Annotated in this window: 188 protein-coding genes, 6 tRNA genes and 3 pseudogenes; 157 read left to right on the top strand and 40 right to left on the bottom strand. The window is 38.4% G+C overall.

What is annotated here, in order from left to right:
* The 9 genes and pseudogenes from B9N65_RS05010 to aqpZ form a co-directional block, all read left to right on the top strand.
* Nucleotides 1-182, top strand: a pseudogene (locus B9N65_RS05010) (hypothetical protein); the annotation flags it as partial.
* Nucleotides 179-547, top strand: coding sequence for a hypothetical protein (locus B9N65_RS05005; RefSeq protein WP_087583047.1), 369 nt, complete (start codon nt 179-181; stop codon nt 545-547). The pseudogene B9N65_RS05010 and the gene B9N65_RS05005, both read left to right, overlap by 4 nt.
* 599 nt (nt 548-1,146) lie before the next feature.
* Nucleotides 1,147-4,356, top strand: a complete 3,210-nt coding sequence (locus B9N65_RS04995) for a type VI secretion system Vgr family protein (protein ID WP_180385128.1) — start codon at nt 1,147-1,149, stop codon at nt 4,354-4,356.
* A gap of 61 nt (nt 4,357-4,417) precedes the next feature.
* Nucleotides 4,418-5,077, top strand: coding sequence for a hypothetical protein (locus B9N65_RS04990; RefSeq protein ID WP_087583045.1), 660 nt, complete (start codon nt 4,418-4,420; stop codon nt 5,075-5,077).
* Nucleotides 5,046-5,234, top strand: coding sequence for a hypothetical protein (locus B9N65_RS04985; RefSeq protein WP_087583044.1), 189 nt, complete (start codon nt 5,046-5,048; stop codon nt 5,232-5,234). Before B9N65_RS04990 ends, B9N65_RS04985 begins: the two co-directional genes overlap by 32 nt.
* Nucleotides 5,235-5,284: 50 nt before the next feature.
* A complete protein-coding gene (locus B9N65_RS04980; protein ID WP_087583043.1) occupies nt 5,285-5,767 on the top strand; it encodes a hypothetical protein in 483 nt (160 codons plus the stop codon).
* Complete coding sequence (locus B9N65_RS04975; protein ID WP_087583042.1) at nt 5,757-8,414, top strand: DUF2778 domain-containing protein; 2,658 nt, start codon at nt 5,757-5,759, stop codon at nt 8,412-8,414. The genes B9N65_RS04980 and B9N65_RS04975 overlap by 11 nt, the downstream gene beginning before the upstream one ends.
* A 485-nt stretch (nt 8,415-8,899) precedes the next feature.
* Entirely contained in the window at nt 8,900-9,502 is a 603-nt protein-coding gene (locus B9N65_RS04965) for a hypothetical protein (RefSeq protein ID WP_087583040.1), read from the top strand.
* Nucleotides 9,503-9,664: 162 nt separating this feature from the next.
* The gene (aqpZ, locus tag B9N65_RS04960) at nt 9,665-10,372 is read left to right on the top strand and encodes an aquaporin Z (RefSeq protein ID WP_087583039.1); all 708 of its coding nucleotides are present in this window, start codon (nt 9,665-9,667) and stop codon (nt 10,370-10,372) included.
* Nucleotides 10,373-10,501: 129 nt separating this feature from the next.
* Here aqpZ and B9N65_RS04955 read toward each other — a convergent pair whose 3' ends face one another.
* The 6 genes from B9N65_RS04955 to ccoG all read right to left on the bottom strand — a co-directional run bounded on the left by B9N65_RS04955 (nt 10,502) and on the right by ccoG (nt 18,508).
* Nucleotides 10,502-10,729, bottom strand: a complete 228-nt coding sequence (locus B9N65_RS04955) for a hypothetical protein (protein WP_004318043.1) — start codon at nt 10,727-10,729, stop codon at nt 10,502-10,504.
* 21 nt (nt 10,730-10,750) lie between these two features.
* Nucleotides 10,751-12,133, bottom strand: a complete 1,383-nt coding sequence (locus B9N65_RS04950; protein ID WP_087583038.1) for an efflux transporter outer membrane subunit — start codon at nt 12,131-12,133, stop codon at nt 10,751-10,753.
* Nucleotides 12,123-15,248 (bottom strand): efflux RND transporter permease subunit, encoded by a 3,126-nt coding sequence (locus B9N65_RS04945; RefSeq protein ID WP_087583037.1) that lies wholly within the window; start codon nt 15,246-15,248, stop codon nt 12,123-12,125. Before B9N65_RS04945 ends, B9N65_RS04950 begins: the two co-directional genes overlap by 11 nt.
* Before the next feature lie 10 nt (nt 15,249-15,258).
* Nucleotides 15,259-16,419 (bottom strand): efflux RND transporter periplasmic adaptor subunit, encoded by a 1,161-nt coding sequence (locus tag B9N65_RS04940; protein ID WP_087583036.1) that lies wholly within the window; start codon nt 16,417-16,419, stop codon nt 15,259-15,261.
* Nucleotides 16,420-16,525: 106 nt separating this feature from the next.
* On the bottom strand, nt 16,526-17,152 hold the full coding sequence (locus B9N65_RS04935) for a TetR/AcrR family transcriptional regulator (RefSeq protein WP_087583035.1): 627 nt from the start codon (nt 17,150-17,152) through the stop codon (nt 16,526-16,528).
* Nucleotides 17,153-17,182: 30 nt separating this feature from the next.
* The gene (ccoG, locus tag B9N65_RS04930) at nt 17,183-18,508 is read right to left on the bottom strand and encodes a cytochrome c oxidase accessory protein CcoG (protein ID WP_087583034.1); all 1,326 of its coding nucleotides are present in this window, start codon (nt 18,506-18,508) and stop codon (nt 17,183-17,185) included.
* A 144-nt stretch (nt 18,509-18,652) separates the two neighbouring features.
* Between ccoG and rpsU the strand changes: the two genes are divergently transcribed.
* The 32 genes from rpsU (at nt 18,653) to B9N65_RS04770 (ending at nt 45,886) form a co-directional block, all read left to right on the top strand.
* Nucleotides 18,653-18,865 (top strand): 30S ribosomal protein S21, encoded by a 213-nt coding sequence (gene rpsU, locus B9N65_RS04925; protein WP_009294994.1) that lies wholly within the window; start codon nt 18,653-18,655, stop codon nt 18,863-18,865.
* 103 nt (nt 18,866-18,968) lie between these two features.
* On the top strand, nt 18,969-19,601 hold the full coding sequence (locus tag B9N65_RS04920) for a DNA-binding protein (RefSeq protein ID WP_087583033.1): 633 nt from the start codon (nt 18,969-18,971) through the stop codon (nt 19,599-19,601).
* Nucleotides 19,598-20,215: a UPF0323 family lipoprotein gene (locus B9N65_RS04915; RefSeq protein ID WP_087583032.1), complete on the top strand. Its 618-nt coding sequence runs from the start codon at nt 19,598-19,600 to the stop codon at nt 20,213-20,215. Before B9N65_RS04920 ends, B9N65_RS04915 begins: the two co-directional genes overlap by 4 nt.
* Before the next feature lie 2 nt (nt 20,216-20,217).
* The gene (locus B9N65_RS04910; protein WP_087583031.1) at nt 20,218-21,399 is read left to right on the top strand and encodes a glutathionylspermidine synthase family protein; all 1,182 of its coding nucleotides are present in this window, start codon (nt 20,218-20,220) and stop codon (nt 21,397-21,399) included.
* A gap of 2 nt (nt 21,400-21,401) precedes the next feature.
* Nucleotides 21,402-22,331, top strand: a complete 930-nt coding sequence (locus tag B9N65_RS04905) for a D-2-hydroxyacid dehydrogenase (protein ID WP_087583030.1) — start codon at nt 21,402-21,404, stop codon at nt 22,329-22,331.
* A 3-nt stretch (nt 22,332-22,334) separates the two neighbouring features.
* Nucleotides 22,335-22,832: a YajQ family cyclic di-GMP-binding protein gene (locus B9N65_RS04900; protein WP_087583029.1), complete on the top strand. Its 498-nt coding sequence runs from the start codon at nt 22,335-22,337 to the stop codon at nt 22,830-22,832.
* A 286-nt stretch (nt 22,833-23,118) separates the two neighbouring features.
* Nucleotides 23,119-23,910 carry a DUF2314 domain-containing protein gene (locus B9N65_RS04895; RefSeq protein ID WP_087583028.1) on the top strand — a complete coding sequence of 264 codons (792 nt, stop codon included), beginning with the start codon at nt 23,119-23,121 and terminating at the stop codon, nt 23,908-23,910.
* Nucleotides 23,911-23,939: 29 nt separating this feature from the next.
* Entirely contained in the window at nt 23,940-25,256 is a 1,317-nt protein-coding gene (locus B9N65_RS04890; protein ID WP_087583027.1) for a hypothetical protein, read from the top strand.
* Nucleotides 25,257-25,446: 190 nt separating this feature from the next.
* Complete coding sequence (locus B9N65_RS04885) at nt 25,447-26,811, top strand: coproporphyrinogen III oxidase family protein (protein ID WP_087583026.1); 1,365 nt, start codon at nt 25,447-25,449, stop codon at nt 26,809-26,811.
* Nucleotides 26,811-28,445 (top strand): multidrug ABC transporter permease/ATP-binding protein, encoded by a 1,635-nt coding sequence (locus B9N65_RS04880; protein WP_087583025.1) that lies wholly within the window; start codon nt 26,811-26,813, stop codon nt 28,443-28,445. Before B9N65_RS04885 ends, B9N65_RS04880 begins: the two co-directional genes overlap by 1 nt.
* A 106-nt stretch (nt 28,446-28,551) precedes the next feature.
* On the top strand, nt 28,552-28,941 hold the full coding sequence (locus tag B9N65_RS04875) for an NAD(P)H-quinone oxidoreductase subunit 3 (protein WP_087583024.1): 390 nt from the start codon (nt 28,552-28,554) through the stop codon (nt 28,939-28,941).
* On the top strand, nt 28,923-29,435 hold the full coding sequence (locus tag B9N65_RS04870) for a NuoB/complex I 20 kDa subunit family protein (RefSeq protein WP_021083979.1): 513 nt from the start codon (nt 28,923-28,925) through the stop codon (nt 29,433-29,435). The genes B9N65_RS04875 and B9N65_RS04870 overlap by 19 nt, the downstream gene beginning before the upstream one ends.
* The gene (locus B9N65_RS04865) at nt 29,432-30,196 is read left to right on the top strand and encodes an NADH-quinone oxidoreductase subunit C (protein WP_087583023.1); all 765 of its coding nucleotides are present in this window, start codon (nt 29,432-29,434) and stop codon (nt 30,194-30,196) included. Before B9N65_RS04870 ends, B9N65_RS04865 begins: the two co-directional genes overlap by 4 nt.
* Nucleotides 30,193-31,422, top strand: a complete 1,230-nt coding sequence (gene nuoD / locus B9N65_RS04860; protein WP_087583022.1) for an NADH dehydrogenase (quinone) subunit D — start codon at nt 30,193-30,195, stop codon at nt 31,420-31,422. Before B9N65_RS04865 ends, nuoD begins: the two co-directional genes overlap by 4 nt.
* Nucleotides 31,419-31,649, top strand: a complete 231-nt coding sequence (locus B9N65_RS04855) for an NADH-ubiquinone oxidoreductase subunit E family protein (RefSeq protein WP_004317978.1) — start codon at nt 31,419-31,421, stop codon at nt 31,647-31,649. Before nuoD ends, B9N65_RS04855 begins: the two co-directional genes overlap by 4 nt.
* Nucleotides 31,646-32,356, top strand: a complete 711-nt coding sequence (locus B9N65_RS04850) for a hypothetical protein (RefSeq protein WP_087583021.1) — start codon at nt 31,646-31,648, stop codon at nt 32,354-32,356. The genes B9N65_RS04855 and B9N65_RS04850 overlap by 4 nt, the downstream gene beginning before the upstream one ends.
* Nucleotides 32,353-34,653 carry an NADH-quinone oxidoreductase subunit G gene (locus tag B9N65_RS04845; RefSeq protein WP_087583020.1) on the top strand — a complete coding sequence of 767 codons (2,301 nt, stop codon included), beginning with the start codon at nt 32,353-32,355 and terminating at the stop codon, nt 34,651-34,653. The genes B9N65_RS04850 and B9N65_RS04845 overlap by 4 nt, the downstream gene beginning before the upstream one ends.
* The gene (gene nuoH / locus B9N65_RS04840) at nt 34,646-35,641 is read left to right on the top strand and encodes an NADH-quinone oxidoreductase subunit NuoH (protein ID WP_004318044.1); all 996 of its coding nucleotides are present in this window, start codon (nt 34,646-34,648) and stop codon (nt 35,639-35,641) included. The genes B9N65_RS04845 and nuoH overlap by 8 nt, the downstream gene beginning before the upstream one ends.
* Before the next feature lie 8 nt (nt 35,642-35,649).
* Nucleotides 35,650-36,288, top strand: a complete 639-nt coding sequence (gene nuoI, locus B9N65_RS04835) for an NADH-quinone oxidoreductase subunit NuoI (RefSeq protein WP_087583019.1) — start codon at nt 35,650-35,652, stop codon at nt 36,286-36,288.
* Nucleotides 36,281-36,817 (top strand): NADH-quinone oxidoreductase subunit J, encoded by a 537-nt coding sequence (locus B9N65_RS04830; protein WP_087583018.1) that lies wholly within the window; start codon nt 36,281-36,283, stop codon nt 36,815-36,817. The genes nuoI and B9N65_RS04830 overlap by 8 nt, the downstream gene beginning before the upstream one ends.
* Nucleotides 36,814-37,116 (top strand): NADH-quinone oxidoreductase subunit NuoK, encoded by a 303-nt coding sequence (gene nuoK / locus B9N65_RS04825; RefSeq protein WP_004317991.1) that lies wholly within the window; start codon nt 36,814-36,816, stop codon nt 37,114-37,116. Before B9N65_RS04830 ends, nuoK begins: the two co-directional genes overlap by 4 nt.
* 3 nt (nt 37,117-37,119) lie before the next feature.
* Complete coding sequence (gene nuoL / locus B9N65_RS04820; RefSeq protein WP_087583017.1) at nt 37,120-38,958, top strand: NADH-quinone oxidoreductase subunit L; 1,839 nt, start codon at nt 37,120-37,122, stop codon at nt 38,956-38,958.
* Entirely contained in the window at nt 38,958-40,469 is a 1,512-nt protein-coding gene (locus B9N65_RS04815; protein ID WP_087583016.1) for an NADH-quinone oxidoreductase subunit M, read from the top strand. The genes nuoL and B9N65_RS04815 overlap by 1 nt, the downstream gene beginning before the upstream one ends.
* A complete protein-coding gene (gene nuoN / locus B9N65_RS04810) occupies nt 40,466-41,956 on the top strand; it encodes an NADH-quinone oxidoreductase subunit NuoN (RefSeq protein WP_004317979.1) in 1,491 nt (496 codons plus the stop codon). The genes B9N65_RS04815 and nuoN overlap by 4 nt, the downstream gene beginning before the upstream one ends.
* Nucleotides 41,957-41,978: 22 nt before the next feature.
* Nucleotides 41,979-44,348 carry a tetratricopeptide repeat protein gene (locus B9N65_RS04805; protein WP_087583053.1) on the top strand — a complete coding sequence of 790 codons (2,370 nt, stop codon included), beginning with the start codon at nt 41,979-41,981 and terminating at the stop codon, nt 44,346-44,348.
* A gap of 6 nt (nt 44,349-44,354) precedes the next feature.
* Nucleotides 44,355-45,083, top strand: a complete 729-nt coding sequence (locus B9N65_RS04800; protein WP_087583015.1) for a HEAT repeat domain-containing protein — start codon at nt 44,355-44,357, stop codon at nt 45,081-45,083.
* 180 nt (nt 45,084-45,263) lie between these two features.
* Nucleotides 45,264-45,339, top strand: a tRNA-Lys gene (locus B9N65_RS04795).
* Nucleotides 45,340-45,354: 15 nt separating this feature from the next.
* A tRNA-Glu gene (locus B9N65_RS04790) sits at nt 45,355-45,430 on the top strand.
* Nucleotides 45,431-45,446: 16 nt separating this feature from the next.
* Nucleotides 45,447-45,522: transfer RNA gene (locus B9N65_RS04785), tRNA-Val, on the top strand.
* A gap of 12 nt (nt 45,523-45,534) precedes the next feature.
* Nucleotides 45,535-45,611, top strand: a tRNA-Asp gene (locus B9N65_RS04780).
* Nucleotides 45,612-45,728: 117 nt separating this feature from the next.
* Nucleotides 45,729-45,804, top strand: a tRNA-Lys gene (locus B9N65_RS04775).
* A gap of 7 nt (nt 45,805-45,811) precedes the next feature.
* Nucleotides 45,812-45,886: transfer RNA gene (locus B9N65_RS04770), tRNA-Glu, on the top strand.
* Between the two features lie 592 nt (nt 45,887-46,478).
* On the opposite strand, the gene B9N65_RS04765 is transcribed toward B9N65_RS04770, so the two are convergent.
* Nucleotides 46,479-47,231, bottom strand: a complete 753-nt coding sequence (locus tag B9N65_RS04765; RefSeq protein WP_087583014.1) for a DUF4198 domain-containing protein — start codon at nt 47,229-47,231, stop codon at nt 46,479-46,481.
* A gap of 444 nt (nt 47,232-47,675) precedes the next feature.
* Between B9N65_RS04765 and B9N65_RS04760 the strand changes: the two genes are divergently transcribed.
* From B9N65_RS04760 to B9N65_RS04605, 30 genes are all read left to right on the top strand, one after another.
* Nucleotides 47,676-49,448 carry a ShlB/FhaC/HecB family hemolysin secretion/activation protein gene (locus B9N65_RS04760; RefSeq protein WP_087583013.1) on the top strand — a complete coding sequence of 591 codons (1,773 nt, stop codon included), beginning with the start codon at nt 47,676-47,678 and terminating at the stop codon, nt 49,446-49,448.
* A 9-nt stretch (nt 49,449-49,457) separates the two neighbouring features.
* Nucleotides 49,458-55,928, top strand: coding sequence for a two-partner secretion domain-containing protein (locus B9N65_RS04755; RefSeq protein WP_087583012.1), 6,471 nt, complete (start codon nt 49,458-49,460; stop codon nt 55,926-55,928).
* A 1,160-nt stretch (nt 55,929-57,088) separates the two neighbouring features.
* Entirely contained in the window at nt 57,089-58,660 is a 1,572-nt protein-coding gene (locus tag B9N65_RS04740) for a hypothetical protein (protein WP_087583009.1), read from the top strand.
* Nucleotides 58,653-58,841, top strand: a complete 189-nt coding sequence (locus B9N65_RS04735; protein WP_087583008.1) for a hypothetical protein — start codon at nt 58,653-58,655, stop codon at nt 58,839-58,841. Before B9N65_RS04740 ends, B9N65_RS04735 begins: the two co-directional genes overlap by 8 nt.
* 109 nt (nt 58,842-58,950) lie before the next feature.
* Complete coding sequence (locus tag B9N65_RS04730; protein WP_087583007.1) at nt 58,951-59,175, top strand: hypothetical protein; 225 nt, start codon at nt 58,951-58,953, stop codon at nt 59,173-59,175.
* Nucleotides 59,176-59,582: 407 nt separating this feature from the next.
* Entirely contained in the window at nt 59,583-60,020 is a 438-nt protein-coding gene (locus tag B9N65_RS04725) for a hypothetical protein (RefSeq protein WP_087583006.1), read from the top strand.
* 128 nt (nt 60,021-60,148) lie between these two features.
* Entirely contained in the window at nt 60,149-60,472 is a 324-nt protein-coding gene (locus tag B9N65_RS04720) for a hypothetical protein (RefSeq protein ID WP_087583005.1), read from the top strand.
* Nucleotides 60,469-60,816, top strand: a complete 348-nt coding sequence (locus tag B9N65_RS04715; protein ID WP_087583004.1) for a hypothetical protein — start codon at nt 60,469-60,471, stop codon at nt 60,814-60,816. Before B9N65_RS04720 ends, B9N65_RS04715 begins: the two co-directional genes overlap by 4 nt.
* 341 nt (nt 60,817-61,157) lie before the next feature.
* Complete coding sequence (locus B9N65_RS04710; RefSeq protein ID WP_087583003.1) at nt 61,158-61,562, top strand: hypothetical protein; 405 nt, start codon at nt 61,158-61,160, stop codon at nt 61,560-61,562.
* Between the two features lie 80 nt (nt 61,563-61,642).
* On the top strand, nt 61,643-62,104 hold the full coding sequence (locus B9N65_RS04705) for a serine hydroxymethyltransferase (protein WP_087583002.1): 462 nt from the start codon (nt 61,643-61,645) through the stop codon (nt 62,102-62,104).
* Nucleotides 62,105-62,602: 498 nt separating this feature from the next.
* Nucleotides 62,603-63,490: a hypothetical protein gene (locus B9N65_RS04700; RefSeq protein ID WP_087583001.1), complete on the top strand. Its 888-nt coding sequence runs from the start codon at nt 62,603-62,605 to the stop codon at nt 63,488-63,490.
* Nucleotides 63,491-63,493: 3 nt separating this feature from the next.
* On the top strand, nt 63,494-63,733 hold the full coding sequence (locus B9N65_RS04695; protein ID WP_087583000.1) for a hypothetical protein: 240 nt from the start codon (nt 63,494-63,496) through the stop codon (nt 63,731-63,733).
* Complete coding sequence (locus B9N65_RS04690) at nt 63,709-64,584, top strand: hypothetical protein (RefSeq protein ID WP_141083837.1); 876 nt, start codon at nt 63,709-63,711, stop codon at nt 64,582-64,584. Before B9N65_RS04695 ends, B9N65_RS04690 begins: the two co-directional genes overlap by 25 nt.
* A gap of 1 nt (nt 64,585) precedes the next feature.
* On the top strand, nt 64,586-65,404 hold the full coding sequence (locus tag B9N65_RS04685) for a hypothetical protein (protein WP_087582998.1): 819 nt from the start codon (nt 64,586-64,588) through the stop codon (nt 65,402-65,404).
* 20 nt (nt 65,405-65,424) lie between these two features.
* Nucleotides 65,425-65,823 carry a hypothetical protein gene (locus tag B9N65_RS04680; protein ID WP_087582997.1) on the top strand — a complete coding sequence of 133 codons (399 nt, stop codon included), beginning with the start codon at nt 65,425-65,427 and terminating at the stop codon, nt 65,821-65,823.
* A 194-nt stretch (nt 65,824-66,017) separates the two neighbouring features.
* Nucleotides 66,018-66,323: a colicin E5-related ribonuclease gene (locus B9N65_RS04675; protein WP_087582996.1), complete on the top strand. Its 306-nt coding sequence runs from the start codon at nt 66,018-66,020 to the stop codon at nt 66,321-66,323.
* The gene (locus tag B9N65_RS04670) at nt 66,320-67,108 is read left to right on the top strand and encodes a hypothetical protein (RefSeq protein ID WP_087582995.1); all 789 of its coding nucleotides are present in this window, start codon (nt 66,320-66,322) and stop codon (nt 67,106-67,108) included. Before B9N65_RS04675 ends, B9N65_RS04670 begins: the two co-directional genes overlap by 4 nt.
* Nucleotides 67,109-67,131: 23 nt before the next feature.
* A complete protein-coding gene (locus B9N65_RS04665) occupies nt 67,132-67,383 on the top strand; it encodes a hypothetical protein (RefSeq protein WP_087582994.1) in 252 nt (83 codons plus the stop codon).
* A gap of 132 nt (nt 67,384-67,515) precedes the next feature.
* Nucleotides 67,516-68,148 carry a tetratricopeptide repeat protein gene (locus tag B9N65_RS04660; RefSeq protein ID WP_087582993.1) on the top strand — a complete coding sequence of 211 codons (633 nt, stop codon included), beginning with the start codon at nt 67,516-67,518 and terminating at the stop codon, nt 68,146-68,148.
* Nucleotides 68,149-68,517: 369 nt separating this feature from the next.
* Entirely contained in the window at nt 68,518-68,901 is a 384-nt protein-coding gene (locus tag B9N65_RS04655) for an Imm41 family immunity protein (protein ID WP_087582992.1), read from the top strand.
* Nucleotides 68,898-69,290, top strand: a complete 393-nt coding sequence (locus tag B9N65_RS04650; RefSeq protein WP_051267842.1) for an Imm41 family immunity protein — start codon at nt 68,898-68,900, stop codon at nt 69,288-69,290. The genes B9N65_RS04655 and B9N65_RS04650 overlap by 4 nt, the downstream gene beginning before the upstream one ends.
* 34 nt (nt 69,291-69,324) lie before the next feature.
* Entirely contained in the window at nt 69,325-69,510 is a 186-nt protein-coding gene (locus B9N65_RS04645) for a hypothetical protein (protein ID WP_087582991.1), read from the top strand.
* Between the two features lie 39 nt (nt 69,511-69,549).
* Nucleotides 69,550-69,888, top strand: coding sequence for a DUF2614 family zinc ribbon-containing protein (locus tag B9N65_RS04640; RefSeq protein WP_087582990.1), 339 nt, complete (start codon nt 69,550-69,552; stop codon nt 69,886-69,888).
* Nucleotides 69,889-70,467: 579 nt separating this feature from the next.
* Nucleotides 70,468-70,863: a hypothetical protein gene (locus B9N65_RS04630; RefSeq protein WP_141083835.1), complete on the top strand. Its 396-nt coding sequence runs from the start codon at nt 70,468-70,470 to the stop codon at nt 70,861-70,863.
* 49 nt (nt 70,864-70,912) lie between these two features.
* The gene (locus B9N65_RS04625) at nt 70,913-71,740 is read left to right on the top strand and encodes a hypothetical protein (protein WP_087582987.1); all 828 of its coding nucleotides are present in this window, start codon (nt 70,913-70,915) and stop codon (nt 71,738-71,740) included.
* Nucleotides 71,741-71,814: 74 nt separating this feature from the next.
* Nucleotides 71,815-72,573, top strand: coding sequence for a hypothetical protein (locus B9N65_RS04620; protein ID WP_087582986.1), 759 nt, complete (start codon nt 71,815-71,817; stop codon nt 72,571-72,573).
* Nucleotides 72,564-72,686 (top strand): hypothetical protein, encoded by a 123-nt coding sequence (locus tag B9N65_RS11245; RefSeq protein WP_257640029.1) that lies wholly within the window; start codon nt 72,564-72,566, stop codon nt 72,684-72,686. Before B9N65_RS04620 ends, B9N65_RS11245 begins: the two co-directional genes overlap by 10 nt.
* A 238-nt stretch (nt 72,687-72,924) precedes the next feature.
* On the top strand, nt 72,925-74,154 hold the full coding sequence (locus B9N65_RS04615; protein ID WP_087582985.1) for a lysozyme inhibitor LprI family protein: 1,230 nt from the start codon (nt 72,925-72,927) through the stop codon (nt 74,152-74,154).
* On the top strand, nt 74,154-75,347 hold the full coding sequence (locus tag B9N65_RS04610; RefSeq protein ID WP_087582984.1) for a lysozyme inhibitor LprI family protein: 1,194 nt from the start codon (nt 74,154-74,156) through the stop codon (nt 75,345-75,347). The genes B9N65_RS04615 and B9N65_RS04610 overlap by 1 nt, the downstream gene beginning before the upstream one ends.
* Nucleotides 75,347-78,127: a hypothetical protein gene (locus B9N65_RS04605; RefSeq protein WP_087582983.1), complete on the top strand. Its 2,781-nt coding sequence runs from the start codon at nt 75,347-75,349 to the stop codon at nt 78,125-78,127. Before B9N65_RS04610 ends, B9N65_RS04605 begins: the two co-directional genes overlap by 1 nt.
* A gap of 203 nt (nt 78,128-78,330) precedes the next feature.
* Here the strand turns inward: B9N65_RS04605 and B9N65_RS04600 are convergent, their stop codons facing one another.
* Nucleotides 78,331-78,837: a DNA-deoxyinosine glycosylase gene (locus tag B9N65_RS04600; protein WP_087582982.1), complete on the bottom strand. Its 507-nt coding sequence runs from the start codon at nt 78,835-78,837 to the stop codon at nt 78,331-78,333.
* A 65-nt stretch (nt 78,838-78,902) separates the two neighbouring features.
* Nucleotides 78,903-82,481, bottom strand: a complete 3,579-nt coding sequence (gene nifJ / locus B9N65_RS04595; RefSeq protein ID WP_087582981.1) for a pyruvate:ferredoxin (flavodoxin) oxidoreductase — start codon at nt 82,479-82,481, stop codon at nt 78,903-78,905.
* 156 nt (nt 82,482-82,637) lie between these two features.
* Here nifJ and B9N65_RS04590 point away from each other — a divergent pair, with 156 nt between their 5' ends.
* The 4 genes from B9N65_RS04590 (at nt 82,638) to fldA (ending at nt 85,472) form a co-directional block, all read left to right on the top strand.
* Nucleotides 82,638-83,804, top strand: coding sequence for a sugar transporter (locus tag B9N65_RS04590; RefSeq protein ID WP_087582980.1), 1,167 nt, complete (start codon nt 82,638-82,640; stop codon nt 83,802-83,804).
* Between the two features lie 136 nt (nt 83,805-83,940).
* Nucleotides 83,941-84,252 carry a DUF2325 domain-containing protein gene (locus B9N65_RS04585; RefSeq protein WP_002939277.1) on the top strand — a complete coding sequence of 104 codons (312 nt, stop codon included), beginning with the start codon at nt 83,941-83,943 and terminating at the stop codon, nt 84,250-84,252.
* Between the two features lie 3 nt (nt 84,253-84,255).
* Nucleotides 84,256-84,969, top strand: coding sequence for a UDP-N-acetylmuramate--alanine ligase (locus tag B9N65_RS04580; RefSeq protein ID WP_087582979.1), 714 nt, complete (start codon nt 84,256-84,258; stop codon nt 84,967-84,969).
* A gap of 11 nt (nt 84,970-84,980) precedes the next feature.
* Nucleotides 84,981-85,472: a flavodoxin FldA gene (gene fldA, locus B9N65_RS04575; protein WP_087582978.1), complete on the top strand. Its 492-nt coding sequence runs from the start codon at nt 84,981-84,983 to the stop codon at nt 85,470-85,472.
* 28 nt (nt 85,473-85,500) lie between these two features.
* Here fldA and B9N65_RS04570 read toward each other — a convergent pair whose 3' ends face one another.
* The 7 genes from B9N65_RS04570 to B9N65_RS04540 form a co-directional block, all read right to left on the bottom strand.
* Complete coding sequence (locus B9N65_RS04570; RefSeq protein ID WP_087582977.1) at nt 85,501-86,238, bottom strand: amino acid ABC transporter ATP-binding protein; 738 nt, start codon at nt 86,236-86,238, stop codon at nt 85,501-85,503.
* Nucleotides 86,238-86,906, bottom strand: coding sequence for an amino acid ABC transporter permease (locus tag B9N65_RS04565; RefSeq protein WP_021089366.1), 669 nt, complete (start codon nt 86,904-86,906; stop codon nt 86,238-86,240). The genes B9N65_RS04570 and B9N65_RS04565 overlap by 1 nt, the downstream gene beginning before the upstream one ends.
* An 11-nt stretch (nt 86,907-86,917) precedes the next feature.
* Nucleotides 86,918-88,285, bottom strand: a complete 1,368-nt coding sequence (locus tag B9N65_RS04560) for a hypothetical protein (protein WP_087582976.1) — start codon at nt 88,283-88,285, stop codon at nt 86,918-86,920.
* Nucleotides 88,282-88,746, bottom strand: coding sequence for an SET domain-containing protein-lysine N-methyltransferase (locus B9N65_RS04555; protein WP_180385127.1), 465 nt, complete (start codon nt 88,744-88,746; stop codon nt 88,282-88,284). Before B9N65_RS04555 ends, B9N65_RS04560 begins: the two co-directional genes overlap by 4 nt.
* A gap of 54 nt (nt 88,747-88,800) precedes the next feature.
* On the bottom strand, nt 88,801-89,553 hold the full coding sequence (locus B9N65_RS04550; RefSeq protein WP_087582974.1) for an amino acid ABC transporter substrate-binding protein: 753 nt from the start codon (nt 89,551-89,553) through the stop codon (nt 88,801-88,803).
* Nucleotides 89,554-89,562: 9 nt separating this feature from the next.
* Nucleotides 89,563-90,342, bottom strand: coding sequence for an amino acid ABC transporter substrate-binding protein (locus B9N65_RS04545; RefSeq protein WP_087582973.1), 780 nt, complete (start codon nt 90,340-90,342; stop codon nt 89,563-89,565).
* Between the two features lie 141 nt (nt 90,343-90,483).
* Nucleotides 90,484-93,936 (bottom strand): acyl-[ACP]--phospholipid O-acyltransferase, encoded by a 3,453-nt coding sequence (locus B9N65_RS04540; RefSeq protein WP_087582972.1) that lies wholly within the window; start codon nt 93,934-93,936, stop codon nt 90,484-90,486.
* Between the two features lie 171 nt (nt 93,937-94,107).
* On the opposite strand from B9N65_RS04540, the gene mnmG reads away from it, so the two are divergent.
* The 4 genes from mnmG (at nt 94,108) to B9N65_RS04520 (ending at nt 99,135) form a co-directional block, all read left to right on the top strand.
* Nucleotides 94,108-95,970, top strand: coding sequence for a tRNA uridine-5-carboxymethylaminomethyl(34) synthesis enzyme MnmG (mnmG, locus tag B9N65_RS04535; RefSeq protein WP_087582971.1), 1,863 nt, complete (start codon nt 94,108-94,110; stop codon nt 95,968-95,970).
* Nucleotides 95,971-96,333: 363 nt separating this feature from the next.
* The gene (gene petA / locus B9N65_RS04530; protein WP_087582970.1) at nt 96,334-96,837 is read left to right on the top strand and encodes a ubiquinol-cytochrome c reductase iron-sulfur subunit; all 504 of its coding nucleotides are present in this window, start codon (nt 96,334-96,336) and stop codon (nt 96,835-96,837) included.
* A 10-nt stretch (nt 96,838-96,847) separates the two neighbouring features.
* The gene (locus B9N65_RS04525; protein ID WP_087582969.1) at nt 96,848-98,092 is read left to right on the top strand and encodes a cytochrome b; all 1,245 of its coding nucleotides are present in this window, start codon (nt 96,848-96,850) and stop codon (nt 98,090-98,092) included.
* Between the two features lie 2 nt (nt 98,093-98,094).
* Nucleotides 98,095-99,135: a c-type cytochrome gene (locus B9N65_RS04520; protein WP_087582968.1), complete on the top strand. Its 1,041-nt coding sequence runs from the start codon at nt 98,095-98,097 to the stop codon at nt 99,133-99,135.
* Nucleotides 99,136-99,843: 708 nt separating this feature from the next.
* On the opposite strand, the gene B9N65_RS04515 is transcribed toward B9N65_RS04520, so the two are convergent.
* Both B9N65_RS04515 and B9N65_RS04510 read right to left on the bottom strand, forming a co-directional pair.
* On the bottom strand, nt 99,844-100,131 hold the full coding sequence (locus tag B9N65_RS04515; RefSeq protein WP_012001178.1) for a hypothetical protein: 288 nt from the start codon (nt 100,129-100,131) through the stop codon (nt 99,844-99,846).
* A gap of 44 nt (nt 100,132-100,175) precedes the next feature.
* The gene (locus B9N65_RS04510; RefSeq protein ID WP_087582967.1) at nt 100,176-101,261 is read right to left on the bottom strand and encodes an MBL fold metallo-hydrolase; all 1,086 of its coding nucleotides are present in this window, start codon (nt 101,259-101,261) and stop codon (nt 100,176-100,178) included.
* Nucleotides 101,262-101,677: 416 nt separating this feature from the next.
* Here B9N65_RS04510 and B9N65_RS04505 point away from each other — a divergent pair, with 416 nt between their 5' ends.
* The 24 genes from B9N65_RS04505 to B9N65_RS04390 all read left to right on the top strand — a co-directional run bounded on the left by B9N65_RS04505 (nt 101,678) and on the right by B9N65_RS04390 (nt 121,355).
* Entirely contained in the window at nt 101,678-102,247 is a 570-nt protein-coding gene (locus B9N65_RS04505; RefSeq protein WP_009294859.1) for a 4Fe-4S dicluster domain-containing protein, read from the top strand.
* Nucleotide 102,248: 1 nt separating this feature from the next.
* Nucleotides 102,249-104,216: a proton-conducting transporter transmembrane domain-containing protein gene (locus tag B9N65_RS04500; RefSeq protein ID WP_087582966.1), complete on the top strand. Its 1,968-nt coding sequence runs from the start codon at nt 102,249-102,251 to the stop codon at nt 104,214-104,216.
* Between the two features lie 9 nt (nt 104,217-104,225).
* Nucleotides 104,226-105,146 (top strand): respiratory chain complex I subunit 1 family protein, encoded by a 921-nt coding sequence (locus tag B9N65_RS04495; protein WP_002939300.1) that lies wholly within the window; start codon nt 104,226-104,228, stop codon nt 105,144-105,146.
* 1 nt (nt 105,147) lies between these two features.
* A complete protein-coding gene (gene hyfE / locus B9N65_RS04490; protein ID WP_012001181.1) occupies nt 105,148-105,792 on the top strand; it encodes a hydrogenase 4 membrane subunit in 645 nt (214 codons plus the stop codon).
* Between the two features lie 2 nt (nt 105,793-105,794).
* Nucleotides 105,795-107,276, top strand: a complete 1,482-nt coding sequence (locus B9N65_RS04485; protein ID WP_087582965.1) for a hydrogenase 4 subunit F — start codon at nt 105,795-105,797, stop codon at nt 107,274-107,276.
* The gene (locus tag B9N65_RS04480; protein WP_009294856.1) at nt 107,273-109,009 is read left to right on the top strand and encodes a hydrogenase large subunit; all 1,737 of its coding nucleotides are present in this window, start codon (nt 107,273-107,275) and stop codon (nt 109,007-109,009) included. Before B9N65_RS04485 ends, B9N65_RS04480 begins: the two co-directional genes overlap by 4 nt.
* Nucleotides 109,006-109,545 (top strand): formate hydrogenlyase complex iron-sulfur subunit, encoded by a 540-nt coding sequence (locus B9N65_RS04475; protein WP_002939210.1) that lies wholly within the window; start codon nt 109,006-109,008, stop codon nt 109,543-109,545. The genes B9N65_RS04480 and B9N65_RS04475 overlap by 4 nt, the downstream gene beginning before the upstream one ends.
* A complete protein-coding gene (locus B9N65_RS04470; RefSeq protein ID WP_087582964.1) occupies nt 109,542-110,366 on the top strand; it encodes an NADH-quinone oxidoreductase subunit B family protein in 825 nt (274 codons plus the stop codon). Before B9N65_RS04475 ends, B9N65_RS04470 begins: the two co-directional genes overlap by 4 nt.
* The gene (locus B9N65_RS04465; protein WP_002939326.1) at nt 110,363-110,707 is read left to right on the top strand and encodes a formate hydrogenlyase maturation HycH family protein; all 345 of its coding nucleotides are present in this window, start codon (nt 110,363-110,365) and stop codon (nt 110,705-110,707) included. Before B9N65_RS04470 ends, B9N65_RS04465 begins: the two co-directional genes overlap by 4 nt.
* Nucleotides 110,707-111,153 (top strand): hydrogenase 3 maturation endopeptidase HyCI, encoded by a 447-nt coding sequence (locus B9N65_RS04460; protein ID WP_021085388.1) that lies wholly within the window; start codon nt 110,707-110,709, stop codon nt 111,151-111,153. Before B9N65_RS04465 ends, B9N65_RS04460 begins: the two co-directional genes overlap by 1 nt.
* A gap of 183 nt (nt 111,154-111,336) precedes the next feature.
* Entirely contained in the window at nt 111,337-112,197 is an 861-nt protein-coding gene (locus B9N65_RS04455; protein ID WP_035142401.1) for a formate/nitrite transporter family protein, read from the top strand.
* A 250-nt stretch (nt 112,198-112,447) separates the two neighbouring features.
* Complete coding sequence (locus B9N65_RS04450; RefSeq protein ID WP_087582963.1) at nt 112,448-112,888, top strand: isoleucyl-tRNA synthetase; 441 nt, start codon at nt 112,448-112,450, stop codon at nt 112,886-112,888.
* Between the two features lie 49 nt (nt 112,889-112,937).
* Nucleotides 112,938-113,489: a DUF507 family protein gene (locus B9N65_RS04445; RefSeq protein WP_002939254.1), complete on the top strand. Its 552-nt coding sequence runs from the start codon at nt 112,938-112,940 to the stop codon at nt 113,487-113,489.
* A complete protein-coding gene (carA, locus tag B9N65_RS04440; protein WP_009294852.1) occupies nt 113,489-114,607 on the top strand; it encodes a glutamine-hydrolyzing carbamoyl-phosphate synthase small subunit in 1,119 nt (372 codons plus the stop codon). Before B9N65_RS04445 ends, carA begins: the two co-directional genes overlap by 1 nt.
* Nucleotides 114,608-114,629: 22 nt before the next feature.
* Nucleotides 114,630-115,274: a sulfite exporter TauE/SafE family protein gene (locus B9N65_RS04435; RefSeq protein ID WP_087583052.1), complete on the top strand. Its 645-nt coding sequence runs from the start codon at nt 114,630-114,632 to the stop codon at nt 115,272-115,274.
* Nucleotides 115,267-116,007 carry a sensor histidine kinase gene (locus B9N65_RS04430; protein WP_087582962.1) on the top strand — a complete coding sequence of 247 codons (741 nt, stop codon included), beginning with the start codon at nt 115,267-115,269 and terminating at the stop codon, nt 116,005-116,007. The genes B9N65_RS04435 and B9N65_RS04430 overlap by 8 nt, the downstream gene beginning before the upstream one ends.
* Nucleotides 116,000-116,683, top strand: a complete 684-nt coding sequence (locus B9N65_RS04425; RefSeq protein WP_012001191.1) for a response regulator transcription factor — start codon at nt 116,000-116,002, stop codon at nt 116,681-116,683. The genes B9N65_RS04430 and B9N65_RS04425 overlap by 8 nt, the downstream gene beginning before the upstream one ends.
* A gap of 92 nt (nt 116,684-116,775) precedes the next feature.
* A complete protein-coding gene (gene ccoN, locus B9N65_RS04420; protein ID WP_087582961.1) occupies nt 116,776-118,266 on the top strand; it encodes a cytochrome-c oxidase, cbb3-type subunit I in 1,491 nt (496 codons plus the stop codon).
* Nucleotides 118,266-118,931, top strand: a complete 666-nt coding sequence (gene ccoO, locus B9N65_RS04415; protein WP_021086480.1) for a cytochrome-c oxidase, cbb3-type subunit II — start codon at nt 118,266-118,268, stop codon at nt 118,929-118,931. The genes ccoN and ccoO overlap by 1 nt, the downstream gene beginning before the upstream one ends.
* A 9-nt stretch (nt 118,932-118,940) precedes the next feature.
* Nucleotides 118,941-119,153 (top strand): cytochrome c oxidase, cbb3-type, CcoQ subunit, encoded by a 213-nt coding sequence (locus tag B9N65_RS04410; protein WP_002939259.1) that lies wholly within the window; start codon nt 118,941-118,943, stop codon nt 119,151-119,153.
* Complete coding sequence (locus B9N65_RS04405) at nt 119,141-120,004, top strand: cbb3-type cytochrome c oxidase N-terminal domain-containing protein (RefSeq protein ID WP_087582960.1); 864 nt, start codon at nt 119,141-119,143, stop codon at nt 120,002-120,004. Before B9N65_RS04410 ends, B9N65_RS04405 begins: the two co-directional genes overlap by 13 nt.
* Nucleotides 120,004-120,216: a DUF4006 family protein gene (locus tag B9N65_RS04400; protein ID WP_021084770.1), complete on the top strand. Its 213-nt coding sequence runs from the start codon at nt 120,004-120,006 to the stop codon at nt 120,214-120,216. The genes B9N65_RS04405 and B9N65_RS04400 overlap by 1 nt, the downstream gene beginning before the upstream one ends.
* A 106-nt stretch (nt 120,217-120,322) precedes the next feature.
* On the top strand, nt 120,323-120,892 hold the full coding sequence (locus B9N65_RS04395; RefSeq protein ID WP_087582959.1) for a hypothetical protein: 570 nt from the start codon (nt 120,323-120,325) through the stop codon (nt 120,890-120,892).
* On the top strand, nt 120,885-121,355 hold the full coding sequence (locus B9N65_RS04390) for a FixH family protein (protein WP_087582958.1): 471 nt from the start codon (nt 120,885-120,887) through the stop codon (nt 121,353-121,355). The genes B9N65_RS04395 and B9N65_RS04390 overlap by 8 nt, the downstream gene beginning before the upstream one ends.
* 81 nt (nt 121,356-121,436) lie before the next feature.
* Here B9N65_RS04390 and B9N65_RS11235 read toward each other — a convergent pair whose 3' ends face one another.
* From B9N65_RS11235 to B9N65_RS04375, 3 genes are all read right to left on the bottom strand, one after another.
* On the bottom strand, nt 121,437-121,565 hold the full coding sequence (locus tag B9N65_RS11235; RefSeq protein WP_257640028.1) for a hypothetical protein: 129 nt from the start codon (nt 121,563-121,565) through the stop codon (nt 121,437-121,439).
* A 90-nt stretch (nt 121,566-121,655) separates the two neighbouring features.
* Nucleotides 121,656-122,756 carry a Na+/H+ antiporter NhaA gene (locus B9N65_RS04385; RefSeq protein ID WP_087582957.1) on the bottom strand — a complete coding sequence of 367 codons (1,101 nt, stop codon included), beginning with the start codon at nt 122,754-122,756 and terminating at the stop codon, nt 121,656-121,658.
* Nucleotides 122,757-123,096: 340 nt separating this feature from the next.
* A complete protein-coding gene (locus B9N65_RS04375) occupies nt 123,097-123,684 on the bottom strand; it encodes a flavin reductase (RefSeq protein ID WP_087582956.1) in 588 nt (195 codons plus the stop codon).
* Nucleotides 123,685-123,834: 150 nt separating this feature from the next.
* Here B9N65_RS04375 and B9N65_RS04370 point away from each other — a divergent pair, with 150 nt between their 5' ends.
* From B9N65_RS04370 to B9N65_RS04340, 7 genes and pseudogenes are all read left to right on the top strand, one after another.
* The gene (locus B9N65_RS04370) at nt 123,835-126,180 is read left to right on the top strand and encodes a PD-(D/E)XK nuclease family protein (RefSeq protein ID WP_087582955.1); all 2,346 of its coding nucleotides are present in this window, start codon (nt 123,835-123,837) and stop codon (nt 126,178-126,180) included.
* Nucleotides 126,177-128,996: a RecB-like helicase gene (locus tag B9N65_RS04365; RefSeq protein ID WP_087582954.1), complete on the top strand. Its 2,820-nt coding sequence runs from the start codon at nt 126,177-126,179 to the stop codon at nt 128,994-128,996. The genes B9N65_RS04370 and B9N65_RS04365 overlap by 4 nt, the downstream gene beginning before the upstream one ends.
* Nucleotides 128,997-129,076: 80 nt before the next feature.
* Complete coding sequence (gene rplM, locus B9N65_RS04360; protein ID WP_002939292.1) at nt 129,077-129,505, top strand: 50S ribosomal protein L13; 429 nt, start codon at nt 129,077-129,079, stop codon at nt 129,503-129,505.
* 2 nt (nt 129,506-129,507) lie between these two features.
* Nucleotides 129,508-129,897: a 30S ribosomal protein S9 gene (gene rpsI, locus B9N65_RS04355; RefSeq protein WP_002939337.1), complete on the top strand. Its 390-nt coding sequence runs from the start codon at nt 129,508-129,510 to the stop codon at nt 129,895-129,897.
* 155 nt (nt 129,898-130,052) lie between these two features.
* Entirely contained in the window at nt 130,053-131,069 is a 1,017-nt protein-coding gene (locus B9N65_RS04350) for an OmpA family protein (RefSeq protein WP_087582953.1), read from the top strand.
* A 72-nt stretch (nt 131,070-131,141) separates the two neighbouring features.
* Nucleotides 131,142-131,780: an HAD family hydrolase gene (locus tag B9N65_RS04345; RefSeq protein WP_087582952.1), complete on the top strand. Its 639-nt coding sequence runs from the start codon at nt 131,142-131,144 to the stop codon at nt 131,778-131,780.
* A 306-nt stretch (nt 131,781-132,086) separates the two neighbouring features.
* Nucleotides 132,087-132,365, top strand: a pseudogene (locus B9N65_RS04340) (hypothetical protein); the annotation flags it as partial.
* A gap of 50 nt (nt 132,366-132,415) precedes the next feature.
* Here the strand turns inward: B9N65_RS04340 and B9N65_RS04335 are convergent.
* From B9N65_RS04335 to B9N65_RS04290, 10 genes are all read right to left on the bottom strand, one after another.
* Nucleotides 132,416-133,027, bottom strand: a complete 612-nt coding sequence (locus B9N65_RS04335) for an NAD(P)/FAD-dependent oxidoreductase (RefSeq protein WP_087582951.1) — start codon at nt 133,025-133,027, stop codon at nt 132,416-132,418.
* Between the two features lie 58 nt (nt 133,028-133,085).
* Complete coding sequence (locus B9N65_RS04330) at nt 133,086-133,649, bottom strand: MotE family protein (protein ID WP_087582950.1); 564 nt, start codon at nt 133,647-133,649, stop codon at nt 133,086-133,088.
* Nucleotides 133,649-134,071, bottom strand: a complete 423-nt coding sequence (locus B9N65_RS04325; RefSeq protein ID WP_087582949.1) for a flagellar export protein FliJ — start codon at nt 134,069-134,071, stop codon at nt 133,649-133,651. Before B9N65_RS04325 ends, B9N65_RS04330 begins: the two co-directional genes overlap by 1 nt.
* Nucleotides 134,068-135,318, bottom strand: a complete 1,251-nt coding sequence (locus B9N65_RS04320) for an adenylosuccinate synthase (RefSeq protein ID WP_087582948.1) — start codon at nt 135,316-135,318, stop codon at nt 134,068-134,070. Before B9N65_RS04320 ends, B9N65_RS04325 begins: the two co-directional genes overlap by 4 nt.
* Before the next feature lie 2 nt (nt 135,319-135,320).
* Nucleotides 135,321-136,181: an ATP phosphoribosyltransferase regulatory subunit gene (locus tag B9N65_RS04315; RefSeq protein ID WP_087582947.1), complete on the bottom strand. Its 861-nt coding sequence runs from the start codon at nt 136,179-136,181 to the stop codon at nt 135,321-135,323.
* On the bottom strand, nt 136,174-140,226 hold the full coding sequence (locus B9N65_RS04310) for a diguanylate cyclase domain-containing protein (protein WP_257640027.1): 4,053 nt from the start codon (nt 140,224-140,226) through the stop codon (nt 136,174-136,176). Before B9N65_RS04310 ends, B9N65_RS04315 begins: the two co-directional genes overlap by 8 nt.
* 120 nt (nt 140,227-140,346) lie before the next feature.
* A complete protein-coding gene (locus tag B9N65_RS04305; protein ID WP_087582945.1) occupies nt 140,347-140,976 on the bottom strand; it encodes an NAD(P)H-dependent oxidoreductase in 630 nt (209 codons plus the stop codon).
* A gap of 111 nt (nt 140,977-141,087) precedes the next feature.
* Nucleotides 141,088-142,110: a selenide, water dikinase SelD gene (gene selD, locus B9N65_RS04300; protein WP_087582944.1), complete on the bottom strand. Its 1,023-nt coding sequence runs from the start codon at nt 142,108-142,110 to the stop codon at nt 141,088-141,090.
* Nucleotides 142,107-142,709 carry a sulfurtransferase-like selenium metabolism protein YedF gene (yedF, locus tag B9N65_RS04295; RefSeq protein ID WP_009295368.1) on the bottom strand — a complete coding sequence of 201 codons (603 nt, stop codon included), beginning with the start codon at nt 142,707-142,709 and terminating at the stop codon, nt 142,107-142,109. Before yedF ends, selD begins: the two co-directional genes overlap by 4 nt.
* 146 nt (nt 142,710-142,855) lie before the next feature.
* Nucleotides 142,856-143,803, bottom strand: coding sequence for a formate dehydrogenase subunit gamma (locus B9N65_RS04290; protein ID WP_087582943.1), 948 nt, complete (start codon nt 143,801-143,803; stop codon nt 142,856-142,858).
* Between the two features lie 234 nt (nt 143,804-144,037).
* Here B9N65_RS04290 and B9N65_RS04285 point away from each other — a divergent pair, with 234 nt between their 5' ends.
* Nucleotides 144,038-144,634 carry a DJ-1/PfpI family protein gene (locus B9N65_RS04285; RefSeq protein WP_087582942.1) on the top strand — a complete coding sequence of 199 codons (597 nt, stop codon included), beginning with the start codon at nt 144,038-144,040 and terminating at the stop codon, nt 144,632-144,634.
* 310 nt (nt 144,635-144,944) lie between these two features.
* On the opposite strand, the gene nspC is transcribed toward B9N65_RS04285, so the two are convergent.
* On the bottom strand, nt 144,945-146,084 hold the full coding sequence (gene nspC, locus B9N65_RS04280; RefSeq protein ID WP_087582941.1) for a carboxynorspermidine decarboxylase: 1,140 nt from the start codon (nt 146,082-146,084) through the stop codon (nt 144,945-144,947).
* Nucleotides 146,085-146,168: 84 nt separating this feature from the next.
* Here nspC and B9N65_RS04275 point away from each other — a divergent pair, with 84 nt between their 5' ends.
* From B9N65_RS04275 to B9N65_RS04265, 3 genes are read left to right on the top strand one after another with little or no spacing between them, the layout of a single operon-like run.
* Nucleotides 146,169-146,390, top strand: coding sequence for a MoaD/ThiS family protein (locus B9N65_RS04275; protein WP_002941462.1), 222 nt, complete (start codon nt 146,169-146,171; stop codon nt 146,388-146,390).
* A gap of 1 nt (nt 146,391) precedes the next feature.
* The gene (locus B9N65_RS04270; RefSeq protein WP_087582940.1) at nt 146,392-146,826 is read left to right on the top strand and encodes a molybdopterin synthase catalytic subunit; all 435 of its coding nucleotides are present in this window, start codon (nt 146,392-146,394) and stop codon (nt 146,824-146,826) included.
* An 11-nt stretch (nt 146,827-146,837) separates the two neighbouring features.
* The gene (locus B9N65_RS04265; protein WP_087582939.1) at nt 146,838-147,305 is read left to right on the top strand and encodes a molybdate transport repressor; all 468 of its coding nucleotides are present in this window, start codon (nt 146,838-146,840) and stop codon (nt 147,303-147,305) included.
* 7 nt (nt 147,306-147,312) lie between these two features.
* Here the strand turns inward: B9N65_RS04265 and B9N65_RS04260 are convergent, their stop codons facing one another.
* Nucleotides 147,313-147,951 carry a Crp/Fnr family transcriptional regulator gene (locus B9N65_RS04260; protein WP_087582938.1) on the bottom strand — a complete coding sequence of 213 codons (639 nt, stop codon included), beginning with the start codon at nt 147,949-147,951 and terminating at the stop codon, nt 147,313-147,315.
* Between the two features lie 150 nt (nt 147,952-148,101).
* Nucleotides 148,102-148,515: an acyl-CoA thioesterase gene (locus tag B9N65_RS04255; protein ID WP_087581367.1), complete on the bottom strand. Its 414-nt coding sequence runs from the start codon at nt 148,513-148,515 to the stop codon at nt 148,102-148,104.
* 90 nt (nt 148,516-148,605) lie between these two features.
* Between B9N65_RS04255 and ciaB the strand changes: the two genes are divergently transcribed.
* Both ciaB and B9N65_RS04245 read left to right on the top strand, forming a co-directional pair.
* Nucleotides 148,606-150,450 carry an invasion protein CiaB gene (ciaB, locus tag B9N65_RS04250; RefSeq protein WP_087582937.1) on the top strand — a complete coding sequence of 615 codons (1,845 nt, stop codon included), beginning with the start codon at nt 148,606-148,608 and terminating at the stop codon, nt 150,448-150,450.
* Nucleotides 150,443-152,803, top strand: coding sequence for a putative bifunctional diguanylate cyclase/phosphodiesterase (locus B9N65_RS04245; protein WP_087583051.1), 2,361 nt, complete (start codon nt 150,443-150,445; stop codon nt 152,801-152,803). Before ciaB ends, B9N65_RS04245 begins: the two co-directional genes overlap by 8 nt.
* Before the next feature lie 18 nt (nt 152,804-152,821).
* Here the strand turns inward: B9N65_RS04245 and B9N65_RS04240 are convergent, their stop codons facing one another.
* Nucleotides 152,822-153,361 (bottom strand): hypothetical protein, encoded by a 540-nt coding sequence (locus tag B9N65_RS04240; protein WP_087582936.1) that lies wholly within the window; start codon nt 153,359-153,361, stop codon nt 152,822-152,824.
* Between the two features lie 64 nt (nt 153,362-153,425).
* On the opposite strand from B9N65_RS04240, the gene B9N65_RS04235 reads away from it, so the two are divergent.
* Nucleotides 153,426-155,795 (top strand): EAL domain-containing protein, encoded by a 2,370-nt coding sequence (locus tag B9N65_RS04235; protein WP_087582935.1) that lies wholly within the window; start codon nt 153,426-153,428, stop codon nt 155,793-155,795.
* Here the strand turns inward: B9N65_RS04235 and B9N65_RS04230 are convergent.
* The gene (locus tag B9N65_RS04230; protein ID WP_002940779.1) at nt 155,792-155,980 is read right to left on the bottom strand and encodes a hypothetical protein; all 189 of its coding nucleotides are present in this window, start codon (nt 155,978-155,980) and stop codon (nt 155,792-155,794) included. The genes B9N65_RS04235 and B9N65_RS04230 overlap by 4 nt on opposite strands.
* Before the next feature lie 129 nt (nt 155,981-156,109).
* On the opposite strand from B9N65_RS04230, the gene dut reads away from it, so the two are divergent.
* Complete coding sequence (gene dut, locus B9N65_RS04225; RefSeq protein ID WP_087582934.1) at nt 156,110-156,805, top strand: dUTPase; 696 nt, start codon at nt 156,110-156,112, stop codon at nt 156,803-156,805.
* Nucleotides 156,802-157,542, top strand: a complete 741-nt coding sequence (locus tag B9N65_RS04220; protein ID WP_087582933.1) for an EI24 domain-containing protein — start codon at nt 156,802-156,804, stop codon at nt 157,540-157,542. The genes dut and B9N65_RS04220 overlap by 4 nt, the downstream gene beginning before the upstream one ends.
* Nucleotides 157,543-157,560: 18 nt before the next feature.
* Here the strand turns inward: B9N65_RS04220 and B9N65_RS04215 are convergent, their stop codons facing one another.
* On the bottom strand, nt 157,561-158,082 hold the full coding sequence (locus B9N65_RS04215) for an ATP/GTP-binding protein (RefSeq protein WP_087582932.1): 522 nt from the start codon (nt 158,080-158,082) through the stop codon (nt 157,561-157,563).
* An 84-nt stretch (nt 158,083-158,166) separates the two neighbouring features.
* Here B9N65_RS04215 and B9N65_RS04210 point away from each other — a divergent pair, with 84 nt between their 5' ends.
* The 23 genes from B9N65_RS04210 to B9N65_RS04100 all read left to right on the top strand — a co-directional run bounded on the left by B9N65_RS04210 (nt 158,167) and on the right by B9N65_RS04100 (nt 181,041).
* Nucleotides 158,167-158,535, top strand: a complete 369-nt coding sequence (locus B9N65_RS04210) for an L-arabinose ABC transporter (protein ID WP_257640026.1) — start codon at nt 158,167-158,169, stop codon at nt 158,533-158,535.
* Nucleotides 158,536-158,943 carry a pyridoxamine 5'-phosphate oxidase family protein gene (locus tag B9N65_RS04205; protein WP_087582931.1) on the top strand — a complete coding sequence of 136 codons (408 nt, stop codon included), beginning with the start codon at nt 158,536-158,538 and terminating at the stop codon, nt 158,941-158,943.
* Between the two features lie 292 nt (nt 158,944-159,235).
* A complete protein-coding gene (locus B9N65_RS04200) occupies nt 159,236-164,257 on the top strand; it encodes a retention module-containing protein (RefSeq protein ID WP_087582930.1) in 5,022 nt (1,673 codons plus the stop codon).
* A 110-nt stretch (nt 164,258-164,367) separates the two neighbouring features.
* Complete coding sequence (locus tag B9N65_RS04195) at nt 164,368-164,961, top strand: LemA family protein (RefSeq protein WP_087582929.1); 594 nt, start codon at nt 164,368-164,370, stop codon at nt 164,959-164,961.
* The gene (locus tag B9N65_RS04190) at nt 164,961-165,815 is read left to right on the top strand and encodes a TPM domain-containing protein (protein WP_087582928.1); all 855 of its coding nucleotides are present in this window, start codon (nt 164,961-164,963) and stop codon (nt 165,813-165,815) included. The genes B9N65_RS04195 and B9N65_RS04190 overlap by 1 nt, the downstream gene beginning before the upstream one ends.
* 904 nt (nt 165,816-166,719) lie before the next feature.
* Nucleotides 166,720-167,403, top strand: coding sequence for an ABC transporter substrate-binding protein (locus B9N65_RS04185; protein WP_087582927.1), 684 nt, complete (start codon nt 166,720-166,722; stop codon nt 167,401-167,403).
* Nucleotides 167,384-167,905 (top strand): 4'-phosphopantetheinyl transferase family protein, encoded by a 522-nt coding sequence (locus tag B9N65_RS04180; protein ID WP_087582926.1) that lies wholly within the window; start codon nt 167,384-167,386, stop codon nt 167,903-167,905. The genes B9N65_RS04185 and B9N65_RS04180 overlap by 20 nt, the downstream gene beginning before the upstream one ends.
* 25 nt (nt 167,906-167,930) lie before the next feature.
* Nucleotides 167,931-168,308, top strand: coding sequence for a hypothetical protein (locus B9N65_RS04175; RefSeq protein ID WP_257640025.1), 378 nt, complete (start codon nt 167,931-167,933; stop codon nt 168,306-168,308).
* On the top strand, nt 168,295-169,461 hold the full coding sequence (locus B9N65_RS04170; RefSeq protein WP_087582925.1) for a beta-ketoacyl synthase N-terminal-like domain-containing protein: 1,167 nt from the start codon (nt 168,295-168,297) through the stop codon (nt 169,459-169,461). The genes B9N65_RS04175 and B9N65_RS04170 overlap by 14 nt, the downstream gene beginning before the upstream one ends.
* Entirely contained in the window at nt 169,458-169,901 is a 444-nt protein-coding gene (locus B9N65_RS04165) for an ApeP family dehydratase (protein WP_087582924.1), read from the top strand. Before B9N65_RS04170 ends, B9N65_RS04165 begins: the two co-directional genes overlap by 4 nt.
* Complete coding sequence (gene fabG, locus B9N65_RS04160) at nt 169,894-170,613, top strand: 3-oxoacyl-ACP reductase FabG (protein ID WP_087582923.1); 720 nt, start codon at nt 169,894-169,896, stop codon at nt 170,611-170,613. The genes B9N65_RS04165 and fabG overlap by 8 nt, the downstream gene beginning before the upstream one ends.
* The gene (locus B9N65_RS04155; protein ID WP_087583048.1) at nt 170,613-171,866 is read left to right on the top strand and encodes a beta-ketoacyl-ACP synthase; all 1,254 of its coding nucleotides are present in this window, start codon (nt 170,613-170,615) and stop codon (nt 171,864-171,866) included. The genes fabG and B9N65_RS04155 overlap by 1 nt, the downstream gene beginning before the upstream one ends.
* 12 nt (nt 171,867-171,878) lie before the next feature.
* On the top strand, nt 171,879-172,295 hold the full coding sequence (locus tag B9N65_RS04150; RefSeq protein ID WP_087582922.1) for an excinuclease ABC subunit A: 417 nt from the start codon (nt 171,879-171,881) through the stop codon (nt 172,293-172,295).
* Nucleotides 172,295-172,963: a beta-ketoacyl synthase chain length factor gene (locus B9N65_RS04145; RefSeq protein WP_087582921.1), complete on the top strand. Its 669-nt coding sequence runs from the start codon at nt 172,295-172,297 to the stop codon at nt 172,961-172,963. Before B9N65_RS04150 ends, B9N65_RS04145 begins: the two co-directional genes overlap by 1 nt.
* Entirely contained in the window at nt 172,953-173,699 is a 747-nt protein-coding gene (locus tag B9N65_RS04140; protein ID WP_087582920.1) for a lysophospholipid acyltransferase family protein, read from the top strand. Before B9N65_RS04145 ends, B9N65_RS04140 begins: the two co-directional genes overlap by 11 nt.
* Nucleotides 173,683-173,940, top strand: coding sequence for a phosphopantetheine-binding protein (locus B9N65_RS04135; RefSeq protein WP_012140381.1), 258 nt, complete (start codon nt 173,683-173,685; stop codon nt 173,938-173,940). Before B9N65_RS04140 ends, B9N65_RS04135 begins: the two co-directional genes overlap by 17 nt.
* A gap of 2 nt (nt 173,941-173,942) precedes the next feature.
* The gene (locus B9N65_RS04130; RefSeq protein ID WP_087582919.1) at nt 173,943-174,188 is read left to right on the top strand and encodes an acyl carrier protein; all 246 of its coding nucleotides are present in this window, start codon (nt 173,943-173,945) and stop codon (nt 174,186-174,188) included.
* Complete coding sequence (locus B9N65_RS04125) at nt 174,178-174,723, top strand: hypothetical protein (protein ID WP_087582918.1); 546 nt, start codon at nt 174,178-174,180, stop codon at nt 174,721-174,723. Before B9N65_RS04130 ends, B9N65_RS04125 begins: the two co-directional genes overlap by 11 nt.
* A complete protein-coding gene (locus B9N65_RS04120; RefSeq protein ID WP_087582917.1) occupies nt 174,713-176,269 on the top strand; it encodes an AMP-binding protein in 1,557 nt (518 codons plus the stop codon). Before B9N65_RS04125 ends, B9N65_RS04120 begins: the two co-directional genes overlap by 11 nt.
* Nucleotides 176,266-177,876 carry a glycosyltransferase family 2 protein gene (locus B9N65_RS04115; protein ID WP_087582916.1) on the top strand — a complete coding sequence of 537 codons (1,611 nt, stop codon included), beginning with the start codon at nt 176,266-176,268 and terminating at the stop codon, nt 177,874-177,876. The genes B9N65_RS04120 and B9N65_RS04115 overlap by 4 nt, the downstream gene beginning before the upstream one ends.
* Nucleotides 177,873-178,301, top strand: coding sequence for an acyl-CoA thioesterase (locus B9N65_RS04110; RefSeq protein WP_141083834.1), 429 nt, complete (start codon nt 177,873-177,875; stop codon nt 178,299-178,301). Before B9N65_RS04115 ends, B9N65_RS04110 begins: the two co-directional genes overlap by 4 nt.
* A complete protein-coding gene (locus B9N65_RS04105; protein ID WP_087582915.1) occupies nt 178,298-178,816 on the top strand; it encodes a LolA family protein in 519 nt (172 codons plus the stop codon). Before B9N65_RS04110 ends, B9N65_RS04105 begins: the two co-directional genes overlap by 4 nt.
* Nucleotides 178,813-181,041 carry a hypothetical protein gene (locus B9N65_RS04100; protein ID WP_087582914.1) on the top strand — a complete coding sequence of 743 codons (2,229 nt, stop codon included), beginning with the start codon at nt 178,813-178,815 and terminating at the stop codon, nt 181,039-181,041. Before B9N65_RS04105 ends, B9N65_RS04100 begins: the two co-directional genes overlap by 4 nt.
* A gap of 50 nt (nt 181,042-181,091) precedes the next feature.
* Here B9N65_RS04100 and B9N65_RS04095 read toward each other — a convergent pair whose 3' ends face one another.
* Both B9N65_RS04095 and B9N65_RS04090 read right to left on the bottom strand, forming a co-directional pair.
* On the bottom strand, nt 181,092-182,342 hold the full coding sequence (locus B9N65_RS04095) for a pectate lyase family protein (RefSeq protein ID WP_087582913.1): 1,251 nt from the start codon (nt 182,340-182,342) through the stop codon (nt 181,092-181,094).
* 122 nt (nt 182,343-182,464) lie between these two features.
* Complete coding sequence (locus B9N65_RS04090) at nt 182,465-183,562, bottom strand: CinA family protein (RefSeq protein WP_087582912.1); 1,098 nt, start codon at nt 183,560-183,562, stop codon at nt 182,465-182,467.
* 95 nt (nt 183,563-183,657) lie between these two features.
* On the opposite strand from B9N65_RS04090, the gene ileS reads away from it, so the two are divergent.
* The 15 genes and pseudogenes from ileS to dapE all read left to right on the top strand — a co-directional run bounded on the left by ileS (nt 183,658) and on the right by dapE (nt 201,529).
* On the top strand, nt 183,658-186,414 hold the full coding sequence (gene ileS / locus B9N65_RS04085) for an isoleucine--tRNA ligase (RefSeq protein ID WP_087582911.1): 2,757 nt from the start codon (nt 183,658-183,660) through the stop codon (nt 186,412-186,414).
* A 99-nt stretch (nt 186,415-186,513) separates the two neighbouring features.
* Nucleotides 186,514-187,872 (top strand): Asp-tRNA(Asn)/Glu-tRNA(Gln) amidotransferase subunit GatA, encoded by a 1,359-nt coding sequence (gene gatA / locus B9N65_RS04080; RefSeq protein WP_087582910.1) that lies wholly within the window; start codon nt 186,514-186,516, stop codon nt 187,870-187,872.
* Between the two features lie 4 nt (nt 187,873-187,876).
* Complete coding sequence (gene guaB, locus B9N65_RS04075; protein WP_009294929.1) at nt 187,877-189,325, top strand: IMP dehydrogenase; 1,449 nt, start codon at nt 187,877-187,879, stop codon at nt 189,323-189,325.
* Entirely contained in the window at nt 189,325-190,431 is a 1,107-nt protein-coding gene (gene metX, locus B9N65_RS04070) for a homoserine O-acetyltransferase MetX (RefSeq protein WP_087582909.1), read from the top strand. The genes guaB and metX overlap by 1 nt, the downstream gene beginning before the upstream one ends.
* Nucleotides 190,432-190,434: 3 nt before the next feature.
* Nucleotides 190,435-190,626, top strand: coding sequence for an exodeoxyribonuclease VII small subunit (gene xseB / locus B9N65_RS04065; RefSeq protein WP_004317712.1), 192 nt, complete (start codon nt 190,435-190,437; stop codon nt 190,624-190,626).
* A complete protein-coding gene (locus tag B9N65_RS04060; protein ID WP_035143506.1) occupies nt 190,619-191,413 on the top strand; it encodes a carbon-nitrogen hydrolase family protein in 795 nt (264 codons plus the stop codon). The genes xseB and B9N65_RS04060 overlap by 8 nt, the downstream gene beginning before the upstream one ends.
* On the top strand, nt 191,410-191,967 hold the full coding sequence (locus B9N65_RS04055) for a DNA-3-methyladenine glycosylase I (protein ID WP_087582908.1): 558 nt from the start codon (nt 191,410-191,412) through the stop codon (nt 191,965-191,967). The genes B9N65_RS04060 and B9N65_RS04055 overlap by 4 nt, the downstream gene beginning before the upstream one ends.
* Before the next feature lie 152 nt (nt 191,968-192,119).
* Nucleotides 192,120-193,654 (top strand): annotated as a pseudogene (locus tag B9N65_RS04050) (flavocytochrome c).
* Between the two features lie 180 nt (nt 193,655-193,834).
* Entirely contained in the window at nt 193,835-194,188 is a 354-nt protein-coding gene (locus B9N65_RS04045; protein ID WP_087582907.1) for an MmcQ/YjbR family DNA-binding protein, read from the top strand.
* 85 nt (nt 194,189-194,273) lie between these two features.
* Nucleotides 194,274-195,581 (top strand): UDP-N-acetylmuramate--L-alanine ligase, encoded by a 1,308-nt coding sequence (gene murC / locus B9N65_RS04040; protein WP_034901633.1) that lies wholly within the window; start codon nt 194,274-194,276, stop codon nt 195,579-195,581.
* A complete protein-coding gene (locus tag B9N65_RS04035; protein WP_087582906.1) occupies nt 195,581-195,898 on the top strand; it encodes a hypothetical protein in 318 nt (105 codons plus the stop codon). The genes murC and B9N65_RS04035 overlap by 1 nt, the downstream gene beginning before the upstream one ends.
* Complete coding sequence (locus B9N65_RS04030) at nt 195,892-196,236, top strand: hypothetical protein (protein ID WP_087582905.1); 345 nt, start codon at nt 195,892-195,894, stop codon at nt 196,234-196,236. The genes B9N65_RS04035 and B9N65_RS04030 overlap by 7 nt, the downstream gene beginning before the upstream one ends.
* Nucleotides 196,233-198,437, top strand: a complete 2,205-nt coding sequence (locus B9N65_RS04025) for an endonuclease MutS2 (protein ID WP_087582904.1) — start codon at nt 196,233-196,235, stop codon at nt 198,435-198,437. The genes B9N65_RS04030 and B9N65_RS04025 overlap by 4 nt, the downstream gene beginning before the upstream one ends.
* Before the next feature lie 90 nt (nt 198,438-198,527).
* Nucleotides 198,528-200,438, top strand: coding sequence for an EAL domain-containing protein (locus B9N65_RS04020; RefSeq protein ID WP_087582903.1), 1,911 nt, complete (start codon nt 198,528-198,530; stop codon nt 200,436-200,438).
* Nucleotides 200,438-201,529, top strand: a complete 1,092-nt coding sequence (dapE, locus tag B9N65_RS04015) for a succinyl-diaminopimelate desuccinylase (RefSeq protein ID WP_087582902.1) — start codon at nt 200,438-200,440, stop codon at nt 201,527-201,529. Before B9N65_RS04020 ends, dapE begins: the two co-directional genes overlap by 1 nt.
* 84 nt (nt 201,530-201,613) lie before the next feature.
* Here the strand turns inward: dapE and B9N65_RS11230 are convergent, their stop codons facing one another.
* Entirely contained in the window at nt 201,614-201,826 is a 213-nt protein-coding gene (locus B9N65_RS11230) for a hypothetical protein (protein WP_257640024.1), read from the bottom strand.
* Between the last annotated feature and the right edge of the window lie 324 nt (nt 201,827-202,150).

Genomic DNA, 202,150 nt, shown 5'->3' with positions numbered 1-202,150 from the left:
AGCTACTAGAATTTATAAAAACTCAAAAATATAAAGAATTTAAAGAAGAAAAATTTAAATTAATCAAAAAACTATTAGAACATGGACAAGATCCTTATCATTATGGCTATTTAAGGGTTATACTAAAGATAGTAGGAGATGAAAAAGATTTAGATAAGCTTTTAGAAAGCGAGAAGAGATGATGCTAAATTTTGGCTATAGACTTTTATTTTTAGTACCACTCTCTTTCATTTTGGTTGGGTGCGAAGGAGTAGAGTGTTTAACTGATGAAAATCAATATGCTGAAAAAATGATATATCAAGGACTTAGTAAAGATGATGCAAATGGAACTTGGGCATGTTTTTTTAATCGTTACGATATAAATATATATAGCTCTGGCGATGAAGCTTTAAAAAAGATATTTGAAAATATAGAGATAGCAAAAATAAAAACGAAAGCAAATATAAAAGTAAATGTTTATAAAGAAACTTGGATACCTAGCAGTACACCACCTAGTAATAAAAACCTTTTAAAAACCATTGCGTTTAATAATAAGGAAAAACAATAATGTCAAAAGTTGCAATTTATTCAGTTGTGGGTGAAAAAGATTGGTTCTCATACTTTCGTAAAATTTATAATACAAAAGTATTAATATTAAATAAAAATTGGTTTATAAAATGAATATAATTTGGATTTTTGCATTTATTATAATTGTTATTGTCTTAATAGATTTACTAATGCACTTTTGTGGTCTTTACAGATATATAATTATTAAATATTTGTCCGTTGTTATTATGTGTTTTGGGCATCCCGTATATTTTTTTATTTCTTTTATTTTGGCTTTATACTTTAGATTTTTATTTGATGATGTAGGTAATATAAAATTTTATGGCATATTATTTATGGCTTTGTGCATGATTATTTTTGCTATTTTGAGATACATGGCTTTTAAGTATATGATTAATGATGCAAGCTTATATACTTATTCTAAATTTTATTTTTTTACATGTGTTTTTTTACCATTTTATGTAATTGGTTTTTATAATGAGATGGGATTAGCAATGGCTGTTCAACTAGTGCTACCAATTTTTATGGTTATAACTATAGTATATAGTATTATAAAAATTTTAGTTATTAAAAAGTACAAGATTGTAGGGAAATATTAATATGCCTGATATAAAAATAAGTAATCAGTATTTGCCCAAAGGTATATACTTTGAAAGAGTACCTGTTTTTGGTAATAATTGGCATACTAGCCTTGTAAAAAGAGATGGTTTTGGAGAAGCCAAGATAATTAGAGGTGGACCAAATACACAAGCTGCATCTTTTAACTTCATGGATTTAAAAATAGATATAGATAAAGATATAGATCAAACTCTTGATGCATATAATGGTAAAAAACCAAATGGGTGGCAATATATAAAATTAGACATAGATGACAGCGATATAGATGATTATTGGTCTAAGATGGTTAATGCTGCACAAAAAATAGACCCGGAAATAGATTATGAAATAGAGCTTGATAATACGACTATCGACTTTTCTACTTTGTCCGTACAAATAGGAGATAATTCTCAGGTATGTCATTCTGTGGTAGGTACTGTACTATCTGAGGTTGGCATATCAACAGAAAGTATTTTTGAAAAAGATCCAAGCATTAATATTAATGACTTTAAGGGAATAAAAATAAATTTATTAAATGATGCAAACCTGCAAAGAACTACTAGAATTTGGGATATAGCACAAGTATTATATGAGTCACCTAACAAATCAAGAGAAAACTTAGAGAAAAAAGCGAGACAATACAAATGTTTATTTAATAAACCAAATGAAACCAATAATAACTATGATAGTTTAGAAAAAAGATTGAAAGAGCAACAAATGGACAAAAACATAACATCACCAACATCATCACTAACTAGGCCAGTCATGCTAGCATCTGGCAACTCGGTGGCAACAGACGGCTTTGTAGATTATGGCGTATCTAACGATGCCTTCTCTACTCTTCAGATAGCAAACGATAAATTTATAGTCACAAGGGCTGATATAAATGAGAGTTTAGAGGATATATTTAGCATAGAGTGCTTTGCCTATATAAATTTAGTCAAAAACCCGCTTTACGAAAATTTAGAGAGCATATATAACGATAACGCTCAAACTGGCATATATAGATACCTTGATAAAGGCATGAAGCTAAGTATAAAAAGACCATCTTCTACGAACAAGAGTATCATCCCAGGCAATAATGGCAGTGACCATATCTACTTTAGCGGCATAGTAAGCGATGTCGAGTATCTAGGCGTTGATGACGATAGCAGTACAAATATAGACAAAAAATATTTCTTCAAATTTAAACTCACATCTTCGCTATATAGACTAAGTATAAATAGAGCAAATAGAATTTACACAGACCAAAGCGTGCTTGAAGTAGTAAAAGAAATTTTGTCTTTTAACAAGCAAAGGCTAACCAAAGAGCTAGACTTCTCAAACATCAAAAATAGCTACAATAAAAAAGAATTTATAGCGCAGTACAACGAAAGTGACCTAGCCTTTATAACAAGACTTTGCCATGATAGCGGTATATATTTTTACGAAGATAATGAGAAAATTTACTTTCACGATACCTTTATCCTAGCTTATAGTAACCAAGCTGAAGGCCTAGTACAGAGCGAACCGAGCAATGGCAAAGAGGCTAGAAAAGTAAGCTTTAATGTAAATTTAAATAACAATCTTGCAAGCGAACACATAAATAAAATCACAAAGAGCGAAACTCTAAAAGCAAATAGCTTCACCCACTCATTTCAAAACACAGCCTATCCAAACGTACTAGAGAGCAAAAATGAGAAGATATTTGACGAGCAGGTAAATATCTATGATAAGCATATAAATTTAGATGAGTATTCATTTAGTGATACGAGGTTGCTTGAGGTCAGCACCTATCTTAAAAAGCTAAGAAGCGATATGCTTTTAAAAGAATTTATCGCTAGCTCAAATGTCTTTGCTCTAAATTTAAACGACAATATCTCAGTCGCCATAGATCAAAGTAGTGGCGAATATGAGTTTAAAATAATAGCCATAAAACACACTTATATAGACGAAAGTGTCTTAGAAAATACTCTAAATTTAGGCGACAATGTCCCTTTAAAAGATAAGAAATTTATAAGCTCATATACAAATGAACTAAGCATCATCCCAAGCAGTGTGAAATTTGTGCCAAGCTACAAGCAAAAGCCAAAAGCGCCTGACATCACTCTAGGTCTTGTTGTAGGACAAGATGGGCTAAACAGCCAAATAAACACCATCCATACGGATAGCTACGGTAGGGTAAAGGTAAGACTAAATGCCTTTAGCACACAAGAGCAGATAGATAAAGATGATACCATAAACGCAAGCTATCATAAAAGTGCCTATCTAAGAGTGATCACGCCGATAGCTAGCAACAGCTCTGGCTTCTTTGCGATACCTAGGGTCGGCGATGAGGTGATCATCTCATTTTTGCAAAACGACATAGACAACCCAGTGGTAAGCGGCAGCCTATATAATGCCTCAAATATGCCACTAGTAAATGTAGATAACAACTACCACCAAACATCGCTTAGCTCAAAAACAATCGGTGCAAACGAGACCGGCATAAACGAGATCACTTTGTCAAACTTAAAAAATAAAGAGCAAATTTATGTAAAAGCGGAGAAAGACTACGACGAGCTAGTAAATAACGACTTTTCTCAAACGATCCTAAACGACAAAAGCTCTCAAGTGCATGGTAGCTACACCGAAAGGGTCAAAAAAGCACACATCCAAACGATAGATCTTGCTAAAAACGTAAATGTCGGTGGCGAATATCTAACGACGGTTGGACTTTCAAAAGATACGGTAGTAGGCGTCTCAAATACACTAAATGTAGCTGTTGATGATACAACTAGAGTTGGTCAAGATAGACATGAGTTTGTCGGCAATGATAAATTTGTCGAGATAAAATCAAATCTTAATACAACCATACACAACGACGAAACCAAAGAGATAAAAGGTACTAAAGAGCAAAACATAGATGGTAGCTACAAGCTAAATTCGCAAAAAGGCATAAATGAGTTTAGTAACGAGCACATCGTGCTTCAGGCAAACAACTATATCGATATAAACGCCAAGTCAAATCTCACGACAAAGACAGCCGCACAGCATACCGAGATGGCGGACTCAAAATATAGCGAGATCGAGACGACATACGAAGTCAATGCTAAAAATGAGATCATACACCAAGTAGAGAGCACAAAAGTAACGATAAATGGCGCAAGTGTTGTGATAGAGGTTGGCGGCATAAAAGCGATATTTGACAGCATGGGACTAAGAGTCATCGGCGGAGATATCAAGGCGTTGTAAAAATATAAAAAGCAAAGAGGTCTTAAAATAGTATAGAGTAGCTAGGCAAGCAAGGATAAAATTGAGAGATTATGATAAAAGACCGATAGTTATAAAAGACTACAATTCAATATTTATGTTTTTATTACATATCCCATTAGTAGCTATATTGTTAGCATTTGGGGTATTTAAAGGCGCAACGTTTTTGATATGCTTAATGATATCGCATATATTTTTTATTTACATTCGTCCATACCTTTTTTATGGACGTAAACGAATAGTAAAATTAACTAATGAAAAGATAGAATTTCTACAAGATGGTCATTTAATAGAGAGTATAAATTTATGTGAAAAATTTGAAATTTATAAGACTTATGACGACTATTATCATAAATCTCAAAAGTATAAAGGCATCCAAGAGAAACTAAGAAAGTGGCTTTTGCCTATTGCCTTAATATCAGTGCTTAAAATTTTTAAATTTGTAAAATGGCTATTTTATTTGGTAAAAACAAAGGGTTCTTACTATAAAAGCTATGATGCAGTAATTATATTTCAAGAGGATAAAGTGCTAAATATACTCGCTACTTCAAGATTTGAGAGAGCATTAATAAAAAAGTACTTTCTAAACAAGTTTAAAATAGATATAGATGAGTTAGAATTTTATAAAGAGTTAGGTCATAATTACGAGAGTATTAAAATAGGAGAACAATTTGGACAATCTAAATCAAGCAAAAAGAGATAAATTCTTAAATAATCTTGACGCAGCTAAAAATTTACTGACTGTGACCGGTGATATTGCAACATCGGTTTCTCCTTTGAAAAATATAAGTAGCGCTAAAGGTCTTATTTTGATGCAATTAATTACCAGAGAAATTATGGTTGATAATGACAAGAAATAAATTTATCTCATAATAACTAAAGTAAAATTTTCGAATAAGGAGTGAAACTCATGGATAGTAATCAAGAAAAACCCGTTTTAGTAATAAAGCGAACAAGAATATTTGGCTCAGTTTTTAACGCTTTTATTGGATTTTTAACCATTTTTATCTCTATATTTTTATTGCTATCAGGGGAAGTAAGGTTAGCTATATTTGGTGGAATACTATTGCTGCTAGCTTTTTTTGCGTATATATTACCTCTTATGCTCCAGAGTGTTATTTTTTATGATAATTTTTTTATTGCAAAATATAAATTTTGGTCGCAAACTATAAAATATACTGAAGTAAAGTATCTTTGGTATTATAAATATTTTACGAATAAATTCTTTTTCATAAGATTAAAATTTGGTGTTAAATTTTTAGAGTGTTTTGGTTCAATCATAGTAGATATATACTCTTTTGATAAATGTGATTTAAAAAAAGTAATAAATATTTTTCAAAATAAAAATTTATATAAAGAATTTTGGTATACAGGTAATTTAAATGAAATTTGATAATAACAATACTGCCGACTATACAATAACTGTAGTCAATTACGTTGATAAAAATGCTAGCAAAGAAAATTTTGAGAATAGTAGAACCTATGCATTAGCAACATTTAGTGGGTATTTAGCTTTTACAAGTGGCTTGCTTGACTATGGAATAAAAATAGCAAATAGTGCTGCCAGCACAACACCATACGGAAAGATATTTTCAGTAGTTGATGGTGTTATAAACGGAGTATTTGACAAAAACGGTAATCCTGATAAAAGCATGGAAGATGTTATTGGAACTGTTATTACATCATATTTAACCAGTGCAGCATTAGGTGCTACTACTGGTATCTTCTTGGGTCCTATCGGTTCTATAGTCGGTGCCACGGCGGGAGCAATTATCGGTGGTTTTTACGGCAGTGATGTATTTAAATTTTTTAAGCATAAATTCTTAACAATAATAGATATATCCAAGTCTATTGAAAAAGAAGGCGCTATAAATCCAAATGACTTATCGTTTGAAGCAGCACTTGATCTCTTTTCTATACTAAATTTGCCACACTCTTGGTCTAATAATGATAAATACAAAAGCTTATCAAACTATGAAGACAGCAAACAAACCTTGCTTGAATTTCAAAAATCATTAAATGATTTTGATATAGTGATTTTTGAACCATTTTGTAAAAAAATAAATTATATGCTATCTAAGAGTTTCTCCTTAAATAATATCTATGTAGTTAGCATAAGCTCTGATGGAACTAACAACATCTCAAAGATAAACAAAGCGTTAAAAAAGCGAGAAGAAAATTCTGAGTTTAAAGCGGGCAATAAAGAAGAAATTTTACTGATATGCCCCTATTATTCAGCGCAGATCATAGCGCCATATCAGCCTAAAAATACAAAACTTACCATCATCTTGGCAGATAAGACATACCTAGACTGTATAAATTTAAACCCACAAGGAAGTAAAGATGAAAGTAAGCTTATGCTAACTAACTATAAATTTAACCCATACGAAGCAAACAGCAAAGAAGAAGATATAAAATTTGTAGATTCAGCGACAAGCGGAGATGTCACGCTTTACAAAGATAGCAACAATAAATTTATATCACAAGATAAAAAATACTCTTATGATGGCTCCAAAGTAACTTTAAATTTCTTTAATAATCTAAACTTTAACCTGCTAAATTTTGCTAAAGAAAATGGCTTTAGCCTAAGAAGCGATAAATCCTCAGCCATGTTTGATGTAAGACTAAAACTAGCAGATAAAGAAGAGAGCAAACCAACTACAAATAATGGAAATTGTAATCTCATAGTAAAAAATCTAATAATCACTGATGAAAATTTAAATAGTAGCGATATCAAAGAAATTTATTTGCATAACTGCGAAGACAAAAGGGTATATCGCTCATGCTCACTTGAGAAAAATGATAATGAAGAAGCAGATAAAAACTCATACACGGCTAAATTTAATATAAATCTTATTCTAGACAAAGACCAAAGTGTCTTTAAAAGAACAACTAAATTTATATTAGCCTACCGTGATCTAAGTAAAGACTACTCAACTAGCGATATCCATAGCATGAGTGATAATAGCGTCATCTCTCTTGAAGCAAAGAAAAAAGCAGAAGGCAGTATCACATATGATCTAAAAACTTCACTTATTGAGGTGGCAAATAATATAACTGGCGTAGTTGTAGATGTACAAAACATAGATCAAACAACCATACAGGACACTATAAATTTAAAAGCTATCTATAAGCCAAATAAGGGTGATGATAACTATAAAGAGGTGAATTGGTCTTATAAAATTATCAAGCAAGGCGAGTATAACAAGGAAGTAAAGGCAAATTTTGTAGCAAATGATATAAAGCTGGAAGGAGAGAAATTTAAAGGAAAAGAGATAAGCTTCACTCCACAAACTGATATAAAAGATCAAAAGCTACTGGATAAGCTAAAAGAAGGTGATAGTACATTAGTGTTTTTTGCATATCTAAAAGCACCAAGATATACGACGAGATATGGTAAAACTCATGGAAGGGTTGATATAAAGTACGAGAAATCATTATTTTTAGAATTTGATGGAGAATTTTTATCAATACATATAACTTATAATGAATTAAAACAAGTTCATTCCTTTAAGGCGGTTTCAGGTGCGCCAATAAAAGGTGGTTCAAATTATTACTTTGACTACAGTAAAAAAAGACAACTTTTGGCAAACGAGGGGCCAGTTCCTGAAGGTACGTATTATATAACGCCTTTGTCTAGTAATAAAGATGATGCAATTCAATATTGGGAAAAGTTAGATAATGTTCAACACTTTAAAGCAAGTATTGCGATGGGTTCTTGGCCTGGCGGCAAGAAATCTTGGGGCAGTGTTAGAATCCCGATACTTCCTAAAAGTGTAACTTTGTTAGATGACAGCAAAGAAATAAAAAGAAATAATTTCTTTATACACGGTGGAGAAAAGGCAGGTAGCAGGGGCTGTATCGATTTATGTGAAAATGACATACGTTTTTTTGAAGTATTACTAAACTATATAGAACTTATAAAAAGTAAAGATAAAATTCCACTCATTATAAAATATAAGCAAAAAAATATAAAATGCGATAGTGATTTAAAGTTAAAATTTTGCACAGAAGAAACAGACTATGACCAAGATTTTTAAATACGTATTTTTGTTTTTATTTTTGCTTCTATCTTGCTCTATGGTATTTGCATCATCCTTGTCATTTTCTACTCTTTTGCAGCATGAAATCATAGGCAGATATTTTATTTTTGGGGTACTTGGTCTAGTTTTTATTTTCCTAGATAAATTTTATAATAATCTCTTTATCGGATATCTTGTCGTGTCCTACTTCCTTGATACCATAATATCTTGTATTTTGATATCGTTAGAGTTTTTTGGTTTAAAATTTCCTACAACTCTTAAGCAAGATTATGCTTTGCTTCCAATAGAAATATTTTTTATAGCTTTGTTCTTTATCACCATTGCAATAATTGGCATTTACTCATTTTTTAAAGGACGTGAAAGATCTTTTAAAATTTGCTTTGCAATATGCCTACTAGCGTATCTTTACCGCTTTATCTTGATGCAAATGGCTTTTTTATGATCTATAAAGTTAATTTGTAAAAATTATAGAAAGTGCTCAAATGAAAACATTTTATATAGTAGTTTTACTAAGCAGATTTTTATTTGCTTCTGAAATTTCAGAAGCTTTTGGGGACCTAGACGGTGATAATGTGGATGAAAGAGTAGTGGTTTGGCAAGATAGTGACTTACACAGATTTTTGCAAATTTTCAAAAGAGATAGTGAAAATAAATGGATCAAATGGCAAGAATTTAGTAATGTAATAATGAATTCTGATGATGGTGGTGCCATGGGAGATCCTTTTGAAGGTTTGGAGATAAAAAATAGAGTGATCACAATAAATCATAGTGGCGGTGGCGGTAGATTTGAGTGGAGCTGTGCCTATAAATACAGACTTGACTTAAAAGATAAAATTTGGAAATTAATAGGCGTTACCGTAGATATGCTAGATAAAAATGTAAGAGATCAAAACTTGGACTATAACCTTCTAACAAAGAAAGCCATATACAAGGTAGAGTGCTTAACAAAAGAGGCAAATAAATGCAAAAATATAAAAAATTTTATGTTTGATGCAAAAAACAATAACCAAATAGATATGAATAAAATAAAACTTGGGGAAAACCAACTTATCGTGCCAAAATATAATGAGAAAATATATTATTGACGTAATAGGGTATTAAATTTTAATATAAGTTACTATGTAAAACACTCTAAATTTAATCCAAATCCACAAGTAAATTTACATAAAACTTTATCTTTACAATATTTTGTAATGTCACACGTTTTTGCTAAAATCGCCCCTTTTAATTTACCTAAAAGGGAGAAAATGAAGAGATATTTAGCCGAGTTTTTTGGCACATTTTGGTTAGTTTTTGGAGGTTGCGGTAGTGCGATATTTGCAGCAGCTTTTCCAGAGCTTGGTATTGGTTTTGTGGGTGTTGCGTTTGCTTTTGGCCTTACAGTTCTTACGATGGCTTACGCAGTTGGTCACATCAGTGGCGGTCACTTCAACCCTGCTGTCTCAGTTGGCTTGCTAGTTGGCGGAAGATTTGACAAAAAAGACTTCGTGCCTTACGTCATCGCACAGGTTATCGGAGCGATCGCAGCTGCTGGCGTACTATATCTTATCGCTTCAGGCAAGGCTGGATTTGACGCTACTGCGAGCGGTTTTGCTAGCAACGGATACGGCGAGCACTCACCAAATGGCTACAGTCTAGTCTCAGCGCTAGTTGCAGAGGTCGTTCTAACTGCGTTTTTCCTTATCATCATCCTAGGTGCGACTGATGAACGTGCTCCAAAGGGCTTTGCACCGATCGCTATTGGCCTTGGCTTGACGCTTATCCACCTTATCTCGATACCTATTACAAACACATCGGTTAATCCGGCTCGCTCAACTGGCGTTGCGATATTCCAAGGTACTTGGGCGTTAGAGCAGCTTTGGCTTTTCTGGGTTGCACCTATCGTTGGAGCTATCATCGGAGCTATCATTTATAGGATCTTAGGCTGCACATGCGGCTGCAAAAGCGCAAAATAATCAAATTTTATACTTCAAGGGGCGATCTTCGCCCTTTCTACTTCTAAAAATTTAAAATAAGTAAAAAGAAATTTATAAGATGTTTTGAGGGTTCATCTAAGAAATTTAATTCTTAGATGAAAAGAGGATTTAGGCCTTTTTTGTCATCGCCCTAATAGGTATAACAAATATCGCTGCAATAAGGTAAAAAACGATACCAAATACAGCTGCCATCATAAATATCTCGCCGATATCATAAAAGCTTGACTCAAGCCTAATGGTATCCACGTAATTTATCGCAAACCATAATGCTACGCCAAGAGCAATAGCAAAAACAAAAAATCCCCAAGAAAATAAAAAATTTAAAATCTTAGTCATCAACTTTTCTCCTTTTTGAGTTTATTTATCTACCTTAAATCCGCCGCCAAGCGCTCTATAAACTTCAACCGCGCTATCTACCTCATCAAGTTTAGCTGAGATATCTTGAAGCTTTGCTTGAAGCAAATTCCTCTGTGCATCAAGAAGCTCTAGGTGTCCGATGTAGCCAGCGTCATACTGATCTTTGGCGAGCGAATAAATTTTTTGCTGCGATTGTAGCAAATTTTTTACCTGATCCAAAGAGAGCTTTGCGTTTTGCCTTGATATAAGAGCATCTCTAACCTCACCAAGGGCCGATCTAACGGTCGCTTCGTAAGTGACGGCCGCGATTTGCTCGTTTGTCTCAGCGACTCGGACATTGTTTTTTGTCCTGCCATAGTCAAATATTTTTTGCGCTAAAGAGCCACCTATGTTCCAAGTATTGGCATTTCCTACAAATATATTTTCAAAATCAATACTTGTAAAGCCTAAAAGTCCAGTAAGTGAGATCGTAGGAAAATAATCAGCTTTTGCCACGCCCACAAGAGCATTTGTAGCTTTTAGATCTGCTAGCGCCTTTGCCACGTCACTTCTTCTAAGCAAGACATCAGAGCTGATGCCAGCGTTTATCTCAGGCGAACTTGGTAAATTTTGCGCACTAGCAACGGCTCCTTTTAAAATTTCATCATTGCTCTTGCCAGTTAGGATAGCTAGCGAGGTTAGCGCTTGCGACTTTGAGTTTAGCACTGAAGTTAGGCTAGTCTTTGCCCTTTCTACTTCAGCTTTACTTTGCAGATAGGTCATCTCATTTATGCCACCAAGATCAAGCTGCGTCTTGCGAAGCGATAGCGTATCTTCGTAGGTTTTTAGTGTCTCTTTTAGCACCGCTTCTTGCATGTTTAGCGACACTAGAGCAAAGTAGCTTTTCGCCACACTTGAGCTAAGGCTTAGCCTTGCGCTATCGTAGTCAAATTTGCTAGCATTTAGGCTTTCATTAGCTGCAAGTACGCTATTTCGCACTCTACCCCAAAGATCTATCTCGTAGTTTAGCCCTAAATTTATGCTCGAGCTTCTATAGCGTGTTTGAGGCTGCCCAGTGTAAGTTTCACCACTGGTTTTTGCTTTGGTATAACTTACATTTAAATTTACCCCAGGGAGCAAGCTAGCCTCAGCAACACCAAGGCTTGCCTTTGCCTTCTCTAAATTTAAATATGCGATGCGTAAATTTGTATTTTTCTCAAGTGCACTTTCAACAAGAATATTTAAATTTTCATCTTTAAATTCCTTCCACCAAAGATCTCTTATATCGCTTGTTTCAAAACTATATGTTGAGGTGAAATTTGTATCCACATTTGGCATATCTGGGCGAAACGAGCAACCAGCCAAAAACGCCGCTGTTATAAGTATAAACGCCTTATTTCTCATCTTTTTTTGCTCCCTTTTTCCAGTATTTTTCATTTAAATTTTCAAGCAAATAGTAAAACATAGGCACGAAAAATATCGCTATTGTTGTTGATGCGATCATGCCGCCAACTACGCCAGTTCCTAGTGAGTGGCGAGATGCAGCGCCAGCACCCGTACTTATAACCATCGGGAAAACACCTAGAGTAAATGCGATCGAGGTCATTACGATAGGTCTAAAGCGAAGTTTGGCCGCATTTACAGCTGATTCAAATATGCTCTTTCCACTCTCGCGCTCTTGCATAGCAAATTCTACGATCAAAATGGCATTTTTGGCCGCTAGACCGATGAGTAGCAAGAGTCCGATCTCAAAGTAGATATCGTTTGTCAGCCCTCTTATCCAAACAGCTAGCAACGAGCCAAATACTGCAAACGGCACGGCAGTGATGACTGCAAGTGGGATGAGCCATCTTTCGTACTGAGCCGCAAGGATCAAAAAGACAAAGACCATACCAAAGATAAAAGCGACTGTGCCTGTTCCTTGAGAATTTACCTCTTGATACGCCGTTCCAGCCCAGCTTATAGCGTACTCATCACTACTTAGTGTGTCATTTACGACCTCTTGTATCGCTCTTATCGCATCGCCTGATGTGTAGCCAGGCTTTGGATCGCCCATGATCTTCGCCGCAGGGAAGAGGTTAAATCTATCAACGATATCAGGTCCGATCGATCTTGTGAGCGTCGCTACTGAATTTAATGGCACCATGCCGCCCTCGTATGAGCGGACGAAAATTTTTCTTAGATCCTCGGGGTTGTTTCTAAAGTTATCGCTTGCCCTTGCGTATACGCGGTATGATTTACCCGCAAGGTTAAAGTCATTTATGTAGTAAGAGCCAAAGCTGGCTGCTATCGTGCTAAAAATTTCGCTCTCGCTTACGCCAAATAGCCTTGCCTTTTCTTTATCAACTGTTATCTTAAACTGGCGGTAGTTTGTTTCAAGCGTCGTTCTTACGCCAGTTAGCTCAGGTCTTGCGTTTGCAGCTGCAGTTACCTTTCTAGCGTCCGCTTCTATCTCATTGTAGCTCTTACCGCTCTTATTTTGTAGATACATCTCAAAGCCGCCAGTCATTGATAGACCCATGATAGGTGGCACATTTACGACAAAGGTCATTGAGTTTTTTGAACCCCAAAGCATGCCGTTAAACTGACCTACTAAGGCATCTGCACCGTCCGTTGCGCCTTTTCTTTCGCTCCAGTCTTTTAGCTTGACAAAGCTGATAGCTGAGTTTTCTCTAAGCGAGCTAGCTAGCATATCATAGCCTGCAAATCCCATGGTAAATTCGACATTTGGGTTGCTCAAAATGGCGTTACTAATAGATTTTACCTCTTCTTTGGTCTTTAGCATATTTGTTGAAGGTGGAAGCGAGGTGATAACCAACAAAGCGCCCTTATCTTCTGAAGGCACAAGCCCTTTTGGCACCTTTTGAAAAAGGCCATACGTCGCAAATCCCATTATGCCAATGACTATAAAGCTAATGATGACGTGTTTTAAAATTTTTGCCACGCCTGCTGTAAAGAGTCTAGTGCTAAAGTCAAAAAAGTCGTTAAATTTCTGAACTATCCAAAATGGCTTGTTTTCTTGTTTTTTAAGCATAACCGCACAAAGTGCTGGCGTAAGAGTAAGAGCGACAAAGCCTGAGATACAAACAGCAACAACAAGCGTTAGCGCAAACTGCTTTTGTATAACGCCAACAAAGCCCTCCATAAATGAAACTGGCACGAAAACCGCGCAAAGCACGAGCACGATAGAGATGACTGGGGTTTGTACCTCCTCCATCGCCTTAAACGTGGCGTCTTTTACGCTTATTTCTTTATCTTCATGCAAAATTCTCTCGACGTTTTCTATAACGATGATCGCGTCATCTACGACGATACCGATGGCTAGGATCAGGGCAAAAAGTGTGATCAAATTTATACTAAAGCCCATAACATAAAGACCGCCAAATGTGCCTATGATAGAGACTGGTACGGCAAGCATTGGTATGATGGTAGCTCTAAAGCTCTTTAAGAAGAAGTACATTACGATAAGAACTAGCACCATCGCTTCTATGAAAGTTTTTATAACTTCGTCTATTGAGACGGTGATAAATTCAGTTGGGTTGTAGGCTATGGTGTGCTCTAGACCAACTGGATAGGTTTTCTTTAGCTCTTCAAGCTTTGCGGCGACTGCTTCTGCAGTTGCAAGTGCGTTTGCATCGTTTTGTAAAAATAGTAAAAGTGGCACTGCTGGCTTGCCATTTAGCATAGCTTCAGATGCGTAGCTAGCAGCTCCAAGCTCGACTGTGGCGACCTCTTTTAGCTTAACAACTGTGCCGTCTTCGCTTTTTATCAAAATTTCGCCAAACTGCTTTGGATCTTTAAAACGTCCTTCAGAAACGACAGAATAAACATAAGGGTTTTCACCCTTTGATGGCTGCTCGCCGATCTTGCCAGCGGCGTATTGTGAGTTTTGAATTCTTACTTGTGAGATGACATCGCTTGGAGTTAGTTTAAACTGAGCGAGTTTGTCTGGCTTTAGCCAAATTCTCATCGAATACTCTTTGTTGCCAATTAGAACTGTATCGCCGATGCCATTTACCCTTTTGATCGCGTCAGCGATGTTTAAATTTACATAGTTATATAACTCAACTTGGTTCATATTTGGATTTGTAAAGCCAACTACTTGAAGGATCGAACCACTTCTTTCACGCACCGTTACGCCCATATTTTGCACCTCTTGAGGCAATCTTGAAAGGGCAGCTTGCACGCGGTTATTTACATCGATCGTAGCTTGTTTTGCTGATGAGCCGATCTTGAAATAGACGCTTATATTCATAGTACCAGCTGAGCTTGAGGTGCTTTGCATATAAAGCATATTTTCAACGCCATTTATCTGATCTTCAATGGCACTAGCGACTGAGTCAGCGATAGTCTGCGCATCAGCACCGCTATATGTCGCAGTTACAGAGACAGTAGGCGGAGTAAGACTTGGATACTCCTCTATTGGAAGCCCCTTGATACCCATAAAACCTGCTATAACTATGATGATAGATATAACAGTTGCAAATATCGGGCGGTTTATGAAAAATCTTGAAAACATCTATCTGCCTTTACTTGCTACTTGTAGCGTTTGCATCTTTGCCGTTTATAAATTCTGCACTTAGGTCTTTGTCAGTTTCAACTGGTGCGCCAACTCCGATTTTAAGGAAGTTACTAACTATTATCTTATCGCCCTCTTCAAGACCATCAGTCACTACGACCATATCTTTTGTTTGATATCCTGTTTTTACATTTTTTTGGCCTACTTTGCCATCTTTTACGACCAAAACATAAGTGTTTGTAGCGCTTTGTTGAAGGGCAACTTGTGGGATGTTAAAGGCATTTTTTTGAACAAATCCACTCATCTTTATATGACCAAACGCACCTGGTAAAATTTTACCCTCACTGTTATCAAAGCTAGCCTTTGCCAAAACGCTGCCAGTTGCGGTATTTACGACGTTATCTATAAAAGTCACTTTGCCAGTGAAATCTTCATTGTTTAAATTTAAGACAGCCTCGCTATTTAGTTGCTGCCAAGCGCCACTATCTAAATTTGCTTTTCTACTTAGATTATCCACGTCTGCGATGTAAAAGTCAGCCTCGATCGGATTTATCTTAGTTAGTCTTACAAGCTGTGTTTGGCTTGCTACTACAAGTGAGCCAACATCGACTTTATTATCGCCCACTACACCGTCAAATGGAGCTACTATGCTTGTGTAGCCTAGATCTATTTTTGCACTTTTTAAATTTGCTTTTGCGCTTACTAAATTTGCATTTGCGATATCATAAGCTGCAACGGCTGCGTCGTAGTCTTTTTGAGAGACTGCATTTTTCTTATAAAGGGCAGAAATTCTTTTAAACTCAGTCTCGGCATTTTTTAAATTTGCATTTGCAACGCCAACAGCTGCGTCAAGTGAGTCGTAGCTGGCTTGATATTTCTCTGGATCTATGAGAAATAGCTTCTCTCCAGCCTTTACCTTATCGCCAGGCTTAAAAAACTGCTTTATGATCGTGCCGCCAACCTTTGGATAGATGATGACATCTTGGTTACTTGTAACTGTGGCCGTGTAGTCAAAGCTAATAGGCACATCTGCTTTTTGTGCAACAAATATATCAACATGAGATGTTGGCATCTGGCGGCCTGCAGCAGCCTTTTTGTCGCCACTTTCAAAGCAGCCAGAAAACAAAAAAACGGCAGCTGAAAGCACAAGAAAACTTTTAAATTTCAACATAAAAACCTCTCTTAATTTTAAATTTTAATCCCAAATTTAGTTTTGTAATTTTTATTACAAATTATAAAAGTCACTGACTATAACTAAATATAAATTAAAAGTCAATTCAACTTTTAACAATGCCATTTAAAAATAGCTCAACGCACAAAGCAACGTGCTCTTCACGCTCTTTTTTGCTTAGTTTTGGCTCTTCGTCTAATATGAGAGCGTTGTAGTAATGTGACCCCTTTACATTTTCTATAAAGCATTTTGCGGCAAATTTGGCTGGAAATTTTGGATTAAGCTGTGCTTTTATCTCATCTCTTTCAAAGAAATTTATAAGCACAAGGTCGATCCTATTTAAAATTTGATCTAAAAATACCCTGCCAAGTTTGCCACCATTTTTAGAGCTCTCGCTTATCATTATCCTGCCAAGTGAGATATTTTTCTTGGTGCAGATGATAGAAAAAATAATGGTTGCAAATTTGGTTAAAAACTCCTCCAAGCTGTGAGAAATTTTAAGATCTATCCTCTCATCGACCTCTTTTATAAGCGCATCTATCTCTTGCTCGATGATCGCTTGAAAAAGCCCCTCTTTGCTCTCAAAAAATGTGTAAATGCTAGCAAGCGAGCCGCCACTTATCGCCACGATATCGCTAAGGCTTGTCTTTTCGTAGCCATTTTTTAAAAATAGCTCAAGCGCTGTTTTTACGATGAGCTCGTATCGTTTCTTGCCTTTTTCTGAGATCGCCATTTCACTTCCCGCTAAATTTTCGCCATTTTATCATCTTTTAGGATAGATAAAGGTGCTAGCCCTTTGCACGCTGATAGTTGGCTCGTCAGTGGCGTAAGCTTTTATATTTATATGTTTTAAAAGATCTTTTTCGCTTGTGTTTTCATTTTTTGATTTTAGCGTGACGATGACCTTTTGTTTTGCGCCAGCTTTTAGCGTAAAGGGCCTATTTGGACGAGAAATTTCTATGCTTTTATCATCTATCTCAAAGTAAAATTTATGATCCTTGCTTTGGGTATTTTGCACCAAGAAAACGTAAGAATTTTCAACCTCACCTTGATCTAAAACCTTGTAAAGCTCGCTTGTTCTATTTATATTTAAAAGCATGCTCTCTTTTTTACCACTCATCAGCGCTGTAGCTACCAAAACTACGCACAAAATGACAAGATAAGCAACCGTTCTAAATCTAAAAATTTTCACCTTTTTATTTTCATTTTGAGAATTTATACTTCTCCACTCTATAAGCGAGCTTTCGTTAAAATGCCCCATCACTTTAGCGCACGCGTCGCTACACTCAAGGCAGTTTATACACTCAAGCTGCATGCCTTTTCTTATATCTATATGCGTTGGGCATATCCTCACGCAGGCCTCGCACCCAGTACAAAGCGCGCCTTCTTCTTTTGGCTTTTTAAATTTCTCCCGGCCTTCATATATGACGCCGCCTCGTTTTTGATTATAAATAACTTGGATCGTGTCACTATCAAACATAACTGACTGCACCCTCGCATACGGGCAGACATAAACGCAGAAATTCTCTTTTAAAATGACCACGTCATAGACTAGCCAAGTAGCGATGCTAAGCCAAAATGCAAGTAAAATTTTATGTTCGCTTGCGTCATTTAGATAAGCGAAAAAATCAAGTGGTGGCACAAAAAACCACATGAAATTTGCAGCTATGATAAGGGCTAAAACGCACCAAATTCCAACTGCTAATGCACGCTTAAAAATTTGACCTTGCGGCTCATTTTGTTTATTTTGGATATTTTTTCTGATCTTTAAAATTTTAGTCTGCAAAAAGTCACGAAAGAGCGTTCTAAAAATGGTCTGCGGACAGCTCCAGCCACACCAGATACGCCCTGCAAGCGTTGTTAGAAAAAATATAGTCAAAAACAAAGTGATAAACAAAAACGGCATCAAATATAGCTCTTGCATATCAAATTTTGTAAAAAATAGATCGACCCTGCTCTTATCAAAACTTAGCAAAAATAGCTGCGCGTCATTTATCCTGATAAATGGCAAAATAAAGACAAATAGCGTGATACAGGCGAAAAAAATGTAACGCCTCTTGGCGTAGCTAAGATGAACATCCTTTGACATGGTGAGCCTTTTTTTGAAATTTCAAGATTATAAATTTTGGGTTATTAAAAAAGTATTAAATATTTTAAATTTGCCTAAAAGCTTAAATTTATGAAAGTTAAACTATACTCACGGCTTATTTTAATCTGAAAGGTGGTGAGGACGTTGCCTGGTATTAAGGTACATCCTAACGAGTCATTTGACGAGGGTTACAGAAAGTTTAAAAAACAAACTGATCGTAACTTAGTCGTTACTGAAGCAAGAGCTAGACGCTTCTTTGAGCCTAAGACTGAGATCCGCAAGAAACAAAAAATTGCTGCTCGCAAGAAAATGCTTAAACGTCTTTATATGCTTAGACGCTACGAGTCAAGACTCTAAAACCAAGACAAAGGGAGCTTTGCTCTCTTTGTTTAACTCTTCTTTTAGCCTTATTTTTTTATAATCAAAGCAATTTTTTTATTTTATTTTAAACGGAAATCCGATGCAAAAGCTAGCTGTAAATGAAGCTGCAGAAATTTTAGGCATAACAAAAGAAGCAGTCTATAATAGAATCCGCCGAGGCTCGTTGAAAACAGTCATTGAAAATGGCACAAAATTTGTCATCCTTGACGAGGAGCCAAGCAGCGAAAAACCCGCAAAAACCGCTTCAAAAAGCACAAAAACTAAATCCCAAAACGACGAGTTTGTAAGTTATTTGCTAAATGAGCTAAATGAGCTTAAGAGCTTAAATTTAAATTTGCAAGCCGACAAAGATAGGCTTTTTAAAGAAAAAGAGCAGATGCTCATCGAGCGAAAAAATGAAATTTTGCAAATTTACAAGGATAGAGACGAGAAGCTCATGCAGTTTCTAAACGCCATGCAAAGGCCACTTTTAGCACCTAAAAATGAAAGTGCCACAAGCGAAGTGGCGATAGATGCGCAGATAGAGGACGAGTCAAAATGGATAAATTTAAGCGAATATCTAAAGGAGTTAAATTTAAAACCAAAAGCGACAAAAAAAATCAGTGAAAAGATAATAAAAGCGATACATCACTCCAAATTTATCAAATTTAAACGCGGCGTGATACTTGTTAGAAGACATAAAAATTTAAAAGAGTTGATAGGAGAGATATGAAACACATTAAAAAAATAGCTACTTATGCTGCGGTTGGGGGATTTGGTGCCATTATCATGGCTGGACTTGCAGGTTGTGGAAGCGACGATGGCGGCAATGGAAACGCACTAAACGAAGTTGCGCAAAAAAACGGCGCCTTTGTCATCATCGAAGAGAGCGCACCTGGCGTTTATAAAATTTTAGAAGAGTATCCAAGCACTGAAACGAGGGTTGTGTTAAAAGATATGAACGGCACTGAGCGCGTGCTAAGTAAAGATGAGATCGATAAACTTCTAGCTCAAGCAAACGCAAAGATCGACAATAACACTTCAAATTTGACAAGAACGAGCGACGCACAGCTAAGTAGCGGCGGGCTAAGCCTTGGCGAGACTATCCTTGCTTCAGCAGCTGGCGCGATACTTGGTAGCTGGATAGGCAGTAAGCTCTTTGGTAACCAAAATTTCCAAGCAAATCGCCAAAGCACATATAAAAATCCAAGTGCTTACACAAGAAGCGTCGATAGCTTTAACAAGCAAAAAGCGGCAAATTCTGCTGCAAGAAGCGGCGGCGGTAAGAGCGGATTTTTCGGTGGTGGTTCAAAGTCAGGCTCTAGTTCATCAAGCTTTGGAGGCTGAAAATGATAAATTTAAAAAAGATAGAACCGTTAAACAACGAATTTATGGAGAAAATCGGCTTTGCATGGCATACAGATAACGATAACAGCTCGTATATCGCAGATGAGATCGTGCAAGTAAGCGAAAAAGAGGCAAATGCCTACTACGAGGCGGCAAACGAGCTATATGATATGTACGTAAATGCCGCTCAGCACGTGATCGACAACAACCTTTTTCACGAAATAGGCATACCATTTAACCTTGTTGATATCATAAAAAATAGCTGGGAAAATGACGTTCACTGGCACCTTTACGGCAGGTTTGACCTAGCTGGCGGGCTTGATGGTAAGCCTATAAAGCTCATTGAGTTTAACGCCGACACGCCAACGGCAGTTTTTGAGACGGCGATCATCCAGTGGGCGATGCTAAAGCTAAATCACATGGATGAAGCGGCCCAGTTTAACGACCTTTACGAGTCGCTAAAGCAAAATTTCAAACGTCTCATCACGCTTGGCGACGAGGATGCGGACTTTGATGAGCTTTACGAGGGCTGGGGGATACTCTTTAGCAGCATCGCAGGCAGTATCGAGGACGAGCAGACCGTAAAACTACTGCAATACATCGCAAAAGAGGCTGGCTTTGAAACAGACTTTGCCTACGTTGATGAGGTCGTTTTTAACGATAATGAGGGCATTTTTAAAAATGATGAAAATTTCGAGTACTGGTTCAAGCTTGTCCCTTGGGAGAGCATAGCGATCGATGAGGGCGAGCTGGCTCTCATACTTTCAAACATTGTAAAAAATCAAAAAGCTATCATCATAAATCCAGCCTACACGCTACTTTTTCAAAGCAAAGGGATTTTAAAAATCCTTTGGGATCTATATCCTAATCACCCGCTCTTGCTTGAGACTTCAAATGAGCCACTAAAAGGCAAAAAATATGTGAAAAAACCGGTATTTGGCAGAGAAGGTGCAAACGTCTCTATATACGATGAAAACGGCGCACAAATAGCAAGCAGTGATGGCGAATACGACTCAAACAAAGCTATCTATCAAGAATTTTACGAGTTTAACCAAGATGATAGGGGCGAGAGCTACCAAGCAGGGGTATTTTACGCTTATGAGGCGTGCGCGCTTGGATATAGAAAGGGCGGCAAAATTTTAGATAACTACTCTAAATTTGTAGGACATTTCATTAAGGATTAAAGATGAAGATCGTTTGTTTAGACGCGGCAACGCTTGGAGAAAACGTTGATCTTAGTGTTTTTAAGAAATTTGGCGAGTTTATCAGCTACCAAAAGACTAAAAGCGATGAGGTCGTGCCACGTCTAAAGGGCGTTGATATCGTCATCACAAACAAGGTCATCATCGACAAAGCCGTAATGGACGCGCTAAATTTAAAGCTTATCTGCATAAGCGCAACTGGCATGAACAATGTCGATCTTGAGCATGCAAAAGCTAAAAATATAGCTGTTAAAAACGTCGCTGGCTACTCAACCGCAAGCGTCGTGCAGCACACGTTTGCCTTGCTTTTTGAGCTAACAAATCGCATCAAATTTTATGATCACTACGTAAAAAGTGGCGAGTGGGTGAAAAGCGAAATTTTCACCTATCTTGGCGCAGATATCAGCGAGATCGCTGGCAAAGAGTTTGGCATCATCGGACTTGGCGAGATAGGACGCGGCGTGGCAGCAGCAGCACGTGCATTTGGCGCAAACGTGAGCTACTACTCGACAAGCGGAGCAAATAAAAATAGCGAATTTGTGCAAAAAAGCTTAGATGAGCTACTAAGAAGCAGCGACATCATCAGCATCCACGCACCGCTAAATGAAAAGACTAGAAATTTGCTAGGCACAAACGAGATAAATTTGCTAAAAGATGAGGCGATAGTGCTAAATTTAGGACGTGGCGGCATAGTGGATGAAGCTGCGATGGCAAGGGCGATAGATGAGAGAAATTTACGCTTTGGCACCGACGTTTTAGAAAGCGAGCCAATGAGCAAAAATAGCCCATTTTTAAATGTAAAAAACAAAGAAAATCTACTCATCACCCCGCACGTAGCATGGGGTAGTTTGGAGGCTAGAAAACGGCTGATCTCACTCATAGTTAAAAATATAGATGAATTTATAAAAGGATAGAAAATGGCAACTGAACACAGCTTTGATATAAGCGCTGAAGTCGATATGATGGAGGTTAAAAACGCTCTTGAAACGGCTAAAAAAGAGATCGCAGCAAGGTATGATTTTAAGGGTCTTACGGCTGAGGTAGAGCTAAATGAAAAAGAAAAATTTATCACGCTTCTTAGCTCAAGCGATAACAAGATCGACGCGCTAAAAGATATCGTGATCTCAAAGCTAATCAAGCGCAACATCCCACCAGTGGCGATCACAGAGACAAAAAGAGAGCCAGCAAGCGGAGGGAATTTAAAAGCGATGCTAAAGCTAAACGACACGCTTGATGGCGAAAACTCAAAAAAGATCACCAAAGCGATCAAAGACTCAAAGATCAAGGTGAGCGCACAGATCAGGGGCGAAGAGATCAGAGTGACAAGCAAAAGTATAGACGATCTGCAGGAGTGTATAAAGCTGGTGAGGGGGCTAAACCTAGAGCTTCCGATAAGCTTTAAAAACCTAAAATAACGTATTTTTCGCTTTATTATGCGTCGTTGATTCAAATTTTTGCTCGGTCATTACCAGCTCGGTAACTCCCGTCACAAAAATTTAAATCGCCTCGCCTAATTTTGCGAAACTGCCGTATAGTTTTTGTATTGAAATTTTGCAGGTTGGCGTGAAACCATCGGACGGTTTTAGTATTAAAATTTAGTAGGTTGCTGGGCTAAATTTGTGAAATTTAGCTGGTTCGTGGGTGAATCGCCTTATCGTTTTATTTAAATTTGATATATCTAAATTCTAAAAAGGGGTAAAAATGGGCTTTTTTGAGAAAATTCTTGGTAAGCAAATAGACCTTGGCGAGCAGATGCCGATCTATTTTGTAAGTAGCGACGAAGACTACATGCAGCGCGCATTTGAGCAAGCTCGTGAGAGCTTTAGGTATTTTTGGCGTGAGCTTTACTGGGAGCGCCGAAGGATCGTGCCAGGACTTGACTATGCGATGGTAAAAATTTGCTTCTTAGACGTGGTAAACGGCGAAGAGGTGGGCGAGCACATGTGGATAAATGACGTTGAATTTGACGGCGAAACGATATATGGCACGCTCGTAAATGAGCCAGATAGCGTGCAAAACGTCAAAGTTGGCGATCAAATAAGCGCAAAATTTACCGATATGAGCGACTGGCTCTTTGCGATAGACGGACGTGCTTATGGTGGCTTTAGCGTGCAGGCGATGCGCTCACGCATGCAAAAAGATGAGCTAGCCGAGCATGATGCGGCTTGGGGGCTTGACTTTGGCGATTTTAAAGACATTTTGGTAGTTTTCGAACAAAAAGAGCATCCAGAAAATTTGATAGAGCATCCGATGAGCAAAAACATGCATGATCAGGTTGAAAAATATATAAAAGCACATCCAAGCATGGTCACAGACACCGACGAGCTTGGCTTTACGCAGCTTCACCACGAGGCACTTGCTGGGAATTTAACGATCGTAAATCTCTTGCTAGAAAACGGCGCTAGCAAAAACGCCCGCACAAAAAGTGGCAAAACCGCAGCTGAACTTGCTAAGCAAATAGGCTGGAGCGAAATCGCAAAGGTACTTAAATAGCATTTCGTGTAAATTTTTAGGATTTAAATTTGAGTTATCAAGACATTTTAGATGAAAAAGAAGAGAGTGTAAAAGAGGCTAGAAAATTTGTAAATTTCTTAAAGGCAAATTTTTCAAACTGTGAGATAAGAAGCAGCAAACAAGCGCGTTTGATTACTCTTTTAAACGAAGAAAACGACCTTTTTGATAGGCTAAATAGGACAAATTTTGCTGAAGTTTCAAAAAGGCTCGGCGAGATAAAAGAGCAGATCACTCTTGTCATTTTGGATATAAAAGATGAGATTATAAAGGATTTTGAAGACAAAAACTATGAAATTTATAAAGGCACAGCAAATAGTGACGAGGAGCGCCTTGAAAAGATAAAAAATGAGCTGCTTTTTAATTCGTATTTTGAGAGCCGTCTTGGTGAGCACTCGGCAAATTTAAAGGCAAATTTTATAAAAGAGTGCGCTACAAATTTCTTTAAGCACTCAAATTTCATCGTCCCAGTCGTCAGCATGCTTTGCTACTTTTTGTATTTTGGCTTTGAGACCCGATATTTTCCGAGTTTAGATAGCTCAGAGATGATATTTACAGGTATCTTGCTATTTTGCGCGACCGCGACCGTGACGGCTTTTGAGATCGCTATCTTGGTCTTTGTCTCCTACCTTTACCAAAATGACGATAAAAAACATAAATTTAAAAAGCCGAAATTTCTATTTTTTTATAGCTCAAATTTCATCTATTTTTTAACACTCATCTCATTTGCCATTTTAGCCTTTGCAGCCTTCAAGCTAAACTACGGCTGGGGCGCCATTTTATCGCTACTTTTGCTCTCTTATACTGGGGTAAATTTGGCAGTTTTCTTTAAAGATAGATCAAATTTCATCATCTATCTTTTATCGCTTATCATGCTTTTGCTCTTTATCATTTCGGTTGTCGTCTTAAAAGATGGCGGATTTTTGGCACTTTGGATACTCTTTTGCTCGTTTATGCTTTCTTTTGTGCTAGGCGTTGCGAGCATCAAAGAGACAAAGGATTTTTCATTTGTTTTTTACGCTGCTCTTTCACTTATGATCGTTTCAAACTCGCTTTTGTTTATCAAATACACAGCAAAAACCTTTAACATAGGCGATGTGGATTATAAATTTTTGCTTGTAGATAAAAGTGCGTTAAAAGCGCTACCTAGCTCACTTTGCGAGACAAAAGGCAAAGAGCAAACGCCTTGCGAGATAGATGAAAAGGCGGTTAAAATTTATGACGTGAAGTCACTTTGTAATATCGGTAAATTTTACTACTTGCAGACAAAAGACGGAGTGAAATTTGAGCTTGACTCGAGCAAGATCATCTCAAGAGTAAAAGAGTAAGTAGGCTAAGCTTAAATTTATAGAGCAAAAGCGAGCTAGATATGTAAAAATCGCAGGTTTGTAAAAATAGAAAATTTAAAAAATGATTGCATTTTTTACTCAAAATTTACGTTAATGCAAGGCTAAATTTATTAAAATTTGGCTATCCTAATGGACTAAATTAAAATTAACTTATTTAAGGCGATTAATTATGATTTTTAAAAATATTGTTGAGAGTTTTGCTGTAAATTACGCTCATAATTCTATACAAAAATCGCTATATAACGAATTTAACATAGACATTTTAAACACGACTTACACCAAAACTCCAAAAAAAGACAAAAAGTACATGCTCTACGCTCACGTGCCGTTTTGTCACACATTTTGCCCGTATTGCTCGTTTCACAAGTACCACTACGAGCAGGAGCTTGCGAAAATTTACTTTGAAAATTTACGCGAGGAGATGAGGCAGATAAAAGAGGCTGGCTTTGACTTTACATCGCTTTATGTGGGCGGTGGCACGACGCTTATAAACGAGCCAGAGCTTGAAAAAACGCTAAAACTCGCAAAAGATCTCTTTAGCATAGAGGACATCTCAGCAGAGAGCGACCCAAATCACATTTCGCCAGAGAGTCTAGGCCGTTTTGATGGGCTCATCAACCGCTTAAGCGTTGGCGTGCAAAGCTTTGATGATGAGACTTTAAAAAGAGTTGGCAGATACGAGAAATTTGGCTCGGCTGAGGAGACAAAAAGAAAGCTTGAGCAGGCTATCGGCAAGATACCAGTCATCAGCCTAGATCTCATCTTTAACCTGCCAAATCAAACAAAAGAGCAGCTAATAAACGACATAAATGTTGCAAAATCAATATCTCCGCAGCAAATCACCTTCTATCCGCTCATGAAATCAGAGCTAACAAGAGAGAACATCGCTCGCGCACTAGGCGTCTCAAACGTCGATAATGAGCGCGAATTTTACGAGATCATCGTGAGCGAATTTGCTAAAGGCGGCTACAGGCAAAGCAACGCCTGGGCATTTTCAAATGAAAAAAGCGCAGACCTTCGCGACGAATATGTAGGCTCAAATTTAGAGTACGTGGGCGTTGGTAGCGGAGCGTTTAGCTTCTTAAACGGCCAGCTTGTGATAAATGCCTTTAACCTACTTGACTACGGCAGAAAGGTCAAAGAAAGACAAAGCCCAGTCATCGCAAAATGCGCATTTAGCAAAAAAGAGAGACTAAAATATACATTTTTAACAAGGCTTTTTGACGGTGCCGTGGATATCAAAACCTACAACGAGCAAAACAACGCAAACATCAACAAAGACCTATTTGTCGAGCTTAGCTTGCTAAAACTTGTAAATGCGATCTACGAAGAAAATGGCGTTATCAAGCCAACATTTTTTGGCAAATACATCTGCGTCGTGCTTATGCGTGACTTCTATGCTGGCATGGATAAAGTGCGCGCGATATTTAAGGATGACGCGAAGATCAAACGCAGCAAGGTGCTTCGCATAATGAGTGAAAATACCGAGCAAAAATTTGATCAAAACATCATTCAGCCTCGTGCTGCGATGTAATGCTTGCAAATTTAATAAAAAGCAATCTTTTTTCAATAATCAAAATAGTGATCCTGACGCTCGCCTTTAGCGGGCTTGGCGTCTGGACGCTCTCTTTTATAAACAACGAACTTGTAAATATAAAAGAATTTGACGCCTTTGTAGCGGTTAAATTTATAGTTGTTTTGCTCCTCTTTTTTCTAAGCGCCATCGCTGCAAACATCTCACTTACAAATTTTGGACATAAATTTATCTACGAGCTTAGATATCAAAGCGTAAAGCAAATTTTAGACACGCCAAATAGCGTGATAAACGAGATCGGCAAGGCAAAGATCATAGCAAGTCTAAACAACGACATAAAAACGATCACATTTGCCTTTATGAGCGCTACTGGCTTCATACAAAGCCTAGTTTTCATCATCTGCGCTAGCATCTATCTTTGCGTGATCGCGCCAAAAGTTTTTATATTTCTAGCCGTTTGGATCGGTGTGACGCTTTTTATAAACACGCTTTTTATGAAGAAAATTCATCTTTATTTTAAAGACTCAAGAGTGCAAGATGACGCGCTGCAAAAGCACTACGACGACATCGTTGAGGGGCATAGAGAGCTTAGTCTAAACAGAGCAAGAGCTCAAATTTGCTTTGATGAGCTAAATTTGACAGGCGATAAGAAGCGCCAAAGCATGGTAAAAGCCGACGTATTTCACGCACTAAGTGATAATTTCACAAACGTGATGCTGCTTGGCTCGGTTGGGCTTTGCGTATTTTTGTGCGTGGCATTTGGCTGGGCGAGCCTGCAAACAGCACTAAGTATCAGCCTAACGATACTATTTTTAAGAGGTTCATTTATGAGTATGGTTGGCTCCATACCAGCCGCACTTAGCGCAAAGGTGAGTTTAGAGAAGATCATGAGTTTAAATTTAAATGAATTTAAAGAAGGCTTTAAATTTGACGATAGCTTAAGCGACGAGTGGCAAAGTATCAGGCTAAAGGATATAAATTTCAACTACTCTCACGGCAAATTTAGCCTAAATGATGTAAATTTAGAGATCAAACGCGGTGAGATAACATTTATCATCGGTAAAAATGGCAGCGGCAAAAGCACGCTTATAAACATTCTTTGCGGACTTATCCGTCCAAGCAGCGGCGAAATTTACCTTGATGACACAAAGATAGATGATGCAAATTTACAAAGCTATCAAGCAAAGATAAGCGCTATTTTTGCTGATTTTTATCTATTTTCGCAAACGCTATCTCGTGATGGCTTTGCCAGCCAAAGCGATATAGAGGGGCTCTTGGCCCTGCTTGAGATCGATAAAAAGGTAAGTGTCGTTGATAATAAACTTAGCACCACGCAGCTCTCAACCGGTCAGCGAAAGCGCCTAAGCCTGCTAATAGCCATCTTAGAGCGCCGCTCTATCCTTATCCTTGATGAGTGGGCGGCCGATCAAGACCCGCTATTTAAGCGTAAATTTTATAAAGAAATTTTGCCGTTTTTACAAAGCAAGGGTGTGAGCGTCATCGCTGTAAGCCACGATGATAGCTACTTTGACGTGGCAACTAGGATCATTTTAGTAAAAGATGGCTTTGTGCGCGAGCTTGACGAGGCTGAGCGCATAAGTGCTGCAAAAGACGCCGTGGAAAAGATAAAATAAGAGTATTTTTTACACAAAAAGAGATTTACATCGCTACTCTTGAGCTATTTCAAGATCAAATAAATTTAAATTTAGTAGAATTTTGAAAAATTAAAAAAGGCGAAGTATGTCACACTCAGAGCTTGATAGCACCTATTTTGGCGCTTTTATCATACTTTTGTTAGCTACTTGTTCGTTTAGCTTGATAACATTTTTATCCTCAAAGATAAGCAAAAAGCTAGCCAACCGCAACACCGAGCGCCTAAAAGTGGGCTTTTACGAGTGCGGACCGACAACTGTAAAACAACCAAATAAGATAAATATCCACTACTTTTTTTATGGAATTTTATTTATTTTATTTGACGTTGAGGTTATTTTTATGTATCCGTGGGCGGTGGATTTTAGGCTGCTTGGGCTATTTGGGCTCATCGAGATGCTACTTTTTGTAGTGATCTTACTCATCGGCTTTGCTTACGCTTGGCAAAAAGGAGTCTTTAAATGGCAAAGCATCAGATAAACTACGCTGCAAATGGCGGCCTGCCAGTAGTTTTAACAACCGTTGATAAGCTCGTGCAGTGGGGCAGGAGCAACTCGCTTTGGGCGCTTAGCTATGGGCTTGCATGCTGTGCGATCGAGATGATGGCAAGTGGGGCTAGCAGATATGACTTTGACAGGTTTGGCACCATTTTTAGGGCTAGCCCAAGGCACTCGGAGGTGATGATCATAGCTGGCACGCTAACTAAAAAGCACGCTGAATTTACAAGGCGCCTTTACGACCAGATGCCTGAGCCAAAGTGGGTCATCTCGATGGGTAGCTGCGCAAACACTGGAGGCATGTTTAACACCTACTCAACCGTTCAAGGCGTCGATCGCATAATACCTGTTGATATCTATATCCCAGGCTGTGCCCCGCGCCCAGAGACGCTTCAGTACGCACTTATGATGCTTCAAAAAAAGATAAGAAAACAAAGTGCATTTAGGGCGCAAAAGCCAAGAAAGCTAGATATATGAGAGAGTATAAGCCAAAAAACGACCTGCAAAAAAAGCAGTACTACAGTGAGAAATTTTATATCGCCAAGCAGACGCCAAAAGAGGCAGCAAATGGCTCTAAATTTGACGAAGAGCTGGCTGTTTTAGAGCAAAGCGGAGTGCAAATTTTATCTAGCTACGTGGAGTTTGACCAACTTGTTCTCTACGTAAATTCTAGTGAAAATTTTAAAGCGCTTGAAGCATTAAAAAACTTTGGCTACGAGCAGCTTTGTGAGCTAGCAGCGATTGATTATATAGCGCAAAAAGGCGGATACGAGGTCTTTTATCAGCTTTTAAGTATTAGCAAAAATAGGCGCACGCGAGCAAAGTGCTTTGTCAAAAAGGACGAAATGCTAAAAAGCGTTTGTGAGCTTTATAAAAGCGCAAACTGGGCGGAGCGCGAGATGTATGATCTAAGCGGTGTTTTAATCAAAGATCATCCAAATTTAAAGCGTCTTATAATGCCTGATGACTGGCACTCACACCCGCTTTTAAAGAGCTATCCGCTAGTTGGCGACGAGGCTGCTAAATGGTACGAGGTGGATAAAATTTTTGGACGTGAATTTAGAGAGCAGATCGGCGAAGAGAACCGCGACCCAGCCTTTATCGATGAGAAAGATACCTTTGGATTTTCACGTGTGTTTGATGAAAATGAAGAGTATGAGTATCAAGAAGAAGGCGGCGTGAGATTTGTCAAAAAGGCTAAATTTAACCAAAGCCAGATAGTAAAGGAAAGACCTTGAGCCAGGCACCAAACCGCTTAAAACCATTTTTTGAAAATTTAGAATTTGAGCAAAATGACGGCAAGATGATACTAAATTTTGGCCCGCAGCACCCAAGCGCACACGGTCAGCTAAAGCTTGTGCTTGAGCTTGACGGAGAAAAGGTCGTGCGTGCGATGCCAGAGGTTGGCTTCATGCACCGAGGCGTTGAGAAGATGGCTGAAAATATGACCTATCAGGAGTTTATCCCAGTGACTGATAGGGTGGATTACATCGCATCGAGCGCTAATAACTACGCATTTTGCGCGGCTGTGGAGAAGCTTTGCGCTATAGAAGTGCCTCGCCGTGCGCAGATCATTAGAGTGATGCTTTTGGAGCTAAACCGCATCAGCTCGCACCTTTTATTTTTAGCTACACACGCCCTTGACGTGGGGGCAATGAGCGTCTTTTTATACGCATTTAGAGAGCGCGAATACGTCCTTGATCTCATAGAAAAATACTGCGGCGCAAGGCTAACTCATAGCTCGATAAGGATCGGTGGCGTGCCGCTTGATCTGCCTGATGGCTGGTGCGAGGAGCTGCTTAAATTTTGCGAGAAATTTCCAAGCGACATCACGCTTTACGAAGATCTACTAAGTGAAAATAGAATTTGGCAAGCAAGGCTTGTTGATGTGGGCGTAGTTAGCAAAGAGCTAGCCCTTAGTAGCGGCTGCTCTGGCGTCATGCTAAGAGCAAGTGGCATCGCGCGCGACATCAGAAAAGAAGAGCCATATCTCATCTACGACGAGCTAGAATTTGACGTGCCTTACGCCACCAAGGGCGACTGCTATGCAAGATATCTACTTTATATGAAAGAGATGCGCGAGTGCGTGAAAATTTTAAAGCAGTGCGTTAGCAAGTATCAGACAAGTAGCCCTGCTATCATCGCCGACGCACCAGAGTATGTTAGCGCTTCAAAAGAGCAGATAATGAGCCAAAACTACTCATTAATGCAGCATTTTGTGCTGATAACTCAGGGGTTAAAGCCACCAAAAGGCGAAATTTACTTTGCTAGTGAGTCGCCAAAGGGCGAGCTTGGAATTTATATAAACTCAGACGGCAGCGCAAGCCCGTATCGCCTAAAAATTCGCACGCCAAGCTTTTGGCACTGCGCAATTTACGAAGATATGCTAGTTGGGCAGTATGTGGCAGATGTGGCTGCGATAATAGGCAGCACAAATATCATCTTAGGCGAGGTTGATAGATGAGAAGGGTCGATCTTAGGCATCTAAAGGGCGAGTTTTTGAGTGCTCTTGGGCAGCAGATAAAGGCTAGCGAGCCAGACGAAGTGGTGATATTTTTGTTTGAGATAGGTGATTACAGCGGTGTAACAAAGGCTGTAAATTTGGCTTATAACCTAAACTGCGAGGTGATGAACTCGCTTAAATTTAACCAAGTTGATTGGGCATTAACGATAAAAAAGGGCAAGATATGAAATTTAATGATCTAATAGCAGGCAAGAGCCTAAGTATCGCAAATTTACTAAGTTTGAGCGACAAAAATTTAGCAAAAAAGATAAAAGAGCACGAGTTTAAATACATCTCATGCTTTGAAGATAACGAGCTTGGCAGTAAAAATTTGATCCGCTGCGAGATAGGATCGATAAGCTATGTCTTAGCGCTTCTTTGCAAGTATGCAAATTTGGTGCAAAATGAGTTTTTTGACGAGCTTGATGACGGGCTGATAAGCGGCGAGTGCAACGTGGGCGAGGAGGAGTTTGAAGAGCTTGGCGAGTGGATAAAGGACGTTAAAAACGTGATCATAGATGACTCGCTCTTTGCTCATCCAGATAAAGATGCGATCTTTTGGCTGCTTGAAATTTTAGGCAAAAATGTCGTCTTAGCAGGCGGCGAAGTGAGAGAATTTGCAGCAGGCGGCGAAGTTGGTGAGCTAAGAGAGCTTGACAATTTTGACGGAGCGGTCGTCTATCTAAACAAAAACGCAAGCGACGAGATCGTGGGCGGCGTGCAGTTTGGCATCGTGGCAAAGGCAAAGGATGGCGAAATTTTAAATTTAAAGGCAAAAGACTTTAGCGTGAGCGCTAAATTTAGGCTTGATCCAACGCTAAAAGGCACGGTTGCCCTGCTTGGCGCAAAAAATTTTGATGGATATGCATTTAAACAAGTAGTAGTTAGCAAATGAAAATCACCATAAACGATCAAATTTTAGAGGCAAACGAGGGCGAGAGCATCCTAAATATCGCAAGAGCAAATGGCATCTACATCCCTGCGCTTTGCTACCTTAGCGGCTGTTCTCCAACGCTTGCTTGCAGGCTTTGCATGGTCGAAGCAAACGGCAAAGTGGTCTATAGCTGCAACGCCAAAGCCAAAGAGGATATGCAAATTTACACAAATACGCCAGAGATCGCTGCTGAGCGAAATGCGATCATGCAGACCTACTGCGTCAATCACCCCCTTCAATGCGGCGTTTGCGATAAAAGTGGCGAGTGTGAATTGCAAAATTTGACAACGCATCTAAATGTAAATGAGCAAAAATTTGCCATAGAGGACACTCATAAACCGCACAAAAAATGGGGGCTAATAAACTACGACCCAGCCCTTTGCGTGGTTTGCGAGAGGTGCGTGACGGTTTGCAAAGACAAAATCGGCGAGAGCGCGCTAAAAACGGTGCCAAGGGGCATTGAAGTGCCAAAAGAGCTAAAAGAGAGCATGCCAAAAGATGCCTACGCCGTCTTTAGCAAGATGCAAAAGAGTCTAATTGGCCCAAGTGCAGGCGAAAATTTGGACTGCTCATTTTGCGGCGAGTGCATCAGCGTCTGCCCTGTTGGAGCGCTTGTTAGCTCAAATTTTCAGTATAGCTCAAACATCTGGGAGCTAAGCCCTGTCCCAGCGGCAAATCCGCACCAAAGCGACTGCGAGCTCATTTTTTATGACGTAAAAGAAAAAAGCACTAGCGATAGAAGCAAGCAAATTTACCGCGTTAGCAACGACTTTCACTTTGGTGAGATAAGTGGCGCTGCAAGGTTTGGCTACGACTTTCACAACGAAAAAGCAGGCAAAAATGAGGCGAAATTTAACGAGCTCATCTCAAATTTCAAAAACGGCAACATAAAAAATATAAAATTTAATAGCTTCATAACAAACGAGGAGGCGCTTATTTTGGAGCGCTTGAGAGAGAAATTTGACCTAAATTTACTAAACGATGAGGCTTTTAAATTTCAAAATTTCTTAAATGTTTTTAGCGAATTTAGCGGTCTTAGCTCATATAACGCAGACTATGAGAGCCTAAAAAATAGCGACTTTGTGATCACGGCTGGTAGCTTCTTGCGCCACGAGAGCCCAGTTACAAGCTATAAGCTAAATAACGCCCTAAAAATGAATAAAGCTAGTGGAATTTACTTTCATCACATCGCCGATGAGGTGGTAAAGAAATTTTCAAAGAATTTCGCCTGTGTGAGCCATGAGGCTGGCAAATTGGAGCAAATTTTACTATTTATCCTTAAGAACTGGGGCGAAAATTTACCAGCAGCACTTCAGGCAAGAGTTGAAAAATTTGATGAGAGCTTTGGCTTAGAAGTAGCCGCCCTCTGCGAAAGCAAGGCTAAATTTACGCTCATTTTGGGTAGCGACTTTTACGCTCATGAAAATGCAAATTTACTTGCAGCCCTTGCCGGAGTGATCGCAAGAGCTACGCCTTTTGCTGTAATGCTGATACCACCTCGCACAAACTCGCTTGGCGTTGCTAAAATTTGTACGCTTTCACACGGGAAAAAGCCTGGCAAGACGCTAGGATATAACGAAATGGGCGAGTTTAAATTTAGCATTTTTGAGGGCGATCTTGACGCTGGTGCGCTAAATCAGCAAGAGGGCACATTTACAAGCATAAATAACGAAGTAGTACCGACAAATGCGGCTTTGGCTCATAATGGCTACTTCTTAAACGATATCGCAAATGCACTTGGGCTAGCGGCTAAAAATACGATCGACTATACTGCGCAGCTGCCAAAAGAGAAGGGCTATAGGGGCGCTAAATTTGATGATTTAGAAAATTTTTACGCAAATGATGGCACAAGCCACAGAGGCTACAAGCTTGAAATTTCAAATTTCACGCCAAAAGAGGACATAGAGCCACTTTTTAAAGAGCAAAATGAGCTAAATTTAAAAGAGGACGAAGCGCTAATAAGCCTTGCAAATCCTATAAATCTGCCATCATTTTTTGCAAACTATGCCAGCCAGACAGCTAAACGCGCGAAACTTTACGCAAGTAGCGAGTTTATGGCTAAATTTGAAATTTCACAAAATGAAGCGGTCATTTTAGAAAAAAATGGGCAAAAGCTTGCCATTTGCGTGGAGCTTGATAGCGAGCTAGGAGGCGTGGCAGCCTATCTTGGCGACTACGATGATAAGCTTGATGTAAGCGCCATTTTTGAGGGCAAGAGTTTTGCTAGCGTAAAAATAATAAAGGCAGAGAATGAGTGAAATGCTATTTTTTGTGATAACAACTATTGTTAAAGCAGTCGTCATCTTGGCCGTCATGGCTAGCCTCGCAGGGCTTGCGACCTACGCTGAGAGAAAGGTGCTAGCCTACATGCAGCGCCGCGTGGGACCTGATATGGTGGGGCCTGCTGGCGTGCTTCAGATCGTGGCTGACATGATAAAGCTCTTTACAAAAGAGGACATCGTGCCTGCAAATGCAAATAAATTTATCTTTCTAATAGCCCCTCTAATCTCTGCTATCGCGGCATTTGCAGCGCTTGCACCGGTGCCATTTTTGCCTGAGTTTGAAGTTTTTGGGCATACGATTAGACCGATACTTGCAGATATAAACGTGGGCGTTTTGTATATCGCTGGCGTGGCAGCAGTTTGCGTCTTTTCGCCACTTGCAGCAGGCCTTGCAAGCTACAATAAATTTGCACTAATTAGCGCCGCTCGCGCAGTCGTGGCGCTTCTTAGCTTCGAAGTGGTCGCTGGCATGGCACTTTTAAGCGTTGTCATGGTGACTAGCTCGCTCTCGCTAGTTGATATAAATAACTACCAAAAAGGCATCTTTAACTGGCTCATCTTCAAGCAGCCCCTTGCCTTCGTGCTTTTCGTGATGGCAAGCTTTGTGGAGTGCAACAGAACGCCATTTTGTCTAACAGAAAACGAGACCGAGATCGTAGCAGGCTATGGCACCGAGTATAGCGGCATGAGATGGGCGATGTTTTTTATCGGCGAATACACAAACATGATCGCAGCAAGCATCATCATAACGCTTCTATTTTTGGGTGGTTTTAATGAGTTTTTATTTATCCCAGGTGCTTTAATGATCATCTTAAAATCAAGCCTAGTCTTTTTCTTTTTTCTTTGGACGAGGGCGTCGTGGCCGCATCTAAGGGTCGATCAGCTTAGTATGCTTTGCTGGAAAATTTTGCTTCCGCTTGGCATCTTAAATGTCGTAATCACCGGCTTTGCACTACTTATCTAAGGCGTAAAATGAGCGAGAAAAGATATATTTTGATAGACGAAAAGATAGAGCCAAAAGGGGCATTTGATAAATTTAAGCACCTTATCGCCGCTACTTTTAAGCTTGATCTTTTGGTGGGGCTAAAGATCACGCTAAAGCAGATGCTATTTAGCAAGTCGCACACTCTAAAATACCCTATGCAAAAGATGGAGCTAAACGCCAGATATAGGGGGATTCATAGGCTTTTAAAATTTGTTGAAAGCGAAAATGAGCGCTGCATAGGCTGTGGATTATGCGAGAAAATTTGCGTTAGCAACTGCATCTCGATGAAGACCTCGCTTGGCGAAGATGGCCGCAAAAAGGTCGCAAGCTATACGATAAATTTAAGCAGATGCGTATATTGCGGATTTTGCGCTGATGTCTGCCCTGAGCTTGCCATAGTTTGCGGACAAGAGTACGAGGTCGCAAGTGAAAACAAAATCCTCTTTGGCACAAAGGCTGAGTTTTTAACAGATGATAAATTTTTAAAAGATCAAGCTGAGTTTGAGGGCTATGGCGCGCTACCTAAAAATGCTAGTAGCCTAGTAAAAAAGACGCCAAATGCGCTTACAAATGAAGATAAGGCAGAAGTGATGGATATAAATTTAAAAGGGTCAAGCGATGTATGAGAGCTTTGCATTTTATCTTTTTAGCGCCCTTATATTAGTTAGTTTTTCTTTTAGCGTGCTTTGCAAGAACGCCCTAAATGCGGTCTCTGCGCTAGCTGCTGGCATGGTTTTTATCTCGGCTATATTTTTCTTGCTTGGGGCTGAGTTTTTAGGCGTGGTGCAAATCGTCGTCTATACAGGTGCGGTGGTCGTTTTATACGCATTTGCGATGATGTTTTTTGACACCAGCAAGGAGTGCGAGCCAAAAAGTAGCAAAAAAGCAAAGATCATCGTCTATCTTCTAAGCAGCTTCATAGCGCTTCTTTTGATATTTATCTTTTTAGCGCCGATCTATAGCGCTAAGCAAGAGGTGGTAAATTCTACCCTCGCTAATCTTGGCAACATCGAAGCGGTTGGAATTTTACTCTTTAGCAAGTATCTGCTGGCCTTTGAGATGTGCGCTATCATGCTACTTGTGGCGATGGTGGCTGGCATCATCTTGATACATAAAGACCTAGACGCGCAAAGCAAATTTGAGGAGATGCTATGATAGGCCTTACTCACTACCTCATCCTAGCAAGTCTAGTCTTTGTCATAGGGCTTGTTGGCATAATGAGAAGAAGAAATTTGATAATGCTATTTTTCTCAAGCGAAATTTTACTAAACTCAGCAAACATCGCACTTGCAGCCATCTCAAAATACTACTTTGACCTAACTGGGCAGATCATCGCTTTTTTCATAGTAGCTATCGCCGCTAGCGAGGTCGCTGTTGGACTAGGTCTTCTCGTGCTTTGGTATAAAAAGACTGGCAGTATCAGTTTAGATTCGATGACAAATATGAAAGGCTAAGAGATGATTTTATTTTGTATTTCGCTATTTTTCCCGCTTCTTAGCTTCATCATAGCTGGTATCTTTTCGCATAGTAGTAAAAATTTATTTATCGGTCTTTTTTGCTCGCTTCTCATGATCGTTAGCGCCACAGCTTCACTCATGCTAACGGCTAGTCTTAGCGTAGATGAGCCACTAAATTTAACCCTAAAAGAGTTTATAAACTTAGGCTCGCTCGATCTTAGCTTTAGCTTCTACCTTGATGCGATCAGCCTTGTGATGCTTAGCACCGTGGGCGTGGTCGCTAGCATCGTGCATATCTACTCCATTGGCTACATGAGAGATGACGCGAGTTTTAACCGCTTTTTTAGCTACTTGGGGCTCTTTGTCTTTTGCATGAACGTCCTTGTCTCAAGCGATAACTTCATAGGGCTCTTTATCGGCTGGGAGGGCGTTGGACTTTGCTCGTGGCTGCTCATTGGCTTTTGGTATAAAAGACCTAGCGCAAACGTCGCTGCAAACGAGGCTTTCGTGATGAACAGAGTGGCTGATCTTGCCATGCTTGTTGGCATCTTTTATATATTTTATAGCTTTGGCTCGCTTAAATTTAGCGAGGTTTTTAACGCTAGAAGCGACCTTTCTGGGCTAAATTTGGGCATCATCGCCACACTTCTTTTTATAGGCGCCATGGGTAAAAGCGCGCAGTTTCCATTTCACACATGGCTTGCAAATGCCATGGAGGGACCAACTCCGGTTTCTGCACTCATCCACGCTGCGACCATGGTAACAGCTGGCGTCTATCTAGTCATACGCGCAAATTTCATCTTTGCAAATGTGCCCGAAGTATCGCACTTTATCGCCTGCCTTGGCGCATTTGTAGCGATTTTTGCCGCAAGCATCGCGCTAGTGCATAATGACCTTAAAAAGATAGTCGCCTACTCGACGCTTTCGCAGCTTGGCTATATGTTTGTAGCGGCTGGTCTAGGCGCTTACAAGATCGCACTTTTTCACCTTGTCACGCATGCATTTTTCAAGTCGCTTCTCTTTTTATGCGCTGGCAACGTTATGCACGCGATGAATGATGAGCTAAATATCAAAAAGATGGGCGGACTTTATAAATTTATGAAGCCAACAGCACTACTTTCTATCATCGCAAGCTGCGCACTGGCTGGATTTTATCCATTTGCTGGCTTTTTTTCAAAAGATAAAATTTTAGAGGTCGCCTTTAGTGAAGATCAAATTTTGTGGGTCGTCTTGCTCTTTGGCGCGGTGCTTACGGCATTTTATAGCTTTAGACTTGTCATGCTAGTCTTTTTTGCAAGGCCAAAGAGTGATGAACACGCACATGAAGCCAAAAGCTACATGCTTGTTGGCATGAGCGTACTTGGTGTGCTCTCAGTCATCAGTGGCTTTTTTTGGAGCAACTTTAGTGAGTTTTTAAGTAACAGCCTTGGTGATTTTAAGCTAAATTTATCTCACAGCAGTGAAATTTTCTTACTCGTTTTAACACTTGGCTTAGTTCTTGCAAGCGCTGGCTTTGCTGTGTTTGCTTATAAAAAAGAAATTTTTAAAGAGAGCATTTGCGAAAGTAGAGTTTATAAAATTTTGCAAAATGCCTACTTTATACCAAAATTTTATGAGAAATTTTTTATAAATGGCTACGCTTTAATCTCTAAAATTTGTAAGAAATTTGATGAAATGATAATCGACCAAAGTGTCGATTTTGTCGCACTTTTGGTTACTAAATTTGCATATCTTGCAAACAAGATGCAAAGCGGAGATCTAAGCGTCATGCTTAGGTTTATGGTCGCAGGATTTGCCTTGCTTTTAAGCTTTATATTTTTATTAAACGGAGCCAAATAATGCTAAGTGTCATCATATTTTTCCCAGCAATAAGCGCAATACTTGGCTTTTTGATAGAAAATAAAAGCATCAAATTTTATGGAGCAAGCATTGCGCTAATCGAGCTTTTGCTTGCCATTTTTATCTGCTTAAATGTCGATTTTCAGGGTTATGACTTTGTTTTAACGCATCAAGTCTCGCTCATACCAAGCCTAAATATCAGCTATTTTGTGGGCATCGACACCATTTCGCTTGTGCTTATAGTCCTTAGCGCATTTATGAGCTTTATCTCTATCGCCGCACTTAGTGACGATGGAAATTTAAAACACCTGGTTATTAGCGTGCTATTTTTAGAGAGTACGATGATGGGCGTCTTTAGCGCGCTTGATATGATTTTATTTTACAGCTTTTGGGAGCTTAGTCTCATACCGCTTCTTTACATCATCGGCGCATTTGGCAGTAAAAATAGAATTTACGCTGCGATTAAATTTTTTATCTACACATTTTTGGGCTCCGTCTTTATGCTAGTGGCGATCATCTTTATCGGCTATCTGTGCTACCAAAAAAGCGGCGTATTTAGCTTTAACCTGCTTGATTGGTACAAGCTTGGCATCGGAGAAAATGCTCAAATTTGGCTATTTTTAGCATTTTTCTTCGCTTTTGGCGTGAAAACTCCGCTGTTTCCATTTCACACGTGGCTTCCTTACGCACACGGACAGGCCCCAACGATCGGCTCGGTGCTGCTTGCTAGCGTGCTTTTAAAGATGGGCACTTACGGCTTTGTGAGATTTTCACTTCCACTTTTTCCAGACGCGAGCCTACTTTTAAGCGGCTTTGTCTGCGTCATCGCTATCATAATGATCATCTACGCAGCCCTTGTTGCCTACGCGCAAAGCGACATGAAGCAAGTGATCGCTTATAGCTCCATTTCACACATGGGCGTCATCATGCTTGGCATCTTTTCACTAAATTTAATAGGTCTTGGCGGCTCGATATTTTTAATGATAAGCCACGGCATCGTAAGTGGCGCGCTATTTTTGCTAGTTGGCGTCATATACGAAAGGGCTCACACAAAAGAAATTTGCGAATTTGGCGGCCTTGCCAAGGTGATGCCAAAATACGCACTTATATTTTTTATAGCAACTCTTGCAAGTATCGGTCTGCCACTAACCATTGGCTTTGTAGGCGAGTTTTTGAGCTTGCTTGGCGTCTTTAAGCTAAACAAGCTCTTTGCACTACTTGGTGGCTTTAGTATCATCGGGGGCGCTATTTATATGCTGGTGCTTTATAAAAGGGTATTTTTTGGCGAGTGCAAGGAGAAAAATTTGGGGCTAAAAGATCTAAATTTTAAAGAGTTAGCCGCTCTTGTGCCACTTTGCTTGCTCATAATCATTCTTGGTATCGCACCAAATTTGATCCTAAAACCGCTTGAGCCAAGCGTGCAAAATATCATAAGCAAAATGCAAACTAGAGCTGTAAATAGCGGCACAAAAGATAAAATTTCATCTTTAAACGGCGGGAGCAAACTATGAACGAAATAGCCTTTTTAGACCTAAACGAGATCTCGCTGCAATCGCTCTCGCCGATGCTTAGCATGATGGTTTTTGCGCTTTTTATCCTCATAGTTGGAGCGATAAAAAAGGATCTTTCGAGGAATTTCTACTGCGTATTTTGCATCATCGCTATATTTGTAAATTTAGGCATTACGCTTGATTTTAACGGACTTAGCCTAAGCTTTTGGGATATGCTCTTGGTTGATGGAATTTCTATCATCTCGCAGATCATTATCCTAATCGCCTCAGCACTTTTCATCCCGCTTGCACTTAGTACAAAAGAGTATTTTGAGTATAAAATTTACGAGTATTACGCGCTATTTTTGTTTATGATCGCTGGATTTTTGTTTATGGTGAGCTCAAACAACCTACTCATCATCTTTTTAGGCCTTGAGATCAGCTCGCTTTGCCTCTACACCCTAATCGCTCTTCACAACAAGGCAAAAAGCGTCGAGGCTGCCATCAAATACTTCGCGATGGGTTCGCTCTCAGCTGGCTTTTTTGCGATGGCGATAGCGATGTTTTATCTAGCAACAAACTCAATAGACATCGCTCGCATAGGCGTTGTCATAAAAGATCTTAGTCTAAATCAAAATTTAATAATCCTTCTTGGCTGCGTTTTCATCGCTTCAGCCATTGGCTTTAAGCTCTCGCTCATACCATTTCACACATGGATACCAGATGTTTATGAGGGCTCAAATGCCCCGCTAGCAGGCTATATGTCGATCGTGCCAAAGGTTGCGGGATTTATCGTCGCGTTAAGAATTTTTGCGATGCTTGAGGGCTCTGGAATTTCATGGATAAAAGATATGCTCTACATCATCGCCGTGCTTACGATGAGCCTTGCAAACATCATGGCGCTAGTGCAAAAGGACGTCAAAAGGATGCTTGCTTTTAGTTCGATAGCTCACGCTGGTGTCGTACTTTGCGCGCTTGTAGCGAATTCTCACGAGGCAAATGTCGCCTTGTTTTTTTACTGGATCATGTTTTTGTTTGCAAATTTGGGCGCATTTTCTATGCTCTGGGTGGCAAGATGCGACGACGTCGTCTGCTGGGACAAGCGTTTTAAACATCCGTATGAGAAATTTTCAGGGCTTATTAAAATTTTGCCAAGTTACGCCGTGATAATGGGAATTTTTATGATTGCCCTTGCTGGCATACCGCCTTTTAGCGTATTTTGGGGCAAGATGGTGCTTATCTCATCGCTTATAAAGTCTGACTATGTCGTGCTTAGCCTCATCATCATGATAAACTCTGCCATTGCCATTTATTACTACCTAAAGCTCATCGTCTTTATGTTTTTAAAAGAGCCTATCGTAAAAGATAAAAATATCTACATCTCAAACGTCTCGATGGCGCTAAAGGTGATCGTTGGAGTTGCCGTTGCTGGCACGGTCTTTGCCTTTTTATTTTCTGGGGCGATTTTGGAATTTATCGAGCATTTTGTCTTTGCTTCAGGATTTTAGAAAATTTAACTATAATGGCGGCATGAAAAAGCTCTTAACCATCTTATTTTTACCGCTTTATCTATCCGCCTTTAGCCTTAGTCTAAACAGCGGCGCAAACGCAAATAAGCCTTATAGCGTCCTTCAGCTAAGCGACGAGAAAGAATTTGAATGTGTGGAGCAAATTTTAGCCTATGACACGAAGCGCTATGTTTGTATGCTCGATGATGGGATCTTGCCGAAGATCGAAGATACGACGCTGCCTTTAATGGACATAAAATATAAAAAGCAAGACGGCAAACTCTTTATCGTCATCATGCCAAAAGCACCTTCAAAACTTCTAAATGTTCAAACTGAGCTTTACAGCAGTCCAAGTGTGCAAGATACGCCAAAGACGACCATCTCAAAGCACTTTAGCATCATCATCGATACTTCACTAAGCGAAAACAACAAAAGAGTATCTGGGCTAAATTTTTCGCCTGATTTTAGAGATATGCTAAGTCCAAGTATCGGAGCGCTCGATCTTAACAAAGCGCCTATCGCTGGGCTTGATAGCAACGATATAGACATCTATATAAATATAAAAAGAGCTTACGAAAAGGGCGCTTATGAAAGCGTGGTAAAAGATACGCAAACAGCGATGAAAAGGCACCCAGCCAGTCTTTTTTCAAGTGAGTTTTTACTTTTTAGACTAAGAGCGCTTGATAAAATTTTTGAGACAAAGAGCGAGTTTGAGGGGCTTGAGCCAAAGGACATCGTAAGCGAGGGCAGAGCTTGGATAAGGAAATTCCCTTCTGACGAAAACTACTCTGAGGTGCTATATCTCATCGCTAGAGCTTACCTCAAAGATAGCATCGCAAGTGATGCAAAATATATGCTTGACATACTAAGCGAAGAGCACGCGGAGTCTAAATTTACAAAGCTTGCTACGCTTGATTATGCTGACTACCTATATAAAATAGGCAGGCAAAAAGAGGCGCTAAGCGACTATGAAAAGGTGCTCTACTCTACAAACGACATCGACCTTGCAAGTAGAGCTGCACTAAGCCTAGCGGACGCAAATATCGATAAAGAGAAATTTGACGAGGCGAAGAAATTTGTACTAAAGATCGCAAATGCAAATGAAAAATTTTTCATGAACGATCCGACAAAATCGATGAATTTAGCCTATACATTTGCAAGCAAAGATATGCCAGATGTGGCTGCTAAAATTTATGAAATTTTGGTAAATAATAGCGATAGGACAAAGGATTTTTACGAGGCGGCATTAAAAAATTTAGCGCTAAATTTAGCCAAAACTAAAGATGAAAAAAGGGCGTATGAGTATCTAAACAGATATGAAAAAGAGTTTAAATATGGCGATTATATCGATGAGGTCGCCAAGGCAAAGGATGGGCTATTTTTTGAAGAGGACGACAAAAACGCCACCGCACTTCACGCAAGATATAAAGATCTCATAGAAAAATATGCTGGCACAAATATCAGCCAAAAGGCATTAATTAGCGAGCTTGAGCTTGATCTAAAAGAGCGTAAATTTGCCGATGCGCTAGCTTATAACAACCTCGCAAAAGATGAAAATTTAAGCCGGGCGATGGAGCTAGTCAATGAGGCTGCGCTTGAGCTAACAAAAGAGTTTTTCATCAAAGATGACTGCACGGCAGTTGTAAATTTACTCGAAAACTACGATGTGAGCAAGGTCTCTTTGCCACAGTTTAAGCTATTTAACTGCTATTTTAGAACGGCACGCTACAACGACGCGCTAGAGCTTGCCAAGGCGCATGTAAAGGATGAAAATTTAGAAGATAGAGTCGAGTGGCTGGTAAATTTGAGCAAAATTTTATATAAAAATAAAGACTACGAGCATGCGATCACTGCTGCAAATGACGCGCTCTCGCTTGGCTCAGCAGTCGAGTACTCGGACCCTACGCCATCGCTTTTTGATAGATTTTACTCGCTACTTGCGCTAAAACGCTTTACTGAGGCGGTCTCAACGATCAGTGCGATCGAGCAGCTAAGAGGACAGGACTTTAAGATCATCGAGGCATACGCAGCTATAAGCGACTATGCGATGAAAAGCAACGACTATGCTATCGCTGCAACCTACGCTAAAAAGGCGCTTGAACTACAAACCAGAGCCAAGATAAATACCTTTTCGCCAAAGCTAAATTTTGACTACTCAGAGGCTTCATTAAAAACAGATAACATTGACGAGGCGCTTGACGAGGCGAAATTTATACTAAATATGAAACTTGAGCCAGAGGATCGCTTGCATGCTCTAAATTTGGCAAGTGAAATTTACATCAGGCAAAAGCAGTATAAGCTAGCTAAGCCCTATCTAAACGAGTGCATTGGCTCAAATTTCACAAGTGCTTATAAAGACGCCTGCAAAGCCAAACTTGAGATGATAAAGTAAAAATTAGTGCTAAATTTAAATGATCTTGAAAGAGAGTATTCGCAGCTCGAAAAAGAGAATTTTCAGGACGGCAAAAGGATCAAATTTATCGCAAATTTAGGCGCTAGCGATGAGATAGCGTATCATTATGAGCTTATTTGCAAGCAGTGGCAAGAGGGTAGGCAGCTAAATTTAGAAAGCAGCTTTGACAGACATGGAGGCGCTGGGCTAGAGTTTTTGTTTGAGCGCTTAGCCAAAAAGAGCGATCAAAAAATAAAAATAGAAACCATCTATCTTATAGCGCAAATTCTCTCTAAGTCTAAGCATAGGGACTTTTATACCACATTTTGTGACCGCCTTATCCCTCAAATAACCTCTTTTTTAGGGACAAATGATACATTTCGATGTAAGCTTATAATAGCGCTTGGCTGGGTTGGCACGTTAGAGCAAATAGAAATTTTAATAAGCGAGATGCTTGATAGCAAAGATAGCCTTTGCAGGGCATGGGCGGCAGCTAGCCTTATGCAGATGTCGTTTCACAGGGTTGCTCAAGCAATCTTGCGAGATAAAACAAAATCCGCATTTTTGCAAAGCATCTCTAGCGAAAAAGATCTACACGCTTGCGCAGTTATGATAGAGGCAGCTCAAAATTTATTTGGTAAAAAGTGGATATCTTCTATTGCAGTCCAAGATCAAGACACTGAAAAGATAGAAAAAGCTAGAAAAATGGCGGTAAGGTTTTTAGGCAAGAGCTAGAATGCAAATTTAAAAATTTATCTGAATAAATGGTTTAAAGGTTAAGAAAATTTAGTCTATAAAATTATATTTTTGCTTAGAAATAGCGGACAAAATAGCTTTAATTTGATTTAAAATTTAATTTTTTTCTTGACATATAATAATGTTTTTTGTATAATCTCAATTCTTTTTTAAACAAATGTCTTGCTAGCTCAGTCGGTAGAGCATCTCACTTTTAATGAGGGGGCCGTTGGTTCGAATCCAACGCAGGACACCATTTTTTTGGGTTTATGACCCTTTCGTCTAGTGGCTCAGGACTCTACTTTCTCTGTGTAGGAACAGAGGTTCAAATCCTCTAAGGGTCGCCAGATATTTTAAATTTTAGGTCGCTTAGCTCAGTTGGTAGAGCGCCACCCTTACAAGGTGGATGTCATAAGTTCGAGTCTTATAGCGACCACCATTACTTTTAGGTGCAGCGGTAGTTCAGTTGGTTAGAATGCCGCCCTGTCACGGCGGAGGTCGCGGGTTCGAGCCCCGTCCGCTGCGCCATCTACTAAACCTTAGGTTAAGGTTCTTGATTCTATTTATCTTGATTTTTTGAGTGATCAAATTAAATTTTAAGATTATAAGTTCTAAGATAACACTTTGTTATTGATACTTAATCTTGCCTCGTTAGCTCAGTTGGTAGAGCATATCACTCTTAATGATGGGGTCGTAGGTTCGAGACCTACACGGGGCACCATCTTTTTGGCCCATTCGTCTAGCGGTTAGGACACCAGCCTCTCACGTTGGTAACACGAGTTCGAGTCTCGTATGGGTCACCATTTTTCTTCTAAATTTAACTCAAATTTTGAAAAATTTACTGCTAGTGCAATAAATTTGACTAAAAAATGTTTAAAATGTCTTTCTATTTTATGAAAGGTGAATTTGTGTTAAAAACTACCAGAGTACCCATATAGAAAATAACGAAACGCTCGTTTTCCACAGTAAAATGAATTGTGTATTGTTTTCATTAATTTTTTACATCTATGGATTATAATACTTTCTTGATTGCTTGCTAATATGAGAAGCAATTTGGGTATTTAAAAAGCAGAAATTATATTGTAATACTGTATCTCAAAATCTCAGAATTCTTTACCGAAGCTTTAAAAACTTGTTTTAATAACTAGGTGCTTGAGTTTAGTAAAAGGTTTTAGGCGAAAACGGAACAGTAATTTATAAAAGTATAGAGATTACAAATAATGATGACATTATGACTGCTGGAGTTTGTCATTTCAATTTTTAGAAATACATAAATTCGATACATTTGCTGATTTTGTCTTGATAAATTTGACTTATAAGATAAAAGAGTGGGGCGCACTTAGATACGCCCTTTTATAAATTTAAGATGAAAACTTACTTGATCTTAAATTTGATCTATTTTAGCTCAAATGCAAGCGTTGCAGCGATCGTCTCATCATCGCAAATTTTTGAGTCAGCAAATGGCATTTTATGCACTGTTTGTAGCAGCCATTTTCCAGGTTTAAGCGCAAGCACTTCTATCGTGCCGTCTGGCTCAGTTTGGCCATGAAATGCGCTTTTTTCTTTTAAAAATCCATCAAATGTTCCATCAAGTGTAGCATTTTCTAAAGGTTTGCCCTCAAATAGAATTTTCACTTTAAATGGCACGCCAACTTTGAAATTTGCTGGATTGTCAAGCGGTACTATCTCTAAGCGCTGCTCTGAAGGCTTTGTAACTGAGCCATCTTTCGCGTTTTTATTTATGATGCCTTTTGCGCTCATGCTCGCTTTTTTGCAGTATTTGGCGTCCTTGATGTCCTCTTTGGTTTTACCCATGTGCCATGTGCCATCGCTTGCTTTTGTCCAAAACGTAGGCTTATACTCGCCAGCTATAAGGTATGAGCCGTCTTCTAGTTTGGCCCTTTCATAGTGGTAGTTTTCGCCGCTTTGCTTTAGGCTTAGTTTTTCGCCATTTTTGTTTATAACGTATGGGGCTTCAAATAGGGCGATCCTATTATCTGGGATCTTTTCAACAGTCGGAAAGTCGTCTGCGTAGCCGATATCAACGCTTGTTGCCTCTTTACTGCTTCCAAAAAGCCAAAATTCGTGAGCCAAAGAGTGGCTGCTAAATGCTGCCAAAGCCAAAAGTGCAAATAAATGCTTGTTCATTACCTATCCTTTCAGATTAAAATGTCTATTTTTCTATTTCTAATATATGTCACAAAAATATTGTTAAATTTTTATAGATCTAAATTTTGCTAATTTTTAGAAAATTTAGTAATCAAAACCAAATTTACTTTATCAAATTTATAAAAATAGCATGACTATAAAAATAGTTTAATCACTGAAATTACGAAATAAAATCAGTTTCGCAATTATATCAAAATAATAATCATTGTCAATATAAAATTAAATTTTATCCACCAGTGGATAAATCAAAATAAATTTATCTTTGCCATTTAGATATCTAAAAAGTTTCATTTTTGAAATATTTTGTATAAAAATTCTTTTTTCTCATTATATTTTAATATTAGATTAAGATTATATCCTTTATAATGTCACTAAATTATTTTAAAAAATATAACTTTATAGTTATTTCCAAGGAAGGTTAAGATGAGAACTCTCTTATCTTTAAGCATGGTGTGTGCTGCGCTACTTGCTAATGAGACTAATCTAAAAAACGAGTTAAACAACGAAGAGATTAGGGCGAATATGGCAAGCTCTTTTAACGAAAGCTCCAACATAAATTTGCTTAATGAAAAACCAACTTCAGAAGGTAAGCTAAATTTAAACGAAACACCTTGCTTTAAAATAGATAAAATTTCACTTCTTAGTGAGAATGAAGTTGCTAGCTTTAACGCTAGTAGTGGTGCTGATGAGGCTATAATAAGAAAAGCTTATAATGCAAACTACTCTAAATTTAACTCTATTTTAGAGGCTAGCTTAAACAAGCTTGATTTTAAATCAGGTAGCTGTCTTGGCAAAAACTCTATCAATCTAATCATAAACTCTTTTAACAACGAGATAATAAAAAGTGGCTATATCACTTCAAGTGCGAGCCTAGTTACAAAGAGTCTAAAAGATGCCAAGCTAGAGTTTGCGATAAATCTTGGCCTCATAGATGATATAAGCATCAATGAGCTTGACACCCAAAGAAACAGAGCGAGCCTCTTTAGCGCATTTGGTGAGTACTCTCATAAAAATAAAGTAGCAAATATAAGAGATATCGAGCAGGCTCTTGAGTCACTGCAAAACGTCTCAAAAAATGATGTTAGCATTAAATTCTTACCTTCAAATAGGGCTGGCTTTTCAAATATAGTAATAACTAGAGTTGATAGCTTCCCTCTAAAGGCTGCTATTAGCATTGATAACCTTGGCTCAAAACAAAGCGGCAAGTACCAAGGCATGCTAAATTTAAGCACGCTAAATTTACTTGGATTTAACGAAATTTTTAGCTTCTCACGCGGTAAAGATATATTTAAAAAATATGAGGTCACAAATAAATTTAATGGCGCCACTGATCACGGAGCTTCAAATAACTACTATTACGGCTTTACTGTCCCATTTGGCTACTTCATGCTTGAGTATGAAAAGAGCAAATATGACTACGCCCAGATCATAAATGCAGCCTACAACCTCTACACATATAAAGGTAGAAGCGAGAGCGACTCACTAAGTCTTGCTTATACATTTTATAGGGACTCAAATTTTAAAAATAGCGCTTATGTAAAGCTATTTAAGAGAAAAAATAAAAACTACCTAGAGGACTATGAGCTAGATAACCAAGCTAGAAGAAATGCTGGATATGAGGTAGGCGTAAAATCAAGCTACAACTCATATAATCAAGCTTTTAGCGCTAAGCTAGCTTACAAAAAGGGCACTGGCATATTTAGATCACAGCCTGACCCACTAGAGGATAGCGGGGAGGCTACATCTAGGTTTGCTCTAATAAATTTAAACCTAAACTACAAATATAAATTTGAACTTCCACTAAGCTATGATCTAAATATCAACGCAAGATATGGTCTAAATAAACTAAGCTTGCAAGATAAATTTAGCATCGGTGGATATCACAGTGTTAGGGGATTTGACGGGGAGAGCTCACTTGTTGGAAACCACGGAGTAAGCGTAAGAAATACTCTCTCATATAACTACTATAAGAGCAACTCTGTCTATGCAGGGCTTGACGCTGGTATGGTAAGAGCGGCAAGTAGCGGCATAAAGGATAAAAACACCCTTGCAGGATACGCCATAGGTCTAAGAGGTAGCATAAAAGCCTACAACAACCTAAGCTACGACATATCTGTCTCAAAACCTCTTTATAAGCCAAAGAGCTTTGAATCTAAATCAACAAATGTAAATTTCATCATAAGCTACGAATTTTAAGGATAAAATATGCTAAAGAACAACCAAATTTCAAATGCGCAAAGCAATAAAAAGCCCAGCCTTTTAACTATAGGCTTAAATTTCTACGTAAGTCTCTCTTTGCTACTTGGCACTATGCCCGCCCTTGCAAATGAGCCAAGTATCATAGCTGATCCAGGCGCTAGCAACCGCCCTGATATATTAAAAGCTCCTAATGAGACGCTAATAATAAACATCACAAACCCTGATAGCAAGGGCGTCTCTATAAATGAATATAGCAGGTTTAATACCCCAACAACAGGCACTATCCTTAATAACTCTAATAAAAACATAGATACAAAGATAGCTGGCCAGATAGATGCAAACTATAGGCTCACAAAAGAGGCAAGTCTTATTATTAACAAAGTAAATTCGGCTGAGAAGTCATCTCTAAAAGGAAATTTAGAGGTTGCTGGTAGCAGAGCTGATGTGGTCATAGCAAACCCAAATGGCATAAGCGTAGATGGTCTAAATATGATCAACTCTCGCTCACTCACACTAACAACAGGTAGTATCAATAAACTAAGTCCTAAAGAGATAGAGCTAATATCTGACAAGTCTATCGACATCGTAGGGGACGGCCTAAACGATAAGAGCAGCGACTATACTAATGTGATCTCAAATGCCATAAATTTAAACTCAAATATCCACGCAAATGAGCTAAACATCATCGGCGAAAAGGCGGTTACTTCAAGCAAAGATAGACTTTACAACGACGTAAAAGCTAAAAACCAAGAAAACAGCTTTAGCTTAGATAGTAGCGCACTTGGCGGTATGTATGCTAATAAAATCAAACTAGTTGGCACAAGTAACGGTGTAGGCGTAAATAATAACGGCCTAGTCATAGCAAATAACAACATAGAGATAAGCCTTGATGGCGATATAGTAAATGCTGGTGCTATCGCTTCTAACAAAGAGGCTAAGATAGAGGCAAAGACTATAACAAACAAAGATGAAGCGCTAATAGCAGCCAAAGAGAGCCTTAATATAAAAGCAGAGACTTTGGTAAATACATCTAGTCAAATTTATGCTAAAGATATAAATGTAGAGGCTAAAAAGCTGGTAAATAACTCAAGCTCGCAGGCTAGGGTGGAGAAAAGCTCATTTGCTAAAAATTTAGCTCTAAAGCAAAGTGGCGAGAATAGATTTAAACTTGAAGAGGTAAATTTAAAAGAGATAAAAGCAAAGATAGAGGCTAAATTTAAAAAACTAGGCAAAGAGCTAAGCGAAGAGGAGCTAAATGCTGAAATTTTAAAAGAGGCTATAAGCAAAGATAGCACCCTTTATGCTCTAAATTTACACAAAGACTCATATCTATATGGCACATCGACAAAGGTATTTCATAATCTAAGACTAGACATAGACAAAAACGAAGTAGTACTTGATACAAGCAAAGCAAAAGACCGCGAAGTGCTAAAGAGAATTTACTACTCTATAAACAAAGAAATTTTAAACGAAGAAGATAAGGCAAATTTCATCCCAGGTAGCATAGTAGCAAGCAATGATATAAATTTAAAAACAGATGAACTACTAAATGATAAGAGCTTTATCTATGCAGGCAACGACCTTGTGCTTGATAGCAAAGATATAACAAACGTAGCACTAAATTTAAGAAGAGATGGTCGAAGCTTTAATGAGTTTAAATGGAAGCAACAAGAGTGGAAAGGAAAAATGGGAAAAGTCACTGGCAAAAAGAAATGGGTGACTAAAGGCGGAAAAAGCACGAATTTTAACTTCTCATACACAGATGTAGGTTTGCCAGCAGTCTTTGCAGCGGGTAATAACATAGTAGGAAGCACACAGGACTTTTCAAGCTACGCACTAAATGATGATATAAAGCTAGCAAATGTTGATCTGGATAAATTCTCTGAGCCAATATTTAATAGCCCAATTATTAAAAACCTAAATAGAAGGGTTAAAAACCAAGGGTATTACTACAGCCTTGATAGTATAAACTCTGCTTATATAGCAAATATCCTTGATGGCTTATATGAAGCAAGAAATGAGAGCATAAGCAAATTTAAAAAGGAAGCTAAAGATAAAAACGTAAAAGCCTCAGCTCTAGTAATGGCTAACAACATAGACCTAGACGCCAAAGGCAACATAAGCCTAGCTGGTAGCGTAGTGGCTGATAATATCAATCTAAACTCACAAAATTTAAACCTAAATCACCTAGAGCTAAACTCTAAAGATCTAAATTTAAAAGCAGGCGCAGCAAATATCAACTCAAGTGAAATTTCAGCCAAAAATATAAATGTAAATGCAAATAATATAAGCTTAGACAAAGAGTCATCTCAGTTTAGCAAGGCTTCAAATTTAAAAGCAGACGAGAGCCTTAACCTAAACGCTAAAGAAAATCTAAACATCGCTGGCTCAAGTCTAGAGGCTGACAAGATAAATTTAAACGCAGATAATATAAATATAAATGCCAAAGAGTTTGCCTATAGCCATAGCGCAAAAGAAAAAGGCGTGGAATTTAACCAAAACATCCAAACGCTAAATAGCGCAAACCTAGACGCAAAAGATATAAATTTAAACTCTAAGTCAAATACACAGATAAGCTCAAGTAACTTAAGAGCTACTAACAAGCTAAACGTAGAAGCTGGAAATGATATATATGTAGTTGGAGCTAATACAAACGAGAGCACGCAAACTAAAGAGAAGTCAAAGGGCTTTTTCTCTAAAAAAGAGTCACATTTAATGGCTATAAACCAAAAGGTCATCAGCTCAAATTTAAACGCAGGCGATATCAGTCTAAAGGCTGGGGGTAACCTAGCTCTAGTCTCATCAAATCTAAATGCCAATAACATAAATTTAAACGCAGATGAAAACGTTATAGTAGATGCCAATCACAACGTAGAAGCAAGCCAAAGCTTTACTAAAAGCTCACGCTTTTCATTAAAACCAACATCTCTTTATGAAAGTAGCCTTCATCTACTTGAAAAAGGCGATAAAAGGGCAGTTGCTTCAAATTTAAATGCAAATGAAAACATAAATATAAACGCAAGCAATATCAGCCTAAAAGGTGCAAACCTAAATTCACAAAAAGATATAAATTTAAATGCCAATAGCATAGATATATCAAATACTAATGATGAGAGCTATAGAAACGAAGTTAGTAAAAAAAGTAAGATAGGCTTAATCTCAATTGGTGAGCACATCAAGAATTTAAAAGCAGACCTAATACAAAAGCTAAATCCTATAAAAGATCTAAAAGCAAAAACAAAAGACACATCTATAAAAGTACCTGTCGCAAAAGCTAGCTTAGATCAAAAAAGCTCAAAAGAGAATTGGGTAAATGCAAACTCGTCAAATTTAAATGCAAATGGCGACATAAACCTAAACGCAAAAGATGATATAAATATAGTAGGCTCAAATTTAAACGCTAATGAAGCCATAAATTTAACTAGCCAAAACTCAAATATCAAACACTCAACCAACCTCTACGCCAAAGATACATCAAGCAAAGAGGCAATTGGCACACTATCTATCACCGCTCAAAACGAGTATGCCCAGATCGTTCCAGCAGCACTTGCTCTAAAAGAGGCGATCGCTCAGCTAAAAAGAGTGAAAAAAGAGTATGACAACTATAAAAAAGAGAAGTCAAAGCTAGAAGCTAGCCTAAGTGATATCAAGCAAAGATATAGAAATAAAGAGGTAGGCATAGACTACTCTGACATAGAAGAAGTAAGCGAGATATTAGAAGAGTATAGAGACGAGGAGAAATACTTTAAAGAAAACATTCTTCTTGCAACTGAGAATGTAAATGCGAAGAATTTAGCACTTATAACCCAAATGGCAGCTGCAGCTGCAAGCTCAGGAACATATGGCTTTAGCGTAGGAGTAAGAGCTGATCTTGCTACCACTAAACAAGAGAGCTCTTTAAAGCAAACTAGCTCAAACAAATCTAGTCTAAATGCTAAACATATAAATATAAACTCAGCTAAAGATATATCTATCGCAGGCTCAGACCTAGCATCAAAAGAGGATATGAGCTTAAACTCAAACAACCTAAATATAAACTCTAGTGAAGATAGTTTAAAATATAAATCAAACACCAAATCTCTCACAACAGGATTTGGTTTTACATTTTATGGAGCAAACTCTAGCTCACTAGAGCTTGGAACAAATAGCTTAAAACAAAGCGAACAAAGCCTAACAAATAACAACTCTCATCTTTACTCAGCTAAAGATATGAATATAAACACAGCCAATGACGCAACTATCAAGGGAGCAAATTTAAGAGCTGATGAGAGATTAAATTTAAAAGTAGGAAATAACCTAAGCTTAGAAAGTACTAGAGATATAAAAGATGCTAGCTCTAAAAGCAAGGGTATAAATTTAAGCGTAAGCTACTCTGGAGCAACTAATGCTAAAAACTTTGCATCTGGAGATAGATCTCTAAGCTCTGTTGGAGCTAGCATTAGTAAGTCAAACTCAAACACAAAGATAAAACAGACAAACCTCTCATCCATAACAGCAAATGAGCTAAACGTAGAGGTAGGCAAAAACACTCATCTAAAAGGATCACTTCTAGCAGCAGGAGAGTATGATAAAGATAATACCTTTATAGATAACCACAACCTAAATTTAAAGACAAATACCCTAAGCTATGAAAACCTATCAAATACAAGCTATGCCAAGGGAACAGACTTTAGCATAGGGGCTAACTATATCCTAGAAGATAAAAACAATAAAGATAGCAAATCAAATAACAATCAAGAAGATAAATTTACAGGTCTTAAATCAATAGATCTATCTAGCCATAGAAATTTAAGCTACAGCTTATCTAAAAACATGGCAACTCTAGGCAGTGGCAACATAGAGATAGCTGATAAAGATAACTCTGATGATCTAACAAGACTAAATAGAGACACAACTAAACTAACAAAAGATCTAGTAAATACTAGCATAAGCTCAAATGTAGATGCTAGTATAGATGCTAGGGTGTTTAGTAAAGAGGGTAGGAAGGAGATCAAAGATGAGTTTAATACAGCCACTGCCATAACAAAAGCACTAAATGCCATTATAGAAACTGGTGAGTTTAATTTTAATAGTGAAGTAAAAGAAAATGTTGCACAGTATGAAGCTGGCAAACTATTAGGCAAAGAGCTTGCTCAAAAACTAACAGATGATAGTGTTACCATAGAAGAAAAAGAGGCCTTAGGAAATAAATTTATAGAGCTATTTGCAAGTATGTCAGGTCTTGATCTAGATGGCATATCTTTGAGAATAATTGATGATAAATTCGCAAAAGGAAAAGACGATGAAGAATTTTTCGGACATTTCAATAATGGCTCAATAATACTAAATTTAGCTCACATTAAAAATGTTGATCAGTTTGTGAGCACTCTAGGACATGAGTTAAAACATGCCATAGACTATAAAGCTGGCAAATTTATACCAGGAGATAGTAAGCAAGATAGATATGCAAAACTAAAAGAAGATAGTTTTAGTGACTATCTAAATAAAGCTCTAAATTTACAAGATAGTGGCATCAATGCCAAAGATGCAGCGATAAACTATATTAAAAACCAAAGTAGTTTAAATACCCTACTTTTAAATTCTTATATGTTTAAAGGACTAGATAAGAGTAAGGGGGATAATAGAGTTTATTTATATTATAATAAAGTCGTTGGCATAGATAAAGGTTTAAACGACAATCAATTAGTTGATTTAACTTTTTGGGAAGCATTGTCTAATGGATATTTAAAAAACGACATAGATCAAATATTTATGCCACCAGTTTTCACATTGGTTAATTTTTATAAAAACGGCATATTGCCAGATAACGTATTGATAAACGAGAAGCCTGATACAAATAAATATAAAACGCAATATGACTTATCAGATAAACAAGATTTTGAAAAATTAAGAGCAACTACGGATCAAACATATGAGAATTTAAATAAGGATACTAAAATAGTTTTTATGAATGGTATGGATAATACTTTAGAAGAAGCTAAAAAAAGCGTAAATTTAATAAAAGAAGATTTTGGTAAAAATATTGGGTTGATAAACAATGCTACTGGCAAGCATTTAGGTATTTTAGAAGATGCTATAGAGTGGTTGCCAAACTATAAAACAACTAAAGATGTTTTGAATGCCTATAAACTAAAAAACCTTTCAAGTGGTACAACGTTAATAACTCACAGTGCTGGAAATGAAGATATATTTAAGGCCAATTCAATAAACAAAGTATTGGGGGTAAATACGCCTTACAATCTAATAAGTGTAGGTTCGCCAAAATCAGCCACTAAGCTTAAAGAAAGTGCAAATGGTGTGGGGGCAAATTTCATAATACAAGTTAATCATGAAAATGATCCGGTAGCAAATGGTATTCTTAATTCAGATGCAAATTACGAATTTAAAACTTTAAATGACGTAGAAACATATCATCCTTTTAGTACATACTATCACGAAATAAAAGAATATATCATGAATGGGCATAAAGATGAATGATAAGTTAAAACACATGATCATCCTGGGGTATTTTTTGGTTATATACTCTGGGATTATAATGGTATATCTTGGCTATTCCTATAAGATTTCTCTACTGTTATTTTGTTTATTTAATTTAATGGTTTTCTTAAGAATACTTTACACTATAAATTTTAGGGATAACCCACTAAAAATTGTTACAGTTTTTCTTAGCATACTTTTGTTTGCTGTTTCTATGGTTATTTTTGTATTTTCAGAAAGACTGATAATGAATGCAATTTTATGCGGTATGGATGGGTATGGGTATTTGCGTAGACATGGCTATATAGATTGTAGTTGCGCAGATCTATTGCCAGGCGATCATCTTTTTTGGGATATTTTGTCAACTTTGTATTATCCGATATACATATTTATATTCATCAAACCTTTTGTAGGATATTTAAAAAAGAACACACAAATATCTAAAAAAATATTATAAAATCAAAATTTATATAGAAATAGTAAGAAGTTAAAAATAAAGAAAGTAAATAAAAATGAAAAATAATTTGTTAATATTTTTAAAAGTTTGGCTACTGCTATTTTTTTGTGTATCTTATTTTTAGGATATTTATTTATTTTTTGGTGAACAAAGGCTGTATATGTTGATTTTGTGCCCTATTTTGTTTAACGGATATTACGTGATAAAAAATGGCATTAAAAGAAGTGACATAACTTTGTATAAAATAAAAAACGATCAAGTAAAAAATAATGGATTTGTAGCATTTGTATGGCTTGTTTTTTGTACTTTTGTATTAGTATTCTGGGTAGTTGTCAAGTGAAATAGGTCAAATGATTTTTGTAATAGCATGGAATTTGGCAATATTTGCAGTGATTATCTTTTTTTGGTTTTAATGTAGCCTTTAATTTATTTTCTGCTGTTTTTACCGGATATTTGGTGCTTTGTATAGCAAAAAATAAAATAAAAAAAGATGACATCACCTTTGAGAGAGTAAAACATGGCGAATTTAAGTACGGTGGAGTTGCTCTTGTTTGGGTGGTATTTATTTTGATATCCTGGATAACTTATGATGTTATAGAATTTTTAAAATAACATTTTTTAAATTTGTATTTATATCATACTTTGAGTAATTGCTGCTATTCAAAGGGGATATAATAACGAAGAAATAAAAGGTTTTACAAGCTTGCAAACTGGTGCTAGCTATATAAATTTCAAAAACATAACCAATATGAAAGATCTTGTAAAGACCATAACTCATGAAAACCAAAGATCTATGGATATACAAGATCATAGAGATATAAATAAAAATAGAGATGATGATACTAAGTATGCATCAAATTTCTCAGACTTTGCTACTAGATATTTCTCTCATGCTCTATGGCTAAATGATAAAGGTTTCTCTAAAACACCTTTAACAACACCTTTAACAACAAGCATGATAAATAACAATAGAGAATTTGCAAAGCTGGATAAGAATTTGGGAGCGAATAGACAGCTTCATCACAAAGAGATAAATTTAGCAAAACAAAAAACTAGAGAATATGCAAATTTAAAAGGCATTTCACAAGACGAAGCGTTAAAGCTACTTTTAATGGCTGGTGCTAGCATGACAGATATGCTTTGGAATAACTCGTTTGACGTAAATTCTCAAGATTTAGCACAGGCAAAAGAGTATCTATCACAGTTTCAAGATCAAACCTATATAGATAAAGAGGGAAAAGTTCAAAACTACTTCGTAGCTAAAGAAAATGACTATACAAAGCCATATATAAATTTATACGAAGCTGCATTTAGCGGAGTTTTAAATGTTTCTGATTATCTAAAAAGTGGCATAACTCAGTCTCCTTATCAGGGCATAATGGATAAAATAAAAAATGCTACTGACCATGCTTTAAATAATAAAGCAGATACTGCAAAATCAGTAGGAAGCGAGATAAAAAATTCTCTAAGTGATTGTGCAAACAGCCCATTAAAATGTGGTTCTAATATATTGCAAAGCATAGGAAATGGCATAATAGACGGAACTTACGGACTAGCATACAATACAATGCCAAGTTTGGCAAATGACTTAAACTCATTTTATGGGTTTACGGCTAGTGATTATCTAACAGCACTGAGTGCAGCTAATATCTTAGGCTCTGGGCTAGAGGCAACTGGCGCTGTTGGTTTAGGTAAGTTAGCAAAAGATGGAGTGGTTGCGGTAGGTAAAGCTAGTGTAAATGGAGCTTCTAAAATCGCTAATCAAATAGAAACAAACGCTTTAAATAAAATAACACAGAATTTGCCAAAAAATGCTATGTATAATAAAACAAATGGAATTATTTCAATAGAAAATAAAAATTTCATTCAAGTAGGAACTGACACTTTGACAAATTCGCCTATATTGCGAGAAATAGGATACAATAAAGGAAGCTATGCTCTAAAAGGAAATCACTATGTATCTACAGCAGATGGACTATATATGATAGGTAAAAATGCTTTACAAAACACTGGAACAAAAGTGGTAACTAATTCAAATTTAGCCGAATTTATGAAACCAGGTTTAAATCCAATTAGCGATATGTATTATAAAGGTTCAAATTGGTTTATAAAAAATCCAAGTGCTATACCTGATTTTGTCGAAAGTTATTTGCCGGGCATTCCAAGTTATAGTGGCTTTGGTTATGCTGGTGCAGGAATAAGTATCGCGTACGGACACGATAAATTAAATCAAGATATAAAAGATTTTGTAAATTGGTTGAAACCAAATGATTAACGAAAAGAATTTACTTGCATTAGCAATGATTATACTTGGCTTTAAAGTTCTATTTGTTAAACAATTTTGGGGAAGAGGAGCTTTTCATGATTTTTCAAATCCATTATTATATATACCAATAAGTGGATTTTTAATTATTGGTGGGTTTTTATTAATATTTAATAAAGGTAGCAAAAAATAACTATCTCAAAGCAGGAAATTAGGAAAGTTACAAATAGTAAAGGTATAACACTTTTGGAAAAAAGATTACCAGTGGGAATTAAAAGCTTTTTAGATTATATGGAAAAGAAATGAAATATATATTTTATATTTTTTCAATGATTTTGTTTATTCAAGGCGTTTTGCTTATTTGTGGAATATCTGTTTATAGCGCAAGACAAAAACTTGAGCCAAACATGGAAAATATATGTTTTTGCTTTATATTTTCTATAATATGTTTCGCCTTTGCTAGAAATAAAAAAGTATTGAAATTTTTTGAAACCATCAATGGTATAAATTGTAAAAGCAAAAAATAGAAATAATTAAATTTATATTTTTATAAATAGAGCAACTGAGGTTAAATTTTAGTGATAGTATGCCAGCAGAAACATTAAGGTATAAAAATTATGAACTACTCTATTCCTTTGAAATATTATATAGTAATATCAATTATTGTAATGTCGATAGAAAGTTTTTTGTGTATCTTTTATGGTAAATATTATTTTCGTGGTTGGCACAATGCCGAAATAGAAGATATTATATTTCATGTAATTGTAACAATGTCTTTAATATATTATTATAAAAAAGAATACTGGAAACGATAAATTTACAAATTCTCTTTTTGTGTACCAAAATAAAAAAGAGAAAAATCCAAAAATAAGTTAAGTTTGAAAAAATAAAATTTAAAAAACAAAAACAATAACAACAAATTCAAGGAACAACTATGTTTTATAAATTTTGCTATGTCTTTATTGGTTTTGGATTTTTATTTATATCTATTAGGATATTTGCGAACAAAAAATTTGAAAGATTTGCAATAGAACATGATTTTTCTAGTTTGGGTGATACTTATGTTATTCCAGCCATTATTAGCTTGGCAGCTAGTTTCGCATTTTTCTATCTTGCCTTGCGTTCCACAAAAAACATCAAAAAATACCCAGAGTATTTAGTATGTCTTAAATGTAAAACTACTTGGTGGTTTGGGCATTTACGCGATAAAAGTAAATGCAATTTTTGTGGTGGTGAGGTGATGGATGCAAGTAAATATGGTGACTATATAAGAAAAATAGAATTTTTAGAAAAAAGAAAAAAAGGACCCAAAAGAAGAAGCGTCAGAAATAAACGAAAAAAGGATAAAGGCAGTGTTGATGAAAATAAATAAATTTATATCCATCGCTTTTAGAAACTGACACTTTGACAAATTCGCCTATATTGCGAGAAATAGGATACAATAAAGGAAGTTATACCCTAAAAGGAAATCACTATGTATCTACAGCAGATGGACTATATATGATAGGAAAAAATGCTCTACAAAAAACTGGAACAAAAGTGGTAACTAATTCAAATTTAGCCGAATTTATGAAACCAGGTTTAAATCCAATTAGTGATATGTATTATAATGGAACAAATTTTGCGATTAGGAATTCCACAAAAATTACAGACTTTATAAATGGTTATTTTATACATGGAACACCTGATTATGTTTTTTGGGGTGGTGTAGGAGCCTTAACAAATATGGGCATTAATTATGATACAACAATAGAAAATTTTAAAAATTCTTACGATGCTGTAAAAAATAGTATTATTGATTTTAAAAATGAGAATTTTAAATGATAAAATTCGTGGGTTTATTTTTTATTTTTATAGGTATTTGTGCGTATTTTGGTATAGAAATACCTGATAAATTTAACGGAACAATTATACCAAATCGCGATGCCACAATTATCTATGTTATCATAGGATTTATTTTTATATTTTTAGGAACAAAATACAAAATAAAATACCCTGAATTCACAAAATGCCCTAAATGTAAAAAGAGCTACAATTATGGTGATACAATCAAAGGCAAATGTCCTAAGTGCAATATTGATACAATAGAAATTGAGAAATATTATAAGCAATTTCCAAGCGAATTAGAAAATTTGGAAACAGATATAAAAGGTAACAAAAATGACTAATACATTATATTGATAATTCTACTATTTATGAGTATGTGGCGCCAGAAGACTTAATTGAAGAAGTTGCAAATTTTTGTAGAGAAGCACAATTAGATTGTTTCAAAAATAATTTTTCAGAACGAGAATTATAATTTGCAAATATATTGCGAAATAAAATACTCAACCTGCCAAATGGTGATATATACGGAACAACTATATGGGCTGGATTAAAAATAGATGCAGAAAAATTTTTAAATATTTTTGGTTATCGAATAAAAGATTTTGATTATAATACAATAGATAATATAGACCGCAATGAGTTTGGTAAATAAAATAACAAAATTGAATTTACGGAAACCTTAATGCTATTATGGGAAAATAAAAATGTATCAACTAAAAAAATATTATTAGAAAGGCTATTTGAATTAGCTTCTACTGAGCATCAAAAAAAATATATAGACAATGCTACTACTGATAAATATACTTGGGGCGATGAATTAGTAAATGAGATAATTAATCCATTAGAACTTATACGAAGGCCAGAAAATAAGTACTTATTTGATAATAATGAGCTCCTAGCTATAAAAGAATATAAAAATAGACTTGATACTATTTGTAAAAATAATAATACGGATACAGATTTATATGAAATGCCAGAAATTTGGAATAAGATAGTTATAAGTTCTGTAAATTTACTAAATTTATTAGGTTATTCCATTAATGACTTTGATGAAGATGCTAAATTGATAGCCGAGCATAAAATTTAATAATATAGTAGTGGAATTCCTTTTTACAAAGCTGGCAAATTGCCACAAGGAATGATAAAACAAATTTTTGGTGATATACAATGATAGATGTAAAAATTGATTTTGAAGAACTAGAAAAGGATGTAATATATGCTGATAAATTTGGTGAATATAAACCAAAAAATATAATTGAAAAAGTTTATGGCTATTTATCAAAAAAATTAAACTTGCCATTGCGTTTCGGACCAGATGGTTTTAAGGATTTTTTTTGGTTGATTAGATATAAAGAATGGGAAGAATATCGAGAAGTAGATGAATGGGGGAGCTATGAAGAATATCTGCAAGAAAAATCAGAAAATTCACAATATGGGTTAAAAAATAAATTTGGTATTAGAGATGATATGACAATACATTTTTTAAATTTTAATAAATTTAAACAGAAATATAAAAATATAGCCAATGATTTATTGGTTTTACTTAATGATGTCATTAGCGAAACAGCCAAATATTCAACCGATAATGGCAATGATTTATTGAATATTACAATAGTTATTGAAAGCTAGAAGCCTATAATTCACCATAATTTTAGAGTTAATTAATAACATATCATATAATTAGCCAAAAACACTCATCTAAAAGGATCACTACTAGCAGCAGGAGAGTATGATAAAGATAATACCTTTATAGATAACCACAACCTAAATTTAAAAACAAACACCCTAAGCTATGAGAACCTATCAAATACAAGCTATGCTAAAGGAACAAACTTTAGTATAGGGGCTAACTATATCCTAGAAGATAAAAACAATAAAGATAGCAAATCAAATAATAATCAAGAAGATAAATTTACAGGTCTTAAATCAATAGATCTATCTAGCCATAGAAATTTAAGCTACAGCTTATCTAAAAACCTAGCAACTCTAGGTAGTGGCAACATAGAGATAGCTGATAAAGATAACTCTGATGATCTAACAAAACTAAATAGAGATACAACTAAACTAACAAAAGATCTAGTAAATACTAGCATAAGCTCAAATGTAGATGCTAGTATGGATTTAAGAGTGCTAACAAAGAGTGGGCAAAAGGATATAGCAAAAGAGATAGTAGATGCTAACTATGGATTAAAAAAACTATCAGAGCAAATGCCAGACGAAAATAGCAAGAATAAAATAGTATCAATTATGGGAAAACTTCTTGTGTATGGAAGTATGGTTGCTTTGGATATAATACCAACCAGTTATAATAATGGAGGTTTATTTGGACAGCTTGTTGGTTCTTTCGGTGGAAAAGAGATTGCAAGTGACCTTATTTCTGTTTTTAGTAAAAACTCAGAAAAATATGAACTATATAAAGATAAAATGGTTAAGCTTGAGGATAGTAAATACTTCAAGACCATCAGCCCAGAAAAGCGAGAGGAATTAAAAAAGCTTTCGTACTTTAAAGATCTTTATGTATCTAAAGAACCTTTAGGAATAGATGTAAATACCATAACACATCAAAATTTCGGAAATGGTATTTTGAATACGCCAATGGAGGCTATTATGAACGGACTTGAGCAAACTGGTCAGATTAAAAAAGATGGTACAAGACTTGCTGGAAATACCATTGAATTAACGATAAAATATAATCCAACGCGTGGATTTTTTTCTGATTTGCTTGAAGCAGCGCAGGATAAATTTAGTATAGGCACAAGTGACATGGCAAAGCAAGTCGGTAGTTTTATATCTGATGTAACAAAAGCTGCTGAAGAAAAAAGAAAAAAAGATAATAGAGTTTTTGCTGTAAATTTTGCAGCACATTCTCAGTTAAATACATTGGTCTATAACGGTGTTAAGTGGGGCATAGGCAATGAACTTTATAGGCATTTAGAAGGAGTTAAAAGTTTAATGAAAAAAGGTAAAGGCAGTCCATATACTGTGTCTTCTTTTGGATCTCCAGTAGATGTATAAAAAATGAGAGATGTATTAGAAGCGGCTAAAATTGGTATAGCTGGAACATTTTCCAACAAAGGCGATTTTGTAGCAGAAGGTCTTGGTGGGAATAAAGATGTGAATAAAAAAGCAGATATGGCAGATCGCATAAATGTGTTAAATATCCCTAAATTATTTATGGATGGCTCACCACACAGTTCTTATGTGTGTCAAGATTATGAAAAAGATGGTGCTAGATGCGGTGTAAATTTTCAGTACTAAAGCTTATTGTTATAACTTTTATTGTGCTCTTTTCCGGTTGCCATGATATTCCAAATATAACTACAAAGCATCTTAAACCAGGTATTATGCTTTCATCTTTTCAAAATGAAAGCTTTACCTATGTGCTTCCAAGCAGTTTTGCTGATATTGATTGGTATTATTTTCTAGATGAAAAAAATGGCAGAAATGTTTTTGAACGCAATCTGCCGTCTATGTTCAATGAAGAATTTCAGATCAATACTTACAAATATAAAGAAAGAAAGATGTCACGAAGTAAGTTAGAAATTCGCAAGGATAGAGAAGAAAGCATTGATAGGAGTATTTATGATATTTTGACTGGTTGGCAACCTTACGAAAAAGGATTCTTTGCATATATTGATGGCGTAAAGTGCGAAGCAGGTTTTTTGATAAGTTCTATAACTCAAATTGGCTCTGCAAACTATGGCATTGATTGTCTTTATTACGATACCGGTGGTACTGTATCAACATTGGTCATTGGAGGCACTTTTAGATTATTTTTTGATCCAGTTAAACATAAAAACTATAAAGCAGAAGATATGGCAATACTATTTAAAAATGATATGAGTGAATTTTTAAAATCGATAAAATTAAAAAATATGGATAGACAAAGAATGAAAAAAGAGGGCTTGCTTTTTGACAGAATATATAACCCTAGGGATGAATTTGATGAAATAATCTATGAGTGGTTTGATCCAAATAAATTCGACTGTACGAAGTACCAAAAAGAATATCAGATCTGCAAAAAATCACATCTTTGGAAAGAGATACGTAAAAATAAAAAATTTTTTGATGAGAAATACTATGAAACAGAAAGAAAGATAAGAGGTTAAGATGCTTAAGTATAAAAAATTCATTATTCTTTTTACGCCTTTTTTCTTTGCTGGTTGTTTTTCAGATAGCAGTCTTCAGGTGAATGAACGAAATGTAATATATAGTTATGATAGAAATTTAAAGGCCTATGCACCAGAAGCAAGAAGAGATAAAGTAAGGCTAGATACCGAAGGGCTAAAAAAATTTATAATAAATAAGATAGGACAAAACTTTGAATATAAAATCAGTGTCTATACCGAAGATGCTGATCATAGCGATGTAATAAAAGCAACAAACAAAGAGGAGAGAATGCAAGATAGAATGGAGTATTTCAAATCTCATGGCAAGATATTCTCTCTTAAATCAAATAGATACATTAAACTAAGCGATGAGTATATATCAAATTTATTATGTCTTGCAAAGACAAATATTAACAGTAGTACCTATGTGAATATTGAATATACTTGCCCCTTTTATAGCAAAAATGGTAAGAAGAAATTTCTAATAGCAAAGACGTCATTATCGGATTATGCAAGAGATAAAACTATAAAAACTAAAGAAGAGTTATATGAGTATAAGATAACTCAGGCTTATAGTGCCCTTAAACAAGATATTAAAGTAGTAGCTGACTCTCTTTGGATAGATGAGATGGATATTGAAAGAATGAAAAGAGATGGCTTGGTACATGAAAATGCCAAATATGGTGCTCAAGACGAAAATGCTGTCGAGTGGTTTAATCCGGACTTCTTTGAATGCAAAAATATAAACAAAACAAACCAAATTTGTGATGATAGGCTAAAGTTTAAAACTATACGAGATGAGTTATCAAAAGAAGAGTAGGTGAAACAAAAATTAATTATATGATAAAAAGAAATTCGGAATATATAGATGACGAAATTGGAATTTTATTAGACTTGGTGCATTTTAAAAACAACATAGATACATTAAAAAATATATTATCCCAGATAGGTTTTGATAGCGAAACCGAGCTCGTTTATATGTCAAGAGATGATATAGCAGAAATTTTACAAGGAAGCTTGGATAAAAAGATATCTTTTTTAGAGCTTGAAGAGTGGGCAAATTTAATAGAATGTCGTGAAGACATAGGTTTTGACGATGAAAAAACACAAGAAATGATCTTTAAACTAGCAAATCCTTATTTGTATGGAAAGTTAGATGAAAAGCAGGTGCTAAGCTATCTAAACGAATTAGATGAAAAATGTGGTGATAAATATAAAATAATAGATGTTTTTCGTTAAAAAGTGATGGATTTTCGACCTCACTAGGAACTATTTTTCCAAAAGAAGAGTCAAGTAAAAATGATAATATCCTCACTACACCGCAAACAGAGCAATATGATAAAATAACAAATGGCGGTGTAAATACAGACAATTCTTTTAATGAGCCTTGTCTTGGTGGAATTGAGGGAAAAGAGCAGAATTTTAAGGATAATGTGATTTATGCAGATAATGATAATAAATTGTTGGACAACTTTGAATTTACAGACAAAAAACATGCAAATAAGGCAATAGAAAGAGGTTGGAACGAAAAAAGTATAGAAAATGCGAAGCAAAATCTTATTAAAGTTGGAGAAAGTATAAATCGAAATACTGGTAATAAGTCTACCGTTTATTTTGTAGATGACAATCAATATATAGTTATCGATAATGTTACAAATACGATAGTTCAAACTAGTGATTTAAATGATAAAGATTGGAAAGTTGATAGTGGAATTAAAAACATTAGGAGTACAAAATGAAAACAACAAATTTTATTCTTAATATATTAAATTCTTGGTTTGATAAATCGCCCAAAAAACCTGAAATTTGTGATATAAGAAAAAATAAACTATGGCTTTATTACGAAGATTCAATAAATTTTATTAATTTATTGAAAGAGTATGATATAAAAATTTTAGAAATACAGACTTATACCTATAAAGCCAAAAATGATAAAGAGTTAGATTTATCGTATGATTTTTGTAGAAATTATGATTATGAAATAGTAAAATCAAGATTAAATAATTCTGCGTATGATAAAGACAATATTTTTATGTATGAAAAATTTTTATTATTAGATAGTATGGCTCGTGCTGGTTATATTACATTATTTTCTGTAATCCCAAATTTATCAAATAATATAAATTCGGTAATCGACAATTTAAATTTATGGTTCAACAAATCTCCTAAAATTTATAAAGAAAAAGATATAACAAAGTGCGAATTATGGCTATATTATGAAGATGGTTTATCATTTTTAGGTTTGCTAGAAGAAAACAATATCAAGGTTTTAGGTTGCGAAGCTCTACTTTTTTATCCAGACAAAAAAGGAGTAGAGCCAAATCAATATCATAGCTTTTCACTAGAACACTATCCTTTAGCCAATAAAAATCTGACTTGGTATCCAAAAGAAGAAAAAAGTAAATATGATACTTGTAGAAATTTTTTTTATGATAGATTTGAAATAGTCAAAGAACTAAGAAAAATCGGATACGATATGTTGTTTCAAACAGAACTGGCTTTATCTATTGCAAAAATTGATTAATTTGCAATCTAAGGAGACATCAAATGAAAACAGATAATATATGTGAGCAATATTCAAAAGAAAAAATAAAAATAAATACTTGGCTAGAAGATGATGTCTTTTTTATACAAGGAGATACAAAAAGTTTAATGTTTTTATCTGACTTAATTAAAGCACAGGCAATGGAATTGAAAAATGACAATATTTGTATTGGTCCAAATTTAGCAGGAAATAAATTTTTTTCTAAAAAAGCTAAATTTGGAATTTTAATTCACAATACGGACAGTGCAAAATAAAAAATATTCTAATAATATCTGGAAAAATAAAAGGAAAATAGCCTCGATAGTGCAGATAAAACTGGAAAGCATAATGTAGATAAAAAAGAGCTACAAAAACTTTTAAACCAAAAATTAAAATAGGATATATTTATGAGATTAAATAAAAATATAACCGAAAGACTAAATTTACTAAAAGAAATAGTGAATTTTTTATCTGATGAAAAAAGTTTATCTACTTACTTAAAAATAGCAAATATATACACGGAAGAATGTAGATATAACTCAGCTATCAAATTTTACAAAAAGGGATTACAAATTTCTAAAAGGTTATTTGGAATAAATAATGTCGAAGTAGCAAAATTTTATAATGATATAGGAAATGTGTTCTTGCTAAAAAAGGATTTTGAAAATTCTATAAAAAATTTTCAAAAATCTCTTACAATAAGAATTAAAATCTTAGGAGAAATCCACCAAGACACAGCAGCATCATATTATAATCTGGGTGTCGCTTTTTTGAAAAAAGAAGATTATATAAAAGCTTTTGAGCTTAATGGTAAAGCACTTGAAATTTATTTAAAGATATGTGGGGATAGCAGTACTAGCGTGGCAAAGTGTTATGCAAATATTGCAGCTATTTGTGAAGTAGCAGATGAGTATAAATTAGCAATAAAAAATTATAAAAAGGCCTATAAGATTAGCAAAAAATTACTGGGAAACAAAAATCCTATGACAAATTTTTACTTTAACAAAATAAGCGACATTTGTAAGACAATGCAAAGTTAACTTTGGTTTTAGTGACTACTTAGAAAGCTCTAAATTCAGCAAAAGCTCACATCTTACACTAAGGACAATATCTACTAGTATAAAAAAGTAAAAGGTGTTGATCTTTTACAATGCTTAGTTTTAGAGATGCTTTTGGTGTGCAGTTTGCATATCGTATATATTTTTCTGAAATTTGATCTATATCGCATCTTTGAGCGATTATTATATGGTTTATTGCAAAGATGAAAGCGAAGAGATAATAAAAAGAATGGCTATAAAATTTGGTCTTTATTTAAGGGGTTTGCCTAAATTTGTTGTGAACTAATAACATAAATATTTTAAAATTTGGAAAATCAAATTTTTAAAAAACATAAATGGAGCAGGCGATTGATGAAATTTGAAAATTTTTATAAAAATGTAAAAACAAGTAAGTATTTTGATAAGGATTCATTTATAGGACAAATAGTTCTTAACGGCATATGGTATGATGATAAATATTGGCGACTAGAAAAAGATCTGCTTGAAATTTATGATACATACAAATGTGAAGTAAAAATTCCAAGAGAACTGTTTGCAGGGATAGTGTCTATATTGGATGTTTTGATTATGTATAGTACTCAAGAGCTTATATTTGAGAAAAAGTCTATCAAAAGGCCATATCTATCATTGGAATTTGACCCAAAAGAGAGACTGGAGGTGATAAGTAGCTATATATTTGGAATATATGATGGCGATATTAGAAGTGTTGATTTTGATTACATGGAGGACTTATGAAGTATTTTTATAAAAATTTAGCATATGAAAAATGCTATGATGAGAACTCATTTGTTGCAGGTCTTATGGATTATTTTGAGTGGAGTGATGAGAAGTATTGGCTATTAGAGAGCGACCTTATAGATATATATAAAAAATATCATAAAAAAGAGCTACCGATTAGGATAATGAGGGGTATAGTTTGGCTATTGAATACCCCTTTATATCACTTTGGCCCTTTCAAGGTAAAGACATGTGAGAGGTCTTTTAAAAAGAAAAGCAACTATCTAATCAGTCCCTTGAGACCCAGCATATCTGATAGAGTTAATAGGCTCAGGTCTTTGATCTTGACCGTGTCTCTAGATGATGATAAATTTTTCTATACAGATTTTATATATGCTCCAAAATAAAAGGTATGACGGTAATCTGATTAAAGGAGGTAAAATGAACTATTTAGCAGGTTTTGTTATTTTTGTTGGAGGGCTGTCTATCCTAGTGGATCCGGCCCCACCGATAAATATTTTTGGTCTGCCAAAAGGAGATGTTATCCCTTATGGTCTAAATATACCAGTGGGATCTGTCATGGTGCTGTTTGGCTTGTTTTTTATATACAGGGAGCTAAAAAAGTAGTTTAAGGGCTACAAATTTGGCTTTTAAAGGCAATGAAAAATGAGTAATTTCTTTATATCTATTGGATTTTTGATAACTGCTATTCAAATTTTTACTAGCAAGAAAATAGCAAGAGCATATGATAGTACCGACTACTCTTTGATGGGGGATTTCTACTTGCTTTCTGGTGTGGCGGCATTAATGGGCGCCATATTATTTTTTTGGATAGGGTATAGGTCTATTAAATTTAAAAATATCAAGAAAGAATTTGAAGACAAATGGTGTAATAGCTGTGACAAAGCCATTAAAGTCGGCAAAGATGCCTCTTGGTGTCCAGATTGTGGCAAGCCACTAACTAAATTTAACGACAAGCACGGTAAAAAAGCATCTAAAATATAGCACTCCTTCATTGGCTCTGTAAATTCCATATAAATTCATTTAAAATTTAGGCGATATTGCCAAGATAGGAAGTGGATTAAGGTTTGTATTTGCCGATCCGTTTGGTTGAAAAAAGGAAGTTTGGTTGGGTAGATTTTGGGATATTTTCATAAATGCCTTAATTGAAATAACAATAAATAGCGGGTCGCCGCTATTATATTGGGTTTTGTTTGATGTGGTTGGGTTAGCTTCTTTTAGCATTTTTTTGAGCATGATTGTGTCTGATCTGTGTTGTTTTATTAAGCATGGATCTATTGAGTACTTTAATAAAAACACAATAATATCCTCTATTTTTGTATCTGCTATTTTTTGTGTGTTTTGTTTTTTGTATATTAATTATAACTATGGGACCTTGCGATATGTAGCAAATTTTTCACTTTTTCTAGTTGGAGCGGTTCTTGTTCGGACTATCTATAAGGAAGTAAATGAAATATCAAAAAATTATAATAACACGACCAGGGCAAAGCCAAAATTCTTTAGAATATCTCGATCAAAAAGGCGTAAAGAAAATTTGAAAAATAATGCTAGAAAGTAGAAAATATGTTTAAACGCATAGGCTGGTCTTTTATAGGATTTATGTGCTTGCTTGACTGTATATCTATGTTAATACATAAAAATGTAAAAGTAGGTGAGAAGTTTTTTAAATTTGATGATGCCGGCAATTTATATCTTTTGCCAGCTTTTAGTTTTTTATTTTTGGGTATATATAGCTTTTGGATGGCTTTTAGAAAAGAGCCGCCAATCGTGCAAAGGCTAGAGGGCATGTGGTGCCCTGACTGCATGAAATTTTATCATATAGGTGAAACCACATGTGAAAAGTGCGGACAAGAGCTACTAAAATGCTATAACACACACTACGAGACAAGACCAAAACCAAAGACCGAGCCGCTATTTAGGTCAAAACCTAGAAATAAAAAGCGAAAGCTAAAGAGATAGGAAAGCAATAGCGATCGAGAGGATGTTATAGTAAAGTGAAAGAGAATAGATGAAATTTAGAAATTTTATATTATTTATAATCACTCCGTTTGATGTATTGGTTGCTACTTTAAAACCGCAACTTACGAAATGTTTATTTATTATCTTATTTTTGTCTGGATGCGGTATTGTTACGAGTGTAGATGATGACAATAAAGAATCTAAAATTTTGAGTGTAGATCAAAGAATATCTACTAAAGAGGGATTGCTCTCTTTGATGGCGCCTATACATAAGGATATAGGCGTTTTTTATGGAGTATATAAAGTAGAGGAAGGCATGGCGTTGACTTGGGCTGTAAAAAATATGATGGCTTCAAAGCTTATTATTTCGACAGAGGCTTATCCTGGACATACTTTTGAATCTGCAAAATATCTCAATCCAAAAAATCTTAAAATTTTTGAAGAAGAGACAAAAACTAAAGAGAGTTTTTACAATACTACTACTAGTGCTATATATAAAAAAGCATATCTTGATTATATAGATGGAGTTAAATGCAGGACATTTGTCCATGCGGATTTGAGACAGATTTATCAAAATGTAATAGATGGTGAAAAGACATATACACAATACTATGATACATATTGTTCATTTTATCAGCCAAAAAACATTAAAAAACCAACAAATATGGTTAGACTACAATATGAATATAGCTTTAATCGCAAATCAAAAGCTTTTACAGATAGCAACAAAACAGAGCAGGAAGTCTTAAATGATATACACAATATGTTTAGGCAAGACATACAAGCAATATTTTCTACCATAAAGCTTGGCATGGATAGAGAGAAGATGAGAAAAGAAGGGCTTTTGTTTGATAAACCATATAGGGTTCAGTTTTAGATAAAATTACAACTGCAAACTATATGCAAAGAATTTGATAAAAATAGTGGCTATACATAAAGGAGTGTAGTAAGGTGAAGATACTAATAATTTCATTTTTAATAGCTTTCATAACAGGATGTAGTTTTGATAATACATATAAAAGTGATATATATGATCGCGACTATATAAAAATGGATGCAAATACTACACTTTATAGCTCAAATAAAACATTTTCAGTAAAGGCGCCGATAAATAGAGGTATTTTATTTGAGGGTTTAGACAAATATGATGATTTTACAGTGTTGCAGCGCCGTATCATCGGAGAGATAGTTGAGATATTTTATCTTGAAATAGATAAGATAGATACATTCGATGGAGAAAAGTATCTTGATTTGGAAAATATAAATTCTTTTGAGCTAAATACTAATAATCCAGATATAAAATATGAAAATGAAACATTTGGACAGTATTATGATAGGGCTTTTGTCAATATCATAGATGGTATAAAATGTAGAAGCTTTCCTAAAGAACTAAACAAAAAATATAATCATCAAAACAAGGGTGATGGCATAATTCAGACACAAGAGTATGAGACATATTGTAGCTTTTATAGTGCCAATGGTGTGCCAAAGGTGCTTCGTATAAGATCTGAGTATAGTTTTAACTTATCAAGTGAGGCATTTAAAAAAAGCACCCTCTCAGAAAAAGAAAAGTTAAATAAAATAACAAGACAATTTAGGCAAGATGCGGAAGAAATTTTTTCTAATATAAAAATCAATATGGATAGACAAAAGATGCGTCAGCATGGGTTATTGTTTAATACAAAATCAAAGGAGATAAAATGGAAATAAAAAAATTAATCATGTTTACTTTGTTGGCATTTGTTTTTACAGCTTGCGCTGAAAAAGAATATATATGTCAAGACCATGAAAAAGATGGCGCAGTATGTGGCTATAGACCATAAGTAGCCATAAATATTTAGAAAGATAGAATTTAAATTTATAGGACGGACTCAACAAATCCTTGTTTGCATGGAAAGTTAGATACAAGCTGGAGCTAAGCCATTTAAACGAATTATAAAAAATGTAGGGGCAAATACGAAATAGTAGATGATTTGCGTTAAAATACGCTTTTAAATTATGATTAATAAATCCCATAAGAGATACAATAACAAGACTTTATTATCACAAAAAGGAACTCTAATGAAAAATTTAAAACTTATTTTTATATCTACAATACTAATCACATCAAACCTCTACTCAAACGATCGTATCCAGCCTAGCTTTGATTGTTCTAAAGCTAAAACGAGAGTAGAAAAGTTGGTATGCTCTGATGAAGATATATCAAGAGTAGATAGAGATATGCAAAAAGCATATGATCTAATGATGGGCAAATATGACATCCCTTATATGAATGAAGAGGCTAAAGAGGAGATAAAACCATATTTAGAAAAGCTTAAACAAAGTCAGATCGACTGGGTTAAGTATAGAGATAGGTATTGCAATACAAAAAAAGATGAAAAAGAATTTAATAGCTGTGTCTTTAGTAGATATGTTAATAGAATACAATCTATAGTACCAAGATACGATTGGAGAACAGGTTTTTCAATAAATGATAAAAATAGCACAAATGATCTATGCTATAACTACTTTACTCAAAAATTCTGGATGGACTCCCCAAAGCCCGTAAATAAAGATAATCCACCTTATGGAGAAGATAAAGAGTTTTATGAGAAATTTCTAATCGATGCTCTTGATGAAGATGTTGCAAAAAGAGAGCTAAACACCACCAAGAACTACTACTACACAAAGCTTGACTTTGCTCCAGTTGGAAGCTTTATCATGTGCGTAGGCATAGGCGGAGAAGAAAAAGATATATATGATCTAAGAAGTAAAACATATAAGCCTTATTGCAGACAGTCTAGTTTGCAGTTTAGTGATTTTTTGGATGGTGAGTATATAAGACCTGGGAAAAAACCAGAGTCTGGACTTAAATTTAAAGAGGTAGAAGAGACCAAGGAGGAGTTTAAAAAGAGAGGATTAGACTATTTTGTAAAGGAAAATTATGCTGATTTTGCAACAGAAGTCTATAAAAAGACAATAAAAAATGATATAGGTGGCTTTAGTAATAGAATATATGCTACCGATAAAAGCTATGATGCAAATATACTTTCAGATGGAATGGTAAGAATACTATATGCTTCAAATTTACATGGAAAAGAGAGAAAAGATAAATTTGGAGAATATATAGATTCAAGTAATTTTCCTAATGTGCTAACTTTTATGGTAGCTGATAAATTTTTCTTTAGGGTTTATGCTGCGGAAGGTAGTGGAAATCGTTTAGTTTGCAGAATGCCTATCCAAAGCAGATTTAAGGATAGAAATGATACTAAGCTTATAAGAGAGTATCTTAACCAGTTTAAGGAGTTTTAATGAAAAAAATTATAGTTATATCTTTGTTGTTATTTACTTCACATCTTTACTCAAACGATCGTATCCAGCCTAGCTTTGATTGTTCTAAAGCTAAAACAAGAGTAGAAAAACTAGTATGTTCTGACGAAGTTCTCTCTACACTAGATAGAGATATGCAAAAAGCCTATGATCTAATGATGGGCAAATATGACCTTGCTTATATGAATGAAGAGGCTAAAGAGGAGATAAAGCCATATTTAGAAAAGCTAAAACAAAGTCAGATAAAATGGACTAAGGATAGAGATGCATGCAGTAGTAAAAAGGACAAGAAAGAATTTAGAAGTTGTGTTTTTAGTAGCTACGACAATAGGCTAAGTATTATAATATCAGATTATGACGTAAAAACAGGTTTTTCAATAAATGATAAAAATAGCACAAATGATCTATGCTATAACTACTTTACTCAAAAATTCTGGATGGACTCTCCAAAGCCTGTAAATAAAGATAATCCACCTTATGGAGAAGATAAAGAGTTTTATGAGAAATTTCTAATTAATGCTCTTGGTAAAGACATTGCGAAAAGAGAGTTAAATACCACTAAGAACTATTACTACACAAAGCTTGATTTTGCTCCAGTTGGAAGCTTTATCATGTGCGTAGGCATAGGCGGAGAAGAGAAAGAGATATATGATCTAAGAAGTAAAACATATAAGCCTTATTGCACAAGGTCTAGTATGAGATTTGATGATTTTTTATATGGATACTCTACGATAGATAGTAAAAACCCTAAATTTAAAGAGGTAGAAGATACCAAGGAAGAGTTTAAAAAAAGAGGCTTAGACTATGAAAAGGATGAAAATTTTCCAACAGAAGTCTATAAAAAAGTTATAAAAAATGATACATATGGTTTTAGTAGTGCAATATATGGTATTGATAAAAGCTATGACGCAAATATACTTTCAGATGGAATGGTTAGGATACTATATGCTTCAAGTTTAGGAGTAGACGTTAAGGACAAATTTGGAGATTATGTTGACACAAATAATTATTCCACTACGCCTTCTCTTATTATAGCTGATAAATTTTTCTTTAGAGTTTTTGCAGGAGGACATGGTAATAAGCTTATATGTAGAATGCCTATCCAAAGCAGATTTAAAGATAGAAATGATACTAAGCTTATAAGAGAGTATCTTAACCAGTTTAAGGAGTTTTAATGCCAATAAATGAGAGAAATGCTAGCAATTTTAAAAATAAACTAAGAGATACATTAAAAGATGCTGAAGATTTTATATATGAACTATATTACGATACTAATAAGATAGCTACTATAGGTTGCGGTTTTAATGTAACCTTAAAAGATATATTACAAAAAGTTTGCGATAAGAAATATTCTGAGCCCAAGATGGATGAAAAAGAATTTACTGGACTACTTAATACTATCAATGGAGTAGAGGTAAAAACTAATGAAAATCTAAGATCTAAGGTATCAGAGTATCTTGATAGCATAAAGACAGAAGATGGAAAGAGTGCTAAATTTGGAGAATTTAATTTAGATGATAAACAAATCGGCGATATATTGCCAGAGGTTGTTGAAATATTTAGAGATGGTCTAAATAAAAAACTAGCCTATACCTCTATAAGCCTGCAAGAGAGCAAGATAGATGAAAATAGCATAGGTAGCAGCGAATATATAGCTCTAATGAGCATGACATATAATAATCCAAGCCTTGTAGGAGACGGTCTAAAAGCTCACTTGAGAGCTAAAAACCGCTTTGGAGCTTGGTATGAGATAAGATATAAGAGTAATGGTGATAATAATATAGGCATAGCTAAACGCAGATTTATAGAGTCGAATGAATTTGGACTTTTTGAAAGTAATGAAAATAATGAAGCGCTTAATAATAATGCCCTAACTAACATAAGCATAAACGCAATATCCTTTGAAGAGTGTTTGGATCTATTTTCTCTTTTAAACGTAGCAAAGATAAAAGAGAAAGATGAACCATCTATAACTTATCTACAAAACGCTATAGCTTATGAGACCACTAAGGAATTTAAAGGCAATAGAACTATAGCTGGCTACTCAAGGGGAAATGCTGATTTCAACACACACTACAGAAAATACAACACTATCTTGCAATTTTTTGCAGATAAGATAAATGCTCTTTTAAAAAATGTCACCCAAAAGAGCTTTAAGCTAGAAGATATCTATGTGATCACCACAAAAGATGATAATAGCCATAATATCTCAAGGATAAATAAGCTTTTAAAGATAAGAGCAGAAAATGGTGAGTTTAAGCCTGAAGCTAAGAGAGATATCTTGCTTATATATCCAACAGCCTCAGCCCTTCCTGTAATGCCTATCCAACCAAAAAATACAACCTTTACTATCGTCTTAGCAGATAATACATCGCTTGATTGCTCAAATTTAAACCCAGATGGGAATAGCAATGAGAGTGAGATAGTACTTATGAACTATAAGCAAGATGTAAGAGAGCCCAATAAAAACTCAAGAGATGAAGAGATAAGCTTTATAAAGCCCTCTACAAATGGTGAGACTATCATCTACAAAAACGCTAATGGAATTTTTATATCACAAGATGATAGATATGCCTTTAATAGTGGCAATGTAATAACTCTTAACTTCTTTGAAAAAATGAACTTTAACCTCTTAAATTTTGCTAAAGAAAACAGCTATAGCATAAGAAGCGACAAGGCTTCAAGCATGTTTGATATAAAGCTAAGGCTACCAGACGCTACTGATAGTATCTCTACAAAAAATGAAGGAAATTTCAACCTAGTAGTGAGTGATCTGATCATAAAAGATGAAGAGGGTAAAAGCAGCGATATAAAAGAGGTATATCTTCATAATGGTGAAGATAAAAGGGTCTATCCATCTTACTACCTAAAGAAAAATGATGATAAAGATGCAGATAGCAATAGTAGCTCTAAAAACTCATATACGGCTAAATTTAGAATAAATATAAATTTAGATAAAAACTCTACAGGCTTTAAAAAGACTTCAAAATTTATCATAGCCACATTTGATCTAAGCAAAGAGTATGACACTGCCGAGATACATGCCAAAGAAGATACTGCTGTTGTTACTTTGGCTAGTAAAGATAAAAAAGATGGAGGTGCTGAGTTTGATATCAAAGTATCTACAGTCGCTTATCAAAAAAATATAACTGAGATCAGGCTAAATGCCTCAGAGAACACTAACGCTACAAATCTAAGCATAAAGGATACTTTAAATTTAGAAGCTGTTTATCTACCAAACAAGGGAGATGATGACTACAAAGAGGTAAACTGGGCATATAAGGTGATAAGAGAGGATAAATATAATAGTGAGGTGGTAGGCAAGGTAGCAGGGGCGATAAATTTAAGCGAAGAGAAATTTAAAGGCAAAAAGATCACCTTTAGCCCAAAAGATGATATAAAAGATAAAGAGCTACTAAAGAAGCTAAATCATGGCAACCATATCATAATGTTTTTTGCCTATCTAAAATCACCTGCGTTTAATACTAATTTTGGAAAGACACATATTAGGGTAGATATAAAAGCACCTATCTATTTAAAATACTCTAACGGTAAGCTTTGCATATATGAGTTTGGGCATACTGATGCTACTATGTGCTTTGATACAAGCTTATCTGATGATATCTTTGGTAAAGAGAGCAAAGATGAGAAAGTAGAGCATATGCCCAAGGGGGTTTATTATATAAACTCAAATTTAAATAGCGGGGATATAGATATATATGAAGATGATAAGCTAAGTGAGACATGCTACCAAAGCATAGATGGTAAAGATAGATCATATATAGAGCCATGTAAAATTTATGCAATAGATAGCAATATACAAAGAGCATCATCTATAAAAAGCGGAATAAATTTGATAGATAGTGAGAATAAAAACAGATTTATCCAAAAATTTAACGAAGTAAAGCAAAGAGTTGGACTAGATAGCAAAGAGGTTAAGCTAGAGGTGGGGTAGGGGGGCGATATCTTAAAAATATAAGCAGTATGATAGAAAATTTATGATTATAGATTCAGACTTTATAAATATCTTGCCTTAAGCACTATTAAATATGTGAATTTTTTCAAGAGAAAAAATTGGAGTTTATGAAATTGGCCAGAAAGTGAGGCTTTGTTTTATATTTTAGCATTTGCAATAATAGACAAGCAAATTAACTAAATTTAACTTTCTATTACTGCTTTGGCTACTACTTTCCATTCGAACACGAGCTTTTCAAGGCTAAATTTAGCATTTGCAGGGCTGGTTGATGGTAGTTTGACTGGCTCTTTGCCGGTTGCGTTTAAAATTTCATCATTCAAGTATTTTTCGCAAATTTTATAAGCCTTGCCGCCGTTTGCATAAACTTGCCTGATATTTGCCTCTTTAAAAATTGGCTTTAAATTTGCAGGCACGATCTTGCTCATCTTAGCGTCGCTTGAGCCCTCTATCTCGCACGATATCGCCGCGTCATATATCGCGATGTGGTGAGAGAGTAGAAATTTTATCTTTTCATCCTTGCTTTCTGGCACGGCAGTGTTTAAGACCCCAGCCAACACCCGCCAAAAGCGGTTTTGCGGATTTGTATAGTAAAAGCCAAATTTACGAGATATGACGGAGGGAAATGAGCCTAGGATTAAAATTTTAGAGTTTTTGTCAAAGATTGGCTTAAAAGGGTGCGTTTGGCTCATATTTCACTTTTTAAATTTAAAGAAATTTTCTCTTGCCGCTTAAATTTGGCAAGAGAAATTTAAATTTATTCAGCGCTTTGCGCAGCTTCGCTGCTCTCTATCTCGTCGCTAAAGTCTGCTAGGCTAAGGCGTTTTAGCTGGCGGTAGCGTCTTTGCGCGTCGGCTTTGTTTTTAGCTAGTAGCTCGTCTGCGTGCTCAGGGTTGGTCTTCTTAAGCGAGTTATAGCGAACTTCGTTTAGTAAAAACTCTTCATAAAGCGACCAGTCTGGCTCTTTTGAGGTGATTTTAAGCGGATTTTGTCCCTCTTTTAAAAGGCGCGGGTCATATAGATATGTCGGCCAGTATCCGCATTTGGTCGCTAGCTCGCCTTGGCCACCAGACTGCGACAAGCCGCCTTTGATACCGTGAGCTATGCACGGAGAGTAGGCGATGATGAGACTTGGGCCATCATAGGCTTCGGCCGCTGCGATCGCTTTTATCACGTTTGCTTGGCTCGCGTTTGAGTTGATCTGCGCTACAAAAATATTGCCGTAAGTCATAGCGATGTAGCCAAGGTCCTTTTTCTGAGCTGGCTTGCCGCTAGCTGTAAATTGTGCTATCGAGCCAGCGCGGCTTGATTTTGAGCTTTGACCGCCAGTGTTTGAATAAACTTCGGTGTCAAGCACTAGCACATTTACGTTCTCGCCGCTTGCTAACACGTGGTCAAGTCCGCCAAAACCGATGTCATACGCCCAGCCGTCGCCGCCGATGATCCATTGCGACTTTTTGACTAGGAATTTCTTAAGCTCTAAAATTTCTTTCACACCTGGCGCGCTTAAATTTTGCTCTAAGATAGGCAATAAATTTTTCGTGATCTCTTGCGTTTTAACGCCATCATTTTTGAAATTTATCCAGTCGTTGTAAAGCGCTGAAAGTGCGTTTGGCGCGCTATCTATGTTGTTTCTCATGATATCTTCGATGCGGTGGCGCATAGTCTCGATCGCTACGTTCATACCCATGCCAAACTCGGCGTTATCTTCAAATAGCGAATTTGCCCACGCAACGCCCTTGCCTTCGTCATTTGTGGTGTATGGAGTAGATGGAGCTGAGCCGCCATATATCGAGCTACAACCAGTCGCGTTTGCCACGATCATGCGCTCGCCAAAAAGCCTTGTAATAAGCGTGATATACGGAGTTTCGCCACATCCTGGGCAAGCGCCGTGGAATTCAAAAAGCGGCTTAGCAAAGCCAACGCCCTTAACGCTCTCTTTGTTCATGAGATCGTCTTTATAAGCGACCTTTTTAAATAGATAATCAGCATTTTCTTGCTCGTTTTTGCCTAGCTCTTCTTCAAGCGGCACCATGACGAGCGATTTTTCCTTGCTTGGGCAGTTTTGAGCGCATAGCTCGCAGCCTGTGCAGTCTAGCGGGCTTACTTGGATCTTGTATTTTAGTCCCTTGAGCTCTTTGCCTTTGGCCTCTAGGTTGTGCTCTTTTACGCCTTGTGGGGCTGCACTAAGCTCGTTTTCATCTATCAAAAATGGCCTGATTACAGCGTGTGGGCAGACAAATGCGCACTGGTTGCACTGGATGCAGTTTTGCTCGATCCATTTTGGCACCATGACGCCAACGCCACGCTTCTCGTAAGCTGTCGTGCCAGCTTCGAAGTGGCCATCCTCGTAGCCTATGAAGGCTGATACTGGTAGGCTATCGCCTCTGGCTGCATTTATCGGTTTTACAACGTTTTCGATGAAGCTATTGCCGATGTATTTTTCCTCTTTTTGCTCAACATCTTCTAAATTTGCCCACTCAGGACCAACCGGCACTTTTATGAGCCCATTTGCGCCAACATCGATAGCGTTGTAGTTCATCTGCACGATCGCTTCGCCCTTTTTAGCGTAGGCTTTGTGAGCGTACTCTTTCATGTATTTTTGCGCATCTTCAAATGGTATGATGTTGGCAAGCTTGAAAAATGCCGACTGCATAATGGTATTTGTGCGGTTTTTAAGGCCGATGTCGTGTGCCAGCTTTGTTGCGTTTATAATGTAGAAATTTATATTTTTGCTAGCTAAAATTTTCTTAACTTTATTTGGCAGCTTCGCAATGGTCTGCTCTGCGTCCCAGATAGAGTTTAGTAAAAATGTGCCGTTTTCTCTTATGCCGTCAATTACGTCGTAAATTTCAAGATATGCTGCGACCGAGCAGGCTACAAAGTGCGGGTTTGAGACGAGATAGGTCGAGCGGATCGGCTTTTTGCCAAAGCGAAGGTGCGAGCGTGTGTAGCCCCCTGATTTTTTACTATCGTAGGCAAAATATGCCTGCGCGTAAAGGTCGGTTTTGTCGCCGATGATCTTTATCGAGTTTTTGTTTGCGCCCACGGTGCCGTCAGCGCCAAGGCCATAAAATAAGCACTCTTTAACGCTCTCGTCGCTTAGTGAAATTTTCTCTCCAGTCGGTAGCGAGGTAAAAGTGACGTCATCGACGATGCCCACCGTAAAGCCATCTTTTGGCTCGTTTTGGTTTAAATTTTCAAATACAGCTAGCATCTGCGCAGGATCGACGTCCTTTGAGCTTAGGCCGTATCTGCCGCCAACTATGATCGGGGCGTCCTTTTGGCCGTAAAATGCAGCTTTTATATCAAGATATAACGGCTCGCCAAGGCTGCCAGGCTCTTTTGTGCGGTCAAGGACGGCTATTTTTTTCACGCTCTTTGGCATCACGTCAAATAGATACTTCGTGCTAAACGGGCGGTATAAATGCACCTTGATAATGCCCACCTTTTCGCCTTTTGCGTTTAGATAATCCACGACCTCTTCAAGGGTCTGCGTCACTGAGCCCATGGCTACGATGACACGTGTCGCTTCCGGATCGCCGTAATAGTTAAACGGCTTGTAGTCTCTGCCAGTGATCTTTGAAATTTCAGCTAGATACTCTGCTACGATATCTGGCACTGCGTCATAAAAGCGGTTGCTTAGCTCTCTTGTTTGAAAATATATATCGTCATTTTGCGCTGTGCCACGAGTTTTTGGGTTCTCTGGATTTAGTGCATTGTCTCTAAATTTCTGTAGCGCTTCTCTATCAAGAAGTCTATCAAAGTGCGCGTAGTCAAGCACCTCGACTTTTTGAATTTCATGGCTCGTTCTAAAGCCGTCAAAGAAGTGTAAAAACGGCACTCTGCCTTTTATCGCCGCCAAGTGCGCCACGCCAGCGATATCCATCACCTCTTGCACCGAGCCACTTGCTAGCATAGCAAAGCCAGTTTGACGACAGGCATAGATGTCTTGGTGGTCGCCAAATATTGAAAGTGCCTGCGCTGCTATCGAGCGAGCCGAGACGTGGATGACGCCAGGGAGGAGCTGGCCTGCTATTTTATACATATTTGGAATTTTTAAAAGTAGGCCTTGAGAAGCTGTGTAGGTCGTAGTTAGCGCGCCGACTTGTAGCGAGCCATGCACCGTGCCAGCTGCGCCACCTTCGCTTTGCATTTCGACCACTTTTACTGGCATACCAAATAAATTTTTCTTACCCTGCGCTGCCCAAAGGTCAGTGTAGTCAGCCATAGGCGAGCTAGGAGTGATAGGGTAAATTCCAGCTACTTCGGTAAATGCGTATGACGCGTAAGCTGCGGCCTCGTTTCCGTCCATAGTTTTCATTATTTTTGACATATTTCCGCCTTAAAATTATCTTAAAAATGGCTTTATTATAAGGAAAAAATCCAAAATTTGTCATTAATCTCTATCATTAAAAAATTAAAATTCATAAATAACTAAGATGTAAGTCAAATTTTAATATTGTAGGGGCAAAGTAAAAAGGATGAAATTTTGATAAATATTCATAAAATAGCCTATCTAAGGGTTATCGCGTTAGCTTTTGCAGCTTTTATATTTAATACAACTGAGTTCGTGCCAGTGCCGCTTCTAAGCGACATAGCAAAGGATTTTGGCATGAGCACGGCTGATACTGGGCTCATCATCACGATATATGCGTGGAGTGTGACGATACTCTCGCTACCATTTATGCTGCTAACTGCAAATTTAGAGCGAAGGTCGCTGCTTTTAAAGGTTTTTATCATTTTTGTCGCTTCTCACGCACTTTGCGCGGTTGCTTGGAATTTTGCTGTTTTAGTCATAGCTCGCCTTTTAATAGCCATCTCACACGCCATATTTTGGTCGATTACCGCCTCGCTTGCTGTTAGGGTGGCACCTATCAATAAAAGCTCGCAAGCTCTGGGACTTTTGGCACTTGGCACATCGATGGCGATGATACTTGGCTTGCCGCTTGGTAGAATTTTGGGCGATAGCTTGGGTTGGCGTGTCACATTTGGGCTGATCGGGCTTTTTGCTGTGGGCGTTGGCGCTTGGCTATATAAAATTTTGCCACTTTTGCCTAGCAAAAACTCAGGCTCGCTAAAGAGCTTGCCGGAGCTTGCAAGAAATGGCTTTTTGATGGTGGTATTTTTGCTAACCGCTATCGTTATCAGCGCGCATTTTAGCACTTATAGCTACATCGAGCCATTTGCCAAAGATATTAGTGGCTTTGATGGTAAATTTATCACCATATTTTTGCTTTTATTTGGCGTCGCTGGTATCGTAGCAAGCGGGCTTTTCTCTAAATTTTATAAGCTCATACCAAATGCTTTTACAGCTATCTCAATAGCGATCATTTTAGCCTGCTTGATTGCGCTAAATTTGATCGCTACAAATGAGAGCTTGATGCTTGTGCTTGCCTTTATCTGGGGGCTTGGCATAGCTGGGATAAATATGAGCTTTCAGATAAAGGTGCTAAATTTAGCCTCAAATGCCACGGACGCTGCGATGGCGATATACTCAGCCATTTACAATATCGGCATAGGAGCTGGCGCGCTCATCGGACATCAAACGATAGTTCATCTTGGCGAGCAAAATATCGGCAACGTTGGCAGCCTTTTTGCAGCGGCTGGACTTGTCATCTTTCTCGTTGCAGCGGTTAAATTTAAAAAGGCTAATTAAATTTAGCCTTCTAAAACAACCAAAAACGTTACAAATTTCTACAAATAAGTGATAATAAATATCATAACTAAGAATAATTTTAGCTAAGCTTTTTTATAATCGTTATCAGAAAACGAATAAATTTTAGGAGCTTGTTATGTCAGTTTTAGTTATCGGAGCAGATGAGATCACGCCTATTAAGGCTGTTTTGCATGATTTAGGAGCTGAGAAGATAGAGCACTGGGATGCTAGAAATGAAAACCGCGTAAATCGCAAGCCGATCCCGCAGGACACCGAGTGTGTGGTGATGCTAACTAGCTTTTTAAACCACAACACGATGAAGACTATTAAAACTCAAGCAAAAAAGAGAAATATCCCTATCGTTTGTGCTAAAAGAAGCGTTAGTTGCGTATTTTGCGAGTATTGTAAGGTCTTTGGCCTAGATAAGGAATTTGGATGCAAAGAATAATCGATGAAGTTCGGGTTTTTATCAGATATTGGCGAAATAACTCCAAGTATTTTTGCAAAGCTTGACAAGCTTTCGCGTGCGAAAATTTTCATCGCACTTTATAATGTTGGCGTTGAAAGCGAGCTAAAGATCCCGCTTTCTTACGCTAAATTTCTAAATTTCAAAGACATTTTTGAGGCTAGGATAAATTTCTTACTGCGTGATAAATTTTTAAATTTCAAACCAGTTGATGGCTTTTGCATACCTTCAAACGTCGTTATAAATGCTTATTTGAAAAATGATTTTAAGGGGTTAAGATTTGTAGCAAAAGAGCCAAAGATGGCAGCTGCAAAGATGATAAAGATGCTTTATAGAAGCGGAGAATTTGAGTTTTTTATTGACGCAGCGCAGATGTTTTGCCAGTTTGTTTATGATAAAATACGCCTCCGTCATCAGGACAAAGAGGTCGTGCTAAATGGCGGCGTCATCTCGGTGAAAAAGGGTGGCAAAAATTTGCTCAATGTCATGCCAAGCTTTAAAAAAGTGAGCTTTGATGATATGAGAAATTTAAACGACGACATCGATGCAGCCGTTTGCGCGCTTGGTCGCGAGTGTGAGATGGTCTATATCGTTTGCCCTAGAAATGAGGAATTTAGGCGGCACGTTGAGGTTAGACACTGCTTTGCAAGAGGGTGCATAAAGCTCGTGCCTTATACGATTATTAGTAAAATTTTTTAAAAAGGATAAAAATGATAGGTATAATTTATGGAAGCAGCATGGGAAATACCGAAGATGCAGCAAAACTTATAAGCGAGGACTTGGGACTTGAAAACGAGCTTTTAAACGTCTCTGACGTAGACGCAGCGAAGCTAAATAGCTTTGACAAGCTAATTCTTGGCACATCGACCTGGGGCAGCGGCGACCTGCAAGATGACTGGGACGCGTTTGACTTTAAAGCGTTAAATTTAAGTGGCAAAACGGTCGCTGTTTTTGGCATGGGCGATAGTGAGAGCTACTCAGATGAGTACTGTAACGGCATGGCAAAGCTCTATGACGAGGTCGTAAAAGCTGGCGCAAAGGTAGTGGGCGAGGTTAGCACTGATGGATATACATTTGATGGCTCTGATGCCGTAAGAAATGGTAAATTTGTAGGTCTAGCGCTTGATGCTGATAACCAAAGTGACAAGACAGAGGGTAGAATTTCAGCTTGGATTGAGCAGATAAAACCATACTTTGCGTAACAAATTTAGCTAGATCTTCTAGCTAAATTTATATATCCATAGCCGAGATAAAGCTTTTTATCCTCTCATTTTGGCTGTTAAAAAACTCATCTACCAAGCCATCAAACGCGATCACGCCTTTATCTAAAAATAAAATTCTATCAGCTATCTTTCTAGCAAAATTCATATTGTGAGTGACGATGATCATAGACTTTTTCTCTTTTGCAAGAGATAAGATGACTTTTAAAACTTCAGCCTCAAGCTCTGGATCTAGCGCACTTGTAGGCTCATCAAGTAGCAAAAAGTATGGATTTACAGCTAGCGCTCTAGCGATGGCTACACGCTGCGCTTGTCCGCCTGAGAGCCTGTTTGGATAGGTATCTTCTTTGTGGCTAAGCCCCACTTTGGCTAAAAGCTCTTTTGCCTCTTTTATCGCCTCGTTTTTATCCTTTTTTTGAACGTAGATCGGAGCTTCGGTGACATTTTGAAGCGCTGTTAGGTGCGGGAAGAGGTTGAAACTTTGAAAGACCATGCCTGTTTTTTTGCGAATTTCTAAAAGCTCTTTTGAGCTAAGCTTCTCTTTAAAATTTACACTCCTATCATCTATCTCTAAAGTACCACTTTGTGGGATCTCAAGTAAATTTATGCATCTAAGAAGCGTTGATTTGCCACAGCCAGATGAGCCAACGATCACGGTTGTTTGCCCCTCTTTAAAGCTTGTATTTATGTTATCTAGCACCAAATGATCGCCGTAAGATTTGCTTATATTTTTAAAATTTATAGCCATTAGACATACCTTGAGACAGCTTTTTCAAGCCTTGATTGAAGATAGGTTAAAAGTGTGCAAACCACTAGATAGATGAGCGCTGCTAGGATGTAGAGGATGAGTGGCTCAAAGGTCCTTGCTGCGATCCTTTGAGCGACCATAAACATATCCACCATCGTTATAGAAGCTGCTAGCGAAGTGTCTTTAACAAGGCCTATAAATGTATTTGAAAGCGGTGGCAGCGAGATCCTCACTGCTTGAGGTGCGATGATGCGCTTTAAAATTTGATAGTGCGTCATGCCAAGTGATGTGGCAGCCTCCCACTGACCTTTTGGCACAGAAAGTATGGCAGCCCTTACAGACTCAGACGCATAAGCGCCCACGTTTAGGCTAAATGCGATAGTGGCCGCACTCCAAGTATCAAGCGTGACACCGATGCTAGGAAGCCCGTAAAATACGATGAAAAGCTGCACAAGAAGCGGTGTGCCACGAAATATCCAAACGTAGGTGGCAAATATAAATTTTAAAATTTTTATATTTGAAAGCCTCGCTACTGCTGTGATAATTGCGATGACAAGCCCTAGCGAAAACGAGAGCAAAGTAAGTGGGATCGTCACTTTTAAAAGCGCGATGATCATCGGTAGTGTCGAGCTTGAAACAAGCTCGATCACTCTATCTAAATTTTCCATTTTTGCTTTAACTATTCCTTATTTTTGAAGATATAAAAAAACATACATAAAATTATTATGAAAAATATAATTGGTAGATATATGTTGAAAGCTTCTAGGTTACTCTCTGAACCAAATAGTGGCAATATGCCTTTTGCTTTTTCTAAAAATTCAACGCTTAATAAATTTAGATAATCATTCCAAACACTTAGAAGTGCGATGAATTGAAATAAAGTTATAAATAAGAGTATCTTATTTTGTCTTTGCTCCATTTTGGAGCTTTTCTTGGTGTAAATTCTTGCTAGATAATCTTTAAAATAGACAACATATTCGTTTGAAGTTTTGATCATATTTTCTATATTCCATTTTTCTTCTATTGCGTGGTAAATTTTACTATCAGCCTCAATAGAAAGTTTAAATTTTTGATTAAAAATATTTAGATTTTCGATTTTATTTATTATTGCATCGATTTTATCACTGTATTCTGATATTTTTGATATAGAGTTATCTTTTAAAATATTGTCATTGTAAAACTCGAGTATTAAATTTATCTGTTTAGATAAATAAAACCAAAGGTATTGCATTTGAAATTGTATTGGTATGTATCTATATTTATCTTTTTGATTTTGTAATATTATCGTATGAAAGCGACCATTGAAAAAGTATAAATTATCGTGTTTTGAATTTACTGATTTTATTTTTATAGGAGAACTATAGTTTTGATTTCTTTCAGCTAATGAATTTAAATTTAATAAATAATTTGAGTATTTTTCGAACTCTTTATCATTTAGGTTTTCTAAGATAGCTACATTTGTTATATTTCCGCTATTATTTAGTATTTTAAGGCTATCTACACTATCTTTGAGGTTAAAATTTGCATCTATAAATTTTTTTGCCTCTTTGATCAAGTTGTTTTGTAAATTTAAGATAATAGACGGCAGATATGAGTTATTGGTTTCTTTAACAAAGATATTGCGAATACAATTATAAAAATCTAATTTGTCTTGTTCGTGTCTAGCGACATTTTCTATATTATTTAGCGACAAAACAAAGTCAAGCTCATACACTATACAAAATTGAAATAGCCTGTAATCAAACATTAAATATACTTGCAAACCATTGTCATCTATAAAATCAGATATATTAAATTTATCATTGATATTAAAATGATCATTTTTTAATTCTTCTTTTAAAGCTTTAGAATTTATAAGCTGGTTATCTAAAATTATAAATGAACTATATAGATTAAAAAGTTCATCCATAGTTTGTTTCCAGCAAGGTGCTTTAATATTTTCATATTTTTTAAAATTTTCAATATTTATTTTTGTATCAAAAAGCTTTATTAGCGTTTGTGTATTGATTTCTATTGGTTGAATAATTGTGGTTTTAATATGTATCACAAAAACCCTTTTTCTTTATCGTCAAGGTATTCTTTTTTTAATGGTTCTTTGTTGTAGTCTATGACTATTTCATCATTTTTATTTATTTGTTTTATTGTTTCTATGCGAATTGGATTGTACTTTATCTCTACGTTTGGCACACTTGAATGATTTATATAGCTATATTTTGTCCTAAATGCTCGTACAAGTAATGTTTTATTGCTAAGTGCGTTCCACTCCATAAAAATATAGTTTTGATATTCCCCTAAATTTATACTTTTTGCTATTTCATCATAGTGATCCCAACTCATTACTTGTCCATCTAAAAAGCAAAGTATTGTGCCACTATCTAAATTCTTATTAGCAAAAAGTCCAAATCCGTGAATTTTACTTTCAGCAATATATGTAAAATTTATATTATCTATTACAGTTTCATTTATAAAGTCTATATTTTTTGTTACATCTGTATCTTTTTCGCTCAAAATTTCTCCTAGTTATACAAAAAGTAAAGCCAATAAAATTATTGGCTTTAAAAATTATTTTGAAATATCTTTTCCAAAATATTTCATCGAAATTTCGCTTATCTTGCCCTCGGCTTTTAGCTCATCAAGCGCTTTGTTTATCGCTTCTAGTAGCTCGGTGTTGCCTTTTTTAAGAAGTGCGGCTGTTGGCATAGGCTCATTGCTAGTATATGCGATCTTGAGCGGTGCATTTGGACGTTGTTTGATGTAGTCAAAAAATGTGACATTGTCATTTATTGTATCGTCAGCTCTTTTTGAGATGATAAGCTCCACACCTTTGCTAAAGCCATCAGCCACGACCACTGTTGCGCCATTTTTCTCAGCTATCGCTGCCCAGTTGCTAGTCGCAGAGTGCACGCTTTTTTTGCCCTTTAGATCAGCAAAACTTTTGATGTCGTTATTGTCTTTATGCACGACTATTACTGGATATGGCATGGTGTAAGGCACGCTCATGTCATACTTTTTCTTTCTATCTTCGTTTATGCTAACTTGGTTAAAAACAACGTCTGCTTTGCCAGCGTCAAATGCCGCAAGCATCGCATCCCATGGAGCTGTTAGAAACTCGATCTTTAAATTTAGCTTCTTTGCCACAGCTTTTGCGATATCTACGTCGTATCCTACTAGCTCGCCCTTTTCATCATAAAATGAGTAAGGTGAATAAGTGCCTTCAGTTGCAACTATAAGCTCGTCTTTTTTGATAGTTGAAGCATTTAAATTTAAAGCTAAAAAAGCACCTGCGATAAAGCCAAAAATGGGCTTAAAATTCATTGATTCTCCTTATTTAGAAATGTCTTTGCCGAAGTATTTAAGCGAAATTTCGCTTAAAACTCCTTCTTTGCTAAGCTCATTTAGGGCATTATTTATCTTATTTAGTAGCTCTTTGTTACCTTTTTTAACAATCGCGGCCGTATACATCGGCTCATCGCCAGCTTCGATGATCTTTATAGGGGCGTTTGGGTGTTGTTTGATGTAGTCATAAAACATCACCGCATCATCTATCGTATCATCTGCTCTTTTTGTGATGATCAAATTTATCTGATCGCTCAAACTATCAGCCACAACTAGCTTGGCGCCATACTTTTCAACTGTTGGTATCCACATGCTATTTACTGAATGCACGCTTCTTTTGCCTTTTAGATCAGCAAAACTTTTGATGTCACTATTATCTTTATGCACGACGATGGCTGAGTAAGAGACCATATATGGCACGCTGTAGTCATACTTTTTCTTTCGCTCGTCGGTTATACTAACTTGGTTAAACACCACGTCCGCCTTGCCAGCGTCAAATGCCGCAAGCATCGCATCCCATGAAGCTTCGATAAATTTTGGCTTTACGCCTAGTTTTTTAGCCACAGCTCTTGCTATCTCCACGTCATAGCCCATTAGCTCATCTTTTTCATTGTGAAACGAAAATGGCGAATAAACACCCTCGGTCGCTATCCTTATGACGCCATCTTTTTTGATCTGCTCGTAAGAATTTGCCAAGGCAGAATTTAAAGAGAGCAAACAGCCAACTACGCAGAGCGCACCAAATTTAAAAGCACTAGAAAATTTCATACAAAACTCCTTATAAAAAATAAAATCAATAACGGAATTTGCAAAAAAAGATAAATTTAAGATTTATGCAAATGTTAGTCGCAACTGCGACCTAGGTAATATTTTGGCGCTATTTTATCACAAAAATAAAAGGGCGGCGCCTCACCCCTCTAAAAGTGAGACTGCTAGAGCTTTTACCCCCTTAAAATCAACCTTGCCGCTTGCAAGCGTTGGTATATCATCAACGATAAATATATAGCTTGGCATCATTATAGGAGCTAGGCTGCTCTCTTTTAAAATTTGCTCGATATTTTCAGGCTCTGTGCCACTTTTTACTAAAAGTGCGATCGCTTCACCCTTTTTGCTATCTGGCACGTTTGCGCTGCTAAAGACAACGTCGCCCCCAAGCACCTTTGCAAGCTCCTCTTCGACGCTTCCAAGGCTTATCATCTCGCCGCCTATCTTGGCAAATCTTGAGTATCTATCTACGATAAATACAAAGCCGTTTTCATCGATGTGGCCTTTATCGCCAGTTTTATAGTATCTTACGCCATCAATATGCGTGATGACTTCGCTTGTTTTGGCCTCGTCGTTTAGATAGCCCTTCATCACCTGCGAGCCACCGATGACGATGAGTCCGTCTGTGCCAGTTTCTAGCTCTTCAAGCGTCTCTGGGTCGATTATTTTTATGATAGTGCCAGGCAGAGGCATGCCAACGCTACCAGGTCTATTAAATGTAAGCTCTTTTAAGCTCTCTTTTTCTAGGATATTTGGCATATTTACAGCAGCTACTGGCGCCGTTTCGGTCGCGCCATATCCTTCATAAATTTCTATGCCAAATTTGAGCCTAAACTCGTCTTTTATCTCAGGTTTTAGCTTTTCAGCCCCAGCTACGACCATTCTGGCACTTTGAAACATCAGCGGATGAAGCTTTTTGTTTCTGGTGTAGAGCCTAAAGAACGTTGAGGTGCCAAAGATGATGCTAGCGCTGTGTCTTGCGGCCATTTTGCCGATAGTCGCTCCGTCTGTTGGGTCAGGCACGCTTACCATTTTTATGCCCTCGCAAAGCGGCATGAGCGTGGTGACTGTTAGTCCAAATGAGTGAAATACTGGGAGTGAGTTTAAGATCACGTCATCTTTTTTGAAATTTAGAAGTTCGCTTATTTGCTTAATGTTTGCAAGTAAATTTTTGTGGCTTAGCTCGATGCCTTTTGGCTCGCCCTCGCTGCCACTGCTAAATAAAATAGTAGCCGTATCTTCTAAGCTTACACGCTTAAAATAGCAAAGCTTAATAAGCCAAACTGGAGCAAAAAACGCCGTTAAAAGTGCTAAAAATTTCTCTTTTTTTGAGACGCTAGCTGAGAGATCTTCAGCAAATTTAGCCCTGCCACTCATCACATCTTTTAGATCAAAGCCCTTAAGTGCGAGCTTTTCAAGAAATTTGCTAGAGGTGATGACTGTATTTATATTTGCCTTTCTTAAGGCGTGATTTAGCGAGGTAACATTAAGCGTATAGTTTAAATTTATGCTCACTTTGCCCATGGCAAGAAGCGCCATATTTACGATGGCTGCGATGCTTGAGCTAGGCAGCAAGATGCCTATATTTTTCTCATCTTTTAGCTCGCGTTTGAAAATTTTGATAAAGACTAAAACGGCTGTTATAAATTTCAAGTTGCTTAAATTTAGTCCAGTGCTGTCGCTCACGCACTCTTTAAATTTATCCTCTTTTGCGTTGTTTAGCCATTCGCTCGTTAGTGGTTTTTGTCTTGAGATAAAGCTCTCCCACGATGAAAAGCTAAGCTCAAGCACCTTTTGCTTCATCTTTGCAGCATTTATAAATGTAGTTATTGGCTTGCCAAAGGCGACGATGATGTCGCGTCTGCCGTTTTTAGAAGTGAGATCTTTGTAAAATTTACTAGCTCTTGAAAAGCTAGATCCCCAAAGGCCACGAAGATAAAATGGCACGATGCAAATTTCTTCTAGATCTCTGATGATAAGCTCAAAGCCCTTTTGAAATTCATTTATCTGGCCGTTGTAGCTGATGTGACCCTCTGGGAAAAGTGCGACCACTTCGCCTTTTTTTAGGCACTCTCTAACTAGCTCGATCGACTCTTTGCTAGCGCCTGCGCCTATTGGGATCACTTTAAAAAATTTAAAAATTTGCTTTAGATACCATTTGTTATAGATCGTTCTATACATGACAAATCTTATGCCCCTTGGACTTGCAGCTTGAAGCACGAGCCAGTCGATCCAGCTGATGTGATTGCCAAGAAGTAGCGCGCCACCACTTTGCGGTAAATTTTGAAGTCCTTCAACGAAAAAGCGGTACTTTGTCTTTAAAAATGGTAGTAAAAGTAGCCTTGTAAAAAGGTGTGGAAGCTGTAAAATGGCGTAAAAACTGCCGACTAAGCAAACAAGCGCTGTAAAGACAAAGAGCCCGGTGGTTGAAATTTCAAAATATACTAAGCCTATGCCAATGGCTAGAAATAGTAGCATTGATACGTTTTGCAAGAAGTTGTTTGCCGCCATTATCTTGCCGGTGCTCTTTTGTGGGGCAAAGTACTGGATCATCGCATTTAGCGGCACTATAAATATGCCTCCAAAAAAGCCAAATGCAAATGAGCTAAGGCTTACTACGCCGATGCTTGAGCCAAATGCGAAAAATAAAAGCGAGAAAAATATACCAATAGCGCCCATCGGCACGATGCCAAGCTCGATGTGAAGCTTTGACATAGAGCCAGCCACGTATGAGCCAAATGCTATGCCTATAGCGCTTACTGCAAGGATCGCTTGCACTGCTAGAGAGCTGTCGTCATTAAAAACTGCCTTGTAGTGAGCTGGGAAGGCTGCTATGATGATCTGAGAAATTCCCCAAAATATGCTTAGCCCAGCGATGCTTAGCCAGATATTTTTATCTGACCTTACCTCTTTTAAATTCTCTCTTAAGTAGCTAAGGCTGATGTATCTTTTAAGCTCAAATTCTCCGCTTTGTTCGTTTGTTTCGCTGATATAAGGTAGCTTGTAGGCAAAAAATGCTTCAAGCGCGCTAAAAACGACCAAAAATATTCCGATAGGATAGACGCTTTTTAAAATTTCTTCTGAGTTTTCGCCTTGGATGTATAAATTTTCAAATATAAATGAAAATAAAAATGAGCTAACAAGTATCGCTACGATGGTAAGCGCTTGGATGACGCCGTTTGCTGTGCCAAGGCGCTCAGTGCCGACAAGTGCTTTGATGATGCCGTATTTTGCTGGAGAGTAGATCGCACTTTGAGCAGCCAAAATGAGTGTTAGCGCAAATGCCACGCCAAAGGCACCCAAAAGGTAGCTAATAAGCACCGCAACGCTGATAACAACGCCAAAGACGGCACAAATTCTAATAACCTTTGTCTTTGCAAATTTGTCATTTATAAAGCTTGAAGGCGAAAATAAAAATATAAATGGAAGCAAGATCATCGCATTTATAACGGCTGTTAGGATAAAAAGCGTGTCGCCTGAGTAGGTCTTTAAAAGGACGTTTTGGATGGTTATTTTGTGTGCTAGATCGACACTTGCGTTTAAAAATGCGATCGCAAGGTAGGGCAAAAAGCCAGTGACTTTTAGTAAATTCCTCATGAATAAAGCCTTTTTGGATTTAAAATTTTGTAAATCTAACAGCAAAATATTTAAAATATCATTAATAAAAAACTCTAGCCATAAATTTTATGGTGAAATTTCTTTGAAAAAATTTAAATTTTATATGCTTTTTGATAAAATCCGCCTATCAAAAATAAGGAAAAATTTATCATGGACTATGAAATCATCGTCGTTGGCGGCGGACATGCTGGCATTGAGGCAAGTCTTGCGGCCGCTAGAATGGGCAAACAAACTTTACTAATCACTATCTTGGCCGAGCAAATAGGCGCTGCAAGTTGCAACCCAGCCATCGGAGGCCTTGCAAAAGGGCATCTTGTAAAAGAGATCGACGCGCTTGGTGGTCAGATGGGACTTACGACTGATGCTGTTGGTATCCAGTTTCGCGTGCTAAATGAGAGCAAGGGCCCAGCGGTACGTGGTAGCCGCGCTCAGATCGATATGGATAGATACCGCGTTTATATGAGAAATTTGCTTTTAAATACGCCAAATTTGGAAATTTCTCAAGAGATCGCCACTGAGATTTTAAGTGAAAATGGTGAAGTAACTGGCGTTAAAACCCACCTAAATAACATCTATAACGCAAAAAAAGTGATAATTACAACTGGCACATTTTTAAACGGGCTAATCCACGTTGGATTTAACAAACTTGAAGCTGGCCGCGTGGGCGAGCTAAGCGCAAAGGATCTAAGCTCTAGCTTAAGGGGGCTTGGGCTAAATTTGGGCAGGCTAAAGACTGGAACATGCCCAAGGATCGACGCAAAAACGATAAATTTTGAAATTTTAGAGAAGCAAGATGGCGACGCAAATCCCTCTGCGTTTAGCTTTAGAACTAAAAATTTCTCTCCAACGCAGCTGCCATGCTACATCGCCTATACAAACGAAACCACTCATGAGATAATTCGCTCAAATTTCGACAAAGCGCCACTTTTTACAGGTCAGATCGAGGGTATCGGACCAAGATATTGCCCTAGTATCGAGGATAAGATAAACCGCTTTGGCGACCGCGACAGACACCACCTTTTTGTCGAGCCTCAGACGCTTGAAGCGACAGAGTACTACATAAACGGCTTTTCAACTAGCTTGCCTTATGAGGTGCAAGTGCAGATGCTTCGCTCTGTAAAGGGCTTTGAAAACGCCAAAATCGTAAGGCATGGATACGCCATCGAGTACGACTACGTCGAGCCAACGCAACTAAAACATAGCCTTGAGACCAAAAAGGTAAAAGGGCTATACTTGGCTGGGCAGATAAATGGCACGACAGGATACGAAGAAGCTGGCGCTCAGGGGCTAATGGCTGGTATAAATGCAGCGCTTTCACTTGATAACAAAGAGCCGCTTATCTTGCGCCGTGATGAGGCGTATATCGGCGTTTTGATCGATGATCTTGTCACAAAAGGGACAAAAGAGCCATATAGGATGTTTACGAGTAGAGCGGAGTATCGCTTGCTTTTGCGTGAGGAAAATGCCATTTTAAGGCTTGGTGGATATGGTCATGAGCTTGGACTGCTTGATGATGAGACTTTTAATGAGATCGAAAACATAAGAAGAAATTTAAAAGAGGGGTTAGAGTTTTTAAACGAGACTCAGATCACGCCAAGCAAGGCAAATTTAGAGCTTTTAGCAAGTCTTGATGAAGAGCCGATCAGCCAAAACGTGAGCCTTCAAAAGATAGTCGCACGAAAGAGCTTCACGGCTGAGAAACTAAGAAAGCTTGATGAGAGATTTGTAAATTTAGACGATGCGAGCATGGATCAAATTTTAACCGAGTGCAAGTACCAGCACTACATCAGCGAGCAAAAAAATCAGATAGAAAAAATGAAAGATATGATGGATGTGAAAATCCCTGAAAATTTCGACTTTAGAAGCATAAGTGGCCTTAGCAACGAAGTGGTCGAAAAGCTTGAGAAATTTGCTCCGCCAACGCTCTTTGCGGCGAGTGAAATTTCAGGTATCACGCCAGCAGCTATTGATATCTTACATATCTACATAAAGATGAGCGAGAAAAAGGCTTAAATTTAAGCCTTTTATGGTTTTAAAATTTAACTAACATTTAAAATTTAAAACAAAGCTTCTCGTTTTTAATAGTTGCTATTTATAATTTTTTAAGATTAATAAATTTTATTATTAAAATTTTCTATTTTACGAGAGCTAAAATAGAAAAATTTTTTATCTTGACGTTTAGACATTAGATCAAATTTCTCTTTTATAAAAAGCTTAAAGTCACGATATATAGGTATTTTTAGATAAATTTACCTCAAATTTTAGTGTAAAAAAAGCTTAAATTCAGTTTATTTTTACAAACTATATTGTGAGATTATAGTTTTTTAATTTTTTGGGAGTATAATCGTTTAAATTTTATTTATAGAAAGGAAATTAATGTCAGTAAAGCAAGAAAGACGAAGCTTTATCGGCCTTGCGTTTGGTGCCGTGGCAGCTGTTGGTGGCGCGATGTCACTAGTTGCCATGAAAAAGACCTGGGATCCGCTCCCTAGCGTAAAAGCTGCTGGTTTTACAACTGTCGATCTAAGCCCGATCAAAGATGGCGAGATGAGACAGGTTGAGTGGCGTAAAAAGCCTATTTTCATCCTCAAAAAAAGCCCAGATATGGCTAAAAACGACAAGAGAGATGTTGTCGTTGGAGATGCGAGATATATCGTAGTTATCGGACTTTGCACACACCTAGGATGTATCCCTGAGTATAAAGCGAGCAAGCAAATGTTTGTCTGTGCCTGTCATGGCGGCGAATTTAACGCTGATGGCGTGCAGACATACGGACCTCCACCAAGACCGCTTGATATCCCACCATTTAAGATCGATGGAACCAAGCTAGTTCTAGGCGAAACAAGCCCAGAATACGAAAAATTAGTAGCTAAAGCTTAGGAGGTTAGCGATGTCTTTATCTCATAAATCAACTGGCGTTATTGACTGGCTTGACCAACGCCTAGCTTTTACAAAACTTATGAAGGTTCTAGTTAGCGAATACTGGATCCCAAAAAATATAAATTTCCTTTGGGCGATGGGCGTTATCCTAACGACACTTTTCTTGCTTTTGATCATCACTGGCTTTTTGCTTATGATGTATTACAAACCAGACATACATTTAGCCTTTGATAGCGTAAATTACACTATCATGCAAGAGGTCGAGTATGGCTGGCTTTGGCGTCATATCCACGCGATTTCAGCTTCGACGATCTTTCTTATCATGTATATCCACTTGCTTACTGGACTTTACTATGGCTCATACAAAAGAGGTAGAGAGGTCATTTGGGTAAGCGGTATGGTGCTATTTATCTGCTTTTCAGCAGAGGCATTTAGCGGCTATATGCTCCCATGGGGTCAGATGAGCTACTGGGCGGCTACTGTTATCACTCAGCTTTTTGGTGGTGTGCCAGTTATCGGCGATGCTTTGGTTGAGTGGATCAGGGGCGATTACGCAGTTGGTGACTCAACACTTACTAGATTTTTCATGCTTCACGTCTGCTTGCTACCACTTGTAACTATCGTTGTTTTAGTTATCCACTTCTACTCATTAAGAGTTCCTCACGTAAATAACCTAACAAGCGAAGATATCGACTTTGACGTAGAGGCTGAAGTTTATTTGCATGGCGATAGAGCAAAAGCTAAAGTTATACCATTTTGGCCAGGATTTTTGGCAAAAGACTTTATGTATGTATCATTTTTCATGATCTTTGTCATATATCTTGTTTGCTATCACTTCAACTTTGCGATGGATCCTATCAACTTTGAGCCAGCAAATCCGCTAAAAACTCCACCACACATCTATCCAGAGTGGTACTTCTTGTGGCAATATGAAATTTTACGTGGCTTCTTCTTTGATATAGCTGGAATTTCAGCTTATAACATCGGACTTATCGCATTTGCATTCGCAGGTGTTGCGTTTATGCTTATACCACTTTTTGATAGAAGCGACCTTGTAGCTCCAGCTCACAAAAGACCACTATTTTTCGTATGGTTTTGGGTGCTAGTTGCAGACCTTATCGTCTTATCTATATATGGCAAGCTCCCAACAGGCGGCATCAACGACTGGATAGGATTTTACGCTTCACTGCTATTTTTAGTGCTATTTATAATCGCACTTCCAGTTATCACAATACTTGAAAGAAAAAGGGGCTAATCATGAAAGAGCTTAAAATTTTTGCTATCGTTGTTATCCTTTCAGGTATTTTATACTGGGGTATCGAGCCTTACGCTCATACAAAGCTTCATCCGCACACTGCAAATGCCGAGTATAACTTCTCAAAAGAAGATACTGACTACGCAAAGCACTTTTTGGAGCAGAAAAAAGAGGCGCTTGAGGCTGCAAAAGCTAGCGGCAACAAGGCTAGCATCGATGCAGCTACAAAAGATGTTGAGACGGCACAAAAAATTCTTGATGACTATACAGCTTTTTGGGCTGATATAAATTCGATCGACCTTGCAAAGGGTGACGCTGTAAAGGGTGCTGAAACGTTTGGGGCAGCTGGATGTACAGGATGCCACGGCATCGAAGCAGCTGGTATGCCAGCTAGTATGGACGCTGAGACAGCTAGCCAAAGCTTTGGTGTAGTGCCACCAGATCTTAGTACAGCTGGTAAAATTTATGACGAGAGATTTTTAGCTGCACTTATCAAAAATCCAACTATGGCTGTAAAACTATCTCATAAATTTAACGACGAGCATCCTTATCCGATGACTGCATTTATGGGTGCTGGCGGCGATATAAACGCTGAGGTTGCTGACATAGTTGCTTACCTTAAAAAGGTATCAGCTGACGCGGATGCAAAGAGCAAGATCACTGAAGAAAAGGTTTTTGCTGACGCATGTCAAAGATGTCACGATATGAAGTATGATAAAAAATATACTCTTGGCAACAAAGTAAGCCTCGCAGCTTATATGGGTTCAAACCCACCTGATCTATCTATGATGATCCGCTCAAAAGGTGCAGACTACTTGCATAAATTTATAAACGATACTCAAAAGATGCTTCCAGGCACTGCGATGCCTAGAGTTGGCTTAAACAAAGCCGCTGAAGATGACATAGTATCTTACATCCAAAAAGTAGGTGACAGTAAAAAGGCTGAGCGCGAGAGCACAGGACTTTATGTCATGATCTACTTCTTCATCTTAGGAATTTTTGCTTGGCTTTGGAAACGCAAAGTCTGGAGCGAACTCCACTAAAATTTAAGAGCCTTTTTGGCTCTTAAATTCTCTCTAGTAAATTTACATATATAAATAGATATTCTTTAAATTTATTCTTTTATAAATTTAATCAAACTATTTTTGCAAATTTTTAAATTTAATTGACATTAATATGATTTAACAAAACAAATTTGCAAATTTTAAAATTTGCTATAAATTTTTTAAAGCAAAACGCATGCAGTGCTTTAGCACGATTGCATGCCCCTTGAACGTGCGAGGGGATTGAGGGATCTAAAGGGAGATAAGGGGACGGCTTCGTAACTCGAGTCCCCTTGTCTCCTTTTTGGATAAAAAGAAATTTACAAATTTAATAAAGCTGTCTTTGCAAATTTTAAAACTTTCACTCACTCGTAAGAATTGACTACTAAAATTTGGCTTCGCTTATAGCTTAGCTCAAATTTTAGAGCCGAAATTACTCACTCATGAAATTTTAAAATTTGCCTTTATTTATTGACTAGCTTAATAAAAGCATTTGAGAAATTTGCTTGAATTTTGCGCATGTGATATACCGATGCTGTCTTGCATGCCTAGTGTGCAACAGGTATTTGGCAAAAGATGTGGCAAACGTGAGGATATTAACAGCCACTAAGCGAGTAAATTTACATTACCTGGCAAATTTACTCACCAAAAACCACTAAATTTCACAAAAACAGCCAAATTTAACTTGCCGTAAAGCCACACTAACGGCTAAATTTCTTTAGCGATCTTGCTCATTTTGTTTATGAGCTCCTCACGTTCGCTTGATTTTAGGTTGCCGTATTGAAGCTTTGTCATCATCTGCATAAAGTCAAACTGCTTAAACATCTGCGCATCGCTTTTTAGCTCTTTTTCAAGCTTTTCGTAGATCTTTTCTGTCTCTTTGTTCGCTTTTTCTAAATTTTGCAAAAAGCTTCCAGTCGCGCTTGCATCAAGGTCGTTTTTTGCCGCCTTGTCGATGGTATTTTTTAAATTTGATAAATTTTCAGAAATTTTCATCTGCACTTCCTTTTGGATTTTAAAAATTAGAGCAAATTTTATTCCTAAATTTCACCCCACCACTTTTTACTAGGTGAATTTTGTGCGGTGAAAACCTCTCCGATCATCGGCGTGGCGTAGTTTAGCTCAAGTTTTGTCGCTGCCTTTTCAAAACGCTTGATCGGCTCATCCCAAGCGTGATAAGAAAGATCAAATTTGCCCCAATGCACCGGCACGCCAAGCTTAGCTTCAAGATCTTTTAGCGCTTGTGCCGACTCCTCTGGCTTCATATGCACGTAGGGCCAGCCGTCGCTGTAAGCGCCATTTTCTATGAAAACTAGATCAAAGCCGCCAAATTTCTCATTTATCATCTTAAAATGCTTGCCGTATCCGCCATCTCCGCTAAAATAAAAACTAAAGCTAGCCTCCTCTACCGCCCATCCGCCCCAAAGCGTGCTGTTTCTTTTAAATGTGCGCCCGCTAAAGTGCCTTGAAGGGCAAAAAGTGAAGTTTAAATTTCCTATTTTCTGCTCGCTAAACCAGTCAAACTCGTAAATTTTATCTGCGTTTACGCCCCATTTTACGAGGTGAGCTTTGACGCCAAGCGGCACTAGAAACTTGCAAATTCTACCATTTAGCTCGAGTATCGTCTTGTAGTCAAGGTGGTCGTAGTGGTCGTGCGAGATGAGGGCGATGTCGATCACCTCTGGGTAGTCGCTAGCGGTGATGGCGTGCTCGTAGGCAAAGGGCTTGCCGCCAACTGGCAGCGGAAATGCTCGGTGTAAAACTGGGTCCGTGATGATCGTTTTGTCATCAAGCTTGCAGATGAGGCTAACGTGCCCAAGCCAGATAAACTCGCCGTTTTTGAGGGCATTTGCGTTAAATTTTAAATTTGGCAAAGGCTTAGTTGGTAGCTTGCCTTTTGGTGGAAAGAGCGCTTGGATAGCGAAATTTAACATAGACGCTTGCGGATTTTTCTTTACCATATCAATCGTCGGCTCTAAATTTATAAAAACTTTGCCATTAAAATTTGGCGAAGCCTCTATGAGCTTTTGGCTCTTGGCATCTGGTGTGCCGCCAAAAACAGGGGCAAATTTCATAAAAGCAAAAACTGAAGCGATAAATAAAACTATGACTATAAAAATTTCCATCAATAATCCTTTTAAATTTAAAGGTTGGATTATATTTTAGATTTTTAAATTTCAGTTTCATTTAATTAACCCAAGCTTAAAAAACTAATTTTTAAATTTAAACTTAATTAAGATAATTTTACTCTTTTTACTAATTATCCGTTATGAAATATTAATCTTTTTTGATTAATCACACGATAATAACGCTGTTTAATAGCATATCTTAAACTAATATAAAATAAAAATTTAATTTCAAAAATACAAAATTTGTCAGATAGCTGACGGAATTTAATCGCCAGAAGTTATAGAATTGTTCCAAAAATTCAGGAAGGAGCGTTTGAGATGTTAAATAAAAATTTAACTATCTCTATTCATGTGATTAACAATCACTCTATTAGTGAGCAGGGCGGTCTTGCCTTGTTTTTTAGGAGGAATTTATGAAAAAACATAAATTTGTGATTGCCGATTCTAAACGCTGCATAGGATGTGCGACCTGTATGGCTGCATGTTTTAAAAGTGCTTATGAACGCGGCAAACTATCACGTGCAAGGCTAAGCGTCTTAAGAGAAGCTAGCGGCGTCATGCCGACTCAGTGTAGACAATGTGACGACGGCCCTTGCGCAAATGTATGTCCAACTGGAGCGTTGCGATTTAACGATAATTGCATCGAACTTCACGAGGAAATTTGTATAGGTTGCAAGATGTGCACGATCGCTTGCCCTTATGGTGCGATAAGCTCAAGTGCAGAGCTTATGCCTTCAGTAAATTACGCTGTCGAGCCAAAATACTATCTTGAAGTAGAGTCACAATCAGGCGCAAAAAACATCGCAGTAAAATGTGATATGTGCTTTGGCCGTGAAAATGGACCAGCTTGCGTTGATGTATGCCCAACAAGCGCTCTTATAATGGTAGATCCAGAAGAGGGCAAACATAAGCTTGGCAAGAGGATAGACTACGATGCAGCGAATAAATTTGCTACTAAAATTTTAAACGGACAAGGAGCATAAGATGACTACGGTTTATATGCTATTTCTTGTAAGTGCCGTCGTTAGTATCTTGCTCTACTGCGCTCCAAAAGCCGCTGTTAAAGTTGGTTTTGGACTAAGTGCTATAAGCTGCTTTTATGCGATGTGTCACTTCGTTGCAAATATGGGAGTAAGTGATAGCTTTGCTCTTATGGATGGCTTTTTGTATTCGCCAAAATTTGCGCTAAATCCACTTGGAAATTTCTTCAGCTTTGTCGTTGTTTTCATCGGATTTGCAAGTAGTGTTTATGGTATGAGCTATGCAGAAGAGTACATAAAAAAAGCAAATGTTGGTGTGTTTGCATGTTTGTTTAACACATTCATCCTTTCAATGCTTCTAGTAATCAGCGCTGACAATGTATTTTGCTTTGTTGTTTTATGGGAGCTTATGACTCTTGTATCATCATTTCTTATCATCGTCAATGACGGTAAAAATACACTTAAAGCGGTTATGGTATATCTTGGTATCGCACAAATCGGTGCATTTTGTATAACCTGTGGCTTGCTTATCACAGCTTACTATGCAGGAAGCTTTGAATTTAGCGCATTTATGGGTGTTAAGATGCCATTTGGCGCTTCTGCTGCTGTATTTGTACTATTCTTGGTTGGCTTTGGTAGTAAGGCTGGTATGTGGCCATTTCACGTTTGGCTTCCACAAGCTCACCCAGCAGCACCATCAAACGTTTCAGCCCTTATGTCAGGCGTTATGATTAAAGTTGCTCTATTTACACTAGTTAAATTTACACTTTACCTACCACTTAGCACATATTTTGGTCTTACAATACTCGCTCTTGGTGCAGCTAGCTCACTATTTGGTGTTTTATACGCTCTTTGCCAACACGACTTCAAAGCCTTGCTTGCTTACCACTCAGTTGAGAACATAGGCATCATCTTGCTAGGTCTTGGAACAGGAATTTATGGCGTTGCAGCTGGAAATTTAACACTTGCAGCAGTAGGTTTTCTAGCAGGTTGCTACCACGTAGTCAATCACGCTATATTTAAAGGTCTGCTTTTCCTTTGCGCTGGTTCAGTTATCCACGCTACTCATACACAAAATATGGACATCCTTGGTGGTCTTGCTAAAAAGATGCCATGGACAAGCCTTGGTATGTTTATAGGTATCATGGGTATCGCAGCTTTACCTCCAGTAAATGGCTTTGTTTCAGAGTGGTTTACATATCAAGGTATGCTTCAAGGTGCGATGGGAGAAGGAACATTAGTTAGATATGCATTTACACTTGGCGTCGTAGCTCTTGCGCTAACAGGCGTTTTGGTTGGTATGCACCTTAAACTTTACGCTGTTATCTTTGCAGGTACTCCAAGAGATCAAAAAATTTGGGAAAATGCTAAAGAGAGTCCGATAGGTATGGTTCTTGGTATGATCATCTTAATGATAGGCTGCGTTGGCTTTGGTCTTGGCGCAAACTACATAGTTGATTACATCATGCAAGCTGTAAATTCTATCGCTATAAGCGACTATAAAGCTAGCCTTGGTGCTATAAATGTAACTTCACCTATGGGCAGCATGATCTCAACTCCACTTATCGCTTTAGTCCTATGTGCAACTATGATTTTGCCATTTATCATCCTTGCTGTTATGAAAGCAAACAGAGATAAACCACGCGAAACTGATCCTTGGGCTTGTGGCTTTAAATATAGCTCACGTATGCAAATGACAGGTGGTCCATTCACTGGCGACCTTAGAAAAATTATGCAATGGCTATTTAGAGCTGATAAAAAAGTAGTTACTAGAAATTATTTTGACGCGGTTGAGTATCACAACCATCCAAAAGATATTTGGTGGGGAATGTTTTATGAGCCAGTCATTAAATGGTGTGTGAAATTTGCTGATAAGCTAGGTATCGTTCAAAGTGGTTATACAAATGTATATACACTTTATATCTTGCTATATCTTTGTGTCATACTTGCTGTGAGCTACTTTTTAGTTTAGGAGACGAAAATGCAAACTATACTTTTAATGATATTTCAAGTAGTCGTTATCGTTTTGGTAGCTCCTTTGTTTGATGGTATGGCAAGAAAACTTAGAGCTAAACTTCAATCAAAACAAGGTAGCGATTTCTTTCAAACATATCGCGACATTATAAAGCTTTTTAGAAGAGGAAGAACCGTCCCTGAGTGCTCTCACTGGGTATTTAGATGGGCTCCATTTTTCCTTTTTGCAACTTCAGCTGCAGTGCTAGCTGCTATACCTATCACTTATAGCAAAGACACTGTATTTGGAGCTTACTCAGATATATTTGTTATCCTCTATCTTGGTGCGCTACTTAGATTTGTATTTGGTGCAGCTTCAATGGATAGCGGCAACCCATTTGCAGCAACAGGTGGCGGCAGGGAGCAAATGCTTGGTGTTTATGTTGAGCCAGTTATGATTATGTGCTTAATCGTAGTTATGCTTGCAGCTAAAACATCAAATTTAGTTGAGATCCAAGAGATGGTAAGAACTGGCGTTATCGGATATCAAATTCCAAGTTTTGCCGTTGCTTCTATTGCATTTTTGTGGTGTATGTATGTTGAGACTGGTAGAAAGCCATTTGACTTAGCTGAAGCAGAACAAGAGCTTCAAGAGGGTGTTCTTGGTGAATATGCTGGTAGCGACCTTGGCTTAGTTCAAGCATCACTTATATTAAAACAGTTTGCTATGATCGGACTTTTCCTAAGCATATTTGAGCCATGGAATTTTAGCAATCCTTTCTTAGCTATTATCGTTTTTGTGATAAAAACTGGAGTATTTTACGTCGCAGCTGTATTTATAGACAACTTTGGACCACGCTTTAAAATGACTTCATCTTTACGCAAAAATGCTCTTGGTGCACTTGCTATTTCGTTTGTTGCACTAACACTTTATGTAGTAGGAGCGTGAGATGCAAACACTAGATATATTAGCCATTTGCATGATCGTAACTTCGCTTGCGGTTTTTGGTCTTAGAAGCTTGAAACTCTCAATCATCGCTTATGCGATAGAGACACTACTTTTAGTTAGTATATTTTTCTTGCTATCTGAGAAATTTAACGCTGAGCAGCTAAAAACTTGGGCGATCGTTGCGTTTTTTACCAAAGTTCTTTTCGTGCCAGGAATTTTGTTCTGGCTTATCAAAAAACTTGGCGTAGTTAGCGAAGATGAGCCAGTTGGTGGATTTTTTGTAAGTCCTGTTATTGCTATGGGATTTTCTCTAGCTCTTTCAATGAGTATCCACCCTATATTTTTAAAATTCTCTCTTATCAAAGAAGAGATCATGTTGATCGCTGCTGGAACAGTTTTTATGATGGGAATTTTTGGCTTCATGCTAAGAAACTCATTTATAAAACAAATTCTAGCTTACTGCTTGTTTGAAAACGGTATCCACCTAAGCCTTGCTCTAATGGCTTACAACTCACATGAGCTAGTTGAGCTTGGAATTTTAACAGATGCGATATTTGCTGTTATTATCATGAGCGTTCTAGCGATTAGATTTTATAAAGCTTATGATAGCTTAGATACTTCTAAAGCTTCAAATTTAAGGGGTTAGAGATGGATAGTTTAGCTTTAATACTTATCTTACCGCTCCTTGGTGCTTTGATCTTGTTTTTAAGTCCTAAAAACTATGCAGTACTTAGCGGACTTCATGTCTTGTTTTCTGCTGCGACATCAGTGGCTTTACTTAACAATGTTCTTAAAGTTTTAAGTGGCGGAACTTTTTATAGTTTTGATAAATTTTTATTCTTAGATAGCTTAGGCTGTGTTTTCTTGGTGCTTATCGCTGTAACTGGATTTATAGTAAATTTCTACTCTATTCATTATATGAGATGGGAACTTGAAGATGGACACATCCACTTAAGCGATCTTAAAAAATACTACGCACTAAGCCATGTATTTATCTTTACAATGACTTTAAGCGTTATTTGCAACAACGTTGCGTTTATGTGGGCAGCTATCGAGGCTACAACACTAGCTTCTGTATTTTTGGTTGCTATACACAAAGATCAAAAATCAACAGAGAGTGGTTACAAATACATCGTTCTTTGTTCAATCGGTCTAGCATTTGCTCTTTATGCAACCGTTCTTCTATACTCAGCTACATATAGCACATTAGGAGACGGCGAGGCTTCTATGCAGTTTTCAAGCATAATGGCTAACGCTAAAAATTTAAACCCAGATGCAGCAAAACTTATCTTTGTGTTTGCGCTAATTGGTTTTGGTACAAAAGCTGGTCTAGCTCCAACTCACACTTGGTTGCCAGACGTTCACGCTGAAGGTCCAGCACCTATCTCAGCATTGCTATCAGGCGTACTTTTAAAATGTGCGATGCTTGCACTTTTAAGATACTACGCTATCACAGCTCAAGCAGTTGGATTTAGCTTTGTTGAAGGCGTAATGATCGTATCAGGAACTATCACACTTTTTGTAGCAGGATTTTTCCTAATAAGACAACACAACGTAAAAAGAATGTTTGCATACCACTCAATAGTTCACATGGGTGTTATCGCATTTGCACTTGGTGTTGGCGGTAAATTTGGTCTATTTGCAGCGATATTCCACTGCTTAGCTCACAGCTTTACAAAAGCTTTGGCTTTCTGTTCAACAGGTAACATAGCAAGAATTTACGGCCACAAAGATATGAGTAAGATGGGCGGCATGGTTAAGATCGCACCTATTACAACTATTATGTTTGGTGCAGCTGTCTGCTCACTAGTTGGTGTTCCAGCATTTGCTATATTTGTTAGCGAATATAACGTCTTTGTTGGAGCTATCACAAGTGGTCAATATATCGCAGTTGCGCTATTTGCTATTGCACTTGCAGTTATTTTCATAGCTGACTTTGCGCACTTTAACATGGCAAGCTTTGGCGAGCCAAAAGGTGTGGTTGTTCATAATAAAGAGATGAGTTTATTTGAAAATTTACCTCTTATAGCACTCTGTGCCCTTATCATAATCTTTGGCGTATGGCACGTAGATAGCTTTTATATGCTAGTAAATAACGGTGTTAATATAATGATGGGAGCTTTAAAATGAGAGGCGATAAATTTGTTGAAATCCTAAAAACAAAGGTAAAAATTTTAGAAGTAACTCGTCAAGCAGACGATCAGATCACAGTTTTGGTCGATAGAAATGATCTTCCACTGGCTGTTAAAACACTTTATTATGATATCGGTGGCTTTATAAGCACTATGATACCAAACGACGAGCGCCAGATAAATGGCTGCTATGCGCTTTACTATGCTATCTCAATGGAAGGTAGCAAGATGACTGAGGCGGACGACTTTGCAGCTGAAGATAAGTGCTTTATCACAGTTAAAACTCTTATCCCAGGAAGCGATCCGACATTCCCATCAGTTACTCCGCTCGTGCCAGCTTGTGTTTGGTATGAAAGAGAAGCTTATGATATGTTTGGTCTAGTAGCTGAGGGTCTGCCTGATAAAAGACGTCTAGTTTTAAGTGATGACTGGCCAGACGGACTTCACCCACTTAGAAAAGATGCTATGGATTACCGCTACCGCCCTGATCCAGTAGATCATAGAGATGAGCCTGATGCGGAGTTTTTGTTCCCAACAGGTGATGCAGTAGTTGATGTGCCACTTGGACCACTACACGTTACATCTGATGAGCCAGGTCACTTTAGACTTTTCTGTGATGGCGACGAGATCATCGACGCTGACTACCGCTTGTTCTATCAACACCGCGGTATGGAGAAGCTAGCTGAAAATAGAATGAACTATGATCAAATGGGCTATCTTGCAGAGCGCGTTTGCGGAATTTGTGGTTATGCTCACGCTATTGCGTGTATCGAAGCAGCAGAAAAAGCTATCAAGCTTGAAATCCCACTAAGAGCTCAAGCTATACGCGTCATCTGTCTTGAGATCGAGCGTCTTCACAGCCACCTTTTAAATATCGGTCTAGCTTGTGAGGTTACTGGTAACTACAACGCTTTCATGCATATCTTTAGGGTTCGTGAGTACTCTATGGAGCTAGCTCAACTTGTAACTGGCGGACGTAAAACATACGGCAACGTCGTTATGGGCGGCTTAAGACGTGATATGACAAACCATGAGATCAAAAAAGGCTTAGAGATCATCAACAAACTTGACATTCAAATTTCAGAAATTTGGGATGCAGTTTTGGAAGATAAACGCCAAATCGGACGCTGGAAAGGTGTAGGAATCCTAGACCGCCAAATCGCACGTGACTTTAGCCCAGTTGGTCCAAATATGAGAGGTTCTGGCTTTAAACGTGATAACCGCTACGATCACCCATACGACTTCTTCAAACAGATAGAATTTGAAGTAGCAGTTGAGCATGGTTGTGACGTTTTTGCTCGTGAGATGGTTAGATATAAAGAGCTAAAAAGCTCTATCCACATCATCCGCCAATGCTTTGAGATGATGCCTCAAACTCCGATCATGATCGATCCTGTGACTATGATCAAACCTGAGAATTTCGCACTTGGTCATGATGAAGCACCACGTGGTGAGAACGTTCACTGGATCATGCAAGGTAGCGCTCAAAAAGTATATCGCTGGAGATGTAGGGCTGCGACATATAACAACTGGCCAAGCCTAAGGTATCAATTTAGAGGAAACAACATAAGTGACGCTGCACTTATCGTTTGCTCACTTGACCCTTGCTACTCATGCACCGAGCGTGTTACTTTGGTTGATGTAAGGACTAAAAAAAGTAAAATTTTAACAGAAAAAGACCTTAAAAAATTCTGTCAAGATGGCGGGGTTAGTAAGAAGGATTTAAGATGATGAAGTTATTTGACATCACAGAAAAATATGGAAAGGCGACATACGCCTATCCATTTGAGCCATATATTGTGCCTGAGAATTTCCGTGGTCAGCCAGACTATACATACGATCTTTGCATAGGTTGTGCAGCTTGCGGTATCGCTTGCCCAAGTAATGCAATAGAGCTTAAGATGAACGATGAGCAAACAAGACTTGTTTGGCAGTTTGACTGTGGTCGTTGCATATTCTGCGGTCGCTGCGATGAGGTTTGCCCAACTGGAGCTGTAAGACTTAGCGATAGCTTTGAGCTTGCGGTTAAATTTGACAAGAGCGCTCTTATACAAAGAGGCGAGCTTGAGATGCAAACTTGCAAATGCTGCGGCAAGCCATTTACGCCAAAAAGGCTTATAAATTTCACTCTTGAAAAGCTTGGCACAGCAAATTTACTCCCAGGCAGACTTGAAGAGGCAAAAGAGTACCTTTTTATCTGCCCAGAGTGCAAGAAAAACCAATCTGCTGAGAGGCTAACAAAAGGCGTTGAGGAGGCTATAAAATGAGTCTATATCAAGTCCCAGAGGACATAAAAACAGCAAATGACCTAACTGCAAAGCTAGAGCATTTAAAAAATATCAAAAGAAGCTTTAGCGTTTATAGGATCGACTGCGGAAGCTGCAATGGTTGCGAGATCGAAATTTTCGCTGCTATTACGCCGATGTGGGACCCTGAGCGCTTTGGATTTAAACTTGTAGCAAACCCAAGACACGCTGATATCTTGATCTGCTCAGGTCCAGTCACAAGACAGATGTACTACCCACTACTTCGTGCTTATGAGGCAGCTCCAGATCCTAAGATCGTAGTTGCTTTTGGTGCTTGTGGAAGTACGGGCGGAATTTTCCACGACGCTTACAGCGTTTGGGGCGGTATAGATAAGATCATACCAGTGGATGTATATATCCCAGGCTGCCCTCCACACCCAGCAAGCGTTATCTATGGTCTTGGCATGGCTCTTGGTATCATCGATCAAAAGCTTCAGAAAAAAAGCTATGAAAATGACAGCACTACACCTCCGCCAGTTGAGAAGTCGGTAATAGGAGATATCTTGTTTGAGCGCGACTTGCAGGCCGAGAGTAAAAGGCTGATGAGCTATATCTTTGGTAGAACGCTATTTGAAAAATATATGAACGCTATCAAGGGCTCAAGCGATATTCACAACCCAAGTGCGTCAAGAGAGGCTGTACTTGCAGCTATCAAAAAAGAGGAAGACCCAAGATATGCCGAGTGCATGGGACTTTTACACAACGATGTCTATCTAAAATATGCAAAAGCCGACAAGAGCTTTGCGATAGACGTTGATAGCGAGGTTTGGAGTAAAAGATGATACAAGTTTATAAGCTTACAAAAAGGCATATGGACGACAACGAGAAGCTTCCACGCGAGCTAAAGGAGATAAAAATTTTCTCCACTTGCGTGGGACATGGCGTTGGTACGATTGATTTTAGCGAGAAGATCTTAGAACTAAGCGATGAGGAATTTGACGAGATGATCAAAAACTCAGGCGAATATGTGAAATTTAAGATCGGAAATTTAAGCAAGTATTTTGAAGTTGAAATTTTTGCTGAGCATATCGCTAGACTCTTGCCACAGCTTTGTGAGTGTAAGCTTAAAGAAATTTTGGCAAATTTAAAAGAGGGATATATTGTGCTTAGGAAGGACTTTTGATGAAAAAGGCCATCCTTTGCATCGGTAATCCTATGCGTGGCGATGATGATGTGGGCAATGAAGTCGGCCGCATCGTAGAGCAGGAGCTAAAAGAGTGGAAGGTCTTTTTTGGGCAAGATGTGCCTGAGAATGAATTTTCAGCTATTAGAGAATTTGCACCTGATATCTTGATAGTAGTCGATGCGATGAGTGGTTTTGATGAGGATAAGATAGAGTTTTTTGACCTAAGTGACGATAGAGACTACATCTACTCAACCCACAACCTCCCAACGCCAGTGCTTTTAAGCTATTTGCGAAAAATTTGCCCAAAGACGCTTTTTCTTGGCATTAGTGTCTTGCTTGAAAATGTCCTTGATTTTGAAGAGGGTCTAAGCGAGCAGGCTAAAAAAAGTGCTAGAAAAGCTTTTTTAAGAATTGTAGAGATTGATAAAAATTTAGTTGGTTAAATTTAGCAAGTGCTAAATTAAATCTGGGGTTTGCTAAAGATAAATTTGATCGTTTTGGATTTGAAATTTAGTGTAAAAACAAGCTTTAAACATTAAATTTTAACGCCAAATCTCTATCTTTGGCACTGCTTCTTTGCTTTTATTTCTTATAGATCAAAGAAGGTTAAATAAAAAGGAGACGTGATGTTAAATCCGGCAGAAACCGCTCAAGCGGTCTCAAGTTCTATGGAGCATAAAGCTCATACACCACTTGTAAGCATTATCTTCCTTGCTATCATGGCTGGAGCTGCTATTGCTATGGGTGATATTTTTTGGGCTCACTCAACAGTTGGTATGGCTGAAAAACAGTCTATCGGTCTTTCAAACTTCATCGGTGGTATCACATTTAGCTGCGGCCTCATGATGGTTGTATTTTATGGCGGTCACCTATTTACTAGCTCTGTTTTAAGCGGTGTTAGTGCGTATGAGGGCAAATTGCCACTTGGCAAAACCATAAGCTACTGGGTAATTGTTTGGATATTTAACTTCGTTGGCGGTGCATTGATCGCTTATATGTACTACTACTCTGGTTTGCCACTAAAATACGACGGCTACATCTTGCAACACTTCGTGCCAGCAGCTATTGGCAAGATCACAGCACCATTTCACGAGCTATTTCTTCGTGGTATCTTTTGTAACGTCTTTGTTTGTATGTCTATCTGGACTGCGACAAGCGAGAGCAACCTATCTGGCAAATTCTTTGCCATTATGTGGATGATCGGCGCATTCGTTGCTTGCTCAATGGAACACTGCGTTGCAAATATGTTCATCATCACTGAAGCTATCATCTCTAAAGCTCACTACATAGCAGCAAGTGGTGGCGATATCAACGCTGCAGCAGCTTTACTTCACACTACAGCTGATAAACTAGATGTCATCAACTGGACAAATTTCTTAAGCAAAAACTTGCTTCCAGTTACACTTGGTAATATCTGCGGTGGTCTTTTCTTTGTTGGTCTTGTTGGCTTCATGGCTAATAAATTTGATATGAAGAAAAAAGCTTAATAAACTCCCTTTTAGTCTTTGCTTTTATGGCAAAGGCTAAATTACAAATTTCTTTTTTTTACCCAAAAAGTTTCAAAAAAATCTCTTATTTTTCATCTAAAAAAATGTCATACTCATCTTAAATTTATCGTTTTAACTCTCTTGTTTTTGAAAATTTGTGACATTTTGGGGTTTAAAATTTCTTAATTAATAAATTTAGAGCAATAATAAAGCTAAAATTTAATATAATCCCACGAAAAAAGGAGAGCTTATGAAAATTTTCAATGCATTTTTTACTGGTATTATATTTGTTCTCGCTCCTATTTTTACGCTATTTGTCGGAATTTACAACAACTACTTTTCATTTTATGGCATAAATGAGTATTTCAATGTGATTTTTGTGGATAATGTGCCTTTTTTGTGGCTTTTACCTGTGTTTTTTATATTTGGATATTGTTTCTTTTACGCGCCATTTAGAAAAATTTTTAGAGCCTTTTATCTGCTCTTACTTGTGCTTTGCGCACTCAGTTGGTATCCTGATTTTGGACGAAGCTTGGGCGAGGCTTATTTTATGAGTAAGCCACTTGAGATGGATCTATCTTCAAATTTACAAAGTGATCAAAAAACAAGCGGCAAAGTCCTTTATGACGGACGAAGAGAAATTTATTTTCTAAGAAGTGACAATGATAAAGTCGTTAAAATTTCAAAGTAAAGTTTTACCTTTATTTAGTTACAATGGCATAAAAATTTAAAGGTTTAAAATGCGTATAAAACTTCCACACGTACCTTATGTCTCACATAAAATAGCAATAGATCTTTTAAACTGTGGTTTTGTAAAGTTAAACAAAGGTATTGAGCCAATCGTAGCAAAAGCAAGTGAAATTTTAACTACTGACGTTCAAAAAGAAAGAGCGCTAGATGAGCGAGTAAATGAGCTTTTAGAGAAAAACGAGGACGAGATGCAAACTATGCAAATCGACCGCAAAAATATGTTTTGGCTCGTTAAAAAGAAACTTGCTGGCGAATTTGACGTCATTTTAACTCATGAAGATAGATTTAGCAATGTCGCTCACAAGATACTTGAAGCTATCTGGAAGAGCGATTTGGTCGAGTATAACGTATCAGAAAACCGCGTGAAAAATGTCATTTATAGCTCGATAGATGAGTATCTAAAAAGCTATGAGAAGATAGAAGATAGCGTCTATGAGATGATGCAAAACTACAAACGCAAACTTATCCCTGGAACTGACGAATACGACCTGATTTTCGAGCGTTTGTATCAAGATGAGCTTAAAAAAAGAGGAATGCTTTAATGAAAGCTTATATTTACATTGAAAACGGCGTTTTTTTAGAGGCAAAAGCCTTTGGTGCTCACGGCGAGTGTGCAGGCGAGCTCGTTTTTAATACCTCTATGACTGGCTATGAAGAGATCATGAGCGATCCAAGCTATGCTGGTCAGTTTATCGTCTTTACTATGCCAGAGATCGGCATCGTTGGCATAAACGAAGATGATATGGAGAGCCTTAGAATTCATGCAAGTGGCGTCATAATGAGAAACTACAATGAAATTCCTTCAAACTACCGCTCGCAAAAATCTTTGGGCAAATTTTTCGAAGAGCAGGGCAAATTTGGCGTTTATGACGTTGATACTAGATATTTAACAAAGATGCTACGTGATGAAGGCGCTTTGATGGCCTACATCTCAACGCAGATAAGCGACAAAGACGAGCTAAAACGCAGGCTTGAAAGCAGCGGACGCATAGAAAATATAAACTACGTAAAAACAGTTAGCGCAATGGACGAGTACGAGCACAAAAAAGGCGCTTGGGATAGAAATTTAAAATCATATAAGCCGCTAAAAAGTATCGGCAAAAAGATAGCTGTTTTTGACTTTGGCGTAAAGAGAAATATCCTAAATGAGCTATGTGAAACTGGTCTTGAGGTCATCGTCGTGCCACACGATACTAAGGCTGAAGTTTTGATAGATAAATTTAAAAATGGCGAGATAAACGGGGTATTTTTATCAAATGGTCCAGGCGAGCCAAAGAATTTAAAGGCTGAAATCGCTGAAATCAAAAAAATGATAGAGGCTAGGATCCCGATATTTGGCATCTGTCTTGGACATCAGCTGCTTTCAAATGCCTTTGGATACGAGACATATAAACTTAAATTTGGTCAGCATGGAGCAAACCATCCAGTCTTAAATTTAGAGACAAAAGCGATCGAGATAACAACGCAAAATCACAACTACAACGTGCCAGAGAGCATCGCTGAAGTAGCGGTTGTGACACATAGAAATTTGTTTGACAACACGATCGAGGGCGTAAGATACAAGGACTATCCGATCTTCTCGGTGCAACATCACCCAGAAGCAAGCAGCGGCCCTAACGAGAGCAAATATATATTTAAGCAGTTTTTAGAAATTTTATAATATGCAAAACATAAGCCTTTACATGATTATCTCAGTTGCGATCTTTAGCAGCTTTAGTCATTGTATCGGCATGTGTAGCGGGTTTTTGAGCTTGCAGGCTCTATTTTTTAAAGGCAAAAGCAAGAGTGAAATTTTAATGCTAAGCGCGCTTTATAACCTAGCTAGAATTTTTGCTTATGTGGCTTTAGGAGCTTTGTTTGGCGCTTTTGGAGCAGCCATTAGTTTTGGTATGCAAGCAAGAGGCGTGATATTTTTCATAGTTGGCTTAGTGATCGCATTTATTGGCATCGCACTGCTTTTTAGGGGCGAGCTTTTAAAATTTGTAGAGAGCGAAAAAGCACTTAAATTTATAGTAAAAATGGCAAAAACAAGCGTGCAAAAGAGAAATTTGGCAAGTTTTTTACTGCTTGGCTTTTTAAATGGGCTTTTGCCTTGCGGCGTGGTCTATTATTTCTTAGCGCTTGGAGTTTTAAGCGCAAATGTGGCTGACGCATCCTTAATAATGCTTATCTTCGGGCTTTGCACCTTACCAGCGATGTTGCTAGCTAGTTTTGTTTTTGGCTTACTAAGAGAGAAATTTAAAGAGATCATGTTTAAGCTCTCAGCTTGCATAATGATCTTAAACGGACTTTATCTATCATTTTTAGGATATAGAGCAAATGCCTAGTTCAAATTTAGATGAAAATTTCTTTTCAAGTAGTGATGGCATGAGGATTGCCAAGCTTGCGATGATGGGCGAGATGATGGCAAATATAACTCACCAGTGGAAGCAGCCGCTAAATGAGCTAAGCCTAGTTTTATATAAGATGAAAAAGCTAGCACGCAGCGAAGATGTCGAATTTATCGGCTCTTATGAGAGGGCTATGCAGATCATAAAGTATATGTCAGAAACTACTGATGAGTTTAGCTCGTTTTTAAATCCAAACACACTTTCGCAAGAATTTAGCCTAGCAGACGCAGCTAGAGCATCGATACAGATCGTAAAAGGCGTGATGAAAAAAGAGGGCGTTCATGTAGAGCTTGAGGTGTTAGGGGACTCTAAAATTTATGGTCATAAAAACAGGCTCATGCAAGTCATCATAAATTTACTAAATAACGCAAAAGACGCACTAAATTTACAAAAGATAGAAGATAGAAATATAAAAATAAAGATTGATAGCGATGAAAAATTTGCTTACCTAAGCGTAGAAGATAACGGTGGTGGCATAGATAAAAATGTGATAGATGAGATATTTAAGCCATATTTTACCACCAAAAAAGATGCTAAAGGCACTGGCTTAGGACTTTATATGTCAAAGCAAATAATCGATCAATTTAACGCAGAAATAACAGCGGGCAACAGCGATAACGGGGCCTGTTTTTTAATAAAGTTACCACACAAAGGAGAGATAGATGAATAAAATTTTAAAGAACCTAACGGTTTTGCTTGTCGAAGATGATAGCGACAGCAAAAAGATCATGCACGATGTGCTAAGTGACAATTTTGAGAAAGTTTTTACTGCTCAAAATGGTGATGAAGGTTTGAAAAAATTTAAAAAATACAACCCAAATATGGTAATTACAGATGTATTTATGCCAATTAGTGATGGACTTGATATGACAAGATATATCAAGGAAATTTCTAAAGACACACCTGTCATCGTCCTAAGTGCGCATAGCGAAAAAGAGACTTTATTAAAGGCTATCGATGTTGGCGTTGATAAGTATCTTATAAAACCTATCATGGCAGACGATCTTTTAAAAACGATAGAAAATGTCGCAAAAAGCAAGATAGAAACCGCAAACATCATCCAAGTTGCAAATGGATATAGCTTTAACAAAATTAAGCGCGTACTTATCAGAGACGGTGTTGAAATTTCACTTACTAAAAAAGAGCTTGCATTTATCTCACTTTTGATAAAAAGACTTGGTACGCTCGTGCTTCATGATGAGATCAAAAGCGTCGTTTGGGTTGGTGAGAGTGTGACTGAGGCAGCTATTAGAACCTTTGTTAAGCGTGTTAGAGACAAGGTTGGTAACAACTTTATCAAAAACGTTCCAGGACTTGGTTACAAAATAGATAGAAGACTTTCTTAGTTAATGAGAATTTATATTAATTAAGTTTTTTTATAGTTCTTATACTTTAAAATAACGAATCATTAATATAAATTTAACTAGGAGGATATTTTATGCGACCATCTCAGCTACTACACTATGATTATAGTGTAGCAAAGCTATTTATGTTTGCCACGATACTCTTTGGTATCATAGGCATGGTTGTTGGCGTAGTTATAGCTTTTCAAATGGCCTGTCCAGAGCTTAACTACATAGCTGGCGAATATTCGGCGTTTGGGAGGTTGCGTCCTCTTCATACTAATGGCATCATTTTTGGCTTCATGCTCTCAGGCATCTTTGCCACTTGGTACTACATCGGACAGCGTGTTTTAAAGGTCTCGATGAGCGAGTCGCCATTTTTGATGTTTATCGGCAAGCTTCACTTTTGGCTATATATGCTTGTTATGGTTTTGGCTGTTGTTACGCTTTTTATGGGCGAAAGCACAGCTAAAGAGTACGCCGAGCTTGAGTGGCCACTAGATATCGCAGTGGTCGTTGTTTGGGTGCTTTGGGGTGTTAGTATATTTGGCCTCATAGGTATTCGCCGCGAAAAGACACTTTACATCTCAGTTTGGTACTACATCGCTACATTTCTTGGCGTTGCGATGCTATATCTATTTAACAATATGGAAGTTCCAACAAGACTTGTTAGCGGATATGGCTCATGGCTACACTCTGTCTCTATGTACGCTGGTTCAAACGATGCTTTGGTTCAGTGGTGGTACGGCCACAACGCGGTTGCATTCGTTTTTACAGTGGCGATCATCGCTCAAATTTATTATTTCTTACCAAAAGAGAGCGGTCAGCCGATATTTTCATATAAACTATCGCTATTTTCATTTTGGGGTCTGATGTTCATCTACCTTTGGGCTGGCGGACACCACCTCATTTACTCTGCTACGCCTGATTGGATGCAGACTATGGGTTCAGTCTTTTCTATCGTTTTGATCCTGCCTTCATGGGGTTCGGCGATAAATATCCTTCTTACGATGAAGGGCGAGTGGGCGCAGCTTAGAGAGAGTCCGCTTATTAAATTTATGGTTCTAGCTTCGACATTTTATATGTTCTCGACACTTGAAGGACCGATACTTTCTATCAAGTCTGTAAATGCCCTAGCGCACTTTACTGACTGGGTGCCAGGACACGTTCATGACGGCGCTCTTGGTTGGGTTGGCTTTATGATCATGGCAGCGCTTTATCACATGACACCGCGCGTGTTTAAGCGTGAAATTTACTCAAAGTCGCTAATGGAAGCTCAGTTTTGGATACAAACAACAGGTATCGTCTTATACTTTGCATCTATGTGGATCGCTGGTATCACGCAAGGTATGATGTGGAGAGCGACTGATAGCTACGGAAATTTACTCTACTCGTTTATAGATACGGTTGTCGTGCTTATCCCATACTACTACATAAGGGCTATTGGCGGACTTCTTTATCTAGTTGGCTTCTTGATGTTTGCTTATAACATCTACAAATCAACTTCTGCTAAAGCTATCTTAGCAGAGCCAAAAAGCGCTTCGCCAATGGGTGGCGGGGTAAAAGCTAGCGCGGAGGTGATGTGATGTTTGCTTGGTTAGAAAAAAATCCATTCTTTTTTGCAGTTTGCGTCTTTATAGTCATCGCTTACGCTGGCATAGTTGAAATTTTACCAGACTTTGCAAACAGAGCTAGACCGCTTGAGGGCACAAAGCCTTACACCGTTTTAGAGCTAGCTGGCAAAAACATCTATATGCAAAATGGCTGCAATACTTGCCACTCTCAAATGATCCGTCCGTTTAAAGCTGAGACTGATAGATACGGTATGTATTCACTAAGTGGCGAATTTGCTTATGATCGTCCGCATCTTTGGGGCTCAAAAAGAACGGGACCTGACCTTATGCGTGTGGGCAACTATAGAACGACTGACTGGCATGAAAATCACATGCTAAATCCAGCCTCAGTAGTGCCAGGCTCGATCATGCCAGCATATCCATTTTTATTTAAGAAAAATGCTGATATCGAGACTGCTTACGCTGAAGCGCTAACGGTTAAAAAGGTCTTTAACACGCCTTATGACGAAAAAGATATGCCAGCTCTTGGCACGCTAGAGCAGACAAATGCTAACGTCAAGGCTGAGGCTGCAGCTATCGTTGAAAATATGAAAGATGAGCAGGTAAAAAGTGCATTTGCAAAAGGTGAAATTCGCCAGATCGTAGCACTCATTGCTTATCTAAATAGCCTAAAGTAGGAGCATAAGATGGAGAACATTAGAGAGTTTCAAGCTTATGGCTATTTTTTCTTGACAGCATTTTTGGCGATCACTTTGTATGCCTACTTTTTTCATCTTTATAAGAGCGAAAAAACTGGTAGAAGAAACTATGAGAAGTACTCAAAACTAGCGCTTAACGATGAGATCGGTGGCGAAATTTTAGAGCGTAAGGCTACAAAGGAGAGCGTATGCAATGGCTAAATTTAGAAGATAATGTAAATTTACTAGCTCTTATAGGAGCGGCTCTAATCATCGTGCTTACCATCGTTGTAGCTGGTAGGTATGTGGGGCAGATGAAGGTTAAAAAAGATGAGAGCGTTGAGCTTAGCGAGCACAACTGGGACGGCATAGGTGAGTACAAAAACCCTGTCCCACTTGGCTGGGCGGTCGTCTTTTTACTAGCGCTAGTTTGGGCGGTTTGGTACTATTTGCTGGGCTACCCACTAAATTCTTACTCGCAAATCGGCGAGTACAACAAAGAGGTCAAAGAGGCAAACGCTAAATTTGAAAAAGAGTATGCAAATCCAAGCAAAGAGACGCTTCACGCTATGGGCGAGAGCATCTATCTCGTGCAGTGCTCAGCATGTCACGGCATCACAGGCGATGGCATAGGTGGCAAGGCTGCAAATTTACAAATTTGGGGCAGCGAAAAAGGCATAGTTGAGACTATACTAAATGGCTCAAAAGGGCTTGATTACCCTATGGGTGAGATGCCAGCAGGCTTAGCTGACGCTGATGGCGCTAAGGCGATCGCAGCATACGTGGCTAAAGAGATAAGCGCGATAAAAAGCACTAAAAATGAAAATTTAGTAGCCACTGGCAAAGAGCTTTATGCTGCATGTGCGTCGTGCCACGGCGAAGATGGCAAGGGTATGGATGGCATGTCGGTTGATCTTAGCAAATATGGCTCGGCTAGTTTTGTAGCTGACGTGCTAAATCGTGGCAAAAAAGGAGCGATCGGCACTATGCCTAAATTTAATGATGGCAGGCTAAACGAGATACAGCAAAGCGCAGTTGGCGAGTACGTCATATCGCTATCAAAGGGCGAATAATGGAAAATAAAAATAGAAACATCTTTGCCTTAAACGGCATTAGCGGATTTTTAATAGCGGTGGTGCTTTTGCTCTCTATCCTAGCGGTGCTTACATACGTTGGCATCGGCTTGCAAAAAGAGGTCGCAACCAAGCCTTACTCACTAAAAGATGCAGCTAGCATCGAGATGAAGAGCGTAGATAACGCTAAACACGTCATTGTAAAGGAGTAGCGATGCTAGGCATAATAGAAAAAGCCATTATCCTGCTAATAGTCGTCGCAGGCGCCATTTGTGCCTGGTCAGTACTTACGCCAAATCACCTATTTGTAGGTTAAATTTGAAGAAATTTGCACTCATTTTTATCATTTTGCTCTGGCAAAATTTGGCTTGGGGTGCAAATTTTGTTATCAATGATGATGGAATTTTAAGCCAAAAAGTGAGTCAAAAGCTAAATGAGATCGGCAGCGAGCTTTATCAAAAAAGCGGCATAAATTTAGTAGTTGGTGCATATAAAGATGGCGAGCTAAGCGAGCTTTTTAAAGAGCAAAATTTGAGCTCGCCTTTTGTATTTTTAGCACTCATAAAAGATAAACAAAAGGTTGAAATTTTTAGCGATACAAACACTTCAAAGCTCTTTAGCAAAGAGCAAATTCTAAGTGTAAATCCAGAATCAGGCACCATTATCCCCATTTTGGTCTCAAAAAACGGCAAAGATGTCTATAACGCCGCTATCTTAAACGGCTACGCTGATATCGCCGAGCAGATCGCTGAGAGCTTAAATTTAAAGCTAGAAAGCGGCATCGGTAGCTCGAATAAGACAACTTTAAATTTCTTGCGAATTTTCATCTACGGCTTGATAGCATTTTTCGTGCTCATCATCTTTTATAAAAAGGTAAAAAATGGCTAAAAAGAGCTTTTGGCCTTACGGCATCGTGCTTAGCATAGTCGCTATCATCTTGGCTTGTGCCGCAACCATCGTTGTTGCGATCAACAACCCAGTCGAGATAGATAGCGCTTATATGCAAAGTCATCAAAGCGTCGATGAAAACATCACATTTATAAAAGAGAGCGAGGCTAGATTTGATGAGAAATTTGGTCTTAAATTTGAGCCAGAATTTAAAGGTTTGCAGGGTAAGTTTAAATTTCTTCTAACGCCAAAAAGTGGCGAGATTTCAAGCCTTAGCTATGAAATTTTACTAACTCGCCCACAAACAAACAAAGACAACAAAACATTAAACGCCTCATGGCAAGAAAATGAGCTTATAAGCGAGAGTGTTGGCCTAAAAGAGGGCAGGTGGCAGCTACTTTTAAGGCTAAGTGACAAGCAAGATACGAGATATTATAAATTTGATTTTAACGCTACAAGATAGGCTAAATTTGCATCCAAAAGTTTTTAGCCAAGGTCAAAATCAAATTTAAATTTTCGCTTTCTAGCCAGCCAAAACGCCAGATCAAACCTCTTTAAAACCAAAATTTAATCCCAAACGCTTGCCAGTTGTAACATACTCTTTAAATTTATAGATTAGAGGCGAGTATTTTTTAGTATCTAGCTTTTCATCTTTTAACAAATTTTCATTCACAAATATGCCAACTATCCTGCAAGTGACGATACAAAACCACTCCTTTATCTCGCACTTTATCTGTATCTTGCACTCTTTTATGCGCGCGCTTTAGTTTTTGGCGCTAAATTTAAGCAATATAAACCCCGCGGCACCCGAAACTACCGAACCTAGCAAGATAGCGAGCTTGTCGGTGTAGGCAAAGGCGTCCGTGTCGTTGTAGGCTAGGCCGTTAATGAAAAGGCTCATCGTAAATCCTACGCCGCAAAGCACGGCGATGCCGTAAAGCTGGATGAAATTTGACCCCTCGGGCAGCTTGGCTAGCTTAAATTTGATCGCTAAAAAGCTAAATCCAAATACTCCGATTTGCTTGCCGACGAAAAGCCCCAGCGCCGTGCCTAGCGCGACCGGAGACAAAATCTCGTCCAGTCCGACGCCTCGCAGTGAGATGCCTGCGTTTACGAAGGCAAATATCGGCAGCACGCCAAACGCTACCCAGCCGTGCAGGTCGTGCTCGATGCTTTTTAGCATAGATTTGCCCGGCTCGTCTTTAAAGCTAAGCGGTATGAAAAAGGCCGCCACGACGCCGGCAAGCGTGGCGTGAACGCCTGATTTTAGCACCGCTACCCACATCACCGCGCCTACGATCAGATACGCCGCCTTGCTCTTTACGCCGAGTCTGTTTAGCACAAAAAGCGCGGCTAGACAAACGCTCGCGCAAAGGTCGTCGACGATCGCTAGCGTCATGAGGAAAATTTTTAAACTAGTCGGTACGCGAGGCCCGAGTAGGCTCAAAATCCCCAGAGCAAACGCGATATCCGTCGCCGTCGGTATCGCCCAGCCGCCAAGCGCGAAGGAGTCGTGCTTCGTAAAAAGATAGAAGATAACCGCGGGCACTATCAGGCCGCCTGCCGCGCCGATCGCTGGCAGCGCGATTTGCGACGGGTTTTTTAGCTCGCCCTCCAGCACCTCGCGCTTTAGCTCAAGTCCGATGAGAAAGAAAAATACCGCCATCAACCCGTCGTTCACCCACAAGATCAGGGGTTTGCTTAGTCCGTATTCGCCGAAGCTCATGGTAAATTTGGTATTTAAAAATTCATTGTAAAAATCGCTCAAAAACGTATTTTGACACAGTAGCGCCGCGACCGTAGCGATCATCAGCAAAATCCCGCCGCTGGCTTCGTGTTTTAAAAACTCTTTTATTCCGCCCATTTTGCTTCCTTTTTATAAATTTTGGCGATTATAACGTATTTTTACGCTCGCATAAAATTCGGGCGAATTTGACTATAATCAAGTCAAATTTAAAGGTAAATTTAGTAGACGCGTCGCTAAAATTTGCCATGCCGCGCTTGCGGGAGCGGGACGCTTGCGCACGGTTTTTATAGATTAAGGAGCGAAAATGAATGAAATTTTAGATATATGTAAGCGTGCAAAGGCTGTTTGCGTCGAGCTTTTGAGACTTGATAGCAGGGCTAAATTTGCATCCAAAAGTTTTTAGCCAAGGTCAAAATCAAATTTAAATTTTCGCTTTCTAGCCAGCCAAAACGCCAGTTCAAACCTCTTTAAAGCCAAAATTTAAGCCCAAACGCTTGCCAGTTTTAACGTACTCTTTAAATTTATAGATTAGAGGCGAGTATTTTTGCGTATCTATCTTTTCATCTTTTAACAAATTTTCATCCACAAAGATGCCAACTATCTTACAAGTGACTATGCAAAACCACTCCTTTATCTCGCACTTTTCTACGATCGTTTCTATCTGTATCTTGCACTCTTTTATGCGCACGCTTTTTGCCTTTATGCCTGGCTCTTTGTGCAAATTTGCCACCTTAAATTTATCACTTTCGTAGCTGTATCCAAGGGCTCTTTTCTCCTCTGGCACCTCCTCGTCGCCTGTTAGTTTTTCTATCTTTTTTATAGCTTCAAGCAAGCTCTCATCACATAAATTTAGCGTGATATCTGAGCCATTTTGGATATTTTTATAGCCTTTGTTATCAACTCCGATGCCAAGCACCACGCTATCTCCTAGCGTCCAAGAGGATGAAAGCACGGTGATATCATCTCGCCCTTTTTGATCTTTTGTGGTGGCAAGCAAAACTGGAAAGCCGTAGTAAAAGCCAGATCTGTTTAACTCTTTATGCATTTTTGCTCCTTTTTGAAATTGTAGCCCCCAGCACTTTAAGGCTTAAATTTTTAATGAATTTAGAAAAATTTTCAAAGCTTAGCTTAAGTGAGAAAAAGCGCTCTTTTATCAGCTTTTGGCTATCATTTTTTAAAAATTTAAGAGAGAAAAATGCGCAATCTAAATCAACTTTTCGTCTTTACAAACTCGCGTAAGATCAGGGAATTTAACGCTGGTTTTAATGACGAGCTAATCCCAAAAAGCCTAAGCATCGCTGAGTTTTACAAAAAGGCTGTTTTTGTAAATGGCCGCTTTGAGTGCGATAGTACCTACGCTTTAGTGCTTATGAACAGAGCCTGTGCCAGCGTCAAAGAGGCAAACTTGGTGCTTAAAATCCCAACTGAGTTTTTTGAGTTTTTGAAAAATAACGACTATCTTTTTTCATTTTTTAAAGAGCTTGCCATCAGCAAAAAGAGCATTGAAGAGATAAAATTTAACGACATTTATGCTGATTTTGAGGAGCATTTAAGCATACTTGAAGTGGTTTTAAAAGAGTATGAGAGCTTGCTTGATAAAGAATATCTTTATGATGATATAACCTTGCCAAAAATTTACTCTATAAACGAAGCTTACATAAGAAGTTTTAGTGAAATTTCACTGCACATTGATGGCATTTTAAGCGAGTTTGAGTGGGAAATTTTAGAAAAAATTTCAAAACTAACCACGCTAAAAATTATCTTTCAAACTAGCGTTTTTAACAAAAAACTAATCGATAAGATAAGGCAAATTTCAGCCATTAATGAGCTTGAAAACTATAAAAAATATGAGCTAAATTTAAACACAAACGAGCTAACTTGCTTAGAAAATATCACAAAATTTGAGCCAGTTTTAGTAAGAAATTTCGCCACAAGAAGCCTGCAGTGCGCCTATGCCATGGCCAAGGTGAGCGAGTTTGTGCGTGAGGGCATAAAGCCTGAAAACATCGCAGTCATATTGCCAGATGAGGGCTTTAGCGAGATTTTAAGGCTTCATGATAGCGCTAAAATTTTTAACTACGCCATGGGTGAGAGCTTTAAAAATACAAAATTTTACGAAGCGCTTTACTACATCACAAGAGCGATCAATGAAGAGGCAAGCCCAGTTTTTGATCAAAGTAAGTGTGAGAGCTACGAGGAGCTTGGCTTTATTTTAAGCGAATTTGGCGTGAGTGAGCAGCTTTTTGAGAAATTTAAGGCTAGTTATTTTGAGCCATGTGAATTTGGCAAATTTAAAGAGCTAATAGATGAGCTTTTGGTGCTTGAAAATGAGCCAAGGTGCGAAGAGAAGCTCGCACTTGAGCTTTTTAGGATGGAGAATTTATGCAGGTATTTTAGCTTTAGCCTAAAACAGCTAAGTGAAATTTTCTTGCTAAATATCTCACGCCTAAGCATCGATGATGTGGGTGGCGGAAAAATCAGCGTCATGGGCATGTTAGAGAGCCGCGGGATGAAATTTGATGGCGTTATCATAGTTGATTTTAACGACAACTTCATCCCAGCAAGAAGCGCAAACGAGATGTTTTTAAACTCAAAAGTGAGGCAAAAAGCGGGGCTTATAAGCTATATTGAGCGCGAGAATTTGCAGAGATTTTACTACGAAAGCCTCATAAATAACGCCAAAAAAGTGGCGATAAGCTGCTGCGTAAATGAAGAGAGCATACCTTCAAGATTTTTAAAAAATTTCAAAACGATAAAAGATGAAAAATTTAGCGATGAGGCCTATTTGAAGCTATTTTTAAAAGGAGTTGCGAGCTTAAATTTAAGTGACGATGAGGTTATTTTAGAACATGATTTCTTCGCAAACCCACTTTCGTTTTCGACGCTAAATTTATTTCTAACCTGCCCAAGGAAATACTACTACACAAAGATAGCTCACATAGATGCGGCAAAAGCTATTGCAAGTGAACTTGGCACAAAGCAAGGAAATAGCGTTCATAGCGCACTTTTTGAATACTATACGAGTGAATTTTATAAGCAAAATAACACCTTTGATCTAGCCGTTTTTAAAGAGATGCTAGCAAAGCAAAATCTTACGCCACTTGAGTTTGAAATTTGGGCGCATAAATTTAAAGAGTATGAAATTTACGAAAACGAGCGTTTAAGGGCTGGTTTTAGAGTGCTTGAGTGCGAAAAAGAGATGCAAAGCGAGTTTTGTGGCGTGCAGATAAAGGGATTTATCGATAGGATCGACGTTGGCGCAAACGGCGACGTGCTTATACTTGATTACAAAACGGGCGAGGCAAATGTAAATTCGCTCCAGCTTGCCTTTTATGAAGCACTTTACGGCGGAGAGGTGCGAAGTGCCTACTATGCCCTAAAAAACGAGCCTAGCTTACTATGCCCCAAAAAAAGTGTAGATGATCTAGGCGGCGAGATAGAAAAGCTAAAAACCATAAACAAAACCAAGATAAATTTTGAAAGAAAGAGCAGTGCTTGCGCATTTTGCGAATACGTCACACTTTGTAGGAGAGAGTTATGAAAAATTTTTTAGCCCTAAAAGCAAGTGCTGGAAGCGGTAAGACCTTTGCACTAAGCGTTCGCTACATCGCTTTGGTGCTTCGAGGCGAAAATATAAACGAGATCGTCGCTCTAACTTTTACAAAAAAGGCAGCAAACGAGATGAAAGAGCGCATAATCGCAACTTTTTTGGACTTGCAAAACAAAAAAGGTGAGCTTGAAGCGGTGTGCGCGGAGCTTTATATAAGCCAAGATGAGGCGATAAAAAGGCGAGATGAGAGGCTTAGCGTGTTTTTGCAAAGTGAGCTAAAAATTTATACATTTGATGCGTTTTTCTCTGGGATTTTGAAAAAATTTAGCCAAAATTTAGGCATTAGCCCTGATTACAGCGTGCAAGATAGCTTGCAAGATCTGGCGTGGAAAAAATTTGTAAAAGAGGCGAGCAAAGATAAAAAGCTTCTTAGCGAGCTTGCCTTAATGATGATCATTTCAAGCCAAAAGGAGGCTAGCTTTTCGCAGACTTTGGCGAAATTTTATGAGAGCTTTGGTGGCGAGCTAAAAGATAGTGGCGCAAGCTATCCAGATGATAGCAAGGTAAGGGCAGCGCAAATGGCGATAAATGAGTATATAGGCTTGCAAAATGGCGCTAGCGATGTGGCTAAAAAGACATTTGGCGAGCAGAATTTATTTGAGCTATTTAAAAGTAAAGTTTTTGCTAGAGAAAGCCTAGATTACCGCACTTTTAGCAAAATTTACACCCCAGAGCTTGATAGGCTCTTTTTTGAGCTAAAAGAGGCAGCAAAAAACTACATTTTAGAGGTCGAAAGGTATAGGCTAAGTGGCTTTAGCAAGCTATTAAAGCTTTATAAGGCGTCAAATTTAGAGCTAAACAAAGAGATAAATGCGCTAAGTTTTGCTGATATAAACAAGCTGGTTTTTAAGCTTTTGGTGCAAAATTTGGATAAAGAGGCGCTTTATTTTAGGCTTGATGGCAGGATAAATCACCTCTTAGTTGATGAGTTTCAAGATACAAACGTGATCCAGTATGAGATCATCTTGCCGCTCATCGCTGAAATCGTCTCTGGATACGGACAAAACGGGCTTGGAAGCTTCTTTTACGTGGGCGACACGAAGCAGAGCATCTATAAATTTAGGGGTGGCAAAAAGGAGCTTTTTGACAAGCTTGGAGATGATTTTAGTCAGATAGATATAGAAAATTTACCAAGTAACTACCGCAGTTTAAAGGCTTTGGTAAAATTTAATAACGCCGTTTTTGAAGAAATTTATCATAGATATGGGCTTAGCTTTGAGCCACAAGAGCCAGCTAAAAAAGATGAGACGCTAAGCTACGAGGTAAGTGGCGAGTGTGCGTATTTTGAAGTAGAAAAAGATGACTACGGCTACTTGCGTGTTCTAAGCGATGAAGATATCGCAGGTGCGGTCGTTTCGCAAGCAAGTGAGCTTTTAAAAGCTGGCGTAAATGCAAGCGATATAACCGTGCTTTGCTGGAAAAATAGCGACATTAGCCTCATCTCAGAAGTGCTTAGTAGCGCAGGGATAAAAAGCGTCAATGAAGGCACTTTGGAGCTAAAAAGAACGCCACTTGTTGCAGCGATCATCGAATATGCGAAATTTTGCCTATTTAAAGAAGAAATTTATGAAAAAAATGTAAAAGCGCTAGTAAATGCAAATGTCAAAAAACTAAATATAAAGCCAGAGGTGAGCGCGACAAATAGCCTATTTTACCTAGCTAAAAATTTAGGCATAAACATGGCAGACGTTGATATCTTGAGACTGTTTGAGCTAAGCGCGGGGTATAAAAATTTAAGTGATTTTATATTTAACCTTGAAAACTTTAGCTCTAAAATCAGCCCAAAAAGCAGCGACGGCGTGAGAGTGATGACCGTGCATAAGTCAAAGGGGCTTGAATTTGCTCACGTCATAGTTTGCGACATGATGGGTAAGGGCAGGGGCGATGACTCAAATTTCATAACCGAATACAGCGAAAAGGGCGAGTGGATCGTAAAGAGTAAAATTTCAGGTAGAGAAAATTTTGATAGCGACTACGCAAGCGTTTTAGAGCAGATGAAAGAGCTTGAAAATCAAGAAAATATCAATAAAATTTACGTCGCTTTCACGAGGGCAACAAAGTCGCTCATCATCATCAAACAAGCCGTCCCAAGCGGAAATAGCCCAAGCTTTTTCTCGTTTTACACAAGAAGCGACAAGAGCGAAGCAAACGACTATCTTGATCTAAAAGAGTTTAGCTTTGGCAAAATTTTACCTAGCAAAACTGAGCAAAAAGAGCTAAAAAAAGATGAAAAAATGCCTGAAATTTTAAAGATAGAGAGGCAAGAGGTAGAGGCAAAAGAGCAAAAGACGAGTGGTAAAAATTTAAGTGCGATATATTTTGGTCTGGCGTTTCACTATCTGCTTGAGATGAGCGAGAAATTTGATGAAATTTCACTAGAAAAAGCTAAAAATTTGATGCTAAATAAATTTCATAAATTTTTACCACTTGAGGCACTTGAAGATGCCTTTTCTAGGGCAAAAATGCTTATAAGAGAGCCAAAATTTATAGAGTGCATAAAGGGTAAAGAAATTTATAAAGAACAGCCATTTAAAGTAAAAAATGAGCTAAAACAGATGGACCTTTTTTGCTTTAATGAGCGTGAAATTTGTGTGATTGATTATAAAACGACAGATAAAAATATAGAAGAGAACAAAAAACAGGTAAAAGAGTATAAAGATGCGCTCGCTAAATTTTATGAAAAACATAGTATAATCGCCGTCATTTTCTATGCACTTGAAGGCAAAATTTCATATATTGAAGTTTAAACGCTACTTAATTTAAGCTTTGTCAAAGCATTGTTTAAATACAATCACAACTCAAAAATTAACTTGGCAAAGGTAAGAAAATGACAAAAATAACAAAGCCAAACGAAGTTAAGCGAGACTGGATCGTAGTTGATGCAGCTGGTAAGCGCTTTGGTAGATTGCTAACTGAGGTAGCAACTATACTTCGTGGCAAAAACAAACCATGCTTCACGCCAAACGTAGATTGTGGCGACTATGTTATCATCATAAATGCTTCTAAAGTAGAATTTACTGGTAATAACAAAGCTGAAGATAAACTTTATCACAGACACTCAGGATATTTTGGCAGCGTAAAGAGTGAGAAATTTGGCGATTTGATAGCAAATAAGCCAGAAAAACTATTTAAATTAGCTGTTCGTGGCATGCTTCCAAAGACAAAACTTGGAAGAGAGATGATAAAAAAACTAAAAGTTTATGCTGGCAGTGAGCATCCTCATACGGCACAAATAGCTAAAAAAGAAGGAAAATAATTATGGCAAAAGTTTATGCAACTGGTAAAAGAAAAACTGCCGTAGCAAAGGTTTGGATAAAGTCTGGAAGCGGTAAAATCGTAGTAAATGGTATGGATCTTAACACTTGGCTTGGCGGTCACGAGGCTATCAAGCTTAAAGTTATTCAACCACTTTTAGTAACAAAACAAGAGAGTTTAATAGACGTAGTAGCTACAACTTTAGGTGGTGGTTATTCAGCACAAGCTGAGGCTTTAAGGCATGGCATTTCACGTGCTTTAGCTGATATGGATGCTGATTTTAGAGCAGCGCTTAAACCAAAAGGCTTACTAACTAGAGATTCTCGTGTTGTTGAACGTAAGAAATTTGGTAGAAGAAAGGCTAGAAGAAGCCCACAATTCTCTAAACGTTAATGGTTTTTTGCAAGTGCTTTTGCATTTGCAAAATTTAGGTTATGTAAATTGTCAGATTTACATTAAGAATTTGGTTATAATTTAAAGTTGATTTATTTTTATTTAGGTAAAATTATAGTCAACATTAAAAATCCCTATTTGAAAGGAATTCTATTATGAAAACGATTGCTTTAGCTATGGTTGCCGCAACAGCGGTTTTTGCGTCTAACGCAGCATACAACTATGAGATCACTCCAACTATCGGTGGTGTTCATCCAGAAGGAAATCTACGTGTAAAAGACCACAATTTTGTTGGTATTAGAGCGGCTAGAAACCTTGAAGATTTCTTCTTTGATCAAGTTGAACTTGGTGTTGATTACTCTCAAAAACTAAAAGAGAGAACAGGTAACGTTGTAAGAGAGGGTAGAGCTCTTAGATACCACGCTAACCTTGTAAAAAATATCGTTGACTTTGGACCGGTTAGCCTATATGGTTTAATCGGTGCTGGTTATGAAGATGTTCCAGCTATTTTTGTTAAAAACGAAGATGGCGGTTTTGGTCAATATGGTCTTGGTTTAAGATACCAAGTAACTGATAGATTTGCTCTTAAAGCAGAGGCAAGAGACGCTATCAAATTTGAGCACGCTGATCACAACCTATTCTATTCACTAGGCTTTGGAATCGGTCTTGATTCAAAAGCAGCTCCAGTTGTAGCAGCAGCTCCAGCAGCAGCTCCAGCAGCAGCTCCAGCTCCAGTTCTTGATGATGACAATGATGGCGTGCCAAATGATATCGATCAATGCCCTAACACTCCAGCTGGTGTAGTTGTTGACGAAAGAGGATGCGAGAAAGTTATCGTTCTTAGAGACCTAGATGTTAACTTTGCATTTGATAGCTACAAAGTTGGACCAAAATATGCAGCTGAGATCAAAAAAGTAGCTGACTTTATGGGCGAACACCCAGATTATAAAGTTGTACTTGCTGGTCACACTGATAGCGTAGGTGCAGAAGCTTACAACCAAAAACTATCTGAAAAAAGAGCAAAAGCAGTGGCTGAGGTTCTTGCTGGTTACGGCGTAGAAAAAGCTAAAATTTCTACAGTTGGTTACGGCGAACTTAAACCAATCGCTACAAACAAAACTAAAGAAGGTCGCGCTCAAAACAGACGTGTTGAAGCTACTTTCAATAAATAATTTTATTATTTAAAATTACTTCTTTAGGGCTTGGCTTCGGCTGAGCCCTTTTTTATTTCTGCGGAGATTATCATGAAAAAAACTATACTTTTTGACTTAGATGGCACACTTATAGACTCTACTTCTGCTATTTTAAAAGGTTTTGATGCGGCATTTTTAGCTCACGATAAGAAAGAACCTGATCATGATGCACTAAAATCTCTAGTAGGATATCCGCTTGAAATAATGTTTGAAAAACTCGGTGCCAAAAAGAATTTAATAGGTGAATATGTAAAAGAGTATAAAGCTTGCTACGAGAAGATCTATTTAGATGAGACTGTGCTTTTACCGCATGCTATGGATGCTTTAAAAGAAGCTAGTGTGTTTGCTGATATTGGTGTTGTTACGACAAAGACATCAAAATTTTCTATCATTTTACTTGAACATTTGGGCGTTATGAAATTTATAAAAACGGTTGTCGGACGAGATGATGTCGTTAATCCAAAACCAGATCCAGAACCTATAAATTTAGCTTTAAAGAGATTAGAAAAAGAAAAAGACAATGCGTTTATGGTTGGCGATACTATTATGGATCTAAAGGCTGCTAAAGCTGCTCTTATAACGGGTGTTGGCCTTACATGTGGATATGGTAAAGAGTTTGATTTGAGGCAGTTTAGCGAACATATATTTTCAAATCCACATGAGGCTGTCAGCTTTATCAAAGAAGCATAATAGTGAAAGTTTATTAAGGCTCCTAAGTCTGATACCTTTTAAGCGTAAGTTTATTCATAAATTTTTGTTTTTAACTTATTACAAAATTTAGATAGATAAAAAAAATTTATAATTTCATATCAAAAATTTCTGATACTATTTTATCAATCTAGATAATTCTTGCTTTTAATAAATTCTGCATTTTTTGTTGTGTTAGATAAAAATTGCTAGCAAAATATGCCAACTAATATGCTTGTATTAGAATTTACTAGGTAGAAATAGGCATTGAAAAAGAGCCAGAATTTATAGACATAGCACTTAATATAAGCTGGCGTGGAGGCTGAGTTTGTATATAAGATAAGCGAGGGTAGACCAAACGTTGAAGATAGGCTAAAAAATGGCGACATAGCACTTGTTATAAACACAAGCGATACTAAATCAAGTGTGGATGATGGCAAAAAGATCCGTCAAAATGTACTTAGATTTAAGATCCCTTACTTCACAACTATCCGCGCAGCACTCGCAGCTGCTAAGTCACTAAGCACGGTTCAAACTGGCAAAGCGCTTGAAGTAAAAAGCTTGCAAGAGTATCTAAGCGAGAGATAGTAATTTTAGTGGCAGTTTTATCTGTCACTCTAAATTTCACTTCTATTTAATTAACTATTTTTTAAAGCGCTAGCTACCTTTAGAGCACTTGCAAAGGCTAGATGTAAGTTATATCCACCAAGCATACCAGTGATATCTAAAACTTCACCTACAAAATAAAGCCCTTTTACGCTTTTGCTCTCTAAATTTTCATCTAAAAAATTAGTTTTCACGCCACCTTTTGTAACTTCAGCCCTTTCAAAGCCAAATGTCCCAGCTGGAGCAAAATGATATGCAAAAAGACTTTTTATGATATTTTTTTCATCATCATTAAATTCATAAAACGCTCTATCTTTTAAACCAAAATTTCTTAAAAACTCCAGTACAAATCTCTTTGGCAAAGGCAAAACTGAGCTAAGCTGTTTTTTACCATTTACTAAATTTTTCTCACTAAATTTAGGCAAAAAATTTATGCAAATTCGACCTTTTTGCCAAAAGAGTGAGGCATTTAGTATCGCTGGACCACTTATGCCTCTATGTGTAAAAAGAACATCGCCACTAAATTTATGGCTCTCATTTTTGGTATTTATCACTACATCTGCGCTTAGACTAACACCACTAAGCTCTTTAAACCAAAACTCATCTTTTTGCACGCTAAAGCCAACAAGAGCAGGTGTAAAAATAAGAGACTGGTAAGCAAATAGGTTAAATTTAGTTTTTTAGATTGGCAGTAAATTAAATTTACTGCATATTTATGCTTCCAGCTGGAGCGGGCATATCGCCTTTTTCATCTACAAATGGAGGCCCTTTTTGAAGTAGAGCAGTCACTTCAGAGGCAACCTTTGGATCCATCTTAGCCATGATGGTTGATATCTTTTTTGCATCAAGGGCGTAAAGTATGGTGGCCGCGTTTGATCTAGGCATTTGTGAGAGCACTTCGGCTGCTGCGCCATCTTTCATTTTGGCGTAGGATTCATTGACTTTATCAGTCGTCATCGTGCGAAGCTCTTTTAAAATTTTCTCATTTTTAGCGACAACTTCGTCAATCTCTTTGCGTTTTTGCTCAATCACTTTCATCGTCGCATTCAGATCAGCCTCTTTTTTGGCGAGCTTTTTGATGTTCTCTTCATAAGCTGCAGCTGAGCTTGCTCGAAAGACCTCTAGGGCTTGGCGCTGCTCGTCGATGACCTCAAGTTCCTTTGAAATTTCCTCTTTTCTAGCTTCAAAGATCTGAGTGCAATCAACCGGCACTTCAAAGCAAAATGCAAAATTTATGACCATAAAAAAGAGTAAAACAGCTCTCATTACGCCTCGCTTTTGGCTGCAAATTTCATAACCGCAAACTCATCAAGAGCAAGCGCTTCAGCCTTTTGTATGCGTTTTATCTCTTTTTTAAATTCTTCTTTTTCTAGATATTTCATCTTTTCATACTCTAAATTTGCATTTTTATATTTGTGTTCGTAGTGCAAGACCTCTTTTTTTGCTATCTCTAAGCTCTCTTTGCAGGCGCTTAGCTCGGCTCTTGCTATATTTATGAGCTCTAAATTTTCTCTTAGCTCGCCTATGTTGCCACTTTTTGGCAGGCTAAATTCGTTGAGCTTGGCCTTTAAGAGTGCTATTTTTTCTTCAGCATTTCTTACATTTAGCCTAGCAACGACGAGCTTAGCCTCTACCTTATCCATCTCCTGCTTTTTGACGCGGACGACGGAGGTAAATTTACTTTTCATCTAATGATCGTATCGCTTCTTTCAGGGCTTGTTGAGATATAGCCGACCTTCACGCCAGTTAGCTCCTCGATACGCTCGATATACGCTCTTGCGTTTGCTGGCAAGTCTTCATATCTGCTGATGCCCTTTACGCTATCCCAGCCTGCAAGCTCTTCATAGATAGGCGTTGCATTTTCAAGATCTGTTGGCACGTAGTCTATCGTCTCGCCGTTATATTGATATGCTTTGCAAATTTTTACCACTTCAAAGCCATCAAGCACGTCAAGCTTCATAAGCGCATAGGTATCGACGCCATCAAGCCTTGAAGCGTATTTTACGCTTACTGCGTCAAACCAACCACAACGTCTGCGGCGGCCTGTTGTTGTGCCAAATTCTTTACCGATCTCGCACATCTTATCGCCATTTGTGCCTTTGTCTTCAGTTGGGAAAGGTCCGTGTCCTACGCGAGTTGTATATGCTTTGATGACACCTATTACCTTGCCTATCTCTTTTGGATTTAGTCCAAGGCCTGTGCAAGCGCCAGCGCTTATGGTATTTGAGCTAGTTACATAAGGATATGTGCCGTGATCGATGTCAAGAAGTGTGCCCTGAGCGCCTTCAAGTAGGACTTTTTTATCTTCATCAAGCGCTTTCCAAACTAAATTTGTAGTGTTTGCGATAAATGGAGCAAGAACTTCTTTATATCTTTTTAGCTCTTCAAGTAGCTCATTTTCTTCAGGTATCTTTACGCCAAGAGCGTCAAATACTGGTTTATTTGTTTCAAAATCGTGCATCAAAGCATCGCACAAGCGCTCTGGCTCAAGTAGCTCGCCAACTCTGTGGCCGCTTCTACTTATCTTGTCTGCGTATGTTGGTCCGATGCCTTTACCAGTCGTTCCGATCGCTTTTTCACCTTTTAAGCGCTCTTTTGCTTGATCGACTTGGCTGTTGTAACTTAAATTTAAGTGTGCTTTGTCGCTTATATAAAGTCTGCCCTCTAAGTTGTCAAATTGCGCCATCTCAGTGATAAGCACTTCTGGGCACACGACGACGCCGTTGCCGATGATATTTACGATATTTTTGTGCAAAATTCCGCTTGGGACAAGGTGAAGCGCATATCTTACGCCATCGACCCAGATCGTATGACCAGCGTTGTGGCCACCTTGAGAGCGACAAATCATGTCATAGTTTAGTCCTAGCATATCAACTATCTTGCCTTTGCCCTCATCACCCCATTGAACACCAACTACTAAATCAGCCTTTCTCATTCTTACTTCCTTAAATTAATTTTTTCTTCTATCAATGCATCAGTATATACAGCGAACCCGCTGCTTGAAATATCGTCTATTTCATAGTTTCCACCACTTGCTAAGATGGCGTTATCTTTTAAAAATCTAAAAAATAAACTATCATAATATCTCATTTTTGAGTAATATAGCGGAACTATTCTTAAATTTTTATATTCTAGTGAGTTGGCTACGTTTTGTAAATTTTTTAGCGCCTCTTTTAGCTTATCAGGGACTAAATTTACTATCTCATCAAGCTCGCTAGCGTCCTTTAAAAGGGCTAGTTTGCTAAGCCACGGCACGTTTTGGGCTAAAATTTTTTCTAGCCATGAGTTTTCAAAAATTTCTATCTCTAAGTTTAAAATTTCGCAAATTATCCTTGGAATTTGCATGTTGCTAAGCTGTAAACAAGCGCCGATCTCAAGCTCGCTAAAGAGCTTTGCTACTATATTTATGCTCTTTAAAATGTCGTTTTCGCCGATAAGTTCAGCGCCTATTTGATAAATTTCTTGGCTTGGGTAGCGAAAGACTGGCTGGATGTAAAACCACCTCTTTGGCTCATTTGCTTTAAGCCTTCTAAGCACGATCCTAACGGTATCAACCGTGCTATCAGCCCTTAGGCTTATCTCGTGGTTTAGACTGTCGCTAAAGCGCAGAAGGTTTGTCGCATCCACGCTTAGATGTTGATGATACGAAAAAAACGGCGTTACGATCTCGCTAAAACCTTCATCTTCTAAAATTTCACTCGCTTTTTGCTCGATTTTTCTCTTTAGCTTCGCACTTTTTGCAAAGTAAAGTTTGCTTCCGTTTGGGATCTCGTGCTCATAAACATTTACATCACTCAACTCTTATCTCCTTACTAAAACCTAAATTTATATCGCACTCTTTGATGATGGAGACGGCTAGATTATAGAGTTCGCCGCTGTCACTACTGCTTGCTAGTTTGCTTAAATTTATGGAAATTTCTTGATTAAATTTACCTATATTTTTTATCTCGTCTTCTATTTTTTGTTTTAGGCTTTGTGTTAGTTTGTCGTCTTGATTTAAATTTGCTATCACTTCATTTGCAAGCTCTTTTAGCACGACTAAGCCTTTAAAAAGCTCGAAATTCTCGCTATTTTTATAGTCTTTTATGTGTAGATATGGTCTCTCAAATTTAAATGAAGCAGCATCTTTTGCCAAAAGTGCCAATGAGAAAATGTTGCCTTGAAATTTATCAAAACCAAGACCAAGTAAAAACTCAAGCGTTCTTTTGTCATCGATATTTTTTATAGTCGCATTTAGTCCAAATTTATCAGCCACAAACCTTATCATATTTATGCTCTCAAGCGCCTCTTTTGAGTTAAAGATATGCTGGCAAAATTTATTGTCTATATTAAAGCGGTTTGTCTTTAGCATGCCAAGAGCTTCTATCGAGCTTGAGTATGAGGCAAAGTCGTCAAGCGAGAAGTGTATGCCAAGCTCTTTATACTTTCTAACATAAATTTCTAAAACTTCTAAATTTGTAGCTGTTGCAGCGTCGATAACATCGATGATAAGCCCAGTTGGATCAAGGCTTTTATCCTCTTCAAATATCGCTTTAAATTTATGCCAAAATTCTTCTGTAAAGAGCTTTTTAACGCTTAAATTTACGCGAACCTTTGCGCTTATGCCATTTTCTAGCCACATTTTTCTTGCTAAAAGCGCCTCTTTTATCGTAAATAAAGCGATATTGCTCGATGCGCTACTTGTCTTTATGAGTGGTAAAAAGTCGCTTGGATAGATGATCTCACCATCTTTTCTCCATCTAATAAGCGCTTCAAAACTTAAAGTCTCGCCCGTGCTAAAGCTGATCTCTGGTTGAAATTCTAAAAACATATCGCCAGCGTCAAGCGCTTTTAAAATTTTTGAGCCATCTTCATACTGGCTCTTAAAATAGACATCTTTTTTCGCATCAAATGTATAGCTTCTGTTTTTGCCACTTATCTTGGCTTGATACATCGCCCAGTCGGCTCTTTGTAGCACATCATCAGCCCCAAGCTCACTATCAGCCAGCGCTATGCCTACGCTAGCGCTTGCTTTTAGTTTTAGCTCGTCTATCTTTACTTCATCTGAAGCTAGCCTTAGCATATTTTGCGCTATCTCATAGACTTCGCCTAAATTTTCGTAGTTTATGACGCCTACAAACTCATCTCCGCCTATCCTTGCAAAGATATTTTTGCCATTAAACATAGCGCCTATCTTTTCAGAGATAGCTACTAAAAATTTATCGCCTATTTGGTGGCCGAAGTTGTCGTTTATGCTCTTAAAATCATCCATATCAAGGTAGATGACGGCTATTTTTTGTTCATTTTTTTGTATGAGAGAATTTAGCTTGTTGTAGAGTAAAAATCTATTTGGTAGCTTTGTGAGCGGATCGTGATATGCGATAAATTCTAGATATTTCTCATTTTGTGCTTCGTTATTTGCAAGCATTGCTAGCATGATGTAGCCAGTTTTTTTCTCGTTCGCATCGATAAGCGGTAAAATTTCTATGACTTCAAGCTTGCTTTTGTTTTTATTATTTTCGCTCCAAACCTTGCCACTCCACGAGCCGCCTTGGTTTATAGTCTCTATGATCTGGTGTTTTATATCGCTTAAGCCTTGCTTTATAAAGGTGATATCCTTTAGATATACGCTATCTTTTGCGCCCGCACTTTCAAAAAATGCGTCATTTGCGTCAATAACCCTCATCTCCTCATCAAGCAATACGACCTCTTCTTTGCTAAATGAGAAAATTTTTGCAAGCAGGTCTTGGCAGACAAAGAAGCTATCTTCTAGGCTAAGGTCTCTTAATGTGCCTTTTATCAAGCTTACTTCGCCAAATTCGTCGTATTCAAGCGCTTTTGCCCTTAGTCTAAAGTGTAAAATTTCTTTATCTATGCTGTAAAGCTTGATATCTTTGATGTATGTTTGAGCATCTCTTAAGCTCTCAAAAAAGCTATAAAAACTATCAAACTCATCGACAAAGACCGACTTTGCTTGCTCGAAATTTAGAGTGCTTTGCGTGCCAAGAATTTTACTTAGCTCGTCTGAGATGTTGAGCATATCGCTTCTTTTATCCCAAGTAAAGACATTTGCCTCACTCGCCCAAAGCAGTGCCTTGCTCTCTTTGCTTTGTTTTTCAAATCTCTCTTGAAGCTTTAGCATGTCGCTAAGATCGGTAAATGAGTAGATGACCTTTTGCTCGTCTGCATCGATAAATTTAGCCTTTATCTTAAATGGAATTTTCTTGCCGTAAGCGTTTGTCATATTTGCTATGAAATTTAGCTCTTCATTTTTAAAGCTTGCTTGTAAAAAGGCTTTTTTACTTGCTAGCACGGCAGCTTTAAAGCTATCAAAGTCCTCGCTTGCGATGATATCTTCTAAATTTATGAGACCTTGGCTTTGGACGTTAAAAATTTTCTCGACATTGTTTGTGCTTTGGATGATCAAAAATGGCTCTTGTGCCGAAGCGATCGCGATGACATTTGGCGATAAAAAGACGTAGCTTTTGATGATATCGTCATTTCTTTGCGTCATCTTTTCTTGAGTGATATCTTTTATGAGTATGAAATTTAGCCTTGTGTTTTCTAGCTCAAAGCTACTTTGGGTTGCTAAAACGTCGATTATCTCGCCATTTTTACGCCTTAGCTTAGCCTCATAAGATATATCATTATTGATAGCGTTTTCTCTATCTTCTGCTAAATTTTTAGACTCATCTTCAAGTAGCTCTTTGATATTTAGATCTGCTACGTCATCTTTTTTGTAGCCTAGATTTTCTAAAAGAGCGTTGCTAATGTCCGTGATGACGCCAGTATAAGCGTCATAGACCACGATCTTTAAAAAGCTCTTTTCAAAGACATAGCCAAATCTACTCTCGTAGCTTTGTGCCGTCTCGTAAGCTTTATCTCTATCTTCGTAGAGTTTTTTGATGCTGTTATTTAGCGAGGTAAATTCTTTTATGTCAAATTCTTCATCAGTTGGCTTACTTTTATCTGCCGCAAAAAGAGCGATTCTAATAAATGGAGAGAGAATTTTATCTTTTATATATGAGTTATCACGTAGCCAAAGTATGCTAAATGCGACAAAACACAAGAATGAAAGCACGACTAGAACTAGCTGGATAAATATCTGTGCCTGCCTGCTAGAGCCTGTTATGACAAATAGCTTTTGCTCTTCTAGGTAGCTGATCTTGTAAAAATTCATATCCTTTAGTTTAAAAATGATCTTGTCAGCTTTAAACTCGCCACCTTGCGAGATGTATTTGTTAAAGTCCTCTTTTATAAATTTTCTATAAAACTCATCTCTTGAGAGGTTGCCATCTTTATCGACCAAAAAGACGTATGCGGCAAGGTTTTTATTGTAGCCTGTATCGACCCTATTTTTTAAAAGGTTTGGATTTAACTGGGCGAGAATTTTATTGCCATTTTTTAGCCCGTAAGCTATGTAGATATCTTTAAAGCGTCTATTTTTGTAAAATCTATCAGAGAGCCTAAACTCGCCTGCTTTGATATCTGAAAACCACGAGATATCGTAGTTATGTAACTCAAAAGCGCCCTCAAATTTACGCTCATAAAGCAAGGAGTTGTCTTTTGCTATCACGTAAAAAGCGGCGTAGAATTTACTTACAACAGTATCTTCATAAAATGGCTCTACGCCGTTTGCTATGAGTCTTGCCTTTGTGGTGATATTGTCTTTTACCTCTACAAATGTACTCACGATATTGTTTCTAGTGATAAAATTTAGTGTTGAAATTTCATATTTTATATCGTTTATGCCAGCAAATATGACAAAAAGTGCAAGAAAGATGAAGGCAAAAAGAAGTAGTGCTATCTTTACATAGAACCTCTTAAAAATCTGCAAAACTGGTTTAGCGCTATTTTTTTGCATTAAATTTAAGCCTCGCTTTTTAAAACTAGTCATGATTTTAACGCAAATTTACTTTTTTTAGCTTATAAAATGCCTTTTTGTTTAAATTTAAAGAGATCACAGGGCGTTTTGCCCCGTGACTTAGTAGATCCAAGTAACTACTTCAGATCTTTGTCTGCGTAGTTTTTCAGGTTGTGGATTTAGACGGTAGCCAAATGGCACTATGATAGCCACTCTTTTTTCGCTCTCATCAAGCCCTAAAATTTCATTTAAAGCGTGTCTGTCAAAGCCTTCGATCGGGCAGCTGTCAATCCCAAGGCTTGCGGCTGCGTTCATCATATTTGTCGCAGCTATCATGCACTGCTCGTGTGACCACTGAAAGGTTAGCTCATCGTCGTTTTTGAAATTTGATAGCAAAAAGTCGTTGTAAAATTTCTGCCTCGCAGCGATCATCTCAGGATCTTTACCTGCACGTCTAGTGATCATTTTATCCACATAGCTGCTGCCAACCTTTATCTCTTTGATCTTTGCTAAGACGACCACCAAATGCGAGCAAGATGTGATCTGCACTTGGTTCCACGAAACAGCTTTGATCTTTTCTCTAAGCTCCTTGTTTTGCACGACCAAAAAGTCCCACTGCTCAAGGCCAGTCGAGCTTGGGCTTAGTCTGCCAGCCTCTAGGATAAAGTCAAACTCGCCAGCGCCGATCTTTTTGCTCTCGTCAAAAATTTTGCAAGCGTGGCGAAATTTTAAAATTTCAAGATAGTTCATCATATCTCCTTTGTTAAATTTCTTGACATTATAAAGTGGTTAGGTAAATTAAAAGAAATTTAGAAATTTTATCATCTAGTGCATGAAAACTAGGCTAAATTTAGCCTAGAGTTAGTTTAAAAATATATCAAACTCGCCTTTTTGGATAGTTTCTGCGATAATGGCTGAGTGCTCATAGCCAGCCTCTTTTAGGCGTGATAGAGCTAAATTTGCCTCATTTTCGCTAACAGCTAGCAAAAGTCCGCCAGAAGTTTGCGCATCAAAAAGCAAGATATCAGCCTCTTTGCTCACAAAATGCTTTGCAAATTCGCGGTTTTTGTAGCTTCCCTCTGGGATGATGCCCATATCGGCAAATTCTTTCGCGCTTGCGATCACTGGCACATCTTTTTCAAAGACATTAAAGCTGATCTTGTCGTTTAACATCTCGCTCAAATGCCCTAAAAATCCAAATCCAGTCACATCGGTAGCGGCATAAACCTTGATGCCACTTAGTGCTTTTAGAGCATAGAAATTTAGCTGAGCCATGATGCCTGCGACCTCATTTATTTGTTCCATGCTTAGTAGATCAGCCTTGATCGCTGTGCTTAAGATGCCGCTGCCAAGAGGCTTTGTAAGGATCAAAACGTTACCAACTTCTGCTGTGTTGTTTGCCCAGAAATTTTGTGGGCTCACCTTGCCAGTCGCGCTTAGCCCATAATACATCTGCTGCGTCTCTATCGTGTGTCCGCCAACGATGACGCCACCACACTCTCTTACTTTATCGGCTCCACCTTGCAAAATTTCGCCTAAAATTTCAGGTGCAAGGTTGCAGCTATCAAAGCCCACGATATTTAGGGCGTTTATCACCTCGCCACCCATTGCAAAGACGTCGCTTAGGCTATTTGCAGCAGCGATCTGACCATAGATAAATGGGTCATTGACTACTGGCGTGATAAAGTCAAGCGTCTGAACGAGTGCTAGATCGTCTGAGAGCTTGAAAACGCTCGCATCTTCGTTTGAGCCGATGCTTGAGAGCAGGTTTGGATGAGATAAATTTAAACTACTAATCGTTTTGTGAAGACCCGACGGGTCAAGCTTAGCAGCTCAACCAGCGGCTTTAACGAACTGCGTAAGCTTTTTGTCGTGATAGATCATAGTTTGATTTGCTCGTGAGTTGAGAGTATGTCGATGATCTCATAAGCGTTTGAAATTTCGCCAACTGCAAGATCGCTTACTAGTTTATAAGCCTCCAAGCAGCTTCCGCAGCTTAAAATTTGAACGCCAGCAGCTTCAAGATCTTTAAGCGGCTTAAAGCTTGGATGTGAGCGGTTTGTCGTCATCTTAACGGCGTTATTTACGCAGATGATTATCTTTGGTTTTTTCTCTACTTGAAGAAGTGCACCTAGGAATTTTGATAGTAAATTTATGCCAACTTCGCCGCTACCTGCGCGCTCTTCGTTTAGATAGAGCACTTTTTCATTTTTTGGCGTGATATCGCAGACAAATTCATCAAAATTTGTAAGCTCAAGTGCGCTTTTGCCTTTGATGGCTAAAATTTTAGTCTCATTGCCATTGCTTTCTAGGCTAAATTCTATATTTTGATTTCTCAAAAATCTTGAGATATTTTCTTTTGGAGCTAGGGCATTTACGATGATCTCTAAGCTCTCTCCCTCATTTAAACCCTCAAGTGCGTTTTTAGTCATGATGACTGGTTTTGGACACTCTAAATTTCTGCAATCAATTGTTCTTGTCATTGTTTTTCCTTTGTGATTAGTATTTCAAACCTTGAAACTGATTTTGGATTATAGCTAAAAAATATTAATTTTTTAAAAGGATTTGTGCTGTGAAATTTGCTATAAAAGAGAGTTTGACCCTGCGTAAGTCGCAAGGTCAAGGCTAGTTATTTTAAATTTGTGTAAGATTTTTCGTAGTCAGATACCGGGATCTTGTTTTCTTTAACAAGCTCTTGATACCAGTAGTGGTGAAGCACATAGACCTCTTCTTCTTCTTTGTATCCAGTGATCATCGACCAGATAGCGCCATGTATAGCGATCGCAGCCATATAGATATGAACTAAGAAAAATACCGCACAGACGATGCCAAGGCAGTTGTGGATAACTACGCTATATCTTAAAAGATCGATTTGTTGGATACCAAACCAACTAGCAACTGCTGGCTCTTTGAAGTCTTGAAAATACATAATCGCACCAGTGATGATCATCACGATACCACCAGGGATAGCGATCCAGTACCATGCTTTTTGTCCTGCGTTAAATTTACCAGCTGGGACTGGTCTTTTCTTCTTTGATAGATAACCACCAACTATCATCATCCATCTGATGTCGTATACTGCTGGGAGCATTCTTTTTGTCCAGCTAAAGAGCATCGGTAGCACAGAAATAGCAAAGATCACAGTTGCTATCTCGTGCAAGTATCTACAGAAACGCACAAATGTGCCACCACCTAGCTCTGCACCCCACATGATGATGATACCAGTTGGCACCAAGATGATCCAAGAGATCGCAGCTAAACCGTGAGCTATACGTATAAATACTGAAAAAGCAAGCACTTTTTTGCCCTCATGACTAAAGTGTTTTGGTCCGATGATCAAGAAGTGTAGCACGAACGCGCCGATAACAGCTAAAATGATGGAAAGTGCAGCTATCGCGAAGTAGTCGTTGCCTTGTATAAAAGTAAATATCGGGCCCCAGCCATGCTCATAAGGCTTGATATTTTCTATCCTCTGTGCTGCCCAAATGGTGCTGTCATATTGATTGACGCCAGTTGGTCCCTCAATGGCCATTGCCGCAACAGACAATGTAAAAAGTAGAGTAAGAATTCTCGTCATTTTATTCCTTTATTTGCTAAAGCTTAAATGATTTAAGCTTTGGTTAAATATGCTAAAATCACACAGCTATGCCGTTTTGCGGCTATTATATCAGAGCTAATCACAAGCAAACCTTAGCAAAAAAGATTACTAAAAATTTTATAAAAAACATTTAAGTTTTGTTAATTTTTATCGTTTTTCATCTGAAAATTTAGCTAAAATAAAGCCAAATTTTAGCCGAAAAAGGACCGCACTATGCATCTTTTTTGCCTTATATTTGATGAGTATGAGACGCTTGATCTCATGGGGCCAGTGGAGTTTTTAGCAAGAGTGCCTGAGATGAAGATAAGCTACGTCTCGTTTGATGGCGGGATGAAAAGAAGCAAGCAAGGCTTTTTTATAAAGACTAAAAAGCTTAGTAAGATGCCAAAAGAGGGCGTTTTGCTACTCCCTGGAGGTCAAGGCACAAGGACGCTTGTAGATGATAGTGAGTTTATTTCTAAGCTTAAAGAGTGCGTTTTGGCATCTCAAATTTGCCTAAGTGTATGCACAGGCTCAGCGCTCATCGCTCGCACAGGAGAGCTTGACGGACTAAAGGCTACCTCAAATAAAAGATCGCTTCAGTGGGTAAAAAGTTGCGGCGAAGCTGTAAAATGGCAAGAGCGCGCCAGATGGGTGAGGGCAGGTAAATTTTACACAGCCTCAGGCGTGGCTGCTGGCATGGATATGGCACTTGGTTTTATCAGCAATCAGTTTGGCAAGGAGCTAGCCCAAAAGATCGCAAACGAGACCGAATATAACTGGCAAAAAAGCTCAAAAATAGATAAATTTGCAAAAATTTATGGGTATTAAATTTAAAATAGCTTGTGACCTTTTGATAAAGTCAGAAATTTGCTAAATTTAAAAAGGATAGCAAGCTAAGATAGCTTTAGCAAAAAGTGTCAAGATAAAATTTGTAGATAATAAATTTAAATCATTTTGGAGTTCGTAATCGGGCTTTAAATTTGCCAAATTTAATAAGTTTAAATTTTGAAAACGAAAATAGCTTCAAGATAAATTTTTAAATTTAGGCAGTTCAAAACCATTTTTGCAAAATTTGCAGGCCAGATAAATTTGACCTAAATTTAAAAAGCCAAATTTACCTTTAAAAATAGATTTTAGCCTAGTTTCTGCGCCTATACTCTTCGTATCCAAATTCGTGGATCATTTTAACCTCGCCATTTTCTTTTAAAAGCACTAAATCAGGCAGTTTTATGCCGTTAAACGTCGTGTTTTTCACGATTGTGTAGTGAATTTGATCTTCAAATATGACGCGGTCGCCGATTTTTAGCTCGCTATCAAATTTATACTCCGCATCGCCCGCTTCAAGCCCCACTATATCGCCAGCTAGGCAGGTATTGCCGCCAAATCTATAAGCAAATTTGCCGTTTTCACTCTCGCCTCTAACGGCTGGGCGGTAAGGCATGAGCACGGTATCTGGCATGTGCGCCTCGGCTGAGGTGTCAAGGATGGCGATATCTTTCTCGTTGTGCACGATGTCAAGCACGCTGCTTATCAAAAAGCCAGTCTGCCAGCCCACAGCCTCGCCAGGCTCCAGATAGACCTCTACGCCGTATTTTTCGCGAAAACGCCTAATTATCTTTATAAGCAGCTCCACGTCGTAATCAGCCCTCGTGATGTGGTGGCCGCCACCCATATTTATCCACTTCATCTTTGGTATAAACTCGCCAAATTTCTCCTCAAATGCCTCCAGTACGGTCTGCAAGCTGCTAGCACTCTCCTCGCAAAGCGCGTGAAAATGAAGCCCACTAATGCCATCAAGAAGTTCTGGCTTAAAATTTGCCCTTGTGATGCCAAGCCTGCTAAATTTACCGCATGGGTTGTAGCTATCAGTTGGCGCTAGTGAGACCTCTGGATTGACCCGCAGGCCACAGATGATGCCGTTTTGCAGGGCAATGCCTTTAAATTTTTGCCACTGAGCAAAAGAGTTAAATGTGATGTGCTTTGAAATTTTTAAAATTTCATCAAAGTCCTCATCTTTAAAGGCTGGGCTATACGTGTGGATCTCGCCTTTTACGTATTCGCTCGCAAATTTAGCCTCGTGAAGCCCACTGCAAGTCGCTCCGTCAAGATATGAGCCCACCATATCCATCACTCCACTAAATGCAAAACCTTTGAGCGCTACTAAAATTTTAGCTCCGCTTTGCTCTTTTACATACTTTAAAAGCTCTAAATTTTTACGTACTTTTGCCTCTTCGCAGACGTAGGCTGGGGTTTTTATGCTTTTTAAAATTTCGTTCATTTTCTTTCTCTTTTGTAAATTTTCAAATAAGTATATCTAAATTTATTTTTAAGTAAAATCAGCAAAAATTTCAAAGGATAAAATGTGGTAGAGATCGAATTTCTTGGGCCTATCGGGCTTGAGAGTATAAAAGTAGAAGCAAAAAATTTAGGCGAGGTAAAAGCGGCTTTAAGCGAGAAAGAAGAGCTTAAAAAGTGGCTAAATATCTGCGCTGTGGCTGTAAATGACGAGATCGTAAGCGATATAAATTTCGCTCTTAAATCAGGCGATAAAATTTCTATATTGCCGCCAGTTTGTGGAGGCTAAGATGCAAATTTATAATGGTAGCTTGGACGTTCAAAGCATCACAAACGAGTGGTATGATAAATTTAAAGATAAAAACTGCGGTGCGCTCATCACTTTTGTGGGTATAGTAAGAGAAGAGGGCGGAATTTCAGCGCTTAGCTTTGATATCTATGAGCCGATCCTTAAAAGATGGCTAGATGCTTGGCAGGAGCGAGCCAAAAAAGAAAATGCCTACGTGCTCTTTGCTCACTCAAAAGGCGATGTGCCGGTGCATACGAGCTCTTATGTGGCAGGTGTAGTAAGCCCTCAAAGAAAGGTCGCGCTAAGGCTTATAAACGAGTTTGTCGAGGACTTTAAGGCAAATGCGCCGATCTGGAAATATGACGTGATAAATGGCGAGAGAATTTACGCCAAAGAGCGCAGCCAAGCGATAAATGGTGCTGGACTTTTGGCATAAAAAGGGCAAAAATGATAACCAAAGAGAGTAAAAAAGATGTTTTTTGGGCGCTAGCCTTTGGGCTTGGGCTATTTGTCTTTAGCATCGCTAGCTACTTTTATCTTGATCTTGGCACACCCTCTCTTTTTGGTGTCATCGTTGGCGCCATTTCAACCTTTTTTTGCGTGAGAAAGATCTTGCAAAATAACTTTTTTGAGATAGATGATGATGGATTTGTCATAAAAAAAGGCTCAAAAAATATCAAATTTTTATTCAAAGACATCGATGAGATCGCCATTAAGAGCTTTGGCGATAAGAAAAAAGTCGATGCGCTAAGTGTTAAATTTAGAAAAAATCGCCTTGATAGAGATGCGTGTTTTGGCTTAGTGCAGGCACTTGGCGATGATATGATCGTCATTTTTGACAGATATGAGCTTTCACAATTTACACTTTCAAAAGAGCTTCGAGATAGGCTCGCTAAATTTAAAGATAGGGCGTAAAAGCTTTTTAATTCGTGTAACTTTCAAGTTTTTCGTGGTCGATGATGAGAAATTCGTGTGGTGTGATCTTTCTGATGATGTCGTCTTTGATAAGCTCATTAAAGGCTGTTGAGGCGCTTTGGCGCTTGAGACCAACAAAGCTTGATAGCACCTTTAACGAAAATGGCAAAAACACGTATCGATAGCCATTTTGTTTTAGATCCTGCTCGTTTGCAAGCTCGATCAAGAAATTTGCGATCCTGCCCTTTGCGTCCTCAAAAAGTATCGACTTTGTGATCTGGCGCTGCACGATTATGGTGTTTAGCGTGGTTGTTAGTATCTCGCTTGCAGCTTTTTGATTGTGCAAAATTTCACCTATCTCATCTAGTCTAATGACATAAATTTGGGCATCTTCAAGCACTTCAAATGCGCAGTTGTCATCGAGTATGGCGATGTTATTTTTTTCTAAATGATAAAGGATAAATTCCTCGCCATCTTCAAAAAATGAGAGCTTTGCTGAGCCGCTTTTTAAAATGATGATCTCGATATCTTCGGTGTAGATCGTGCTTGTTTTTGGTAGCTCTTTAAACTCAAATTTCTCCAGCTCATCTTGTGTTAAGATATCTAAAATATGCGTTTGTAAAAGCCCTAAGCGTGATTTTTTCATCTTTCTCCCAAAAAAGTGTAAGGGCTGATTTTACTTTATAAAGCATTTAAATAAGTTGAAATTTCTCTTTTTTGAAGTTAATTTTTTTCAAATTCTTTTAAAAATAGTGATAAATTTAGAGGTTTTGGCTGCATAAATTGCAACCAAATTTTAAAAGCCGTGCAGCTCTTTTATCTTCTCATCTATCGGTTTTTTGTGTCCATCTTTTGTCACACTAACATAGGTCGCAATGGCACTTGTGACGTGTATAGTCTCTCTAAAACCGCCATCATTTAGCCTAAGTGCAGTCACTTCTATCTGCGTTGTTATCGATGTTTTGCCAACTGCGATGATCTTTGCATAGCAGCTTAGTACGTCGCCAACAAAGACTGGTTGTTTGAAGATGATCTCTTTCATCGAAATTGTCACAACTCGCTCAGGCGAAATTTCTCTAGCAGCCTGCGCACCTGCAAGGTCGATCTGGCTCATTATCCAGCCACCAAAGATATTGCCAGCTGAGTTTGTATCTTTTGGTAGCATCACTTGCTTGATGCGTGGCTCGCCAAAGTCCTTTAAAATGTCCATTTTTTGCCCTTTAGATTTTAAATTTTTGGTAAATTGTAGCAAATTTTAATGGCTTTATGCTAAAATCCTGCAACTTTAAGGGATGAAAATATGAATGATTTTAAAAGACTAAACGAACTTACAAAAGAGCAAAAATCCAAGCTAAATGCTATTTATAAAAATTTAGATGACAAGATCATAACTGAAGCTGTGAAAATTTGCGGCCTTACTGGCACACCAAGCCAAAAACTAGCCCTTGCTAGAAGGATAGTTGATCTTAAAGTTGATCCGCTTCAAAATGAGCTAAAAAAGCTAAATTTAGGCGAGGACGAGCAAAAACGCATGCTAAATTTGATCTACGGCTACGTTAGAAATTTATATGAAAATTTATACTCCGAGCTTATAAAAAAGGCACGTGATGAGCAAATTTTAGACCCGTTTTATCAAGCCTTTGTTGAGGCGATGCACGAGCTTGGGCTTAGTCTAAATGCGTGGCAAATTTCATGGCAAGATAAGATAATAGAGACCACAAATAAAGAGTTTGAAGCTAAATTTAAAGATCTAAGCGAGGCAAATGAGTTTATCACTAAAAACGCTTTGTTTCAGTGTGATAGTAATGGTGTAAGAGCTGATAGAACGTATGGCGCAGTTTGCAAAGAGGGCGAGAAATTTAGCTTTTTGCCTTACGCGCTTGCTTTTAAAGATGAGGTTAGAGAGCTTAAAAAAGTATTTGTAAAAAATCTTGAAATTTTAAGAAATTTAGACCAAAATGACGAGCAAAAATCTTATGTAAAATACCTTGAAAAGCTGCAAAATGCCTTTTGTGAGGAGGACAATGCAAAGGTTATAAATGCTTGGCAAGAGGCTGAAATAGCGTGGATGGATGTAAAAGGCGCGCTTCAGCCAGGCCATCCGCTGGAGTACTACGAGGATGCCTACACGCACGCAGTCGCACTTGAGTGGGACATCAGGCTGGTTGATAGCGAGGGCATTGACGAGCTTAAATTTAAAGAAAAAGTAACAAAAACTTACAAAAGCGTTTGCGAAAAGATCAAATTTGATAACGCTGAGACAAACAGGGCAGTTAGCGAAAATATCGCTAGAACGCAGCTTTATATAAGCGTGCCGATGATCTATTACGCAGCGGAGCTAAACGGGCTTTTTAGCGCTCAAGTCGTGCCAAATGACGAGAGTGTGAGCGCAAAATGCGGCAAGAAAATTTTTGCCTTTGTAAATCACGTCTATGAGGGCGCAAAGGCAAAGCCTTTTATGAAGCTTGGGGCTGAAATTTTTAGCAAGGAATTTTTGGATTTTGGTAGAGAAATTTTATTTTTAAAGCCAAAAATTTGGAAAAAAGTATATGAAATTTCAACGATCGGCCATGAGTTTGGCCACATCCTCTTTATCGGACTTGATACTGAGACTAGTATGAATAAAAGTGGCGTCTTTAAATTTATAGAAGAGTATAAGGCGACGACTGGTGGGCTAGTAAATTTCTTCTTGCACGAAGAAGCGGAGTATAAAATGGCCGTCTTTCACGAGCTAATAGCCCGTGCGGTTGGGCTTATCGCGTGGCGAAAGGTCGATGAGGTAAGGGCTTATTACTGTGAGGGGCTCATACATCTTAGCTTGCTTTTTAGAGCTGGGGTGCTTAAATTTGACAGCAAACTAAGTGTGGATATGAGCGAGCAGGCCTACGCTAAATTTAAAGAAATTTGCTTGCAAAACTACTTCGATCTAGCGCAAACATACGCTAAAAAGGATGATGCGAGCGTGTTTTTGGAGAAATTTTGCCAAAAAGATGAGCAGAGCTATCTGCCAAAAGATGAAAATTGCAAGAAATTTGTTGAGCATTTTTACGCTAGGTACGAGGCTATCGGTAACGACGTCGATGATAGCGGCGAGTGGCAAAGGTGGCAAAAGCTAGCCCAACAAGCGGAGAGTGGCCGTGCTTGATAGGATAACAAATTTTCACAATGGCTCTTTTTTATTTATATTTGCCCTGATTATTGCTTATTTTTCTGCTATTTATCTGGGAGATCAGCTTTATCTGACAGCCATATCAGTCGGTACCGATATAGTGATCGCCATATTTTTGTTCTTTTTATTAAAAAGTAGTAGAAATTTAAACTCATACTGGACCTATATATTTTTAGCTATCGCGAGCTGGGCGTTAGCAGATATCCTTTTATTGCTTTATGATAGATCGCTTCTCATGCACGGAAATATCTCTCGTACGGAGCTTATGCAAATTTTATATTTGATCCCATTTTTTATGTTTATCATATCTTTTGTCGCCTTTTTTACAAGGATTTTAAAAAGAGTGATATGGCAACAAGTCGCGGTAGATGCGCTTGCTTTGATGCTTATAACGGTTAGTTTTTTTTGGTTTGTAGTTTTTGATAAAAGTTTAGCAGTAGCGCTTAATCAAGAATTTGTGATTAGCCTTTCATATATCATAATGGATATTTTTATCTTTTGCTTTGTCTTTGTTGTCGCATTTTCACTAAATTTTGTATCAAAAAAACCAGCTTTTAGCTATAAAAGGGTTAGCCTACTTTTATATTTATTAGCCTTGCTTATCATTTGCATTTGCGACTCATACTACTCATCAAAGGCCTTTTTGGCGTACGGTGGTACAAATGTTCATTACGAGTTTTTCTTTAAAGTTGCATTTTTTATTATATTTGTAGCTTGCTTACACCTAAAGGAAAACGAGGCAAATATCAAGATAAGAAGCTATAGAAAAGACTATATAAGGGTGCTTATATATAAATTTATCACCTTGCTTATCGTATCTTTACTCTTTTTAGGAGCTGCTAATACAGATAAAATTTACTCTGTTTGGATAGTTTTTCTACTTATGGTTTTGCTAGCCTATGCAGCGCTAATTTATAGTATCTCAAGTACAGTTGCTATGAGGGATTTAGCTAGATCTGAAAGACATATTATCGCTCAACTTGACGAAGAGATCCAAGATAGCTTAAAAGAGCTTGAAGAGAAAAATGAGCGCTTAAGGCAGCTTAGCGAATTTGACTCACTCACTGGGCTTTTAAATAGACAGTCATTTTTAAGCAAACTATCAGAGATGATAAAGACCAAAGCGCTTGGCGAAAAGATAGATATTTATAGCATAGACATCAACCACTTTAAGGCTATAAATGACTCATACGGTCACTATGTGGGCGATGAGGTGCTTTTGAAATTTTCTAAAAATATCAAAGCGATCTTGCCAGAGGGCGCTATTATCTCAAGGTTTGGCGGCGATGACTTTATGATAGTTTTAAAGCAAAAAAATGAGGGGCATTATAGAGAATTTTTATACTATCTGCTAAACATCATAGCCGAGCAAATCTCAGTTGGCGATTATAAGATAGCTCTTGGAGCAAAGGTTGGCGTTAGCTCAACGCAAACAAGTGAAATTTTAGCTGATGATCTTATCATGCAAGCTGGAGCGGCACTTGATGCAGCAAAAAGAGATGTTAATACAAAATATGTCTTTTACGATGATATAAAAGAGATCATTCAGGAGAAAAACTACATAGAAATTTTGCTAAATTCTATGAATTTTGATGAGGAATTTAGCCTAAATTTCCAGCCGCAGTATCTGCTAAATGGTAAAAAGATAATAGGTGCAGAGGCTCTTATAAGGTGGAACTCTCCAGTAAAAGGCTTTGTAAGTCCGGCTAAATTTATCCCAGTAGCCGAGCAAAGCTCAATTATAAATACAATAGGAATATGGGTGGCAAAAGAGGCCATAAGGCAGATGAGCTACTGGAACAAAAAGTATGGCATCAGCCTAAAAGTTGGCATCAACATCTCGCCAAAACAGGTTGATAATGTAAATTTTGCATCGGATATCTTTGGCTATGTTGAAGAATTTGGCATGGATCCAAAGTGCGTTGATATCGAGCTTACAGAGGCAAGCCTCGTCAATGCCGAAGAGATCATGCAAACAGTCTTAAAGAAATTTTCAGATAAAGGCATGAGCATCTCGATCGATGACTTTGGCACTGGCTTTTCATCGATGAACTACATCAAAAAGTATCCGCTAGATAGGCTAAAGATCGCAAAAGAGCTAGTTGATAACATCGCTATAAATGAGATCGATAGAGACGTTGTAAAAAGCGTTATAACTCTAGCTAAAAATATCGAGCTAAAGACGATCGCTGAGGGTGTTGAGGACGAAACTCAGCTTGAAATTTTAAGAGAGCTAGGCTGCGATGAGATACAAGGTTATTTCTGGGGTAAGCCGATGAACGCTAAAGACTTTGAAGAGCTTATAAGAAGCACGCTTGATCATATCTAAGCTTGTAAATTTACAAGCTTAGCCAATAACGCTTTTGTAGTCTAAATTTTCAAAAAGCAGTAGCTCTTTTTTGCTCTCTTTTATAAGTGTTTTTACTAGCTCTGAGGTTTCTTTATTTTTTGGCAAGACAAGATGAATTTTTTCATTTATAAAGATGACAAAGATATTTTTAAGCTCGTAAATTTCACTTACATCTTTTATGTCAAAAATTTCATTTTCTTTTGGCTCATTTTCATAAAATGCCAAATTTTTCTCATTTACTTCAAAGATCATCTCTTTTTTGAAGTCTGAAATTTCTAAGCTTTTTAGCGCCACTCTTCGTCTATTTTTTAAAAAAATTGGATAAAAAATGATCCAAAAGATAGCAAAAATGACGCCGATAATAGTAAAAATTTTGGTTTTTAAGAGCATATCAGCGACAAATCCAGCTATAATGGCCTCAGTAAAAATCATAAAAACATTTATAAAATACTGTTTTCTAGCCTTTTTTGAAAAAAATAGATTAAACGCTTGGTAGTCTATTAAATTTTCTCCAGATAAGACGATATTATATTTCATAATTAACCTTAAAGAAAAATTTGCAAAATTATAACTAAAAATAAGGTTTGAAACAGAATAAACAATGGAGAGAAACATTTTTTTTACGTCAAATTCGTCACTTATCGTAAGACAAAAACAAATTTTCTATGCCGTTATAGCTCTTTTTATATTTTCTCAGTTTGCCGGCATCTTAAACTATAAAATTTTTGAAAATTTGTTGATATTTTTTGGCTTTGGTCTTGTAGTTCTTGGTATCTACATCTCTATGAACAGATCAAAGCTTAAAGCTATGCACTGGCTTGCTGCATGCTTTGGGGTCTTTCTTTGGACGATTGTTGATGCCATTAGAAGCGTCAATGAAGACTTTCTTTTAAGAAGCAAAGAGCAAATTTCTTATCTTGATTTTTTCGATCTGCTCCCTATGTTTTTACTATTGGCCGCTGTTGGCATATTTTTTGTGGTCAAATTTATAGCTAGCGATAAAAAGATCCTAGTTCTAGCCGATAGCTTTAATGTGCTTTTGCTAGTTTTCACGCTTGCTTATTGTATCGTTGGCGATATGGGCGATTTTAATATATTGATCCATCCTAAAAGCCCTAGCGAGCTCGCTGCTAGCATTGCTATTTTTGTAAATTTGTCTATTTTATTCATCGCTCTTAGTGAAATTTTTAATAGCAACCATCTTTACATTAGACATAGCGGCTTTTTCTTGATAATAGCAAGTGCGATTTTTACGCTATTAAATTTATATGTTTTTTATAATGAGCTTATAAACAAAGGGCATGATTTTACTCTGCACTCTATCTATCTTGTGCCATTTTTCCTCTTGATGCTTGGAGCTTTTTACTTAAGGGGCGACAACAAGCGTATAAGCGCAGCAGATGTTGGCATAAAAACAACATCTAAGCTCGTGCCTATCATCTCAGCTGCACTAATACTTATAAAAGCCAACCTCTCATCTTATGTCGATCTGCTTATAATTTTTGTAGTTGTAGCTGGAGCTGTCATTAGCTATTTTATGAAGGTGCTTGATCAAAGCGAAGAGATATATAACGCAGAGCAAAATTTACATGATGCTAAGAACAAAGAGAAGCACCTAAAGACAAACGAACTTGAGATGATAAATTTAAGTTTAGAGGGCGTATCTGAAAAAGACTATCTAACCTCTCTTGGCAACAGAGACTCTTTGCTAAATGAGCTTAAAGGTATGTGTAGCGTTTTGGGCGAGAAGCAAGAGATCGCAGTTTATTATATAAATATAAGTCGCTTTAAAAATATAAATACATCTTATGGACATGAGGTTGGCGATAAAATTTTAAAAGCGATAGCAAAGCGCATACGTGAAGCGTGCAACAGACAAGAGGTTACCGCAAGGATCGGCGCTGATGAGTTCATCGTGCTTTCAAAAATGGAGGAAAATAGCCACACTAAACGCATGAAACTTGGTATGGAGCTAAGAGATACGATAGAAAAACCTTTGCAAATAGATAAGTATCACTTTGCGATCAAGAGTGTCGTTGGTATCCACGTTGTCACAAGAGATAACATCAGCGATCCTAGAAATATCATCAAAAAAGCTGATATGGCGATGTACTACGCTAAGCAAAATCCAGCCAAAAACCCGATGGTTTATAATAATGAGATAGATAGCGAAATACAACAAAGCTCAAACATAGAGATAGCTCTTAAAAAAGCAAATTTACAAGAGGATTTTGAGGTATATTTTCAGCCGATTTATGACATTAAAAATTTAAAGATCATCTGCGTAGAAGCGCTACTTAGATGGCAGTCAAAAGAGTATGGACAAAAAGAAGCTGGCGAGTTTATGGATATAGCTAGCTTAAATAGCGACATCTTAAACGACATCTGCACGCTTTCTGTCTCAAAAACAGTAGAACAAGCCGTAAGATGGCAAAACAAAAAGCTAAAAGTACCAAAAATAAGCATAAACGTAGCACAAATTCAAAGCACATCTGAAAAATTTGTAAATGAATTTATGCTAACTTTAAACTCGCACCACCTAAATCCAAAGCAGTTTGAGCTTGAATTTAGCGAAGATATATGGAAAAACGACCAAGAGACGCTTGATAAAATTTTCTCACTTTTGGAGAAAAATAGCATAGATGTTTGTATAGATGACTTTGGATCTGGATATACGTCATTTGTCTATATCAGAAAGTATAAGATCGATCGCATAAAGATAGCAAATGACTTTGTTGCTCAGTCAGTGATCAATAAAAAAGATATGCAAGTAGTCGCTGCTATCATAAATATAGCAAAATCAATGAAGCTAAAAGTGACAGCAAAAGGCGTGGAAAGCCACGAGATAAAAGAGCTTTTAAAAGAGCTTAATTGTAATGAAATGCAAGGATATTTCTTATCTCGTCCGATGAGTGCGGAGGAGTTTGAGAATTCTTTAAGGCAGAATTCTCACATGGTGGCTGATATTTAAATTTCAGCCTTTATCTCTTCGTTTGATTTTACGACCATGCCTGAGCCATGTATCACGCTTGGGATACAGCTTGTGCAGATATCGACCTCTTCGCCGTTTTTGTGAGCGTGGATGAAAACTGCATTTTTATCATCGCTGCTTTTTAGTCCGCAAACGTTGCAAACTACTAGATCTTTCTCTCTCATCTTTTCTCCTTTGAAATTTTGGGTGATTTTACATCTTGTAAGCTTGCATTAAGATGATTTGGGTCAAGCTTGTCGCTTAAGCATTAATTGTTTTTTGTTATAATCATTTAAAATTTAAAAGGTTTAAAAATGGATGAAAGAACTATTGTTTTAGAGATGTTAAAGATGCAACAAAGCCTAAATGACGAGACAAACGGGCTTGGTTGGGAAAATGGCTATACAAATAAAAATAAACTCATAAGCTGGAGGCGCTGCATATATATGGAGTGCGCTGAGCTTATCGACAGCTTTGCGTGGAAGCACTGGAAGAGCATAGATGCTAAGACTGATGAGCAAAATTTACGCATCGAGGTTGTTGATATCTGGCACTTTATAATGAGCCTAGCGCTACAAATTTACAGGGCAAAACAGCTTGGCGATGTTGAGACTTTGGCTGAGGATATCTGCCAAGCAAGCGGTTTTAGTGACTTTTGCAAAGAGCCACTAAGTGTCGAAGACGAGAGCATTTACGAGATCATGAACGATGTTGAGATGCTTATACATGAGTGCAGCGGCTTTGACTATGACATCTTTGATATCTTTAAAATTTATTTCTCAATGTCTTTAAAATGTGGCGTAAATTTATACTCGCTTTATGAGTGCTACATCGCTAAAAACGTGCTAAATCGCTTCCGCCAAAATAACGGCTACAAAGAGGGCAGCTATAAGAAAATTTGGAACGGACGCGAAGATAACGAAGTGATGAGCGAAATTTTATCAAATGGCGTTAGTAAGATAGATGAAATTTACGCCGCACTTGAGCGTGAGTACAAAAAGGTAAAATGATAAATCTTCTTCGCCTTGGTTTTAAAGACTTTTTTACAGCCAAATTTATAACGCTATCGATCTTGCCGCTTTTTCTTAGCATTTGTAGCCTTGCGTGGCTTAGCATCTGGGGAGGTGGCGAGATATTTGATCTTTTAAGTGACGGCGCTAAAAACGAAAATTTTGCCTTTTTAGAGTCAAACTCGACGCTATCTTTTATAGCTATTAAAATTTTAAGCTTTAGCGCTACAAAGTGGATAGTTAGCATACTTTTTTACGTTTTAAGCACCTTTTTAACGATCATCATTAGCATCGTGATCGCCCTAGTCGTAGCTGGCTTTTTAACGCCAGTTGTGGCCAAAGAGATAAACAAAAGGCACTACAACTACGTGCTTAAAAGTGAGGCTAGCACGGCTAGAGTGCTAAAGGTGATGATGGTTGAGATCGTGAAATTTCTTGGGATCTTGCTTGTTTGCTTACCACTTTTGTTTGTGCCGTTTGTAAATTTTTTCATCATCAACGTGCCGTTTTTTTATATCTACTATAAGCTTTTACTAATAGACGTTGGCTCAAACACGCTTGATAGCGATAAATTTGAGCTAGCACTGCTTGAAGGTGGCGGGGTTAAATTTATAGCCTTTACACTTTTATTTTATGTTATCTCGCTTGTGCCGCTTGTGGGATTATTTTTTCAGCTTTATTTCGTGATAGTCTTGTCGCACCTCTTTTATCAAAGAGAGGCGCTAGTTAAAATTTAGAGCCAAAAAGCTCTAAATTTATGCGTAGTAAGATACTTTTTTGCTCTCATCAAGCAATGTGTCAAATAGCCTTTTTGTCGCACTTAGTAGGTTTTTATTGGCATCATTTTTAGCTAAAAGCTCGTCAAACATTTTTAGCATATTGTCATTTATGAAATTTTTGTGATCCAGATCTTTTGCGTCAGGCAACATCTGCTTGATCTTGTTTGAAAGCTCGCTTATGCTTTGACTGCTACCTGCGATCTTATCGCCCTCTTTGACATTTTTCATAAACTCATCAACCTGTGGGCGAATTTGCTTCATCGCTTCTTCGATCTCTTTCATATCCTGCTCGTCTATGCCGTTTCCTTTATATAAAAACTCGTAGCCGTATTCGTGCGTTAAAGTTAGGCTTCTTTGGCTTGAAGTGCCATTTTTCTGGCTTGAAAACTCTAAATTTTTGTTGTCATACATCGAAAAGCTTATCTCGTCGCCTGAGCTAGTCTTCATCGAAAAGCTCATGTTATTGTAGCTTCCTTGAGAGTAAAAATTTGTTTGCATTTTTAAATCCTTTTGAGGCTAAATCGGCAAATTTTTAATTTCATAAAGCAAAATTTTGTAAAATGCGTCAAAAAAGGACGGGCGATGTGTTGTTTTGGGACTAGGATCTTTTTGCTGATGCTTATCACTGTTTTAAGCTTCGTTTTTGCTAAGCTTTGGCCTGTTTTGCCAGTTGTTGGCTACTACTTTATACTTGCAAATTTGCTTGCCATTTTGATGTTTTCACTATTTTTTAAAGGGCTTTTGCCAAGCTTTGTAAAGGTAAATGCGATCCACTATTTTTCGCTCATTGGTGGCTTTTTTGGGGCACTTTTAACGATGCTTGCTTTTAAAAAGGTTGCAAAAGATAAATTTACTCTAATAGAGCTCATTATTTTTACGCTTTGGGTGCTGATAATCGCCATAGTCATCTTTAAATTTCAAACCATTCTTGACATTTTTAGGGGAATTTAGATGGATGAGAGGATAGTTAAATTTTTAAAAAAGATGCATCTAGCAAGCGTTTGCACCATTGATGATGAGGGGCAGCCTTACGCTTTTAGCGCGTTTTACGCCTTTGATGAGGTAAATTTTTGCCTTTTGCTAGCTAGCTGTGATGAGAGCTCGCATGTTAAATTTTTAAAAAACTCAAAGCTCGTTGCTGGCACCATCGCTCTTGATACAAAGATCGTTGGCAAGATAGAGGGTGTGCAGTTTCAAGGGGTGATGAGCGAGGCTGGCGCAAGTGAGCGAGAAATTTACTTTAAAAGATTTTTTTACGCAAAGGCGATGGATCCAAAAATTTGGTCTATAAGCCTTGAAAAGGTTAAATTTACGAGCAACACTCTAGGCTTTGGCAAGAAAATTTTTTGGCAAAAGTAGCTAAAAAATGCATAATATTTTCGTGTTAGCTTAAAAGATGCTCTTTCTTAAGGCGTTCAGAATAACGCTTTTATGAAACGAAAGGTACATGTACCATATAAAAATTTTTTTTAAAATTTTTTACACAAAAGTTACACAAAATGCCTTTTTTAGGGGGAATTTTAAAAATATTAAAGTGTGATAAAAGAGTATTAAGTAACTAAAAATAAACTTAAATTTACCCAAATTTTACTTAATATCCCCAGCCTCACTCTTATTATATAATCGCCGAAAAATTATTAAGGAGAGTTTTATGGCTAAAGAAGCGGGTGTAGTAAAATCGCTAAGTGGCAAGGCGGTCGCAGTTGATCAAAACGGAAACGAGAGAGAGCTAAAAGTTGGCGACATCGTTTATATGGGTGAGAGTGTCAAAACTAGCGATGCAGCCGACAAAGTAACTATTGTTGCAAATAACGGCAAAGAGCTAACTGTACTAGGTAGTGACACGCTTTCTTTAAATCCAAATACGATAGGTGCTGAGGGCTTAGCTGATATAAGCGCTTTGCAAAATGCTATTTTAAATGGTGGCGATCTAACAAAACTTGAAGAGACTGCTGCTGGTGGTAATGCTGCTGCTGGTGGTGGAGATGGCGTTAGCCTTGGCGAAGCTAGATTTGCTGAGGGCGGTCACTACTCTAACATCAATGAAACTTATAGAAATTTAACCGATACAAACAGAGCTTTTGCTTCATACGATAGCCCAATAGGCGGCTACAATGATGGCAACGATGGTGATAATGGTGATAATGGCGCAAACGTTAATATAATCCCAGGTGCGCCAACTGTTAAATTTATAAATGATATAAATGGAAACCACACTTTAAGCAGAGTAGAGCATGGAAATGATACAGATATAAATACATCTAAAGTTCTTATCACTGTACCAAATGACGGCACAGTAAGAGCTGGCGATATACTAAAAGTCACTGTAACTGATCCAAATGGTAATGAAACAACAACAAACATAACCATCACTCCAGCTATCATAACTAATGGCTATCCAATAGATGCACCTGTAGAGCCAGGTAAAAACTCAAAAGTAGAAGCAAGCGTTACAAATTTCCAAGGTAACACTGGCGGCAGCAGTGAAGATAACGTAACTCCTACAAAATCAAGCGTAAGTGTTGAATTTACAGAAGATAGAGATAACGATAAATTTTTAACTTACACAGAAAACAACAATGACAGCAAACAAAATGAGTCACCAGTACTTATAAAAGTAAGTGATGTTATCCCTGGAGATAAACTTCACATTACACTAACAAAACCAGATGGTACTACTGAAACTAGAGAAGTTGCTATCGATCAAAATATAATTAATAATGGCTACAAGATAGACAATATGCCAGTTGCTGAGGGTAAAGTTTCAAAAGTAGATGCTTATGTTACTGATAGCACAAACTCTAGCACTTGGAAGAGCGATGTAGCAACCGATGATGTTACTCCAGATGTAAGACCAACTTTAACATTTACTGAAGACCACGATAATGATGGCGGTATAGATGACTGGGAAAATAGCAAAGATGGAAACTTTAGAAGCACAACTGTTGAAGTAACACTTCCAAAAGATGTTGTAGCAGGCGATAAAGTTGTCATAACTTACACTGATCCATTAACAAAACATGATACAACAAAAATAGTGCCTCTTACACAAGCAGATGTTGATAACCATAAGGTAAATACATCTTTACCAGTCTTCCCTGACGTATGGAACTATGCAAGTGCTCATGTCGTAGCTGCAGATGACACACCAAAGAGTGCAGAGTCTAATAAAGATAATGTAATACCTATCGGTAGAAACATGGAGATAAAATTTATAGAGCAAGATACTCTTCATGAAATTTCAAGACAAGAGAGTATGGACGAGCATGAGGTAAATAAAACAACAGCTCTTATAAGACTTCCAAACAAAATAGACAATGGTGATACACTCACACTTCATATAAATGAGCCTGGAAAAGCACCATATGATAGAAATTTCACTATACATATGAATGATAAAGGTGAGGTAACTGGTATAACAGAGATCGGCAATGGCGGACAAAATTTCCCATTTACAAAAGAGGACTTTAATCAATACTCATTTGAAGTACCAGGCTTTGATCTAAGAAATGGACAAGATACCACTATCAAAGCTAGTATCACAAACATGACACCAGGCAGACATGATACATATATAAATGAGCCAGAAGTTTCAGCTAGTTTAGAGCATGTAAAAGCACCTGAGGTTATCTTTGATGAGGCACATAACTCAAAAACTATGAGCAGAAAAGATTCAGCTAGCGACCATGATGAATTTAGCACAACTGCAACAATCAAGATCCCTAAAAATGCAGTAGATGGCGATAGGATCGAAGTTAAGATCACTGAGCCACAACTTGATGGTACAACTAAAGATAGAACGCTTAAATTTAACGTTCATAAAGATGCTTCAGGCGTTAAGATAACAGATGAGGATGGCAATAATGTAGCAGTAAGCGACAACGGCTTTAAAATTTCTCATGTTGGTACATTAACAGGAGCTGAGACTAAAATTTCAGCTACTATCATCGATAAAGATGGTATTCAAAGTGCTACTGGCACAAATAGCGTAAGCGTAACAGAGCTTGATGACTCTGGAATTTTCTTTGGTGAAGACGTTGATGCTAATACATCTATCACAAGAGATGAGAGCATGAAAGATCATGATCTTCATAAGACAGATCTAAAAATAAAAGTGCCAAATAACGTGATAACTGGCGACAAGATGGTACTTGAGGTTAAAGCTGATGGCAACATAACTTTACAAAAAGAATTTGCTATCACAAGAAATGGCAATAGCATTACTCTAACAGATGGTACTAATACTATAACAGCTGATAGCGATAATAAAATCACAGTACCAGGCATAGTAATAGGCGAAGGTAAAAATACTGAGGCTAAGGCAACATTTACAGACGCTAAAGATCATGCAAAAACCATAGTAACAAATCATGCCACTCTTGAAAATCTTCACGATGATATGACTGTTATATTTAAAGAAGATAAAGACTTTAACGGAATTTTAAATAGAGATGAAGCAAGTTCAGATGGTGTTTTAGATAAAACCACAGCTACCATAAAACTACCAAGCAATGTTGTAGATGGTGACATACTAGAGATAACTACAAGCATAGAAAATGGCACACCAACTACCACAAGACATACTATCCATAAAGACGCTCATGGCAATATCACAGTAGATGGTCTAAATGTGGTTGGCAATAAAGCTGTTGAGTATACTGTGCCGCTTGAGGAAGATAAAAAAAGCAAGGTAAGTGCAACAGTTAGCGATGCAACAGGTGTCGATAAGGTAGAAGCTGGTAGTGATATCACACTTGATGCTGATGGTGATGGCAGTACAAATTTCTATGTACTTATCGATGAGGACAAAGATAGAAATGGCAAACTAAGCAGAGACGAGGCAAACTCAGATGGTAAGGTTAAAGAGACATCTGCAACCGTATCTCTACCAAGTGGCGATCTACATACAGGTGATACATTTACTGTAAAAGTAAATGGTGTGCCAACTACATATAAAGTAACTAGCAACAATAGCCACGTACTAACGATAGAAGATGCAGCTGGAAACAATGTGCCTTTAGCACCAGGCAACCTACTAAAGATACCTCATATCGCTGTAAGTGTTACAAATCCTGCTAAGGTTGAAGTAGAGATACCTAATGTCACACCTAAATCAGCAGAGGCGATACTAGAGCCTATAAACAATAACGAGCTAAGCGTAATTTTCAACGAAGATAATGCTAACAGAAACAATGAGCTAAGCAGAGATGAGGCTATATCAGACAACAACCTAAAAACTACAACAGTAAGCGTAAAAGTGCCTTACAATGTTGTAACAGGCGATCACGTAAAAGTTGAGTATGTTGATCCAAATACTGGTGTCGCAGGAAGTAGAGAATTTAAAATAACTAAGACAGCAGATGGCAAAATCACTGCTACAGATATAATAAATGGCGGAACACCACAAGATATCACAGAAAACAACACTATCAAAGTAGATAATGTCCCTATGAAGCCAGGTGAGAAAACAAAGGTAGATGCAACTATAACTACTCAAGACGATCAAACAGCACATGCTGACGCAGAGGCAAAACTAGCGCAGCTAAGCAGCAAAGGTCTAAGTGTAAGCATAGCAGCTGATGCAAACGACAATGGCACTATCACAAGAGATGAGACAAGTAGCGATACTTCAAAAGTAAGTGTATCTCTACCTGGTAGCGTAATAGCTGGCGATAGCATAAAAGTTGAGATCACAAATGCTGGTAGCACAACGCCTGTGACTAAAGAATTTAAAGTTCTTAGCAAAGATCCACTTGGCAATATCGTACTAGAAAATCAAGCTAATCACAGCCAGTTCACTCTTGAAAATGGCAAACCGCTTGAGCTTGATGCAGCTATCGCGGTAGGACAAGAGACAAAAGCAAAAGTCACTCTATCTGATGGAACAACTACTGTAAGCGCAGAAGATCATGCAAAAGTCGAGATGGACGCTATAAGAGGTATGCAGTTTGTTGAAGACGGCAATAGAGATGGACATCTATATGGCTATGAAAACTTTGGCGATAACAACAAAACTCAAGATACAACGCCAGTTAAAATTTATGTTAGCGATGATGCAAGAGCGGGCGATACAGTTGAGATCAAATACACTGATCCAGACAATCACGCTCAAACAAAGACAGTAAATCACGTGCTAACAGCAGATGATATGAGCAATGGTGTGTTTGAGCAGCTACTAGACATCAACGCAAGATCAGCTTATGATCTAAAAGTAGATGCTACGCTTAAAACTCCAGGCGGTCTTGTAAATAAAACTCATAGCGATACACTTCGCATAGAGCTTGAAGACTTTAGGATGGATTATGATCCAAGCAAAGTGATGAAAGGTGGAGAGGGCACATCTGATACGATCGTCTTTAGAGATACTTCTCACGTAGATCTTAGCGGCGTTACTGACCTTAACACAAAAGTTGAGAGCATCGAGAGGATCGAGCTAAAAGGCAACTCTGAGATCAAATTCGATGCAAAAGATATCTTTGCTATGACTGATAACATCAACACTATCCTTAAGATAAGAGGCGATAGCACTAGCAAGGTAGATATAAAAGGTAAGTGGCATGAAGATTCAACAGTAAATGCTGACTTTGGCTCAAAAGGCTATACAAGCAACGATACTGTAAATGGTCAGACAGTACATATTATCATTGAAGATAAGATCCAAACAGACCTATAATCCCTAAAAAGTGAGTGCCCTTTAAGCACTCACTTCACTTACCTAACTTCAAATTTACATCATTTTTTAAGCCTTATTTTACTAATATCACCCCTTTTAAAGGAGAAAATATGAAAAATTTAATAGCCATAGTTGTGGTCATCGCCGCACTTGTTTTTGGCGCTTTCAAATACGCAAATTCATTTGTCGTGCTTGATGAAAACACCAACGAGAAGTGGTCTCAGGTGCTAAATCAATACAAAAGAAGAGCCGATCTCGTGCCAAATTTAGTTGAAACCGTAAAAGGCTACGCAGCTCACGAGCAAAAGGTCTTTGAGGATGTGGCAAACGCAAGAAGCAAGAGCATGCAAGTAAGCATCGACGCAAGCAGCCTTAGCGACGAGGCAAAGGTTAAAGAATTTATGGCGGCTCAAGGTCAGCTAGGCTCCGCACTTGGCAGGCTAATGGCAGTAAGCGAGAGCTATCCAGAGCTAAAAGCAAATCAAAATTTCCTCTCACTCCAAGGCCAGCTTGAAGGCACAGAAAACCGCATAAGCGTAGCAAGACGCGACTACATCGAGGCTGTAAAAGAGTATAACGTAGCTCTTAGAAGCTTTCCTGGTAAATTTATAGCCAGCATCTTTCATCCAGAGATGAAGCCAAAGCAAGGCATCGAGGTTAGCAGCGAAGATATGAAAAATCCAAAAGTTTCATTTGAGAAGTGATGAAAAAAGCTCTTGCTCTACTGCTCTTTGCATTTTGCTTTTGTTTTGCTCTAAATTTCAATGAGCAGATTAACGATGAGGCTCATGTTTTTTCGCAAAATGAAAGAGATGAGCTTTTAAATTTATTGCAAAATTTCGAGCAAAATAGCACCACGCAAATCGCCATAGTGACTTTAAATTCGCTAGGAAACAAAAGCATCGAAGAGCTGTCTCTTGAGATAGCTAGAGGCTACAAACTAGGTCAAAAAAAAGATAGCAACGGCGTGCTTTTGGTGGTCGCTCCAAATGAGAAAAAGGTCCGCATCGAGGTTGGATACGGACTTGAAGGGGTGCTAACTGACGCCGTAGCAAGCGAGATCATAAATAGTGTGATGATACCTGAGTTTAAAAACGGCAAGATGAGCGAAGGCGTGAAAGAGGGTGTTTTGGCGATCATAAAAGTAGCTAGCGGCGAGGAATTTAGTGGTAAATCCGGCCTTAGCGACTTGCCTTTTGGCGTGTTTGCCTTTTTTGCTGGCATGCTCTCTTGTTTTGCCTCTGTGATCTTTGGCAAATTTTTTATGCGAACTGGCTTTAGCACGTGCTTTGCTGGACTTGTATCAACCGCACTTGAGCAAGGATTTGGCGTGCAAAACTACCTTATCATCTTTGGCGCTTTTGCCTTTATATTTGCGGTATTTTTCTTTATTTTAAAAGACGTTTTTAAGAGAAATAGCCAAGGCGGCTCTTTACCAATGGGCTTTAGACGAGGTGGTTCAGGCTCAAATGGTGGCGGTCGCTCAAGTGGCAGAGGAGGCGGCTTTAGTGGCGGCGGCGGTGGATTTGGCGGAGGCGGAGCTAGCGGCAGCTGGTAAAATTTGCCTACCTTAGAAGTAAATTTCACTACCATTTGCAAATTTTAAAATTTGCTAGAGTTTTAGACTGCATGCGGCGCAAAGCGCTATCGCATGCCACTTCTAACGTCGTCGGGGTTAGGGGATTGTTAAGGGGGAAGGGAGCGACTTCGTAATTCAAGCCTCTTCCCCCTTAACAAAGAAACAAACATTAAATTTATAAAAATCTATTTTGCAAATTTTAAACTTTCACTCACTCACAAGAATTGACTACTAAAATTTGGCTTCGCTTACCGCTTAGCTCAAATTTTAGAGCCGAAATTACTCTTTAAAATTTACTTGACACTTACCTGTTTTAATAAAGCAAATTTACAAATTTTAAAATCTTACTCGCTCGCCTTAGCAACTTACTAAATTTAGGGCTCATAACTATTCGCCACTAAATTTAGAAGCGTGATATGCTCGCTCATAAATTTTAAAATTTACTAGAATTTCAATAAACCGCATGCAGTGCGCCAGCACCATTGCATGCACCTCTAACGTGCGAGGGGTTTAGGGGATTTAAAAAGGGGGATAAGGGGACGGCCTCGTAACTCGAGTCCTCTTGTCCCCCTTTTGAATAAAAGAGTTTTTAAATTTAAGGTCTGTATTTTTAAAAGAGAAATTTGCTATTTTGCAAATTTTAAAATCTCACTCACTCGCAAGAATTGGCTACTGATTTTAGGTCTCGCAAAGCTTGCCACTAAAATCAGAGCCGAAATTACTCGCTCATGAAATTTTAAAATTTGCTTGAGTTTTAGATCGCATGCAGTACTTCGCATAAGTTTTAAATTAAAAATTCGCTATTTTTTGTAAATTTTTTAGACCCATCATTTGCATATAAAAGCTAAATTTCTTAAAATATGCCAAAAAATTAGGAGCAAAAATGCTATCAGGTAAGCTACTTAAAAGCCATTTTGCTAAATTTGATCTAGCGGCAATGATTAGTGAGCTTTTAAAGCAAAGTTGTTTTGATAAAGAGAAATTTCAAGCACTTAGGCGAGATGGTTTTAAAAGCTTAGATAAGAGCCAAAGAGAGGAGCTTCTTAAAATAGCAGGTTTTAAGGCGCATATTGACGCGAAATTTCAGGGCTTTTTGCGTGAGCTGATGCGAAGCAAGATCCTCGTTGTAAGCGGCGCGGAGTATAAATTTAGCGAGCTTGAAATTTACACCTGCTTTGATGCAAACACCTACAAAAGATCGTGTGAGGCGGGCGAAATTTATTTTCACAACTTTGGTTTTGACATCTCTTTTAAGAGCGAGCCAGCGCTTTATGGCGGCATTTTGGTAAGGAGTTTAAAGGCATTAAAAGAGCAAAATTTCATCTTTGGACCAAGAAAATGCGCCTTGCATATCTTAAATAGCAAAATAAGTAATTTAAATTTTGATCTAAAAGAGGCTGATTTTAGAGATGATGAGGCCATTTTTACGCCAAGGATTAGATCGTTTAAAGATAAGACCGAGCTTCAAAATGACGCTTTAAGGGCGGTTAGTGGCGAGTTTATATGGGCGCTTGAAAGCGCAAAAGAGTATAAAAAAAGAGTTGAAAATGCCTATAAAAAAGAGTGAAATTTATCTTTTTATCGGCTTTGAGACTGAGAAATTTAGCCCCAAAATGCTAGATAAAAAAGAGCGTAGAAAACTAAAAAAATATCCAAATTTAGTAAATTCAAACTCATTCAAACTCTCTCGCTATTTAAAATTTAAAGCAAAAAAACGGGGCAAAATTTGCCTTTCTCACAAAGAAAATGTCGCTGTTTTAGCTATCTCAAAAGAAAAAGTTGGCGTTGATGTGGAGGAGATAAAGGAGCGAAATTTTGACGGTGTGATCAAATTTTGCTTTAGCAAAAAAGAGAGCGAAATTTACGCAAACTCCAAAGATAAAATGCAAAAATTTTATGAAATTTACACCGCAAAAGAGGCTGTGATAAAAGCCAAAAATTTAGCCTTTAATGATCTTGCTAGCGCTAAATTTGACGAGATGGAGAGAAGATACTTGATTATTAATAATCTATTTATCATTTGCCTTGCATTTAAGCATTGCAAAGATATAATTGTTAAATTTTTATGATTTTAGAACACTAAAAAGGTAAAAAGTGCTTGTAAAAAAGATAGCTATGATCCTTGCAGTAACGCTTCTAGCTCTTGGCTGTGCGAAGAAATTTGATGCGCCAAAGCTGGCGGATTTTAGCTTAAAGGCATTTGAGGTTAGTTCATCAAAAGGGCCGCTAATGCTCTATGTGCAAAATAGTGAAAATGAGTATAAATTTAGCCTTGTAAACGCACTTGGCGCACCAGAAGCTAGGCGAGTTTTAAAGGGTGGCACGTTTGCAAATTTGGGCTTCCTGCCGCCAAATAGCGCCTACAATAAGCTTTTTATCAAGGTGCTTGAGATGATAAAAGATGAAAAAAATGAGCAAAAATTTATGATAGATGATCAAATTTATGAGGTAAAAAGCGTTGATATACGTTAGCAAACCAGCCATTATCAGCGCAGCAGGTAGCAGTAGTGATGAAAATTTAAGCTCGCTTTTAAGTGGCAAGAGATTTTTAAGCAAAAGCTGCGAATTTCACCCGCAAAATGAGTTTTTGGTGGGTAAATTTAATGGCGCTTTACCTAGCTTTTCAAATAAAACCAAAGAGCACTTCAAAACTCGCACAAATGCTTTGCTTTTAAGCACGATGCTAGAGATCGATGCTGAGATAAAAAGAGCTATCAAAAAATATGGCAAAAGCCGAGTGGGAGTAGTTCTTGGCACTACAACAAGCGGCGTTGAGGAGAATTTCGAGCCATTTAAAGGCTATATCGCGACTGGATTTTTTGATAAAAGTAGGTTTGACATAAACAGAAACTGCCTTGCAAACGTGGCTGAGTTTGTGAGCGACTTTTACGAGCTTAGCGGTCCAAGCTACTGCGTATCGACTGCGTGCACCTCGGGCGTTAAGGCGGTTATTGAGGCAAAAAGGCTCATTGAAAGCGAGCTTTGTGACGCAGTCATTTGTGGCGGAGTAGACAGCCTAAATACGCTTACGATAAATGGCTTTAACTCGCTTAGCATACTAAGCAGCGCTCCAAGTCAGGCCTTTTCTAAAAACAGAGAGGGGATAAATATCGGCGAGGGAGCTGGGCTATTTTTGCTAAGCCGCGATGAAATTTCAAACGTCGTAGTCGCTAGCTCAGCCTCAAACTGCGACGCTTTTCACATGACGCAGCCTGATTTTAGCGCCAAAATGGCAGTAAATTGCATAGAGGGCGCGCTAAAAAGAGCCAGTATGAGCTGCGTGGATTATGTAAATTTACATGGCACTGGCACGCAGGCAAATGACAAAATGGAGGCAAAAGCTGTAAATTTAACGCTTGGTGCCACCTTTGCAAGCACGATAAAGCCTCAGATCGGTCACACGCTTGGGGCTGCTGGAGCTATTGAGAGCGCCATTTGCGCCATGCTTTGCATGGAGGAAAATAGCACCTTGCCACCACACGTCTATGACGGCGAGTATGATGAGAGCTTGGAGGCTATAAATTTAGTAAAAAGCGGCACGAAATTTGACGTAAAAACAGCGATGTCGCTATCTTTTGCCTTTGGCGGAGATAATGCCGCGATAATATTTAAAAGAGTGAGATGATGATAAGTGATTATTTGCCGCACAGCAGCGCCATAACCTTGATCGATGAAATTTTAGAATTTACACCTTGCGAGAGCATAAAAGTAAGAAGCGTGATAAATGAGCAAAATCCCTTTTTAGAAGATGGGAAATTTATGACGCAAAAGGCGATAGAGATGATGGCTCAAAGCCTTGGGATCTACGACTCAAAGATGCGTGAGCTAAGGGGCGAGAAGGCGATATTTGGCTTTTTACTTGGTAGTAGAAAATTTGAAATTTTTAGGCCATATTTTAAAGTGGGCGATGAGATAGTGATCGTCTCAAAGTGCTCCATTCAAGATGAGAGTGGTTTTGGCGTGTATGACAGCGAGCTTTTTGTAAATGGCGAGCTTGGCGCAAGGGCGGTTTTAAACGTGATGAGCCCTGATGAAGAATTTGTAAAAAAGGCACTTAGTGAGTAAGAGAGTATTAATAACTGGATCAAGTAGAGGCATAGGAGCTAGCATCGCTAGGCGCCTTGCTAATGAATACGAAGTGGTGCTTCATGCAAGAAGCAAGAGTGATGAGCTTTTAAAGATGGCTAGCGAGCTTGGGGCTAAATTTATGACATTTGACGTGGTTGACACTGCTGCGGCAAAAGAGGCCATAGAAGCTGATATGGAGGCAAATGGCGTCTATTACGGCGTTATTTTAAACGCTGGCATAACAAGGGATAATACCTTTGTGGGGCTAAGTGATGACGAGTGGTTTGATGTGATAGATGTAAATTTAAATGGCTTTTACAACGTCCTAAGACCAGCGCTAATGCCCATGATAAGGGCTAGAAAGCCAGCTAGGATAGTGACGCTAAGCTCTGTTTCAGGGGTCATTGGCAACAGGGGTCAGGTGAATTACTCAGCTAGCAAAGCTGGCATCATAGGAGCTAGCAAAGCCCTTGCAGTCGAGCTTGCCAGCAGGGGCATAACAGTAAACTGCGTGGCACCTGGGCTTATAAAGACAGATATGAGCGAAGAAATTTTAAATAGCGACTTTTTAGATGAGGTGCTAAAGGCCATACCTGCAAAAAGAGCTGGCGAGGCAGATGAGGTGGCAGGACTTGTTAAATTTCTACTAAGTGGCGAGGCTAGCTACATCACGAGGCAGGTTATCGGCGTAAATGGAGGACTTTGCTAATGCGTGTATTTGTCACAGGTATCGGTGCAGTCAGTGCTTTTGGCAACAGCTGGGAGGAGATGAGGGCTAAATTTCTTGCAGGCAAAAATGCCGTGAGATATATGAGCGAGTGGGAGGGCTATAAGGAGCTAAACACGCGCCTAGCAGCTCCTATCATAGACTACAAACACCCGCAGGAGTGGGACAGAAAACAGCTAAGAAGCCTTGGTAAGGTCTCAACTTATAGCGTGCATGCGGCTGGGCTTGCTTTAAAAGACGCTGGTTTGCTAAATGGCGAAGGCTTGCAGGCTGCAAATTTAGACCCAAGTGTGCAAGATGGCAGGATGGGCGTGGCAAGTGGTTCAAGCACTGGTAGCACGGACTCTATCCTTGACATGGCAAAGCTAGTTTTGGACATGGATAGCGGCTTTAACGCAAATACCTACATAAAAATGATGCCTCACACCACGGCGGCAAATATCGCGCTATTTTACTCGCTAAAAGGGCGTATCATCCCTACATCTTCGGCATGTACAAGCGGCTCACACGCCATTGGCTACGCTTATGAGAGTATAAAAAATGGCAGCATAGATATGATGCTAGCTGGTGGGGCTGAGGAGCTTTGTGTGAGTGAGGCATACGTCTTTGACAAGCTCTATGCGACTAGCGTCAAAAACAGCATGCCAAATTTGACACCAACGCCGTTTGAAAAAGATAGAGATGGCTTGGTGCTTGGCGAGGGAGCAGGATTTTTAGTGCTTGAAAGCGAAGAGAGCGCCTTAAAAAGGGGAGCTAAAATTTACGCTGAGGTCGTTGGCTTTGGCTCAACGTGTGACGGCACGCACATCACTAGACCACAAAGTGCTACGATGAAAGCAGCGATGAGCCTAGCACTCCGCGCGGCAAAACTAGAGCCAAAGAGCATAGGCTACGTAAATGCCCATGCGACCGCGACAAAACATGGCGATATAGCTGAAAGTATCGCTACAAACGAGCTTTTTGGGGAGGACATCGCCATTAGCTCGCTTAAAAGTTATCTAGGTCACACGCTTGGCGCTTGTGGCGGGCTAGAGGCGATCGCTAGCATAATGATGATGAGAGAAGAGCTATTTTTTCCAACTATAAATTTAAACGTAACTGATCCTGAGTGTGCAAAGCTAAACTACTTAAAGGAGCCAACGCCGATAAAGACGGACTTTGTGATGAGTAATAACTTTGCATTTGGCGGTGTAAATACATCTTTGATATTTAAAAGAGTAGATAACAAATTTTAAAAAGGATATAAGATGAAAAGATTAGTTTCATTAGTTGCCGTTTTGGCATTTGCCACAAGCCTTAGCGCAAGAGACGACGTGAAGTACCACTCGCTGGACTTCCTAAAGGGCCCAAAGGCTAAAGAATTTTTGCTACCAAACGTTAGTGTTAGCTTTGGCACAGGCTACACAGGCAACATAATCGTTAAAGACCTAACAGCTAATAAAAAGACAAATGGCTTTAACAAAGGCGATGAAGAGGCTTGCCAGATCGCGCTTCTCTCTGCTTTGAAGTCATTTCAAGAAAGAGCTATAAAAGAGGGCGGCACGAAGGTTGTAAATTTGACTGGATACTACAAAAAACAGCCATTTAACTCTAAAACCCAGTTTCAGTGCGGCAGCGGCGCTTTGATGTCTGGCGTCACACTAAGAGGCGACATCGCGAAATAATGAAATTTCAAGTTGATTTTTATGACGCTATAGCTTATGGCGAGATCAGTGAGGATCTGGCTAGATATAAAAAAGAATTTGATCTAGCAAAGATCCCACCCCTGCAAAGAAGAAGGCTAAGTAGTGCCGCAAAGTGCGCTTTTAGCCTGCTTAGTAGTTTTGAGAGTATCGACATGCCAGTCATTTTTAGCTCATATGAGGGCGAGATAAATCGCTGCTTTGAGCTAGAAACCGCGCTTGCAAAGGCTGAGCCAGTATCGCCAACGTCGTTTTCGCTCTCTGTGCATAACGCTATCTCGTCGCTTCTTAGCATCGAAGCTAAAAATCACAATGAAATTCTAGCCATCTCATCATTTAGCCCAGTTGAAGACGCACTGCAAGCTGCGTTTTTAAGGCTAAATGACGGATATGAAAAGGTGCTCATACTTGCCTATCATGAGTCGATATCGCAGAGCTATTTTGATGAGCAAAAGCCATCATTTATGCTAGCGCTTGTCGTCTCAAAGGCAAAAGATAAGAGAGTTTTAACTCTAAAAAGAGTGGAAAAAGAAGAAGAAATTTCAGAAAATTTACTGCAAAACTTCATCGTAAATTTTGACCCAAATTTGGCAAAAACGTGGCAAAGTAGCAGTCATTTCGTGTCTTGGAATTTTAGCTATGAGCCTTAAAATCGTTAGAGCTGGATTTTTATTTTCTTTTTTTGCGCTCATTTGCATAAGTGGCGACCTTTTGCTAGTGCCAGTCGTGCTTTTGGGGCTAAATAAATTTAAATTTATGCAAAATTTATGCCGAGATCTTGTTAGAGTTTCTTGGGGATTTTTTATAAAAGTTACTAAAATTTGTGGGTATCTAGACTATAAATTTGAGCTTACAAAGCTAAATGGCGGTTCAAATTTAGTCATCGCAAACCACCCTTCGCTGCTTGATGTGGTCTTTTTGGTCTCAAAATTTAAAAGGATAAACTGCATCGTAAAGGGCGAGCTTGGCAAAAATATATTTTTATTTGCGGCTATTAGGGCGTGCAACTACATACCAAACACAAATAACGAGGAATTTTTACAAAAAAGCATAGATGTTTTAAAAAGCGGCGAAAATTTGCTCATTTTCCCAGAGGGCACACGCACGAAAGAGGAGATCATCTTTCATAAAGCGGCCGCGTATATGGGCATAAAAGGCGCGTCTAACGTGATTTGTGTGGGTATAAATATGGCTCCAAGAAGCCTTAGAAAAAATGAGCCATGGTACAAAACGCCAGATGAAAAGATAAAGTACGTCTTTAAAGAGCTAAAGAAATTTGAAGTTGGTGAGTTTTTAAAAGATAGGCCAAGCCCCGTAAGGGCGAGAGCCTTGCATGATGAGATAAGTAAAATTTATAAGGAGGAATTTAGTGAAAGAACTAGTTAATGAGATAAAAGAGCTGATCATCACAAGCTTAAATTTAGAGGATATGAAGCCAAGCGATATCGACGAGAACGCACCGCTTTTTAGCGAGGGTCTTGGGCTTGATAGCGTCGATGCACTAGAGCTTGGACTAGCTGTACAGAAAAAATATGGCCTCGTGCTTGACTCAAAGACAGCAAATTTAAAAGAGATATTCTTTAGCGTATCTTCTCTTGCAAAATACATTTACGAAAATAGGAAATAACAATGAGCGAAGTAGAAATTTTTGAAATTTTAAAGAAGGCTTTGATCGAGCTTTTTGAGATAGACGAGAGCAAGATAAGGCCTGAAACTAGGATATATGAGGACTTGCAGATAGATAGTATAGATGCTATTGATATGATTGATTACATCAAGCGCCAAACTGGTTATAGACTGATGCCAGAGGACTTTAAAAACGTAAAAACGCTCGATGATATCGTAAAAGCCGTAGCAAAGAAATTTGAAGCATAAGATAGTAAAAGTAGCGCTAGTTTTAGCAAGCATCGCCTATCCTTTGGTGCTATTTTTTTGGCAAAAGGGTGCAACATTTATCTTTTGCGTGCTATGCGCTCTTTGGCTGGCTAGGGCTTATTTTGAAAGTGCTAAAACAAGGCAGGTTTGCTTAGCGGCTGGGCTATTTTTTGCAGTTTGTGCTATTTTTAGAAGTGTAAATTTAGCGCTTTTATACCCAAGTATCGTAAGTCTTGGCTTTTTGGCGGTATTTTTTTACAGCTTAAAGGGCGAGGCGGTCATAACAAGGCTTGCTATGCTAAAAGAGAAAAATATAGATGAAAAAGTCGTTAGCTACACAAGAGGTCTAACTAAAATTTGGTGCTGGTTTTTCGTTTTTAACGCTGCTTTTGCCTTTATTTTGGCGCAGTTTGAAGATAAAATTTACTGGAGCATTTACTGCTCATTTGTATCTTATATCTTGATGGGAGTTTTATTTTTTGGCGAAATTTTATATCGTAAAATTTTTATTTTAAAGAGGGAAAATGGATTTTAAAAAGAGCCTAAAGGCATTTAAATTTGTGGACATTAGCAAGGATCTTTACGAGTACGCGGCTACTTTTGGAGCAAATTTAAAAGAGAAAAATTTAAGCGAGATAGAAATTTATTTAAGCCAGAGCTTTGACTTTTGCGTAGCCTTTTTTGGAGCGCTTGGGGTTGGCGTAAAACCTATCTTGCTTGCAAAGCCGATATATAGCGGGGATAAATTTGTCATTAACGATGAAAATTTTGGTGATTTTTTAGACTTTAGTAAGAGCATGGAGCTAAAATTTGATCAAAATTCTACATTTTTTCTCCAAACCTCAGGCTCAAGTGGAGCTAGTAAAAATATCCAAAAAAGTCTTGGCGCGATGATAGATGAGGGGCTATTTTTAAAAGATGAGCTGGGATTTAATGAGGAGGATAAATTTTTTGCTAGCGTCTCGCACCAGCACATGTTTGGCCTTACATTTAAGATCTTTTTGCCGCTCATCTCTGGCGCAAAAGCCGTTAGCAAGGAGCTAAACTACCCAGAGGCGATCTTTGAGCTAGACCTTACAAATTTAACCTTCGTAACAAGCCCAGTCTTGCTTCAAACGCTAGTTTCTAGCCCAAGAGCGGCTGAAATTTCAGGGCTAAAAAACATCATCTGCGCGGGATCTGCACTAAAGAGCGAGCTAAGGGCAAAGATAGAAAGCTTAAGTAGCGCTAGGATAATTGAAATTTATGGTAGCACCGAAACTGGCATAGTTGCTAGAAATTTAGGCGATGAGCTTTTGCTTTTTAGCAAGGTAAAAGCGGGTCTTAACGAGGACGAGGCGTTAAATGTGAGCTCGCCTTGGTGCGAGTTTTTCCAAACTAGCGACTGGGCGCAGATAGATGGCAGCAGGCTCACGCTAAAGGGCAGGATCGATAGGATCGTTAAGCTAAACGACAAAAGGGTCAATCTAATAAGTATCGAAAATAAGATGTTTGAAAGCGGCCTTTTAAAAGACTGCTACTGCGACACGCATCCTAAATTTAAGCGTCTAGCTGCGCTTTTGGAGCTTAGCGAAGATGGCGTGAGACTCTTTAGAGATAGCGGCAAAAAGGGCGTCGTAGCAAGGCTAAATGAGCTTTTAAGGCCTGAGTTTAAAAATAGTGTTAGATATTTTAAGATCGTTAGCTCGCTTTGCAAAAACGCTCAGGGCAAGTTTTTAAAGGCAAATTTTAAAGCTCTTTTAGAAAAAAATGAAGAGCTTTCTTGGGAGAAAAGTAGCGAGGATGGCGTTTATAAATTTAAGACAAAGCTTAGCCCTGCGCTTGGCATTTTTATGGAGCATTTTCCAAATTTACCGCTTTTGCCTGGCTTTGTGCAGCTTGATTTTGTATTTAAATTTGCAAGAGAGATTGGCGCAGAAATAGGCGATCAATGTGTGGTGGAGAATCTGAAATTTTTAAAATTTGTAAGGCCAAATGACGAGCTTTGTATAGAAATTTCGCAAAGAGATGAGAAGGTCTATTTTGAGATATTTTGTAATGGCACCAAAAGTGCTGGTGGCAGGATAAAGCTGGGCTTATGAAGACACTCTTTCTCATACCATTTTACAACCATCCAGAAAAGATCAAAGCCCTTTGTGAGGCGCTTGCGAGATATGATCTACCCATTTTGATAGTAGATGATGGCTCAAACGAGGTATCAAAAAAGGCGTTGGAAAATTTGAGCGAATTTGGTGTAGAAATTTTAACAAGAGCGCAAAATGGTGGCAAGGGAGCTGCGCTAAAAGATGGCTTTAGACACGCTTTGCAAAATGGCTACACGCATGCATTTCAGATCGACGCTGACTTTCAACACGACATAAGCTTGGTAGCGGAGTTTTTGGAGCTTAGCAAAAGATATCCAAATGATCTAATAATGGCTGATCCAATTTACGGCGAAGACGCGCCAAAGTCGAGGTTTTATGGCAGAAAGATCACAAATTTTTGGGTCAAGATCAACACTTTAAATTTTGACATCAAAGACGCGATGTGTGGCTTTAGAATTTATCCTCTAAAAGAGCTTGAGAGTGCGACCCTCCAAAGTAGCTCAAATAGGATGGAATTTGACATGGAGATCTTGGTAAATGCCATAAGATCTGGCGTAGAGATCAAGTGGATAGCGCTAAAAGTGAGCTACGAAGCTGGCGGCGTTTCGCACTTTAAAATGCTAAAAGATAACGCGCTAATAAGCCTCATGCATGCAAGATATTTTTTTACTTTAGTGCCATTTTTGTTTGGCAAAGTCTTTAAAGGGCAAAAATACGCATGGTGGCAAAAGGGCGAGAGATCAAACGAATTTTTTCTTAGAGTTAGCCTATTTTTAACTAGAAATTTGCCTATATTTCTCATAAAACCTATCGTTATCATCGTCGTTTGCTTTTACTATCTCTTTTCAAAAGTTGAGAGAGAAAATATAAGAGAATTTCTTTTAAATGTAGAGAAATTTAGCGGTAAAAAGCCAACCACTAGCGTTTTTAGCAACTTTTATGACTTTGGCATAGCAATATGTGATAAATTTCGCATCTGGCAAAATGGCGTGCTTGAAAGCGAGCTAGAGCTTAGTAAATTTAACAGCATCAAAGATGAGTTTGAAGCTTCAAAGCGTGGTAGGATCGTGCTTACAAGCCATCTTGGTAATGTAGAAATTTGCAAGGCACTCTCGCTTAGATCGCCAAATTTTCGCATGATCATCTTGGTTTATAGCAAGGGTAGTGAGAATTTTTATAAAATTTTAGAGCAGATCAGCAAGGGGCAGATCAAACTAATAAGCGTTGAAAAGCTTGATGCGGCTGCGATGATGCAGCTAAAAGAGGCGGTTGAAGATGGCGTAAATATCGGCATAATGGGCGATAGGACGCCGCTTAATGGAGATAAATTTATAAGGCTTAGCTTTCTTGGCAAGGAGGCTAAATTTAACTACGGCCCATACTTGCTAGCTGGCATTTTGGGAGTAAAAATGAGCGCGCTTTGGTGCATAAAAAAGGGCGATAAATTTGACATAGAGCTAAGTGATATCGCTGATGAGATAAAGCTTAGCAGAGACCGCAAGGCAAGCGTCCTGCCATACGTGCAGAGCTATGTAAGGCAGCTTGAAGCAAGAGCGTGCAAGACCCCATCGCAGTGGTTTAACTTTTTTGATTTTTGGAGATGAGAGTGAAAATTTCACACGTTAGCACATTTAAAGTGGCGTTTTTTGACGTTGATAGCATGGAGGTGATGTGGCATGGAAACTACGTCAAGTACCTAGAAATGGCGCGTTGCGAGCTACTTGACAAGATAGGATACAACTATATCGCTATGAAAAAAGATGGTTACGCCTTTCCTATCGTAAAGCTTGACGTAAAGTACGTGCGTCCAGCCTTTTTTAACGACGTCATAAAGGTCACGACGACGCTTAGCGAGTGCGAAACGTTTTTGAAATTTCACTACCTTATAGAAAATGAAAAGGGCGAAAAAATAAGCGAGGCAAATACCGCGCAAGCCGTCATCGAGATGAAGAGCTTACAAACTTGCTTTGAGATGCCAGAAGCCCTAAAAAAGGCGCTTAAAGCCTACAATGAAAAGGAGAAAAGATGAGAAAAATAGCTCTTTTTTTAGCCATTTTTATATCTTGCTTTGGCTATGAGCTAGGTGAGCTTAAAAATATAGTAAAAACAGATGGAGTAAGCGGAAATTTCACGCAGACAAAGAGCCTGGCTGGCTTTAACAAAAGCATAAAAAGCTCGGGCGAGTTTAGGCTAGAAAAGGGCGGTCTTTACTGGGACACGCTAGAGCCAGTCGTCTCAAAGGTTTTTATAAATAAAGATGGTATTTTTAAAAACGAAAATGGCAAGCTTGAAAAGACGAGCGCAAATTTTGATGAAAAGCTCTTTTTGGCCATTATTAGCCTTGATGAGAGCGAGCTTAGGAAAGAATTTGACATAAAGACAGGCGGCAGCCTAAAAGAGTGGAGCATAGAGCTAAGTCCTAAAAATTTACTCTTTAAACAAATTTTTAAAACTATAAAGATAAGTGGCGACAAGGCGGTAAAAAAGATCGAGCTTGATGAGGTAAGCGGCGATAAAACGCTAAATGAGTTTAGTATAAAATGAAAAAACTAGCCACGATCTTGGCTTTTATCTTTGTTTTTTTGTGCTCACTTGGATATTTGCTTGCGAGCCTAAAAAACGTCCAAACTGACATCTTTTCACTGATAAATTTTAAAGACGCCAAAGAGGCAAAGGTGCTAAAAGAGGTGCAAGATGAGATGGCGTCAAATTTTTTGGTGCTGGTAAATTCCAAAGAGCTAGCCAAAAATGTGCAAAGCCTAGCACTTAAAAGCTCGCTTTTTAAGAGCTTTGAGGCGAAGATTGACGTAAATTTAAATGATATAAAAAGCGACATCAACCGCTCAAAGATCGCGCTTTTAAGTAGGGGTGATTTAGAGCTTTTAAAAAACGATAAAAAGGCCTTTTTTAAAAAGCGCGCAGAGGAAATTTTTAACAGCTTTAGCTTTAGACTTTTAAATATAAATGATGATTTTTTCTCGCTAAGTAGTGGCTTTAGCGCAAAAAATGGCAACGTTAGCTTAAATTTAGCAGATCTCATGCTTGAGGTAAAGGACGGCAAAAAGAGCTTTTTCTTGCTAAAAGGCGAGCTAAAAAAGGGAGCTTCGAGTGAGGGGCTAATAAATTTTTATAACGAGCTAGAAGCGCTAAAAGTTGGGCAAAATGAGCTTTTTGTGCATTCAAGTGCGCTTTATCAGGCATTTTCAAAGCAAAAAAACGAGAGCGAGAGCCTTTATATGAGCGTGGTTTCGCTTAGTTTGACCGCTATATTTTTGATGCTTGCTTTTAGAAATTTGCGAATTTTTTATGTGATATTTATCGCTGCGTTTGGCTTTAGTGTGGCATTTGCAGGCACTTTGCTCTGCCTAAATGAACTAAATATCCTTACTATTTTAATAAGCACGAGCCTCATTGGCCTCATGTTTGACTACATTTTGCACTGGCTTAGCAAAAACGAGGGCGAAGCGATCAGGGCTAGCAGCATAAAAAATATGCTAAAAATTTTCTTGCTAGGCCTTCTTATCACGCTTAGTGGCTATCTAGCTTTTACTTTTTCTGATCTTAGGCTACTTAAAGAGGTGGCGCTATTTTCGGCATTTGCGCTTATAGCTGCCTTTTTAGCTAGCTACTTTTTCATGCCTTTGGTCTTTGAAGGGGTTAAATTTTATAGATCAAAGGTTTTTGACGCGTTCTTAACTAAATTTTGTGAGCTCTCAGGCGTGGTTGCTAGGCATTTTGGGGTTAAATTTCTAACTATCTCACTTATTTTGCTAGCTATTTTTCTTGTTTTTGATCTTAAAAATTTATCAAAAAGCGAAAATGTAAAAGACTACTCAAATATGCCAAAGAGCCTGCTAGCGGACTCTTCTTATATATTAAGTCTAACTGGCAACAACCAAAACACGATGATAGTGACAAGATCAAGAGGTGACATTTTGGGAGGTGAAAAGAGCCTTTTAGATGAGTTAAAAAAGAGAAATTTGATAAAAGATGAGAGCTCGCTAAGCGATATGTTTTTAAGTAAAAGCGAGCAGGATGAGCTAAAAGAGGCCTTTAAAAAGGCGCTTGATGATGAGCAAATTTACGCGATTTATGAGAAATTTGGCTTTAGCAAAGATGAAGTGCGAAGTGAAATTTTAAAGGTTTTGGGCGAAAAGGAGCTTAGCGCGAATGAAATTTTGGCTCTAAAATCTATGAAGGATTTTAAGAAATTTGTCCTTGATGAAAATGCAAGTGTGGCTTACGCGAGTGGCTTTGTAAAAGGGGCGGCAAGTGATGAGGTGCTAGAGCGCCACAACGCTTTTAGTCTAAATTTCGCTAGCTCGCTAAATGAGAGCCTAACTCAGGCAAAAGAGCTTGCACTAAAGCTAAAAATAGCAGCGCTTGTGGTCGCGTTTTTACTGCTTTGGTTTTATTTTAGTGCGCTTATATCGGCACTTGTGATGGGTGTCATCATCTTTGGCGTGCTTCTTACGCTCTTTATCTTTACCGTTTTTGGCGTAAATTTAAGCATCTTTGGCGTCTTTGGGCTCATCCTTGCAAGCGCTGTGGGGATTGATTACATGATATTTGCGCTAAATGAAAGCCTTAGCGAAAAAGAGCGGATTTATGGGATATTTTGCGCATTTATCACGAGCTTTATCTCGTTTTTTACACTCTCGTTTAGCCAGACCGCCGCTCTTAGCGTCTTTGGGCTAAGCGTTAGCCTTTGCGTGCTGATATATGGGCTATGTGCTAGCGTTTTGGCTTGTAAAAATATAAAAATTTAGCTTTGTTTTCACGCCCCAAGCGTTTTGGCTAGCTCGGGGCTTTGGTGATATTATTTTATGACGACTAGTTTGCCAGTGCCTGCGTTTTGATTTACCTCGTTTTGGACGTTTGAAGCTTCGAGGAGCTCAAATTTATATGGAGGCTCAAATGGCGGCTTGGTTAGCTTTTCGCAAACGCTGCCCTTTTTAGAAAGGTCTATGTTGCCGCTTTCAAAAATGGTGCCTTTGTTACATTTGTAGCTTATCTTGACGCCATTTGTAAAGTAGTTATTTTGAGCGTATATTAGCGAGCCAAAGCGCACTCCAATGGCGTATTTTTGGTCATAAAAGCCATCTTTTGAGTCGTAAAAGTTGTTATAGACGTGCACCTTTGCATTGCGTGCCATAGGTAGGCGTTGCGCGCAGTTGTCAAAAATGTTATGAGCGACCGTTATAGTTCTCGTTTCGCTGCTGCCGTCAGAGTCTCTTGAGCCTATTAGCATCGTTTTGTCGTGATTTTCAAAGATGTTATGCGAGATCGTGATAGCCGCACTATCCCCCTTGATGTCGCATAGTCCGTCATAAGTTTGCCATTTAGTAAGCTCTCCACCTGCTAAATGCACATGGCTAAGCTCAACAGTGTCCTTAAAATGGCAGTGATCTACCCAGATGTTTTTGCTTGATTCTATACTAACGCCGTCATATTGCGCGTTAAAGCCATCATTTTTTTGTACATCTGGAAATGGATCAAAAGCATCTTCGATCAACATGTTGCGGATCGCGATATTTTGGACATTTTTTAGCAAAAGTGAGCCACCTTTTATGCCTGAGTTTTCGCCTAAGCCGATTATCGTGGTATTGCTAGCTACTGGCACTACGATGAGCTTTTTGTATTCGTTGGCTAAATTTTTGCGAAGCGCTGCTAGCTTTGGATCTTGCGAACCATCTAAATTTGCATGGCACGAAGCGCCGTAAGCCTGCATAAATTTGATATAAGAGCTAAACTCGCCACCGCTAATCTCACTTATAAATTTATCTAGCCCCAAGCTATTGCCATTTTGCGGGATCTTGCCTTCGCTAAGGTCTATGAGCCCATCCACATAGATGACGTAACCACCCATTTGAGCGTATTTTACAAGCTCTTGCCTATCTTTTACGACGACTTCTTTGCTCTCTTTGCCGGTGTATCCGCCAAAATTTTGCTCCGCACCAATGCTAGCGTAACCAAAGGGTGAGTCACTTGCTTTTATCTCGCCCACCTGTGCCTCAGCGCCAAATGCAAATAACGCACTAATGGCGAGTAACAATATCTTTTTAAACATCTTTAGCCTCCTAAATTTGGCTTTTTATTCTTGATATTTTATTGTAAATATCACCGCTGGATTTTATTTTAGCTCATTAAATTTAGTGTAAGGCTTTTATAAATTTTTAGTAAAAGCAAAATTTATGCGAAAAATATCTCGCTTTTTAGGCGAAGCAAACATAGATAGGCGCTTAGCACGCTTTGCTCTCTAACGTAGTTGCGCTCCCCTTTTAAAAGTAGCCTCTCAACCTCGATGTTGCCGTTTCTATCGCCAGCTGCGACATATACCGTACCAACTGGCTTGCTAGCTGTGCCCCCACCTGGTCCTGCTATGCCACTTATAGCAAGCGCAAAGTCCGCATTTGTCGTGCTTAGCGTGCCTTTTACCATCGCTTTTACGCAAGGCTCGCTCACGGCTCCGAAAGTATCTAAAATTTCATCCTCAACGCCCAGCCACTCGTGCTTTATGTGATTTGCGTAGGTTACTAGTGAGCCATCAAAGCTAGCTGAGATGCCGCCATATCTTGCAAATTTAGCCGCCGCAAGCCCAGCCGTGCAAGACTCGGCAAATGAAATTTTAAGCCCCTTTTGCATGAGCCTTTTTGCTACAAATTTGATCACATCTTTTTGCGGGATAAATTTTTGCGAAAATAGCGTTTTTACGCCTTGTAAAAAGCTCTCGATCTGACCAAATTTATTGCTTTTTGCCCTTACTAGTATCAAATTTGGCAGGATCTGCGCAAGGGTTATATCGACCTCGTAAGTTTTAGCAAGTGGCAACATAAGGATCTTCGCGCTATCTGCATCGATGTCTATTAGATGAAAGTAGCTAAAATCAGGCTCATATTCGACTAAAAACTCGCCTAGCTCTTCATTTGGATTAGCTTTTATGAGATTTATCTGAGCGTTATTTAGGCTGGCTAAAAAGCTATTTTTGGAGTAGTCTAAGCTATCTTTAAGTGCAAGGGTCGTGCTATCTTTTAGCTCTAGCGAGCCCCCAGTTAGCGTCGCTACGATCTTTGCAGCGATGGCAAAATTTTCATCTGAGCCAAAAATGCTTACAAAGTCGTAATCTTTTGATAAATTTTCGATGATAAAAGGTAGCTCTTTGCTATTTTTGGGAGCAAAACTGACCACTCCAAGCTCGCCAAAATGATCCTCGTAACTTTGAAAAATGTAGTTTAGAAATTCTCTATTTATCTCAAGATCTTCGCCTATTATCAAGATACTTTGTCTCATTTTTAAGCTCCTTTTTTTGCCTCATTATACTATTTTTCAGTGTGATTTAACCAGCACAGGTGTAAAATTAGCAAATTTTAAAATCAAGGTAAAAAATGGACTACAAAGAGACACTTTTACTCCCAGAGACAAATTTCCCGATGCGCGGAAATCTCCCACAAAATGAACCACAAAGACTAAAATCATGGTACGAAGAGCGCAAGGTTTATGAAAAAATGAAGAAAAATCGCCAAAATGCGGTTAAAAACTTCAACATCCACGACGGCCCTCCGTATGCAAACGGCCACCTACACATCGGCCACGCGTTAAATAAAATTTTAAAAGATATCATCACAAAAACGCACTATTTTTACGGCGAAAATGTCCGCTACGTGCCAGGCTGGGACTGCCACGGCTTGCCGATCGAGCAGCAAGTCGAAGTCAAGCTTGGCGATAAGAAAAAAGAGCTTAGCAAGGTCGAGATCAGAGAGCTTTGCAGGCAGCACGCGAGAGAATTTATAGACATTCAAAGAAACGAATTTAAAAGCCTTGGCATCATCGGCGACTTTGAAAATCCATACATGACGATGAAATTTGAGTTTGAGGCTGATATCTACAAAGCGCTTTGCGAGATCGCTAAAAAGGGGCTTTTGGTTGAAAGAAGCAAGCCAGTTTATTGGAGCTGGGCGGCTAGATCGGCGTTAGCTGAAGCTGAAGTCGAGTATGAGGAGAAAGAGGACTACTCTATTTACGTAGCATTTGAGCTTGATAGCGACGCGCTAGAAAAGCTTGGCGTAAAAGAGGCAAGCGCTGTCATCTGGACAACTACACCTTGGACACTTCCGGCAAATCAAGCCATAAGCCTAAAACCAGATGAAATTTATGTGCTAACGGCTGAAAATTTGATATTTGCAAAGCCACTACTTGAAAGCGTTGTGCAAAGCGGCCTAAGCAAAGGCGAGATCAAAAAAGAGTTCAAATCAAGCCTGCTTGAAAACACCCACGCGATAAACCCACTAAACGGCAGAAAGTCTAAATTTTTACTGGGCGATCACGTTATGATGGATGGGGGTACTGGACTTGTTCATACAGCTCCAGGTCACGGCGAGGACGACTACTATGTTTGCTTAAAATATGGCTTTAGCGAAATTTTGATGCCAGTTGATGATGGTGGCTGCTACGATGAGAGCATAAAACATTACGGACTATTTAGAAGCGACGTGGTAGACGAGTTTGTCGGTATGCACATCTTTAAGGCAAATGAGAAAATTTTAGAGCTACTTGGCAAAAGCTTGCTTAGCGTCTCTAAATTTAGACACTCTTATCCATTTTGCTGGAGAACACATAAGCCTGTAATTTATAGAGCCACAAAGCAGTGGTTTATCGCTATGGACGAGGCTAAACTAGGCGGCAAAACACTTAGACAAACAGCGCTAAAAGAACTTGAAAAGGTTAAATTCTACCCAAGCGTTGGCATAAAAAGAATAGGCTCTATGATAGAAAATCGCCCAGACTGGTGCATCTCTCGTCAGCGTGACTGGGGCGTGCCGATCGCGTTTTTCAGAGATAAAGCGACAAAAGAAGTTATATTTGATAGTGAAATTTTAGACCACATCGCAGGCATTTTTAAAGAAAAAGGCGCTGATGCGTGGTGGGCGCTAAGCATAGACGAGCTTTTACCAAAGGGCTCAAAATACAAAGCTGAAAATTTAGAAAAAGTGATGGATATCCTTGACGTATGGTTTGATAGCGGCTCGACATGGCATGCGGTCTTGCAAAGCGACAACTACGACGCTGGCAAATACCCTGCAAGCATGTATCTAGAGGGCTCAGACCAGCACCGCGGCTGGTTTCAAAGCTCGCTTCTAGTAAGCACAGCTATAAATTCTCACGCACCTTATGAGAGTATCCTAACTCACGGCTTTACTGTCGATGCTAAGGGCGAAAAGATGAGTAAAAGTAAGGGCAACGTCATCGCTCCACAAGACGTGGCTAAGACTCACGGCGTGGAAATTTTACGCCTTTGGGTTGGCATGAGTGATTACTCAAGCGACCTAAAAATAAGCGAAGATATATTAAAACAAATAAGCGAGCAGTACCGCAAAATCCGCAACACTATCCGCTTTTTACTAGCAAATGTAAATGACCTTGAGAGCCTAAATACAGAGTTTAACATCCTTGATAAATGGATACTAGCACGCGCTAAAAAGGTCTTTGATGAGGCGAGCGCTTGCTTTAGAAATTATGACTTTTCAAAGGGCTTTAATATCCTTTTAAATTTCTTATCAGCCGATCTTAGCGGCGTATATCTTGACGTTTGCAAAGATAGGCTCTACTGCGACGCAAAAGACGCCCCAAGAAGAAGATCAGCTCAAAGCGCGATGGCTATCATCACAAAGGCACTTTTGCCACTCATCGCTCCAACGCTTACTTACACCGTTGATGAGGTGATGGACTACGCTCCAAAGATCATCAAAGGCGAGGCAAAAGACGCGTTTGACTTAGTTTATGAGCCAATCAAATTTGATCTTAGCTTTGAAGATGAGCTGCTTTTTGCCAGCAGGGAGAAATTTAACGAGATCGTGGACGTTCTTAAAAAGGACAAAAAGATAAAATCAACTCTAGAGCTAAGCCTAGAGACAACTAGCCACAACATCACAGGCTACGACGAGCGCGAAGTGGCTGATCTTTATATGGTAAGCTCAGTTAGGCCTTATGATGATAGCGAGCCATTAGCTGAGTTTGAGCTAGAGGGCGATAAATTTAAGATCATAGCAAGCAACCTTCACAAATGCCCAAGATGCTGGAAATTTAACGCTAGCAAAGAAGATGCGCTATGCCCAAGATGTGAAGAGGTCATAAGTGCTAAGTGAGCCAGTAAGCGCAACTATCATAATAGCAACGATCGCTGCGGTGGTCGTTGTTAGCTTGTTTGGCATATTTTTGGTTAATAAATTTAAAGGATAGAAATAGTGGTAACTTTAAAAGAAGCTTTGAAATTTTCAGCTGAAGAGATAAAAAATTTAAGAGCCGAGCTTGAGGCGAAGATCATAAAAGAAAAAGAGCTTGGGGCTTATGTCGAGCAGCTAGCAAATTTAGAGATCGCAAAACTAGGCGAGGGCGTGCCTATCGCTATAAAAGACAACATCCAAGTAAAAGGCTGGAGCGTCACGTGCGCTTCTAAAATTTTACAAGGCTACGTAGCGCCTTATAACGCAACTGTTATCGAAAAGCTACTTGGCAAAAATTTAGCTCCATTTGGCCGCACAAATATGGACGAATTTGCGATGGGAAGCACGACTGAGAGCTCATTTTACGGTAAAACACTAAACCCACTAAATCACGCTCACGTCCCAGGTGGCAGTAGCGGTGGCTCAGCAGCAGCAGTCGCAGCTGGCCTTGCGGTAGCCGCACTCGGTAGCGACACTGGTGGCTCGATCCGCCAGCCAGCGGCATTTTGCGGATGTGTGGGACTTAAGCCAACTTATGGCAGAGTGAGCAGATATGGCCTTGGCGCCTACTCAAGCAGCCTTGATCAAATAGGTCCGATCGCACAAAACGTAGAAGATGCAGCCATTTTATATGACGCGATCGCTGGACACGATCCAAAAGATAGCACGAGTGCAGATGTGCCATTTGTGAGCGTTAGTGACAAGATAGACGGCAACAAAAAGCTAAAAATTTGTGTCATCAAAAACTACGTCGAAAACGCAAGCGAGCAGACAAAAGCTGCTTTAAATTTAGCGATCGAGAAGCTAAAATCACACGGTCACAGCGTAACTTACACAAATTTTGAAGACTCAAAATATGACGTCGCTGCCTACTACATCATCGCAACCGCAGAGGCGAGCGCAAATTTAAGCCGCTACGACGGCGTGAGATATGGCAGACGCGCAGAAGCTAGAAATTTAAAAGAGCTATATGTAAATTCGCGCTCAGAAGGCTTTGGCGAAGAGGTAAAAAGAAGAATTTTACTTGGTACATTTGTACTAAGTAGCGGATACTACGATGCTTACTACATCAAAGCGCAAAAAGCAAGAGCGCATATAAAAGCTCAGTACGAGAAAATTTTAGAAGAAAATGATCTCATCTTCATGCCAGTTGCTCCAAGCACAGCTTATAAATTTGGAGCACACAGCGATCCGCTTCAAGCCTATCTAAGCGACATCTACACGATCAGCGTAAATTTAGCAGGCCTACCAGCTATCTCTGTGCCAGTTGGCAAAGATGATCAAAATTTAAACGTGAGCGCCCAGCTCATCGCAAAAGCGTGGGACGAACAGACCTTGATAAATGGTGCTAAGAGCCTAGAAAATTTAATAAAAGGATAAAAATATGAAGATAGTAAAGAGAGCTTTAACATTTGAGGATGTGCTTCTTGTGCCGCAATACTCTGAAATTTTGCCAAAGCAAGTTGATGTAAAAACCAGGATCAGCAAAAACGTCACGCTAAATATCCCGATCGTCTCTGCTGCGATGGATACGGTGACTGAGCATAGAACTGCTATCATGATGGCAAGGCTCGGCGGTATCGGCGTCATCCACAAAAATATGGATGTCGAAAGCCAAGCAAAAGAGGTCAAACGCGTTAAAAAAAGCGAAAGTGGCGTCATCATCGATCCTATCTTTATAAATCCAGAAGCAACCGTGGCTGAAGCTCTAAGCCTTATGTCAGATCTTCATATTTCAGGCGTTCCAGTCATCGACAAAGACCGCAAACTAATAGGAATTTTAACAAACCGCGATTTGAGATTTGAAACAAATATGAGCACTTTGGTAAAAGACCGCATGACAAAAGCACCACTTATCACTGCGCCAAAGGGCTGCACGCTTGATGATGCGGAGAAAATTTTTTCTCAAAACAGGGTTGAGAAGCTACCTATCGTCGATAAAGATGGCAGACTTGACGGACTTATCACCATAAAAGACCTAAAAAAACGTAAAGAGTATCCAAACGCAAACAAAGATAGCTACGGCAGACTTCGCGTGGCTGCGGCTATTGGCGTGGGTCAGATAGACCGCGCTAAAGCGCTAGTCGATGCTGGCGTAGATGTCATCGTCATCGACTCAGCTCACGGCCACTCAAAGGGCATCATCGACACTTTAAAAGAGGTAAAAGCAAATTTTAAAGTCGATGTCGTAGCTGGCAACATCGCAAATCCAGCAGCCGTAAAAGACCTAGCAGAAGCAGGAGCTGACGGCATAAAAGTGGGTATCGGACCAGGATCAATATGCACCACAAGGATCGTTGCTGGCGTTGGCGTGCCTCAAATTTCAGCGATTGATGACTGCGCAAGCGAAGCAGCCAAATATGGCATCCCAGTTATCGCTGACGGCGGACTAAAATACTCAGGCGACGTGGCAAAAGCCCTTGCAGCAGGTGCAGCTTGTGTTATGGCGGGAAGCTTACTTGCAGGTTGCGAGGAGAGCCCGGGCGAGCTTATAACATTCCAAGGTCGCCAGTACAAAGTATATCGCGGTATGGGCTCAATAGGCGCTATGACAAAGGGCAGCTCGGATCGCTACTTCCAAGAGGGCACCGCTCAAGACAAGCTAGTACCTGAAGGCATCGAAGGCCGTGTGCCATTTGCTGGCAGCATAAAAGATGTGATACATCAGCTAATAGGCGGCCTAAGAAGCGCTATGGGCTATGTTGGCGCAAAAGATATCCCAACTCTTCAAGAAAGAGCTGAATTTGTCGAGATAACAAGCGCTGGACTAAAAGAGAGCCACGTCCACGACGTAGTTATCACTCACGAGGCACCAAACTACAAAGTTAATTAGTGTTAGACCTGCAAACTAGAACTATTAAATTTAACGAGCCACTCTATCTTGAGAGTGGCCGTATGCTATCAAATTTCAAGCTTATTTATGAGACTTACGGCACGCTAAATGCTGATAAAAGCAATGTTATCGTGATCTGTCACGCCCTAACTGGCTCGCACCACGCTGCTGGCACTTACGCAGGCGATGAGAAAGCTGGCTGGTGGGACGGGCTAATAGGCAGCAAAAAGGCGGTCGATACGGATAAATTTTATGTTATTTGCGTAAATATCTTAGGCTCGTGCTTTGGCTCGACCTCGCCGCTAAGCGTTGATAGAAGTAGCGGCAAAGAGTATAGGCTAAATTTCCCAGTCCTTGCTATAAGTGACGTCGTAAAGGCACAGATGAGGCTATTTAGCGAGCTTGGCATCACAAGGGCAAGAGCCGTGATAGGCGGCAGTCTTGGCGGTATGCAGGCACTTTGCTACGCTATCGAGTTTCCAGAATTTGCGCAAGATATCATAATGCTTGCAAGCACCTATCAGACTAAGCCTTGGGCGATAGCGTTTAATAAAATCGCTATCGAAGCTATTTTAAACGATGAAAATTTTAAAAACGGCGAATACGACGCAGAATTTATAAGAAAAAATGGACTAAAAGGCATGGCTTACGGCAGGATGGCAGGGCACATCAGCTTCTTAAGCCCTGATAGCATGGATAAAAAATTTGGACGCAACTACGTCGAAACTGACGGCCTTTACGATCTTTTTGGACATTTTCAGGTCGATCGCTACATGGAGTATAACGGCTACAACTTCCCAAAGAGGTTTGACCCGCTAAGCTACCTATACATCGTAAAGATGATGAATATCTTTGACTGCACAAGGCACTACGATAGCCTAAAAGACGCCCTTGCACCGATCAAAGCAAATCTGCATCTAGTCGCATTTAAAGGTGATCTACTCTTTCCGCCAAGCTGCATGAGAGAAATTTACGACGCACTTTGCGAAATGGGCAGAGGTGCAAAGACAAATTTTATAGAGATAGATAGCAACTACGGCCACGACGCCTTTTTGGTCGAGATAGAAAAATTTGATGGATATGTAAAAAATATATTAAAAGGATAGAAAATGGAGCAAAAAGAGCAAAGTTTTGAAGAGAAATTAGCCCTTGCAGATAAAATTTTAAACGATCTAAACAAAGATGATGTGAGCCTAGAAAACAGCATAAAGCTGCACGAGCAGGGCAAAAAGCTCTTAAATGAAGCAAGAGAAATTTTAGAAAACGCAAAACTTAGCATAAAGCAGGTGGATGATGAGTAAAATTTGCGCCCTTCAGCTGCCAACGCAGCCTTTAAGCGAGGCGAGGCTTGATTACTACCTTAAAATTTGCGCGGATGAAAACGCAAGGCTGGTTGTCCTTGGCGAATACGTGCTAAATAGCTTTTTTAAAGAGCTTGCCAGCATGCCAAAAAGCCTCATAAAAGAGCAGAGCGAGCGCAAAAAAGAGGCGCTATTTGCGATGGCAAAAAAGTATGATCTAAACATCATCGCACCTATCATAAATTTAAAAGGCAAGGAGATATTTAAAAGCCTAGCCAAATTTAGCCAAACGCAAGTAAAGCTATACGATCAGCAAATTCTCATGCCTTACGCGCATTGGAACGAGGCGAAGTTTTTTAGCAACGCAAGCGAAGAGCTAAATTTACCCATCTTTACATACGATAAATTTAAGGTTGGTGTCATGTTTGGCTTCGAGGCGCATTTTGACGTGTGCTGGGCGTATATGAGCGCTAAAAAGGTCGATATCGTGCTTGTGCCAACGGCTTGCACATTTTTTTCGCAGGCGCGCTGGGAGGAGCTTTTAAAGGTTAGAGCCTTTACAAACAACGTTTATGTGCTTCGCGTAAATCGCGTGGGAAGCCACAAGAGCGAGGACGAGCAGTGGAGTTTTTACGGCGACTCGATGCTTATTAGCCCATTTGGCGAGGTTAAGAACAGGCTTGGCAAAAATGAAGAGATGATGATCGATGAGCTTAGCAAAAAGGAGCTTAGCGAGGCTAGAAGCACTTGGGGCTTTATGCAGATAGAGGCTAAATTTAAAAGATGAAGCGCTGCGCCTGGGCCAAAAAGAGCGAGTTTAGCAAGAGCTATCATGACTATGAGTGGGGCAGAGCGGTCAAAGATGATAAGAAATTCTTTGAAATGCTCATTTTAGAGGGCTTTCAAGCAGGTCTTAGCTGGGACTATGTGCTACGAAAAAGAGCTGGGCTTGCTCAAATTTTAGACGGCTTTGATGCAAAAAAGATCGCTAGCTACGATGAGGCAAAGCTTCAAAGCCTCTTAAGCGATGATAGAGCGATCAAAAACCGCCTTAAAATTTACTCTTTGCCAAAAAATGCCAAGGCTTTTTTAGAGCTTTGTGCTGAGTTTGGCTCGTTTTATAGCTACATCTATAAATTTACAAATGGCAAGCGAGTGATAAATGACATAAAAAGCGCTAAGGACATGCCAGCAAGTAGCGAACTCTCAGAGAGCATCTCAAAAGATATGAAAAAGCGTGGCTTTAAATTTGTAGGTGCTGTGATCATCTACTCGTTTTTGCAAGGCGTTGGCGTCATCGATGATCACGAAAATGAGTGTTTTTGTAAAGGCAAAATTTAAGCTCGCCGCCACTTTAATCTTAATACAAAATAAATAATTTTAAGTAATCTTTATCATAAATAATCCTATAATTTTAGTAATCACAAAGGGTTTGAACAAAGGTGTAAATTTAAAATTTACAGGCTTTGGCGTAATACTAAAAAGGAGACGCTATGAGTAAAGTTTCAAGACGTGAGTTTATAAAATTTGGTGCTGTTTCGGCTCTTGCTGCAAGCGGAGTTTATGCGAGCGATATGCCAGTCTTTAGAGATAAAGATGTCAAATTTGACGAGGAGTGGGATGTCGTTATCATCGGTAGCGGTTTTGCTGGTCTTGCAGCTGGCATCAAGGCAAATGAGCGAGGCAACAAGGTTCTTATCTTAGAGAAAATGGGGCGAGTTGGCGGCAACTCTGTAATAAATGGCGGAATTTTTGCCGTGCCAAACAGCGAACTTCAAAAGAAAAACGGAGTCAAAGACTCAAAAGAGCTTTTCATCTCAGACTGCGTCAAAGCTGGCCTTGGGCTAAACCACGTGGAGCTTCTTGGCATCCTTGCTGATAGAGCGGTCGATACTTTTAACTTCACCGTAAAACACGGCGCAAAATACCTAGACAAGCTACTTCTTGAGGGCGGTCATAGCGTGCCAAGGACTTATTACACCGAAAATACAAGCGGCTCTGGCATCGTTCAGCCTCTAGCTGAGACATTTAAAAATTTACAAGGATGCGAGCTAAGAACAAGGTGCAAATTTGATGAGTTTGTAACCGACGAAAATGGCGCAATAGTAGGCGTTGCGGTGCGAAATGACTATAAATTTGATAAAAATCTATTTAGCGATGACAAAGAGAACAAAAGCGGCGAGCGTAAATTTATAAAGGCTAAAAAGGGCGTCGTGCTAGCAAGTGGCGGCTTTTGCAGTGATAAATTTTTTAGAAAGCTTCAAGACCCACGTGCTGTGCCTGAATTTGACACCACAAACCACCCAGGCGCAACTGCAGGCGCTTTGATCTCAGCCCTAAAAATAGGCGCTTTGCCTGTGCAAATCGGCTGGATACAATACATCCCATATAAATGCCCTGACGAAAAAGGCAACGGCATCACAAGTAAATTTGCCTCACAAGCTGCCTTTAGATACGGCATCTCAGTCGATCCAAAGACCGGCAAACGCTATATGAACGAGCTTGCTGATCGCAAGATAAGAGCTGATGCTATGTTTAGGATAATTGACGCTAAAAACGACAGCTATCCTATAAATTTATGTGACTCTGTAGCTGCTGCAAAGCTAGTCGAGAGTGACCTTGCAAATCCTATGAAAAACGGCGTCATAATGAAATTTGACACGCTAGCAGACCTTGCTAAATACTACAAAATGCCAGCTGGCGAGCTAGAAAAAACGGTTGAGAGATATAACGAATTTGTTAAAAAAGGCAAGGATGAGGAATTTGATAAGCCAATCAAGCTAACTGATGGCATCACCATCTCACAAACTCCATTTTACGCTATGCGCGGCGCTCCAAAGCTTCACCACACAATGGGCGGCGTAAAGATCAACACCAAAGCTCAGGTGCTAAACATCGACGATGAGCCGATCAAGGGACTTTACGCTGCTGGCGAGGTCACTGCGGTACGCACGGAGCTAGTAGGCTTGGTAGCTGCGCGATACTTGACTGCTTGACATTTGGCATGATAGCTGGGGAGAATATCTAAATTTACTTTCTTGCTTAAAACTCTAAGGTAAATTTGATATAAGGGGGAAGGGACTTGAATTACGAAGTCGTACCCTTCCCCCTTAACAACCCCCAACCCTTACGACGTTAGAGGTGCATGCTTCAGTGCTTCGCACCGCATGAATTTAAATTTTGTAAATTTAGCCTTTCGGAGTGAAATTTGAAACGAAGTGAGATAGAGAAATATATAAAAGAGAAATTTGACATTTTGGGTGAGCAAATTTTCCCAAAATATCCAAAATTTAGTGTCTTTCGTCACAAGAAAAATGAGAAGTGGTTTGCGCTACTTATGCAGCTAAGCGCTAATAAGCTTGGTCTTAGAAGTGATGAGATGATTGAGGTTTTAAATTTAAAATGTAGCCCTGATCTAGCCATGGTGCTAGTTGATGAGAAGCAAATTTTTAAAGCATATCACATGAATAAAAAGCACTGGATAAGTGTAAATTTAAACTCCAAAATCTCACAAAAAACCGTTTTTGACCTGATAGATGAAAGCTTTAGCTTAAGCAAATAAAAGCCATTTTCAGCCTTAAATTTAGTAATTTTTGTTAAAATCACGAAAAACTTAAGGATAAAATTTGCAAGAGCTAAACAACGAGATCAGAAAAGTCCATTTCATAGGCATCGGCGGCATCGGCATCTCAGCCATCGCTAGATTTTTACACGAAAAAGGCCACAAGATAAGCGGCAGCGACATCAAAGAGAGCAAGACGACGCTTGAGCTTCAAAATGAAGGCATCGAGGTCATCACGCCGCACTGCAAAGAGGCGATAAAAGACCAAGACTTCGTGGTCTATTCAGCCGCGATAAAAGAGGACAACATCGAGCTAGTGGAGGCCAGAAGAAAGGGCATAAAGTGCTTTTCAAGAAAAGAAATTTTGCCCTATGTGCTTGAAGATAAGTGCGTCTTTGCAGTTGCTGGCGCGCACGGCAAGAGTACTACTTCAGCGATGCTAGCAAGCCTTATTGAGGGCTCAGTCATCATCGGCGCCATATCAAAGCAGTTTGGCTCAAATATGCGCTACGCCAAAAGCGATAACGTCGTATTTGAGGCCGATGAGAGCGATTCTAGCTTTCTAAACTCAAACCCATATCTAGCCATCGTCACAAACGCAGAGCCAGAGCACATGGAGCACTACGACTACGATCTAGCTAAATTTTACGCAGCCTACAAGGGCTTTTTGGAGCGCGCAAAGGTTAGAGTGATAAACGCTGAGGACGAGTTTTTGAGCACGCTTAAGCTTGATGCGATCAGGCTTTACCCAAGCAGTGATATCACCGAGCTAACGATGGTTGTAAGAGACTATCAGCCATACACTAGCTTTAACCTTAAAAATTTAGGCAAATTTGAAGCCTTTGGCATGGGCGAGCACATCGCTATAGACGCATCTTTGGCTATTCTAGCTGCGATGCACGAGACGCCGCTTAAAGATATCAGAGAAAATTTATTAAATTTTAAAGGCATCAAAAAGCGTTTTGACATACTTAGCGCAAACAAAAATTTCGTCCTAATCGACGACTACGCGCACCATCCAACCGAGATAAAAGCGACGCTAAAATCAGTCTTTGAATACGCCAAAATTTTAGGTATAAACAGCGTCACAGCGATATTTCAGCCACACCGCTACACAAGACTTAGCACAAATTTACCTGGCTTTAAAGAGTGCTTTAAAGGCGTTGATGAGCTTGTTATCTTGCCAGTTTATGCAGCTGGAGAAAATCCTATCGAAGTTGATATGAAGAGCGAATTTAGCGAGTATAACCCGATATTTACCGACAAGGTCGAGAGGGTTGAAGAGGGGATAGAATTTACAGATGAATTTGGCGTGAAAAACCGCCTAAGTGACGGCATCGTAGTTGGCTTTGGAGCGGGCGATATCAGCGTGCAGCTAAGAGGCGGATATTAATGGATCTAAGTAGTTTCAAGCCTCAAGATGAAAATGAAATTTTAAAAGAGATAAAAGAAAAAGAGCTAAGCGAGGATGAAATTTCAAGCCTTATAAATTTAGGCAAAAAAGATATCTTGATCGCGCTTGCAAGGTCACAAAAGCTAAGTAGCGTTCATATAAAAGATATGCTGCCAAATGCCCCGTATCTAGCCGTTTGCTTGCTGGTTGAAAAGCAAGATATCAGCGAAGTGAGGGCTGAAATTTTAGAAAAGATCAAGCCTCATGCTGAGCTTTACAAAGAGCTTATCGCAAAGTATAAAGGCGTAAAATGGTAAGAAATTTGATAATAATCGCCGGTGTGATGCTGCTTTTTGGAGCGATCTGGGCGATAAAAGATGAAAAGATCAGCAAAAGCATCAAAGCAGCCGTGAGTGCGGTGCTTGTAGCGATCCTTGTTTGCGTCTATTTTTACGAGGAGAATTTATCCAAAAACGAGGACGCCATCTCAAAGCTAGTGACTGACTTTAAGCAGGGTAAAACACTAAAATGTGGCGAATACAACGTTAGCGCTGAGAAATTTAACTACGAATTTGGCACGGCGTCATTTTTACCAAAGCGAGAATTTAGTGATCTTTCAGGCGTCATCGTGCCTATAAAAAGTTGCGAGCAATGACTGAAGAGATATTTTTAAAGCTCGATCTGGGCGAGTATCTGGATAAATTTAACTCATTTTTAGCAAGGCAAAAACCGCTATTTTTACAAGGTGACAGCAAAATCCACTTTGAAAACATTAGCGAGCTTTCAAAGTATGATTTCAAGGCACCTGACGAGATAAAAGAGCTTGATGACGCGCTTATGAGACTTAGCAAGCAAGCAGTGCTTCACATCAGCGAAATTTACGAGTTTGCAAAGATTATTAAGTATTTTTCATATCTAAAAAAGCAAAAATTTGAAGGCAGGCTTGGCGAGTGGATCGCTAAAGTTGAAATCCCTGAAGCGATGAGCCAGATGGCAAACAGCTTTGATGAAAACGGCGAGTTTAGCGACAGCGTGGATGAGAGATTTGCTGCGATAAAGCAGGCTTTTAGCGAGAAAAAGCGCCAGATAGACGCTGAGCTTAAAAAGCTCATCTACTCAAAGCACATCACGCCCTATCTAGTCGATACCCAGACGCACTACATCAACTCGCAAGAGGCACTTTTGGTGCGTGGCGGCTTTAATCACGCCCTAAAAGGCACCGTGATCGCTAGAAGCTCAGGCGGCTACTTCTACGTCGCACCTGCAAGCACCGAGCGCCTAAAAAAGGAGCAAAGCGAGCTACTTGATAGAAAAGAGGAGATCATTTTTGAGCACTGCAAGAAATTTAGCCTGCAGATGAGCAAGAGCCTGCTCTTTTTGAAATTTATAAATAACGCTTTTGATCAGTTTGACGCATATCAGGCTCGTGTAAATTTGGCTAGATCGCGTGACTATGAGTTTGTTTTGCCAAATAGCTCACACGTTATCAAGCTTGAGAAATTTGCCCATCCAGCGCTAAAAAATCCAAAGAGCGTGAGTGTGGATTTTAGTAAAAAGGTGCTTTTAATAACCGGCGTAAATGCTGGCGGTAAGTCGATGCTTTTAAAATCAATCATCTCAGCCACGCTGCTTGCAAAGTATCTGCTGCCTATGCGTATCGACGCAAACCGCTCAAGCATCGGCTCTTTTAAAGAATTTGATGCGATCATAGAAGATCCGCAAAGTGTGAAAAATGACATCTCGACCTTTGCAGGCAGGATGGTGCACTTTGCAAGGCTTTTTACTAAAAAATCGATCATCATCGGTATCGACGAGATCGAGCTTGGCACCGATTTTGAGGAGGCTGCGAGCTTGTATGGCGTCATGATAGAGCGCCTCATCACTCAAGATATCAAAATGATCATCACGACTCACCACAAGCGCCTTGCGATGTTGCTAGCTAAAAACCCCGAGGTTGAGCTAGTGGCGGCACTTTACGACGAGGCGGCCCAAAGGCCTAAATTTGAGTTTTTAAAAGGCACGATCGGCAAGTCTTACGCTTTTGAAACGGCGGCAAGATACGGCATATCTCAAAATTTAGTGGCGCAGGCTAAGAAAATTTACGGCGAAGATAAAGAGAATTTAAACGAGATCATCACAAAGACGCTAAATTTACAAACTAAGCTTGATGAGGGGATAAAAGAGGTCACGGCAAAAGAGGAGCGGCTGGAGCGCTTGCTTGAGGAGCAAAAAGAGCTAAAAGAGAGAAATGAGATCAAGCTAAATGCGACTATTTCACGCCTTGAAAAAGAGTATTTTGACGCGATAAATGCGGCAAAAGCTGTTATAAATTTCAAAGATATAAAAGATAAACAAAGGGCGCTAAACGTGGCAAATGAGAAAAAAGCTGCCATCGTTAAGCCTAAAAAAACTGAGCGTGAGAGCCTAAAAGTAGGCGATAGAGTGAAGTATGAAAATATAAAGGGCACGGTTTTAAGCATCTCTAAAAATGATGCGATGATCGAGTCAAATGGCATAAATTTGCGCGTGCCACTCGAGCTTTTAAGAAAAAATGGCAACGAAGTAGTCTTGCCTAAAAAAGGTGGCGTAAGTTTAAGTGTAGATAAGCCAAAAACGGCCTCGCTTTCGCTTGATCTGCACGGCATGAGAGCTGACGAGGCGATAGCTAAGCTTGATAAATTTATCTCAGATAGTCTTGTTATGGGATTTGATGAGGTTAGCGTATTTCACGGCATCGGCACGGGCAAGCTAGCCTTTGCTGTTAAAAATTTCTTAAAAGAGCATCCAAGTGTGAAAGAGTTTTTTGACGCACCAGCAAACCAAGGCGGATATGGTGCAAAGATCGTTAAACTTTGAGCTAAATTTTTAATTAAAAAATGAAAGAAATTTTTTATTTAGCTTAGATATAATCCATTAGAAAAATTTAAGAAAGGAAGTTTAAACTTTATGCCAAGCGACGAATCGCAAAAAAAGCACTTTAGTATGGTTAAAACCGTCACTTTGGTCGTGGTTTTGCTTTTTGCTTTCTTTGTAGCTGAAAATTTAACTATCTATTCATATAAATACAATAACGCGCTCTCTACAAACAACTTTGACCTCAAAAAAAAGACTGAGTATCTAACAGATCAATATGTGAATTATTTTAAAAATATAAGTAAATTTAGTGTTTCAGACTTTCAAAATTATATAGCCGATAACGCTGTTGGTGATGTCTTTTTGCTAAAAGAAAATGGTAAAAATGGCTTTAAGATAGAGGCATCGTCAGACAAAAGCCTCGTAAATAAAGACTACGAAGACAATAGCTGTGGTGACATCTACTCTCATGATTTTCAAAAGGATTATTTCAAGGCTGAAATTTTGCCAGAAAATAGTGCCAAAGTATGTATGTTTGTTGCCGTAAACGACTATATTTTAGGCTTTAAAGCGCATATAGATCAAAGGATAACTGGCACTAGCGATGAATTTTATTTTCAGTGGCTGATGAAAAATATGGCTCTTACTTTGATCTTAAGCTCGATCGGTCTATTTTTAGGGCTTGCGGTCTGTCTTTGGTTTGTATTTAAGTATCTAAACATCAAATTTGACTATCTAAAAGTAAAAGAAGAGAGCACTATTAAGATCGCTGAACTAAAAGAGAGGCTATACATCGATCCGATTACTGGACTTTTTAACAAGGCTGCGCTTTTAAAAGATGTGAGCGAGTATAAATATCCAAAAGTGATACTTATGGATATCGATGATTTTGGCAAGATGAACGACTACTACGGCAAATACGTGTGTGACCAGATACTAAAACAGATGGCAAATCTCATCAAAGAATTTGCCAAAAATGAGAATATGAAGGCTTATTGTATCGAGGCGGACAGATTTGCTTTGGTCGAAGATAATAACGACTTTATCGACAGATACGAAGAGCTTGCTGAAAATTTACTAGATATCTTTAAAGGTAGGATGCTTAGCATAAAAGATGAAAATGGCGTAGAGGTCGATGATATAGAAATTCACAACACCATAGGCTTTGCGCTTGATAGCGACCAGACCTTAAGAAAGGCAACCATCGCGCTAAAATCAGCCAAAACGCTTGATAAAGACTATGTTTGCTACTTTAAAGGACTAAGTCAAAAAGATGAATACGCAAATCAGATCGAGCGCTCAAAGCTGATCCAAAACGCTACAATAAATGATAACATTGTGCCGTATTTTCAGCCGATATTTGACGAGAAAAAGATCCCTATAAAATATGAATGCTTGATAAGAATTTTAGACCGCGACGACGTCATCTCGCCAAGTGTATTTTTGGATATCTCGAAGCGTATCAAGCGTTACGCAGACCTTGAAAAACAGCTCATCAAAAAGTGCTTTGAGCACCTCACTGAGGATCCAAATTTGGTTCTTTCTATAAATTTAAGCAGCCGAGATATGATAGATGGCGACGTCTCTGCGCTGGTTTTAAATTTGCTAAACAAGCACAATGTTGCTGGCAGGATAGTGTTTGAGATAGTTGAAGACGAGGAGCTAAAGAGTGCCGAGCGCGTCTCAGTCTTTATCGAGCGAGCAAAGAGCATGGGCGCTATGATAGCGATCGATGACTTTGGCTCTGGCTACTCAAATTTCTCTTACATCATAAAGATCAAGCCAGACTACGTGAAGATCGATGGCTCTATCATCAAAGACATCGATATCAATAAAGACTCATACGCCATCGCTAGCGCGATCGTGGCATTTGCAAATGATCTTGGCATAAAAACGATCGCAGAGTATGTCCATTCTAAAGAAATCTTTAACGTCTGTAAGGAGATAGGCATCGACGAATTCCAGGGATTTTACTTGGGAATTCCTTCTAAAAAGGCGTTTTAGTGGTAGTTAGCTTTTTAAAAGAGCTTTTAAGTTTTTGCTCTATCACGCCAGAAGATGCTGGAAGTTTGGAGTTTATCGCTAAATTTATGCCTGATTTTGAGGCTAAATTTATAGAAAAAAATGGCACAAAAAATCTCATACTTTCTAAAATTTATGGAGACGGGGAGCATCTAGCCTTTGCAGGGCATGTCGATGTCGTGCCACCAGGAGATGGCTGGGATAGCGAGCCATTTACCCCACTTGAAAAAGATGGCTACATCTACGCAAGGGGTTCGCAGGATATGAAAAGTGGCGTGGCTGCCTTTGTTTGTGCTGCTAAAGAGGCTAAATTTGAAGGCAAACTAAGCCTCATTTTAACAAGTGACGAAGAGGGCGATGGCACTTACGGCACGCCTTTAGCACTTGAATATCTGCGTGAGATAGAGGATCTGCCTAAATTTTGCGTCGTGGCTGAGCCAACTTGTGATAAGAAATTTGGCGATAGCATAAAAGTCGGCAGACGTGGCTCGATAAATGGCAAGATCGTGATAAAGGGCGTTCAAGGTCACGTGGCATACCCAGAAAAATGTCTAAATCCAGTAAATTTAATAGCTCCACTTTTAAGTAAGATAGCTGACCATGATATGGACGGGGGGAGCGAGTTTTTTAGCCCAAGCAAGATCGTGGTTACGGACATTCGTGGCGGCATGCAGGTTTGCAACGTCACGCCAAGCGAGCTTAGCATAATGTTTAACGTTAGAAACTCAAATTTAACCGATGTAAATGACGTTGAGAGCTATCTTAGAAGCGTTTTAGATGGGCTTAGTTACGGGCTTAGTATAAAGCAAAGCTCAAAGAGATTTTTAACGAACAAAGATAGCAAGATCGTAAGAAATTTAATGGCATCTGTCACAAAGATCACTGGCGTTACGCCACTTTTAAATACAAAAGGCGGTACGAGCGATGCAAGGCACTTTTCTGAGTTTGGCGTAGATGCGATAGAATTTGGCGTCATAAACGACCGCATACACGCCAAAAACGAACGAGTTAGCGTTGATGAAGTAAATAAACTTTATGAAGTTTTTAAAGACCTGATAGAAAATTTTCATTAATCTCTTTTATCATCAAATAGTTAAATTTAGTCGCTATCGTTGGTGTTGTTGGCTTGTTGGCTGGCATCTTTGCGGGACGAGCTTTTAAGAAAAATGGCTACCTTTTACCTGAAACCGAAACTGCTCCATTATATAGACCGCGCTTATTACTGCAACCACCGCTAAAATGGTGATCGTTATTATTGGAAGCGTCTGTTTGTCAGGGTTTGAGCCTAGAAAATAGCCAGCTCCAAGCAAAACAGCACACCAAACCCCAGCACTAAGCGTGGTAAGTAGGCAAAATCTAAAAATATTCATCTTGGCAAATCTAGCTAGCAGGCTGATATACTACGAATTTTAGAGATAAGGCGCGAGTTGAGGGTTGAAATTTCGCCGTGTTTATTAAAAAATATCTCAAATGTATCTATCTTTTTGTGAGTTATACCTACAAATTTGCCATATTTTAGATGATATCATGCCCAAAAAAGTAGCAAAGACACTACAAAGGCGATAGGACTTTTGCCAACTATCATTGCTATTTTATTTTTGATAGCACTTATCTTTGGTCTAAAACTTGGCGAAAATGGTGCATTTATGCAAAGAAGTAAATTTTGTTCAGTGGGAGCTATCAGTAAAATTTTC

This window comes from Campylobacter concisus (genome assembly GCF_002165815.1).
In the GTDB taxonomy this organism is placed as follows: Bacteria; Campylobacterota; Campylobacteria; order Campylobacterales; family Campylobacteraceae; genus Campylobacter_A; species Campylobacter_A concisus_BH.
This window is presented reverse-complemented; position numbering and strand designations above follow the sequence as displayed.

What these genes read in the sequence shown, in the direction of transcription:
- B9N65_RS04580 (WP_087582979.1), top strand. Translation starts at nt 84,256, where the DNA reads ATGAAGTTCGGGTTTTTATCAGATATTGGCGAAATAACTCCAAGTATT.
- B9N65_RS04035 (WP_087582906.1), top strand. Translation starts at nt 195,581, where the DNA reads ATGGATCTAAGTAGTTTCAAGCCTCAAGATGAAAATGAAATTTTAAAA.
- B9N65_RS04965 (WP_087583040.1), top strand. Translation starts at nt 8,900, where the DNA reads ATGAAAACATTTTATATAGTAGTTTTACTAAGCAGATTTTTATTTGCT.
- B9N65_RS04365 (WP_087582954.1), top strand. Translation starts at nt 126,177, where the DNA reads ATGAAAAATTTTTTAGCCCTAAAAGCAAGTGCTGGAAGCGGTAAGACC.
- ccoO (WP_021086480.1), top strand. Translation starts at nt 118,266, where the DNA reads ATGTTTGCTTGGTTAGAAAAAAATCCATTCTTTTTTGCAGTTTGCGTC.
- B9N65_RS04885 (WP_087583026.1), top strand. Translation starts at nt 25,447, where the DNA reads ATGATTTTTAAAAATATTGTTGAGAGTTTTGCTGTAAATTACGCTCAT.
- ccoN (WP_087582961.1), top strand. Translation starts at nt 116,776, where the DNA reads ATGCGACCATCTCAGCTACTACACTATGATTATAGTGTAGCAAAGCTA.
- B9N65_RS04140 (WP_087582920.1), top strand. Translation starts at nt 172,953, where the DNA reads ATGAGCCTTAAAATCGTTAGAGCTGGATTTTTATTTTCTTTTTTTGCG.
- ccoG (WP_087583034.1), bottom strand. Translation starts at nt 18,508, where the DNA reads ATGTCAAAGGATGTTCATCTTAGCTACGCCAAGAGGCGTTACATTTTT.
- B9N65_RS04660 (WP_087582993.1), top strand. Translation starts at nt 67,516, where the DNA reads ATGAGATTAAATAAAAATATAACCGAAAGACTAAATTTACTAAAAGAA.
- B9N65_RS04465 (WP_002939326.1), top strand. Translation starts at nt 110,363, where the DNA reads ATGATACAAGTTTATAAGCTTACAAAAAGGCATATGGACGACAACGAG.
- B9N65_RS04895 (WP_087583028.1), top strand. Translation starts at nt 23,119, where the DNA reads ATGGGCTTTTTTGAGAAAATTCTTGGTAAGCAAATAGACCTTGGCGAG.
- B9N65_RS04610 (WP_087582984.1), top strand. Translation starts at nt 74,154, where the DNA reads ATGAAAAAAATTATAGTTATATCTTTGTTGTTATTTACTTCACATCTT.
- B9N65_RS04145 (WP_087582921.1), top strand. Translation starts at nt 172,295, where the DNA reads ATGAAATTTCAAGTTGATTTTTATGACGCTATAGCTTATGGCGAGATC.
- B9N65_RS04430 (WP_087582962.1), top strand. Translation starts at nt 115,267, where the DNA reads ATGCCTAGTTCAAATTTAGATGAAAATTTCTTTTCAAGTAGTGATGGC.
- B9N65_RS04230 (WP_002940779.1), bottom strand. Translation starts at nt 155,980, where the DNA reads ATGAGAGAGAAAGATCTAGTAGTTTGCAACGTTTGCGGACTAAAAAGC.
- B9N65_RS04845 (WP_087583020.1), top strand. Translation starts at nt 32,353, where the DNA reads ATGAAAATCACCATAAACGATCAAATTTTAGAGGCAAACGAGGGCGAG.
- B9N65_RS04150 (WP_087582922.1), top strand. Translation starts at nt 171,879, where the DNA reads ATGAAAAGATTAGTTTCATTAGTTGCCGTTTTGGCATTTGCCACAAGC.
- B9N65_RS04605 (WP_087582983.1), top strand. Translation starts at nt 75,347, where the DNA reads ATGCCAATAAATGAGAGAAATGCTAGCAATTTTAAAAATAAACTAAGA.
- B9N65_RS04435 (WP_087583052.1), top strand. Translation starts at nt 114,630, where the DNA reads ATGATTATCTCAGTTGCGATCTTTAGCAGCTTTAGTCATTGTATCGGC.
- B9N65_RS04920 (WP_087583033.1), top strand. Translation starts at nt 18,969, where the DNA reads ATGCAAAAGCTAGCTGTAAATGAAGCTGCAGAAATTTTAGGCATAACA.
- nifJ (WP_087582981.1), bottom strand. Translation starts at nt 82,481, where the DNA reads ATGTCAAAAATAATGAAAACTATGGACGGAAACGAGGCCGCAGCTTAC.
- mnmG (WP_087582971.1), top strand. Translation starts at nt 94,108, where the DNA reads ATGGACTATGAAATCATCGTCGTTGGCGGCGGACATGCTGGCATTGAG.
- B9N65_RS04545 (WP_087582973.1), bottom strand. Translation starts at nt 90,342, where the DNA reads ATGAAATTTTCTAGTGCTTTTAAATTTGGTGCGCTCTGCGTAGTTGGC.
- B9N65_RS11245 (WP_257640029.1), top strand. Translation starts at nt 72,564, where the DNA reads ATGGAAATAAAAAAATTAATCATGTTTACTTTGTTGGCATTTGTTTTT.
- B9N65_RS04615 (WP_087582985.1), top strand. Translation starts at nt 72,925, where the DNA reads ATGAAAAATTTAAAACTTATTTTTATATCTACAATACTAATCACATCA.
- B9N65_RS04670 (WP_087582995.1), top strand. Translation starts at nt 66,320, where the DNA reads ATGAAAACAACAAATTTTATTCTTAATATATTAAATTCTTGGTTTGAT.
- nuoL (WP_087583017.1), top strand. Translation starts at nt 37,120, where the DNA reads ATGATTTTATTTTGTATTTCGCTATTTTTCCCGCTTCTTAGCTTCATC.
- fldA (WP_087582978.1), top strand. Translation starts at nt 84,981, where the DNA reads ATGATAGGTATAATTTATGGAAGCAGCATGGGAAATACCGAAGATGCA.
- B9N65_RS04410 (WP_002939259.1), top strand. Translation starts at nt 118,941, where the DNA reads ATGGAGAACATTAGAGAGTTTCAAGCTTATGGCTATTTTTTCTTGACA.
- B9N65_RS04480 (WP_009294856.1), top strand. Translation starts at nt 107,273, where the DNA reads ATGAGAGGCGATAAATTTGTTGAAATCCTAAAAACAAAGGTAAAAATT.
- B9N65_RS04630 (WP_141083835.1), top strand. Translation starts at nt 70,468, where the DNA reads ATGTTTAAACGCATAGGCTGGTCTTTTATAGGATTTATGTGCTTGCTT.
- B9N65_RS04240 (WP_087582936.1), bottom strand. Translation starts at nt 153,361, where the DNA reads ATGAAATATAATATCGTCTTATCTGGAGAAAATTTAATAGACTACCAA.
- B9N65_RS04450 (WP_087582963.1), top strand. Translation starts at nt 112,448, where the DNA reads ATGAAAATTTTCAATGCATTTTTTACTGGTATTATATTTGTTCTCGCT.
- B9N65_RS04130 (WP_087582919.1), top strand. Translation starts at nt 173,943, where the DNA reads ATGAGCGAAGTAGAAATTTTTGAAATTTTAAAGAAGGCTTTGATCGAG.
- B9N65_RS04665 (WP_087582994.1), top strand. Translation starts at nt 67,132, where the DNA reads ATGAAAACAGATAATATATGTGAGCAATATTCAAAAGAAAAAATAAAA.
- hyfE (WP_012001181.1), top strand. Translation starts at nt 105,148, where the DNA reads ATGCAAACACTAGATATATTAGCCATTTGCATGATCGTAACTTCGCTT.
- yedF (WP_009295368.1), bottom strand. Translation starts at nt 142,709, where the DNA reads ATGACAAGAACAATTGATTGCAGAAATTTAGAGTGTCCAAAACCAGTC.
- B9N65_RS04060 (WP_035143506.1), top strand. Translation starts at nt 190,619, where the DNA reads ATGAGTAAAATTTGCGCCCTTCAGCTGCCAACGCAGCCTTTAAGCGAG.
- B9N65_RS04540 (WP_087582972.1), bottom strand. Translation starts at nt 93,936, where the DNA reads ATGAGGAATTTACTAAAAGTCACTGGCTTTTTGCCCTACCTTGCGATC.
- B9N65_RS04290 (WP_087582943.1), bottom strand. Translation starts at nt 143,803, where the DNA reads ATGACGAGAATTCTTACTCTACTTTTTACATTGTCTGTTGCGGCAATG.
- B9N65_RS04310 (WP_257640027.1), bottom strand. Translation starts at nt 140,226, where the DNA reads ATGCAAAAAAATAGCGCTAAACCAGTTTTGCAGATTTTTAAGAGGTTC.
- B9N65_RS04570 (WP_087582977.1), bottom strand. Translation starts at nt 86,238, where the DNA reads ATGGCTATAAATTTTAAAAATATAAGCAAATCTTACGGCGATCATTTG.
- B9N65_RS04935 (WP_087583035.1), bottom strand. Translation starts at nt 17,152, where the DNA reads ATGGCGATCTCAGAAAAAGGCAAGAAACGATACGAGCTCATCGTAAAA.
- B9N65_RS04425 (WP_012001191.1), top strand. Translation starts at nt 116,000, where the DNA reads ATGAATAAAATTTTAAAGAACCTAACGGTTTTGCTTGTCGAAGATGAT.
- rpsI (WP_002939337.1), top strand. Translation starts at nt 129,508, where the DNA reads ATGGCAAAAGTTTATGCAACTGGTAAAAGAAAAACTGCCGTAGCAAAG.
- B9N65_RS04510 (WP_087582967.1), bottom strand. Translation starts at nt 101,261, where the DNA reads ATGGAAATTTTTATAGTCATAGTTTTATTTATCGCTTCAGTTTTTGCT.
- B9N65_RS04515 (WP_012001178.1), bottom strand. Translation starts at nt 100,131, where the DNA reads ATGAAAATTTCTGAAAATTTATCAAATTTAAAAAATACCATCGACAAG.
- B9N65_RS04020 (WP_087582903.1), top strand. Translation starts at nt 198,528, where the DNA reads ATGCCAAGCGACGAATCGCAAAAAAAGCACTTTAGTATGGTTAAAACC.
- B9N65_RS04055 (WP_087582908.1), top strand. Translation starts at nt 191,410, where the DNA reads ATGAAGCGCTGCGCCTGGGCCAAAAAGAGCGAGTTTAGCAAGAGCTAT.
- carA (WP_009294852.1), top strand. Translation starts at nt 113,489, where the DNA reads ATGAAAGCTTATATTTACATTGAAAACGGCGTTTTTTTAGAGGCAAAA.
- B9N65_RS04320 (WP_087582948.1), bottom strand. Translation starts at nt 135,318, where the DNA reads ATGAGAAAGGCTGATTTAGTAGTTGGTGTTCAATGGGGTGATGAGGGC.
- B9N65_RS04585 (WP_002939277.1), top strand. Translation starts at nt 83,941, where the DNA reads ATGTCAGTTTTAGTTATCGGAGCAGATGAGATCACGCCTATTAAGGCT.
- B9N65_RS04330 (WP_087582950.1), bottom strand. Translation starts at nt 133,649, where the DNA reads ATGAGAGCTGTTTTACTCTTTTTTATGGTCATAAATTTTGCATTTTGC.
- B9N65_RS04755 (WP_087583012.1), top strand. Translation starts at nt 49,458, where the DNA reads ATGCTAAAGAACAACCAAATTTCAAATGCGCAAAGCAATAAAAAGCCC.
- B9N65_RS04100 (WP_087582914.1), top strand. Translation starts at nt 178,813, where the DNA reads ATGAAAAAACTAGCCACGATCTTGGCTTTTATCTTTGTTTTTTTGTGC.
- B9N65_RS04680 (WP_087582997.1), top strand. Translation starts at nt 65,425, where the DNA reads ATGATAAAAAGAAATTCGGAATATATAGATGACGAAATTGGAATTTTA.
- B9N65_RS04400 (WP_021084770.1), top strand. Translation starts at nt 120,004, where the DNA reads ATGGAAAATAAAAATAGAAACATCTTTGCCTTAAACGGCATTAGCGGA.
- B9N65_RS04525 (WP_087582969.1), top strand. Translation starts at nt 96,848, where the DNA reads ATGTCTTTATCTCATAAATCAACTGGCGTTATTGACTGGCTTGACCAA.
- B9N65_RS04940 (WP_087583036.1), bottom strand. Translation starts at nt 16,419, where the DNA reads ATGTTGAAATTTAAAAGTTTTCTTGTGCTTTCAGCTGCCGTTTTTTTG.
- ileS (WP_087582911.1), top strand. Translation starts at nt 183,658, where the DNA reads ATGGACTACAAAGAGACACTTTTACTCCCAGAGACAAATTTCCCGATG.
- B9N65_RS04345 (WP_087582952.1), top strand. Translation starts at nt 131,142, where the DNA reads ATGAAAAAAACTATACTTTTTGACTTAGATGGCACACTTATAGACTCT.
- B9N65_RS04025 (WP_087582904.1), top strand. Translation starts at nt 196,233, where the DNA reads ATGACTGAAGAGATATTTTTAAAGCTCGATCTGGGCGAGTATCTGGAT.
- B9N65_RS04120 (WP_087582917.1), top strand. Translation starts at nt 174,713, where the DNA reads ATGGATTTTAAAAAGAGCCTAAAGGCATTTAAATTTGTGGACATTAGC.
- B9N65_RS04805 (WP_087583053.1), top strand. Translation starts at nt 41,979, where the DNA reads ATGAAAAAGCTCTTAACCATCTTATTTTTACCGCTTTATCTATCCGCC.
- B9N65_RS04350 (WP_087582953.1), top strand. Translation starts at nt 130,053, where the DNA reads ATGAAAACGATTGCTTTAGCTATGGTTGCCGCAACAGCGGTTTTTGCG.
- nuoK (WP_004317991.1), top strand. Translation starts at nt 36,814, where the DNA reads ATGATAGGCCTTACTCACTACCTCATCCTAGCAAGTCTAGTCTTTGTC.
- B9N65_RS04870 (WP_021083979.1), top strand. Translation starts at nt 28,923, where the DNA reads ATGGCAAAGCATCAGATAAACTACGCTGCAAATGGCGGCCTGCCAGTA.
- B9N65_RS04730 (WP_087583007.1), top strand. Translation starts at nt 58,951, where the DNA reads ATGAAATATATATTTTATATTTTTTCAATGATTTTGTTTATTCAAGGC.
- B9N65_RS04720 (WP_087583005.1), top strand. Translation starts at nt 60,149, where the DNA reads ATGATAGGAAAAAATGCTCTACAAAAAACTGGAACAAAAGTGGTAACT.
- nuoH (WP_004318044.1), top strand. Translation starts at nt 34,646, where the DNA reads ATGAGTGAAATGCTATTTTTTGTGATAACAACTATTGTTAAAGCAGTC.
- B9N65_RS04190 (WP_087582928.1), top strand. Translation starts at nt 164,961, where the DNA reads ATGAAAAAAGCTCTTGCTCTACTGCTCTTTGCATTTTGCTTTTGTTTT.
- B9N65_RS04855 (WP_004317978.1), top strand. Translation starts at nt 31,419, where the DNA reads ATGAGAAGGGTCGATCTTAGGCATCTAAAGGGCGAGTTTTTGAGTGCT.
- B9N65_RS04460 (WP_021085388.1), top strand. Translation starts at nt 110,707, where the DNA reads ATGAAAAAGGCCATCCTTTGCATCGGTAATCCTATGCGTGGCGATGAT.
- B9N65_RS04375 (WP_087582956.1), bottom strand. Translation starts at nt 123,684, where the DNA reads ATGCATAAAGAGTTAAACAGATCTGGCTTTTACTACGGCTTTCCAGTT.
- B9N65_RS04260 (WP_087582938.1), bottom strand. Translation starts at nt 147,951, where the DNA reads ATGAAAAAATCACGCTTAGGGCTTTTACAAACGCATATTTTAGATATC.
- nuoN (WP_004317979.1), top strand. Translation starts at nt 40,466, where the DNA reads ATGAACGAAATAGCCTTTTTAGACCTAAACGAGATCTCGCTGCAATCG.
- B9N65_RS04030 (WP_087582905.1), top strand. Translation starts at nt 195,892, where the DNA reads ATGGTAAGAAATTTGATAATAATCGCCGGTGTGATGCTGCTTTTTGGA.
- dut (WP_087582934.1), top strand. Translation starts at nt 156,110, where the DNA reads ATGGATGAAAGAACTATTGTTTTAGAGATGTTAAAGATGCAACAAAGC.
- B9N65_RS04370 (WP_087582955.1), top strand. Translation starts at nt 123,835, where the DNA reads ATGCGCAATCTAAATCAACTTTTCGTCTTTACAAACTCGCGTAAGATC.
- B9N65_RS04865 (WP_087583023.1), top strand. Translation starts at nt 29,432, where the DNA reads ATGAGAGAGTATAAGCCAAAAAACGACCTGCAAAAAAAGCAGTACTAC.
- B9N65_RS04165 (WP_087582924.1), top strand. Translation starts at nt 169,458, where the DNA reads ATGATGATAAGTGATTATTTGCCGCACAGCAGCGCCATAACCTTGATC.
- B9N65_RS04735 (WP_087583008.1), top strand. Translation starts at nt 58,653, where the DNA reads ATGATTAACGAAAAGAATTTACTTGCATTAGCAATGATTATACTTGGC.
- B9N65_RS04105 (WP_087582915.1), top strand. Translation starts at nt 178,298, where the DNA reads ATGAGAAAAATAGCTCTTTTTTTAGCCATTTTTATATCTTGCTTTGGC.
- B9N65_RS04975 (WP_087583042.1), top strand. Translation starts at nt 5,757, where the DNA reads ATGAAATTTGATAATAACAATACTGCCGACTATACAATAACTGTAGTC.
- B9N65_RS04600 (WP_087582982.1), bottom strand. Translation starts at nt 78,837, where the DNA reads ATGAGCCAAACGCACCCTTTTAAGCCAATCTTTGACAAAAACTCTAAA.
- B9N65_RS04905 (WP_087583030.1), top strand. Translation starts at nt 21,402, where the DNA reads ATGAAGATCGTTTGTTTAGACGCGGCAACGCTTGGAGAAAACGTTGAT.
- B9N65_RS04270 (WP_087582940.1), top strand. Translation starts at nt 146,392, where the DNA reads ATGCAAATTTATAATGGTAGCTTGGACGTTCAAAGCATCACAAACGAG.
- B9N65_RS04995 (WP_180385128.1), top strand. Translation starts at nt 1,147, where the DNA reads ATGCCTGATATAAAAATAAGTAATCAGTATTTGCCCAAAGGTATATAC.
- B9N65_RS04715 (WP_087583004.1), top strand. Translation starts at nt 60,469, where the DNA reads ATGATAAAATTCGTGGGTTTATTTTTTATTTTTATAGGTATTTGTGCG.
- B9N65_RS11230 (WP_257640024.1), bottom strand. Translation starts at nt 201,826, where the DNA reads ATGAATATTTTTAGATTTTGCCTACTTACCACGCTTAGTGCTGGGGTT.
- B9N65_RS04090 (WP_087582912.1), bottom strand. Translation starts at nt 183,562, where the DNA reads ATGAGACAAAGTATCTTGATAATAGGCGAAGATCTTGAGATAAATAGA.
- B9N65_RS04500 (WP_087582966.1), top strand. Translation starts at nt 102,249, where the DNA reads ATGACTACGGTTTATATGCTATTTCTTGTAAGTGCCGTCGTTAGTATC.
- ciaB (WP_087582937.1), top strand. Translation starts at nt 148,606, where the DNA reads ATGAATGATTTTAAAAGACTAAACGAACTTACAAAAGAGCAAAAATCC.
- B9N65_RS04695 (WP_087583000.1), top strand. Translation starts at nt 63,494, where the DNA reads ATGAGAGATGTATTAGAAGCGGCTAAAATTGGTATAGCTGGAACATTT.
- nuoI (WP_087583019.1), top strand. Translation starts at nt 35,650, where the DNA reads ATGAGCGAGAAAAGATATATTTTGATAGACGAAAAGATAGAGCCAAAA.
- rplM (WP_002939292.1), top strand. Translation starts at nt 129,077, where the DNA reads ATGACAAAAATAACAAAGCCAAACGAAGTTAAGCGAGACTGGATCGTA.
- B9N65_RS04390 (WP_087582958.1), top strand. Translation starts at nt 120,885, where the DNA reads ATGGCTAAAAAGAGCTTTTGGCCTTACGGCATCGTGCTTAGCATAGTC.
- B9N65_RS04690 (WP_141083837.1), top strand. Translation starts at nt 63,709, where the DNA reads ATGCGGTGTAAATTTTCAGTACTAAAGCTTATTGTTATAACTTTTATT.
- B9N65_RS04945 (WP_087583037.1), bottom strand. Translation starts at nt 15,248, where the DNA reads ATGTTTTCAAGATTTTTCATAAACCGCCCGATATTTGCAACTGTTATA.
- B9N65_RS04765 (WP_087583014.1), bottom strand. Translation starts at nt 47,231, where the DNA reads ATGAACAAGCATTTATTTGCACTTTTGGCTTTGGCAGCATTTAGCAGC.
- B9N65_RS04550 (WP_087582974.1), bottom strand. Translation starts at nt 89,553, where the DNA reads ATGAATTTTAAGCCCATTTTTGGCTTTATCGCAGGTGCTTTTTTAGCT.
- B9N65_RS04980 (WP_087583043.1), top strand. Translation starts at nt 5,285, where the DNA reads ATGGATAGTAATCAAGAAAAACCCGTTTTAGTAATAAAGCGAACAAGA.
- B9N65_RS04285 (WP_087582942.1), top strand. Translation starts at nt 144,038, where the DNA reads ATGCATCTTTTTTGCCTTATATTTGATGAGTATGAGACGCTTGATCTC.
- B9N65_RS04565 (WP_021089366.1), bottom strand. Translation starts at nt 86,906, where the DNA reads ATGGAAAATTTAGATAGAGTGATCGAGCTTGTTTCAAGCTCGACACTA.
- B9N65_RS04210 (WP_257640026.1), top strand. Translation starts at nt 158,167, where the DNA reads ATGTGTTGTTTTGGGACTAGGATCTTTTTGCTGATGCTTATCACTGTT.
- B9N65_RS04900 (WP_087583029.1), top strand. Translation starts at nt 22,335, where the DNA reads ATGGCAACTGAACACAGCTTTGATATAAGCGCTGAAGTCGATATGATG.
- petA (WP_087582970.1), top strand. Translation starts at nt 96,334, where the DNA reads ATGTCAGTAAAGCAAGAAAGACGAAGCTTTATCGGCCTTGCGTTTGGT.
- B9N65_RS04115 (WP_087582916.1), top strand. Translation starts at nt 176,266, where the DNA reads ATGAAGACACTCTTTCTCATACCATTTTACAACCATCCAGAAAAGATC.
- B9N65_RS04445 (WP_002939254.1), top strand. Translation starts at nt 112,938, where the DNA reads ATGCGTATAAAACTTCCACACGTACCTTATGTCTCACATAAAATAGCA.
- B9N65_RS04815 (WP_087583016.1), top strand. Translation starts at nt 38,958, where the DNA reads ATGCTAAGTGTCATCATATTTTTCCCAGCAATAAGCGCAATACTTGGC.
- B9N65_RS04235 (WP_087582935.1), top strand. Translation starts at nt 153,426, where the DNA reads ATGGAGAGAAACATTTTTTTTACGTCAAATTCGTCACTTATCGTAAGA.
- guaB (WP_009294929.1), top strand. Translation starts at nt 187,877, where the DNA reads ATGAAGATAGTAAAGAGAGCTTTAACATTTGAGGATGTGCTTCTTGTG.
- B9N65_RS04760 (WP_087583013.1), top strand. Translation starts at nt 47,676, where the DNA reads ATGAGAACTCTCTTATCTTTAAGCATGGTGTGTGCTGCGCTACTTGCT.
- B9N65_RS04215 (WP_087582932.1), bottom strand. Translation starts at nt 158,082, where the DNA reads ATGCAAACAAATTTTTACTCTCAAGGAAGCTACAATAACATGAGCTTT.
- B9N65_RS04880 (WP_087583025.1), top strand. Translation starts at nt 26,811, where the DNA reads ATGCTTGCAAATTTAATAAAAAGCAATCTTTTTTCAATAATCAAAATA.
- nspC (WP_087582941.1), bottom strand. Translation starts at nt 146,084, where the DNA reads ATGAACGAAATTTTAAAAAGCATAAAAACCCCAGCCTACGTCTGCGAA.
- B9N65_RS04475 (WP_002939210.1), top strand. Translation starts at nt 109,006, where the DNA reads ATGATGAAGTTATTTGACATCACAGAAAAATATGGAAAGGCGACATAC.
- B9N65_RS04650 (WP_051267842.1), top strand. Translation starts at nt 68,898, where the DNA reads ATGAAGTATTTTTATAAAAATTTAGCATATGAAAAATGCTATGATGAG.
- B9N65_RS04485 (WP_087582965.1), top strand. Translation starts at nt 105,795, where the DNA reads ATGGATAGTTTAGCTTTAATACTTATCTTACCGCTCCTTGGTGCTTTG.
- B9N65_RS04910 (WP_087583031.1), top strand. Translation starts at nt 20,218, where the DNA reads ATGATAAATTTAAAAAAGATAGAACCGTTAAACAACGAATTTATGGAG.
- B9N65_RS04200 (WP_087582930.1), top strand. Translation starts at nt 159,236, where the DNA reads ATGGCTAAAGAAGCGGGTGTAGTAAAATCGCTAAGTGGCAAGGCGGTC.
- B9N65_RS04265 (WP_087582939.1), top strand. Translation starts at nt 146,838, where the DNA reads ATGATAACCAAAGAGAGTAAAAAAGATGTTTTTTGGGCGCTAGCCTTT.
- B9N65_RS04405 (WP_087582960.1), top strand. Translation starts at nt 119,141, where the DNA reads ATGCAATGGCTAAATTTAGAAGATAATGTAAATTTACTAGCTCTTATA.
- B9N65_RS04495 (WP_002939300.1), top strand. Translation starts at nt 104,226, where the DNA reads ATGCAAACTATACTTTTAATGATATTTCAAGTAGTCGTTATCGTTTTG.
- B9N65_RS04520 (WP_087582968.1), top strand. Translation starts at nt 98,095, where the DNA reads ATGAAAGAGCTTAAAATTTTTGCTATCGTTGTTATCCTTTCAGGTATT.
- B9N65_RS04725 (WP_087583006.1), top strand. Translation starts at nt 59,583, where the DNA reads ATGTTTTATAAATTTTGCTATGTCTTTATTGGTTTTGGATTTTTATTT.
- B9N65_RS04305 (WP_087582945.1), bottom strand. Translation starts at nt 140,976, where the DNA reads ATGAACTATCTTGAAATTTTAAAATTTCGCCACGCTTGCAAAATTTTT.
- B9N65_RS04830 (WP_087583018.1), top strand. Translation starts at nt 36,281, where the DNA reads ATGTATGAGAGCTTTGCATTTTATCTTTTTAGCGCCCTTATATTAGTT.
- B9N65_RS04325 (WP_087582949.1), bottom strand. Translation starts at nt 134,071, where the DNA reads ATGAAAAGTAAATTTACCTCCGTCGTCCGCGTCAAAAAGCAGGAGATG.
- B9N65_RS04640 (WP_087582990.1), top strand. Translation starts at nt 69,550, where the DNA reads ATGAGTAATTTCTTTATATCTATTGGATTTTTGATAACTGCTATTCAA.
- B9N65_RS04685 (WP_087582998.1), top strand. Translation starts at nt 64,586, where the DNA reads ATGCTTAAGTATAAAAAATTCATTATTCTTTTTACGCCTTTTTTCTTT.
- B9N65_RS04205 (WP_087582931.1), top strand. Translation starts at nt 158,536, where the DNA reads ATGGATGAGAGGATAGTTAAATTTTTAAAAAAGATGCATCTAGCAAGC.
- B9N65_RS04095 (WP_087582913.1), bottom strand. Translation starts at nt 182,342, where the DNA reads ATGTTTAAAAAGATATTGTTACTCGCCATTAGTGCGTTATTTGCATTT.
- B9N65_RS04625 (WP_087582987.1), top strand. Translation starts at nt 70,913, where the DNA reads ATGAAATTTAGAAATTTTATATTATTTATAATCACTCCGTTTGATGTA.
- xseB (WP_004317712.1), top strand. Translation starts at nt 190,435, where the DNA reads ATGGAGCAAAAAGAGCAAAGTTTTGAAGAGAAATTAGCCCTTGCAGAT.
- B9N65_RS04220 (WP_087582933.1), top strand. Translation starts at nt 156,802, where the DNA reads ATGATAAATCTTCTTCGCCTTGGTTTTAAAGACTTTTTTACAGCCAAA.
- B9N65_RS04255 (WP_087581367.1), bottom strand. Translation starts at nt 148,515, where the DNA reads ATGGACATTTTAAAGGACTTTGGCGAGCCACGCATCAAGCAAGTGATG.
- B9N65_RS04505 (WP_009294859.1), top strand. Translation starts at nt 101,678, where the DNA reads ATGAAAAAACATAAATTTGTGATTGCCGATTCTAAACGCTGCATAGGA.
- aqpZ (WP_087583039.1), top strand. Translation starts at nt 9,665, where the DNA reads ATGAAGAGATATTTAGCCGAGTTTTTTGGCACATTTTGGTTAGTTTTT.
- B9N65_RS04655 (WP_087582992.1), top strand. Translation starts at nt 68,518, where the DNA reads ATGAAATTTGAAAATTTTTATAAAAATGTAAAAACAAGTAAGTATTTT.
- B9N65_RS04955 (WP_004318043.1), bottom strand. Translation starts at nt 10,729, where the DNA reads ATGACTAAGATTTTAAATTTTTTATTTTCTTGGGGATTTTTTGTTTTT.
- B9N65_RS04110 (WP_141083834.1), top strand. Translation starts at nt 177,873, where the DNA reads ATGAGAGTGAAAATTTCACACGTTAGCACATTTAAAGTGGCGTTTTTT.
- B9N65_RS04470 (WP_087582964.1), top strand. Translation starts at nt 109,542, where the DNA reads ATGAGTCTATATCAAGTCCCAGAGGACATAAAAACAGCAAATGACCTA.
- B9N65_RS04155 (WP_087583048.1), top strand. Translation starts at nt 170,613, where the DNA reads ATGCGTGTATTTGTCACAGGTATCGGTGCAGTCAGTGCTTTTGGCAAC.
- B9N65_RS04645 (WP_087582991.1), top strand. Translation starts at nt 69,325, where the DNA reads ATGAACTATTTAGCAGGTTTTGTTATTTTTGTTGGAGGGCTGTCTATC.
- B9N65_RS04850 (WP_087583021.1), top strand. Translation starts at nt 31,646, where the DNA reads ATGAAATTTAATGATCTAATAGCAGGCAAGAGCCTAAGTATCGCAAAT.
- B9N65_RS04915 (WP_087583032.1), top strand. Translation starts at nt 19,598, where the DNA reads ATGAAACACATTAAAAAAATAGCTACTTATGCTGCGGTTGGGGGATTT.
- B9N65_RS04385 (WP_087582957.1), bottom strand. Translation starts at nt 122,756, where the DNA reads ATGGGCGGAATAAAAGAGTTTTTAAAACACGAAGCCAGCGGCGGGATT.
- B9N65_RS04950 (WP_087583038.1), bottom strand. Translation starts at nt 12,133, where the DNA reads ATGAGAAATAAGGCGTTTATACTTATAACAGCGGCGTTTTTGGCTGGT.
- B9N65_RS04705 (WP_087583002.1), top strand. Translation starts at nt 61,643, where the DNA reads ATGATAGATGTAAAAATTGATTTTGAAGAACTAGAAAAGGATGTAATA.
- B9N65_RS04455 (WP_035142401.1), top strand. Translation starts at nt 111,337, where the DNA reads ATGTTAAATCCGGCAGAAACCGCTCAAGCGGTCTCAAGTTCTATGGAG.
- B9N65_RS04180 (WP_087582926.1), top strand. Translation starts at nt 167,384, where the DNA reads ATGCCTATAAAAAAGAGTGAAATTTATCTTTTTATCGGCTTTGAGACT.
- B9N65_RS04195 (WP_087582929.1), top strand. Translation starts at nt 164,368, where the DNA reads ATGAAAAATTTAATAGCCATAGTTGTGGTCATCGCCGCACTTGTTTTT.
- B9N65_RS04185 (WP_087582927.1), top strand. Translation starts at nt 166,720, where the DNA reads ATGCTATCAGGTAAGCTACTTAAAAGCCATTTTGCTAAATTTGATCTA.
- B9N65_RS04875 (WP_087583024.1), top strand. Translation starts at nt 28,552, where the DNA reads ATGTCACACTCAGAGCTTGATAGCACCTATTTTGGCGCTTTTATCATA.
- B9N65_RS05005 (WP_087583047.1), top strand. Translation starts at nt 179, where the DNA reads ATGATGCTAAATTTTGGCTATAGACTTTTATTTTTAGTACCACTCTCT.
- B9N65_RS04710 (WP_087583003.1), top strand. Translation starts at nt 61,158, where the DNA reads ATGCTATTATGGGAAAATAAAAATGTATCAACTAAAAAAATATTATTA.